Annotated in this window: 223 protein-coding genes, 3 tRNA genes, 3 pseudogenes, 1 riboswitch and 2 other annotated features (2 of these 232 only partly in view); of the genes and pseudogenes, 170 read left to right on the plus strand and 59 right to left on the minus strand. The window is 45.3% G+C overall.

What is annotated here, in order from left to right; translation table 11 throughout:
• The 5 genes from GC098_RS33660 to ileS form a co-directional block, all read left to right on the plus strand.
• Window positions 1–344: the 3' portion of a cell division protein SepF gene (locus GC098_RS33660; protein ID WP_171648417.1), read on the plus strand. The gene continues 79 nt to the left of window position 1, outside the view; 344 of the gene's 423 nt are visible here — the last part of the coding sequence; its start codon lies off the left edge, out of view; the stop codon is at window positions 342–344.
• A 32-nt stretch (window positions 345–376) separates the two neighbouring features.
• A complete protein-coding gene (locus tag GC098_RS33665; protein ID WP_312880499.1) occupies window positions 377–649 on the plus strand; it encodes a YggT family protein in 273 nt (90 codons plus the stop codon).
• A gap of 2 nt (window positions 650–651) precedes the next feature.
• Window positions 652–1434, plus strand: a complete 783-nt coding sequence (locus tag GC098_RS33670; protein WP_171648419.1) for a YlmH family RNA-binding protein — start codon at window positions 652–654, stop codon at window positions 1432–1434.
• A 156-nt stretch (window positions 1435–1590) separates the two neighbouring features.
• The gene (locus GC098_RS33675) at window positions 1591–2067 is read left to right on the plus strand and encodes a DivIVA domain-containing protein (protein ID WP_171648421.1); all 477 of its coding nucleotides are present in this window, start codon (window positions 1591–1593) and stop codon (window positions 2065–2067) included.
• A gap of 72 nt (window positions 2068–2139) precedes the next feature.
• Window positions 2140–2388 (plus strand) — a binding site (T-box leader).
• Window positions 2389–2455: 67 nt separating this feature from the next.
• Window positions 2456–5224, plus strand: a complete 2769-nt coding sequence (gene ileS / locus GC098_RS33680) for an isoleucine--tRNA ligase (RefSeq protein ID WP_171648423.1) — start codon at window positions 2456–2458, stop codon at window positions 5222–5224.
• A 51-nt stretch (window positions 5225–5275) separates the two neighbouring features.
• Here ileS and GC098_RS33685 read toward each other — a convergent pair whose 3' ends face one another.
• Window positions 5276–6019 carry a TraR/DksA C4-type zinc finger protein gene (locus GC098_RS33685; protein ID WP_171648425.1) on the minus strand — a complete coding sequence of 248 codons (744 nt, stop codon included), beginning with the start codon at window positions 6017–6019 and terminating at the stop codon, window positions 5276–5278.
• Between the two features lie 144 nt (window positions 6020–6163).
• Here GC098_RS33685 and lspA point away from each other — a divergent pair, with 144 nt between their 5' ends.
• Genes lspA through GC098_RS33700 form a run of 3 tightly spaced genes read left to right on the plus strand, consistent with a single transcriptional unit; the run spans window position 6164 to window position 8796 of the window.
• Window positions 6164–6682, plus strand: a complete 519-nt coding sequence (gene lspA, locus GC098_RS33690) for a signal peptidase II (protein WP_171648427.1) — start codon at window positions 6164–6166, stop codon at window positions 6680–6682.
• Window positions 6657–7607 carry an RluA family pseudouridine synthase gene (locus tag GC098_RS33695; RefSeq protein WP_171648429.1) on the plus strand — a complete coding sequence of 317 codons (951 nt, stop codon included), beginning with the start codon at window positions 6657–6659 and terminating at the stop codon, window positions 7605–7607. Before lspA ends, GC098_RS33695 begins: the two co-directional genes overlap by 26 nt.
• Before the next feature lie 31 nt (window positions 7608–7638).
• Window positions 7639–8796 carry an aminotransferase A gene (locus GC098_RS33700; RefSeq protein WP_171648431.1) on the plus strand — a complete coding sequence of 386 codons (1158 nt, stop codon included), beginning with the start codon at window positions 7639–7641 and terminating at the stop codon, window positions 8794–8796.
• A 107-nt stretch (window positions 8797–8903) separates the two neighbouring features.
• On the opposite strand, the gene GC098_RS33705 is transcribed toward GC098_RS33700, so the two are convergent.
• The 4 genes from GC098_RS33705 to GC098_RS33720 form a co-directional block, all read right to left on the minus strand.
• Window positions 8904–10025, minus strand: coding sequence for an N-acetyldiaminopimelate deacetylase (locus GC098_RS33705; RefSeq protein WP_171648433.1), 1122 nt, complete (start codon window positions 10023–10025; stop codon window positions 8904–8906).
• A 21-nt stretch (window positions 10026–10046) separates the two neighbouring features.
• Window positions 10047–10757: a 2,3,4,5-tetrahydropyridine-2,6-dicarboxylate N-acetyltransferase gene (gene dapD / locus GC098_RS33710; RefSeq protein ID WP_171648435.1), complete on the minus strand. Its 711-nt coding sequence runs from the start codon at window positions 10755–10757 to the stop codon at window positions 10047–10049.
• 72 nt (window positions 10758–10829) lie between these two features.
• Entirely contained in the window at window positions 10830–12710 is a 1881-nt protein-coding gene (locus GC098_RS33715; protein ID WP_171648437.1) for an ABC transporter ATP-binding protein, read from the minus strand.
• Window positions 12707–14431 carry an ABC transporter ATP-binding protein gene (locus GC098_RS33720; protein WP_171648439.1) on the minus strand — a complete coding sequence of 575 codons (1725 nt, stop codon included), beginning with the start codon at window positions 14429–14431 and terminating at the stop codon, window positions 12707–12709. Before GC098_RS33720 ends, GC098_RS33715 begins: the two co-directional genes overlap by 4 nt.
• 350 nt (window positions 14432–14781) lie before the next feature.
• On the opposite strand from GC098_RS33720, the gene GC098_RS33725 reads away from it, so the two are divergent.
• The 9 genes from GC098_RS33725 to GC098_RS41030 all read left to right on the plus strand — a co-directional run bounded on the left by GC098_RS33725 (window position 14782) and on the right by GC098_RS41030 (window position 24244).
• Complete coding sequence (locus GC098_RS33725) at window positions 14782–14922, plus strand: hypothetical protein (protein ID WP_171648441.1); 141 nt, start codon at window positions 14782–14784, stop codon at window positions 14920–14922.
• A complete protein-coding gene (gene pyrR, locus GC098_RS33730; protein ID WP_171648445.1) occupies window positions 14915–15469 on the plus strand; it encodes a bifunctional pyr operon transcriptional regulator/uracil phosphoribosyltransferase PyrR in 555 nt (184 codons plus the stop codon). The genes GC098_RS33725 and pyrR overlap by 8 nt, the downstream gene beginning before the upstream one ends.
• Window positions 15466–16371, plus strand: coding sequence for an aspartate carbamoyltransferase catalytic subunit (locus GC098_RS33735; protein WP_047672396.1), 906 nt, complete (start codon window positions 15466–15468; stop codon window positions 16369–16371). Before pyrR ends, GC098_RS33735 begins: the two co-directional genes overlap by 4 nt.
• A 176-nt stretch (window positions 16372–16547) precedes the next feature.
• Window positions 16548–17831 (plus strand): dihydroorotase, encoded by a 1284-nt coding sequence (gene pyrC / locus GC098_RS33740; RefSeq protein WP_171648449.1) that lies wholly within the window; start codon window positions 16548–16550, stop codon window positions 17829–17831.
• A 188-nt stretch (window positions 17832–18019) separates the two neighbouring features.
• A complete protein-coding gene (carA, locus tag GC098_RS33745; RefSeq protein ID WP_171648460.1) occupies window positions 18020–19192 on the plus strand; it encodes a glutamine-hydrolyzing carbamoyl-phosphate synthase small subunit in 1173 nt (390 codons plus the stop codon).
• Window positions 19179–22388 carry a carbamoyl-phosphate synthase large subunit gene (gene carB, locus GC098_RS33750; RefSeq protein WP_171648469.1) on the plus strand — a complete coding sequence of 1070 codons (3210 nt, stop codon included), beginning with the start codon at window positions 19179–19181 and terminating at the stop codon, window positions 22386–22388. The genes carA and carB overlap by 14 nt, the downstream gene beginning before the upstream one ends.
• 95 nt (window positions 22389–22483) lie before the next feature.
• A complete protein-coding gene (gene pyrF, locus GC098_RS33755) occupies window positions 22484–23173 on the plus strand; it encodes an orotidine-5'-phosphate decarboxylase (protein ID WP_171649065.1) in 690 nt (229 codons plus the stop codon).
• Window positions 23174–23213: 40 nt separating this feature from the next.
• Window positions 23214–23855, plus strand: coding sequence for an orotate phosphoribosyltransferase (gene pyrE / locus GC098_RS33760; RefSeq protein WP_171648470.1), 642 nt, complete (start codon window positions 23214–23216; stop codon window positions 23853–23855).
• 82 nt (window positions 23856–23937) lie between these two features.
• Window positions 23938–24023, plus strand: a riboswitch (cyclic di-GMP riboswitch).
• 20 nt (window positions 24024–24043) lie between these two features.
• Window positions 24044–24244: a putative motility protein gene (locus GC098_RS41030; RefSeq protein ID WP_171648472.1), complete on the plus strand. Its 201-nt coding sequence runs from the start codon at window positions 24044–24046 to the stop codon at window positions 24242–24244.
• Between the two features lie 62 nt (window positions 24245–24306).
• Here GC098_RS41030 and GC098_RS33770 read toward each other — a convergent pair whose 3' ends face one another.
• Window positions 24307–25179, minus strand: coding sequence for a LysR family transcriptional regulator (locus GC098_RS33770; protein ID WP_171648474.1), 873 nt, complete (start codon window positions 25177–25179; stop codon window positions 24307–24309).
• A gap of 123 nt (window positions 25180–25302) precedes the next feature.
• Here GC098_RS33770 and dapA point away from each other — a divergent pair, with 123 nt between their 5' ends.
• A complete protein-coding gene (gene dapA, locus GC098_RS33775) occupies window positions 25303–26184 on the plus strand; it encodes a 4-hydroxy-tetrahydrodipicolinate synthase (protein ID WP_171648476.1) in 882 nt (293 codons plus the stop codon).
• 13 nt (window positions 26185–26197) lie between these two features.
• Entirely contained in the window at window positions 26198–26593 is a 396-nt protein-coding gene (locus GC098_RS33780; RefSeq protein WP_171648478.1) for a RidA family protein, read from the plus strand.
• 97 nt (window positions 26594–26690) lie between these two features.
• Here GC098_RS33780 and GC098_RS33785 read toward each other — a convergent pair whose 3' ends face one another.
• Both GC098_RS33785 and GC098_RS33790 read right to left on the minus strand, forming a co-directional pair.
• Complete coding sequence (locus tag GC098_RS33785; protein ID WP_171648480.1) at window positions 26691–27197, minus strand: GNAT family N-acetyltransferase; 507 nt, start codon at window positions 27195–27197, stop codon at window positions 26691–26693.
• A gap of 24 nt (window positions 27198–27221) precedes the next feature.
• On the minus strand, window positions 27222–28598 hold the full coding sequence (locus tag GC098_RS33790; protein ID WP_171648482.1) for a dipeptidase: 1377 nt from the start codon (window positions 28596–28598) through the stop codon (window positions 27222–27224).
• Window positions 28599–28804: 206 nt separating this feature from the next.
• Between GC098_RS33790 and GC098_RS33795 the strand changes: the two genes are divergently transcribed.
• The 23 genes from GC098_RS33795 (at window position 28805) to GC098_RS33905 (ending at window position 54752) form a co-directional block, all read left to right on the plus strand.
• A complete protein-coding gene (locus GC098_RS33795; protein ID WP_246359118.1) occupies window positions 28805–29323 on the plus strand; it encodes a GNAT family N-acetyltransferase in 519 nt (172 codons plus the stop codon).
• Window positions 29324–29457: 134 nt separating this feature from the next.
• Window positions 29458–30078, plus strand: a complete 621-nt coding sequence (locus GC098_RS33800; RefSeq protein WP_171648486.1) for a nitroreductase family protein — start codon at window positions 29458–29460, stop codon at window positions 30076–30078.
• A gap of 157 nt (window positions 30079–30235) precedes the next feature.
• The gene (locus GC098_RS33805; protein ID WP_171648488.1) at window positions 30236–31093 is read left to right on the plus strand and encodes a M15 family metallopeptidase; all 858 of its coding nucleotides are present in this window, start codon (window positions 30236–30238) and stop codon (window positions 31091–31093) included.
• 39 nt (window positions 31094–31132) lie between these two features.
• A complete protein-coding gene (locus tag GC098_RS33810) occupies window positions 31133–31654 on the plus strand; it encodes a VanZ family protein (protein ID WP_246359119.1) in 522 nt (173 codons plus the stop codon).
• Window positions 31655–31695: 41 nt separating this feature from the next.
• Window positions 31696–32391 carry a response regulator transcription factor gene (locus GC098_RS33815; protein WP_171648490.1) on the plus strand — a complete coding sequence of 232 codons (696 nt, stop codon included), beginning with the start codon at window positions 31696–31698 and terminating at the stop codon, window positions 32389–32391.
• Entirely contained in the window at window positions 32384–33493 is a 1110-nt protein-coding gene (locus GC098_RS33820; RefSeq protein WP_171648492.1) for a sensor histidine kinase, read from the plus strand. The genes GC098_RS33815 and GC098_RS33820 overlap by 8 nt, the downstream gene beginning before the upstream one ends.
• A gap of 342 nt (window positions 33494–33835) precedes the next feature.
• Window positions 33836–34606, plus strand: coding sequence for an ABC transporter ATP-binding protein (locus GC098_RS33825; RefSeq protein ID WP_171648494.1), 771 nt, complete (start codon window positions 33836–33838; stop codon window positions 34604–34606).
• Window positions 34569–35669, plus strand: a complete 1101-nt coding sequence (locus GC098_RS33830; protein WP_171648496.1) for a permuted SH3 domain-containing protein — start codon at window positions 34569–34571, stop codon at window positions 35667–35669. Before GC098_RS33825 ends, GC098_RS33830 begins: the two co-directional genes overlap by 38 nt.
• Before the next feature lie 5 nt (window positions 35670–35674).
• A complete protein-coding gene (locus GC098_RS33835; RefSeq protein WP_171649067.1) occupies window positions 35675–38602 on the plus strand; it encodes an ABC transporter permease in 2928 nt (975 codons plus the stop codon).
• Window position 38603: 1 nt separating this feature from the next.
• Window positions 38604–39536: an ABC transporter ATP-binding protein gene (locus GC098_RS33840; RefSeq protein WP_171648498.1), complete on the plus strand. Its 933-nt coding sequence runs from the start codon at window positions 38604–38606 to the stop codon at window positions 39534–39536.
• Entirely contained in the window at window positions 39533–41011 is a 1479-nt protein-coding gene (locus GC098_RS33845) for an ABC transporter substrate-binding protein (RefSeq protein WP_171648500.1), read from the plus strand. The genes GC098_RS33840 and GC098_RS33845 overlap by 4 nt, the downstream gene beginning before the upstream one ends.
• Window positions 41012–41064: 53 nt before the next feature.
• On the plus strand, window positions 41065–43218 hold the full coding sequence (locus GC098_RS33850) for a hypothetical protein (RefSeq protein ID WP_171648502.1): 2154 nt from the start codon (window positions 41065–41067) through the stop codon (window positions 43216–43218).
• A 274-nt stretch (window positions 43219–43492) separates the two neighbouring features.
• Entirely contained in the window at window positions 43493–46603 is a 3111-nt protein-coding gene (locus GC098_RS33855; protein WP_171648504.1) for an efflux RND transporter permease subunit, read from the plus strand.
• A gap of 29 nt (window positions 46604–46632) precedes the next feature.
• A complete protein-coding gene (locus GC098_RS33860; protein WP_246320723.1) occupies window positions 46633–47889 on the plus strand; it encodes an efflux RND transporter periplasmic adaptor subunit in 1257 nt (418 codons plus the stop codon).
• Window positions 47890–47913: 24 nt separating this feature from the next.
• Window positions 47914–49665 (plus strand): hypothetical protein, encoded by a 1752-nt coding sequence (locus GC098_RS33865; RefSeq protein ID WP_171648508.1) that lies wholly within the window; start codon window positions 47914–47916, stop codon window positions 49663–49665.
• 161 nt (window positions 49666–49826) lie between these two features.
• Window positions 49827–49991, plus strand: a complete 165-nt coding sequence (locus GC098_RS33870) for a hypothetical protein (RefSeq protein WP_164484139.1) — start codon at window positions 49827–49829, stop codon at window positions 49989–49991.
• A gap of 92 nt (window positions 49992–50083) precedes the next feature.
• Window positions 50084–50160: transfer RNA gene (locus GC098_RS33875), tRNA-Met, on the plus strand.
• Between the two features lie 11 nt (window positions 50161–50171).
• Window positions 50172–50245: transfer RNA gene (locus tag GC098_RS33880), tRNA-Ile, on the plus strand.
• A 263-nt stretch (window positions 50246–50508) separates the two neighbouring features.
• Window positions 50509–52059 carry a xylulokinase gene (gene xylB, locus GC098_RS33885; RefSeq protein ID WP_171648510.1) on the plus strand — a complete coding sequence of 517 codons (1551 nt, stop codon included), beginning with the start codon at window positions 50509–50511 and terminating at the stop codon, window positions 52057–52059.
• 119 nt (window positions 52060–52178) lie between these two features.
• Window positions 52179–52535: a hypothetical protein gene (locus GC098_RS33890; protein WP_171648512.1), complete on the plus strand. Its 357-nt coding sequence runs from the start codon at window positions 52179–52181 to the stop codon at window positions 52533–52535.
• Window positions 52536–52720: 185 nt separating this feature from the next.
• Window positions 52721–52999: a DUF2277 domain-containing protein gene (locus GC098_RS33895; protein WP_171648515.1), complete on the plus strand. Its 279-nt coding sequence runs from the start codon at window positions 52721–52723 to the stop codon at window positions 52997–52999.
• Window positions 53000–53150: 151 nt separating this feature from the next.
• The gene (locus tag GC098_RS33900; protein WP_171648517.1) at window positions 53151–53897 is read left to right on the plus strand and encodes a DUF1906 domain-containing protein; all 747 of its coding nucleotides are present in this window, start codon (window positions 53151–53153) and stop codon (window positions 53895–53897) included.
• 81 nt (window positions 53898–53978) lie between these two features.
• Window positions 53979–54752: a stalk domain-containing protein gene (locus GC098_RS33905; protein WP_171648519.1), complete on the plus strand. Its 774-nt coding sequence runs from the start codon at window positions 53979–53981 to the stop codon at window positions 54750–54752.
• Window positions 54753–54801: 49 nt separating this feature from the next.
• On the opposite strand, the gene GC098_RS33910 is transcribed toward GC098_RS33905, so the two are convergent.
• A complete protein-coding gene (locus GC098_RS33910; RefSeq protein WP_171648521.1) occupies window positions 54802–55938 on the minus strand; it encodes a hypothetical protein in 1137 nt (378 codons plus the stop codon).
• A gap of 167 nt (window positions 55939–56105) precedes the next feature.
• Between GC098_RS33910 and GC098_RS33915 the strand changes: the two genes are divergently transcribed.
• Genes GC098_RS33915 through GC098_RS33925 form a run of 3 tightly spaced genes read left to right on the plus strand, consistent with a single transcriptional unit; the run spans window position 56106 to window position 58809 of the window.
• Window positions 56106–56939 carry an alpha/beta hydrolase family protein gene (locus tag GC098_RS33915; protein WP_171648523.1) on the plus strand — a complete coding sequence of 278 codons (834 nt, stop codon included), beginning with the start codon at window positions 56106–56108 and terminating at the stop codon, window positions 56937–56939.
• Between the two features lie 3 nt (window positions 56940–56942).
• Window positions 56943–58304 carry a Na+/H+ antiporter NhaC family protein gene (locus GC098_RS33920; protein ID WP_171648525.1) on the plus strand — a complete coding sequence of 454 codons (1362 nt, stop codon included), beginning with the start codon at window positions 56943–56945 and terminating at the stop codon, window positions 58302–58304.
• Window positions 58297–58809 (plus strand): metallophosphoesterase, encoded by a 513-nt coding sequence (locus GC098_RS33925; RefSeq protein WP_171648527.1) that lies wholly within the window; start codon window positions 58297–58299, stop codon window positions 58807–58809. The genes GC098_RS33920 and GC098_RS33925 overlap by 8 nt, the downstream gene beginning before the upstream one ends.
• A gap of 64 nt (window positions 58810–58873) precedes the next feature.
• On the opposite strand, the gene GC098_RS33930 is transcribed toward GC098_RS33925, so the two are convergent.
• From GC098_RS33930 to GC098_RS33960, 7 genes are all read right to left on the minus strand, one after another.
• Complete coding sequence (locus GC098_RS33930; RefSeq protein ID WP_171648529.1) at window positions 58874–59254, minus strand: hypothetical protein; 381 nt, start codon at window positions 59252–59254, stop codon at window positions 58874–58876.
• 23 nt (window positions 59255–59277) lie between these two features.
• On the minus strand, window positions 59278–60105 hold the full coding sequence (locus tag GC098_RS33935; RefSeq protein WP_171648531.1) for a hypothetical protein: 828 nt from the start codon (window positions 60103–60105) through the stop codon (window positions 59278–59280).
• A gap of 6 nt (window positions 60106–60111) precedes the next feature.
• Entirely contained in the window at window positions 60112–60618 is a 507-nt protein-coding gene (locus GC098_RS33940; RefSeq protein ID WP_171648533.1) for an anti-sigma factor family protein, read from the minus strand.
• Window positions 60615–61139 carry an RNA polymerase sigma factor gene (locus tag GC098_RS33945; protein ID WP_171648535.1) on the minus strand — a complete coding sequence of 175 codons (525 nt, stop codon included), beginning with the start codon at window positions 61137–61139 and terminating at the stop codon, window positions 60615–60617. The genes GC098_RS33940 and GC098_RS33945 overlap by 4 nt, the downstream gene beginning before the upstream one ends.
• A gap of 37 nt (window positions 61140–61176) precedes the next feature.
• Window positions 61177–62472, minus strand: a complete 1296-nt coding sequence (locus GC098_RS33950; protein ID WP_171648537.1) for a bifunctional DedA family/phosphatase PAP2 family protein — start codon at window positions 62470–62472, stop codon at window positions 61177–61179.
• Window positions 62473–62560: 88 nt separating this feature from the next.
• Window positions 62561–65647: an efflux RND transporter permease subunit gene (locus tag GC098_RS33955; RefSeq protein ID WP_171648539.1), complete on the minus strand. Its 3087-nt coding sequence runs from the start codon at window positions 65645–65647 to the stop codon at window positions 62561–62563.
• Between the two features lie 197 nt (window positions 65648–65844).
• Complete coding sequence (locus GC098_RS33960) at window positions 65845–66039, minus strand: hypothetical protein (protein ID WP_029196081.1); 195 nt, start codon at window positions 66037–66039, stop codon at window positions 65845–65847.
• Window positions 66040–66400: 361 nt separating this feature from the next.
• Here GC098_RS33960 and GC098_RS33965 point away from each other — a divergent pair.
• Window positions 66401–66473: transfer RNA gene (locus GC098_RS33965), tRNA-Val, on the plus strand.
• Window positions 66474–66632: 159 nt separating this feature from the next.
• On the opposite strand, the gene GC098_RS33970 is transcribed toward GC098_RS33965, so the two are convergent.
• The 3 genes from GC098_RS33970 to GC098_RS33980 all read right to left on the minus strand — a co-directional run bounded on the left by GC098_RS33970 (window position 66633) and on the right by GC098_RS33980 (window position 67640).
• On the minus strand, window positions 66633–66923 hold the full coding sequence (locus GC098_RS33970) for a hypothetical protein (RefSeq protein ID WP_171648541.1): 291 nt from the start codon (window positions 66921–66923) through the stop codon (window positions 66633–66635).
• A gap of 196 nt (window positions 66924–67119) precedes the next feature.
• Window positions 67120–67329 (minus strand): alpha/beta-type small acid-soluble spore protein, encoded by a 210-nt coding sequence (locus GC098_RS33975; protein WP_029196083.1) that lies wholly within the window; start codon window positions 67327–67329, stop codon window positions 67120–67122.
• A gap of 155 nt (window positions 67330–67484) precedes the next feature.
• Window positions 67485–67640: a hypothetical protein gene (locus tag GC098_RS33980; RefSeq protein ID WP_171648543.1), complete on the minus strand. Its 156-nt coding sequence runs from the start codon at window positions 67638–67640 to the stop codon at window positions 67485–67487.
• Between the two features lie 312 nt (window positions 67641–67952).
• Here GC098_RS33980 and GC098_RS33985 point away from each other — a divergent pair, with 312 nt between their 5' ends.
• The 4 genes from GC098_RS33985 (at window position 67953) to GC098_RS34000 (ending at window position 69869) form a co-directional block, all read left to right on the plus strand.
• Window positions 67953–68279 carry a hypothetical protein gene (locus GC098_RS33985; protein WP_047672455.1) on the plus strand — a complete coding sequence of 109 codons (327 nt, stop codon included), beginning with the start codon at window positions 67953–67955 and terminating at the stop codon, window positions 68277–68279.
• Window positions 68280–68447: 168 nt separating this feature from the next.
• Window positions 68448–68999: a superoxide dismutase family protein gene (locus tag GC098_RS33990; protein WP_171648545.1), complete on the plus strand. Its 552-nt coding sequence runs from the start codon at window positions 68448–68450 to the stop codon at window positions 68997–68999.
• A 21-nt stretch (window positions 69000–69020) separates the two neighbouring features.
• Entirely contained in the window at window positions 69021–69512 is a 492-nt protein-coding gene (locus GC098_RS33995; protein WP_171648547.1) for a hypothetical protein, read from the plus strand.
• 216 nt (window positions 69513–69728) lie between these two features.
• Window positions 69729–69869: a hypothetical protein gene (locus GC098_RS34000; RefSeq protein ID WP_171648549.1), complete on the plus strand. Its 141-nt coding sequence runs from the start codon at window positions 69729–69731 to the stop codon at window positions 69867–69869.
• Here GC098_RS34000 and GC098_RS34005 read toward each other — a convergent pair whose 3' ends face one another.
• On the minus strand, window positions 69870–70211 hold the full coding sequence (locus GC098_RS34005; RefSeq protein WP_171648551.1) for a Ger(x)C family spore germination C-terminal domain-containing protein: 342 nt from the start codon (window positions 70209–70211) through the stop codon (window positions 69870–69872).
• A gap of 168 nt (window positions 70212–70379) precedes the next feature.
• Between GC098_RS34005 and GC098_RS34010 the strand changes: the two genes are divergently transcribed.
• Genes GC098_RS34010 through GC098_RS34025 form a run of 4 tightly spaced genes read left to right on the plus strand, consistent with a single transcriptional unit; the run spans window position 70380 to window position 73056 of the window.
• A complete protein-coding gene (locus GC098_RS34010; RefSeq protein WP_246359120.1) occupies window positions 70380–71111 on the plus strand; it encodes a glycosyltransferase family 2 protein in 732 nt (243 codons plus the stop codon).
• Between the two features lie 6 nt (window positions 71112–71117).
• On the plus strand, window positions 71118–71462 hold the full coding sequence (locus tag GC098_RS34015) for a DUF2304 domain-containing protein (protein WP_171648553.1): 345 nt from the start codon (window positions 71118–71120) through the stop codon (window positions 71460–71462).
• Window positions 71459–71815: an EamA family transporter gene (locus GC098_RS34020; RefSeq protein WP_171648555.1), complete on the plus strand. Its 357-nt coding sequence runs from the start codon at window positions 71459–71461 to the stop codon at window positions 71813–71815. Before GC098_RS34015 ends, GC098_RS34020 begins: the two co-directional genes overlap by 4 nt.
• 29 nt (window positions 71816–71844) lie before the next feature.
• Window positions 71845–73056, plus strand: a complete 1212-nt coding sequence (locus GC098_RS34025) for an ArnT family glycosyltransferase (protein WP_171648557.1) — start codon at window positions 71845–71847, stop codon at window positions 73054–73056.
• Here the strand turns inward: GC098_RS34025 and GC098_RS34030 are convergent.
• On the minus strand, window positions 73025–73456 hold the full coding sequence (locus GC098_RS34030) for a CBS domain-containing protein (RefSeq protein WP_171648559.1): 432 nt from the start codon (window positions 73454–73456) through the stop codon (window positions 73025–73027). The genes GC098_RS34025 and GC098_RS34030 overlap by 32 nt on opposite strands.
• Before the next feature lie 154 nt (window positions 73457–73610).
• Between GC098_RS34030 and GC098_RS34035 the strand changes: the two genes are divergently transcribed.
• Complete coding sequence (locus GC098_RS34035) at window positions 73611–74072, plus strand: divergent PAP2 family protein (protein WP_171648561.1); 462 nt, start codon at window positions 73611–73613, stop codon at window positions 74070–74072.
• A 76-nt stretch (window positions 74073–74148) separates the two neighbouring features.
• A complete protein-coding gene (locus GC098_RS34040; protein WP_171648563.1) occupies window positions 74149–74586 on the plus strand; it encodes a GNAT family N-acetyltransferase in 438 nt (145 codons plus the stop codon).
• Here GC098_RS34040 and GC098_RS34045 read toward each other — a convergent pair.
• Window positions 74583–75851, minus strand: coding sequence for an ATP-binding protein (locus tag GC098_RS34045; protein WP_171648571.1), 1269 nt, complete (start codon window positions 75849–75851; stop codon window positions 74583–74585). The genes GC098_RS34040 and GC098_RS34045 overlap by 4 nt on opposite strands.
• Window positions 75852–76403: 552 nt before the next feature.
• Complete coding sequence (locus GC098_RS34050) at window positions 76404–77156, minus strand: MBL fold metallo-hydrolase (protein WP_171648573.1); 753 nt, start codon at window positions 77154–77156, stop codon at window positions 76404–76406.
• 179 nt (window positions 77157–77335) lie between these two features.
• Between GC098_RS34050 and GC098_RS34055 the strand changes: the two genes are divergently transcribed.
• The 3 genes from GC098_RS34055 to GC098_RS34065 all read left to right on the plus strand — a co-directional run bounded on the left by GC098_RS34055 (window position 77336) and on the right by GC098_RS34065 (window position 79330).
• Window positions 77336–78229, plus strand: a complete 894-nt coding sequence (locus tag GC098_RS34055; protein WP_171648575.1) for an alpha/beta hydrolase — start codon at window positions 77336–77338, stop codon at window positions 78227–78229.
• A gap of 80 nt (window positions 78230–78309) precedes the next feature.
• Window positions 78310–78927, plus strand: coding sequence for a stalk domain-containing protein (locus GC098_RS34060; RefSeq protein WP_171648577.1), 618 nt, complete (start codon window positions 78310–78312; stop codon window positions 78925–78927).
• Between the two features lie 91 nt (window positions 78928–79018).
• Window positions 79019–79330 carry a DUF1292 domain-containing protein gene (locus GC098_RS34065; RefSeq protein ID WP_047672482.1) on the plus strand — a complete coding sequence of 104 codons (312 nt, stop codon included), beginning with the start codon at window positions 79019–79021 and terminating at the stop codon, window positions 79328–79330.
• Window positions 79331–79391: 61 nt separating this feature from the next.
• On the opposite strand, the gene GC098_RS34070 is transcribed toward GC098_RS34065, so the two are convergent.
• Window positions 79392–79811 (minus strand): DUF1885 family protein, encoded by a 420-nt coding sequence (locus tag GC098_RS34070; protein WP_171648579.1) that lies wholly within the window; start codon window positions 79809–79811, stop codon window positions 79392–79394.
• 87 nt (window positions 79812–79898) lie between these two features.
• Window positions 79899–81368 carry an aminotransferase class I/II-fold pyridoxal phosphate-dependent enzyme gene (locus tag GC098_RS34075; protein ID WP_171648581.1) on the minus strand — a complete coding sequence of 490 codons (1470 nt, stop codon included), beginning with the start codon at window positions 81366–81368 and terminating at the stop codon, window positions 79899–79901.
• Between the two features lie 171 nt (window positions 81369–81539).
• On the opposite strand from GC098_RS34075, the gene GC098_RS34080 reads away from it, so the two are divergent.
• Window positions 81540–82802, plus strand: a complete 1263-nt coding sequence (locus GC098_RS34080; protein ID WP_171648583.1) for an MFS transporter — start codon at window positions 81540–81542, stop codon at window positions 82800–82802.
• A 28-nt stretch (window positions 82803–82830) separates the two neighbouring features.
• Window positions 82831–84009: pseudogene (locus GC098_RS34085) on the plus strand (MFS transporter); the annotation flags it as partial.
• A gap of 76 nt (window positions 84010–84085) precedes the next feature.
• On the opposite strand, the gene GC098_RS34090 reads toward GC098_RS34085, so the two are convergent.
• The 5 genes from GC098_RS34090 to GC098_RS34110 form a co-directional block, all read right to left on the minus strand.
• Window positions 84086–84688: a TetR/AcrR family transcriptional regulator gene (locus tag GC098_RS34090; protein WP_246359139.1), complete on the minus strand. Its 603-nt coding sequence runs from the start codon at window positions 84686–84688 to the stop codon at window positions 84086–84088.
• A 115-nt stretch (window positions 84689–84803) separates the two neighbouring features.
• Window positions 84804–85850, minus strand: coding sequence for an ABC transporter permease (locus tag GC098_RS34095; RefSeq protein ID WP_171648588.1), 1047 nt, complete (start codon window positions 85848–85850; stop codon window positions 84804–84806).
• A complete protein-coding gene (locus GC098_RS34100) occupies window positions 85847–86575 on the minus strand; it encodes an ABC transporter ATP-binding protein (RefSeq protein ID WP_171648590.1) in 729 nt (242 codons plus the stop codon). The genes GC098_RS34095 and GC098_RS34100 overlap by 4 nt, the downstream gene beginning before the upstream one ends.
• Window positions 86576–87176: 601 nt before the next feature.
• On the minus strand, window positions 87177–87854 hold the full coding sequence (locus GC098_RS34105; protein ID WP_171648592.1) for a hypothetical protein: 678 nt from the start codon (window positions 87852–87854) through the stop codon (window positions 87177–87179).
• 134 nt (window positions 87855–87988) lie between these two features.
• Window positions 87989–88621 carry a YktB family protein gene (locus GC098_RS34110; protein WP_171648594.1) on the minus strand — a complete coding sequence of 211 codons (633 nt, stop codon included), beginning with the start codon at window positions 88619–88621 and terminating at the stop codon, window positions 87989–87991.
• 192 nt (window positions 88622–88813) lie between these two features.
• Here GC098_RS34110 and GC098_RS34115 point away from each other — a divergent pair, with 192 nt between their 5' ends.
• On the plus strand, window positions 88814–89659 hold the full coding sequence (locus GC098_RS34115) for a stalk domain-containing protein (protein WP_171648595.1): 846 nt from the start codon (window positions 88814–88816) through the stop codon (window positions 89657–89659).
• Here GC098_RS34115 and GC098_RS34120 read toward each other — a convergent pair whose 3' ends face one another.
• Window positions 89660–90322, minus strand: a complete 663-nt coding sequence (locus GC098_RS34120) for a response regulator transcription factor (protein WP_171648597.1) — start codon at window positions 90320–90322, stop codon at window positions 89660–89662.
• Window positions 90323–90340: 18 nt separating this feature from the next.
• The gene (locus tag GC098_RS34125; RefSeq protein WP_171648599.1) at window positions 90341–91477 is read right to left on the minus strand and encodes a sensor histidine kinase; all 1137 of its coding nucleotides are present in this window, start codon (window positions 91475–91477) and stop codon (window positions 90341–90343) included.
• 201 nt (window positions 91478–91678) lie between these two features.
• On the opposite strand from GC098_RS34125, the gene GC098_RS34130 reads away from it, so the two are divergent.
• From GC098_RS34130 to GC098_RS34140, 3 genes are read left to right on the plus strand one after another with little or no spacing between them, the layout of a single operon-like run.
• On the plus strand, window positions 91679–92614 hold the full coding sequence (locus GC098_RS34130; RefSeq protein ID WP_171648601.1) for an ABC transporter ATP-binding protein: 936 nt from the start codon (window positions 91679–91681) through the stop codon (window positions 92612–92614).
• Window positions 92615–92626: 12 nt separating this feature from the next.
• A complete protein-coding gene (locus tag GC098_RS34135; protein WP_171648603.1) occupies window positions 92627–93814 on the plus strand; it encodes an ABC transporter permease in 1188 nt (395 codons plus the stop codon).
• Window positions 93807–94961, plus strand: coding sequence for an ABC transporter permease (locus GC098_RS34140; RefSeq protein WP_171648605.1), 1155 nt, complete (start codon window positions 93807–93809; stop codon window positions 94959–94961). The genes GC098_RS34135 and GC098_RS34140 overlap by 8 nt, the downstream gene beginning before the upstream one ends.
• Before the next feature lie 55 nt (window positions 94962–95016).
• On the opposite strand, the pseudogene GC098_RS34145 reads toward GC098_RS34140, so the two are convergent.
• A pseudogene (locus GC098_RS34145) lies at window positions 95017–95085 on the minus strand (YjcZ family sporulation protein); the annotation flags it as partial.
• 125 nt (window positions 95086–95210) lie between these two features.
• Between GC098_RS34145 and GC098_RS34150 the strand changes: the two are divergent.
• The 13 genes from GC098_RS34150 to gnd all read left to right on the plus strand — a co-directional run bounded on the left by GC098_RS34150 (window position 95211) and on the right by gnd (window position 109394).
• Window positions 95211–95447, plus strand: coding sequence for a DUF6953 family protein (locus GC098_RS34150; protein ID WP_056833181.1), 237 nt, complete (start codon window positions 95211–95213; stop codon window positions 95445–95447).
• A gap of 217 nt (window positions 95448–95664) precedes the next feature.
• A complete protein-coding gene (locus GC098_RS34155; RefSeq protein WP_171648607.1) occupies window positions 95665–96261 on the plus strand; it encodes a YkzI domain-containing protein in 597 nt (198 codons plus the stop codon).
• 268 nt (window positions 96262–96529) lie between these two features.
• Window positions 96530–97441 (plus strand): carbohydrate ABC transporter permease, encoded by a 912-nt coding sequence (locus GC098_RS34160; protein ID WP_312880511.1) that lies wholly within the window; start codon window positions 96530–96532, stop codon window positions 97439–97441.
• On the plus strand, window positions 97441–98289 hold the full coding sequence (locus GC098_RS34165; protein ID WP_171648609.1) for a carbohydrate ABC transporter permease: 849 nt from the start codon (window positions 97441–97443) through the stop codon (window positions 98287–98289). The genes GC098_RS34160 and GC098_RS34165 overlap by 1 nt, the downstream gene beginning before the upstream one ends.
• 41 nt (window positions 98290–98330) lie before the next feature.
• On the plus strand, window positions 98331–99683 hold the full coding sequence (locus GC098_RS34170; protein WP_171648611.1) for an ABC transporter substrate-binding protein: 1353 nt from the start codon (window positions 98331–98333) through the stop codon (window positions 99681–99683).
• A gap of 146 nt (window positions 99684–99829) precedes the next feature.
• Window positions 99830–100825 carry a LacI family DNA-binding transcriptional regulator gene (locus GC098_RS34175; protein ID WP_171648613.1) on the plus strand — a complete coding sequence of 332 codons (996 nt, stop codon included), beginning with the start codon at window positions 99830–99832 and terminating at the stop codon, window positions 100823–100825.
• Between the two features lie 28 nt (window positions 100826–100853).
• The gene (locus tag GC098_RS34180; RefSeq protein WP_171648615.1) at window positions 100854–101852 is read left to right on the plus strand and encodes an N-acetylglucosamine kinase; all 999 of its coding nucleotides are present in this window, start codon (window positions 100854–100856) and stop codon (window positions 101850–101852) included.
• Between the two features lie 5 nt (window positions 101853–101857).
• On the plus strand, window positions 101858–103159 hold the full coding sequence (locus GC098_RS34185) for a 6-phospho-beta-glucosidase (protein ID WP_171648617.1): 1302 nt from the start codon (window positions 101858–101860) through the stop codon (window positions 103157–103159).
• 101 nt (window positions 103160–103260) lie between these two features.
• Window positions 103261–104265, plus strand: a complete 1005-nt coding sequence (locus GC098_RS34190) for a LacI family DNA-binding transcriptional regulator (RefSeq protein WP_171648619.1) — start codon at window positions 103261–103263, stop codon at window positions 104263–104265.
• Between the two features lie 18 nt (window positions 104266–104283).
• Entirely contained in the window at window positions 104284–105555 is a 1272-nt protein-coding gene (locus GC098_RS34195) for a nickel pincer cofactor-dependent isomerase, group 22 (protein WP_171648621.1), read from the plus strand.
• Complete coding sequence (gntK, locus tag GC098_RS34200; protein ID WP_171648623.1) at window positions 105552–107120, plus strand: gluconokinase; 1569 nt, start codon at window positions 105552–105554, stop codon at window positions 107118–107120. The genes GC098_RS34195 and gntK overlap by 4 nt, the downstream gene beginning before the upstream one ends.
• Before the next feature lie 61 nt (window positions 107121–107181).
• The gene (locus GC098_RS34205; RefSeq protein ID WP_171649071.1) at window positions 107182–107949 is read left to right on the plus strand and encodes an SDR family oxidoreductase; all 768 of its coding nucleotides are present in this window, start codon (window positions 107182–107184) and stop codon (window positions 107947–107949) included.
• A gap of 32 nt (window positions 107950–107981) precedes the next feature.
• Window positions 107982–109394, plus strand: coding sequence for an NADP-dependent phosphogluconate dehydrogenase (gene gnd / locus GC098_RS34210; protein WP_171648625.1), 1413 nt, complete (start codon window positions 107982–107984; stop codon window positions 109392–109394).
• Window positions 109395–109407: 13 nt separating this feature from the next.
• Here the strand turns inward: gnd and GC098_RS34215 are convergent, their stop codons facing one another.
• The gene (locus GC098_RS34215; RefSeq protein ID WP_057302951.1) at window positions 109408–109731 is read right to left on the minus strand and encodes a hypothetical protein; all 324 of its coding nucleotides are present in this window, start codon (window positions 109729–109731) and stop codon (window positions 109408–109410) included.
• A gap of 78 nt (window positions 109732–109809) precedes the next feature.
• On the opposite strand from GC098_RS34215, the gene GC098_RS34220 reads away from it, so the two are divergent.
• Entirely contained in the window at window positions 109810–110385 is a 576-nt protein-coding gene (locus GC098_RS34220; RefSeq protein WP_246359121.1) for a shikimate kinase, read from the plus strand.
• 23 nt (window positions 110386–110408) lie between these two features.
• Here the strand turns inward: GC098_RS34220 and GC098_RS34225 are convergent, their stop codons facing one another.
• Window positions 110409–110699: a rhodanese-like domain-containing protein gene (locus GC098_RS34225; protein ID WP_171648627.1), complete on the minus strand. Its 291-nt coding sequence runs from the start codon at window positions 110697–110699 to the stop codon at window positions 110409–110411.
• Between the two features lie 108 nt (window positions 110700–110807).
• On the opposite strand from GC098_RS34225, the gene crcB (GC098_RS34230) reads away from it, so the two are divergent.
• From crcB (GC098_RS34230) to GC098_RS34250, 5 genes are read left to right on the plus strand one after another with little or no spacing between them, the layout of a single operon-like run.
• Window positions 110808–111188 carry a fluoride efflux transporter CrcB gene (gene crcB / locus GC098_RS34230; RefSeq protein WP_171648629.1) on the plus strand — a complete coding sequence of 127 codons (381 nt, stop codon included), beginning with the start codon at window positions 110808–110810 and terminating at the stop codon, window positions 111186–111188.
• Window positions 111185–111544: a fluoride efflux transporter CrcB gene (gene crcB, locus GC098_RS34235; protein ID WP_171648631.1), complete on the plus strand. Its 360-nt coding sequence runs from the start codon at window positions 111185–111187 to the stop codon at window positions 111542–111544. Before crcB (GC098_RS34230) ends, crcB (GC098_RS34235) begins: the two co-directional genes overlap by 4 nt.
• Before the next feature lie 26 nt (window positions 111545–111570).
• On the plus strand, window positions 111571–112869 hold the full coding sequence (gene aroA / locus GC098_RS34240) for a 3-phosphoshikimate 1-carboxyvinyltransferase (protein WP_171648633.1): 1299 nt from the start codon (window positions 111571–111573) through the stop codon (window positions 112867–112869).
• Between the two features lie 30 nt (window positions 112870–112899).
• Window positions 112900–113718, plus strand: coding sequence for a C39 family peptidase (locus GC098_RS34245; protein ID WP_171648635.1), 819 nt, complete (start codon window positions 112900–112902; stop codon window positions 113716–113718).
• Between the two features lie 11 nt (window positions 113719–113729).
• Complete coding sequence (locus GC098_RS34250) at window positions 113730–114155, plus strand: CoA-binding protein (protein ID WP_171648637.1); 426 nt, start codon at window positions 113730–113732, stop codon at window positions 114153–114155.
• An 84-nt stretch (window positions 114156–114239) separates the two neighbouring features.
• Here the strand turns inward: GC098_RS34250 and GC098_RS34255 are convergent, their stop codons facing one another.
• Window positions 114240–114806, minus strand: a complete 567-nt coding sequence (locus tag GC098_RS34255) for an NAD(P)/FAD-dependent oxidoreductase (RefSeq protein ID WP_171648639.1) — start codon at window positions 114804–114806, stop codon at window positions 114240–114242.
• 184 nt (window positions 114807–114990) lie between these two features.
• Here GC098_RS34255 and GC098_RS34260 point away from each other — a divergent pair, with 184 nt between their 5' ends.
• From GC098_RS34260 to GC098_RS34290, 7 genes are all read left to right on the plus strand, one after another.
• Complete coding sequence (locus tag GC098_RS34260; RefSeq protein ID WP_216625516.1) at window positions 114991–115668, plus strand: hypothetical protein; 678 nt, start codon at window positions 114991–114993, stop codon at window positions 115666–115668.
• A 238-nt stretch (window positions 115669–115906) separates the two neighbouring features.
• Window positions 115907–117796 (plus strand): glucose PTS transporter subunit IIA, encoded by a 1890-nt coding sequence (locus tag GC098_RS34265; RefSeq protein WP_171648641.1) that lies wholly within the window; start codon window positions 115907–115909, stop codon window positions 117794–117796.
• Window positions 117793–119532, plus strand: coding sequence for a phosphoenolpyruvate--protein phosphotransferase (gene ptsP / locus GC098_RS34270; protein WP_171648643.1), 1740 nt, complete (start codon window positions 117793–117795; stop codon window positions 119530–119532). Before GC098_RS34265 ends, ptsP begins: the two co-directional genes overlap by 4 nt.
• Window position 119533: 1 nt before the next feature.
• Complete coding sequence (locus GC098_RS34275) at window positions 119534–120076, plus strand: type 1 glutamine amidotransferase domain-containing protein (protein ID WP_171648644.1); 543 nt, start codon at window positions 119534–119536, stop codon at window positions 120074–120076.
• A gap of 124 nt (window positions 120077–120200) precedes the next feature.
• Entirely contained in the window at window positions 120201–120608 is a 408-nt protein-coding gene (locus tag GC098_RS34280; protein ID WP_171648646.1) for a hypothetical protein, read from the plus strand.
• Between the two features lie 274 nt (window positions 120609–120882).
• Window positions 120883–121887 (plus strand): catabolite control protein A, encoded by a 1005-nt coding sequence (gene ccpA / locus GC098_RS34285; RefSeq protein WP_312880513.1) that lies wholly within the window; start codon window positions 120883–120885, stop codon window positions 121885–121887.
• A gap of 88 nt (window positions 121888–121975) precedes the next feature.
• A complete protein-coding gene (locus GC098_RS34290; RefSeq protein ID WP_171648648.1) occupies window positions 121976–122677 on the plus strand; it encodes a 5'-methylthioadenosine/adenosylhomocysteine nucleosidase in 702 nt (233 codons plus the stop codon).
• 68 nt (window positions 122678–122745) lie between these two features.
• Here GC098_RS34290 and GC098_RS34295 read toward each other — a convergent pair whose 3' ends face one another.
• Window positions 122746–123930 (minus strand): acetoin utilization protein AcuC, encoded by a 1185-nt coding sequence (locus tag GC098_RS34295; RefSeq protein ID WP_171648650.1) that lies wholly within the window; start codon window positions 123928–123930, stop codon window positions 122746–122748.
• Window positions 123931–123999: 69 nt separating this feature from the next.
• Complete coding sequence (locus GC098_RS34300; RefSeq protein ID WP_171648652.1) at window positions 124000–124638, minus strand: GNAT family N-acetyltransferase; 639 nt, start codon at window positions 124636–124638, stop codon at window positions 124000–124002.
• Window positions 124639–124861: 223 nt separating this feature from the next.
• Between GC098_RS34300 and acsA the strand changes: the two genes are divergently transcribed.
• On the plus strand, window positions 124862–126586 hold the full coding sequence (gene acsA, locus GC098_RS34305) for an acetate--CoA ligase (protein ID WP_171648654.1): 1725 nt from the start codon (window positions 124862–124864) through the stop codon (window positions 126584–126586).
• Window positions 126587–126702: 116 nt separating this feature from the next.
• Here the strand turns inward: acsA and GC098_RS34310 are convergent, their stop codons facing one another.
• A complete protein-coding gene (locus tag GC098_RS34310) occupies window positions 126703–129837 on the minus strand; it encodes a transglycosylase domain-containing protein (protein ID WP_171648656.1) in 3135 nt (1044 codons plus the stop codon).
• Window positions 129838–129965: 128 nt separating this feature from the next.
• Window positions 129966–130243: a binding site (T-box leader), on the plus strand.
• 51 nt (window positions 130244–130294) lie between these two features.
• On the opposite strand from GC098_RS34310, the gene tyrS reads away from it, so the two are divergent.
• Window positions 130295–131554, plus strand: coding sequence for a tyrosine--tRNA ligase (gene tyrS / locus GC098_RS34315; RefSeq protein WP_171648658.1), 1260 nt, complete (start codon window positions 130295–130297; stop codon window positions 131552–131554).
• Between the two features lie 46 nt (window positions 131555–131600).
• Here tyrS and rpsD read toward each other — a convergent pair whose 3' ends face one another.
• On the minus strand, window positions 131601–132200 hold the full coding sequence (gene rpsD / locus GC098_RS34320) for a 30S ribosomal protein S4 (RefSeq protein ID WP_057302933.1): 600 nt from the start codon (window positions 132198–132200) through the stop codon (window positions 131601–131603).
• Between the two features lie 352 nt (window positions 132201–132552).
• Between rpsD and GC098_RS34325 the strand changes: the two genes are divergently transcribed.
• The 4 genes from GC098_RS34325 (at window position 132553) to GC098_RS34340 (ending at window position 136267) form a co-directional block, all read left to right on the plus strand.
• Window positions 132553–134541 (plus strand): sensor domain-containing diguanylate cyclase, encoded by a 1989-nt coding sequence (locus GC098_RS34325; RefSeq protein ID WP_246359122.1) that lies wholly within the window; start codon window positions 132553–132555, stop codon window positions 134539–134541.
• 441 nt (window positions 134542–134982) lie between these two features.
• Window positions 134983–135492, plus strand: coding sequence for a TVP38/TMEM64 family protein (locus GC098_RS34330; protein ID WP_171648661.1), 510 nt, complete (start codon window positions 134983–134985; stop codon window positions 135490–135492).
• A gap of 114 nt (window positions 135493–135606) precedes the next feature.
• Complete coding sequence (locus GC098_RS34335; RefSeq protein ID WP_171648663.1) at window positions 135607–135855, plus strand: HPr family phosphocarrier protein; 249 nt, start codon at window positions 135607–135609, stop codon at window positions 135853–135855.
• Window positions 135856–135979: 124 nt separating this feature from the next.
• Window positions 135980–136267: an Fpa/YlaN family protein gene (locus GC098_RS34340; RefSeq protein WP_029195596.1), complete on the plus strand. Its 288-nt coding sequence runs from the start codon at window positions 135980–135982 to the stop codon at window positions 136265–136267.
• A 40-nt stretch (window positions 136268–136307) separates the two neighbouring features.
• On the opposite strand, the gene cax is transcribed toward GC098_RS34340, so the two are convergent.
• The gene (cax, locus tag GC098_RS34345) at window positions 136308–137354 is read right to left on the minus strand and encodes a calcium/proton exchanger (protein ID WP_171648665.1); all 1047 of its coding nucleotides are present in this window, start codon (window positions 137352–137354) and stop codon (window positions 136308–136310) included.
• A gap of 198 nt (window positions 137355–137552) precedes the next feature.
• Here cax and GC098_RS34350 point away from each other — a divergent pair, with 198 nt between their 5' ends.
• The gene (locus GC098_RS34350; RefSeq protein ID WP_029195598.1) at window positions 137553–137933 is read left to right on the plus strand and encodes an Asp23/Gls24 family envelope stress response protein; all 381 of its coding nucleotides are present in this window, start codon (window positions 137553–137555) and stop codon (window positions 137931–137933) included.
• Window positions 137934–137952: 19 nt separating this feature from the next.
• Here the strand turns inward: GC098_RS34350 and ftsW are convergent, their stop codons facing one another.
• Both ftsW and GC098_RS34360 read right to left on the minus strand, forming a co-directional pair.
• On the minus strand, window positions 137953–139122 hold the full coding sequence (gene ftsW / locus GC098_RS34355) for a putative lipid II flippase FtsW (RefSeq protein WP_171648667.1): 1170 nt from the start codon (window positions 139120–139122) through the stop codon (window positions 137953–137955).
• Window positions 139123–139135: 13 nt separating this feature from the next.
• Entirely contained in the window at window positions 139136–139483 is a 348-nt protein-coding gene (locus tag GC098_RS34360; RefSeq protein WP_171648669.1) for a YugN family protein, read from the minus strand.
• Window positions 139484–139687: 204 nt separating this feature from the next.
• On the opposite strand from GC098_RS34360, the gene GC098_RS34365 reads away from it, so the two are divergent.
• The 5 genes from GC098_RS34365 (at window position 139688) to GC098_RS34385 (ending at window position 146074) form a co-directional block, all read left to right on the plus strand.
• Window positions 139688–140857 (plus strand): M20 family metallopeptidase, encoded by a 1170-nt coding sequence (locus GC098_RS34365; protein WP_171648671.1) that lies wholly within the window; start codon window positions 139688–139690, stop codon window positions 140855–140857.
• Window positions 140858–140919: 62 nt separating this feature from the next.
• Complete coding sequence (locus GC098_RS34370) at window positions 140920–141360, plus strand: CBS domain-containing protein (protein WP_171648673.1); 441 nt, start codon at window positions 140920–140922, stop codon at window positions 141358–141360.
• Between the two features lie 154 nt (window positions 141361–141514).
• Window positions 141515–143620 (plus strand): PAS domain-containing sensor histidine kinase, encoded by a 2106-nt coding sequence (locus tag GC098_RS34375; RefSeq protein ID WP_171648675.1) that lies wholly within the window; start codon window positions 141515–141517, stop codon window positions 143618–143620.
• Between the two features lie 173 nt (window positions 143621–143793).
• Window positions 143794–144942, plus strand: coding sequence for a Gfo/Idh/MocA family protein (locus GC098_RS34380; protein ID WP_171648677.1), 1149 nt, complete (start codon window positions 143794–143796; stop codon window positions 144940–144942).
• A 58-nt stretch (window positions 144943–145000) separates the two neighbouring features.
• The gene (locus GC098_RS34385; RefSeq protein WP_171648679.1) at window positions 145001–146074 is read left to right on the plus strand and encodes a Gfo/Idh/MocA family protein; all 1074 of its coding nucleotides are present in this window, start codon (window positions 145001–145003) and stop codon (window positions 146072–146074) included.
• On the opposite strand, the gene GC098_RS41885 is transcribed toward GC098_RS34385, so the two are convergent.
• The 3 genes from GC098_RS41885 to GC098_RS34400 form a co-directional block, all read right to left on the minus strand.
• Window positions 146019–146255, minus strand: a complete 237-nt coding sequence (locus GC098_RS41885; RefSeq protein ID WP_376774056.1) for a LysR family transcriptional regulator substrate-binding protein — start codon at window positions 146253–146255, stop codon at window positions 146019–146021. The genes GC098_RS34385 and GC098_RS41885 overlap by 56 nt on opposite strands.
• Before the next feature lie 6 nt (window positions 146256–146261).
• Window positions 146262–146567, minus strand: coding sequence for a LysR family transcriptional regulator (locus GC098_RS34395; protein ID WP_171648683.1), 306 nt, complete (start codon window positions 146565–146567; stop codon window positions 146262–146264).
• Window positions 146568–146845: 278 nt separating this feature from the next.
• Window positions 146846–147358 (minus strand): thermonuclease family protein, encoded by a 513-nt coding sequence (locus GC098_RS34400; protein ID WP_246359123.1) that lies wholly within the window; start codon window positions 147356–147358, stop codon window positions 146846–146848.
• Between the two features lie 155 nt (window positions 147359–147513).
• Here GC098_RS34400 and GC098_RS34405 point away from each other — a divergent pair, with 155 nt between their 5' ends.
• The 3 genes from GC098_RS34405 to GC098_RS34415 all read left to right on the plus strand — a co-directional run bounded on the left by GC098_RS34405 (window position 147514) and on the right by GC098_RS34415 (window position 151824).
• Window positions 147514–149196: a DNA repair helicase XPB gene (locus GC098_RS34405; RefSeq protein WP_246359124.1), complete on the plus strand. Its 1683-nt coding sequence runs from the start codon at window positions 147514–147516 to the stop codon at window positions 149194–149196.
• A gap of 16 nt (window positions 149197–149212) precedes the next feature.
• Window positions 149213–151246, plus strand: coding sequence for a helicase-associated domain-containing protein (locus tag GC098_RS34410; protein ID WP_171648687.1), 2034 nt, complete (start codon window positions 149213–149215; stop codon window positions 151244–151246).
• A gap of 140 nt (window positions 151247–151386) precedes the next feature.
• A complete protein-coding gene (locus GC098_RS34415) occupies window positions 151387–151824 on the plus strand; it encodes a YlbF/YmcA family competence regulator (RefSeq protein ID WP_036633126.1) in 438 nt (145 codons plus the stop codon).
• A gap of 3 nt (window positions 151825–151827) precedes the next feature.
• Here GC098_RS34415 and GC098_RS34420 read toward each other — a convergent pair whose 3' ends face one another.
• Window positions 151828–152832: an asparaginase gene (locus GC098_RS34420; protein ID WP_171648689.1), complete on the minus strand. Its 1005-nt coding sequence runs from the start codon at window positions 152830–152832 to the stop codon at window positions 151828–151830.
• A gap of 47 nt (window positions 152833–152879) precedes the next feature.
• Between GC098_RS34420 and GC098_RS34425 the strand changes: the two genes are divergently transcribed.
• From GC098_RS34425 to GC098_RS34450, 6 genes are all read left to right on the plus strand, one after another.
• The gene (locus GC098_RS34425; RefSeq protein WP_029195610.1) at window positions 152880–153143 is read left to right on the plus strand and encodes a YlbG family protein; all 264 of its coding nucleotides are present in this window, start codon (window positions 152880–152882) and stop codon (window positions 153141–153143) included.
• Between the two features lie 213 nt (window positions 153144–153356).
• Entirely contained in the window at window positions 153357–153794 is a 438-nt protein-coding gene (locus GC098_RS34430; RefSeq protein WP_029195611.1) for a hypothetical protein, read from the plus strand.
• Between the two features lie 112 nt (window positions 153795–153906).
• Window positions 153907–154818 (plus strand): selenium metabolism-associated LysR family transcriptional regulator, encoded by a 912-nt coding sequence (locus GC098_RS34435; protein ID WP_171648691.1) that lies wholly within the window; start codon window positions 153907–153909, stop codon window positions 154816–154818.
• Window positions 154819–154893: 75 nt separating this feature from the next.
• On the plus strand, window positions 154894–155751 hold the full coding sequence (locus GC098_RS34440; protein ID WP_171648693.1) for a PHP domain-containing protein: 858 nt from the start codon (window positions 154894–154896) through the stop codon (window positions 155749–155751).
• On the plus strand, window positions 155748–156629 hold the full coding sequence (gene galU, locus GC098_RS34445; protein WP_171648697.1) for a UTP--glucose-1-phosphate uridylyltransferase GalU: 882 nt from the start codon (window positions 155748–155750) through the stop codon (window positions 156627–156629). Before GC098_RS34440 ends, galU begins: the two co-directional genes overlap by 4 nt.
• A gap of 42 nt (window positions 156630–156671) precedes the next feature.
• Entirely contained in the window at window positions 156672–157994 is a 1323-nt protein-coding gene (locus GC098_RS34450) for a UDP-glucose dehydrogenase family protein (protein ID WP_171649076.1), read from the plus strand.
• Window positions 157995–158056: 62 nt separating this feature from the next.
• On the opposite strand, the gene GC098_RS34455 is transcribed toward GC098_RS34450, so the two are convergent.
• Window positions 158057–159817: an Rqc2 family fibronectin-binding protein gene (locus tag GC098_RS34455; protein ID WP_171648700.1), complete on the minus strand. Its 1761-nt coding sequence runs from the start codon at window positions 159815–159817 to the stop codon at window positions 158057–158059.
• Window positions 159818–160042: 225 nt separating this feature from the next.
• Here GC098_RS34455 and GC098_RS34460 point away from each other — a divergent pair, with 225 nt between their 5' ends.
• From GC098_RS34460 to spoVM, 19 genes are all read left to right on the plus strand, one after another.
• Window positions 160043–162838: a calcium-translocating P-type ATPase, SERCA-type gene (locus tag GC098_RS34460; protein ID WP_171648703.1), complete on the plus strand. Its 2796-nt coding sequence runs from the start codon at window positions 160043–160045 to the stop codon at window positions 162836–162838.
• Between the two features lie 352 nt (window positions 162839–163190).
• Complete coding sequence (gene dapF / locus GC098_RS34465; RefSeq protein WP_171648706.1) at window positions 163191–164021, plus strand: diaminopimelate epimerase; 831 nt, start codon at window positions 163191–163193, stop codon at window positions 164019–164021.
• Window positions 164022–164055: 34 nt separating this feature from the next.
• On the plus strand, window positions 164056–165930 hold the full coding sequence (locus GC098_RS34470) for a bifunctional homocysteine S-methyltransferase/methylenetetrahydrofolate reductase (protein WP_171648708.1): 1875 nt from the start codon (window positions 164056–164058) through the stop codon (window positions 165928–165930).
• A gap of 41 nt (window positions 165931–165971) precedes the next feature.
• Entirely contained in the window at window positions 165972–166844 is an 873-nt protein-coding gene (locus GC098_RS34475; protein ID WP_312880517.1) for a YicC/YloC family endoribonuclease, read from the plus strand.
• 33 nt (window positions 166845–166877) lie between these two features.
• A complete protein-coding gene (gene remA / locus GC098_RS34480) occupies window positions 166878–167138 on the plus strand; it encodes an extracellular matrix/biofilm regulator RemA (RefSeq protein WP_009672664.1) in 261 nt (86 codons plus the stop codon).
• A complete protein-coding gene (gene gmk, locus GC098_RS34485) occupies window positions 167128–167766 on the plus strand; it encodes a guanylate kinase (RefSeq protein ID WP_171648713.1) in 639 nt (212 codons plus the stop codon). Before remA ends, gmk begins: the two co-directional genes overlap by 11 nt.
• The gene (rpoZ, locus tag GC098_RS34490) at window positions 167767–167994 is read left to right on the plus strand and encodes a DNA-directed RNA polymerase subunit omega (RefSeq protein WP_171648715.1); all 228 of its coding nucleotides are present in this window, start codon (window positions 167767–167769) and stop codon (window positions 167992–167994) included.
• Window positions 167995–168062: 68 nt separating this feature from the next.
• Window positions 168063–169283 (plus strand): bifunctional phosphopantothenoylcysteine decarboxylase/phosphopantothenate--cysteine ligase CoaBC, encoded by a 1221-nt coding sequence (coaBC, locus tag GC098_RS34495; protein ID WP_171648717.1) that lies wholly within the window; start codon window positions 168063–168065, stop codon window positions 169281–169283.
• A complete protein-coding gene (gene priA, locus GC098_RS34500; protein ID WP_171648719.1) occupies window positions 169283–171796 on the plus strand; it encodes a primosomal protein N' in 2514 nt (837 codons plus the stop codon). Before coaBC ends, priA begins: the two co-directional genes overlap by 1 nt.
• Before the next feature lie 41 nt (window positions 171797–171837).
• Window positions 171838–172320 (plus strand): peptide deformylase, encoded by a 483-nt coding sequence (gene def, locus GC098_RS34505; RefSeq protein ID WP_171648721.1) that lies wholly within the window; start codon window positions 171838–171840, stop codon window positions 172318–172320.
• Window positions 172317–173294 (plus strand): methionyl-tRNA formyltransferase, encoded by a 978-nt coding sequence (fmt, locus tag GC098_RS34510; protein WP_312880518.1) that lies wholly within the window; start codon window positions 172317–172319, stop codon window positions 173292–173294. Before def ends, fmt begins: the two co-directional genes overlap by 4 nt.
• A gap of 118 nt (window positions 173295–173412) precedes the next feature.
• Complete coding sequence (gene rsmB / locus GC098_RS34515) at window positions 173413–174870, plus strand: 16S rRNA (cytosine(967)-C(5))-methyltransferase RsmB (RefSeq protein ID WP_171648723.1); 1458 nt, start codon at window positions 173413–173415, stop codon at window positions 174868–174870.
• A gap of 287 nt (window positions 174871–175157) precedes the next feature.
• A complete protein-coding gene (gene rlmN / locus GC098_RS34520) occupies window positions 175158–176225 on the plus strand; it encodes a dual-specificity RNA methyltransferase RlmN (RefSeq protein WP_029197747.1) in 1068 nt (355 codons plus the stop codon).
• Between the two features lie 15 nt (window positions 176226–176240).
• Window positions 176241–177005 carry a Stp1/IreP family PP2C-type Ser/Thr phosphatase gene (locus GC098_RS34525; RefSeq protein ID WP_171648725.1) on the plus strand — a complete coding sequence of 255 codons (765 nt, stop codon included), beginning with the start codon at window positions 176241–176243 and terminating at the stop codon, window positions 177003–177005.
• The gene (pknB, locus tag GC098_RS34530; RefSeq protein WP_171648727.1) at window positions 177002–179104 is read left to right on the plus strand and encodes a Stk1 family PASTA domain-containing Ser/Thr kinase; all 2103 of its coding nucleotides are present in this window, start codon (window positions 177002–177004) and stop codon (window positions 179102–179104) included. Before GC098_RS34525 ends, pknB begins: the two co-directional genes overlap by 4 nt.
• Window positions 179104–180033: a ribosome small subunit-dependent GTPase A gene (gene rsgA / locus GC098_RS34535; RefSeq protein WP_171648729.1), complete on the plus strand. Its 930-nt coding sequence runs from the start codon at window positions 179104–179106 to the stop codon at window positions 180031–180033. The genes pknB and rsgA overlap by 1 nt, the downstream gene beginning before the upstream one ends.
• Before the next feature lie 5 nt (window positions 180034–180038).
• Window positions 180039–180689 (plus strand): ribulose-phosphate 3-epimerase, encoded by a 651-nt coding sequence (gene rpe, locus GC098_RS34540; protein ID WP_171648731.1) that lies wholly within the window; start codon window positions 180039–180041, stop codon window positions 180687–180689.
• Window positions 180690–180706: 17 nt separating this feature from the next.
• A complete protein-coding gene (locus GC098_RS34545) occupies window positions 180707–180952 on the plus strand; it encodes a hypothetical protein (RefSeq protein WP_171648733.1) in 246 nt (81 codons plus the stop codon).
• A 346-nt stretch (window positions 180953–181298) separates the two neighbouring features.
• Window positions 181299–181379 carry a stage V sporulation protein SpoVM gene (spoVM, locus tag GC098_RS34550; RefSeq protein ID WP_036634233.1) on the plus strand — a complete coding sequence of 27 codons (81 nt, stop codon included), beginning with the start codon at window positions 181299–181301 and terminating at the stop codon, window positions 181377–181379.
• A gap of 101 nt (window positions 181380–181480) precedes the next feature.
• Here the strand turns inward: spoVM and rpmB are convergent, their stop codons facing one another.
• Window positions 181481–181669 (minus strand): 50S ribosomal protein L28, encoded by a 189-nt coding sequence (rpmB, locus tag GC098_RS34555; RefSeq protein WP_029197753.1) that lies wholly within the window; start codon window positions 181667–181669, stop codon window positions 181481–181483.
• A 346-nt stretch (window positions 181670–182015) separates the two neighbouring features.
• On the opposite strand from rpmB, the gene GC098_RS34560 reads away from it, so the two are divergent.
• The 4 genes from GC098_RS34560 to recG are packed head-to-tail and all read left to right on the plus strand — an operon-like array spanning window position 182016 to window position 187080.
• The gene (locus tag GC098_RS34560) at window positions 182016–182375 is read left to right on the plus strand and encodes an Asp23/Gls24 family envelope stress response protein (protein ID WP_057303556.1); all 360 of its coding nucleotides are present in this window, start codon (window positions 182016–182018) and stop codon (window positions 182373–182375) included.
• A gap of 29 nt (window positions 182376–182404) precedes the next feature.
• Window positions 182405–184138: a fatty acid kinase ATP-binding subunit FakA gene (locus tag GC098_RS34565; RefSeq protein ID WP_171648735.1), complete on the plus strand. Its 1734-nt coding sequence runs from the start codon at window positions 182405–182407 to the stop codon at window positions 184136–184138.
• A 35-nt stretch (window positions 184139–184173) separates the two neighbouring features.
• Entirely contained in the window at window positions 184174–185031 is an 858-nt protein-coding gene (locus GC098_RS34570) for a fatty acid kinase binding subunit FakB (protein WP_171648737.1), read from the plus strand.
• 3 nt (window positions 185032–185034) lie between these two features.
• Window positions 185035–187080, plus strand: a complete 2046-nt coding sequence (gene recG, locus GC098_RS34575; RefSeq protein ID WP_171648739.1) for an ATP-dependent DNA helicase RecG — start codon at window positions 185035–185037, stop codon at window positions 187078–187080.
• Between the two features lie 81 nt (window positions 187081–187161).
• Here the strand turns inward: recG and GC098_RS34580 are convergent, their stop codons facing one another.
• Window positions 187162–187995 carry a helix-turn-helix domain-containing protein gene (locus tag GC098_RS34580; RefSeq protein WP_246359125.1) on the minus strand — a complete coding sequence of 278 codons (834 nt, stop codon included), beginning with the start codon at window positions 187993–187995 and terminating at the stop codon, window positions 187162–187164.
• Between the two features lie 192 nt (window positions 187996–188187).
• On the opposite strand from GC098_RS34580, the gene GC098_RS34585 reads away from it, so the two are divergent.
• From GC098_RS34585 to GC098_RS34630, 10 genes are all read left to right on the plus strand, one after another.
• A complete protein-coding gene (locus GC098_RS34585; RefSeq protein WP_171648741.1) occupies window positions 188188–189507 on the plus strand; it encodes an alpha-L-fucosidase in 1320 nt (439 codons plus the stop codon).
• A gap of 70 nt (window positions 189508–189577) precedes the next feature.
• Window positions 189578–189868 carry a DUF1294 domain-containing protein gene (locus tag GC098_RS34590; RefSeq protein ID WP_246320718.1) on the plus strand — a complete coding sequence of 97 codons (291 nt, stop codon included), beginning with the start codon at window positions 189578–189580 and terminating at the stop codon, window positions 189866–189868.
• 129 nt (window positions 189869–189997) lie between these two features.
• A complete protein-coding gene (locus GC098_RS34595) occupies window positions 189998–190285 on the plus strand; it encodes a stage VI sporulation protein F (RefSeq protein ID WP_171648743.1) in 288 nt (95 codons plus the stop codon).
• A 145-nt stretch (window positions 190286–190430) separates the two neighbouring features.
• Entirely contained in the window at window positions 190431–190808 is a 378-nt protein-coding gene (locus GC098_RS34600; RefSeq protein WP_171648745.1) for a YhjD family protein, read from the plus strand.
• Complete coding sequence (locus GC098_RS34605; protein ID WP_171648747.1) at window positions 190805–192082, plus strand: DNA polymerase IV; 1278 nt, start codon at window positions 190805–190807, stop codon at window positions 192080–192082. Before GC098_RS34600 ends, GC098_RS34605 begins: the two co-directional genes overlap by 4 nt.
• Complete coding sequence (locus GC098_RS34610) at window positions 192079–192582, plus strand: YhjD family protein (protein WP_171648749.1); 504 nt, start codon at window positions 192079–192081, stop codon at window positions 192580–192582. Before GC098_RS34605 ends, GC098_RS34610 begins: the two co-directional genes overlap by 4 nt.
• 180 nt (window positions 192583–192762) lie before the next feature.
• A complete protein-coding gene (locus GC098_RS34615; RefSeq protein WP_171648751.1) occupies window positions 192763–193443 on the plus strand; it encodes an SOS response-associated peptidase in 681 nt (226 codons plus the stop codon).
• Window positions 193444–193482: 39 nt separating this feature from the next.
• Window positions 193483–194646: a metallophosphoesterase gene (locus GC098_RS34620; protein WP_171648753.1), complete on the plus strand. Its 1164-nt coding sequence runs from the start codon at window positions 193483–193485 to the stop codon at window positions 194644–194646.
• Between the two features lie 5 nt (window positions 194647–194651).
• Entirely contained in the window at window positions 194652–195221 is a 570-nt protein-coding gene (locus tag GC098_RS34625) for a hypothetical protein (RefSeq protein ID WP_171648755.1), read from the plus strand.
• Window positions 195222–195359: 138 nt separating this feature from the next.
• Window positions 195360–196364 carry a CobW family GTP-binding protein gene (locus GC098_RS34630; RefSeq protein ID WP_312880520.1) on the plus strand — a complete coding sequence of 335 codons (1005 nt, stop codon included), beginning with the start codon at window positions 195360–195362 and terminating at the stop codon, window positions 196362–196364.
• 738 nt (window positions 196365–197102) lie between these two features.
• Here GC098_RS34630 and GC098_RS34635 read toward each other — a convergent pair.
• The 4 genes and pseudogenes from GC098_RS34635 to GC098_RS34645 form a co-directional block, all read right to left on the minus strand.
• Entirely contained in the window at window positions 197103–197777 is a 675-nt protein-coding gene (locus tag GC098_RS34635; protein WP_246359126.1) for a DDE transposase, read from the minus strand.
• A gap of 84 nt (window positions 197778–197861) precedes the next feature.
• Window positions 197862–197999 (minus strand): annotated as a pseudogene (locus GC098_RS41890) (transposase family protein); the annotation flags it as partial.
• Window positions 198000–198738: 739 nt separating this feature from the next.
• Entirely contained in the window at window positions 198739–199767 is a 1029-nt protein-coding gene (locus GC098_RS34640; RefSeq protein ID WP_171648759.1) for a TIGR03943 family putative permease subunit, read from the minus strand.
• A 26-nt stretch (window positions 199768–199793) separates the two neighbouring features.
• A complete protein-coding gene (locus tag GC098_RS34645; RefSeq protein ID WP_171648761.1) occupies window positions 199794–200813 on the minus strand; it encodes a permease in 1020 nt (339 codons plus the stop codon).
• Window positions 200814–200969: 156 nt separating this feature from the next.
• Here GC098_RS34645 and GC098_RS34650 point away from each other — a divergent pair, with 156 nt between their 5' ends.
• Window positions 200970–201428 (plus strand): Fur family transcriptional regulator, encoded by a 459-nt coding sequence (locus tag GC098_RS34650; protein WP_171649081.1) that lies wholly within the window; start codon window positions 200970–200972, stop codon window positions 201426–201428.
• Between the two features lie 71 nt (window positions 201429–201499).
• On the opposite strand, the gene GC098_RS34655 is transcribed toward GC098_RS34650, so the two are convergent.
• A complete protein-coding gene (locus GC098_RS34655; protein ID WP_171648763.1) occupies window positions 201500–202516 on the minus strand; it encodes a CobW family GTP-binding protein in 1017 nt (338 codons plus the stop codon).
• Window positions 202517–202904: 388 nt separating this feature from the next.
• On the opposite strand from GC098_RS34655, the gene abc-f reads away from it, so the two are divergent.
• Window positions 202905–204752 (plus strand): ribosomal protection-like ABC-F family protein, encoded by a 1848-nt coding sequence (gene abc-f, locus GC098_RS34660; RefSeq protein WP_171648765.1) that lies wholly within the window; start codon window positions 202905–202907, stop codon window positions 204750–204752.
• A 51-nt stretch (window positions 204753–204803) separates the two neighbouring features.
• Here abc-f and GC098_RS34665 read toward each other — a convergent pair whose 3' ends face one another.
• Window positions 204804–205838 (minus strand): polysaccharide deacetylase family protein, encoded by a 1035-nt coding sequence (locus GC098_RS34665; RefSeq protein WP_171648767.1) that lies wholly within the window; start codon window positions 205836–205838, stop codon window positions 204804–204806.
• A gap of 214 nt (window positions 205839–206052) precedes the next feature.
• On the opposite strand from GC098_RS34665, the gene GC098_RS34670 reads away from it, so the two are divergent.
• The gene (locus GC098_RS34670; RefSeq protein WP_171648769.1) at window positions 206053–207087 is read left to right on the plus strand and encodes a WD40/YVTN/BNR-like repeat-containing protein; all 1035 of its coding nucleotides are present in this window, start codon (window positions 206053–206055) and stop codon (window positions 207085–207087) included.
• Between the two features lie 5 nt (window positions 207088–207092).
• Here the strand turns inward: GC098_RS34670 and GC098_RS34675 are convergent, their stop codons facing one another.
• On the minus strand, window positions 207093–207587 hold the full coding sequence (locus GC098_RS34675; protein WP_171648771.1) for a GNAT family N-acetyltransferase: 495 nt from the start codon (window positions 207585–207587) through the stop codon (window positions 207093–207095).
• Window positions 207588–207771: 184 nt separating this feature from the next.
• Between GC098_RS34675 and GC098_RS34680 the strand changes: the two genes are divergently transcribed.
• Window positions 207772–208056, plus strand: a complete 285-nt coding sequence (locus GC098_RS34680; RefSeq protein WP_171648773.1) for a hypothetical protein — start codon at window positions 207772–207774, stop codon at window positions 208054–208056.
• An 88-nt stretch (window positions 208057–208144) separates the two neighbouring features.
• Here the strand turns inward: GC098_RS34680 and GC098_RS34685 are convergent, their stop codons facing one another.
• Window positions 208145–208315: a hypothetical protein gene (locus GC098_RS34685; protein WP_171648775.1), complete on the minus strand. Its 171-nt coding sequence runs from the start codon at window positions 208313–208315 to the stop codon at window positions 208145–208147.
• 174 nt (window positions 208316–208489) lie between these two features.
• Here GC098_RS34685 and GC098_RS34690 point away from each other — a divergent pair, with 174 nt between their 5' ends.
• The 7 genes from GC098_RS34690 to coaD all read left to right on the plus strand — a co-directional run bounded on the left by GC098_RS34690 (window position 208490) and on the right by coaD (window position 215247).
• The gene (locus GC098_RS34690) at window positions 208490–209467 is read left to right on the plus strand and encodes a thermonuclease family protein (RefSeq protein WP_246359127.1); all 978 of its coding nucleotides are present in this window, start codon (window positions 208490–208492) and stop codon (window positions 209465–209467) included.
• A gap of 240 nt (window positions 209468–209707) precedes the next feature.
• On the plus strand, window positions 209708–209998 hold the full coding sequence (locus GC098_RS34695; RefSeq protein ID WP_171648777.1) for a hypothetical protein: 291 nt from the start codon (window positions 209708–209710) through the stop codon (window positions 209996–209998).
• 77 nt (window positions 209999–210075) lie between these two features.
• Complete coding sequence (locus GC098_RS34700) at window positions 210076–211719, plus strand: AAA family ATPase (RefSeq protein WP_171648779.1); 1644 nt, start codon at window positions 210076–210078, stop codon at window positions 211717–211719.
• 768 nt (window positions 211720–212487) lie between these two features.
• Window positions 212488–213252 (plus strand): ParA family protein, encoded by a 765-nt coding sequence (locus GC098_RS34705; protein ID WP_171648781.1) that lies wholly within the window; start codon window positions 212488–212490, stop codon window positions 213250–213252.
• The gene (locus tag GC098_RS34710) at window positions 213239–213484 is read left to right on the plus strand and encodes an RH3 domain-containing protein (protein WP_171648248.1); all 246 of its coding nucleotides are present in this window, start codon (window positions 213239–213241) and stop codon (window positions 213482–213484) included. The genes GC098_RS34705 and GC098_RS34710 overlap by 14 nt, the downstream gene beginning before the upstream one ends.
• A gap of 671 nt (window positions 213485–214155) precedes the next feature.
• Window positions 214156–214713, plus strand: coding sequence for a 16S rRNA (guanine(966)-N(2))-methyltransferase RsmD (gene rsmD / locus GC098_RS34715; protein ID WP_171648783.1), 558 nt, complete (start codon window positions 214156–214158; stop codon window positions 214711–214713).
• Window positions 214714–214743: 30 nt separating this feature from the next.
• Window positions 214744–215247, plus strand: coding sequence for a pantetheine-phosphate adenylyltransferase (coaD, locus tag GC098_RS34720; RefSeq protein ID WP_029195317.1), 504 nt, complete (start codon window positions 214744–214746; stop codon window positions 215245–215247).
• A 5-nt stretch (window positions 215248–215252) separates the two neighbouring features.
• Here the strand turns inward: coaD and GC098_RS34725 are convergent, their stop codons facing one another.
• Complete coding sequence (locus GC098_RS34725; RefSeq protein ID WP_171648785.1) at window positions 215253–216551, minus strand: nucleoside recognition domain-containing protein; 1299 nt, start codon at window positions 216549–216551, stop codon at window positions 215253–215255.
• Between the two features lie 125 nt (window positions 216552–216676).
• Between GC098_RS34725 and GC098_RS34730 the strand changes: the two genes are divergently transcribed.
• From GC098_RS34730 to GC098_RS34795, 14 genes are all read left to right on the plus strand, one after another.
• Entirely contained in the window at window positions 216677–217801 is a 1125-nt protein-coding gene (locus tag GC098_RS34730; protein WP_171648787.1) for a SepM family pheromone-processing serine protease, read from the plus strand.
• A 90-nt stretch (window positions 217802–217891) separates the two neighbouring features.
• Window positions 217892–218398 carry a YceD family protein gene (locus GC098_RS34735; RefSeq protein WP_171648789.1) on the plus strand — a complete coding sequence of 169 codons (507 nt, stop codon included), beginning with the start codon at window positions 217892–217894 and terminating at the stop codon, window positions 218396–218398.
• Window positions 218399–218435: 37 nt separating this feature from the next.
• A complete protein-coding gene (rpmF, locus tag GC098_RS34740) occupies window positions 218436–218609 on the plus strand; it encodes a 50S ribosomal protein L32 (RefSeq protein ID WP_029195321.1) in 174 nt (57 codons plus the stop codon).
• 119 nt (window positions 218610–218728) lie between these two features.
• Complete coding sequence (fapR, locus tag GC098_RS34745) at window positions 218729–219343, plus strand: transcription factor FapR (protein WP_047672754.1); 615 nt, start codon at window positions 218729–218731, stop codon at window positions 219341–219343.
• Entirely contained in the window at window positions 219327–220331 is a 1005-nt protein-coding gene (gene plsX / locus GC098_RS34750; RefSeq protein WP_171648791.1) for a phosphate acyltransferase PlsX, read from the plus strand. The genes fapR and plsX overlap by 17 nt, the downstream gene beginning before the upstream one ends.
• Window positions 220328–221314 (plus strand): beta-ketoacyl-ACP synthase III, encoded by a 987-nt coding sequence (locus tag GC098_RS34755; protein WP_216625518.1) that lies wholly within the window; start codon window positions 220328–220330, stop codon window positions 221312–221314. Before plsX ends, GC098_RS34755 begins: the two co-directional genes overlap by 4 nt.
• 202 nt (window positions 221315–221516) lie before the next feature.
• Window positions 221517–222467, plus strand: a complete 951-nt coding sequence (gene fabD / locus GC098_RS34760; RefSeq protein ID WP_171648793.1) for an ACP S-malonyltransferase — start codon at window positions 221517–221519, stop codon at window positions 222465–222467.
• Window positions 222454–223194, plus strand: a complete 741-nt coding sequence (gene fabG / locus GC098_RS34765) for a 3-oxoacyl-[acyl-carrier-protein] reductase (RefSeq protein WP_029195326.1) — start codon at window positions 222454–222456, stop codon at window positions 223192–223194. Before fabD ends, fabG begins: the two co-directional genes overlap by 14 nt.
• A gap of 84 nt (window positions 223195–223278) precedes the next feature.
• A complete protein-coding gene (gene acpP, locus GC098_RS34770; protein WP_028558238.1) occupies window positions 223279–223512 on the plus strand; it encodes an acyl carrier protein in 234 nt (77 codons plus the stop codon).
• A gap of 94 nt (window positions 223513–223606) precedes the next feature.
• Window positions 223607–224842 (plus strand): beta-ketoacyl-ACP synthase II, encoded by a 1236-nt coding sequence (gene fabF / locus GC098_RS34775; protein WP_171648795.1) that lies wholly within the window; start codon window positions 223607–223609, stop codon window positions 224840–224842.
• A gap of 61 nt (window positions 224843–224903) precedes the next feature.
• On the plus strand, window positions 224904–225605 hold the full coding sequence (gene rnc, locus GC098_RS34780) for a ribonuclease III (RefSeq protein WP_171648797.1): 702 nt from the start codon (window positions 224904–224906) through the stop codon (window positions 225603–225605).
• Between the two features lie 94 nt (window positions 225606–225699).
• Window positions 225700–229275, plus strand: coding sequence for a chromosome segregation protein SMC (gene smc / locus GC098_RS34785; protein ID WP_171648799.1), 3576 nt, complete (start codon window positions 225700–225702; stop codon window positions 229273–229275).
• Between the two features lie 31 nt (window positions 229276–229306).
• A complete protein-coding gene (gene ftsY, locus GC098_RS34790) occupies window positions 229307–230299 on the plus strand; it encodes a signal recognition particle-docking protein FtsY (protein ID WP_171648801.1) in 993 nt (330 codons plus the stop codon).
• A 169-nt stretch (window positions 230300–230468) separates the two neighbouring features.
• On the plus strand, window positions 230469–230686 hold the 5' portion of the coding sequence (locus tag GC098_RS34795) for a putative DNA-binding protein (protein ID WP_047672779.1). The gene runs 133 nt beyond the window's last position; the window shows 218 of its 351 coding nt (coding positions 1–218); it begins with the start codon at window positions 230469–230471; its stop codon lies off the right edge, out of view.

A 230686-nucleotide genomic window follows, 5' to 3' on the forward strand; every position in this document is an offset into this window, starting at 1 on the left:
AAGCCACAGAAGAACCTGAAACCAATCCTTATGAATTACGTAATAAAAATAAGGCGAATGTCGTCAGCATTCATTCACAGAAAAATGCACGTGTCGTGCTAAGTGAACCTCGAACCTATGAAGAGACGCAGGATATTGCAGATCATCTTCGCTCCAGAAGAGCTGTGATCGTCAATTTGCAGCGAGTTCGTGGTGATCAAGCCATACGTATCGTAGATTTCTTAAGCGGGACGGTATATGCTTTGAATGGGTCTATATCCAAACTAGGACCAAATATCTTCCTCTGTACACCAGATTCAGTTGATATTCATGGTCACATCTCCGAGATGATGGGTGAAGAATAGGCGCATATCCTAACACAGAGGTGGATGCATACGTGAATTACGTTCACTATTATCTTAGTATTTTGATGGAAATTTATTATTTCATGATTATCGGTTATTTGATCCTCTCTTGGTTTCCTAATGCACGTGAAAGCTTCGTTGGAGGACTCCTTGGGAAATTGGTTGAACCATATTTAAGCCCTTTCCGGAAAATTATTCCTAGCATTGGGTTCATTGATCTTTCGCCAATTGTGGCCTTAATCGCTCTGCGATTTGTGGTTATGGGGATTATAGCTGTACTCGATTTCATTGTGGGGTTGTTCTAACATTGCCAAAAGAACTCTACGGTCATTTTCATTCGGATGAACATCATTTTGTCGACAAAGCCTGGGATTGGGTGGAACGTGCAGCTGAGCAGCATGCCGTGAAGCTAACGGATTTTCTAGATCCCAGACAAGCTTTTATACTGACGTCACTCGTTAATCGACACCCAGATGTACACTGCCGTTTAGATGGCGGATACTCGACCGCCGAACGAAGAAGGGCTCTTATTGCCCCTGATTACCGATCTTTGGATGGGGAAGATATGGCCATGGCGGTCTTGTCCGTTTCTTCCGGAGACGGCAAATTTCTAACATTAGAACATGGAGATTACATGGGCGCCATTCTTGGACTCGGCATGAAGCGAGACAAGGTTGGCGATATTCATGTTATAGAGGGCGGCTGCCATTGTTTGGTTACCCAGGATGCTGCGGATTACCTACATTTGAATTTGTCCCAGGTACATAGGGTTCATGTGCAAACAGAGTTGCTTTCGTTAGATAAACTGGAACTCGCTCATGTACAATTGGACGAGCTGAACCTGTCTGTTGCATCAATGCGTATGGACGGGATTGTGAGCGATGTATTCAGGCTTAGCCGAGCTAAAATATTGGTTCCCATTCAAGCTGGCCGCTGCCGCGTCAATTGGAAGCTTGAGGAAGATCCTAGTAAGCCTCTTAAAGAGGGGGATATGGTGTCTTTGCAAGGATTTGGTAGATTCAAGGTGCTTGAAGTGGAAGGCGTAACGAAAAAAGGACGTATTCGTGTGAAGATCGGCAAATTTGCATGAACGTGGATAATTTATCCACGAACTTTGCAGGAATTGCTTATTTTCTGTCGAACTGATTCAGTATAGATGTGGGTTCAATCTAGCTTTCATGGAAGAAAGCTTAGCTTATGCTTACGAAGTCAGTTTTGCTGCGCAAAACGCTAAGGAGGGGCACTGATGCCATTAACACCGCTAGACATACATAATAAGGAGTTTTCCCGCTCGTTCCGCGGTTATGATGAAGATCAAGTGAATGAATTCCTGGATCAAGTCATTAAGGATTACGAGGCATTGATTCGTGAGAATAAAGACTTGCACAATCAAACGGTGGCACTGCAGGAACGTTTGGACCATTTCACGAATATTGAGGAATCACTTAGCAAAACGATCATCGTTGCTCAAGAAGCTGCGGATGAAGTGAGAAGCAACGCCAAGAAAGAAGCGCAGCTGATCTTGAAGGAAGCTGAGAAGAATGCAGATCGGATTATTAATGAATCCTTGACGCGTTCACGCAAGGTTGCTTTGGAGATTGAAGAATTGAAGAAACAAGCCTCCATTTATCGCACACGCTTCCGGACGCTGCTTGAAGCACAATTAGAGCTGCTCAACACGGAAGGCTGGCAAAGTATGCAGTTTGAAAATAAAGAAGAGTAGGAATCGATGAATAGGTGGTTGTCATATTGACTATGCCTAACGAATTGGTTATACTCCTGTTAAATGTATCTCAGTAAAGCTATGATTGGAACGAGTAGGTCGAATTAGCAGTGTCAGCGAATTAGGGTATTGGTGTGAGCCTAATCTCTGCAGCGTACCGAATATCCCCCAGGAGCGTCTCTTGAAGCGAGTAGAGAGAAACGGGTCATGCCGTTACACATGATCGAGTGATTAAGCTTATGTTCGATACGCCCGAAGGTGTATGTTCATTTTGCTTTTTAACGAGGGTGGTACCGCGAGTTAAAGTTTCTCGTCCCTTTTTGGGGATGAGAGGCTTTTTTTGTTTTTCTGATAACATAAAGTTTGAGGCAGGAATGGAGTGGTTGGCATGGATTATGGCAAAACATTAAATTTACTACAAACAGAGTTTCCGATGAGAGGCAATTTGCCGCAGGCGGAACCGAAAATTCAAGAACACTGGGAAGCTGAAGACATTTATGCCAAAGTGCAGGAGAGTCGCAAAGGCAGAACAAAATTCATTCTGCATGATGGACCTCCGTACGCGAACGGTGATATTCATATCGGACATGCTTTAAACAAGGTATTAAAAGATATCATCGTACGATTCAAAACATTACAAGGCTTCGATGCGCCTTATGTTCCAGGCTGGGATACACACGGATTGCCGATTGAGCAAGTCATTACGAATAGCGGTAAAGTTGATCGTAAAAAAATGACCGTCCCTGAGTTCCGTGAATATTGCAAAGAATACGCCCTTCAGTCCGTTGAGAAACAGAAGAGCCAATTCCAGCGTCTGGGTATCCGTGGTGATTGGAAGAATCCATATATCACACTGCAGCCAAATTATGAAGCTCAGCAAATTCGAGTGTTCGGTAAAATGGTACAAAAAGGCTTTGTGTACAAAGGGTTGAAGCCTGTTTATTGGTCCCCATCTTCCGAAAGTGCACTTGCGGAAGCTGAGATTGAGTACAAAGAAAAAACCTCCACATCCATTTACGTGGCGTTCCCTGTTAAAGACGGCAAAGGTAAGCTGCCGCAGGATGCCGCTATTGTGATCTGGACGACAACAGCATGGACGCTGCCTGCAAACCTGGGCATTTCACTTCATCCTGAGTTCGACTATGCTGTTGTTGGGGCCGGTGGGAAGAAATATGTACTTGCACAGGGCTTGCTTGCTGCTGCAGCTAAGGAAATTGGCTGGACCGATTACGAAGTGTTGTCGACGGTAAAAGGCAGCGAACTCGAGTTCGTTACGTGCCAGCATCCGTTCTATGACCGTGAATCGCTTGTTATGGTTGGCGAACATGTGACACTAGAAGCGGGTACAGGCTGCGTACACACAGCTCCTGGACACGGGGAAGACGATTTCGCAATTGGACAACGTTATAACATCGGAGTGCTATGTCCTGTTGATGATCAAGGGCATTTCACTGCTGAAGCACCGGGCTTTGAAGGCATGTTCTACGAAAAAGGCGGCAAGCTGATTATCGAAAAGCTGCAAGAATCAGGTCTATTGCTTAAAGCTGGAGAAATTCAGCATCAATACGCCCATGATTGGCGCACGAAGAAGCCTGTTATTTATCGAGCAACAGAGCAGTGGTTCGCGTCTATTGATAAATTCAGACAAGAGATGCTGGATGAAATCAAGCAAGTGAAGTGGACACCAGAGTGGGGCGAAATCCGCCTGCATAACATGATTGCAGATCGCGGAGACTGGTGCATTTCGAGGCAGCGTGCATGGGGTGTTCCTATTCCGATCTTCTACTGCCGCAGCTGTAATGAACCGCTTGTCAATGAACAAACCATTGAGCATGTGGCTCAGTTATTTGAGCAAGAAGGCTCAAATGCTTGGTTTATCAAGGATGAGAAGGATCTCCTTCCTCAGGAAACTAGCTGCTCCAAATGTGGTCATGGTGAGTTCCGTAAGGAAACGGATATCATGGACGTATGGTTTGATTCTGGTTCTAGCCATGTGGCTGTGTTAGAATCCCGTCCTGAGCTGCAGTGGCCTGCGGATCTGTACTTAGAAGGTTCTGACCAGTACCGTGGTTGGTTCAACTCCTCTCTCATTACAGGTGTTGCCACAAGAGAGAAATCGCCTTATAAAGGCGTTCTCAGCCATGGCTTTACGCTGGATGGAGAAGGACGGAAAATGTCCAAGTCGATCGGAAACACGATTGATCCGAATGTGGTGTGTGGTAAGCTAGGCGCCGATATCCTGCGTTTGTGGGTATCCTCAGTCGATTATCAATCGGATCACCGGATTTCGGATAATATCTTGAACCAAACGACGGAAGTTTACCGTAAAATTCGCAACACGATGCGTTTCTTGCTGGGTAACATGAGTCATTTCAACCCAGAAACAGATCAGGTAGCCGCAGAGAATTTGTCTGAGCTCGACCGTTATGCGTTGATTCGCTTGAATCGCATGATTGAGAAGGTAGTGAAGGCTTATGAAGCGTATGAATTCCATGTCGTTTACCAAACGATTCATCATTTCTGCGCGGTTGAAATGAGCTCATTCTACTTGGATATTATCAAGGACCGTTTGTATGCAAACGCGCCTCATGATCCTGCTCGGAAAGCTTCGCAAACCGTATTATATGCTTCCTTAACTGCGATTACGAAGCTGATTTCACCTATTCTTCCACATACAGCGGATGAAGTATGGAAGTACATTCCTGGAGTTGAGCTCAGCAGTGTGCAGTTAGCAGAATTACCGGAAGTCGATTCAAGTTTATACAAGGAAGAAGTGGAAACTAAATGGAATAGTTTCCTGGATGTTAGAGATGAAGTTCTGAAAGCTCTCGAAGAGGCACGTAAAGAGAAGGTCATCGGTAACTCATTAGGAGCTGCTGTACATCTATATCCGAATGAAGCTACTTACGACTTACTTATGCAATTGGAGCAGTTGGATCAATTGTTCATCGTGTCTGCTGTGAGCGTGCATAAACCTGGGACGGAGGCTCCTGCTGGGGTGTATCAATCGAAGGACGCTGTCATTGCTATCGCAGTAGCTGAAGGTGAGAAGTGCGAGCGCTGTTGGATAGTGACTCCTGAGGTGGGGCAAAGTAAAGAACATCCGACACTTTGTACCAGATGTAATGACGTTGTTTCGGCTCATTACCACGAGTAAAGGAAGCAAACGAGCTTTCGCTTTATGCGAAGCTCGTTTGTCCTGTTTTTTCTAGAGCTGCTCATCCTCTGAGTTGGAAAGGTTTTCTGGTTCGAGTAGAGGATCGCCCTCGCCGTTATGCATATAATCACGGTAGGACTTGCCTCGAACAATGGTGACATGTTCACCATACAGGTCTGTCGCAACAAAGCTTTCAAAAGATTCAACATAACCTTCGTGTTCATCGGCCTCAATATACATTTCGTTGTAGCTTTCCACATTCGGGTCTTCGGCAAAAGCTGGCGAATTGGAGGTGCCCCAACTTTCAACGATTTGCCAGGCATCTTCACCATCAAATTCGGTCTCATCGTCACGTTCATCAAAGCTGGTTCGACCAAAAGGTGGATACAGCACTTGTTCTTCAACAGGTCTTCTGAAGGATTGGTCAGGATCAGGAACGTGTTCTAAGCTGTAAATGGTGGTAGGGATAGCTTGCAAGCGCTCAAAGGGAATCGGTTGTTTGCTGAACACACATATGCCATATTCTCCACTCTCCATGCGTGCTAAAGCTTCATTGACTTGATTTAAATGAAATTCAGCATGTTCATTGAGTGAAATATCTTTTTCTCGTTCGTAAATTTCTGTGGCGATGTCTCCTGGATGATTGTCGTACATGGAGAGCTCACCAGTACTATCTTTAAAAGAATTGGACAGGCCATAATTATCATTCGTGGCAAAATGTTTCTCGAGATAAAGCTTTTCCTCCAATAATTGCAGATATAATTCTCTTAATTGCTCCTCGGATAAATGGCTCATAGGTCGAAAGTACAGCTCCTTTCTAACAGCTGATGCATACCGTTATAATGCCGAGTGACAGCTTTTTTTAGTGAGGTAATTCCTTGAAACTAAGGAAATAAGGAACTTGTTTAAGCTTACGAAAACTCTTAGGAGGAAAAGATCATGAAATATTATTTTTATGCGCTCATCGTATTTATTTTGGATCAAGTATCCAAATGGTTTATTGTGAAACGGATCCCGCTTGGCGAGGAGCGTCCAGTGCTGGGTGATTTCTTCATCCTGACGTCGCATCGTAATAGGGGCGCGGCATTTGGTATTTTGCAAAACCAAAGATGGTTTTTCATTGTGGTTACACTTATTGTTGTGATTGGTATTCTCTGGTACATACGTCGGACGATTCGTGAAAGAAAAGTTTTGTTATCTTTTGCGCTTAGTCTTCTGCTAGGAGGAGCAATCGGTAATTTCATTGATCGAGCACTATTCGGTGAAGTTGTAGATTTCCTGCAGTTTACCTTTGATTTTAGCTTGTTTGGCAAAGCCATATATTATATTTATCCGATTTTCAATTTAGCTGATTCGGCCATCGTGATCGGGGTAATCCTGATTTTCTTAGAATCGTTACTTACTTGGAGAAAAGAGAAAAAAGGAGCAACGAATGAACACAAATCAGACCTCATCTGAGGCCGCTACAAATGATGTCATCGAATGGACGGTTGAAGGGCAGTATGCCGGTGAACGTATTGATAAATTCATTACGGAAGCATTGGAAGAAGATGTGTCAAGAACACTCGTTCAGCAATGGGTCAAAGACGGGCATGTTAAAGTGAATGGGAAAGCCATAAAACCAAACTATAAACTGTCTGAACAAGATGTTATTTCTTTGCGCATTCCTGAACCCCAGGGTGTTGAGCTTGCCGCGGAAAACATTCCTCTTAATGTGGTATACGAGGACGCCGATGTCATTGTAATCAATAAGCAGCGGGGACTTGTCGTTCATCCAGCACCTGGCCATTACTCAGGTACATTGGTTAACGCATTAATGTACCATTGCAAGGATCTATCTGGCATCAACGGAGAACTGCGTCCTGGAATCGTACATCGGATTGATAAGGACACATCCGGCCTAATCATGTCAGCAAAGAACGACAAAGCACACGCTAGCTTAGCTGAACAGTTAAAGGCTCATACGGTCAATCGCAAATATATCGCCTTGGTACATGGAAACCTACAGCATGATCAAGGTACGATTGACGCTCCAATTGGTCGGGATTCAAATGATCGCAAGATGTATACGGTAACGGAGAAAAACAGCAAGCAAGCAGTGACTCATTTCGTAGTTATCGAACGCTTTGGCGATTTTACCTTGGTGGAGCTGAAGTTGGAAACGGGAAGAACCCACCAAATTCGTGTGCATATGAAATTCATTGGTCACCCTCTTGTAGGGGATCCGATGTACGGCAAGAGTAAAGGGATGCTGATGGATGGCCAGGCGCTGCACGCTGCCATTCTGGGCTTTAAGCATCCGCGTACAGGGGAATGGATGCAATTTGAAGCACCGATTCCAGCTGATATGGAAAACCTTCTGCAAACAATTCGAACATCCTAGGGTTCTTCAGAGTGGGAGAGGAGTGAATCACATGGAGCATCTGATTAATCCACAAGTGAAAGACATTCAAATTTCAGGCATTCGCAAAATATCGAATCTCGTCAGCACCATTCCAGGCGCATTGACGTTAACGATTGGACAGCCTGATTTCCCGACGCCGCGGCATATTATTGAAGCTGGACAGCGGGCTTTGGATCAAAATAAAACAGTTTATACGCAAAATCCCGGACTATTGGAACTGCGAGAAGCTGTATCCAGCTTCGTTCACAAAAAGTACGGCCAACAATATCGCGCGGCTGACGAAATTATCGTGACAGCTGGAGCGAGTCAAGCGGTAGACATTACGTTACGTACCATTCTTACACCTGGTGCAGAAGTTATTATTCCCGCACCAATTTACCCTGGGTACGAGCCATTAATCAGATTGGCAGGGGGAGTCCCTGTCTACGTCGATACCAGACCGAATGGCTTGAAATTAACGGCAGAGTTACTTGAGCCTTATCTAACAGATAACACGCGCTGTGTTATTTTATGTTACCCGTCTAATCCTACAGGCCAAGTACTCACGGAGCAGGAATTGGCCGATTTGGCTCAATTATTAGAAGATCGGGAATTGTTTATTTTATCCGATGAAATTTACAGTGAGCTTGTTTACGGTGTTCGTCATCAGTCTATTGCAACGATTGGCAAACTCCGCGAGAAAACGATTGTCATTAATGGCCTCTCCAAATCTCACGCTATGACAGGTTGGCGAGTTGGATTCACATTAGCGCCGGCTTACATTACGGAGCATATGGTCAAGGTGCATCAGTATAATGTGACTTGTGCAAGCTCTGTAAGCCAGTATGCGGCATTAGAGGCTTTAACAGTTGGTGTGGATGATGCGCTGCCTATGCGCAATGCCTATGAAGTTCGTAGGGATTATGTCTATGATCGTCTGCTTGCTATGGGCTTCGAGTTGGAGAAGCCGAATGGGGCGTTTTATTTGTTCCCATCCATTGTTAAATTCGGATTGAGCTCTCAGGACTTTACCATGAGGCTGCTTCATGAGGAACATGTTGCTGTTGTTCCTGGAGATGCTTTCACTTCTTACGGAGAAGGCTATATCCGTATTTCTTATGCTTATTCGCAAGAAGTATTGGAAGAGTCACTTGATCGTCTTGAGCGCTTTGTAAATAAACTAGCGTGAGCTAGCTAATTGCAAGGCATTTAATAAGTCGACGTTTATGACAATACGAAAAAACCTCCAATTCCACAATGAAAGTGGGTTGGAGGTTTTGAGGTTTTTCTTTGCTTTTAATTAGATTTAAATCGTAAATAGGCTGTAATGGTATCTACGGCTACATCAATAGCGTTCTCGTTAGGATCAAGCTTGGCGTTATGCAACCCATGAGGGGTGTCTACCCCTAACCAGAACATGAAGCCAGGTATTTGCTCCAAAAAGTAGCCGAAGTCTTCGCCTGTCATCGCTTCTGTGCACTCCACAAGCTGCACGTTATCATTACCGCGCAGCCAGTCCATGAATTCCACTGTCAAAGCAGGATCATTGAACACTTGGCGGTAATTCGAGCCATAATCAATAGAGACTTGACACTCGAAGGAACTTTCGATTCCTGCCGCTACAGCTTCGATACGTTTCTTGATCTTGTTCATAGAATCAGCGGAAAGGGTGCGAATCGTGCCTTCCAAGCGGGCTTTTTCGGCGATAATGTTTTGCTTTGTTCCAGCTTCCATTTTACCAATGGTAATGACGGCCGAATCAAGCGGATTCACATTACGGGAAATAATGGTTTGCAGTTGACCAACCATTTGTGTCGCCGCTATGATCATATCATTTGCTTGGTGCGGGTAAGCGGCATGTCCGCCTTTGCCTAGCAGGTCAATGAACAACTCAGATGTGTTGGCAAACAAGATCTCCGGCCTAGTGGCAATCGTGCCTACTGGATACTCAGGAGCAATATGGAGTGCAACCATCTGGTCGGGCTTCCAATCCTGCAATTCTTCAGCAGCAAGCATGGGTAATGCGCCGCCTGGACCTTCTTCAGCTGGCTGAAACAACACAATCAGGTCATCCTTCATCGGCTGCTGAACGAAATGGGTGACAACGCCCATCCCAATCGACATGTGAAAATCATGTCCGCATGCATGCATGTAACCTGGATGCTGGGAAGGAAACGGAAGAGAGGTCTCTTCCGTGATGGGCAGCCCGTCCATATCCGCTCGATATCCGAAGCGTTTGGTAGGGTTCGTACCTTTGATATAAACCAAAATGCCAGTGCGCCAAGTGCGAATCGTCATTCTATCCTGAGGAAGCTTAGCAAGATGGTCAAGGAGAAGCTGTTGCGTCTTGAACTCTTGAAAGCCCGGCTCCGGGATTTGGTGAAGCTGACGGCGCAGCTCTATAAAGGGGCTAAGCATGGTGAATTCCTCCAGAACACCTTACAGGGTGCGCAGATCTTGTAAAATTTCTGTTTTGGACTTCGTTTTATCGTCCACTTTCTTGATCACTCGTGCAGGTGCTCCTGCTACAACCGTATATTCTTCAACATCTTGTGTAACGATAGCGCCGGCAGCAACAACAGATCCTTTTCCGATGCGAACACCTTCTAAGATAACTGCATTCGCTCCAACAAGTACATCATCTTCAATCACACAAGGTTGTGCGGAAGGGGGTTCAATAACGCCTGCAACGACTGCACCAGCGCCGATGTGACACATTTTCCCTACTTGTGCTCTACCGCCAAGAACAGCATTCATGTCGATCATTGTACCATCGCCAACAGAAGCACCAATATTAATGAGAGCGCCCATCATGATGACTGCGTTGTCTCCGATATGTACTTTATCACGAATGATCGCACCTGGTTCAATGCGCGCATTGATTGGCTTGAGATCAAGCATAGGAATCGCAGAATTGCGACGATCCGCTTCAACGACGAAATCCGCGATTTGTGCTTTGTTTGCTTCAAGAACAGGCTGAATTTCGCTCCATTCGCCAAAAACAACGCCGCTTCCGCCGGATATAAAGGTTTGGCTGCCTTCGCCAAAGTTAATACCTTCAAGGTTTCCTTTTACGTATACTTTAACAGGCGTTTTTTTCTTGCTTTCTTTAATAAATTGAATAATTTCTAACGTATTCATCTCGGTCATGGTGACATCTCCTTAAAATTTAGATTGACTCTCCTATATTATCAGAAAGGGGGCATTTCGGCCAATGTGTATTCAAAGAGCTTTTTGAGCGAACTGACTATTGTACAGATCTGCATAAAAGCCGTGCTGTTCCAATAGCTGTTCATGTGTTCCTTGTTCAATAACAGAACCATGATTCATAACAAGAATGAGATCGGCATCACGTATAGTGGAAAGTCGATGTGCAATGACGAAGCTTGTGCGCCCTTCCATTAGGTTACTCATCGCCTTTTGGATGGACACTTCCGTGCGTGTATCTACGCTGCTCGTCGCTTCATCAAGAATCAAAATGGTTGGATCGGCAAGTATGGCGCGTGCGATGGTGAGAAGCTGCTTTTGTCCATGTGAAAGGTTGGATGCTTCTTCATTCAGCTTGGTATAGTAACCTTCCGGCAGGGTTCGAATGAAATGATCAGCATAGGCCGCGCGTGCAGCACTAACGATTTCGTCTTCAGTGGCACCGTCACGTCCGTAAGCGATATTCTCGCGAATTGTTCCGTTGAACAGCCATGTGTCTTGCAGCACCATACCGAACAGTCCGCGTAGATGACTGCGAGACATTTCACGTGTGTCAACAGCATCGATGGAGATTATACCACCCTTTAATTCGTAAAAACGCATCAGTAGATTGACAATCGTTGTTTTACCCGCACCTGTGGGGCCAACAATGGCTACCGTTTGTCCTGGCTCTACTTGGATATTCATATCTTGAATTAACGGGGTATCCTCTTTGTAAGCAAAGGTTACCTGTTTAAATTGAACATGACCTTGGACATTTTGGGTCGTTTTTACATGGGTGATTTCCTGTACTTCCTCAGGCACATCTAACAACTCAAAGATACGTTCCGCGGCGGCGATTGTGGATTGAATCACGTTGGCTATATTAGCCACCTGTGCGATGGGCATCCCAAATTGCCCTGAATATTGAATAAACGCAAGAATATCTCCGATTTTAATAGCCCCATTTGTTACCATGATGCCACCTATCACACTGACCAATACGTAGCCGATATTCCCGATAAAGGACATAAGGGGGAATATCATCCCAGAGATAAACTGTGCACGCCAGCCTGAATGATACAAACGTTCATTAATTTCATTGAATTGCTCAACCGATTTCTGCTCACGGCCGAAAGCTTTGACAATGGTATGCCCTGTGTACATTTCTTCCACATGACCATTAAGTTCACCGAGTGTTTTTTGTTGTCCTTTAAAATACTTCTGAGACCGTGATGCAATCATCTTCGTTCCCAAAATGCTGAGCGGCAAGGTTATGATGGTGGCCAAGGTTAACAAAGGACTAATGGTTAGCATCATAATAATGATCCCGACCAAGGTCACGATTGAAGTTATCAACTGCGTCAAGCTTTGCTGCATGGTAGAACTGATTGTGTCTACGTCGTTAGTAGCTCGGCTCATAGTGTCCCCATGACTGCGTGAGTCGAACAAGGAGAGAGGTACTCGGGTGAGCTTCTCACTAATATCTCTACGAAGATTAAATACGATTTTCTGTGTGACACCGACCATAATCCACTGCTGGATGAAGGTGAGTATGGCGCTTAGTATGTAGAGTGCTGCAAGAATAATAACAATTTGGAAAATGGCATCGAAGTCAATTTTGGCGCCGGCAACACCCTTGAACTTTGCGATAGAGCCTTCATACAATATGGTTGTTGCGTTACCCATGAGTTTGGGACTAATAATACTGAAGAGTGTACTAAGCACAGCCGAGATAAAAACAAGTAGGATAGATACACGGAAAGGACTCATATAGCTCGACAACCGTCGTATAGTTCCCTTGAAATCTTTAGCCTTTTGGACCGGCATTCCCATGCCACCCATGCCGCCTCGGCCAAAGTGACCGGGATTTACCCCCGCTTGAGAAGGAGCTTTCTCTTTTGGTTTGTCACTCATGCAATTTCCTCCTCTGACAGCTGAGAAGCAACAATTTCTTGATACACTGCACATGTTTTCATCAGATCTGAATGGGTGCCTATCCCTGCAATTTGTCCTTCTTCCAGTACGATAATTCGGTTAGCGTCCATAATTGTACTGACACGTTGGGCGACAATAATCATCGTTGCTTGCTCGGTTTCGGTTTTGAGAGCGGAACGAAGTTTAGCATCTGTTTTGAAATCAAGGGCAGAGAAGCTATCATCAAATACATAGATGTTCGGTTTACGAACAAGTGCACGAGCAATGGCAAGTCGCTGCTTCTGGCCACCGGATAAGTTCGTTCCACCTTGGGCGAGTACAGCTTGATAGCCTTCTTTCATGTCGGCGATGAACTCTGATGCTTGCGCTGTGGTTGCAGCATGCTTAATTTCCTCATCAGTTGCCATCTCACGTCCAAAACGAATGTTATCAGCAACTGTTCCTGAGAAAAGCGCTGCTTTTTGTGGAACATAACCGATCTGCTGTCTTAGACTTTCTAACTTCAAAGTAGGCAGCGGATGACCATCTAAGATGATACTGCCGGACTCTACATCATAAAAGCGCAAAAGTAAATGAATGAGGGTCGTCTTACCCGATCCGGTTCCTCCAATAATTGCTGTTACCTCTCCAGGCTCTGCACGGAAGGATAAATCACGGATAGCTGGTTGTTCAGCCCCAGGATAACTAAAGGATACATGCTTGAATTCAACAGCAGCTTGATTGGAATCAAGAGATTTTGCCATTTCGGCGCTTTGTATGTTAGATTGAAGGGCTAAAACTTCATTAATACGGACAGCAGAAGCTGATGCGCGAGGAATCATCATGAAAATCATTGTCATCATGAACATAGAAAACATAATCTGCATGGCATATTGGATGAAGGCCATCAAGTCACCAATCTGCATTTGATTAGCATCAATGCGAACTCCGCCATACCAAAGAATGACGACAACCCCAAGATTGAATACAAGCATCATGATAGGCATCATCGTAGCCATGATCACATTTACTTTTACGGCTGTTTTCGTGTAATCCAGGTTTGCTTTTTCGAATTTACGCTTTTCATGTTCGGAACGGTTAAAGGCGCGAATGACGCGGATGCCAGTTAAATTTTCACGCAGCACGAGATTGATGCCATCGATTTTGACCTGTAATGCTTTGAATAAGGGAAGTCCTTTACGCATGATCCCCACAATAGCAAGTGCAAGAATCGGGATGATGGAGATTAATACAATGGCGAGATGAGCGTCCTTATAAGTGGCCATGATGACTCCGCCGACTAGCATCGTAGGTGCGCCGATGAACATTCGCATCATGACAATCACTTGCTGAACTTGAGCGATGTCATTCGTGGTTCTGGTAATGAGGGAAGAAGTACCGAGTTTATCAAATTCGTGCAAGGAGAAGCTTTCAACATGGGTAAAAAGCGTTCGTCGTAAATCCCTGCCGAATCCTGTCGCCGTTCGAGCCAACAAGTAGCTAGCGATGATGACACAAACCATTGCGCCCATGGCTACTAAAAGCATATAAGCGCCAAACCGGAGAATATATGGAATATCTCCTTTCACAACCCCGACATCGACAATGTCAGCGAGCAGTGTGGGCAGGTACAACTGCGCCAGTGATTGCAAAAGCATCAAGGTAATAATTGCAACCACAGAAGCTTTGTACGGTTTCAGAAGCCGAAACAATTTGAACATGGGTTCCTCCTTAGCGTTTTGCCCTAGCAAAACTGGCATCATAAGCGTTACTGAGTTTTCGCAAGAAAACGGGTAAAGCTCGTGTCTCATATGTAAATTATAACACATGGCTGAGCGCAAGCTCAAAGCAAGTTCATGAAATAGATATTGACTTATCGTGTCGAAAGTGGGATAATTCTTTTAATTAAATATGTACCTTTAAAAACAGTCCAGAGAGGCTGGCAAGGTAGTCGATGAGAAAAGACGGGATATACTGAGTCGCGGATTCAGTGTATGACTAAGCTTGGGGATGTGCGCATTCCTTATGCCCCGCTCTGTATCTTTATGCACTCGTAACTCCTTGCCAATAAATGGGCAAGGAGTTTTTTGGTTTTGCTAACAGAAAACCTGCGAATGCATACGATGCCAGTTTTCCTACGGAAAACTCAGCTAATGCTTACGATGTCAGTTTTGCTAAAGCAAAACTCTCAGGAGGCGAAAAAGATGAATGAAACGGCCGAACACACGATTATTGATGAAATGGGAATTCGCAGGGCGCTAACACGGATTGCGCATGAGATACTGGAAAAGAATAAAGGTGTAGAGAATTGTACCTTGATTGGGATTCGGACCCGCGGTATTTACTTGGCCAGTCGAGTAGCAGAGCGAATTCTTGAAATTGAAGGTGTGCCGATTCCTGTGGGTGAGATCGATATCACTTCTTATCGTGATGATCGCGTTAAGGTGAAATCAGTGGAAAATGTTCAGGAAGGCGGCAAGATCCAAATTCAAGACCGCAAAATCATCCTGTTCGATGATGTGCTTTACACCGGAAGAACGGTGAGGGCAGCCATGGATGCATTGATCGATCTGGGCAGACCGCAAATGATCCAGCTAGCCGTACTAGTTGACAGGGGGCATCGTGAATTGCCCATTCGCCCTGATTATGTAGGAAAGAACGTACCTACCTCCAAAAGTGAAAGTATTGAAGTGCTGCTTACAGAAATCGATGATAAAGATGGCGTCATTATACTTCAACAGAGGGGGAAACAGGAGTGAGCATAGTGAGTACACAAACCAAGCATTTTCTAGGATTAAAAGGCGTAAGCGCAGGGGAGATAACGAGCATACTTGATCGTGCTGCCTACTGGGAACAATATCCTTCGAAGGTGACGAATCAATTTCAAGGCAAATTCGTTTCCAACTTGTTTTTTGAAAATAGTACAAGAACTCGGTTCTCCTTTGAACTGGCGCAAAAGCGGCTCGGAGCCGATGTACTCAATTTCTCCGCTGCGGAGTCCAGTGTACAAAAAGGGGAGTCCATTTACGATACAGTCCGTACACTCGAGTCCATGGGCATCGATGCTGGTGTCATCCGTTTGAAGCCGAACGGTGTCCTGCAAGAGCTGGCAGAGAAAATCAAAATCCCGCTCATCAACGCGGGAGATGGCAATAACGAACACCCTACGCAGGCGCTGCTCGACTTCTATACAATGCGCAAACAGTTCGGCGCCATCAAAGGCTTGACGGTCTCCATTATCGGAGACATCTTGCACAGCCGCGTCGCTCGCTCCAACCTATGGGGACTCATCGCCCTGGGAGCAAAAGTGCAGTTCTGCGCGCCGGAAAGCATGCAAGCTCCGGAACTGGCTGAGTTTGCTCCATATGTGTCCTTCGAGGAAGCGCTGAAAGCTGACGTGGTCATGATGCTGCGTGTGCAGCTTGAACGGCACGACAAAGGAATCATTCGCTCAGCAGAGGAATATCGCGAGCAATACGGGCTTACGGCAGAGCGTGCAAGCCGCATGGCACCTCACGCAATCATCATGCATCCGGCTCCAGTCAATCGAAATGTAGAGCTTGATGATGAGCTGGTTGAACACGAGAAATCCAAAATTTTCACACAAATTGCTCATGGTGTTCCGATTCGTATGGCGGTCATCGAACGAGCTTTATCATAAATTACCCCACAAAGTGAAGCCAAGCTCTGAAGCTGATTCCGCCCGCATTGAGCTTTAGCTCGATCGGCGTCTAAACTTACCATTCAAAGCGGTCATACTACGTCGAATTGCTTCGATAAGAGTTTAGACATTACTTTGCGGTGGCCCCAAACGAATACTAGGAGGACAATATAACAATGGGAATTTGGATATTAAACGGACTTACCGTTGATGCAAATAATGTACAAGCGAAGAAACACATTTTGGTAGAGAACGATAAAATTGCAAAGGTTATAGATGCAGCAGAAGGTTCGGCTCCACAAACCGAAGGCCATGAAGTCATTGATGCAGCAGGTAAGCTAGTGACTCCAGGATTCATCGATATGCATGTCCATCTGAGAGAGCCTGGTTTTGAACATAAAGAAAATATCGCGACCGGAACACGTTCCGCAGCAAGAGGTGGCTTCACAACCATCGCTTGCATGCCGAACACAAGACCTGTGATCGATACCGTTGAAACGGTGAACTACATATTGGATAAAGCTGCAACGGAAGGTGTCGTCCGTGTTCTACCATACGGCACGATTACGAAAAACGAGCTCGGCCGCGAGTTGACCGATTTCGCTGCGCTGAAAGAAGCGGGCGTAATCGGCTACACGGATGATGGTGTCGGCGTGCAAAGCGCGCAAATGATGAAAGATGCAATGGCGTTGGCAGCATCGATCGGTATGCCAATCATCGCGCATTGCGAGGATGACACGCTTGTGGTCGGCGCGCCGGTAAGCGAAGGCGCGTTCGCGAAGAAGCACGGACTGAAGGGAATCCCGAACGAGTCCGAGGCGATTCATGTGGGTCGCGACGTGCTGCTAGCCGAAGCGACGGGTGTTCACTATCACGTGTGCCATGTGAGCACCGAGCAGTCGGTTCGTCTGATCCGACATGCGAAGCAGTTCGGCATTAAAGTGACTGCCGAGGTATGTCCGCATCACCTCGTGCTCTCGGATGAAGACATTCCAGGGCTTGACGCCAACTGGAAGATGAACCCGCCGCTGCGCACGCCGCGCGATGTGCAGGCTGTCATTGAAGGTTTGGAAGACGGTACGATCGACATTATCGTGACGGATCACGCGCCGCACACCGAAGAAGAGAAAGAGAAGGGCATGATGCTGGCTCCATTCGGCATACTCGGCTTCGAAACCGCGTTCTCTCTGCTGTACACGAAATTTGTGCTTACAGGTAAATGGTCATTAGGCTTCCTCGTAGATCGTATGACGAAAAAACCTGCCGACGTATTCGGTCTTCCATACGGAACACTGGAAGTAGGCAGCGCAGCTGATATCACCATCGTGGATTTGGATACAGAGCGCGAAGTTCTTAAAGAAGAGATCGTTTCACGCAGCAAAAACACGCCTTTCATCGGCTGGAAGCTGCAAGGCTGGCCGGTTGTTACAATCGCTTCCGGTAAAGTGATTTGGTCATAAATCGTTCTTAAATGACGCTGGAATCAATCGTAAATCCGCATTAAGATCTATACGCAGATCGAAAAATCGTGTATATTTATACAGAATGATTGCTTTTTATGCAAACCTTATGCAATAAAATGGAAATCGTAGGCATGACATCTACGGTTCGTGAGAATCGTTGACAATAGCGAAGGAGTTGAAAGAACATGCAGGCAAGATTGTTGCTGGAAGACGGCACTCTTTTTACAGGAAAATCGTTCGGTAGTGAAGGTGAATCCGTCGGCGAGGTAGTATTCAATACAGGAATTACGGGTTATCAGGAGGTGCTTTCTGATCCTTCCTACTGCGGTCAAATCGTGACAATGACGTATCCATTGGTGGGGAACTACGGTGTGATTCGGGATGATTTTGAATCCGTACGTCCTTTCATTCATGGCTTTGTCGTTCGTGAGCATGAAGAGATTCCTAGTAACTGGAGAGCGCAATATACGCTGGGTAGCCTGCTGAAAGAATACGGCATCGTTGGGATCAGCGGCATCGATACGCGCATGTTAACTCGTAAAATCCGTCATCACGGCGTTATGAAAAGCCTTTTGACAACATCCAATAAATCCATTACTGAGCTGACTGAGATCCTAAGAGGAACGACACTTATGACGGATCAAGTCGCACGTGTATCCACAAAAAGTGTATACGGCGCACCTGGTCACAAAGAACGCATCGTTCTCGTAGACTTCGGAGCTAAAAGCGGAATCATCCGCGATCTAAGCAAACGTGACTGTGACGTTGTTGTTGTACCTCAAGATGCTACAGCTGAACAAATTCGTCGCCTTGCGCCTGACGGCGTGCTGCTGTCAAACGGCCCTGGGGATCCGAAAGACGTACCTCACGCTGTCGAAATGATTAAAGGCTTGCTCGGCGATATCCCGCTCTTCGGCATTTGCTTGGGTCACCAGCTGTTCGCACTGGCTTGCGGCGCAGACACGGATAAATTGAAGTTCGGTCACCGCGGCGGTAACCATCCAGTTAAAGACCTTGTATCTGGACGCTGCTACATTACATCGCAAAACCATGGCTACACGGTTAAGGAAGAATCCGTCCAAGGAACTGACCTTGAAGTGACGCACATCAACAATAATGACCGCACCATCGAAGGCTTGAAACATAAGAAATACCCTGCCTTCTCGGTTCAGTATCACCCAGAGGCAGCACCGGGGCCATTTGACTCCAGCTACTTGTTCGATGATTTCATCTCGCTGATTCGTCAGCACAAAATCGATAACCCACAGCAGCCGCGCCAAGCGCAAATGCTTGCACAGTGGAAAGCTTCCACGGCATCGACATCTGTGAAGGAGGAACTGCAATATGCCAAAAAATAATACACTCAAAAAGATTCTCGTTATCGGTTCCGGTCCTATCGTCATCGGTCAGGCAGCGGAATTTGACTACGCAGGTACGCAAGCTTGTCAAGCGCTTAAAGAAGAAGGCATGGAAGTTATCCTGATCAACAGCAACCCTGCTACGATCATGACGGATACGAACATGGCGGATAAAGTATATATCGAACCGATTACGCTTGAGTTTGTTACGCAAATCATTCGTCAAGAACGTCCAGATGGTTTGCTTCCAACACTCGGTGGTCAAACAGGTCTGAACATGGCTGTTGAACTAGCTCGTGCAGGTGTTTTGGAAAGCGAGAATGTGAAGCTTCTGGGAACACAGCTTACGGCGATTGAGAAAGCAGAGGATCGCGACCTTTTCAGAGACTTGATGAGAGAATTAGAGCAACCGGTACCGGATAGCGTAATTGTAACGACAGTCGCACAAGCCGTAGATTTTGCTAACGAAATCGGCTTTCCAATCATCATTCGTCCTGCCTACACGTTAGGTGGAACGGGCGGTGGTATCTGTAACACGATGGAAGAGTTGACGGAAATCGTTGCTTCCGGAATTCGTTACAGCCCAATCGGTCAATGTCTGGTTGAGCGCAGTATTGCAGGCATGAAAGAAGTCGAGTACGAAGTAATGCGTGACGCGAACGATAACTGTATCGTTGTATGTAACATGGAGAATTTTGATCCAGTAGGTGTACATACCGGAGATAGTATCGTTGTAGCACCAAGCCAAACTTTGTCGGACCGTGAGTATCAAATGCTGCGTTCGGCTTCGCTTAAAATCATTCGCGCCTTGAACATCGAGGGTGGCTGTAACGTACAGTACGCGCTTGATCCGCACAGCTTCCAATACTACGTAATCGAAGTTAACCCGCGTGTAAGCCGTTCCTCAGCGCTTGCATCCAAAGCAACGGGCTATCCGATTGCGAAGATGGCTGCTAAAATTGCGATTGGCTACACGCTCGATGAGCTAGTCAATCCAGTAACAGGCCAAACCTATGCATGCTTCGAGCCAGCTCTGGATTACATCGTTTCCAAAATTCCACGTTGGCCGTTCGATAAATTTACAGCGGCAAACCGTAAGCTGGGTACGCAAATGAAAGCGACTGGGGAAGTTATGGCGATTGGCCGTACTTTCGAAGAGTCCATTCATAAAGCGGTTCGTTCCTTAGAAATCGGTGTACACCGTTTGTTCCTAAAAGAGACGGATCTTATCGATCAAGAAACACTCGAGTTCCGCCTGCAAAAGCCCGACGATGAGCGCCTGTTCTTAATCGCTGAAGCGTATCGCAGAGGTTACACCGTGGAACAATTGCAGAATTTGACGAAGATTGACTGGTGGTTCTTGAACAAACTAGATGGTCTGATTAAATACGAGAAAGAGATTGCAGCTAGCGAACTTACAAATGAGCTGCTATTCGAAACGAAGCGCAAAGGTTTCACAGATCGTGCCATTGCCGAAATTCGCGCACTTGCGGGCTGCTCGACATTTACCAAAGAAGCTGACATCAGAACACACCGTTTACAACAAAATATCAAGCCAGTCTACAAAATGGTTGATACTTGCGCAGCGGAATTCGAAGCTTCAACGCCATACTACTATTCGACCTATGAGCAAGAAGATGAAGTAACAGAAACAACGAAAGAGAAAGTAGTTGTACTGGGTTCCGGTCCGATTCGTATCGGGCAAGGAATTGAATTCGATTACTCCACGGTTCATGCGGTTTGGGCGATCCAAGCAGCAGGCTACGAAGCGGTTATTATCAACAATAACCCAGAGACCGTATCTACAGATTTCAATACGTCCGATCGCTTGTACTTCGAGCCTTTGTTCTTTGAAGATGTGATGAATGTGATCGAACGCGAAAACCCAATCGGGGTTATCGTTCAATTCGGTGGTCAAACAGCGATTAACTTGGCTGCACCATTACACAAAGCTGGCGTACGCATTCTCGGTTCCGATCTGGAAAGTATCGATACAGCGGAAGATCGCAAGAAATTCGAAGCTTTACTTAGCAAACTCTCGATCGCTCAACCACCAGGCGGCACCGTTACATCGGTTGACCAAGCTGTGGGGACAGCTGCGAAATTCGGGTATCCGGTTATTGTTCGCCCATCCTACGTCTTAGGTGGACGCGCAATGGAAATCGTCTACTCCGATGAAGAATTGCTGAGCTACATGGAATATGCCGTGAAAATCAACCCTGAGCATCCGGTCCTGATCGACCGCTACATGCTTGGTAAAGAGGTAGAGGTAGATGCCATCTGCGATAGAGAAACGGTGCTAATCCCAGGGATTATGGAACACGTTGAACGCGCAGGGGTTCACTCCGGTGACTCCATCGCGGTTTATCCACCGCAATCCATCTCGGATGAGATTAAACAACAAATTATCGACATTACGACGAAAATCGGTCTTGAGTTGAACGTAGTTGGTCTGGTCAACATCCAGTTCGTTATTCATAACGATCAAGTGTATGTGATCGAGGTAAACCCGCGTTCTTCCAGAACTGTGCCTTTCTTGAGCAAAGTAACGAACATCCCGATGGCTAACGTGGCTACACGCGTCATTATGGGACAAAAGCTAGCGGATATGGGCTACCAAGGCGGTTTATGGCCGGAAGACAAGTACGTATCGGTTAAAGTGCCAGTGTTCTCCTTCGCTAAGCTGCGCCGTGTAGATACGACACTCGGACCTGAAATGAAATCGACGGGCGAGGTTATGGGGCGCGATATCAATTTTGCCAAAGCACTCTACAAAGGCTTAATTGGAGCGGGAATGAAAATTCCTGCAGCAGGATCTGTCGTAGTAACAGTAGCTGACAAAGATAAAGAAGAAGCGATTGAAATCTTAAAGGGCTTCTATCGTCTTGGATATAAAATCATTGCAACAGGCGGAACGGCAGCAGCGATCGAACAAGCTGGTCTTCCGGTGACGACTGTAAACAAGCTGAGCGAAGGTTCGCCGAACATTCTGGATCTCATCCGCAGCGGTGATGCACAGTTCGTTGTGAACACACTGACTAAGGGTAAAGAGCCAGAGCGTGACGGCTTCCGCATTCGTCGTGAAGCGGTTGAGAACGGTGTGGTTTGTATGACATCACTTGATACAGTAAGAGCGCTTGTTAATATGCTTGAAGCAATCAACTTCTCCTCACGTGCAATGCCAATTCATGTCTAAGACTATGCTTACGAAGTCAGTTTTGCTAAAGCAAAACTCTAAGGAGAGTGACGAACTTGAGTACGCTAACTCGCACAGATGTTACTGGACGCATTATGGTCGCTTTGGATTATGCGAACGCAGAAGGTGCTGAAGGGCTGCTTAAGCAGCTCGAAGGCATCCCTTGCTACGTGAAGGTGGGCATGCAGCTGTTCTATGCTGCGGGTCCCGGCTTCGTCGCGAGTCTGAAGGATCGCGGCTACAAGGTGTTCCTCGATGTGAAGATGCATGACATTCCGAACACGGTCAAAGGCGGCGCGGAAAGCGTGACGCGCCTTGGGGTTGACGTGTTCAATGTCCATGCTGCCGGAGGCAAGCAGATGATGGAAGCCGCCTTGGAGGGTGTCGACAAGGGGCTAGCTGTAGGTGCTTCGCGTCCGATTGTCATCGGCGTGACGCAATTAACCAGCACCAGTGTACAGGTGCTGAATGACGAGATTGGCCTGACCGGTACGGTTGAGCAGGCCGTCATTCGCTATGCCCGCTTGGCGCATGCTGCGGGGCTGCAGGGTGTCGTCGCGTCACCGCTTGAGGTGACCGCGATTAAGGCGGCGTGCGGTGACGGGTTCGTCACCGTGACGCCAGGCATTCGCCCTGCTGGAGCCGACGTGGGCGATCAGTCGCGCATCATGACGCCGGCTGAGGCGTTCGCGCAGGGGACGGATTACGTCGTGATTGGTCGACCGATCACAGGCGCAGCGGATCCAAGAGCAGCGATTGAAGCGATTATCGATTCAATCGTGTAATAAGCTTTTGTCTAACTACGGAAGGAACGGTGGTAGGAACATGAGTCAACTCGAAGCAATCGCGCAGCATATTGCAGCGTCGTTATTAGATATAGAAGCGGTAGCACTTCGACCGCAGCAGCCTTTTACATGGACATCTGGCCTCAAGTCGCCAATCTATTGTGACAATCGTCTGACGATGTCACACCCAGCTATTCGCGAAGCGATCGCTGACGGATTCGCAGCTTTGATCCAAGAGAAATTCCCGGATGCTGAGGTTGTTGCTGGTACGGCAACAGCGGGCATTCCTCATGCCGCTTGGGTAGCTCAGAAGCTAGGTCTCCCGATGATCTATATTCGCGATAAAGCCAAAGGACATGGCAAAGAGAACTTGATTGAAGGCACTGTGAAACCAGGACAAAAGGTGATCGTGATTGAGGATCTTATCTCTACGGGTGGCAGTTCTTTGAAAGCAGCTATTGCGGTCAAAGAAGCTGGTGCTGTAGCGCTGGGCGTGCTGGCGATTTTCTCCTATCAGCTAGATAAAGCTACAGAAGCGTTCCAAGCTGCTGATATGCCACTGTATACACTTTCTAACTACTCTACACTGCTTGAAGTGGCTCTAGAGAAGGGGAAAATCAAACAAGAGGACATGGAGCTCCTTCGTTCTTGGAGATCGAATCCTGCTGCGTTTGGTGTGTAAAGCGGTATCTATTTAAAATGCGAAGATTGACGAATTGTGTAAGAATATCCTATACTGGATAAGTGCTAGGTACTGCCTAACATCTGCGAAAGGGCAAATGACGCGAAAGCGACAGACGCAAAGCTATAGGGGCTACTCGGTTATACCGTATGCTTGCCAGCTACCGAACGATGAGAGGAGGAGTACTCGTGAATATCAATAGTGTTCTAACTGCGATTAGTGGTGGAGACGCTTTGAAGCAAGCCGTTGGCATTCAGCTTTTAAGCAAAGTAAGTGATATGCAAGCAGCTTCATCTAGTACATTAGTACAGGATTTTGCTAAATCTCAACAGCTGGTTTCCGCTTCAGCGACACCGCATTTGGGTGGCAATCTAGATATCCGCATATAAGTTCATAACAGAAGAAGCTCTACCTTTACGAAAAGGAGAGCTTCTTTTTTTATTCGATGAGGCTACCCTTGGGTCAGTTGTTGAATGAATGTTTGCAAGGGCTGAGACATCCACTTTTTGGGATGGAGCAGCAGTTGAAGATCTAATTTTAAGTCCGAATGAGAAAAAGGAAGATGGGCAAGTTTCCCTTGTTCCAGTTCGTTCTGTACGGCAATTTGAGGCAGCAGGGCGATACCAAGCCCATTCATGACGCAGTGTTTAATGGTTTCTAAATTACCGAGCTCAAATCCAATTTGAAGCGAGACTGAGTGATCTTTTAGCAACTTTTCAAACATACCTCGATAGATGCAGCCCTCTTCTGTTACGATAAATTCGGCTTGCTGAAAATCGGTTAGCTGTATATGTGTTTGTTTGGTTAGCGGATGCTCAAGCGGTGCCACCAAAACTAAGGGTTCTTCCCTGACTTTCGTGCATGCAAGTGCGGTGTCTGCCGGATAACGGTCTAGTATTAGCCCTATATCATAGTCCCCATCTCTTACTTTGGAAATGAGGGAAGCTTCACTGTCAGGGAAGAGCTGGATATTCAGTCCAGGAAATTGCTGTTTCAGCACATGTAAATAGGGTGGTAAATAGTAAGCCGCGAGTGAGTTAATCGTACCCATCGTCAGTGTTCCGCTGACTTCGCTTGTTATCATTTCTTTGGATTGATCATAGAGGTCAAGCATTTGCAAGACTAGCTTTAACAAGCTTTCACCAGGTGCTGTTAACCGAAGCTGACGTCCGTATCTCTCGAAAAGGGGTACGCCATATTCTCGTTCCAGCTTCTGAATTTGCATCGTAATACTCGATTGCGCATAACCCAATTCTTCGGCAGCTCGTGTAAAGCTCTTTCTCCGGGCAACCTCCCGAAAGGTTCGGAAATAGGTTAAATCCATAGGAACCCCTCGCTTTACTATCAAAATTTTTGATGAGTCTTATCATTTATTATAGCTAACTGTGATCCAATGATCCATGCTAAAGTGAATGTACAAACGAATTAGGACTGGGAGATGATTGAGATGTTAAGAGAGAAAGACTTACATGGGATCTATGTTCCCATTATTACGCCATTTGATGAAGAGTATGAGGTGGATGCAGCCTCTTTTTATAATCTAGCTTACAATTTATTTCAAGATGAGATAGACGGATTGGTCGTCAATGGAACGACAGGAGAATCACCGACGATTACAAATGAGGAAATGGCGATCTTGTTCGCTACGGCACAAGCAGCTCGAGAGGCCGCGCAAGTAGATGCTCCGCTCATTCTAGGTACAGGAACGAATGATACGTTGTCTACAGTGAAAAAGACGGAGGCTGCAGGGAAATTAGGTGCTGATGCTGTGTTAATAGTAGTGCCTTACTATAATAGGCCGAGTCAGCAAGGGATCATTGAACATTTTCGCCGGGCAGCCAGCGTTGGTGTGCCTGTCATTTTATATGAAATACCGCATCGCACAGGCGTGACGTTGGAACTTGATACTGTGCGTACGATCCTTGAACTCGATGGTGTTATAGGTATGAAAGACAGTACGCCGAACACTCGATTGGTGTCTGAGCTTACTCGTCTAGGCTCGAAACCCGTCCTTTGTGGGGAGGATTCTCTGCTTTTTGAGGCTCTTAACTCCGGTGCTAAAGGGGTTATGAGCGCGTCAGCGAACGTAATGACTGAGCGGTTTGTATCGTTTTATCAGCATTTTGAAGCTGGTCAACACGAGATGAGTAAACAGCTATTCGATGAGTTGCAACCACTCATTCGATTGCTTTTCGAAGAGCCAAATCCAGCACCTCTCAAATGGCTGCTTGAGCAGCAAGGTGTTATTGAATCCGGAACACTTCGATTGCCGCTGCTTTCCGTGACAAAAGGCTTACAGGAGAAGTTAGCCTATTATTTGCAAAAATGAGAGGGAGAGAATTATGAATCGGACTAGAGTATTTACTGGATCACCTTGGGAACCTGTTGTAGGCTATTGTCGGGCGATTCGGGTGGGGAACCGCATCGAGGTTGCGGGTACAACAGCAATGAGGGATGGAGAGGTCGTTGGCGTAGGTAATCCGTATGAGCAAGCGCGATTCGTCCTCCAGACAATCGAGCAGGCGCTGCAAGAACTCGGGGCGCAAATGTCAGATGTGATTCGAACGCGGATGTTTGTTACTGATATTTCCTTATGGGAGGAATTTGGCAAGGTACATGGGGAGTTTTTCCGTGACGTGCAGCCCGTGGCAACGATGGTTGAAGTGAAGGCTTTGATAGATCCTTTGTTGTTGATAGAGATTGAGGTTGAAGCTCTGTTGATTGAGGAAACCGAGTAAGGCTAGAGGTAAGGCATTTAAGATAAAAAAGCGCTTATCCTCTTAGAAGGCGATTTGAAATCGCTGGCATAAGGGGAAAGCACTCTTTGTTTACATATTATCCTACACGTTTACCAAGAATGATGAGGTCGCGTTCGATTCCGTCAAGTTCAGCAACGCCAGGCAGATGAGCCCAGTTGACAAAGCCGAATTTGTGGAAAAGGTGTAGGCTGGGATCGTTATGACCGAAAATGAAGCCGAGTAACGTCTTCAGTCCCAGCTTTGGACTAGCGTCTATTGCGTGCTCCATGAGGTAACGACCAATGCCTTGGCCGCGAAAAGCTTCATCGACATAAATGCTGACTTCCGCTGTAGCGTTATAGGCGGGTCGGCCATAGAAGGACTGAAAGCTGAGCCATCCACAGATACCGCTGTCGTTTTCCAATACCCATAAAGGGCGGAAATCCGCAGAGTGCTCATAGAACCAGCCTTCGCGACTGGCTGTGGTTACGGGTTCTGTATCTGCTGTAACCATGCGTCCTTCAATGGTGGAATTATAAATTCGTACAATGTCAGCTAAGTCTTCCAAGCTGGCATCACGGATTGTTTGATGATTCGTACTCATGTTTATGCTCATTCCTTTCAGTGGTTATTTATTCATCTCGGCAAGTTTCAGCCAGAAACGGCTGATAGTCTCTGTTCCTTTGTCCCAATTGACCAAATGGAAATGCTCATTCGGCGCGTGCAGATTTTCTCCTGGTAGACCAAAGCCAAGCAGCACTACGGGTGCGTCTAATACGCGTCCCAACACTTCAACAATGGGGATTGAACCTCCGCTTCGAGTATATACAGGCCATACGCCATAGGTATCCTCATAAGCTTCCGCAGCTGCTACCATAACAGGCTCGTCAATTGGCGTGATGAATGGGTTTCCGCGCAGCTGGCGGTCTAGGGTCACTTTTACGCCAGGCATGGAGAGCGCACGGATATGATTTTCAACCGCATCCATGATTTCCTCGGGTACTTGTGCGGCAACGAGACGGCAAGCTATTTTAGCGCTGGCACGATTAGGAATGATTGGTTTAATGCCTTCACCCTGAAAGCCGCCGCTTACGGATGTGATTTCCAGGGTCGGTCTGGAAGTCGTTTGTTCATAGAACGAGAACCCACTTTCCCCATATAACGTTTCAACATGTAAGTCCGATCGAACCTTGTTCTCGTCGGGTTCTACTTGTTTAAAGGCTTCGCGCTCTTTGTCCGAGAGCTCAATGACTCGATCATAGAAGCCTTCCACCGCTACACGACCATTTGCATCATGGAAGGAACTCAGCAGCTTCGTTAAAGCGTGAATCGGGTTTTGAACCGCGCCGCCGAAGAGGCCAGAATGAAGGTCACTATTTGCGCCATCAATCGTAATTTCGAACCCGGCTAGCCCGCGAAGACCATACATAAGTGCAGGTTTTCCTGGCCCTTGCATTTGAGTATCGGAAAGAACAATCGTATCGGCTTGTAATTTATCTTTATACTTTTCCACGAATGCTGGCAGGTGCTTACTCGCAATCTCTTCTTCGCCTTCAATACAAAACTTTACATTAACAGGTAGGCTGCCTTGCGTTCGTAAAAAAGCCTCAATCACTTTGGCGTAAAGCAGCAGTTGACCTTTATCATCAGTGCTTCCGCGGCCAAATAGTTTGCCATCTTGAATCACAGGCTCAAATGGTGGAGTTTTCCACAGCTCTAACGGCTCGGCCGGTTGAACATCGTAGTGTCCATATACAAGTACAGTTGGCTTACCCGGAGCATGCAACCAATCTGCATAGACAACGGGATGTCCCCCAGTAGCCATAATTTCAATGTTCTCAAGACCGGCTTGTTTCAAAGACTGAGCCGTCCATTCTGCACAGCGAATCATGTCTGGTTGATGTTCGGCGACAGCACTTATACTTGGAATCCGCAAAAACTGCATTAATTCCTCTATGTGTTGGTTTCTTTGCTCATTCAAATAGGTTTTGATCGTTTCTATCATGTTTGATTTCTCCTTCTTTTTAAGCCATTTATATCTGTGCTTCTTTTAAGTTCCCCAAATGCAAGTAAATTCCTGCAAATTTGTGATGCAGATACACATTTTATAAGACAGTTGCAGGATGTAAATAGAAATGGGTATTATTGTATAGGTAAATTCCGCTATTTGAAGGGGCGAAGTTAATGGAACTCTTGGTTAAGACCGAACGAATGTCTTTAGTTTTATTGGATCGTTCTTCTGTAGATCTGGTTCTTGATTATGTGATTCGTAATCGAACTTTTCTCGAACCGTGGGAATTAGAACGTAATGAAACGTATTTCACGAAGGATTATCAGGCTGAGCAGTTGGAACAAGAAGCAATGAAGATCAAGGAAGGCCAGATGCTTAAGGTATGGATGCTATTTGAAGAACGAATTGTGGGGTCAATTGCGCTTAGTAATATCATTAGAGGTGCTTTTCAATCTTGCCATTTGGGTTACCGCATGGACGGGGAGCTCCTTAATCGGGGACTAATGACAGAGGGATTGAAAGCAATTATTGCCTACGCTTTTGATGTAATGAATCTACATCGGATTGAAGCCAATATTATGCCTAGAAACGCGGCGTCTCTGAAGGTCGTAGAGAAGTTGGGCTTTTATGAGGAGGGCTTGGCTCTCAAATATCTACAAATTCATGGTGTGTGGGAGGACCATATTCATATGGTCCTGCGCAATACAGCTATGGAATAATATTCAGGGAAATCATAGAAAAATGTCGAATAATGTAATTTAGATTAGTCATATCATATTGCTATCCAGTCATTACTCTAATAGAATTAAGTATTGAGCATGTACTCATACATAATTTCTAGGGGGACTTTACGTTGAATGATTTTGAATCGGTTGTAAAATCTAGACGATCTGCAAGCAAATTCAAGCAAGGGATCGATATTTCACAAAAAGAATTAGAACAAATTTTTTCCCTTGTTAAGTTTGCTCCATCCGCTTATAACTTACAGCATGCTAATTATGTTGTTGTGACAGACCCTTTGATGAAACAGAAGGTGTATGATGCGTCTTATAAGCAATACAAAATTCAGAGCTCGTCCGCAGTTATTGTGGTCCTTGGCGATAAAGAAGCATATAAGGATTCTGCTAAAATAAATGAAGGACTTTTCCATTTGGGATTCTTTAGTAAACAAGAATTAGATTCCGAAGTACAGCAAGTGACACATTTCTATGAAGAACGAGGAGAGCCGTTCAAGCGAGATGAAGCGATTCGGAATGCAAGTCTATCAGCTATGCTATTTATGCTTACAGCGAAAGAGCAAGGATGGGATACTTGTCCGATGATCGGTTTTGAGGCATACAAGCTCATTGAGGCTCTTGAATTAGAGGAACGTTTTGTTCCAGTTATGTTAATTACGATTGGTAAAGAAGACACGTCCAGCCAGCGGCCGCGCGGTTATCGTAAACCGATTGGTGAGTTTGTGAAATATGTTTAATGAATAAAGACCGTTATTCGCTATCAAGGTGGCGATGAGCGGTCTTTTCCTATTTGAGGGATGTACAAGTTTAAGAAAAATTTTATTTTTAACCCCATTTCTTATTAATTAGTTTTCTTTATCCTAGGAGTGTATGAATGGTTAGGAGGAACTAAGGATGAAGAAGTGGGTTTTGTGGCTTGTAATACTTTTACTGCTCGGCTATGGATTTAGTCAACACAAATTGAAAGTTGTGAACGAGAAACCACCGGAAGAAGAGAATCAAACTCAAGAGGAGACTCCTCAAATGAACGAGCTTAAAGTAACCAAAGATCAGATTTATAAAGGTAATTTGTTGTTGGTCAACAAGGATCATCCGGTACCTTCAGGGGCTGAAGAGTCCGAAGCGGTGAATCTGTTTAAGCATAAGGAATTGGTGAATGGATTTATTGTGATGGATAATACGATTCGGTTGTCGCCGAGTTTGGTGCAAAAATTCTCAAAAATGATTGATGCCGCAGCAAATGATGGGGTTAACCGATTTTTAATCAGCAGCGGTTATCGGGACAATAAAGAACAAAACCAGCTTTATAAACAAATGGGTGCTGATTATGCGTTGCCAGCAGGCAATAGCGAACATAATTTAGGTTTATCGCTTGATATTGGATCTACGCAAACGGAGATGAGTAAAGCGCCTGAAGGAAAGTGGCTGAAAAAAAATGCATGGAGATACGGGTTTATCTTGCGTTATCCGGCTGACAAAACGGCAATCACAGGTATTCAATCTGAGCCCTGGCATTTTCGCTATGTTGGTTTGCCGCACAGCGCAATTATGCAGGAAAAGAATTTTGTCCTGGAACAATATTTGAATTTCTTGAAAGAAAAGAAGACCATTAAGACTACTGTAGATCATCAAACCTATGAGATCTCTTACTATCCTGTCTCCAAAAACACAACGATCCTTGTGCCAGCGAATGGACGCTATCAGATATCAGGCAACAATATGGACGGTATCATTGTGACCATGTATCCATGATCAGGGCTTATGAGAATCTCAAGAAGGTGAGAATGACGTATGAAACATAAAATAATGTTGAAAGATATTACAATTCAAGTACTGTTTACCCTTTATGTGTACACGTTATTCAAAATTATTCTATTTAAGTTCAGCTCAATCGACCTGACATTTCTCTGGCATCAGCTTAAGATAAGTCTGAGGAACACGGATCATATGAGCAGGCAACTTCAAAAAGGTAATCTGATTCCCTTTAAAGAAATATCCAGAACCATTCATGATATCTCGAGTCATGGTCTAATTAACTTGGTTGGGAATATTGCGATATTCATGCCGTACGGAATTCTTCTTGGTTTAATGTTAAGAAACAAAAAAGTATCATTTATAGATGCGTTTATTCTTTCATTAGGTTTAAGTCTAATCTTGGAATTAGCGCAGGCCTTTTTCTCTATTGGACGTTATGATGTAGATGATCTGATACTCAATTCAAGCGGGGGCTTGATTGGTTTCATTATTTTCAAATTATTCGCTTTGTTAGTTACTACATCAAGTGCTAACCAAGCAAGAGGTAGCTCTATCTGATACAATAAAAGCAATACAATGGTTATACAGGGGTGGTACGAATGAAGTCGATCACAATTCTGATAGCGGATGATGAGCCGGAAATTGCCGATCTGATTGAGTTACATTTAGAAAAAGAGGGTTACCGCTGCGTGAAAGTAGCTAATGGGCAGGAAGCTATTTCTGCTATTCAAACGCATTCCATTGATTTGGCGATTTTAGATATTATGATGCCTATACTGAATGGCTATGAAGCAACAAGGCAAATTCGAGCTGAGTATCATCTGCCTATCATTTTTTTAAGCGCCAAAACGACGGACCTCGATAAGATTACAGGACTGGTAAGCGGAGCGGATGATTATGTAACCAAACCGTTCAACCCGATGGAACTTGTTGCTCGCGTGAATGCTCAGTTGAGGCGTTCCACGCAGTTTAATCAACCAAAGCAAGCGGGCAAGCTTACTTTGGAGGCAGGTGGAGTGGTCATCTATCCCGAAGCACGAACCGTATTCGTTTACGGCAAGCCTATTGAATTAACGCCAAAAGAGTTTGATATTTTGTATCTGTTAGCCAGTTATCCAAAGAAAGTTTATAGCGCGGAAAATATCTTTCAACAGGTCTGGGGCGATGCTTATTATGAAGGCAGCAATACGGTCATGGTACATATTCGTACCTTACGGAAAAAGCTTGGAGAAGACGATCATAAAAATAAACTGATCAAAACAGTTTGGGGGGTGGGATATACATTTAATGGCTGAAATTATCCGAAGCTTTCGATTTAAAATGATTCAACTCTTTGGTTTAAGTATGCTTTTTTCCGCCACCATTACCTATTTGCTCTATAAAGCTCTCCAACTCTATTATTATACGACCAAAATGGAAAATCCATTGACAAAAATTCGTAATCTCATAAGAGAGATTGGGGATATTAACTTCTTTTTGCTTATTTTCATTCCTCTCTCGATTTTGTTTTTCTTTCTCCTCACCAAAAGATATGCGGCTTATTTTCATGAAATATCCAGCGGAATTAATCAGCTTGCGAATGGCAACTTCAACAGTCGGATACGTATTCCATCCAATGATGAATTCGGGGATATTGCGAGAGATATTAATCTGGCAAGTGAAAAATTGCAGCAAGCATTGGAGAGAGGAGATTTTGCAGAAAACAGCAAGGAACAATTGGTCTTGAATTTGGCTCATGATTTGCGTACACCGCTGACTTCCATATTAGGTTATTTGGATTTCATTCTTCAGAACGAACAACTGACTGCAGAACAAATCAAGCACTATACGAGCATTGCTTTTACCAAATCTCAACGTTTAGAAAAGCTCATTGACGAACTATTCGAAATCACTCGAGTGAACTATGGAAAGCTTACCATTGAAAAAAAACCAATCGATATAAGCGAGCTTCTCATTCAATTAAACGAGGAATTATACCCTGTTTTTGAGAAAAATAACCTAACAACTCGATTGAATGTGACTCCGCATTTGACTGTTTGGGGTGACGGTGAGCTGTTGGCACGTGTATTTGAAAATCTGCTGACGAATGCCATTCGCTATGGAAAAGATGGTCAGCTTATCGACATTAACTGCAATCTTGATGCAGAAGATGTGGCGATTCAAGTGGTCAATTATGGGGATTGCATTCCCCCGGATGAGCTGCCGCATATCTTCGATATGTTTTTTACAGGCGATAAAGCGCGAACTCATCGCGAGGGGAGCACTGGCCTTGGTTTGTCCATTGCGAAGAATATTGTAGAGCAGCATCAAGGCACAATTACAGCCCAAAGCAGTGTAATTCGTACGCTTTTTGAAGTCCGTTTCCCGCAAAAAACGGCATCCGAAGGACTCGGTTAACTATTGTGCCGATCATTTAATGAAAAATTTATATTTACCCTACTTATTCTTTTAACAGTCTCCCCTATTCTAAATGTATGAATGGGAGGAGGAAACTGAGAATGAAGAAGTGGGGTTTTTGAGTTATCCGGAAATAATGTAGATAGGGTGCTTGTTATATAAAATAGGCAATTCGTTGTATGGATGAATTTTCCATTTCATAGTATATTTTAATAGATTCATACAAACGGGTTTATCTCCAAAAAGCATTCAGGAAATTTTCAGTTTCATGAAACTTTTTGGAAAGATGTGCCGTCTATTTTATCATACATACAGTTTGGAAATGAAAGGAAGACATACCAAATGGCAAGCTGGTTTCGTAAAAGAAGCGCAATTGACGCTTTAGCTATCGATGAGGAGCCGCATTCTGATGAACAATCTTCTCGTCACAGCCAACTTCATTCACCGTTATTAACGGTCAGCGGTGTACACCGCTCCTTTCAAGTTGGAGGCCAGAAGTTAGAAGTACTGAAAGGGATTGAGATGGAGCTCAAACCGCTGCAGCTTGTCATGCTGAAAGGCCGATCCGGCTCTGGGAAAACAACGCTGCTTAATTTAATTGGGGGGCTCGATCAGCCGAATGAGGGAGAAATTTTGTTTCAAGAGCATGCCTTTCATCTCAGCAGTGACGATGAACGGACGTTGATACGTCGTAAGGAAATTGGTTTTATCTTTCAATCCTATGCGTTAATGCCCTTGTTGTCTGCATGGGAAAATGTGGAGCTGGCGCTTCGAATGGCGGGGATTCCGCGTTCCCAGTGGAAAGAGCGAGTGAAGCATTGCCTGGAGCTCGTTGGGCTTGGCAAGCGGATGCACCATCGTCCTTATGAGCTTTCCGGTGGTGAGCAGCAGCGTGTCGCGATTGCGAAAGCGATTGCGCATCGGCCTGCCCTTATTTTGGCGGATGAGCCTACAGCTGAGCTTGATTCTCAGATGGGTGCGCAGATTATGTCCGTTTTCCGCAGCATCATGAAAGCGGAGCAAGTCACGATATGTATGACAACACATGACCCTACAATTTTGGAGGTTGCCGATCATGTTTACGAAATGGTGGACGGAAGATTCGTCACGTAATTGGACGATGAAGCCTTTAGCTGCACTGCTTGTATGTTCGACATTACTACTTGCTTCTGGGTGTTCACTTTTGCCTAAGGAGCAGGAAGAAGAATCGCTTCCCACGATTAATCCACCTAAGCTTTCCAAAAAGCCTGAATACACGGTGAAAACGGAAACCCTTGAAACGAAAGTGAGAGGGAGTGGGCGTTTAATGGCTTTGCAAGAGGAGAAGCTGTTTTTCTCCGAAGATATGTCCGCCAAACGGATCAGTGCCATACTTGTTAAGAATGGGGATTCTGTTGAAAAGGGGCAGCCGATCGCGGAGCTCGACGTATCGGATTTGGCGAGTGATTTGAAGCGGAAGAAGCTTCAAACACGTAAGGATGAGCTTACGATGATTGAAACGCTGCGGAAAGCAGATGAAATGTCGCCGGAGCAAATCGAGCAGGCAAAGATTGATTTTGAGTTGAAGCGTGAAGAACTGACCAAGCTTGAAACACAAGTTGGTAAAGCGCAGCTGCTCGCTCCGTTCAGCGGAACCATCGTCACTGTAACAGCCAAGAAAGGCGATACCGTGAAATCCGGAGAATCCGTTGCGACTCTAGCCGATTTGAATGAACTAACCGTGGCCGCAAGTATTAGTGCAGATGATGCGAAGAAAGTAGCCATTGGCATGGACGTGCAGGTGGATATTAATTCTGCCGGCCAGCACAAAGGAAAAGTGAAGCAGCTGCCGAATCCGCAAGCTGGTAACAACAATAATAACGGCGGGTTTCCTGGTCAAGGTGGGCAAGGCGAGCAAGATACGATCGATAATTATTTGGTTGTGCAGCTTAGTGAGTTCCCGAAAGGGCTGAACCGAGGAACACCGCTAAGCGTCACGATTATTACACAAAGAAAAGAAAACGCCACGACGATTCCATTGGCTGCACTTCGCTCGTATTCGGGCCGGAATTATGTCCAAGTCATTGATGCTCAAGGAAATAAGAAGGAAGTGGACGTGGAAATCGGTCAGCAGACGTCTACGGATGCGGAGATTGTAAAAGGTCTCACTGCTGGACAGAAAGTAGTGGGTCGCTAATGTCCATGCCGATGCTGCGGTTTTTATTTCGGAAAATGTGGAATACCCGCTGGCTAACGCTCAGCACCTTGCTTGGACTAGTGATGGCTGTTGCTTTCACCACGAGCATTCCGATGTATGCTGATGGGTCGCTGAAGCGAGTCGTCGCCAAATCGTTAGAAGAGAAGAGCGAGGGACTTCCAGCAGGCTCACTGCTCATGCGCTATCAAGCTGTTGGGGCAGAACGTGCAGGGCTTACAGAGCTCAATGACGTCAATGTGTATATACAAGATGAAATTCCGAAAGATGTTGGCTTTCCATTACAGACCTATGCAAGAAGCTATACCATCAAAGGAGCGCAGCTAGCTCCCGCAGATGGGACAAAAGCAGACCCAAGTAAACGTCGACAAATGACATTAACGACGTTAAGCGGATTAACCGATCAGGTTGAATGGTCAATCGGCCAGATGGCTTCTGGGCAAGTGCAAAATGGGATATTGGAAGCTGTGGTCTTGGAAGAAGCTTTGTTTCGAAACGATCTGCATGTAGGGGATGTATTCAGTTATTCGGTCGCAGGTGCAGGCGGCAGTCAATTGTTAAAAGTGAAGATTGTTGGTTCCTTCAAACCCAAAAATGAAACAAGTGCTTATTGGTTTCAAGGCTTAGAAGGGTTAGTAAACGCACTTATTATTCATGATGATGTTTTCATGAAGACGTTGTTGACGGAGAAGAAGATTCCGCTTCAGCTTGCCAATTGGTATTATGCATTCGATCTGCGCAATATCCAAACCAGTCAATTATCGCCACTTGAGAACCGTTTGGAGCGTCTGGATATCAATTTGTTCCAAAAACTCAAGAATACTAAGGTAGATGTATCGTTTAAGCCGATTCTTACTGAATTTAAAGCCCAAAGCTTGCAGATGCAGATTTTATTATTCACATTAGCAGCCCCGATGATCGCGATGGTTTTCTATTACATTGTGATGAATGCCAGACAATCGCTTGATCGACAGCGTGGTGTAATTGCCATCCTGCGAAGCCGTGGAGGCAGCACGAAGCAAATTGTAGGAATATACTTTCTGGAAGGTTTATTACTTGGGGCGATTGCACTGCTGATTGGACCCTTTATGGGCTGGTTCATGGCGAAAAGTATCGGCTCTTCCAGTGGATTTCTAACGTTCGTTGATCGTAAATCGATTCCTGTTAGTTTTACAAATGAGGCGATGCTCTACGGCGGGCTCGCTGTGCTGATTGCAATTCTTGCCAGTGTGATTCCAGCTGTGCTTTTCGCAAGATCTTCGATCGTCAACTATAAGCAGCAGCTCGCTAGATCAGATCGCTCGCCACTATGGCAGCGGTGGTTCATCGACATCGTACTGCTAGGACTTGTTGGCTACGGCTTCTACTTATTTGATCAACGCCAAGTGTTGTCCGTACAAACAGGGCTAACGACCGATCAATTACAGGTGCATCCGCTGCTGTTTTTCGTCCCAGCACTATCGATCTTCGCGTTAGGACTATTCTTTCTGCGTATCTTTCCGTGGTTGCTGCGCTTGTTCGGCTGGCTTGGACGAAAATTCCTACCCGTGCCGCTATACTTGACGCTAGTTCAGCTTTCCCGTTCAGCCAAATCCTATTACCCGCTTATGCTGCTGCTCATTCTTACGCTCGGCCTCGGCGTATACAATTCTTCGGCTGCACGTACGATTGATCTGAACTCAACGGAGCGGATCTTGTATCAATATGGTACCGATGTTGTGATGCAAACCGTATGGGAAGGCTTCTCAGACGACCTGCCGAAGGATCCGAACGCAGGAAAAAGCGGCGGCGGAGCCCAGGGAGGCGGGACATCTGGTGCAGGAGGTAACAACGGTGGAAATGGCAGCGGTGGTTCCGGTGCGGGTGGAAGCCAAGGTCAAGGCGGCCCGAAACCTGGCGAGGAGACACCCTCTAAGATTCGTTATGTCGAGCCGCCTTTTCAAATGTTCCGTGATCTAGAGGGCGTCCAGGCTGCGGCCAGAGTTTTGCAGTCAAAAGGAAACGTCGTTGTATCTGGTAAATCAACCGGTCAGGGAATGATCATGGGAATCGATAATGCCGATTTTGCTAAAGTGGCTTGGTTCCGGCCCGATTTATTCCCGGCACATCCGAATCAATACCTGAATTTGCTAGGGAGCTATGAGCAAGCTGTCATCATACCTTCGAATTATGCAAGCAAATATTCGCTTAAAGCGGGTGATCTGCTTTCGATTACCATCGGTCAGCAGCCCGTGGAATTCGTGATTGTTGGTATCCTGCCGTATTGGCCGAGTCAATATCCGGATCAGACACCATTTTTCATCGCAAATCTGGATTACATATACGATCAAGCACCTATTACTCCCTATGAAGTATGGCTCAAAATGAAACCGGACGCGAAAGTTGCACCGATTGTTACAGCCCTGCAGGCTAAGGGGATTGAGCTAGCTTCTGTGAAGGATGTTCGTAACGAGCTCATTATTCAGAAGAAGCTTCCAGCAAGAGGCGGGGTCTTTGGTATTCTTAGCCTGGGCTTTCTCGTATCTGTGATCGTGTCCTTAATCGGTTATATGCTGTATTGGTTCTTTAATTTATCTAGCAGAGTTGTACAGTTTGGGGTGCTTCGCGCCATGGGGCTTTCCCGCAAACAATTGACTGGAATGCTGCTCCTCGAGCAAGGCTTTACGGCTGGATTGTCCATCGCGCTAGGCATCGGAATTGGTAAATTAACGAGTTATTTCTTCCTGCCTTTCCTTCAAACTTCCCAGAATGTGAAGACGCAGGTGCCGCCGTTCCGAGTTGTTTTCGATTCCAAAGACACCTATCAGCTATATTTCGTGGTTGCTTTCATGATGATAACTGGGGCACTGCTGCTGTTCTTACACATTAGAAGGTTGCGTGTTCATCAGGCTGTGAAGCTGGGAGAGGAGAAATAGCGTGATTACTTGCGAGGGCTTAGTCAAAATTTATAAGACAGACGAGATTGAAGTTGTCGCTTTGCAAGGGCTAAATATTCAGATCGACGCAGGCGAGCTTATGGCCATTATCGGGAATAGCGGAAGCGGCAAGTCCACACTGCTGAACATATTAGGAGGGCTTGATCGCCCTTCTGCGGGTCAAGTGAAAGTGGGCGATTGGGATTTATTGAAGATTACCGATAAGCAGCTAGTTGATTATAAACGACATACAGTCGGCTTCATCTGGCAAAATAATGCGCGTAATCTCGTCTCGTACCTCACTGCGCTTGAGAATGTGGAAATGCCAATGATGCTCAGCGGGAACTATGACCCTGCCTATGCGAAACAGCTGCTTGAATGGGTGGGTCTCAGCCACCGTTTGAATAACAAGCTGCAAGAACTGTCAGGTGGGGAACAGCAGCGCGTCGCTATTGCGATTTCGCTTGCAAACCGTCCGCGTTTGCTGCTTGCGGATGAACCGACGGGGTCGGTGGATACGAAGACGGCGGATATGATTCTTTCTATTTTCCAACGGCTAAATAAGGAATTGGGAGTGACAATAGTCATTGTTACCCACGATATGTCCATGGCAGGCAAAGTAGGGCGAGTCGTTGCCATTCGAGATGGCATGACAAGTTCGGAGTTTATTGCTCGCAATCCTTCGATTTCGGCGCTTGATGGAACGTCGACAGGGCTCACAGGTGAAGACCATGAGGAGTATGTGGTGCTGGACCGCGCGGGACGACTTCAGGTTCCGAAAGCTTACTTGAGCGCTCTGCAAATCGACGGAAAAGCTACGATGGAGTTTGACGGCGAGAAAATTATGATTAAAGCACCGAAAGATTTATCTGCGAATGAAAGTATAGAACGAATTGAATCTAATTCACAAACCGTTGGAGGAAAATCAAAATGAAAATGATATCACGTAAAATGCTTGCTACAACCTTAACGCTGGCTATGGTGGCTCCACTAGCTGTTGCTTGTACCAAAGGGGAAAAGGCCGATGATAAACAGGAGCGCGTGCTTAAGATCGCGACTTCTATGATGTACGGTGGTGATGACGAATATTTCCGACAACAATTCACCGAAATATTTGAATTCGCTAATCCGAATATCAAGATTGAAATGATTCCAACGATGGATGAGAAGTACCGTTATGGCAACATTCAACCTGGTGAGAAAATGCCCGATCCCATGGAGAAGCTGAAGGAAGTCATGCAGGGCGATAATCCTCCGGATGTGGTTATGCTTGGTTATGAACAGCTGCCGGATATGGTGGAAAGCAACATGCTTACACAGCTTGATCCACGAATTACGAAAGATAAATTCGACACCGCAGGGATCGTTCCAGCGGTTATGGATGGCATGAAAAATGCAGGAGGCGGGAAGCTTTACGCACTTGCTCCGACATTCAGCTCCTCGGCACTCATTTATAATAAGAAAATGTTCACAGATGCGGGTGTCGATTATCCGAAGGATGGGATGACATGGGATGAGACATTCGATCTTTCCAAACGCCTTGTTAAAGGGGAAGGAGAGAGCCGCATCAATGGTTTTGCATTTAATACGCAATCACAAGGCGGAGATTTGTTCTATGGTATGCAAATGTACACAGCTCCTCTGCAATTGAAAATGTTCGATGATGCTGGTGAGAAAATGACGGTGGATACGGACCAATGGGAAAAAGTTTGGGCAAAAATGGCTCAAATGCAAAAAGAGAAGGTGTTCCCAGAGATGATGGATCCGCAGAAGCAAATGAACCGTCAGTATGATCAAAATAATCCTTTTGCGTATGATGATTTCATGTCTGGCCGGTTGGCCATGGCGATTATTAATTATGGTCAAATTCAACAGCTTACGAATGCGAACAAAAATGCAGCCAATTTTAAAGGCTATACACCCATCGAATGGGACGTCGTAACGATTCCTTCCCACCCAGAAGCAAAAGGTGTTGGCGGATCCATCTATATGAATGGTATTATGGGTATAAATGCCAAAGCGCAAAACCCTGATGATGCTTGGAAATTCATTAAGTTCATCAATGGCGAAGACTGGGCTAAACTGAAATCGCATAGCTCTTATAACTTGGTTGCCCGCTCCAAATATTTAAAGCCCAAAGATGGGTTGGATTTCCATATGGAAGCTTTCTATAATGTGACACCAGCTCCAATGGATAATAATATGAAAATTTATCGAACTAATCCTAACATTTATCAGGTACAAGAAATTGGTCGTACGCAGTTTATGAGTGTCCTTCAAGGGAAAACGACAGCTCGCGAAGCGCTCAAGCAATGGCAAACCCAAGGGGATGCGATGCTCAAGCAAATGAAGGAAAATCCGAATGCGCCTATGAACCCGATGATACAGCAGGCTGTGCCTGCTGGCTAAGGCAGGCTGGAATTTCAAATAGGATCATATTATGAAGGAGGAAGCTCATTATCATGTACATCAAGAAACGCTATCGCTTGGCAACCATTGCCTTGTCTGCCGCATTGGCGCTCGGAGCTGTAACGCCCGTTTTGGCGGATAGCAGTCCATCCGCTATAACTACTACCATCGGTAAGGTTTCCATCACAGGCAGCAGTTACTTTGAATTGAAACAGATCCATGTTTTGCCTGATCAAAGCGGCAAGCTCGCGACATTTACCATTACGATCCACAACGAAGGGAGCAGTGAGCTGCAATTTATTGATTATTGGGTTCGTTTGAAAAGCAAATCCGGCAATCAATTTTCAGCACGCTTGCTGCCTGCAGATAAGGATAAGAACCGGGTTGCTCCCGGTTCAACGACGGATTTAACGTTCTATGCGACCGTTAACACTAGCACGAACTTGCAAGATCTCGTTGTCCAATTTATCAAATGGGATTTTAGCCAGTCCAATTTTGAGCGTGTTCTGGGTGAAGTCTCAGTACCAGATGCCTATACAGACGTAACGCCTTCAGATGGTGCTACAGCAATTTCTGTAAATGGAACCAACGTGAAAGCTTCAATTAAAAAGTTTGTTAGCAATAAGAATGAAAAATATCACGTTCCCACCGTATATGTGACTTTAGAGAATGCTGGCAATCATACCGTTACGATCCCTTCTTACCTTTTCTCGATTCGCACGAAAGAGGGTCTGCTTTATCCACTGGAAGCCAAAGGATTGAAAGATTTGAAGATCAATCCGAAGGAAAGTAAAGAAATTCAACTATCGGGTTCCATTCCGGTAGCAGTTAGCGCGGACGCTTGGCAGTTGGCGGTAGCAGAAACAATTCCTGACTTGAAATTGAATGTTTCCGTTGCGAATTTTGGGCTGCCTGCTGTCACGCAGCAAGAAGGTGGCTCAGTAGGTAAGGAGTATTCCTTCACAAGTAAATCAGGTGTGTATACAACTCAGCTTAATGGATTGCACCGATTGCCTTGGGAAGATCAAGACTTATTAACGGCCGATTTGACACTAAGTAATAAAGGTGAAGAGTCACTTCCTATCCCGAAATTATCAGGGTATTTCCTGCTTGATGGCGCTGTGAAAATTGATGCCAAGCTCATTCAGACGGCTAAAGTAATCGGTTTGGGAGCAGGAGCGAGCGTCAATTTGCAAATTGCTGGTAAAGTGCCGTATACGTATGAATTTTCTCAAATTAAACTAGTTCTTCAAGAGAATGAGGGAGAGACGCCGCCGTCGGGTACTGGTACTGGTACGGGCACTGCTGCAGCAACGGATGTGCTTGAGTTTTCCACACAGGCGGAGCTTCAAGCTATTCCTTTCATTGGTATGGGGCAGTCCTATACATCCAATGATATTGGGCGTAAAGCGAAGTATGTAGTTCGAAGTGTATCCACATATGAGGATAAAACGAATATCATGTACTCCGCTATGGTGGAAGCAACCAATTTGGAGAAGCGCTTCACGAATGTATCCAAGTTCGTCGCCAATTTCCGAACATCGGATGGAACTGTTTTCCCGGCAACTGTTGCTGAAGTAAAGAACAAGATTAGTCCAACAGGAAAAGCGCTATTAAATGTATGGGCTTCTGTGCCAAAAGGTTACACGACAGCGAATATGAACTTACTTCTTGGGGAAGCAGTGACCGAAGGGAAGCTGTCAGAAGGTGAGAAAGCCGTTGCAGATTCCTATGTGAACCCAGTTTCCTATTGGCTGCCTGATGAGAAGACGAATGTAGCGACAACGCTTAAAAATGTCGAATTATTCCCCTATACAATTACGATTGATAAGATTGGGACAACGATTGAGGATAAAGTATTTACTATAAAATTCAACTACGAGTTAACCAAAGAAAAACTGACAGAAATTAATACCGAAGGCCATAACTTGCTGCTTGTTTTTGAAGATGGCGGTGGGATTAAACGATTTGAGAAAAAGTTTGATTTCAAAGACTTTGACGTTATCAACGGTGACTCAACAGCAGATGAAGATTCGAAGATCCGTCTTGGCAAGCGGGAGAATTTCAAGATTACAAATCCTGATCCTGGCCTCATTTATAACACCAAATTCTTACAGAAATATACACTAAGTATTTATGACGAGTTTCAAGGTCAGAGAAAGCTGCTGGCCACACAGAAAGCTGATTGGTTTATCACAACGGACTAATTCATTATTTGAAGCGAGGGCATTCAGCCTTCGCTTTTTTCATTTTAGTCACAAGAAGTCATAAGCGTTTAGCTGCTCATATGACCAATATATGACTGGAATATGACTTCACTCACCTGTTTTTATCAAAATGAAGAGCTATAATAAATCCTGACCGAGAAAAAACATAAAATTTTCAATTCTAGTTTATGTTTTGTTAAGAAATTCCAAGTATGATGATTGAGTGAGCATGAAGGATGTAGGTATTAAAGCTGGTGATAGGGGAGAAGTGAGAATGTCCAAGTTAACCGAGTTTTCAATGAAAAATGTGGCAGCAATTTTCATCGTTATGCTGCTATTGGTCGTAGGAGGAACGTATTCTACAACCACACTAAAGGTAGAAAGTATGCCAGATATTACATTTCCGGTCGTTATTATTAGCACTACATACGTAGCACCTCCGAAGGATGTGCTGGATGAAATTACAAAGCCGCTAGAGAAGGCTGTCGCAGGGCTAGATGGACTCAAAACCCTTAGCTCTAGCTCTCAGGACAATTATTCACAGATTATCCTGGAGTTAGAACAAGACAAGAAGCCTGAAGATGTTAAGAAAGATGTGGAGAGCTTGATCTCCAATGTTAAGATGCCTCAAGGCTCAGAGAAGCCTAAAGTATTAACGGCAGGCTTTTCTTCCGAACCGGTCTATTATTTAGCGGTTTACGGTGAGGCAGGAATGAACCAAACCGAGCTGGATAAAGCCTACAAAGATACGATTCTTCCTGGCTTTAATGGGCTCAAAGGGATCGACCATGTCGACTCTGTAGGCAATCAGGATGCCGTACTTACCATTAAGCTGGATGCGCCTGCGATAAATAATTATGGTCTAACCCCGGCAGATGTTTCCGGTTTGATCAAAGCCTCATTGGTATCTAGCCCTGCGGGTACGGTAGATTTCAATGGAAACACGCAGATGGTTCGAGTCAAAGGTGAAATGGATACGATTTACAATTTGGACAATTTGAAAATCACAACGAAAACAGGCGATACGCTTCTTCTCAAACAAATTGCCAAAGTTGAAGCTATCAGCGAGTCCAAGTTTATTGCAAGATTAGATGATCAACCAGCTATCGGCGTACTACTTTACAAAACGAAAGCAGCGAATGCTGTAGAGTTTGCAGATAGTGCAGATAAGCTAATGACAGAATGGGGACAAACGCTGCCTGGCGTGAAATTCCACAAAATTTACAATTCAGCAAACGATATTAAAGATTCCATCCATGGCATGGTGCAAGAAGGCGGATTAGGCGCAGTGCTTGCCTCATTAATGATCTTGCTCTTCCTGCGTAATATACGTATGACGATCATCGTACTCGTGTCGATTCCTCTTTCGATTCTTGTTACGTTATTAGTTATGGGACCTTTAGGCATTTCCCTTAACATCATGACGTTAGGAGGAATGGCCATTGCAGTCGGGCGGGTCGTGGACGACAGTATCGTCGTTATTGAGAATATCTATAGTCAGCTGCAAAAAGCTCAAGAGCGTAACGAATCTGTTATTAAATTAGCAACGAAACAGGTTTCAAGCGCGATTACTTCCTCTACAATTACAACAGTAGGTGTATTTGGTCCCATTGGATTCGTGAGTGGGGTAGTTGGTGAAGTATTCCGTCCTTTTGCTATTACACTTGTCGTAGCTTTAATGTCATCATTGATTGTTGCATTAACGGTGATTCCGATGCTGGCGAAGCTGATGGTGCTTAGAATCAAGAAGCTTACAAATCACGATGATAATCACGTGGGACCTATGGGTGTGAAATACAGAAAAGCGATCATATGGTCTTTGAATAACCGCATCAAAACTTTATTGTTGGCTGGCGTTGCCCTTATCATCTCGATCGTCATTACAGTACCTAATTTAGCGGTGGCTTTCATGCCGAATAGTGAAGCCGTTAAACAAGGGGTTATTGAGATTAAAATGCCGCGAGAAACATCCATCGAAATGATGAATGAGAAGTCCAAAGAACTTGAAAAAGATTTGAAATCACATATGGACAAAGTTGGCAAACCTGCATTCAAGTACATTGAATCCCTTGTAGGTTACAACCAGAGCAGTGATCGGTATGCTTATAGAGCACTGATGTTTTTCGAGCTAACAGCAGAAACCGATGCGACAGAAGGTGTCAAAAAGTATAAGGAAGATATGTTGAAACTGATGCCTCCAGGATCTGATGTGAATATACAATTGTTTACAGGCGGGCCTCCTACCTCAACTGGATCTGATTTCTCGTATTCCCTTAAAGGGGATGACCAACTTTATCTTAAGCAAGCATCGCAGCTGGTTAAAGATAAAATGAAGGAGTTCCCTGAGCTGAACGACATTAAAGACAGCTTGAGTGATTCCAAAACCGAAGTCGAGATTATTGTAGATCAGAACAAAGCACGTTTGTATGGACTTTCTAGTGCTCAAATTTTACAATCCGTCAACGCCTGGATAGCAGAAGATAAGCTGGGCGATCTGAAATTTAATAACATCACCTATGCAACCAAGGTTATGTTGAATCCCGCTTACAAAAACTCTGTGGATAAACTGGGTACTTTCTTAATCAAGACTCCTACTGGTCAAACGATTCAATTAAATGAAGTAGCTCGAGTCAAACAGATTGAAGCGCCAAATAGCATTAGTCGTGAAGATCAAGAACAAATCGTCAGCGTAAAAGCGAAAATTGATGCCACGGATAAAGGCGGCGTCAGCAAGAAAATTACGGAAGAACTGGCGAAGTTAGAACTGCCTTCAGGCGTCACTCGTGAAGTGAAGGGTGTATCCGATGATATTCAAAAAAGCTTCATGCAAATGTTTATGGCCATCATTGCTTCCATCTTCATTGTTTACATGGTTATGGTTATTGCCTTTGGTAACGCTAGAGCGCCGCTTGCCATTCTGTTTTCACTGCCGCTTGCAGCTATTGGGGGCCTCTTAGGACTTCTAATAACGGGCGAATCGATCAATGTAACTTCGCTCATCGGCTTCCTAATGCTGATCGGTATCGTTGTAACAAACGCGATTGTACTCGTAGACCGCGTACAGCAGCTAAGAGAGCAAGATTATTCGATTCGTGACGCACTTATTGAAGCCGGAATAACGCGGTTAAGACCTATTATCATGACGGCAGGTGCTACTATCCTTGCACTGATGCCTTTAGGACTTGGATTATCCAAAGGAACGATCATTTCCAAAGGTTTAGCTGTTGTAGTTATTGGCGGTCTTACGACTTCAACTCTGCTAACACTAGTAATTGTGCCTATCATTTACGAGATCTTATTTAAGAAAAGAGAAGGCCGCCTCTTCAAGAGAAAAGGAAAATCGAATTCCATCCAATCCGAGCAAGCAGGATCTGCCCACCAATAAGCTAAACAGGGGAAAAGGAGAAAATGAATATGAAACGTCAGTTGTTTATGATTAAACAGAGTACCAAATTATTCGGTGTCGTCGCGCTCAGCGCGGCGATAGCCGTAGGATGTTCCGCATCACCAGCAGCAAGCCCGGCAGCAACAACTGCTGCAGCCGAACAAGGGGTCAAGGTAGTGAAAACGGCCAAAATTGCCAAGCAAAAGATTGGTGAGCCTGTTGAACAAGTCGGAGACGTCGTATCATCCGTTCAATTAGATATCGTCGCGAAGTCTGGTGGCGAAGTCATTGAAATCGTAAAGAAACGCGGAGATATCGTAGAGAAGGGCGAAGTCCTTTTCCGTCTGGATCCAACGGATGTTCTTATACAGAAGGACTTGAATTCTGTTAATATTAAAGGGGCTCAAGCAGGACTTACAGAGGCTAAACAGAAGACTTCCAACGGGATTGAAGATGCCAAGGATGGCGTTTCTAAGTTGGAGACTGCTGTTAGTGATCTAGAGAAAGCCTACAACACGGTGCGCAATGAATATGATCTAGGGACAGCAACGAAATCTCAATTAGAGCAGGCGGAAACGGCGCTTATTAATAGAAAGAAAGATTTAGCAAGCGCACGTAGATCACTGAAAACATTGCAAGAGACGAATTCGCTCGCACAAGTAGAGACTAGTTTAGAATCGGCGCAAGTAAGTGCACGGAATATTGAGAGGACGCTTAGCAATCTTGAAGTAAAAGCACCAGCTTCCGGCGTGTTGACCGATCTCAATGTGACTGTCGGTCAAACGTTAGCGCCAGGCGGCCGTGTAGGGGAAGTTCAACAGACGAATCCGGTCAAAATCAAATCCCAGCTTACCGAAGCATCGGCTAACCTTGTTAGAGGGAAGAGCGAATTGACTTTCTACATACCAGGGGTAACGACGAAGGCCGGAGCCAAAGTGATTTACTTATCGGATGTGATTAACGGACAATCCAAAGCTTATGATCTGGAATTAGAGGTTCCGAATCCGGATGGCAAGCTGAAACCAGGATCCAAGGCACAAGTAGAACTTACCAAAGATGATGAACAAAATGTACCTGTCGTTCCAAGTCTTAGCATCGTTCGCGAAGGCAGTAATAATTTTGTCTTTGTTGTGAATGGTGAAACGGTTCAGAAGCGTAAAGTTGAACTTGGTCGATTGAATGAGACCAATCAGGAAGTTATTTCTGGCGTAAAAGAAGACGAAATTCTTGTTATATCCGGTCAACATCAACTAAAAGATCAAGATAAAATAAAAGTCGGTAACTAACAAAAGCTTGAGGAGGAGAAATAAGTGAATAAGACGATGAAGAGATCACTAGCTACCATTGTTCTATCAGCAGCACTTTTAACTACAGCATCTTTCCCTGCATGGGCTGCAGATGGTCTGAACTTGGCAGCAGCAGCTGCAGCAAATACAAGTATAAGCTATACACTGAAGGATAAAATTGAGGTCGAAATTAAAAGCATGCTCAATGAGCACGAGTCGGATTCAACGAAATTGGGTGCCGTCATTCGAATTAGAAATACGAGTGGTAAAATCTCTCGTGTACCTGACTTTGAACTGCGGGTTCGGATGGCTGATGGTACCGAATATACGCTGCAGCCAAGTGCTAAAAACCCTAAATCCATACAACCCAAAAGCCAGCAGGAGCTCAGCTACTTGACAACGGTTGAACGGAGTGACGATGTTGCTCTTACCGACCTCAGCTTCGTAGATGTGGATCTTGAAGTGTATCCAAAAGAAGAAACAACACTGCTTACTGTAGCAGTTGACTCTGGCATCGTATGGAATGGCAGTGACAGCACGATAACGAAACCAACCGCTATTCTTAAATGGGGAGAAGCTTTTACGTTACCTTCCTTGCGCTCATCCCTTGGATTCATACCTGTGGACATTCATAAGGAAATTACAGCCAAAGGTGTTTCCACGGTTGTGCAAATTCAAGTTGTAAATCCGACCAAAGAACGTCAAACCGTACCTAACTTTGGGATTGATGGGAAAACAGAAAATAACGTTTATTCCGGCAGTCGCGCCGAAACTTCCGTCATGCTAGATCCAGGTGAGAAAAAATATATCCATATTGTCATTCCAACTGATCTGGATACGGAATTTACTAGCTTGAATGTAGTGACACCAGAGAGTTTTGCCACTGCGACGGGGGATGGTAAGTTCCACGAAGACACTTACCGGGTAGGACGTGTCAATATACTTCTTCCTACAGGAGCAGCGACGCAGGGAGTCATCCCTGCCCCAGAATATACCTTAGGTACACCAGTTAAACTGGATTCTACGAATAAATTCGTTCCTTCCAATGTTGATGTTTCGTTGGTTGAATTACATGTAACAAGTAATGAAGATGATGGCTTTAATACGGCTGTCGCGAAGTTTAAACTGACGAACAACAGTGACCGTCCAATACCAATTCCGGCGATCCAAACGGAGCTTGTTAGTAAAGATGGTTATGCGTATGGAGGAAGAAGACAGGAAGCTACAGCACTAAGTGTTGTTCCTAATGCCTCGTATGTGGTTAGTTATTCGTATGCACTCCCAGCATCTGAAAAGGGTGAAGGCCTGAAAATGAACCTTTACAGCCAACAAGTTAGTGGCGATACGACTTATAAATCACTGCTTGCGACGGCGAAAGTACCTGTTCAGAAGAATGATCCAACGAGCAAAACGCTGGACGTGTACCCATATGGTATTACGATTAAAGATTGGACAATTTCAGCTATTTTCCAAGGTAATATGACTTATGATTATAAGCTGAAGCTGGATCTGGACATTAAGCCGGATAAGCAAGTAACCGTAGATAAGTTTAACAGTAAGCTCTCATTCGAATTATTCGATAATGTCGGAAATCCTGTTGGGAAATCAGTTGAAGCCTTGTCAGGCGAAGGACGTTTATACAATGGAACAAACACAATTAATCTAAATGCGAGATCCAACCAACTGGACTTCCCAATTCAAGTCAAAGTATTTGAGACATTCACGAACGAATATGGTGAATCCGTTAAACGGTTGTTGACTAATTTCAAACAATAGCTAAATCAATGAACTACTTGGATCTATGCTCTAGAGCATCTCCAAGTAGTTTTTTGCTTTATTTTGAGGAGTAACACATTGCTTAGTGGAGGAGTGCTCATAAGGGGGTCTTTTTTTGGATAAGATAGGATTAACGAAATGAACATAACGGAGTGAATACAATGAACTGGATATATTGGGCCAAATTATACGATTCCAAGTTTCAAGCGGGCTGCCTGGCGAAAAGAATGGAAGAAGACTGGTGGATTTACGGCTATGAATGCCCACAAGAAGTGGAAGTTTTTAAGTCCAAAAAAGGGCGATTTGGCGTTCGTTATAACACGTAATTCAGAATGAAATGCCCTAGAAATTAACGCTTGACTTAGACCGCGCATTTAGTGTATATTTATTTTTGTCGCTGTTGAGCGGCAGCTAATGACGCGGGGTGGAGCAGCCCGGTAGCTCGTCGGGCTCATAACCCGAAGGCCGCAGGTTCAAATCCTGCCCCCGCAACCAAATTTTACTTTGGGCCTATAGCTCAGTTGGTTAGAGCGGTCGGCTCATAACCGATTGGTCGGGGGTTCGAGTCCCTCTGGGCCCATAGCACGGAAACCCTTGGTATATAAGGGTTTTTATTTTTTTACCCTCAAATAAGCTTCTCGATTTCATCTCTTCACGATGAAATCGAGGGGCTTTTTTACATTTTAGTACGTACTATTACAGGCCAGTCTAATTTTCCTAAAGGGACAGTGACCTCAAGTGTCGAAGAATTGTTCATGCACGATACTGGCACGGATAGAATATGAGCAAGCATGCTGGACAGCAAAAACATGCTGAACTCTTAAGAAATGGATGGGATATAGAATGACAATACTACTCGGAATAGATCTAGGGACTTCCAGTGTGAAGACGGCTGCTATGGACCCCGCGGGACGGATGGTAGGCTTATCTCAGCAAAGCTATGACATTCATTCGCCTTTAGTCGGTTATGCGGAGCAAGAGCCTCAACATTGGTGGGAGGCGGTACGACAAACCTTGTCTGAATCTGTCAGGCAAGCAGGAGCGGGTAGCAGCGACCGTTACGCTATTGGCTTATCTGGGCAGATGCATGGGCTTGTTGCAATCGGAATGTACGGACAGGTGCTTCGGCCGGCGATTATTTGGTGCGATCAGCGTACAATTGAACAGAAGGAACAGCTTGAGGCGATGTATTCTATCGAGCAGCTTGGCAAGCTAGTACAGAACCGGGCTGCGACCGGCTTTCTGCTTTTATCGCTGTTGTGGTTAAAGCAGAATGAACCGGATACCTATGCGAAGATTTGGAAAGTCATGCTGCCTAAGGATTATATTAGGTACAGGCTAACCGGCGAAGTAGGAACCGAGTCAACGGATGCATCAGGCACATTAGCTTATGATGTAGCCAATAAGTGTTGGTCCGTTGAACTGTTGGGACAGCTCGGAATTGATCCAGAACTGCTGCCAACCGTTCGTGAGCCTTGGGATGTTGCAGGAAAGCTGACTACTGAGGCAGCAAACGATTGTGCCATTCCAGCAGGGACTGTTGTTGTCTTTGGCGGCGCAGACCAGCCCATGCAGGCTATTGGCAATGGGGTTTTACACCAGGGGCAAGCTTCGTGCACGCTGGGCACAGGAGGTCAATGGTTTGTCCCTGTGGATACGCCTACCTATGATTCCTTGCTGCGAACACATACTTTCACCCATGCAGCACCGGGCAAATGGTATATGATGGCGGCGATGCTGAATGCTGGCCTATCACATAGATGGCTAACAGAGAACATTCTCCAAAATAAAGACAGCAGGTCACTCGATGAAAGTGCTGCTAAGGTTCCCCCAGGCTCAGAAGGGCTTATTTTTCTGCCCTACTTGACTGGGGAGCGAACTCCGCATATGGACCCTTTTGCCAGAGGGGCGATGTTCGGTTTAACACTGAAGCACAATGAAGCCCATTTGGTTCGGGCTGTCATGGAGGGAGTGGCTTTTGGGCTGCGCGATGGGTTGGAGGTATTGGTGGCATTGGGTGTGAGAGTCGACAGAATCGTGATGGCTGGTGGTGGAGCTAAAAGTGCCGTATGGCTGCAGATACTTGCAGATGTGCTGAGTTGTGAGTTATACCCATCCGCTATGAAAGAGCAGGCCTGCGTTGGTGCGGCCATGATGGCAGGAGTAGGGGCAGGCGTATATGCATCAATAGAGGAAGCGTGTGAGATCGTGGTGAAGCAAGCCGAGAGGCCAATTACGCCTATTTTGAAGAACAGATCTGTTTACGAAGAGCAGTACGCTTTCTTTAGAGAGTTATATCAATGCAATAAGGAATTGTTCAAAAGAATGAGTGGTTTAACCAATACTACTTTAAATGGCACGAAACAACCAATACAGTTATCGATGGAAACCTGAGAAATCAGGTTTTTTTTAGTGGGGATAAAAGTCACTCTGGAGAGAGATCTTATACAAGGTTGCCAACAGTAAGACAAGTAAGTACGTGAAGCTTAACTCAAAAATGAGGAGGATTTACAATGTATCAAGACCAAAATATCAATAACCAATTTCAACAAACACAAGGGATCATTGCTCAACTTATAAACCAAACGCAACAATCCTCGCAGATGTACCAACAGTTGCTTCAACAAGAGCAGCAAAATGCAATGAGACTTGAAGAGTTAGCACAACGGGAACAAAAAGCCGTCCAAATCATTCAATCTGCGTTGCAAGGCCACCAAATGGCTATTCAACAATTACAACACGTTTCCCAGCTATGCAGACAGCTTGAACAAACGGCTCAAAGCAGCTTTCAGTCTTTAAATATGCAGCAACCTCAACAACAAACGAATTATGGCAATTCGTATGGTTCATCGTACCGAGGTTATCAATAATACCAAGCATGAATAGTTGAAAAAGATAGAGGCTGACGATATTCGTCGGCCTTTATTCGTTTATTCCTATAATCGAGTAAAATGCGCCAGGTGCGACGGTTATTTGCAGTGATGAATGGATAGTGTGCTTATTTTCGGATGTTATTGTAAAATTAATTTTATAACGATATTAAAAGGAGAAAGCTATGTGCCGAAATATTAAGACACTATTCAATTTCGATCCTTTGGCTACCGATGATGAAATCCAGGCGGCCTCGCTGCAATTTGTAAGAAAGATCTCGGGCTTTACTGAGCCTTCGAAGGCGAATGAGGCGGCGTTCAATCAGGCTGTCAAGGATGTTAGTTTAGTTGCCCGGAATTTGTTTAACTCGTTGGTAACCAATGCTGAGCCTCGTAATCGTGAGGTTGAAATCGAACGTGCGCGTGCTAGGAATGCAAAAAGATTTGGAACAAGAGAAGATTAATGACATCTTAGATGAAATAATTGCGGGTTCTTTCTTAAGAGGAAAGAGCCTTTTTTGTATTTACATGGATAGGCGTTCAACTTGTCCTTGTAGCGTTCAAGCCTCTTTACGCATATCTTGTATGAAACTAGTAGAAAATAGGTGATAGAAAGTGACCAAAGGTTTTGATTGTTCAACGCCTTTAACGGCACAAACCGCCGCTGCTTTCGTCAATGATGGCTACTTGTTTGTGGCCAGATATCTCGTTCCGAGTGGTTACAAGGCGTTAACCAAAAGTGAAGCGGAAACGATCAGCGAGGCAGGTCTGCAAATCGTATCCGTTTTCGAAACAACGGCGAACCGAGCTCTCGGTGGACGAAGCGCTGGTTTGGATGATGGGGCAACGGCTTTACAGGTTGCTCATAATCTAGGCCAACCACCTGGCAGTTGTATTTACTTTGCTGTAGATTTTGATGCCTCAAGCGCCCAAATGCCAACCATTATTGCCTATATCCGTGCAGCAAGTGAGGCGACACCCGAGTATACGACAGGTGTATATGGTTCTTACAGCGTGATGGAAGCCGTCCGGAACGCTCGAGCTTGCTCTCATTTTTGGCAAACGTATGCTTGGAGTGGTGGTAAGAAGGCTAATTTCATAAACATTTATCAATACTTAAACGATGTAGTTGAGCATGGGATTGGCGTGGATTACGATGACTCGTATGGAAATGAAGGTTGGTGGAATACGATAGCACCACCTGAGCCCCCCGTGTCGTATCCTTTGTCTCCTAAAGATGCCAATGTGATTATACCTTTCCTTTCGGCCGGATATGAGGCGACGTCGTCCACTGCTGCTAGGGAAGAATTTCATCGACTTGCCAATGAGCTGCGCAGAGTTTCGGGTCAACCGGAACAATAATCGCCCGAAAGTAAACCGAATCCTCCATCGATACGTTTACTCTATAGAGTAGATGTACAAATTCAGAGGAGGATTTTTAATATGAAAAAAAGCTTATTCGCGGTTGTACTAAGTTTCGGTTTGCTGACTACAAGCATCTTATCGGTTTCAGCTCAGGAACATGAGCCTGGGCACGATGGGATGGCTGCTGACATGAATATGAAAGCATCCGTACAACAGCAGGTAAAATCCGATATGAAGCTCACTTTGAATGGCAAGCCCTTGCAGCTCGATGAGTCCTACCTCATTGATAACTCCTTGTTTGTACCATACCGTGCCTTTGCAGAAGGGATTGGATCAGAAGTAGGCTATGATGCTGCAACACAAATGGTCACTGTAAAGAAGGACGCAAAGACGGTTAAGCTCATGATCGGATCCACAGAAGCCAATGTGGACGGCGCCAAAGTATCCATGGTCGGTCCTGCTCAGTTAATTAACAGCTCAACCTTTGTTCACTCCCGTTTTTTAGCTGAAGTGTTCGGGATTAAGGTCTTGTATGATGAAAACACGCGGACGGTTAATCTCGTTAGCGGAGGGACTTCGGGATCCGGACAAGAGGTAGCTAAAACGTATTACGTGAACATTGAGGGCTTTGCTTTCAAAGAAGGGGATATCACTGTTGAAGCAGGCTCCACTGTTATCTTTACGAATAAGGATAAAGTGAAACACAATGCTGTCGCTGATGATGGAAGTTTCCAAACAGCACTTTTGGCGATGGGTGAATCGGAAAGTGTTACGTTTGCTAAGCCAGGTGAGTATACGTACTTCTGTGAGCCTCATAAGAATTTCATGAAGGGTAAAATTACTGTGAAATAAAGATCATAAGCCCGGCATCTCTCGACTAGCTCTGAGATGCCGGGCTTTTTTATTGAATCACAGCGCTGCGGATGTACCAGCGCTCATTAAGCGAAGCTCTTTCGAGGTGAAAGAGCACACGCCTGTTCACAACCGCGGAAGCACGTACCGGCGTAGCCGAAACGTTAACCGCGGTGTCGAGCTGCAGGAGCTGGGACACGTCCCGCTCCGGGAGCTTGGACAGGCGGCGCATGCTTCGCACATGCAGCGCCTGCTCTTGCCCTGTGGTGACCTGCAGCAGCTGCAGGTCACCTTGGTTCGCCGCGCTGATCCACACGTCGATCAGCGCCCAGGGCGAGAGCTTGCTGATGTATTCCGTCAGCAAGCCTGCCGCTCGGTGCACCATGACCTGGTGCGCCGGGTCGACGGAGCGGGAGCCGTGCGTCACGCTCCCGAGGAAGTGAATACAGAAATGACCGTTGAAGTCATTTCCGGGTATACCATCCCCTCCATGCGGCATGCCGTGCATGGATCCGGCTAGCGTGCGGCCGTTCAGCTTCACGAGGACCGCTTTGCGGTCCCAGCTCCAGGCGCCGCCGTAGATGGTTTTGAGCGTAGCGGAGTCGGATTTGGTCAGCGGCTGTACATCCGCATGATGGGAGCCCGCGCGGCGCTGTCCCTCAAAGCTGAGACCACTCTCCACGTCTACGATGGTGAATTTACTGTATTTGGGGAGGACTTCACTTGCCTCCTCCCAGGGAAGTATTTCGCCATAATGTCTGGCTCTAACTACTTGAACTTGCGAACGCAGCGTTTCTTGAGCGGTGCTTGATATGTTTAGCGTAAGTCCCGCTGAGAGATCGACCACTTCACCATTCGGAGTAACACCATAGCGTTGTTGCACACCTTTTTTGTCAAATGAAAGCGTGGTATCCGGGGGAAGGGGAGCGACGAATGGCGTACCTATCCCTCCATCTTCTAGCTCTCGTTGTAATTTTTTATCTACAAATGTAGCTTCAGTTTGATAAGCAGCATGAGGTGAAACTTTAACGACCAGCTGGAATTTCCCAGAACTCGAGGTTTCTTCAAGCTGTGGCATACTGCCGTGAGCCTGTGTGTTGATACTTGTTGCAGCTGTTAATAGGGTTGTAAACAACAGCGTGCAAAACAGCTTCCGGAGCAAGCTGTTTGCTCGGAATGGATGCATAGGTTAGCTTCCTCCTCATTCAGTTTTATAAGCACATTATCAAGTTTTTACAAAATGTCTTAAATTTATGAACAGTAGTCCTGCTTATGCTGTCCTATTTAGATTTGTGATAAAATAACAGAAGTATGCAGCTTTTAGAACACGATTTGGAAAGGAAGGTAATACGAATGAAACCAAGCGCGGGTAAACCGTTTGAACTTTGTATAGAGACAGAACGTGTTGTGAGAGGGGACTTTTATGAAGCGGCATCACAGCCGACCAGAGGGACATTAATTATTTGTCACGGGTACAAAGGCTTCAAGGATTGGGGGATGTTCCCGCATGTGGCTCAGGCGTTAGCCGAAGAGGTTGATGTGATTTCGATCAATTTTTCTCACAACGGCGTGGGCGCTGACTTACTTGAGTTCACGGAGCTTGAGAAGTTTGCTCGAGACACCTATACCAAAGATTTAGAAGATTTGCATGCAGTTGTGAATGATATTCGTACCCGTGAAGGTTCAGCCAGCCAGAAACCCATCCTTCTTTTAGGCCATAGCAGGGGGGCGGCTGTGTGCTTAATCTATGCGCTTGATCATCCTGAGCACATTGCCGGTGTGATTAGCTGGAACGGGATTGCGAATGTTGATTTATTTACGGAGGAAAATAAAGCGGAGATGCGGGCAACAGGGAGAACGTACACGTTGAACGGTCGCACGAAGCAAAACATGCCGCTGGATCTCGAAATCTTAGAAGATATGGAGCATAATCGTGAGCGCTTCGATATTGTGGGTAGGATTCGCGGTGCTAAATTTCCAATCGCTCTTATTCAGGGGATGGAGGATGGAGAGAGAGGAATTCGAGGTTCCAAGAGGCTTGTTGAGCAAAATGACGCCATTGCATGGATTAGAATACCTGAGGGCAACCATACCTTTGGTTCTGTTCATCCATATCAAGGGGAGACGAAGCCTTTGAAGGAAGCAATTCATGAAACCAAACAAACGATTCAAGGGATGTTAGCCTAAACGATGTTAACGATTAGACAACTTAGTGCAGTTATCACGATAACGATTATAGGGCTTGCTGTCGCTTATTTTCTACATATTCCTTTAGTGATTGGATTTTCATTGGGGCTTTTGACTTTGGGGGCCCTCATTTGGAGAGCGGGAACAACATTTCGGGGCATCTTGAAAAGTATGTGGGAAGGTGTCAAACACACCAAAGAAGTCATTTGGATTCTTGCCTTAGTGGGCATGGTTATCCCTACATGGACAATGAGCGGTACGATCCCATTTATGATAGATTTGGGCCTTAGTGTAGTTGATCCTAGTTTTTTTCTAACATTTTCATTTGTACTTTCCGTTTGCATTTCTATGGTGCTGGGCACCTCTACAGGAACGCTAAGTTCTGTGGGTATCCCATTAATTGGTCTGGGGCTGCTGCTGCAAATCCCGCTTCCAATGGTTGCTGGTGCACTTGTGTCGGGTGCGTTCGTTGGCGATCGGACTTCACCCTTTTCCAGTGCAAACAGACTTGTAGCTTCTTCAACAGGCGTATCCATGCAGGTCCTTTTTAAAGCCTTACTACCCACAACAATAGGTGCGTTAGGTGTCGCGATTGGGTTTTTCTTAGTTTGTGATTTTAATGGAGAATGGCATCGTAGTGTCATCACCTTACACAATCAGCAGTTTGCATCGGGATTTAGGTACAGCTTGTGGCTCTTGCTGCCCGTACTTGTACTATTGATTTCAATCCTTTTAAGGTTCAAAACAAGAAATGGCTTCCTCTTGTCGATTGCTTGTGCGATCGTAATTGGCATGAGCTTGCAACAAATGACTTGGAATGAATGGTTGCACGATATGTGGTTCGGCTATCAATCTAGCATTTTTGAATCGCTGCAAACCAAAGGTCTTTCTAACATGATCGAACTGATTGCTCTTATCGCACTCGCAGGTGCTTACAGTGGCATTTTAGAAAAGTATCGTATCCTAGAGACTTATATGCAAAAGCTACTAGGGGAGACATCCGCTTCACTCCTTTCTGCGACTGTACGAACCTCCTTGTTTGGATTAGGGCTTGGCCTTGTTTCGTGTACGCAAACATTGCCTATTATGATGACGGGGCGGAGTTTACTGCCTTTTTGGGAAGAGAGGTTTCCTCGCAGTCAGCTTGCACGAGTTGTGGCCGATTCAAGCCTTATTCTAGCTGCGATGATTCCGTGGAACATGCTTGCCATCGTCTGTGGAACAATAGTAGGTGTACCCGTGTTAGCGTATGTCGGCTATGCGCCGTTTCTTAGGGCTTTACCTGTATGTACCTTGCTGTGGTCTTTATGGTGGAGGAAAAGTGGAAGTTTAAGTAGTAGAAGAGGAGTGGGATTCGATGGCTAATACCTATTTTATTTCGGACCATCACTTTGGTCATTCATCCATTATTGATTTCGAAGCTAGGCCTTTCGCCGATGCAGACGAAATGACTGCGACCATGATTGCCAAATGGAACGCTGTCGTCAACAAAGAAGACAAAGTATTTCATCTTGGGGATTTTTCCTTCTTGAATAAAGAGCGAACCAAAGCCATTGTTTCGGAGTTAAATGGTTACAAAATCCTTGTTCTAGGTAACCACGATCGAGGGAGGTCGAGAACTTGGTGGCTTGAAGTCGGCTTTGATGAAGTGAGCGAGTACCCGATCATTTATAAGAATTTCTTTTTCCTATCCCATGAGCCGATGTATATGAACAAACAAATGCCTTACGTTAATGTACACGGCCATATTCACAGCCAGAAATACGAGGGACGCCATTACTTTAATGTGAGTGTGGAGCATTGGGATTATACGCCAGTTTCTTTTGAACAGATTCGAGATTCAGTTGTCGTGAGTGAGGAGCAGTCGTGATGGCACGTTTAAGTCACTCCATCGTGGAGTGGCTTTTTTTATTCAGAAAAGAAAAAAGCGGGAACTATTGTCCCGCTAATTTGTTTATGGTCTCTATTTTCTTATCATGACTTAGCTTAACAAACACAGTAGATATTTCACTTTTTGGATTATCTACACGAATATCTCGATTGTTGAAATGCACATGATCAATTCCTAAGCTGTGGAACATAAATTTATGTTCCTCCGTATCCAAACCTTCGAATGAGAAGTCTCCCATGAGTCTGAAAATGTCTTCATGATCTTTCATAAGAACATCGATATGGTTAGTTGTTACGTGAATATTCAGCAGCAAGGTATTGGAAAATTCGATTAGAAAGGTTCCTTTACGTATTCCTTTTTCTAATCTATGCCACTTTCCGGTAATAGCCTCAACTAGCGTACTACCATCAGAGAAATCGCTCATTTTGTCACCTCTCTAATTGCGTATTAAACTCGTTTTTTCTTTCTTACTTTTTCAACAAACCAAATCGTTGCAACCCCAAAGGAAAACAGGAAGATAACCACAAGGATGAGTAACCCCAGAATAGGAATATTTACAGATGAGGTTAGAATAAATGCTCCTAATGTGGCTTTAATCCAGTCCGATTTCCCTGATGTTCCCTGGACTCGTTCTGCAATGAGATAGCTAATGGTGGTCATTCCAAATGCAAATGCTACAAAAATAAGGAGACCTATCAGAAGAATGAAAGGTATACCTACTACTGTAAGCAGCAAAAGCAAACTTACTGCGATAAGAATCATCCCGCTAAAAAAACCTGTATAGATCAGCTTGCCCATGGATTCAAACCTATGTTTTTCAATAAAAGAAGCGGTTCGATGCTTACCCAATAAGATCATAAGCAGGGGGATAAGAATCATAATTAAACTTCCAGCTAATTGAATGACCCATATTCCAAGTACAAGTCCTCCACCAATAAGAAGACTATTTTGAGTAGCATGGTCCAAAGATATACTTATGACGTCGCCATTAATTACCGACCCAGCGTCTTGTTGGACTTTTCCCCCAATGACGAATACAAAACCTTTAACCTGTGATGTAGACCCAAGGTGGACGTCGCCATTTACAATAACAACAGAGTTAGCGACTGATCCTAAAACGAGAGCATCTCCACCGATTACAATAAAATCATCAACCGTTTGATTGGCAGGGATCGTAGTCGTTTGATGTTCAAAAATACTTTTCGCCATAACGGAAGAAGGAAGCAACACGAATGCAAACAAAAACAAAAGGGCTATATAGATTGTTTTTTTCAAATGAATTCATCCCCTTCCGTTCATGTTTGTCCGGAGTAAGCGACGTAGATAAAAACTTGAGAAAATAAGCATGAAGATAGAAAAGAGGATAGATGCTCCAAATAAAGAAGGAACTGACGTCAAGACACTAGGGATGACAAAGATGAGAACAGCTATAAATTTAAATAAAATAGAAATTAATTTAACAAACACAGGCCCGGATAAAATAAAAACTGTAAGTACTGCAAGAATTCCTGCTACCGGTAAAGCAATCCACGCTTTAGTTATAGATTTAGATTTTAAATTAGCGGCCGAATTTAAATTAATTTCATTTATGATTCTTTGTTCTAGGTTCTCTGGGGCTTCAAAATCCTGAAAAGCGGAAGAAACTTGGAACTTTATTTGAAGAAGATCTTCATACAGCGTCTGGCATTGTTCACAGTAGGCTAGATGTTCTTCAATGAGGCGATTTTCATCGGCATTCAGTTCGTTATCGATATAGGCTGATAATAAATCATCCGGATGGTTTTTCATAGCTCATCCCCCTTTTTCATTTCAATTCGCAGAGCCATTCGAGCGGCATGCATGCGAGATTTCACAGTACCTACAGGTACATCTACTATAACTGCAATTTCCTCATACCTGTATCCATGAATGTCATGCAGTATTATAACCTCTCGGTGTTCTGGAGTCAGATGTTTCAATGCCTCTTCGATCGTCAGTCTCAGGTGTGTTGGTTCATAACTTTTAATTAATTCTTCATTTTCTGTTGAAAGTGGCTGTTCTCTAGCGCGTTTCTTTAGTTTATCCTTACAAAGATTCGAAACAATGCGAATCAGCCAGGCAGAAAATGCATACTCCGTTTCAAGTTGATTCATCGAATAGTAGGCTTTTATGAAAGCTTCCTGCGCTGCATCTTCTGCTTCCATCTGATCCCCTAACATACCTAAAGCATACCGATAAACATGACCTTTATACCTCTTTATTAACACTGTGAAAGCTTCTTTTTCTCCTCGTTTGGCTTGGTAAATTAATCGGTACAGTTCTTCATCCACACAGTATCAACCCCCTTACATCCAAACGATGCATCATCTACTTTGCTATAACTCCATTCTTACGGAGCATGCGAAGGATCTCTAATAAGATCACATTTAAGCTAATCCAAGCACCTCCAAAAACATAACCAGCGATGACATCACTTGGGTATTGAACGTCAAAGAAAATGCGACTGACCCCAACTAGCAAACATAGAATGATCACTAGAAATGTTGCTGTGATACGAACCTTCAACTTTACTTGATGCCGAACCAGTAAATAGGCAGCAAAGCCACATACGGTTAACGAAATTAAAGTCTTCTCACTGGGAAACGTAGAGGGAAATGGATAGTTAGTAGAAGACGGACCAATGCGATGAAACAATGCGCGCAATCCCTCATCCAGAGCCTCTCCTCCCACAATAACAATTGTAAAAGACTGCAATTCAAGCATACGATCTTTGCTTTTTATTAAAATCCAAAGAGAGGTAACTACGATTAGAGGGACAAATACGTAATAAGAGCCCAATATGGCAAAACGGTTCATCCAAACGGTCCAATCTGGATCAAATACCTCATGAATGATATAGCTCGTGACTTCATCAAATAAAGCAAATTCATTAGCTAAGAAATCTTGGATCAGTCCGATCATTAAGGTTATGAATGCAGCGAAAATCGCAAAGGCAGCAAGCACAATAAACTTAACCTTACCCATAGAATGAAAGTTATGGCTTCCTTTTTCCAGACTGTTAGTAAGCATTTCCTTAAATCGAAGCTTATTTTTTCTATATAAATATACCATGATGAAAATGAAAGCCGCGATAATCCCGGCGTAAATCAGATATCGATTCATCGTATGATGATATTGCTCCCATTTCGGACCTAATACTTTCCCAAGGGAAATAAAAACGCTAACCCAAATGAAAGCTCCTGTATAAGCATACCATGCATATTTATGAAAACTAATACGTGTCACGCCCGAGAAGTACCCGGTAAAATGACGAATCCCAGGAATAAAATAGGCGATAACCAGCACTTTATTACCATATTTCTGAAACCAATATGAAATTTTATCAAGTTTATCAGGACCTAAATGAACACGAGTACCATATTTTTCAAAGAACGGTGTACCTAGTCGAAAGCCAATCCAGTAAGAAAGGGTCACACCGGTTGATACACCAGCACCTGCTGTTAATATACAAAGGAACCAATTTAGCTTTCCTTGATAAATCAGTAGTCCTGCATAGCTCATCAAAACTTCCCCGGGAAGTGGTAACGCAAGCATCTCAAGTAAAAGGGCAAAGAAGAGAACCCAGTAGCCATAATGTTCTAACCAACTAGTTAAAAACCCCAATTTAATACTCCTCCTTTCTTAGTATTTTGATCGCCCAAAGGGAAAAATAACCCTTTATCCAGCTCAAGGGTTATTTTTAATTATTCTTTTAGTTCGTTTTTGTCTTTTTCTTACCTTGCATCCATTCATAAATAATAGGAATAACCATGAAACTATTTAGTGTTGAAGTGATCATCCCGCCAATTACCACAATTCCAAGCGTTTGGGATATAACTGTATCGGCACTCTGAGATAGCGCCAATGGCACAAGTGTAAGAACAGTTGTACCTGCTGTCATGAAAATGGGGCGGACCCTAGATAAACTGCCTTGGAGTACAGCATCTCTCAATTCAATGCCATATCTACGATTCCGTTCAATTTTATCAATCATGACGATTCCATTTGTTACGACGATTCCTATTAGCATCAATAGACCGATTAGTGCAGCGAGGTTCCACTCACCATGAATGAGATAAAGAGAAATGACGACGCCGCTTAAGGCAAGAGGAATGCTTAGTAGAACCGCAAACGGTGCCTTCCAGCCTTTGAAAACAAAACTGGTGATAAGCAGAACAAGTAAAATGGATACAGCAACTGCAATAGAAATTTCAAAAATCATTTGCTTTACTTGCTCAGAAATACCGCCAAGCGAGTATGTGACTCCATTTGGCAATTGAATGCTTTTCAGCGTGTTATCCACATCATTTGAAACTCTGTTGATATCATTCGAGATGATCTGCGTAACCACAACGGCAAGAGGTTCTCCGTCTCGTTCTTGAATAGAAGATGAAGAATTACTTTCATGAATACTTGCTAGTTGATCCAGTCTTATTTGTTGACCATCTTTTGTTGTAAAAGACTCTGCTGCAAGGGAAGCTAAGACGTCCTTAGACTCGTTCATTTTTGAAGTATTTGCATCCTTCGTTTTAATTGGATCGATGTAGACATCGACACCGGTACTTCCATTAGCAGTAGGAATGTCAAAATCTTTAGCCTTCGTCATGTAGAGGGCCAAAATCTTATTTATATCTTCGAGCTTGACGCCGGATTGTTCGATCTTATCCCGAATTAATGTTACTGCATATTTAGGAATACCGCTGGTTAGATCTGTTTTCCCGTCCACGCTCAAACCAGATATATTTGCAAGCTTAGTACGAACCAACTGCGCAGCGTTTTCGAGTGTTTGTTGATCGGCTCCGCTAAGCAAAATTTTCATTTGAGAATCGTCACCGGCGATGTTTTGGTTTGTGACCGTAAAGACTGCTTTGCTGGTTATAGCGTCTAATTCTTTCTGTTCGTCTTGGATAAAGGCATCCAATTGATTCTTATCTTTCAGTATCACAGATAAGTTCCCTACATTCGGTAGCTGTATAAAACCACCACCTGCATCAAAAACGTCATCCGCTTGCGGAGTAAAATTCGAACCGAATGTGGCAGAAAAGGATGCCACGTTTGAATGATTTCGAAGTACATCCTCGACTTTTTTCACTTCTGAATCTACCTCCGAAAGCGAACTACCCTTAGGGAGTTCCACTTTAACTGCTACTTGGCCTGATTTAGCGCTGGGTAACAAATTAATCGGAAGCTGCGTGGCAAAAAATGCCGCGGCTACAAACAAAACAAGTGAAAGGATGATGACTGTTTTCTTTCGGTTCAACGCCAAAAGCAAAACGGGCTTCATTAGGGGCTCAAGGGTTACGGCTTTCGTGTTTAACCCTTTCCAGCCAAGAAAAGCAAGCGATGGTATCACGAACATGGCCACAAGGAAGGATACAATAAGGGCAATGACAACGGACCATGCGAATCCAGAATAAGAAGCACCAATAATACCTCCTACCAGTGCTATCGGAACATAGACGGCAATCGTAGTAGCTGTAGAAGCAAAAATAGCAGGCAGCATCTCGTTTACTGCCGCAACAAGCGTTCCTATAAGAGGTTTATCTTTATTTTCTTGAACTTTACGATACATGTTGTCTAAAATAACAATGGCATCATCGACAATTCTCCCCATAGCTACGATAAGCCCTGATATCGTTAAAATATTAAGCGTTACTCCCATAGATTTGAGAATTGCTGTAGTTGCTAATAGAGAGATAGGTAAGGATATAGCAATTAACAAGGTAGAACGTATATTTCTGAAAAAGAATAATACGCACAGCATAGAGAATAAACAACCCCAAAGCCCTTCATGGACTAATCCTTTCAAAGAGGAATTGAGGTCATGTTCTCTGTCCAATAACAGATTTAGCGCGACATCCCCGTTTTTAACAGATGCAATATGCGATGAGCGATCTTTTACTTTTTGTGCTACATCGGTGATGTTGGCAGACGGCGTTTTTAAAACATCGATTAACACGCTCGCCTTTCCTTCAGTTCGAGAAATGGTTTTCACATCGGTTAGAGAATGGGAAACATCCGCTACTGTGGATAAGGCAACTGATTTCCCTTGTTTATTTTTGATCTGAATATTTCCTAATTCTTGATCACTGAGATTCCAACTTTCAATAATGACTGGGATAGATGCCCTAGCATTGGCAATGTTGCCCTTAGACCAGTTCGGCAGCGAAGTCGTAACGGATTGGTTGAAGTCATCCATGCTCATTCCACTATTCACTAAGTCTTTCATTCGGACTGTGATGACATATCCATTATTAGCTCCGCCGACAGTTCTTACATCAGCTACACCAGGAACGGATTTTAATTGGTTTACAATGTCCGTTTGAATTTTTGAACGAAGCATTAGATCATCCACTTGTGCGCTTTTGGAGATCACACTATAGCTTAATATTGGAAACGAACTTGTCGTAACACGAGTAACTGCAGGCTTGGCCACGCCGCTAGGTAGATCCACATTGTTTAATGTTTGCTTAATTTCATTTTCTGCTTTAGTCATATCAAAACTCATGGGGAAATAGAGGTTCATGAGTAAACCGCCATCATAGGAGGTGGTCTCTACATTCGTTAATCCATCTGATGCACGAATCGCATCTTCAAGCTTTGAGGTAATATCCTTCTTCATTTGTTCAGCTTGATATGCTGGTGCGCGCAGAGAAACCATGAGAGTTGTATTGTTAATTCCCGGTAAGTAATCACGCTGCATTTGAAAAGCGGAGGCGGCCCCCCAAGCTATAATAAGCACGATACAAATAATGATGATCGTGGCACGCTGCATGGCAGCTTCAATCAGTTTCTTCATTTTGAAACTCCTTTCAAATTTGCCTTATAACTTGAAGGACTTTGCTTTTGCCCAGATTGTTCAGCTTGTCTTTTGGTTTTTTTATCCTGTTGGTTTTTGGGATGTATGTATAGTGGAAAATCAAAGAATCCCGTCCTATGGAGGACGGGATTCAGTAATCATATTAATTTTAGAAAAAGAGCCTTCAATCTCAACCCTTATTTCTTTTTCACTTCTTCTACAAACACGTCACTTGCATCACGGTTACTTCCAAGCTCGAGGATCGTATATTTCTTCTCACCAATCATGATGACATCTTCAACTTCTGGAAGCGGATCCCCTAAATATACAGTTCCCAAATACACATTACTGCTCTTCAAACGTAAATTCCATCGATGCTGTTGTTTCGTCATTTCCTTGTTCCTCCCAAGATCTACTGTCATCAAGTTACCATAAATCAAGCCAAGATGAAAGCCCCACTATCAAACAAGCTCATAAGTATGGTACAGTAGAGTCAAGATTGACCGGGAAGGTTGACCATTACATGACTGCACAAGGTGTCTCAAAGGAAGAACTTTCCATCCTGCTCCCCAAGAATGACGAGTTATTTCACGGTTCACTGGCGAACATATCTTACATTCCCAGGTCCAAAAAGAAACGAGGAACGCTTCCATTTTTCCAAAAGCTGTTCCGTTATTGGCGTAATTAAGAATGATAACCATCTGTTGACAATCACCTAAATCCTTGGTATATTACTAATTGTCTTCAAAAAACGACTTGTTAGCTCAGCTGGGAGAGCACTATCTTGACAGGGTAGGGGTCAGTGGTTCGAGCCCACTACAGGTCATACCGAGAAAGTCCTTACATGGTAAGGGCTTTTTTGTTTGTTTCTCATATTTTTTGTGCTTTGAAACGCTATTCTAGTTGGATGATTCCGATAGATGGCGTTTTTTTATGTTCTTTATGCAATAAAAAGAGGCTGCTCTTTACAGCCTCCGTATATGTATTATGTGATGTTGTATAAAGAAGCAAGGCAATCAACGAACATTTTGTTATATTCTTCTCGGGTATAGTCTTTATTGCAAGCAATGTCTCTTCCTAGGAATTGAAACCAGGTGATTTCGGTGGGAATTTTTTTGTATACAAACTTTTCGTTCTGGATGAGAAATGTATCATTCTCGAAATAAGGTACATTGTCAAATTGGAGAGCTTTTTCGCCTTTTTGTTCACTAACTAATGTGGCCAAAAGTATTAGCATACGATAGGGATCACGGAATATTTCATATTGTTCAGTCAAGGTAAACACTCCTTTATCGGATAATGGACAACGTAATCATACTAGAACTAATTTCAGAATAGAATGCTTCCGTGGAAACTGGTGAGGAAATTGAAGGAATAGATGATCATTTCAAAGGAAAAAAAGAAAAGACTGATTTTCACTCTAAGGAGGATCGAGTGAATCAGTCTTTTTTGCTTGCTCCTACATCAAAGGATTAGCGTTTGAAGCTGGAAAGTTGTTGCTCAGCTATTTGCACTAATCGCTTCGTGATGTTGCCACCAATTGCACCAGCATCACGTGTTGCCAAATTACCGTTGTAACCAGTAGGGGAGAGAGGGACACCAATTTCCTGAGCGACTTCGTACTTCAGTTGATCCAATGCTGCCTTTGCTTGTTGTACGACTAAAGTGTTGTTTCTAGCCATTCATAATCATCTCCTTTTTTTTGGTACACCAGTATTATTTGAATGTTCAGATTATTTATTCATGAAATTTAAAAAAATTACAAGTTTTTTTACTGCCTCCCAAACATCAATAAACCCCCAACCAGTAGGTTGGGGGGGATATATAATTAGGATGATTATTCCTCTTCGGATTCCGTGCTTTCTTCCGCAGCAGCAGCTTCTTGGTTAGCTTCTGCAACTTCTTCAGACACCTCTTCGTTCACCACTTCTTCGGTGGACTCTGGGGCGGTTTCTTCTTCATTTTGGGATACAACTTCTTCCTCTTGACTCATATATTGTCACCTCCTCTGATACGTATAGTATCATCATAGCTGCTTCTAGTAAGCTAAACAAGTAGGGGGGAGGGGGAAATGATAGATTTAATGCAACCTTAATCAGTTTGTCATTCCTTGTGGAATTGGTATAGCAACATAAGTCGTATCCTGCTAGAAAATGCTTTGTTTTCGCCTGATATCACGATTAAGCATGTTTTATTTTTTCTATGAATATACATGAGGCGAAGCAGCAAAAGTCCATGATTTGCTAAGACTGAGCTTATGCTTACGAAGTTAGTTTTCTTACGAAAACTCTTAGGAGGAATCCGAATGAATCGGTCGGATGTTATTTTGGAGTTACAACTTGTACCGGAATTGCTTAAACAAGCAGAAGCCATCTATGTGGATGCGGTATCGGAATTGGCCTGGGCTAAGCATCAGCTTCTAGCCAAAGAATGTGAAGTAATTGGGGACGGAATGGTTACGGGGAAAAACGAGCTTCACCGGCAAGCGGAGATGTGGCCATACACCAAAGATTTACAGCAGCAAGTTTTGCGGATGGAAGACGCCGTCGAGCATACGAAAGTTGAGTTCCATTTCTACAAGAGGAAGCTAGAGAATCTACAAATAATTGCGAAACTCATGACGATCTTATAATGAGATAATGAAATGAAGTTTAAGTCTGCAATCGAGAGATTGCGGGCTTTTTGCTGTAGAACGCTAATTATGAAAAAATTGTTCTTTTACTGCGGTTACAGTGTAATGCAGTTGTGCATCCTAAGGGTAGATTATGTAAAAGCCAAGTTTCCGGGAGGATATTGTTGTATGAAATCAATTAAGATTATCATGACTCTCAGTCTGGGGTTGCTAGTACTTACGGCTTGTCAAAGTGTGAAGAGCACTGTAACGACAGAAGCCGCATCACCACCATCAGAGCTGCAAGTTTCACTTATCGGTTCGAGCGGCCAACCTATAGGGACTGCCCATTTAACATCTGTTCAGGATGGCGTTCAGATTGATCTCCAAGTTAGCGGGCTGACGCCAGGAAATCATGGCTTACACTTTCACGAAAAAGCAGTCTGTGAAGCCCCTAACTTTGATTCGGCAGGAGCCCACTTCAATCCATTTAAGAAGGAACATGGCTTTCACAATCCGAAAGGATTCCATGCAGGCGATCTCCCCAATTTGGTCGTGGATGCGCAGGGAAATGGGAAGTTCAATGCCATAACAAAGTCTGCAGTGCTGCTTCCGGACAAGCCGAATTCATTGTTAAAACAAGGGGGGACTAGTCTGGTCATCCATGAGAAAGAAGATGATCTGAAGACGGATCCATCCGGTAATTCGGGAAAACGAATTGCGTGTGGTGCTGTGAAATAATGGAAGGAGCTGTCTGACAACATGATTAAAACACAGGATCTCAAGCTGCAAATGGATGAACTAACGAAACAAAATGATATGGTGCTCATTGAGCTAGAGCAAGTAAAGAAGATGTTGATTAACAGCTCTCAAAGCTCACAAGGAAGCCAGGGGCAGCAACAGTTTAATAATAGCAGCAGTGATCAACAAAACTCTAACTCTAATCAACAGGCACAGGATCAAGACCAAGATCAGAATCAGAATCAGAATCAGAATCAGAATCAAAGTAAAAGGGCCGGTCAAGGTGACGCGAACGGTCAGCAAGTAACGGACTTAGCCAATGATTTATTGAAAATCAAGGATCTCGTTGAAAAATTAGAACAAAAAACGTCCCAATATGTTAGCAGTCAGTCCAACGGTACATTAAATGAGAAAGATGCGGTCAATCTTATACTGACTTTAATGAATGGTATGGTAGATTGGGCTAGCGAATTTGTTTCATCCAGAGCATCGTCGAATGGGCAAGTACAATAGTTGAAAACGTCTATGAAAAGACAAAAGAGCCGCAGAAAGCAGCTCTTTTGTCTTTTTTGTCGAATTTTAACTTAATTCATTAAGTGAACTTAATGAAAGGTTTGTTGATTTTTTAGGCGATTCGACAATATGTCCATATTTACAGATGGCAGAATGACCGATAAAGTAAAGTGTAGACAAAAAGAAAGAGACAAACCTGGATGGGGTGTTGGAATCATGAGAGAAATCGATATTAATCACGTCATGAGTCAGCTTGGAATTCAGCCCACACAATGGCATGAGCTTCGAGATCAACAAGAACAACAAGATGAAGTTGAGCGTACATGCGTTATCGACACATCGATTGAAACTTCCTAATTACTTAATGACTCCCACGCCGTCAAGTTTCACCTGGATATTCACGTTAAACTCTAACTCAGGATAGAGGGCTTGCCACGCTTTCCATTCTTCTTTTACTGTGCCAAAGTGATGCGCTCTATAATCCAATCCAAAGTCTAATGGGTCCATATTTGCTTTTTGGAACTTCTTCAGCAAGTTTATGATCATGGTTTCTAAAAATTTGGAATCGTTGATAGGTGTTTCAATTTCCTTTTTGTCGACGATGGGAAGGATGGGATCCAAACTCCATTCTTTTTTTTGCGGTAAAAATCGAATAAATATTCCGAAACGATAATCCCCGATTCTACCCCCGTTCACCATGGATTCTTTATATTCTCTTCCATAATCGATTGATTCATATCCTTCCTATTAAAGCAAAGTTTTCCTCTTAGTTTGTCTCGTTACGTCGGGCCCTATCCATTTGCCTTCTTGCCATTTGGTTTAATCAGATGGAGAAGCGGGTATGCTTGGGAATAGAAATGGTTCAGGATGGATGAGCTTAACGAGGGAAGGAATAACTTAATGAAGACACTTGCCATCATTCCGGCTTATAACGAAGAAAAAACGATAGCAGGCGTTGTGGCCTCCATAAAACGAGAGCAGCCTGAAATGGATATTGTCATCGTCAATGATGGTTCCACGGATCGTACCTCAGCGGTTGCACGTGAGTTACAGCATGCGGCTGTAATCGATTTACCTGTCAATCTAGGCATCGGAGGTGCTATGCAAACGGGATACATGTACGCAGCAAGGAATGGCTATGATATCGCAATACAGATCGACGCAGATGGCCAACATGATCCAGAAGCGTTGACTCAAATTATGGAGCCAATCTTGACTGGGCATGTTGATTGCTGCATCGGCTCTCGATTTCTGGTGAAGACCGCCTATCGTTCCGCTTGGAATCGAAGATTAGGGATTCTCTTTTTTACCTGGATGATAAGTTGGATGATTGGTAAGACCTTCACTGATCCAACATCAGGCTTTAGAGCGGTGAACCGTCCCATTATTGAGCTGTTTGCAAGATATTACCCGGAGGATTATCCGGAGGTAGAGGCTGTAGTTTTACTGGAACGACAGCAATTCAGAGTGAAAGAAGTATCTGTTTTAATGCATGCGAGGAAAGCGGGACAATCGTCCATTACCCCTGTGAAATCGCTTTACTATATGGTTAAAGTATCTCTAGCTGTATGTATGACAAGAATTCGTAATGTGAGTTGATGATTCGTGAATGTGTATGTTTGGGCAATCACTTTTTGTTTGGTGTTTATTTTCATTTCCATAGAGCTTATTCGTAGGCAAAAGCTGCAGGAGCAGTACGCCATTCTTTGGCTAGTACTAGGATTTATAATGGCATTGTTTAGTGTGTTTCCGAGCCTATTGGATTTGGTATCGCACAGAATGCATATCTACTACGCACCTTCGTTGCTTTTTTTGGTGGGATTGTTATTCTCACTCGTATTTATCATGCATTTGACGTTAGTTATCTCTAAGCTTCATCGCAAATTAACCCGATTGATTCAAGAAGTTGCGCTGCTGCAGGAACAAATACGAGGAAAGGGGTCTGAATGATATTGTCGATGGCTCCGATTCTCATTGTATTCCTGAATGTATGTTTATTGGTCTGTGGTCAAATTGTATGGAAAATAGCGCTCAATCGAACGCCATTAACAGGGATAGATAATTTAGCAACCGTATTAATGCAGCCTTATATTCTAGTAGGATGCTTACTTTATGGCATTGCTACGTTGATATGGTTCTATGCTCTTAGTCGATTCGATCTAAGTCGTGTTTATCCGCTCCAATCGATTGCGTATGTACTAGGTGCGTTGTTCGGTTGGTTGGTATTAAAGGAAACGTTTACTTCATCGCAATGGGTAGGGCTGCTCTTCTTAGTTGGAGGCGCCTTCCTGTTAGCTAAATAGGTTCGTTCTAATAAGGAGAGTAGGGTCTTATGAAACGCGGAGTTTGGATTAGCTTGCTGTTGCTTATGGCTGCAGCTCTGTATATACGCCTGCACTATGTGCTTGAAGCTGAATACCCACCACTTGAATGGGATCAATTAGAGTACACGAAGACAGCGATTCAATTGCTAGAAAAAGGCATATTCGCCTATCGCGATACGGTGCCTAACTCACTCGTGACACCCGGATTTCCGCTGCTCTTAGCGGCTGTATTTAGTCTTACAGGCCATGAACAGCTGGAGTCGGCATTAATGGTCGTTCGTGTCATGAACTGCTTTATTTCACTGGGAGCGATACTATTCCTATTTCTGATTGGAAAAAGGCTGTTTAACCCCTTAACAGGGCTAATCGCCGGCGCTTTTGCCGCGGTGTATCCTTCCTACGTCTGGTCAACTTCACTCATCTTGACGGAGGTTCCGTTTTTGACTGTTTTTACAGGTCTGCTCTACATGCAGGTGCGCATCATACAAGATAACAAATGGCGGGATCATCTCTGGATGGGGGCACTGCTGGGGCTTTGCGTCCTTATTCGTCCGAATATACTTCCCCTAGCTGTTGTTCCCTATATGTTTCTTTGGGTGAAAACGAAGAAAATAGACGCAGCCTATGGATTACTAGCAGCTGCGTCTTTTGCCTGTATGATGATGCCTTGGTGGATTCGGAATTGGATGACTTTTCATTCTTTTATTTTTATCGCCAAAGGGGAAGCGGGCAATCCGTTCCTTGGAGGAACGGACCCCTACTTCCGAGGAACAATCGATTGGGACCATATCGATAAAGATAATCAGTTCGCTGAAGGTATGAGACGAATAAAAGAAGGTTTGGTTGAGGAACCTTTGTTATGGATGAAATGGATGACAATTGGGAAATTACTCGTATTTTTTAAAACGATGTGGGTGGGACCTTATCCTTTTTCCGTACCGGCTTGGTATGCGAATGCACTTACTCAGTTGCATACTTTCTTAATTGCTGCAGGCAGCATAGCGATGATCATTTTCAGCTTTCGCAAGCCTTCGGTTCAATATGTAACAGTGGCATTTCTCTTGTTTTTAGGTGTCCATATGGTGTTTATTCCGGTGGATCGCTATGTGTACGGTATGCTTCCATTTCTGATGCTGGGCAGCGCCTATTTGATTACACAAGTCATCTACTTACTTCATAGCGTCTGGACTACCTCTCTCCTGCAGCGGAGGGGGATCTAAACACAACCTGCTTCGCGCAGTATTCGATAATCTCGCTCCTACGAACGATCCCGATAAATTTATCGGAATCATCTACAATCGGCACGAAGTTTTGCACTTTGGCCAAATCGATAAGATCGACCATTTCGGCATGAATATGAACTGGCTTATTTTGGACACGCAGAGGAACCTCGGCCAGCACATGACGGTGAGCATTTTCAAAGCCAATTCCGTCTGAATTTTTGAGAAACCACAATAAATCTCCTTCGGTAACCGTACCTACATAATGACCATCATCGGAAAGAATAGGCACAGCAGTATAACGGTGATATTCCATACGTTCTAATGTTTGACGAAGCGTTGCTTGCAATGTCGTTGTTATAACTTCGGATTTAGGCAAAAGGAAAAAAGCAATATTCATTCATTAACACTCCTTAGAGTTTTCCGTAGGAAAACTTTCTTCGTAAGCATAGGCCGAGTTTTCCGTAGGAAAACTTTCTTCAACATTTCTATTGTATCAAACTTTTCGAATAGAATCTAAACCTGTGATGGATGCTAGAAGTGAGGTGAAAGTTATGAATCGAGCATTGACAACAGCAGTGATTGGAATTGGTACTGCTCAAGTAATGAAATTGCCACTTTTCTATTTGAAAACTAGAAAGTGGGATTGGTCGCAGCTGACCCAAACAGGAGGGATGCCAAGCTCGCACTCCTCGGGGGTATCTGCGCTTGCAACCTATATAGCGATGAAAAGAGGCCTTTCTGCGATCGATTTTGCCGTGAGTTCGGTTTTCGGAGCGGTCGTCATGTATGATGCGATGGGGATCCGGCGGGCTGCTGGAGAGATTGCAGTTGAAGTGAACGACCTTGATGAGCAAGTCGAGAGATTGGCTAAACAGCACCCGGGTTTGTACCATGCACGAAGACGTAAAGCCTTAAAGGAACGATTAGGTCATTTGCCTAGAGAAGTCGTGGGGGGAGCGCTTCTGGGTATTGCCATAGGTGCTTTTAGTTATATGCTGGAAAACAAGAAATAGTATGAACGGTACATGTGGACAACTTTTCTTGAATGGGATAAGATCAAGAAATGTTCTTAGAAAGGAAGAAGTTCACATGGAAATCATTCAAGTCACAACGAAAGATCAGTTACAAGCTTGTTTTGGAGTACGATTCAAAGTGTTCGTTGAAGAACAGCAAGTACCTGCGCACGAGGAAATTGATGGAAAAGATGAATCACCTGAAGCGTGCCATCATTTTCTTATGTTAGATGGAGATCAGCCTGTTGCAGCAGCTCGTTGGTATGAATATCAACCTCAAACGGCTAAACTGCAGCGTGTAGCGGTTTTGAAAGAATACAGGGGCCGATCCCTAGGTAAACAATTGATTCTTGCAATGGAGCAGCAAGCTCGTGAAAAGCATTGTTCAGCTGCGATCCTCGACGCACAATGTCAAGCGGAGGGCTTTTATAGCCAACTTGGCTATAAAGTAATCTCGGATGAACCTTTTTATGATGCTGGCATCCTACATGTCAGAATGAAAAAACCGCTTTAAAGAAAAGCGGTTTTTTCATTCTGTGAATTTTCGTCAACTAATGGGAAGGTTATGATAAACCGAGTACCCTTTCCTAGTTCGCTCTCGACTTCCAAGGTCCCTTGGTGATCTTGAACGATTTTGTAGCAAATAGATAAACCAAGTCCGGTACCGGCTGCTTTTGTCGTGAAGAAGGGATGGAAGATCTTCTCTAACTGTTCACTTGGAATGCCTGGGCCGTTATCGGCAATAATTAACGTCGCGCTCTTCGGATCGCGGCTTAATTGCATGCGGATAATGCCGTTTTCTTCCATGGCTTCGCAAGCATTTTTAATAATGTTAAGCAATAACTGAATCATTTTATCTTGGTCCATCCATACGAGGATAGGATCCATCCATTCTTGATAATGAATTTCATGGCCGAAACGAGTAGCTTCTGATTCCATCAAGGCAACAACCTTAAGTACACACTCATGTAGAGAATCGACTTGGAAATCAATGCGATGGGGCTTTGAGAATTGGAGGAATTCTGCTGTTAAGTCACTCATCCGATCAATTTCATCCATGATCATTGCATACCAATTTTCAATATTGTAACCGTTTGCCTTGGAGATTTGCAGAAATCCCTTTACTGTTGTCAACGGATTTCGAATTTCATGAGCCATCCCGGATGCAAGCTCACCGACGACTCTCAGTTTTTCTGATCTGAGCATATGCTCTTCGCGCTTTAACCATGATTCACGTTTCTTCATGAATAAGTTATGCTCGGCTAATAAAATGAGATCATCCTTAGTCAAACCCTCTAGCGGATAATTAGCAATGCCATACGTGATCTGAATGCCAGTCAATTTAGGGAGTTCAGAATCTAGCTTTAGCTTGAAAGAAGTGGTTGAATCATGATCTGGATTAAGTGGCATGACGACAGCGAACTCATCACCACCGTACCTTGCTATAAAAAGGGAGTCTTTAAACAAGATTTGCAGGAGGTCTGCCATTTGCTTCAAAATGAAATTCCCCGCTTGAAACCCGCGAGTTGTATTCATTGTCTTCAGATCCGTACAATCAATAAGGATAAGAACTAGACTTTGCTTTTGCTGTATGTATTGTTCCAATCTGCGATGTGACTCTTCGTAATTATATAATCCTGTTAGCGAATCCTTTTGTGCAGATAAATATCGTTCATTTCTTAATGAATCTGCTTGTCTAATGGTAGAATAAGCTGCTCGTGTGAATAAGGCTACCGCGGTAAAAGCAAGTATACTATTAAGAGCATGAATCCATAGCATGTTTGTATTTGAAAAATCAATAATTAGATAAACATTGCAAAGATAAACGAGAGCATAGGATGCAGCTAACAACCAAGATTTTTTGCGGCTTTCTTCTTTATAAATATCGAAGGAAAGTGTTAGGATGTACAAAGGAAGACAAAGATTTGAATGTCCGATGTAATGTAAAAATCCAATGAAAAGTAGGCGAAGCCAAGGGATTGCTGCATACTGCATTTGAAGTCTAAGACTGATGATGTAAAGGACCAATCCTACTAAAAGTAAGGGTATGTTAAGTGCAGTATGCAAAATAGTTGTGTATAGACAAAAAACAAGTGCATAGACATAAAAAATCCAATTGATAACCACCATATCATCTCCTGAATGTAACTAAACGCGGTCGCTCACTTTGAATGGCCTCCATAGAGGTTTCTCACATCATTGTGACATGTTCTCTGTCTATGAACTAAATCCCTTCTAACAATAGTAAACAAAATTGAAAAGTATCACGCTTCTTCTCAAAAAAAAAACCTTGAGGACCATTCATCCCTAGGTTTTGATCGTAAAATATAATTATTCCGGAATTTCAATCACTTCATGTTGATGGATGAAAGTCATGCTGCCTGTTTTTCCAACAAAATTCATCATATCATCGTCATAATGCATCAGATAGATTCGTTCCTGTACATAGTCAGGCAAGGTAAGCAATTCTTCCAATGTAGCATGAATAAAACCGTTCCCGCTTAGTTGACAATCGTGTAAAATGGTATGACAGTTTCTCTTGTTAACAATTTCTTGAACGAGAAGTTCCTCATTAAATTGGGTATCAGCACTATAGAACGTTCGGCCATTGATAAAAAGTGAGTAGTTAAGCTTATGAGGTATATGAAGTGTGGATATAAATTCAATGGTTAGACCAGGTTGGATGCTAGTAGGTACATTTTCTTCGATAAGGATGACTTCGAAATAATCCTCAAGTCTGCTGAAACCGTCTGCGGGATTATACATGCCGCCTTTTAGCGTGTTTTCCCAAAGGACCCCTGCTAGCGATTCTGTTAGGAAAAGTTTGGTTTTCTTATTCTTATATTGGTATAACAATCGAAAGGCGATTTCTTCTATTCCGCCCACATGATCGGCATGAATGTGCGAAATGATGATACCATCAATTTGGTCAGGCTGTACACCGATCTCATGAAGCGATCTTGGCGTTGTTGCCCCGCAGTCGATTAGGATGTTCATTTCATTTGAACGGATTAATGCGCTTGTATTGTAAAATGTTTTGGCAAACGCACTGCCGGTTCCCAACATTTGAATTTTCAAACTCATTCAGCAGCCTCCATTGTTCGACAAAAACCATCTTTTTCTAATGTAGCATGGGAGGTTGCGGAATTTCAACCATTATGTGCAGACACTTTTGAATGAATAGAGTCAATACTATACACAAATGAATAAATTAAGGCGGGTAAACCCTATATTTTATCTAATTAAAAGGTGTTGATTACTTTATGATTTGGATGATTAGTAGTATTTTGTTTGTTCTTCTCTGTCTAGCTCTAATAGGTATATCGGTCTATGTAGGCTGGCAGCTCACACATCCTCAACGTAAGCCGGTTGATGCCTCACCAGACGACTATGGTTTGCACATGGAGAATATTAGTTTCCCAAGCCGATCTAGAGATGTTCGATTAGATGGATGGTTTTTGAAGTCTCCTTATGCACCAACTGATGCTAATCCAATGACCGTTATTATGTCTCATGGTTATGCAGGAACACGTCTGGAAAAAGGGCTTCCGGCGCTGGCCTTGGCTAAATCCATTGTCGAAGCAGGCTATCATGTGCTTATGTTTGATTTTCGGAACTCGGGGAAATCGGAGGGAAAAATAACTACGGTAGGTTTTTTGGAAAAGCAAGATGTACTCGGTGCTATCGACTGGGTTCAGGAGCGCGAACCAAGTAAAATCTGCTTGATCGGCTTTTCAATGGGCGGTAGTACATCCATCTTAGCAGCAGCCGAAGAGAGGGTTGTGTTAGGGGTCATAACAGATAGCGCCTTTAGTCAGCTCAGTCCTTACTTGAGGGACAATTTGCCTGTATGGTCTAATCTTCCGCGGTTTCCTTTTACACCTTTAATTCTACTTATTTTACCTAGATTAATTGGTATCAACCCACATCGCGTTGATGCGCTTGCCGCGGTAGATCACATTTATCCTAGGCCGATTCTTTTTATTCATAGTCGAGATGATGAGGCTATTCCTTGGTCTAACAGTGAAGGAATGTGGAGCCGCCATCCGGACGCATTTGAACTTTGGGTCACACAAAAAGCGGGGCATGTCGGCTCCTATCACATGCAGCCGGAGGACTATACACAACGTGTTCTAGCTTTTTTATCAAAATTATAAAATCATCGCAACTCTTCTTAATCATCGGAGTATAAAGATGCAGACACAAAGATTACTAACAAGAGCTGGAGGTTACGCGAATGAAAGTTCAACGGATATTAGCGTTGATGCTGATGTTTTTTGTTCTAAGTACGGCTGCAGTGGTGGCTTCATCGATATGGGGGGACTTTAAAGGTAATAATATTGCCCGATTAATCGTTAATGAAGAGACAGTGGAATTCGGGGATGCAGATGTTCCGCCTCTTATTGTTGAAGGTAAAACCGTTCTGCCGCTGCGCGCAGTAAGTGATGCGCTTCAAGCATTGGTGAAATGGGATAACTCGAACAAGACTGCCTACTTATACAAACCCAATGTGCACATGTTCTTTACGACTGAGGTGCGTAAAGACTCCGCCATCGTTCCTTTTGGTGTTGTAGAGCGCGGCAAAGAAGCAGACTTTATCGTTTTTGCTCAAGTCGATAATTTGAAGACAAGTATTAATTCTGTACGGGTTTCTGTTGTATCACCAAGCGGGAAGAGCGTGATTACACCAGTTGTGAAATCAATCTCAGAATCGAAAGAATCGTTTTGGCTGAAAGTACCTTTGTATGGCGTTTCCTTTAATGAGGCTGGTACATACGTCGTTAAATTTGCTATGAAGCAAGATGGTTCTAACGACTATTCAGTTGTATCAGAGAAGCAGATTCAATCCGAATAGGAAAAGCAAAATAGAAAGTGGTTTGACCTCTTATTATGAAAATGTTAGGATAATTACGTAACTAATTATTCGACGAAATGAGGTTCTGCCTGTGAGCGATGATAAGCATGATCATGTACACGGCCCGGACTGTGACCACGATCACGAGCAAGGGGAAGATGTTTTTATCGTAACGGACGAGAACGGTGAAGAGCATGAGATGGTGATGGTATACACCTTCCAATCTCAAGAGCAGGCTTATGCTGTTTTGCTCGATCGCAACGATCCTGAAGCTGACGGTGTTATTTTCCGTGTTGAAGAAGAGGACGACGATGCCTTCCTTGTCAACATTGAAGATGAAGAAGAGTGGGAACGTGTAGTGACTATTTACAATGAGATCGTAGCTCAAGAAGGCGAAGAATAAGAGCTATACATAAGAACCCCCTAGCAGAATAATCTGTTAGGGGGTTTCTGTTTGCATACATTCATTTTCTAGGATTGAAATACATGATTCTGCCGTTGAATAGATGAAGTTCAGCTTTCAGCAGTTTACTAAGGTATTTGCAGAATTCATTGCCCTTGCTTTTGTCGCCATGCGTGGCGTCGTCGGGCAACACGACTTGCACATAATGCTGCTCTTTCTCTTGGATCTGCTCATTCCCAACACCAATCACAATATATTTGTATAAAGGATTGATACCTTTCAGGTAGAACCATTTGCCTTCGCCTTCCGGCTTCGTCTCAATGGTATAAGGGAATCCGGCCTCGTCATACTCCCAGCCAAGCTGCTTGGCTGTCTGACTGAGCTGTTCACGGTAATGCAGCAGCCTTTCCTTTAGTTCATCTAAGGTGAGTGCGGCAACTGTGGATCCTGTTACGAATTTAATATAAGCGCTTTGAGCCATTCCTTGTTCACCTCATTCGCTAAACATCACCAACATCATAGCATCATGTAAACGGTTTTACAATATATACACCGCTCAAGGCGGATACTAGAAAATCGCTTGTGTTTCTACGATTACCTTCACATTTTGAACACTGCGGTCCTCAGGTCCTTTAACAGGCAACCCAACTTCTACATGCTCCACAATGTAATCAATAAGCTCTTGGGTAATCACTTCACCTGGAAGCAAAATGGGAATGCCAGGTGGGTACACGTAAATGAATTCGGCAATGATGCGGTCCGCAGCGTCTTTGAATGGAAGTATTTCGGTTTCGCCATAGAAGGCATCCCGTGGTGTCAAGGTTAATTGCGGAATTGCAGGAACTTTGATTACGACTTCCTTAACCTCAACAACGTCATCATTCATATGAGAGAGCTCGCGTAAGGCATCCAATAGGGTGTCAACGTTCTCTTGGGTATCACCCGGCGTTATTAGACACAGGATGTTGTACATGTCGCTCATTTCGACTTCAATATTGTAATGATCGCGCAGCCAGTTCTCGACTTCAAAGCCAGTGATGCCAAGCTTGCGCACGTGTACGCATATTTTCGTCGGATCATAGTTGTAAGTCGCCTCTTCACCCAAAATCTCTTCCCCGAAGCAGTAGAGGTTGCTGATTTCGTTGATCTGTTTTCTTGTATACTGAGCAAGTTCTATCGTGCGCTCGGCCATTGCATAGCCATTTAACGCCAAATGTCTGCGGGCAGTATCTAATGAGGCTAACAATATATAAGAAGTTGAAGTTGTTGTAAGCATCGAAATAATGGTCTGGATTCGCTTTGGATTAACACGATTCCCTTTCACGTTAAGAACTGAACTTTGTGTCATGGAACCACCTAGCTTATGCACGCTGGTCGCGGCCATATCGGCTCCGGCTTCCATCGCAGACATCGGCAATTTATCATGGAAATGAATGAGCACGCCATGTGCTTCATCCACAAGGACAGGCATGTTATAGCTGTGAACAAGGTCAACAATCTCTTTAAGATTAGTACATACGCCATAGTAGGTCGGATTGATAACTAGAACAGCTTTGGCATCCGGATGCTTTTCGAGTGCGCGGCGAACAGAACGTGTCGGAATTCCGTGATCAATACCTAAGTTCTTATCACGAGCAGGTTGGATGAACACGGGCTTAGCGCCTACGAAAATAATCGCGGCCAAGACGGATTTATGTACATTCCGCGGAACGATAATTTTATCGCCTTCCGAGCAGACGGTCATAATCATGGTCATAATGGCGCCGCTTGTCCCTTGAACGGAGAAGAACGTGTGATCCGCTCCATAGGCGTCTGCAGCAAGTTTCTGAGCTTCTTCAATCACGCCCATTGGTTGATGTAGGTCATCCAGCGGTGCTATATTGATGAGGTCGATAGACAGCGCGTTGTCCCCAATAAAGGAACGAAACTCCGGGTCCATGCCGACTCCTTTTTTATGGCCTGGAATATGGAATTGAATTGGATTTTTCTCAGCATGTGTGAGCAGTGCAGTGAACAGGGGGGTACGGGTATGATCCACCTGATTATCGCTTCCCTTCTATAGTGGATTGCTTGTCGAACATTGCAACAAACAAAATGAGTATATCAAAATAGAGATTTCATGCAAGCTAATTTTTTGAAAATAGTTTGTGCTAGTTCAGGTAAAACTAACAGCAACTTGTAAAAATACGCCAAAATAAGGAGAAATCTTATGGTTTGGATGCAAAAATGGCGGAATAATCGCTTGTTTTCTCCATTTGTGATCGAATTGTTAATTATTATGTTTGTCGTCGAATTTGTGAAGGGAGCCTTACTTTTAACGATTTTACCCGTATATATGAAAACGACATTAGGTGCTTCCGCATTTATTATCGGCTGGACGCTAGCTGCTCAATATATTGGTGATAATGTGCTTCGTACACCTGTTGGCTGGATTATTGACAAGTTGGGCTACCGAACAACCATGCTTACTGGTGTGCTCCTGACTTTTGTTTCAGTGATTCTAATTGCAACGACATCTCAATATATCTGGATGATCGTAGGATGTGCGGTTCTTGGCTTTGGTACGGCGCCATTATGGCCTTGTGTGATCACTGGAACGACGGAAGTGGCCGGCGATGAGGGTAAAGCCACGATCATGAGCGTTGTCTATATGGCTTGGCTCTCGGGCGTTGGACTGGGACCGGTAGCGATTAACTTTTTCGTTGGAGAAAATAACTACGGCACCGGATTTCGATTATTGATCGGCTGTATGACGGTTGTCGTTATTGTTGCGCTCATGCTTCCAAGAAAGAATGGCGTGGTAAAAACGGATGGAGAGAGCAGGGCGGAGAAAGCCCTGGTTTCTAACCTAGCTGCTGCACCACCACTCTTGGAGCGGATAAAAACATATCTAAGTGAAGTACGGCGCTCTATGTCTGTTAGCCCGCTGTTATTCCCCGCGATGTTCCTGCAAACGTTCGCTCTTGGTATTCTGACACCCATTCTCACACTCTATGCCAAAGAGGTATTGATGCTTACATCTTTTCAATACAGCATGTTTCTAATTGCGGGCGGAGCTGTTACTGTCATTTTCTTAGTTCCGATGGGGAAATTGGTTGATCGTCTAGGTATTCGTCCATTTTTGATTGCAGGTTTTATGCTAAGCGCTTCTGCACTTCTGCTGTTTACCTTCGCGAAGTCAATGATGCTGCTTTATGCATTGGTTGCCGTGCTTGGGGCGGGCTATGCCTTCATTATTCCTTCTTGGAATGCGCTCATTGCATCAGCCATTCCACCGGAAAAACGAGGCGCAGTTTGGGGCTTCTTCCTAACGATAGAAGGACTGGGGATGATCATTGGGCCGATCGTTTCTGGTAAGCTTTGGGATGTGTATGGCTATCATGCACCATTCTTGATGAGTGGCCTAGTCCTGGTACTGCTGCTTGTTCTTCAAATGTTCATTTCCATCCCCAAAAAAGGTATGGTACGATAGGGGAAAATGATTCGTTTGGAGGAATAGAAGCATCATGAATAAACAGATCGGAATCATCATGCTGTTATTGATGACTATATTCGTAGGTTTCGGGATCATCATTCCTGTAATGCCGGAAATTGTTAAAGGTGTAGGCGCTGAATATCATAACGCGCTGCTATTGTCGGTCTATTCCGCAGCCTCTTTTCTCATGTCCCCTATTTGGGGAGGACTATCGGATCGCATCGGACGCAGACCGATTATCTTAATTGGACTGCTTGGGTTTAGTGTTAGCTTTTTGATATTTGGATTCGCCGACGGTAATCTGTGGATCATGTACGTATCCCGCATTCTAGGCGGATTATTCTCAGGAGCAGCAACGGCGTGTGCTGTGGCGTATGTAGCTGATATTACAACCGCAGAGAATCGGACAAAAGGCATGGGTATGGTAGGGATGTCGATTGGATTAGGCTTTATCTTTGGTCCAGCAATCGGCGGGATTTTAAGCCGCTGGGGGACTTACCTTCCATTCTTTGTAGCTTCTGGACTCGCACTAGCTTCCTTTGTTTTTGCATTTTCTATACTGAAAGAATCGCTGTCCGTAGACAAACGCACCTCCGTGAAGGAGAAAGCACCATCTAGATGGACTGCTTTCGCTGGGGCATCGAAGTACCTCTATGTGTTATCATTCTTCGTATCTTTCACATTGGCAGGGTTGGAAGCGACGCTTCAGTATTACCAAATGGACAAGATTGGCGCTACGCCATTCGATATTGGCATGATGTTCTTAGCTAGCGGTATTGTTGGCGCCTTAATCCAAGGCGGCGTTGTTCGCCGCTTGGTGAAACAGGGAGCCGAGCAGCGTGTGATCGGCATCGGGCTATTGCTATCAGCTGCAGGGTTCTTCCTGCTGCTGTACTCGAGCAGCGTGGTTACCGCTGCGATTTACTTATCGGTCTTCGGCGCAGGTAACGCCCTCATACGCCCGTGTGTGACATCGCTGATTACACAGCGCACGAAAGTAGGTCAGGGCGTTGCGACGGGACTCAGCTCCTCTATGGACAGTCTGGGCCGCATTGCGGGTCCGCTCCTCGGCGGAGCGGTATTCGCAATCGCGCATTCGCTGCCGTTCATTATCGGCGGCGTGCTCTGCTTAGCAGCGATCCTGCTGCTGCAGCGCTTCGTACTTATAGATCGTCAGACGCAGGCGCAGCAGCAAACCGCCTGACAGATAAAAAAAGCTGTACACTAGCTTCCCGAATGGGGGGAGACTGGTGTGCAGCTTTTTTCTGTTTAGCGGCAAGCTATGGCTTGCGAGGCGATAAGCCGTGCATGATGAAGTTGATCGTGTACTCGATTTCTTGGGATTCATCCCATTCCGAATCCGGTGCAAACAAAAATCGAGTAATCAAGAAGCCAATAATTGTAGAGGCAATCAGACGCATGCTCGTAGCTTCGGGAAGTTCGATTATTTGACCCTCAGCCTGAAAATGACGTATGGCTTTATAAGCTTTTTCCAGCACTAATACGGCAACGGTTTCCTTAAACTGTTCACGCAGTTCCGTATGGAAAGGGATTTCATGCATGAAAATTTTGATAACCGGAAAATTTTTACGGGCGAATTCTAATCGGTTCACCGTGATGGCGCGTAAGAATTGTTCAACATCAGGATAATCAGCTTCCAACACTTTGGTAAAATCTTTCACTGCAAACGGTGCAATGAGCTTAGTCATAATGGGGGCAACGATCGAGAGCAGCAGTTCTTTTTTCGTTTTATAGTGACGGAAAATGGTACCTTCTGCAACGCCAGCTTTTTGGGCAATTTCACTGGTCGAGGAGCCTGCAAACCCTTTCTCAGAGAAAATCTCTACGGCCGCTTGAACAATCTTTATCTGTTTATCGGTCATCTTTTCTTCCTCGTCATTTAGACGCAGAAGCTCAGTTAACCATGGTTCGACTTGGGACAATGTGTTCACCTCTTCATTTAGCAAAACTGGTCTTGCAACATAAGACATCCTAACATTATATCTTACGGTGCTTTCTGAGTGCCACTATGTTTAAGATCATGAAGCATATCGTGAATGCTGCTAACACGAGAACGTCCAACCAAATGCGATCCCAACCTGCACCGCGGATCATAATATTCCGTAGGGCATCTGCTCCGTATTTAAGTGGCATGATGACACCAATCCAGCGAAGGTATACCGACATCGTATCGAGGCTGAATAAGCCTGAGAAAAACACCTGGGGTACGATAATAAGCGGAATGAACTGAATCATCTGGAATTCATTGTTTGCGAAAGCAGAAATCAGCGTTCCTAGTGATAGGGCAGCCAGCGCGAGCAGGACCGTGATCAGCAAAACATACCAGAAAGAGCCGACCAGCATTAGTCCCAGTACGCTAGTGGCGAACCATGCAATGAGCGTTGCTTGGAGTGTTGTAAATATACCGAAGCCTAGAATATAGCCGACAACAATTTCCCACCGACGAAGTGGTGTAGCCAACAGTCGCTCTAAGGTTCCGCCGGTTCGTTCTCTCAAGAAGGAAACGCCAGAGAGCAGGAAGACGAAGAAAAAGACGAAAAAGCCTATGAGAACAGGACCGAAATTGTCAAAAGCCGCCATATCGGTAGAGCCATGCAAATAGGTGATGTTTGGCGCTTGAAAATTAGAGCTGGAGTTAACGTTGGAGTTCGCTGGAACGACGCTTTGTAATGCTTTTTGCAGCAAGAACAGCACGGCTCTATTTTTACTGGGGTCACTTCCTTCCAAGGTCACTTGCGGTGCTGCCCCATTCATTGCAATGATGGCATCTAAATGCACAGCGTCTAACTCAGTTTGGGCTTCATCTGCCGTGTAGGCCACTACTTCAGCATTTAGATCCTGCAGTTTTTGAATGAGTGGAGCGGGGACATTAACAGTGCCTAGTTTAGGGACATAAGTGTTGCCGTTAAACACCAATGACATCATAAAAAGAATTAACATTGGAGCTACAAGCATCATCATTAATGTTCGTTTATCGTGAAAGAACTGGCGTAAAATACGGATCACAATCGCGCGAATTCTCATTGCTTGACCCCTCCATAATAAAGGAATGCTTCTTCAATCGTTGCGGAGGAAGTAGCTTGTTTCAACTCATCCGGTGTTCCTACTGCAGTGAGTATACCGTCACGGATCATCCCAAGCTGATGACATTTGTCAGCTTCATCCATCACGTGGGTGGTGACGAGAATCGTAGTACCCTGCTGGCTGAGATTCGTCAACTCTTGCCAAATTGATTTCCTTAAGACGGGGTCAATTCCCACCGTAGGCTCATCGAGAATTAGAATGTCAGGCTCATGGAGCAAAGAGATAGCTAGCGATAAGCGGCGCTTCATTCCTCCAGAATAATTGGAAATCTGCTTTTTCAAATGGGATCCTAGATCAACTAGCTCCATGACGTCATGGATGCGCTGCTTGCGCTTTGTACCCGTTAACCCATACAAAGAAGCGAAAAACTCCAAATTCTCCTGAGCGGTTAGTTCTGCATAAAGGGCATCCGATTGCGCCATGTAACCGATTTTCGATAGCATAGCTAACTGGGGCATCTGCTGCCCGAGCACATGAACGGTACCAGAAGTGGGAACATCAATGCCAGCAATCATACGTACAAGCGTTGTTTTCCCTGATCCGGAAGGGCCGAGCAATCCGAAAATATGGGCCTTCGGTACAGCCAGAGTAATGCCATTCAGAACAACCTTTTCGTCAAATTGCTTGCTGACACCATGCAATTGAATAGATATGTCCGTTGTCATAGTCTTGCACCTCTTTCAGAAGTGAGTAATCACTCATTATTGTTGATGCACTCATCATACGCTATCTTATGATCATTGTGAAGTGAGTAATCACTCATTTTATGAATTTATTATATGGATATAAAAAAGGGGATCACAAACCCAGACGTTGCACTACAACTCAAGAAACAATAAAATAAACGCCTTGCGCCGCCCTTAAATGAGAGTGTTTATAAAGGTTGATACAAAGCAAGCTATGCCCACGAGACTCCAAAATTTGAATTAGTGTCGTTCAGCAGCTTTGTGATGGGTTATGGGCTAAAATGGTTACCAATGTTGTAATTTCTACAACAATTCACACGCCTAAAAGCTATTTTGCAACTTGAAGTTGCAGTTCGTACAACATTTCAAGCCCATTTATTCCAAAATAGCCTGATTAGCTCCCAATTGTTGTACATTATGTAACAACGCAAGGTGAGAGGCGGGAAATTGGCAGAAATTGTTGTACTTTTTACAACATCATTCAATCGAGAATATGGATTCATTCCTAAGCTTCGTCGCCTTACCCCAAATAGTAAAAAGGCATCCCAGTGGAATGCCTTTTTACTATCACTTTCAACTATCAGTTTTTGGCTTTCGCGTCTTTCTTACGGTCAACCCATTTCTCAATAGATGGGGTTAACTGGTCCTTAATGGACGCTACAAGCTTGTCCTTCGAAATGCCCTTAGACTGGGCAATCTCAGCCAGTGATTTGCCAGAGCGGAGCTGGGCGTGAAGCTCGTCCGTGCTCAGACCGAGAGTCTTAGCGAGCTTCTCTGTATCCGGCTTCAGTCCAAACTTATGCCACTTCCCACGGCCATCATGACCATCTAACAAGTTTTTCTCGTTGAGGATGAACTTCAAATGCTCACTGAGCTTCATCTTCATGTGTTCGCCTTGATCTGCTGTCAGCTTGCCATCTTTGACGGCCGCTTCAATTTTGCCTGTTCGAAGCTGCTGCAGTTTGGCCGTCAAGTCGGCTTCACTGATGCCTTTGTCTGCGGCTGCTTCTACGATGCTTTTGCCGTTCTTCAGCGCTTTGACGAGCACTTCTTTGTCAACGCCGATAACAGTAGCAGACTCATCGACAATTGGCCATTTTCGGCGATGACCGCCTTGGTCCTTCTCATCTGTCTGTTGCAAACGAATCGTTTGCTCCTGATCCTCAGAAGGAGATTGAGCGGCAGCCGTTATAGAGGGAAGAGCACTGCAGCCAAGAGCGATTGTGAAAGCAATTGAGCTCACCATTAGTTTTTTCATATACGTAGGGTTCATACTTGTTGGATTCCCTCCTTTCCTGTTGGATTAGGACTACAGCGCTTAGTCTGTGCAGGAGGAGTTAATTTTAGTTTAAAGGAACCTTAGTCCCACATAAAAATTTCCATAATTCTGATTTACTTTGCGTTCACAGCCATCTGGTAAAGGGGGATTAGCTTCTCAAATGTTTGTTTAATAAGCAGCTCAAGTTCAGCCGGTTTCCCTAGCACTGGATCTTTGAAACTGAGGTTGCGGCCGATAAGCAGCTCTGCTTTTTTGACATCGCGGAAACGAATTAATGCGTCGTTCCAGCCGCTGCGGTCTAAATCCGAAAGGGAGGTAACGTCTTTTTTCATATGGTCGAAGGAAAGGACGAAATCGGATGGAATTTCCTTTTGCAAACGGTCGATTTCTTTCATGTAGGTAGTTGCAATGTTACTTTTATTCGGGAGTTCATAAATAAGTGCCAACCAGATAAAGACACGATCATCAAATAGACCGACTTGGAAGTGAGGTACCTGTTTATACCCTCGTTTGTTTGGACAAATCGCCAACCAAGTATCAACGGGAGGATTCACTTTGCGTCTTAAATGTTTAGCGATATGTAGGAACATTTCTGTACCGGAAAGGACGGACAAATCCTGGGCCAAAGAATCACCTAATGCTTTAAATTTAGGCTGAATGCGTTCTCGAATGGCTTCCATACGTCCATCAAGACCTTCTATAGCAAAGGTATCGAAATCATGCTGTGCAAATCCAGTGAAACTCATCTGTTTAATTCCTCTTTTCAATTACGTTTTCAATTATTCTAAAGCAATTCGTGTATTCCCGCAATAATTAGGAGTTTCGTAGAAAGGAAGTAGGCCATTGGACCGATTTTATGGCAGAAAAGCAGGAAAAAAGTGGAACCATGCCGAAATATGTGGTAACTATCTATTAGGAAGACAGGAGAATTTATACTTATGCGTATGTCAAAATGGTCCAAAATTGCGGTACTTGGCACTTTAATGGGAACTTGTTTCACAGCAGGTGTTTATGCACAGGATGTCCTGCAACGCGTTGATGCTTACCTAAGAAATGATTTTAAAGTCGTCGTGAACGGGAAAGAAGTGAAGCTGGCGAATCCGCCTTTAATTTATAATAATTCCAGTTATTTGCCTGTGAAGGAGCTAGGAACTTACCTAGGAGCGGTTGTCAATTGGAAGGATAGCACGAAAACAATCTATCTGAATTCCCGTGTTAATCCCCAGCAGCCTGCGGAAGGCAACGAAACGAATTATACAGAAATTGTGCTGCAATACCCTTATCCACAGTACTTGGATTATTTAGGGGGGACTTATCCGGTTCTTGTTAATATGACAGATCAGACGTATTACCGATTGAAAGATTTGGACCGAATGGGTGTCTCTACGGGCGGATTGCGGAAAGCGAAGGAAAAGTATTCCGAGGATATCTATGTGAGTGAAGAAGAATTGAAAAAGAGTTGGAAAGAAACGCCGCAAATTTCCTATCTCATAAATGAACCCATCGTCATTACAGGGGAGCAGGATCCAATCAAGCTCAAGACAATCAGAGAATACGTGGAAGGTTTCCGATACTATGAGATCAATAAAGTACCTTACATGACGAATCCGATTATCATTGATGCGCTGCCTGAAGAGAATACATACAGCTACTTACTTACGGAAAATGGGCATTTCTATCGTACAACTCTTAAACTAACGCAAATAAATGGCAATAATAATAAGCCTGATTATGTGGTTGGAAGCTCCTCCAAAGAGGATATCCAGGTGACGAGAGTTAAATAATTAACTACCGGTGCCTGATTGCTTTTTTAAATAGAAAATAGCAATTTGCGTGCGATCTCGGAGGTTCAGCTTGCTGAGAATTTCCGTAATATAATTCTTAACGGTACCTTCGCTCAGGAATAGCTCCTGGGCGATTTCTTTATTAGATAGACCTTCGGCAATTTTCGCTACGACTGCTTGTTCGCTGGCTGTTAATCCATATCCACTAAGTGGTTTGGGTGCAGGTACGTTTGGAGATGAACTAGCGCTGATAAAAGTCGTCAGTTTCTTGGCAATATCCGCATGAATAAGTAGATTGCCTTGTTCTACCGTCTTGATTCCCTGAATAATCCGATCCGGCGAAATATTTTTGAGCAGATAACCGCTGGCTCCGTTTCGTAAGGCCTGAACGATAAATTCATCATCGTCGAATGTGGTCAGAATAAGCACCGCAATATCCGGATAAGCTTGCTTAATCTTCAATGTACCCTGTACACCGTCACAGATTGGCATCCGAATATCCATAAGGACAACGTCAACCTGGACGCCGTTCTGGATAAAAGCAAGAGCTTCGTCTCCGTGCGTACACGTGCCAACGACCTCAATATTTTCGTCAAGTCCAATGATTAATTGTAAGCTTTCACGGATGAATGGATCATCGTCTGTAATAAGCACATGAATCATGCTGTGTTCAACCCTTTCTTAGGTAGATTCAATTTGGCGAAAAGTGGGCAAGACAGTCGTCACTGTAAATCGATCCTCGATCGACACAGTAAGCTGACCGCCAATGAGCTTGCTTCGTTCTTCCATGCCTGACATTCCTAGACCGTTCACACTGCGCTCATTAGGCAGTTTTCCGTTATTTGAAATACTCATTGTAATCTGTTTGGATTCATACGTTAACTGAATTAGAACTTGGTTTGCGGACCCGTGTCGAATGGCATTCGTGATGGCTTCTTGTGCATTACGGTATAGAATAAATTCTAGACTCGGATACAGCACGTAGGGCATACCCTGCATCTCAACCTCAATAGCTATTCCTTTATCTGCTGTCAGTCCTTCAATGAGCTTCCCCAGCGAGTAAGTTTGCAACGTTTCTTCATCTGGTTTCAGTCTACGTACGGTTGAGCGCAGCAGTTCCATGCTTTCTGTTAACTGGTCACGAACCGACATTAACATGTCTACGCCTTTCTTCTGTTGAGTTGGAAGGATCTGCAAGGATGCTTCCATCATCATTTTAAGCCGGATCAGCTTATGTCCCAATTCATCATGAATATCTCGGGAAATCCGATTGCGTTCGTCCGTTTGTGCGATGTTTTCGACTTTTCGGGCGTAATCCATTAACTGAACGCGAGCTTCGTCCAGCTCGTAATGCTGCCTCCGAAGCCTATCGTAGAGCAGCTCAACATCCTCTTTGTTTTGCTCAGTCTGGAGCATCTGCAGCAGGAGCATTGTCAGAGACAAGAAGATGAGATTGGCAATAAGGTAGTAGCTGCTTGGCTGACTATGTAAGGATATGTTCAATAGAATCAAGTGAATACTCAAGAAATAGTAACGAATATGACTATTTACGGTGGTTACATAGGATAAGAGTGTGGAGTAAAAGGTGATGAACAAAATGCCGTTATAGTGATAACACATCCATCCACTGAATCCGATTTCGAGTAAAAGCATCCATGCTGATCTCGAGAATATCGTTCTGCGTAGTTCTGCGATCCAAATGAATAAGAGAATGAGGAAAACATACATGCCATTAGATGAATAGCTTTCGAGATACATTGAGGCAATCGCTGGAATGAGAATGAGTAAATAACGGGTTAACGAGCGTAATTGTGTCAATCGATTTCCTTCCTTTGCAGGGCAAGTATTAGCAAAGTATACCATACAAACCAAGTGGGATAACACGTCTAATAGACAGATAATGACTTTTGTCACCTTTGAATAATGACTTATTCTACCTGTTAACGGGATTCCTTGGAGATACAATGATTGTAATAACACCTGTTGGAAAAAGGGGAAACGGAAAAGGGAGAGGATCTTGTGAGCTTTGTTCAAATAAAAAATGTTGTCAAAAAGTATAGCAATCAAATTTCTGTCGATCATTTGAATTTATCGATTCATGAAGGTGAAATTTTCGGATTGTTAGGACCGAATGGGGCCGGGAAAAGCACAACGATCAAAATGCTGAGCGGCCTGCTCAAAATTGATCAAGGCGAAATGTTTGTTGATGGGCTCTCGGTTGCGAAAGATACGATTGAAGTGAAACGGAGAATTGGTCTTGTTCCACAAGAGCTCGCAATCTTCGAAAACCTAACAGCAAGAGAAAATGTCACTTTTTTTGCAAAATTATATGGATTAAGAGGTAAGCTGCTGAAAGAAAGACTGGAGGAAGCGCTGGAATTTGTAGGATTATTGGATCGCGCTCGTGATAGACCAAGTTCCTTTTCCGGCGGGATGAAGCGAAGATTGAATATTGCGTGTGCAATTATGCATCGTCCAAAGCTGATTATTATGGATGAACCTACCGTTGGCATCGATCCTCAGTCCCGAAACCACATTCTGGAATCAGTTAGGACGCTGAACCGTATGGGCTCAACGATCATTTATACCTCACACTACATGGAGGAAGTGTCCGCTATATCCACACGGGTCGGCATCATGGATCATGGGCATCTCATTGCTTGTGGAACCCATGAAGAATTGCGCGGTAAAGTTGAGCAGGACAATAAAATTATCATTCAAGCAGCTAACCTGAAGGAAGAAGCTGTCAAAGAATTAAGGGATCATCCGCGGATTAAGCAAGTCACTATTCAAGAACAGACACTTGAGCTGCTGGTTGGTTCTTCGCAAGCCTATTTGCAGGATATCCTGTTCATCCTTTCCAAACACGAAGTGAAAATTCAATCGCTCACGCAGGTGGAGCCTGATCTTGAGGCATTATTTCTGTCTTTGACCGGAAGAACCTTACGGGATTAGGAGGAGGTCAACATGCCGATTTGGATCATTGCTAAGTATGAAATATTGCGTTTTATGCGCATGCGGTATGTACTCATTATTCAGTTTTTGATGCCGCTTTTACTTATCTTCATTTTGGGTTCGGCGCTATCAGGCGCTTTTAAAATGGAAGATCGTACACTGAAGCCCGTTAAGGTAGATGTGGTGCAGTCTGATTCAGGGGTCTTAAGCGCAGGGTTTAAAAGCTTTCTCAGTACACCGGAGATAATGAAGATCATACAGCCTATGAACATTCAATCACGTGATGAAGCAGTAAAACGGCTCAAGTCAGGGGATTCGGATTTTGCACTCATTATTCCAAGTGATTTTAGCAGCTGCGTGCTTGAAGGAAAAGAAGCAGAGTGGGAGATGATACTAGGTCAGGATTATGGGCAGAATTTGACCGCTAAGATGACGCTTCGCTCCTTTTTGGATCAAGTTAATTACATGCAATCGGCGATTGTTTCAGCAGGTCCCGGGGCTGCGGAGCTATTGCAGAAACAAGATAGTGACGGTTCATTTAAACCGATATCGGAGGCTTCTTCGCATGTACGGCTAGGCAAGCTTACTTCTTCTAATTCCAACTATACGGCCATGCAGTATTACACAGCGTCTATGCTAGTCATGTTTTTGTTATACTCGGGCATGGGGGCGGCATTGGGTTTGCAAGGAGAGAAAGAAAGGCACACGTTATCCCGATTAAATGCGATGCCCATTCATGAATATCAAATTTTATTGGGTAAAATCATAGGAAGTATCTTCAGTTCGATCGTCCAGGCAGGGCTCGTTATTGGTGCAACCATTCTGTTTTATGGTGTCGATTGGGGAAATGACTTCTTCCACCTCTTCCTGGTTTGCTTATTGATTATCGTCGCTTCGATGAGTCTAGCGATATTGATTATGCTGGCAGCGAAATCGTCTAAAGCAATCAGCACGACGTTTCAAATGATCATACTTGTCATGACTTTCCTAAGTGGAGGCTTCACACCTCTTCCAGAAGGTCTTCTGCAGCGGATGGGTGAGTTTACGCTCAATCACTGGGCCATGCAGAGTATGTTTCGCATTATGCTCGGAAGTGATGCTTCAATTATAGGGCATCATATATCAATCTTAGCGTGTATTAGCGGGGGATTGTTGCTTCTTACCCTGATTGTCTATCGGAAGGCGGGATATCATGAATAGCTTATTTATAGCGCTCAATATGCTGCGTCGTACACTTTTTCAGAAAAAAGGCTTTCTGATGTATTTAGTCATTCCAGCAGCAGCGGTTTCGCTAATTATTGGTGTACTTGGTCAACAGAGTGAGCACGGTGTTGATATTGCTTATATCAATTTGGATCGGGGAGCGATGGGTTCCCATCTCTTGCAAGAGCTTTCGATGCTGCCAGATTATCGGCTCAAAGAAGAAGTTTCTGAAACAGCGCTAAAAGAAGTCATCACGAAGCAAAAAGTGAGCAGTGCCTTTCTCATTCCTGAAGGATTCAGCGAGACATTGATGAAAGGCGCATCTGCGCCAATAGATATGTATCAACTAAACATCAATGAGGCTTCGATTACGCTTAAAATCAATCTGGATAGTATTCTATCTAGATATCAAGGAACGATTGAACTGCATAGCCAACAAGGGCTCCAAGATGCAGCGCTTCGTGAAGCAGTGGAGAAGACAATTTCTCAGATGGAGAAGCATCAGGTGAAGGCACAAGTCACTGATCTTAATTTGTATGTTAATCCGAATATGCACACAGTAATTGGTTTCATGCTGATGTTTATGATGGGGTTAATCAATAATACCGTTTCCGTGATTATGGATGATCGAAGACAACGCACCATGGCTAGAACGTATTCGGCACCCATTCATTCTTTCGAAATTGTACTTGGGAACTTCATAGGCAGTTTCTTGGTTGGGACGCTGCAGGTGCTAGTCATTCTTTTATTTACGCGTTATGTAACGAATTATGATTATGGACTTCCGTTTGTATCGCAGTTTATTTTGTTGGAGTTTTTCTTATTAGCCAGCATGGGAATTGCCAGCGCGGTAGCTAGTATGGTTAAAAATGCGTCGAATATGGGCATGATTAATTCTCTCGTTGTTACCCCAACTTGTATGCTGGGCGGATGCTTCTGGCCGATCAGCCTGATGCCGGATTGGATGCAGAAGATTGCGAATTTCGTACCGCAAAAGTGGGTGATTGAGGCCATTCAGCGAATGGCTTCTGGTCAGACTCTATCCCAGATGTGGATGCACATGGGCGTACTCACCTTGTTTGGACTGATTCTTTTGGGTGTCGGTTCAGTCATTCTTAGACCGGGAGATGCTGAGGTTAGTTAACTGAAGTAAAAGGGCTACCTGCTTCTGCAGATTAGCCCTTTCGTTTTTAAATGTATTAGATAAAGAAAGCGCTAGAAATAATTACCAACAAAATGAAAAGAACCAAAACGGCTGCGGAAGATCTATAACCATTGTGCTCCTGTACCTATTCGGACGATGATTTCGAAAAGATTGTGTTACAATGGTACAATAGCGTCACTCGCCTGTGCACAGGCCACAGAAACATACGAATAAAGGGAGAGAATGCAAATGGCCGTTACGGCGAATGAAGTTGCGGAATGGATGATGGAGCAGTTGAAATCCGCGGGTATTTTACATCAGAAAGAAGCGGTGGACTATATAATTCAACATTTTGGGGAATCCTTCATATATGTGAACGAAAATGGGAATCAAGCGATTTCCAAAGATGTGAAGAAAATCTTTAAAAAACTTCATGGTGGTAAAGCCGCTTGGGAGCGCGATGGATTTTTCTGGGGATGGCATTAAACGCATAGGTACTGCATAGGCAGAGGCTGTTTTCTTCCAGTTTAGGGCTGAAGCCGTTAGGATACAAGGCATCAGCTTTTTTTGTACGTTTTTCCTTAAAAAAATGTCAATAATCCAAGTTGCTAAAACATAGAATTCATAATAAGATAAGAGTAAGCAGATAAGTTGTCTGAATATTTAAATAAAATCATTAGCGCCAATTATGGAGGGGATTGCCGTGAGTAAGAGTCATGAAGTGGAGTATTGCAACCTAGAGTTACGATTTGATCGCCGGCTAATCCGGAACTTCATTAAAGCACTCATTCAAGAAGGTTATTCTCTGTATTGGAACGAAAGTGAGCTGCAGTTCATCATTTCTATTCGCACAGGACGCAAGCTAATTAAGCTGAAATTCGAACGAATCGGTGAAAAGTATAAAATCGTAGGCAATTATTCCTTCAAAGATGAGAAGCTAGCCGAAATGATGGAGAAGCTGATTGGTGATACACGTGGTCATGCTGTAGTAAAAAGATTCAAGGATCGGCAAATTCTCATTGAGAATATTATGTTCGGTGAAATTATTCGAATGGTTGAGATTAGCGGTATCGAACATAAAGTGCTGTATCAGAAGGAGCCTGCCGTGACCGTAGAGGAAGTCATGCAAGCGCTACGATCCAAACGAACCGACGATCGAATTCCTATTTTGCGTATGGAGCTGGATTATGAACTAGCTACCCTGCATGATGCGATGGCTTCAGGTGATGTCAAAGCGGTCATGGAGAGTAAAACCAAGCTGATCGAAATGAGACAAGAAATGCTCTTATTGGAGATGTGAAAATGAATATTGGAATCAAATAGAGGGAGAGTCTGTATCTAACTATAGATATGGTCTCTCTTTAAATTTATTGTAAAATTACGCTTGTTAACCCGAACGTCATCGTATATAATCAATTTATTAAAGTTAAAGCACTTTAACTTTTGAAGGGGATCACTTTATTGAACTAGCCTTAAATCTATTTATTTTCTGAAATAAAGGGGGAAGTAAACTCTAAAAGTTAAAGCGGTTAAACTTTAAGTGCTGAGAATTCACTACAAAGAAAACAGTGGAAGGAGCGGTTTCGCTGGGCACAAGCAGAGGAAGTCGTCGAGAAAGCAAGCATTTCTACCTGTTCGTTTCACCCTGGATCATCGGCTTCATTGTATTTGCTTTATTTCCGATTGGGGCATCACTCTATTACAGCTTCACCGACTACGATATCATTCATGATCCGGTGTTCGTGGGCTTGAAGAATTATTCAGAACTTTTCAAAGACGAGCAGTTCTGGAATTCGGTTAAAGTCACGCTGCAATATACGTTTTTTAGTGTCCCGCTGACGTTATTGCTCTCCTTAGTATTCGCTCTGCTCATTAATCAAAAAGTACCCTTCCGTGGCTTTTTTCGGACGGCGATGTATTTTCCAAGCATGATTTCGGGTGTTTCCATGTCGTTGTTGTTTTTCTGGGTGTTTAACCCGCAGGCCGGATTATTCAATTATGGGTTATCCTTTTTCGGGATAGAGCCGATTCACTGGCTTCTCGATCAAAAGTATGCGATGTGGGCGTTAATTATCATGTCTTTTTGGGGGATGGGAGCGGGAATGCTCATTTTCCTAGCCGGTTTGCAAGGTGTTCCGACCAGCTTGTTAGAAGCGGCAAGGCTAGATGGGGCTGGACGGTGGAGATCATTTTGGAATGTAACGTTTCCCATTATTTCTCCCGTATTCTTATTTCAACTGATTATTGGCATGATCGATTCCTTCCAAGTATTCACGCAAGCCTACACGATGACGCAAGGCGGCCCTAATTATTCCACATGGTTTTATGTGTATAACATTTATGTGAATGCCTTCAAAAACTTCCGCTATGGATATGCCTCCGCGATGTCGTGGCTGCTGCTCATTGCTGTTATGTTTGTCACCTTCCTCATTATGAAAAGTTCGAAACGTTTCGTGCACTATGAAGGAGGGACGAATTAATGAATACAACGAAAGTCATGTTTGATCCCATGCGAATTATTGGATTTTTGATTTTGATTGCCGTGACGTTTATTATGCTCTCTCCTTTATGGTTCATGGTTTCGACATCGCTCAAGACAACCAAAGAGATGTTGACCTTTCCTCCAACTTGGATCCCGAAAACATTTGCATTTGGCAATTTCAAGACGCTTTTTACGAATCAGGATTTGAAATTTGGTCAGCAGTATATGAATAGCTTCATAGTTGCAGGCTTGTCGGTAATTGGGACTGCGATATCATCCAGTCTTGTTGCATTTGGTTTTTCGAGGTATAACACTCGGTTGAAATCATTATTCTTCATGCTCTTACTGAGCACAATGATGCTGCCATATCCGGCCATTATGATTCCGCAATTTCTGTTATTTCGTCAATTGGGCCTGCATGATTCCTTGCTGCCGCTCATATTACCTGCATTTTTTGGCTCTGCGTATATGATATTTCTGCTTAGGCAGTTCTTTTATTCGTTGCCGAACGAATTGTTCGACGCAGGAAGAATTGACGGGTGCAGCGAGTTTCGTTTGTTCTGGAACTTGACGTTACCACTCTCTGGTCCTGTATTAGCAACTGTATCTATTTTCACCTTCATTTGGTCATGGAATGATCTGTTAGCTCCTGTCCTATACTTGGATTCGCAAGAGCATTTCACGCTTCCTATCGGCATGGCTGCTATGCTTTCTTCCAAGTTCCGTATTGCGCCGTGGAATTTGCTGATGGCAGCTTCCATTTTGTCCATGTTACCGATTATCACACTATTTACGTTTGCTCAGAAACGATTTGTAGAAGGTATTGTGCTTACTGGTATTAAGTAATACTTCAGTATGATAAATGGTTAACATGGGGAGGAAAAAGGATGAAACTGGGAAAAAGAAAAACTATCTACGCATTAAGTCTTACGTTAGCAAGTGTATCGGTGCTGGCCGCTTGTTCAGATGCAAACAGTAATGTGAAGAGCAATGAGCAAGTCACCATCACGCATTACACAATCGACTCGCCGGATCGTACTTTTGTGGAGAAATTGATTCCAGACTTTGAGAAGAAGCATCCGAACATTAAGGTCAAAGTGACGAAGACGCCTTACGAGCAATTTGATTCCAAGCTTCAATCCTCCATCGCTGCGAATAATTCACCTGACGTCACGTCTCACTGGGGCTATGGCGGATTTATGGAGTATTACAACAAAGGAATGCTCGCTGACCTCAGCTCGATTATGCAGGCAGATGGATTCAAAGCTTCCGAATATAACATTCCAGATGACGTGATGAACATTTACAAAGTTGACGGTAAATCATATGGCATTCCACTTAATAGCTATGTCACCGTCATGCTCTATAACAAAGACTTATTTGACAAAGCCGGGCTGGCCTATCCGCCAACGGATTACAACGATAAGAGCTGGACGTATGACAAAATGGTGGAGTATGCAGCCAAATTGACAGTGGATTCGAAGGATATGAACAAGGCCCAATATGGTTTGGATTTCGGTTGGGGCGAGCGTGATCAGAAACCGCAATATTTTGGAGCCAACGTCTACTCCGACGATACTTGGAAGAACGGTGGAAAGCCTTCCGCCATCAATTTAAACAAACCTGAAGTCATTGAGGCTTACAAGAAGATTTATGGGTTGATTTGGGATAAAAAGGTGTCTCCGACGCCGGCGTTTTCTAAGTCGGTATCCGGGCAATTCGGTGATCCGTTCCTTTCAGGTAAAATCGGTATGTCTGTAGTCGGCTCTTGGAGCTTAGCGGCATCTAGTGAATTTAGTTTCAAGGTCGGTGTTGCTGCAGTGCCGCAAGGTCCTAACGAGAAGGTGCGTAGTGTTCTGTATGTCGATCCTCTGTTCATTCTGAAGGATTCCAAGCACCCGAAAGAAGCATACGAATGGATCAAATACTTAATTACGACTGATGTGCAGGAAAAATCCATTGAACTCAGCGGCGGCAATCCGCCTGTCAACCAAAAGGCTGCTGAGAAGTACTATGCGAACTTCGAAGGCATCGACCCCAAACAAATTAAGCAAGTGGTTGAGGGTGCGTACAAAAATGGCTTCGAATCTTACAACCATATGATTTCGAACTACTCGCAGATTAATGAGCTATTCATAAACGAGCTGGCTAGCGTTGAAAATGGCGACAAGAAAGTTGAAGAAGCTTTACCTGGCATTCAAGATAAATTAACCAAGTTGTTGGAACGTGTGAATAAATAGCTGGTGATCCCAAGCTGGGGGAATGCTGCGAGCCGTATTGCATTTGCATTCCTCCTGTATATTTGAAACGCTAATTGTGGTACTTTGGAAACATGCTGTAAATCGACTTGATTACTGCAATTATAGAGCTACAGGAGTTGTTTTATATGAAAGTAAGCATCTTTGACGTCGCTAAGAGAAGCGGTTTGTCGGTTGTCACCGTTTCGCGAGTCATTAATCAAGCAGGCACTGTACGTGAAAAAAATCGCCAAAAAGTACTGCAAGCGATGAAAGAGTTAGATTACCATCCGAATGCAGCTGCACGAAGCTTGGCTCGTGGGAAGACGGGTATCATTGGACTCGGCATTACCACTTTAAATGATTCTTTCTTGGATGCAGTAGTCAAAGAGATTAACGATCGGCTTGCTGAAAAAGGTTACTTCTTAGCGCTTTCGATATCAACAGACGTGTTCGCATCTTTCGATAATTCCATGTTCCAAGAGGACCGTGTGGACGGTGTTATTATGCTCTCGCCGGTTCATGAGGATGATTATGTCATGGAATTGAAAAAGAAGAAGATTCCTTTCGTTATGCTGGATAATCAGCATATTCACCCATCCATATCCTCAGTAATCATTGATAATTATAAAGGTGGCTACGAAGCCACGAAACATTTAATTGACCTAGGCCACACGGAGATTGCCCATATTTCCGGGCTTGAACCTTACTTAAGCAGCAGCGAGCGGCGGCGCGGTTTCGTCAGTGCGATGCAGGAGGCAGGTTTGGATCCTTCTTGGATTGAAAAAGGTAACTTCAGTATCACCTCCGGCTATCAAGCGGCAAGTCGCTGGATTCAGTCGGGAAAACTTCCGAGTGCGGTATTTGCGGCAGATGATCTGACGGCTTTTGGTGTGATGGATGCGCTCAAAAATGAGGGCTACAAAATACCGCGTGATATGTCAATTGTTGGCTTTGACGATCAGATTTTCTCGGCGGAATTCCGCCCGATGCTTACTACCGTTCGTCAACCAGCTGACAAAATGGGGCAACAAGGCGTCGATATTTTGCTCAAATGGATTGATGGTACAGCCAAGCGTAACGTAACGGTGCAATTGGACCCGGAATTAATCATTCGAGAATCCACTATAAGAAAAATTAACTAGACATGATGGATATACAGGAGTTGAAAGCATGAAATATTATTTGGGTGTAGATGCTGGCGGGAGTAAAACCTACACGCTCGTAACAGATGAACATGGACATCTCATCGGTAAGGGGCACAGCGGTAATGGCAATCATCAACTTGGTGTAGAACAAGCACTCAGAAATATCACAAGCTCGGTAGCAATGGCGCTACAGCAGGCGGGGCTTACACACAGCGACATTGAATACGCATTTTTCGGCCTTGCTGGCGCAGATCGACCGATTGATTATACGATACTTCGCCCGCTAATTGGCGGACTGGGATTCACGAATTATGGGATTGATTGTGATACCATGATTGCTTTGCGTGCTGGTACGTCACAGCCTTTTGGCGTTGTTCTAATCTGCGGAAGTGGAACGAACAGTGCCGGCAAGAACAGGCAGGGTGAGTTTTTTCAATGCGGAGGCTTCACCTATCAGTTTGGTGATTTTGGCGGAGGAGGTACTCTTGCTGTCGAGGCTTTTCGTTCTGTTATTCGGTCATGGGATGGAAGGGAACTACCCACTATGCTGACTGAGCTGCTAATCAAGTTTCTTGGCTATAATTCGGTGCAGGATATGTTTGATGATTTTCTGGATAACAACAAATCCGTGCCGCTCCATACGACCAAGCTATTGTTCGAAGCCGCAGAGCAGGGTGATGAGGTCGCTTGCCGCATTCTCAGGGTGCAAGGGGAAGAGCTTGGCAAGTCAGCTGCAGCTGTAATTAAACGTTTAAAGATGGAGCAAGAGACTTTTCAAGTTGTGCTTGCGGGCAGTGTCATAGCAAGAGGTGACGGGCCATTTATTCATTCTTATATTGAAAAGGCAGTCAGGGAAGTCGCCTCCAATGCCACAATTGTGAAATTGAACGTTGAACCTGTGGTTGGCGCTGTTTGGATGGCGATGGAAGCCGCAGGTAACCCCGTTACCATAGATGTGTACGAGAAGCTCCGGACCGTTTCCGATTATCAAACCATACAATTATTAGATAAGACTAGGATGTGAGTACAATGAGAGATGCTTTGAAAATTGCCATCATTGGCGGAGGTTCATCTTATACGCCGGAAATCGTTGAAGGTTTTATTCTAAGATATGCCCAGCTGCCTGTAAAAGAGCTTTGGTTTGTGGATGTGGAAGAAGGTAAGCACAAGCTGGAAATCGTCGGTAATTTGGCAAAAAGAATGATCGAGAAGTCCGGTTTACCGATCGAAGTTCACTTAACCTTGGACCGCAGAAAAGCGATCGAAAATGCTGATTTCGTAAGTACACAAATGCGCGTAGGACTTTTGGAAGCCCGTAAATGGGATGAGCATATTCCTAACAAATACGGTGTTATTGGTCAGGAAACGACCGGCCCGGGCGGGATGATGAAAGCACTTCGCACGATTCCTGTACTGCTTGATATTTGTAAGGATATTGAAGAACTGAGCCCTAATGCGTGGCTGTTGAACTTTACTAATCCTGCAGGTATGGTGACTGAGGCGATTCATAAGTACTCCAAAGTGAAAAGTATTGGCCTTTGCAATGCTCCTATCGGCTTGCACAAATGGTTAATGAACAAGTATGATGCTGCTCCTGAACAGATCTACACCGAGTTCGTTGGGTTAAACCATCTCCACTGGGTAACACGTGCTGAAATCAGAGGCGAGGATAAATTAGCTGAATTGCTGGATCGCAAAGAGGAATATAGCGGCAAAAACGTACCGGCAAGCGAATGGGATGCGGATTTCTTACGTTCCCTGCAATCTCTGCCTTCCTATTATTTGAAATATTTTTACATGACGGATATCATGCTTGAAGAACAGTTGGCGTCGCTCAAAGAAAACGGTACTCGGGCGGAAGTTGTGAAACGCGTAGAGGATGAATTGTTCGAGCTGTATCAAGATCCTGACTTGCAGGAGAAGCCTAAACAGCTGGAGAAACGCGGAGGCGCTTATTATTCCGAGGCAGCTGTCAATCTGATGGATTCCATTTACAATGACAAGCGGGATATCCAAACGCTGAACGTAATGAACGATAACATCATCGACTTTTTGCCGAAGGATGCTTGTATTGAAGTGAATTGCGTTATTACAGCGGGAGGCCCTATTCCAATGGGCTTGACCAAAGTTCCTGAACATGTCAAAGGCCTTATTCATGCAGTCAAAACATATGAGCGCCTCACCATTGAAGCTGCCGTTACAGGCAGTAGAGATCTTGTTCTACAAGCACTGGTTCATCATCCATTGGTGCCGTCAGTGGCAGTAGCCAAGACGCTTATGGAAGAAATGCTGGAGAAGAATAAAGCGTATCTACCGGCTTTTTTCAAATAATACAAGAAGTGGAAGCTCCCTGAGAAGGGAGTTTTTTTGCTGCAAAAATGACTATTGTTAACGTGTGCATAGATGTGATATGCTTTGAATGAGGTGAGGGTATGAGCGTTACCATTAAAGATATTGCCAAGCTTGCAGGTGTGTCTCATACAACGGTTTCCAGAGCACTGAACAACAGTCCGCTCATTCAGGAGGAGACGAAGGAGCGCATCCGAATCATCGCTGAACAGATGGATTACACGCCTAATTACAGCGCGAAGAGTTTGGTGCTGGATCGTTCGTATAACTTAGGACTATTCTTTACCACACTAAGTAAAGGAACTTCCGCCGGCTTCTTCTATGAAGCTATCCGTGGTGTCAACAGTGTCATACAGGATCGTTACCAATTGATCGTTAAAGGGATTGACGATTACACCAGTTTTCACTCGATTACGCGGAAAAGCTTCGACGGTATTGTTGTCGTCAGTCAGAGTGATGATGACCAAGCCATCATTGACCATATTGCCAGTAAAGGTATCCCGCAAGTTGTGCTGAATCGCCCTGTTGAAACTTCGGGCGTGCTGAATGTTCTTTCAGATGAGGAGCAAGGCGCATTTCTGGCAGCCTCATATTTGATAGAGCAGGGACATAAGCGTATCGCTCTCATTGAGGGGCGCAAAGGATTTAAATCCGCGCAGAATCGGAAAGACGGCTTCGAACGAGCCATGAAGCATTACCAGATTACCGTTCCACCTGCATATCGCATGCCGGGATTGTACGATCTGGAGAGCGGACATAAGGCCATGCAGCAATTTCTGACGCTGGATGAAAGACCGACGGCCGTATTTTGCTGTAATGATGAAATGGCGCTTGGGGCGATGAAAGCGGTGTCGGAAGCCGGGATGAACGTGCCTAACGATATCTCAGTGGTAGGCTTTGACGACACAGTATTCGCAGCCTACGTAACTCCAGCACTGACAACCGTTCGCAGACCGATTGAGCAAATTAGCAGAGAAGGCGCTTTGCGACTTCTTGGAAATATAGAAAATAAGCAGCACGAAACGGAGCAGTTGTTATTGAAAACAGAGTTGATCGTGCGGGAATCCGTACGATTATTGACACCATAAGGAGAGAGGGATTAGTCGATGAGCATTCTGAGGGAGTTATTAAATGATATTCCGATTCCACAAATGGTTAAGATTCGGCAGAAGTTTGATCGTACCATTTTGGAAAATCCAGAATTGGAATTAGTGAATAAGCTTGCCAGCAGTGGGGTAATGGAAAGCATACATCCCGGTCAGCAGGTTGCTGTTGCTGTGGGAAGCAGGGGGATCGCTAATATAGCAGGCTTCACCAAAACGACCATTGACGCCATTAAAGATAGAGGTGCGTTCCCGTTCATCGTTCCTTGTATGGGAAGTCACGGTGGTGCTACAGCTGAAGGACAGACGGAAGTATTGCTGCATTTTGGCATTACGGAAGCCTCGATGGGAGCACCGATTCGTTCTTCGATGGAAGTAGTGAAGATCGACCAACTGCCTAACGGTTTGCCGGTTTATGTTGATCGCATTGCTTCGGAAGCTGATGCCATCGTTGTTATTAACCGTGTGAAGCCGCATACGGCGTTTCGTGGACGTATTGAGAGCGGGATCATGAAGATGATCGCTATCGGGCTGGGTAAACAAAAAGGCGCTGAAGCCTGTCACCAGCTTGGTTTCAAGTATATGGCGGAGAATGTGCCGGCAATGGCCAATTTGATGATCGAGAAGCTGCCGATCGTGTTCGGCGTCGCGCTAGTAGAAAATGCCTATGATGAGACATGCCAAGTGGAAGTGCTGCCTGCAGCTGAAATTGAAGCGCGGGAGGAACAACTGCTGATTGAAGCGAAATCGCGTCTGCCGAAGATTTTATTCGACGAAATCGATGTCCTTGTCATTGATTATATTGGTAAAAATATTAGCGGCGATGGCATGGATCCGAATGTTACCGGCCGCTACCCAACACCGTACGCGCATGGCGGCCCAGATGTTGCCAAAATGGTTGTACTGGACTTAACGCCAGAAACGAAGGGTAACGCGAACGGTGTAGGAACGGCTGATTTCACCACACAAAGACTAGTGGATAAAACGAATTTGGAGTTCACTTACGCGAACGGCCTAACTTCAACCGTATGTGCACCTACCAAGATCGCAACAACGCTGGAGAACGATTTCTACGCAATCAAAGCAGCTGTTAAAACTTGTAACATTCTAGATTACACGACCTGCAAGCTAGTTCGGATTCAAGATACACTTCATCTGGGCGAAATTGAGATTTCCGTGAATTTGCTAGAAGAAGCTCGTCAGCATCCGGATATTGAAATTTTGTCAGAACCCTATGAACTTTCATTTGATGCAGAGGGGAATATTAGCAAATGACAGTTGACGCAGTCAGAGATAAGCCTTACATTGTCGCCGCAGATATTGGAACAACGAGCACGAAGACGCTCGTGATCGATCGGGATGGTCGAGTACTAGCTTCGCACTCGATCGAATATCCGCTCTTCACACCGGCCGCTGATCGGGCCGAACAAGACCCGGAACAAATCTTCAACGCCGTTGTGCAAGGAATTGGCGCTGTTGTTCGCAAGATTAGTATCACAGCTGACCAAGTACTCTGTGTCTCCTTCAGCTCAGCCATGCACAGCCTCATTGCAGTTGACGAGCAGACGAAGCCACTGACCGCTTGCATCACCTGGGCGGATAATCGCAGTGCGCATTATGCGGAAGAGCTTAAGCGCAGCGGCCTAGGTCAGCAGATTTACTCGCGGACAGGAACACCGATTCACCCGATGTCACCACTTCTCAAATTGATGTGGTTCCGTGATAACGAGCCAGGGCTCGTCAAGGAAACTTACAAGTTCATCGGCATCAAGGAGTACGTATTCGCGAAGCTGTTTGGTCGTTATCTCATTGACCATTCACTAGCCAGTGCAACTGGGCTATTTAATCTGGAGAAGCTCGATTGGGATGCAGAAGCACTTGGTCAAGCCGGTGTGACGCCGGAGCAGCTTTCTGAGCTGGTACCTACAACGCACCGCGTAGAAGGGCTCAGCGCCGAGTTCGCCACTGCGATGGGCTTGGCCGAGACCACGCCGTTCATTATCGGCGCATCCGATGGCGTCCTCGCGAATCTCGGCGTAGGCGCTTTCGAGCCAGGTGTCGTTGCCGTCACCATCGGCACCAGCGGTGCCGTGCGCAGCGTCGTCACCAAGCCGCAAACTGACCCCGAAGGCAAGCTGTTTTGCTATGCGCTAACAGAAAACTTCTGGGTCGTCGGCGGACCGATCAACAACGGTGGCATCGTTTTCCGTTGGGTGAGAGACCAGATCGCTACGGCGGAAGCAGAAGCAGCCCGCCGCCAGGGAATCGATCCCTATGATTATTTGACGGAGATAGCGTCACAAGTTGCTGCGGGCTCTGATGGCCTGCTGTTCCTGCCGCTGCTTTCCGGCGAACGTGCGCCTTATTGGAACGCGAATGCGCGCGGTGTTTACTTCGGGCTTTCACTCAGCCATCAGAAGAAGCATATGATTCGCGCAGCGCTCGAAGGCGTCATGTTCTCGATCCAAGCAGTTAGCGCTTCCTTGGAACGGATTATGGGACCTGCCACTGTGATTCGCGCGTCCGGTGGATTTGCCCGATCTGAGTTTTGGCGCCAAATGATGACAGATATGCTCGGCACATCCGTTACTGTGCCGGATTCGATTGAAAGCTCAGGGATTGGCGCTGCTTTACTGGGTTTGCTAGCAATGGGGGAAATCGAAGATCTATCTCATGCTCATCAATGGATTCAGGTAGGAAAGGCTCACGAGGTGAATGAAAACGATTATCGCATCTATCAACAATTGACATCTATTTATACAAGCGTATATCATCAGTTAAAAGATCAATTCGATGCGATTACCGCCTTTCAACAACAGCACCTACGGAGCCCTCAATAATAAATTAGCTTAGACTTATTATGAAGGCTTGCCATGCAAAATGCCGGAGGGGATGAAGACAATGAATTTATTCAATCTTACAGGGAAAACAGCAGTTATTATTGGCGGTAACAGCACACTTGGAGGCTCTATGGCTCTTGCCTTGGCTGGACACGGAGCGAAAGTAGCCATTGTCGGTCGTAATCAAGAGAAAAGTGATCAGGTTCGTCAGAGCATTGAAGCCATTGGCGGGGAAGCACATACCTTTCAAGCTGATGCTACGAGGCGGGAAGATTTGGAGCTTCTTCTCAAAGAAGTTATCGCTTGGTCTGGCAGTGCGGATATTCTAATGAACTGTCCTGGCAAAAATAGTGCCACGCCTTTCTTTGACATTTCCATGGAAGAATGGGATTCTATTATGGAGGTTAATTTGAAAAGTGTCGTGTTAGCCTGCCAAGTGTTTGGGAAATACATGGTTGATCGAGGAGAGGGAGGAAGTATTATTAATATTTCATCCGTTTCGTCAGATCCGCCGCTTTCCCGTGTATTCACTTACTCCGCTTCAAAAGCAGCTGTCAATAACATCACGCAGAATCTAGCCCGCGAATTCGCTCCGAGCCGTGTGCGTGTCAACGCGATTATTCCTGGATTCTTCCCAGCTGAGCAGAATCGTAAGATTCTGTCACCGGAACGTGTCGAGTCCATCATGCGTCATACGCCAATGAATCGATTCGGTGAAGCGTCTGAGCTTCAGGGTGCTGCTGTGTTCCTTGCTTCTGAACAAGCTTCAAGCTTTGTAACAGGTTCTGTTTTAAGAGTGGATGGCGGTTTTGGCGCGATGACGATTTAAATATTTATATATCGGAAGGGTGTATGAGAGAGATGTCTAAACAACAAATTGGTGTAGTCGGTCTAGCGGTTATGGGTAAAAACTTGGCTTTAAACATCGAGAGCAGAGGATTCACTGTTTCCGTCTTTAACCGTTCTGCTGAAAAAACAAAAGAGCTTCTGCAAGAAGCCCCAGGCAAACAATTAGTAGGTACATACAGCATTGAAGAATTCGTGCAATCACTCGAAGTTCCACGCAAAATTTTAATTATGGTTAAAGCAGGCGGTCCTACTGACGATACCATTAACCAACTTGTTCCTTATTTGGACAAAGGCGATATCCTGATCGATGGAGGCAATGCATTCTTCCCAGATACGCAGCGTCGTAATAAAGAGCTTGCTGAGCAAGGTATTCGCTTCGTTGGAACGGGTGTTTCCGGCGGTGAAGAAGGCGCGCTTAAAGGTCCAGCTATCATGCCGGGCGGACAAGAAGACGCTTATAAACTCGTTGAGCCTATTCTTACTGCGATTTCTGCCAAAGTGGGCGACGATGCTTGCTGTACTTATATCGGACCTGATGGCGCTGGTCACTACGTGAAAATGGTGCATAACGGCATTGAGTATGGCGATATGCAGCTTATTTGCGAAGCCTACCAATTGTTGAAAGATGTTCTGAATGTAAGCGTAGAAGAGCTTCACGAGATCTTCACAGAATGGAACAATGGCGAGCTTGACAGCTACTTGATCGAAATTACACGTGATATTTTCACCAAATATGATGCTGAAACCGGCAAGCCTATGGTTGACGTTATTCTGGATTCCGCTGGTCAAAAAGGAACAGGAAAATGGACCAGTCAAAGTGCTTTGGATCTAGGCGTACCGCTTTCCATTATTACAGAATCCGTATTCTCCCGTTTCATCTCCGCGATGAAGGAAGAACGCGTAGCGGCTAGCAAAGTGCTCAAAGGACCTGATGCTTCAGCCTTTACAGGCGATCGCAAAGCGTTTATCGAGGCTGTTCGCCAAGCGCTTTACGCAAGTAAAATATGTTCATATGCACAAGGCTTTGCTCAAATGAGAGCAGCTTCCGAGGAATATAACTGGGATCTGAAATATGGCAGCATCGCAAAGATCTTCCGTGGCGGCTGTATCATTCGTGCTAGATTCCTGCAAAATATTATGGAAGCCTATGACCGCGATCCTGGACTCAAAAACCTGCTGCTTGATACATACTTCAACGGTGTAGTTGATAACTATCAACAATCATGGAGACAAGTCATTGCAGAAGCGGTTACTCGCGGTATTGCTGTTCCGTCTTTCGCATCGGCACTAGCTTACTACGATAGCTACCGTACGGAAAGATTGCCGGCTAACTTGCTGCAAGCGCAGCGCGATTATTTTGGTGCACACACGTTCCAACGTGTAGACAAAGAGGGTTCCTTCCACTTCAATTGGATGGAAAACTAAGAGGATAAGGCCTTTAAGCCTCTTCCTGCAAACCGTATGCCGCTTCACGCAGCCACATTTTCAAACGATCGGCCTCTTGATCAAAGCCGTTCCGTCTGTGAATGAGCATCAGGGAGACTTCGGCAAAATAGCGAAAATTTCTTAATAATCGTGGTTGAGTAAGACCTTGCATAAGCGGGTCTTCTTCAGCCACTTTTTTCTTAATAAACTCCAGTATCCACACAACATCCTCTTTGCAAAGCGTATAGCTTGGGTGCAAAATTTGCTCCAGTTTGCCTTTTGTGCGGTTTTGGTAGGCAACAGTTGGGTTCAAAGCTCCATCTCTCCTTGTCGGCATATGGTCTCTCTTAAAATCTTAACTGTTTGTGCTGGAATTTATTCACACTACTATATGATTTTTTGGTGGATTGTATTCATGTCGATTTGGCTATGTTATGATGTTGGGAAAGTTTGTATGATCAGCATATGGGAAAAGGGGATTAACGTGACAGCAAGCAATATTGTACTTGTAGGATTTATGGGGACAGGCAAATCAACCGTTGGAAAGCAGCTGGCAGAGCAGCTGGGATGGATCTTTCAAGATTCGGATGCGGCTCTGGAACAAGAGCATCAGACAAGCATTTCTGACTTGTTTCGTGTTCATGGTGAATCGCATTTTCGCGCTTTGGAAAGTAAGGCGCTGGAACATATATTAGCTCGTAAAGGACAAGTTGTGGCTACAGGCGGTGGCGCAGTGCTGGCCGAGAGTAACCGAGCTTGTATGCTGCAGAATGGCTTTGTAGTAGCGCTGAAAGCATCACCAGAGATCATCATTCAAAGAGTGAGCAGCGATACCAGTCGTCCTTTGCTGCAGGGGAATTTAGAGGAGCGTGTTCACCTACTGCTTGAACAACGCAAATCTGCCTATGATTTCGCTCATGCGGTTATTGATACTACGCAATTAACAACGGACGAAATTACAGCACTTATTATCCAGCAAGCTGAAATCTAGGAGGAGGGGACAAGCTTGAAAGCTTAGTCCTCCCACTCCAGCATGCCGCCTGTCATGTTTTTAAGACCTTTATAGCCTTGAGCCTCCAAGAAGCTAATGGCGCGCCCACTGCGGTTTCCGCTGCGGCAAACGAGAATGAGCTCTTCGACTTGGGGGATTTCGCTGAGGCGATCTGGCAATTGAGCTAGCGGAATATGTTTAGCTCCTGGGATGATACCGGCAGCTACTTCTTCATCTTCGCGGACATCGACAATCGCTAGGTTTTCGCCGCGGTCCAGTCTTTCTTTAATTTCGGATGGTAAAATCGTATCCATTTCGGACCTCCATACTTGATATGTTGGGAAGAAGCCCCATTACAAGTAATGATAGAAACAAAAAGTCGAGATGTCAAACCTACGGTTAATAACAGGAGTTGTGTAACCATGCTGTACATTGGTTTAGCCGGGATTTTAGGCGCCATTGCCCGATTTGGGCTCTCCGCCTTATGGAATCCAACGACGGCTTCCGTTTTTCCTTGGGGAACTTTTTTTTGTAATTTAACTGGCTGTCTGATACTTGGTTTTATAATGTTCGCCGAAAAACTTCCCATACCTACTAGACTTCGACTACCTATAACAACTGGTTTTATTGGATCTTTTACTACGTTCTCTACTTTCAGCTATGAAACCATGAGCATGCTAAACCATGGGCAAATGATCCTTGCCGCTCTTTATGTTTTGGGAAGTTTATGGGGAGGACTCGGTGCTACATGGATGGGTGTTCGTATAGGCGAGTCTGTTCGAAGAGGAGTTCGTCGTTCATGATGACATGGTTATGGTCCATCTGCCTGGTAGGTTTTGGAGGATTCTTTGGCGCGATTTGCCGATTTCAACTAGGGACTTACATGGCAAACAGGTTCCCAAGTTCTATTCCGTATGGTACACTGACAATAAATCTTTTGGGTTGTTTTTTGCTTGGCCTGTTGATGAGATATCATTCATTTGACGATTGGAAACTGTTGATAGGCACGGGTTTTATGGGTGCTTTCACCACATTTTCCACATTGAATCTCGAGAGCATTAAACAGCTCCGCGCTGGACTGTGGCAATCATGGATCCTCTATACACTGCTCAGTTATACCGGTGGAATTCTTCTGACTTTCCTCGGATATTACATATAAACACTTATGAAGGAGATATCAACGACATGAAAGCCATCGTGAAACCAACCGCCCATCTACAAGGGGAAATAAACGCACTCTCCTCCAAAAACTACACTACCCGCTATTTGCTAATTGGAGCACTTGCGGACGGGACGAGCACCATCTATTATCCGGCACATAGTGAAGATAGTGATGCCATGAGACGTTGTGTCCGTGATTTGGGCGCTATTATTGAAGAAGATGATGAGAAAATCGTTATTACGGGTTTTGGTAAGAATCCCAAGCATGTTTCTGAGCTTAATGTAGGGAATGCCGGCGCAGTACTTCGCTTTTTGATGTCTACAGCCGCTTTTTGTCCCGATGTGACATTCGTAAACACGTATCCTGAATCTCTGGGCAAGCGCCCGCATGATGATCTCATTGATACTTTGCAACAAATGGGTGTGGAAGTACAACATTCTAACGGACGTCTGCCGATAACTATTAAAGGAGGACAACCGCGCGGTGGCAAGCTCACTGTTTCCGGTAATGTCAGCTCACAGTTCCTAAGCTCACTTTTATTTATGACACCTCTGCTAGAAGAGGATAGCGAGATTGAAGTGCTGCACGATTTGAAATCCAAAATCATTGTAGGTCAAACACTGGAAGTGTTAGAACAAGCTGGTATTATTGTGCACGCCAGCGAAGACCTTATGCACTACCGCATTCCAGGTAGACAATCCTATCAAGCCAAAGAATATGTCATTCAAGGCGATTACCCGGGCTCTGCTGCGATTCTAGCAGCTGCAGCTGTAACGAATTCAGATGTACGCGTTCTTCGTCTTGAAGAGAATAGCAAGCAGGGTGAGAAGGCTTGTGTGGATGTCCTGCGAGCAATGGGTGTCAATTTAACTCATGACAATGGTGTTGTGCATGTGAAAGGCAACCAAAAGATAATTGCTGGTGAGTTCGATGGTGATCACTTTACAGATGCTGTGCTTGCTATGGTTGCAGCAGCTGTATTTGCAGAAGGTACTTCTCGTTTCTACAATGTTGAAAATTTACGTTATAAAGAGTGCGACCGTATCACCGATTATTTGAACGAGCTTCGTAAAGCCGGTGCTGATGTAGAAGAACGCCAAAGTGAAATTATCGTACATGGTAAACCACAAGGTGTCACAGGCGGGGTTGAAATTAATGCTCATTTCGATCACAGAGTCATTATGGCTTTAACTGTTGTTGGTCTTCGTTCAGAGAAGGGTTTGATTATTCATGATGCCCATCATGTCGCCAAATCCTACCCGCAGTATTTTGACCATTTACGTTCCATTGGTGCTCAAGTTGAACTTGTGAGTGAGACATAGATTCCCAAAACAACGAATGGGTGAGTCAGCATGACGATTATTTGGCAGGGTTTAAAAGTGACGTTCGGTTTCTTCCTCGTTGCTGGGCTTGTGTTTGCAAGCAGTGTATTTGCTGTATTGCTTTATGCCAAAGCGACTGGTAAAGAACCAGCGTTTTTTGCGTCCAGTCCTGCGATACTTGCAGCCAAGCCTACAGCATCCGTGAAAGTAAATGAGGTTGCTTCTCCGCCGCCAGCTATCGAGTTAAAAAAATCAGCAATGATTGATGCGCCTGTTTTTGCACAACTACCAGAATTGCCAGCAGGTTGTGAAATAACAAGTTTAACGATGCTGCTGCAGTATCATGGGATTACAAAAAGCAAAATGGAACTTGCTGCAGAAATGCCTAAGGATGACACACCAGCCACCTTAAATGCGGACGGTTCAATTGCATATTGGGGAAATCCTAACTCAGGATTCGTAGGCGATGTCACTCGGAAGAAGAGAGGTTTTGGCATCTATCATGCCGGTCTATTTCCACTGCTGAAATCATATATACCTCAAGCCATTGACATTACGGGCGAGTCCTTTGAGATGTATGAGCAGCAGATTGCGAATGATATTCCGGTTATTATTTGGACAACGATTGATTTCAACATACCTTACAAATGGGTAACTTGGGATACACCTATGGGACCTATCAAGACGACATATGCTGAACATGCTGTATTATTGGTAGGATATGATGAGAATAATGTATACTTGAATGATCCATTAAGCGGGAAAAAGCAAGTGCAGGTAAACAAAAATCAGTTTATCGACAGTTGGACCGCAATGGGGAAACAAGGTCTCACGTACCTGAAAAAATAGGAGGGAAGCACATGACTTTCGAAAATCCGTCAAGAGAGCACATCAAGGAAATCCTAGCGAGTGCTGGTAATATTGCCGTAGTTGGTTTGTCTGATAAACCAGATCGTACATCGTATATGGTTTCCGCGGCTATGCAAAGCAGAGGATATCGGATCATTCCTGTCAATCCGAACGCTACTGAAATACTGGGTGAGAAATGCTACGCTTCTTTATCTGATATTCCTGAACCCGTGGATATCGTCAATGTGTTTCGCCGTGCTGACCAAGTGGTTCCTGTCGCAGAAGAAGCCGTTAAAATTAAAGCGAAGGTTTTCTGGCTACAGCTCGATATTGTGAATGAAGAAGCTGCACGTATTGCTAGCGAAGCCGGGTTAGAAGTCATTATGGACCGCTGTATTAAAGTGGAAGATGCGATTCTAAATCCTCGAAATAACTAAAATTACCGCACTTTGGACAAAACTAAAAACCGCTTTTCTCTTACCCAATAGGTAAGGGAGAAGCGGTTTTCTGTATGTTAGGAACTAAGCTTTTAATATATCATGGTCGACGTACCGCTCACCATTTAATTCACTAATGACATTAATTGCGACTTTAGCACCATCACCGGCAGTAACAATTGTATGCATACTAACTCCAGCTGTAGTACCTGCTGCCCAGACACCCTTAAGGCTGGTGCTACCTTGCACATCAGCATCAACGACAGTTTTGATACGTGGTTCTGTACCGGGCCTCGTCTGAATGCCTGATGCTTCTGCAAGCTCAACGGATAGCCCTGTTGCAAGAATAACATGTTTTCCTTCATAAGCTCCATTGTCTGTCGTTACTTGGAAACCTTCTTCGGTTTTTGCTAATTGTTCTGCCTTGCCTTGTACGAATTCAGTCCCGAATTTAGCTGCTTGTTTCTTCCCGATTTCGACTAAATCAGGACCCGCTATCGCTTCTACGCCATAATGATTCTCGACCCACGCTCGTTTGGTGACACTTTGATTGTTGTCAATGACAAGCGTCTTTTTACCAGCTTTTGCGGTGAATAAGGCTGCACTAGATCCTGCTGGGCCTGCTCCAATAATAATAACGTCGTATGTCATTACGGTAACTCCTCCTACAAAGAGAATGGGATACAAATGGATTATGGCACAGCCGGTAATTCATAGTCAATTTTCTAAGGAACATCCCAATGGCTTCCATAAATAAAAAATCGACAAGCGGAGAGAATAAAAAAGGCCCTAAAAAAGGTGCCCAAAAATATGAGAGTCCGAGGAGGATTTACAAATGTACAACAATAACAACAGCTTTGGGAATGCTTCCCAAGGTTATCAATCTTCACAAGGTTTTCAGGGGAACAATGCGCAATATCAAGGTTACCAAAAACAGTACCAACCGATTGGAACTGTACAATCTTTCTATAATCAATCTAACGCTGGGCAAGCTAACCAAGGTTTCAACCAAGGGAATTTACAAGCTTCACAAGCTTTACAAGCTCCTCAGGCAACTTCACAAGAGTCTTTTCACACTGCGAATTATCGTGGGAATCAACCACAACAACAGCAACAATCTAACTTCCAAAGCGGATATTCTTCTTATACCCCAATGAGCAACCAATTTGCTTCTAACCAATCCCAACAATTTGGTTATGCATCTGCTCAACCTGCTCAACAACCATTTGTTTCTAGTCAGTTCGGCAGTTCTACACAATCGAATCAACAACCATATGGACAAGCTTACGTTTCACCAAACGCGTTCCATACGGCGAACTATCGTGGGAATCAACCAGGGCATGATGCGTTGCGTAGTGATTTCTCGACTCCTTCTCAGCAATCCTTCCAAAGTGGCTATGGATCGCAACAAAGCATGCAGCAAAACATGCCACAACAATCGCTTCAATCTTTTAATTCCGGATTTAATAATTCAAGCATGGGGCAACAATCCGGATACAATTCCTCGTTTTAATAGGGGAACCGTTTCGAATGAGTTTACGAGCAGGTCGAACGCAGACCTGCTTATTTTGTTTTGACAAACAGGCTAACAAGCTTTACGATTTGATAAGAGAGGGCTTATGCTTACGATGCAAGTTTTCTTCGAAAACGCTGAGCTTATGCTTACGATGTCAGTTTTGCTAAAGCAAAACTCTTAGGAATATGCTTACGAAGCAAGTTTTCTTCGAAAACTCTAAGGAGGTAGCATACGTTTGAACTGGATGGGGAACTTACAACAGCTTGGCCGCTCATTAATGCTGCCTACCATTGCGCTTCCTATCGCTGCTGTGTTGCTTCGTCTAGGGGATCTACCTTGGGATGTCATTCACGCATCTAGCTTAGGGGATATGCTGCTGTTGGCTGGGAATACGGTCTTCGATTATATACCAATCATATTCGCTGTTGGTGTAGCGCTAGGCCTTACAGAAAGTGCTGGGATTGCTGGTTTATCAGCCATGCTGGGCTATTTTATGTTCACAAGACTAATTGAACATGAACTGGGGACTCAATTTCAACTGGGTGTACCAGGTGGGATATTAATTGGATTACTGGCTGCTATTATTTATCATCGCTGTAAAGAGATTAAGCTTCCAGAATACATACAATTTTTCGGTGGCCCCCGCATAGTTCCGCTTATTATGGGGCTGTCCACGCTTGTAGTGTCTTATATTATGATCACTATTGGCCCCTACTTAGAAATGGGGATGGGTAAGCTCTCCAATTGGCTGCTTGGTTTAGGCGGTTTAGGTGCCTTTGTTTATGGTATCGCGCATCGTCTTCTCGTTCCGTCGGGTTTGCATCATATTTTGAATAACTTTTTCTGGTTTCAAGTAGGTGCTTATCAGACGCCAACGGGACATATGGCTTATGGGGACTTGCCTAGGTATTTTGCCGGAGATCCGACAGCAGGTATGTATATGGCCGGATTATATCCCATTATGATGTTTGCCCTCCCGGCAATCGCTTTTGCGATTATTGGGGAAGCACGGGAAGATTTGAAGCCGAAGATTAAGGCGACATTCTTGACAGCAGCGCTTGCTTCTTTTTTAACAGGCGTCACTGAGCCTATTGAATTTGCCTTTCTCTTCGTTGCTCCGTATTTATTTGTTATTCATGCGATTTTGTCTGGAGCAGCCATGTGGTTGGCTTATGAATTAAATATTCATCACGGTTTTTCTTATTCGGCCGGGGCCATCGACTACGTCATTAATTTGCACTTATCGCATAATGGTTTATTGCTCATACCGATTGGTATCGTTTATGGGCTTCTCTACTATTTCATGTTCCGCTGGGCTATACGGCGGTTCCAGATTCCTACACCAGGTAGAGAAGAAGGCTCCTCACTTGAAGAGTGGGCAGGCGATATTCCATATCGCTCTCCACTTATTTTGCAAGCACTCGGTGGGAAAGACAATATTAAGAAGATTGAAGCCTGCATTACCAGATTGCGTCTTACACTTGTCAATGATCGTTTGATGGACATCACGGCATTACGACACTTAGGAGCAGCAGGCGTCATCCGTCTTGGAGGAGGCAATGTTCAGGTCGTGTTCGGAACATTCTCAGAGCTAATTCGTGAAGAGATTATGAAAGTATTGCGTAAGGATATTCATGTGGTGTTATTTACTTCGCCAATGCAAGGACGCATGATCCCCATTGAAGAAGTGCCTGATCGTATCTTTGCTTCGCGTTTGGTAGGTAACGGCGTTGCTTTTATTCCCGAGAAAGGAGAACTGGTTTCTCCTGTTGCCGGGACCATTATGCACATTTATCCGACTATGCATGCCCTGGGCATCTTGACCGAGGAAGGTTTGGAGGTCCTGCTGCATATTGGCATCGATACGTCTAGTTTACCGGGCAAATGTTTTAATGCGGTAGTAAAAGAAGGCGATCACGTGGAACCGGGGCAACTACTAATTAAGTTTAACTACAATAAAGTCAAAAAATTCGCTTCATCGATGGCGACACCGATGATTATTACGAATCCCGATCTTGTTAAATCTTGGAGTTTTGCTCCATTTAAAGCTGTCAAAAAAGGCCAAGGTTCTGTGATGTCGGTTGTCCTAAAGCCTACTAAACAAACAGGGGGGACGAATGGATGATCAGAGGAATAGGAGCGTCTTCAGGGATCGCGATGGGTCAGGCTTTTGTCATACCTACTTGGGAGTGGGATTTTCCTGAGAAAATGATTGATGTCACCGATTTGTCTTATGAATTTGAACGTTTGTATGATGGTATTCGATCTTCCAAAGATGAGCTAGAGATCATTAAGCAAGAGATTAAGGATGTTGTTGGACAAGATCAAGCCTATATTTTTGATGCACATTTGGCGATTTTGGAAGATCCCATTTTTATGAACGAGATTCAAGGGATTATTGAACTGCAGTACAAGGCGGCAGAAGTCGCTGTAAAAGAAGTTATCGATAAATTTGTCGATATGTTCAATCTCATTGACGACGAATATATGAAGGAACGAGCGCTTGATATTAAAGATGTCGGAAACCGGCTTCTGAAGCACTTGCTCGGCGATACTAGCTCAACGGTACCGCCAATCGATCATCCTTACATATTGGTCGCCAAAGAGCTAACACCGTCTCAATTGGCTCATTTGGACCCGGCTAATGTGCTTGGTCTGCTAACGATTCTCGGTGGCACGCATTCGCACGTATCCATCATGGCAAGAGCAATGTCCGTTCCATATGTGCTGGGTTTGGAAGGTAAGCTTCTGCGGCCCATTCAAAATGGCGATTTCCTGATTATTGATGGACAAGAGGGTACCTTATACATCAATCCTGATAAAATAACGATTGAGCGGTATCAAGCACGCAAAAAGAATTGGCTCGAGTTCAAAGAAAGCTTGCAAGAGATAGCCGACGTTGCACCAGTAACGTTGGACAAGAGCTATGTGAATTTACATGCCAATATCAATTCTGTGCTGGAGATCGATCAGGTTTTACGTAACGGGGCTTCTGGGGTAGGTTTGTTCCGGACGGAATATCTTTACATGGACCGCGATTCGTTACCTAGCGAAGACGAGCAGTATGAAGTTTATCGTCACGCAGCGAGGCAGCTGAAAGGTCGCCCCATTGTAATCCGAACACTCGATATTGGCGGAGATAAAAAGCTTGATTATTTGCCGCTTGCAAAAGAAGATAATCCATTTCTGGGGTATCGGGCGATTCGTATCTCGCTGGACCGTAAAGACCTATTTATGACACAGCTTAGAGCGATTCTAAGGGCCAGCCATTACGGTAACGTGAAAATAATGTATCCTATGGTCACTTCCCTGGATGAGGTGCGTCAGGCTAAAGCTCTGCTCGAGAAGGCCAAGGCGGAATTGCATGCACAAGGCTTACCCTATAATGCAAATATTGAAGTTGGATTAACGATTGAAGTGCCAGCTGCAGCTCTCATCGCAGATGTCCTTGCAAGTGAAGTGAATTTTATGAGCATTGGTACGAATGATCTTGTTCAATATGTATTAGCTGTGGACAGGATGAATGAAAACATCGCGCATTTATATAATCCCTATCATCCGGCAGTTATTAGGCTTCTCAAACATGTGATCGACTCGGCCAAAAGTGTAGGAATTCCCGTAGGCGTTTGTGGTGAAATGGCGGGTGACATTCGAGCGCTTCCGATATGGCTGGGATTGGGAATAGAAGAACTAAGTATTTCCGTGCAGACACTATTACAAGTGAAACACCGTTTACTAAGCAGTGACGCTAAGAAGTGCAAACAGCTAGTCAATGAAATTCTAGTTTGTAAAACAAGTGATGAAATCATAGAACTGCTTGCTCAAACCGAACAAACAGAATCCATCGTAGGAGGAAATTAGCATGGAATTGACAGGAACGAAAGTACTAGCTTTTGTTGATGAAGAATTTGAAGACTTGGAAATGTGGTATCCTGTATTACGTTTACGTGAATCTGGGGTCGTAGTGGATATTGTAGGTTCTAAGGCTGGAACCGTGTATCACGGTAAATATGGTGTACCCATTACGACTGACTACGCCTTTGATGAAGTAAAGTCTTCCGATTACATCGGCCTTTATGTCCCGGGCGGATGGGCGCCTGATAAGCTACGTCGTTATCCGGACGTGATTCGTCTAACGCAGGAGTTTCACGCGGCAGTAAAACCGATTGCTCAAATTTGTCATGCAGGTTGGGTGCTGATTTCGGCGAAAATCGTAAAGGGGTACACGATGACTTCTACGCCTGGCATTCGAGATGATCTCGAAAATGCGGGAGCAACTTGGTTGGACGAAGAAGTAGTTGTCGATCGCAACATCATTTCTGGGCGTCGCCCGCCAGATCTTCCTGCATTTTCCAAGAGATTTGTGGATGAGCTTATTCAATTTAATAAACTACAGGAAAAGTAACATTCTACTACCATAGGTGGCAAAAACTACTACTCTTCATTCGGCAGGAAATCGATTAAAATCGTAGAATATCATAGTACAAGCAACTCATGTACATGCCGCCCGCCAGTGAAGGAGTGTTAGAATGCAAAAGTATTGTAAGTGCGGACGCACGATGAACCTTCGTCTGCGTACGGTTATTTATCAAAACAAAGTCGACATTGAGAATGTACCTATTTACTCTTGTGAAGCATGTGGTCGCAGTGAAGTTGTTCCTCATGTTAAACCCGAACTTTCCGGTTTAATCGGTAGGCTGGGGAGTAAACCTGAGAAGCAGCAGCTCTTTTTTCATGAGCTTTCGGAAGTTGCTTTTCTGCTGCTGAAGGTGACGGAAAAAGAGCATATGAATGATTCCATGGAAAAGATCGTTGAAGAACGAATCAATGAACTTTTGGACATCTTATTGCTAGCACAATCGCTGGGTGATGAACCATGGACCGAAGAAATTCGCAAGCGGTTATCACAAATCACACAGAGTGCAATATCGACATAAGCAGTATATGGCCAATCCCATTGGGGGTTGGCTTTTTATAGTTGATATGAAAGAATAAGATTATACTTTAGCTTCGCATCAACCTTGACGAACTCACTCGTCTCTAAAGGACGATGGAGTCATTTATCCATGCATAATGTGTACATCTTTTGAAAAAACAATGAAATTATTTTCAAAGCATTTTCAATATACATTGCAAGATGGATTAATTTGTCGTATCATAACGATAATATACTAGGATCGCAGAATACTTTTGAAAATGGAGAGAGTAACCGTGACCGTAACCATTTATGATGTAGCAAGAGAAGCAGGAGTTTCGATGGCAACCGTTTCTAGGGTTGTAAACAACAATCCTAACGTTAAGCCACAAACACGCAAGAAGGTTTTTGAAGCCATTGAGCGGCTCGGATACCGTCCTAATGCGGTAGCAAGGGGTTTAGCTAGTAAGAAGACAACGACTGTTGGTGTTGTCATCCCTGATATTTCCAATTCCATTTTTGCTGAAGTGGCACGTGGGATTGAGGATATTGCAAATATGTACCATTACAATATTATTTTGTGTAATGCGGACAAGAAGAAAGAAAAAGAAATTCGTGTTATTAACACTTTACTTGAGAAGCAAGTTGATGGATTGCTCTTCATGGGTGGCGTAGTAACTGAGGAACATACACAGGCATTCCGCACGTCTTCCGTACCTGTCGTTTTATGCGGCACGAAGGATGAGAACCAAGCCATGGCATCCGTGGATATCGATCATGAGAAAGCTGCTTTCGATGCTGTGAATGTGCTTATTGAAGCCGGTCATCGTGACATTGCGATGATATCCGGAACGCTGCATGATCCAGCGAATGGATTTGCGCGTTATCAAGGTTACAAAAAAGCATTGGATGAAGCAGGCATTCCACTGCGTGATGAATATGTTCGCATTGGGAACTATCGTTATGAGTCAAGTGTAGACGCTGTGAATTATTTCTTGGAGCTTTCACCAAGACCAACAGCGATCTTCTCCGCAACAGACGAGATGGCGATTGGCGCCATTCATACGATTCAAGACAATGGACTCAGAGTGCCGCAAGATATCGCAGTCATTAGCGTGGACAATATTCGCATGGCTTCCATGGTTAGACCGACTTTAACGACAGTAGCCCAACCGATGTATGATATCGGCGCCGTGTCGATGCGTCTTCTAACGAAGCTGATGAATAAAGAGTCAACAGATAACATGCAGGTTATCCTACCGCACGAAGTTATTTACCGCAACTCCGTTACACAATCTTAATCAAATCAAACCTCTAAGCGAGGTCATTCCTTTGGGGGTGATCTCGGTAGAGGTTTTCTCATGTTGATAAGGGAAAGAGGATAATAAAATGACATGGAATAAAATTGCTCTAATCGGAGCGATGAACGAAGAAATAGAGCTGCTAGTTTCACATATGACCGATGTACGTGAAACGATCAAAGCTGGTATTACGTTTCGTGAAGGTACGTATTTTGACAAGCAAGTTGTTGTGTGCCGGACAGGTGTAGGGAAAGTGAATGCGGCTGTGACAACCCAAATTTTAATTGATAACTTCGGCGTCGAAGCTGTTATTTTTACAGGAGTAGCGGGAGCCTTAGATCCAGAGCTGAATATCGGGGATCTCGTGATATCGAGTGAATGCATGCAGCATGATATGGATGTTACTGCACTTGGGTTTCCTCGTGGTGTCATCCCTTATGAAGCGAAATCCACCTTCGAAGCGGATAGCAAACTTGTTGAGTTGGCTGTTGCATCAGGTGAAAAACTGTTTGCAGGCAAGGTTAAAAAGGGGAGAGTACTCTCTGGGGACCAGTTTATTGCAAGCAGGGAAGTTGTTGCTAGCCTGTATGAAGAGCTTGGCGGCGTTTGTGTTGAAATGGAAGGGGCTTCTGTTGCTCAAGTTTGCTCGATGAATGCCACTCCTTATGTCGTGCTGCGATCGATGTCCGATAAAGCAGATGGTTCAGCTCACGTTAACTTTGCCGAGTTTACGGTTCAGGCATCTGAGAATTCGTACAAAATGGTTGAGGATATCGTGAAACATTTATAAGTATGGATAAAAACGATAGTATAAAAAGCTCAGAATTTCGCCGAAATGGCGGTTCTGAGCTTTTATTTCTACTTCAAATACATCATGGCGAGTTCCTTCGTTTGCCGGTTCTTCTCGGCAATCGCTTGGCGCCTTGGAATCGGCGCCCAAGCATCTACGGGGTCCAGCCACGTATCTACCAGCTGGACAGGGCTCTTGCTCTGCCAGGCGTCCAGCCACGCCTGTGGCAGCTGCAGCTGGGGCTGCGCCTCCAGCTGATCTAAGATCGCCTGCTCGCTCATGACGAGCCAGAGCAGGCTCCAAGCACGTGGTACGACACGCCAGATGTCGTACCCGCCGCCCCCGAGCGCTATCCACCGCCCTTCGCACCACTGGTGCGCAAGGGAGTGAATCAGCTCGGGCATAGCCTTGTACACGCGCATGGAGCAATGTACATGCGCGAGCGGGTCGAAAGCATGGGCATCGCACCCATGCTGCGAGATAATGACGTCTGGCTGGAAGCTGCGAATCGTCTCGGTAAGCACCTCACTGAAACACTCCAGCCACGACTCATCCTCGGTGTAGGGCTCCACCGGCATGTTTATGTTCGTGCCGAACGCGTCGCCTTCGCCGCGTTCGTTCACGGCACCCGTGCCGGGGAATAAATATTTCCCCGTCTCGTGGATAGAAAGTGTGCATACCTGAGGATCGGCATAGAAGCCCCACTGCACGCCATCTCCATGATGCACATCTGTGTCGATGTACAGCACCTTTGCGCCGTACATCTCTTTTGCGTGCGCAATCGCCGCTGACGCGTCGTTGTAGACGCAGAAGCCTGCGCCCTTGCTTTGCAGGGCGTGGTGCAAGCCGCCGCCCAGGTGAAGGGCGTGCGGAGCCTTACCGGACATCACCAGCTCGACAGCGGTGATGGAGCCGCCCACGACCTTCGCCGTGGTTTCATGCATCCCGGCGAAGTAAGGCGTGTCGTCGGTGTCAAGTCCGAAGCGCGTTGCTTCTCGGACCCAATGCTCCTCCGGCACGGAACAGCTAAGCGCTTTCACCACTTCGATGTAAGCGGGTGAATGAACCCGCAGCAGTTCGCTATCTGTCGCGGAACGAGGAGCCCGCAGCGCGCTGTCAGGGAGCGCGCCGGCTTTTCGCAGCAGATCCACCGTCATCGTAAGGCGATCTTGATTGAACGGGTGGTTTTCATTAAATTTATATTGAATTTCTTGATCATCATAGATAAAGACAGGATTTGCCTTCTTGTTCATATCCCTTATTCCCCCGAATGGACTAACAATTTCGCTTGAAGCCCTAGAAATCCCGCGATTACTTAGAAATTAATACATGAAACGCTGCTGAAAACGAATGCGATCAAACTGCTCAACGGAAGAGATCGGCACCCTTTTGCCGATTCTTACCATAAGACAGTTGGCTGGATGTGAGCATATTTCTGGATCGTCCGTAGCGAACCAGATCATGTCGATGCTTTTCATGAGCTTCTCCATCATTTGACGGTATTCCCAGACCGTTAATTTGCTTGTTTCCAAGTCCCAATGCCAATAATACTCTGTGGTGAAACAGATGATATTTTCCATCTGCTCATCTTCGAAAGCGAGTCGAATCATCTTTTTCCCTAATCCAATGGATCTGTAGTCGTCTGCAACTTCTATGGCGCCCAGTTCAATTAAATCCTGCATATGTCCCTGTGACCAACGCTCAATCTCGTCTGGATAGTGGAAGGTGACATAACCGACAATGGTGGAGCCGTCTCTTGCTATGATGATACGTCCTTCAGGTAATTGTGCAATTTCGACTAGTGCCTCTAACTGCTCCTTAGGTCTGCGGAACGCATCTAATTTGGTATGCATAACAAGCTCCTGCAAGGTTTCTGCTGAAACAGGACCTTCTATGATAATTTCAGGTTGATCGGGAGCTGCGCGCAAGCTGTGTGAGTGGTATATTTTGATATGCTGCATAACCTTAGCTCTCCTTTTGAAAAAAAGCATGATGAACGTTTCCTTTTCCGTTAGGTCATAGTATTCTTATACCAAACTTTGGTTTGAATTAAAAGACGAATTTTTAACGTAGGCGAATATTTCCTATTATGATATAATAGAATATGTCAAAAATCGATCACATTTTGCTTGAATTAATCAGTAAAGTGAAAGCGGTTTACCACGTGAGGAGGGTTTTACGTACATGGATCAAATGAAAGTTGAACTCATTGAAGCTGTATCCACTAATCCTAACATGATCAATTATGAACAAACGCATGCGACATTTGACTGGAAAGACATCGAGAAGAGCTTTTCCTGGTATGAAACAGGTAAAGTTAACATGGCATATGAAGCGATTGATCGTCATGCTGACTCATCCAAAAAGGATAAAATCGCACTTTATTACAGCGATAGTCAGCGAGAAGAAGCAATCACTTATGGACAAATGAAAGCGAAATCTAATCAGTTTGGTAATGTACTTCGAGGTCTTGGCGTTGGTAAAGGCGAGCGCGTCTTTATTTTCATGCCACGTACACCGGAACTTTACTATTCGTTACTTGGAACTCTCAAAGTAGGTGCTGTTGTTGGGCCATTATTTGAGGCTTTCATGGAAACAGCAGTTAGAGACCGTTTGGAAGATAGTGAAGCTGTAGCGATTATTACGACACCAAGTTTACTATCGCGTGTTCCTTATAATGAACTTCCTCATTTGAAACACGTTATTCTCGTTGGTGAAAATGTGGAGTTAGGTGAGGGACAAGTTGATTTCTACAAAGAGATGGAAAGCGCTTCTACCGAACTTGATATCGAGTGGCTGGATCGTGAAGATGGATTAATTATCCATTATACGTCTGGCTCAACGGGTAAACCGAAGGGTGTCTATCACGTTCAAAACGCCATGCTTCAACATTATTATACGGGTAAGATTGTATTAGATCTTCAAGAAGATGATATTTACTGGTGTACAGCGGATCCAGGTTGGGTAACGGGAACTTCCTATGGGATCTTTGCTCCATGGTTAAATGGTGCAACGAATGTTATTCGCGGTGGACGCTTCAGTCCCCAAGATTGGTACAATACGCTTCAGAAATATAAAGTTACCGTTTGGTACAGTGCGCCAACTGCTTTCCGTATGTTGATGGGTGCCGGTGATGATGTTGCTACTGGGTTTGATCTGTCTTCGCTTCGTCACGTACTTAGCGTAGGCGAACCGTTAAATCCCGAAGTTGTACGTTGGGGGCTGAAAGTTTATAACCAACGTATACATGACACTTGGTGGATGACAGAAACAGGTGGACAACTTATCTGTAACTATCCTTCCATGACGATTAAGCCTGGTTCAATGGGGCGTCCAATTCCGGGTGTCGAAGCGGCTATTATTGATGATGCAGGGAACATTTTGCCTCCTAATCGGATGGGGAACCTAGCTATCAAAACGCCGTGGCCTTCGATGATGCGCAAAATTTGGAATAACCCTTCTAAGTACGAAGAATATTTCCGTTTGACAGGTTGGTACGTTTCCGGTGATTCGGCTTATCAGGATGAAGAGGGGTACTTCTGGTTCCAAGGTCGTGTGGATGATGTAATTAACACTGCAGGCGAGCGGGTAGGTCCATTCGAGGTGGAGAGTAAGCTTGTTGAGCATCCTGCGGTTGCAGAAGCTGGGGTTATTGGTAAGCCTGACCCAATGCGTGGAGAGATTATTAAAGCGTTTATCGCCCTGCGTGAAGGCTACACACCATCTGATGAGCTCAAAGCGGATATTTCCAAATTTGTTAAAGAAGGGCTTTCTGCCCACGCAGCTCCTCGCGAAATTGAATTTAAAGACAAGCTGCCTAAGACACGCAGTGGTAAAATTATGCGCCGTGTTCTTAAAGCTTGGGAGCTCAATTTGCCAACAGGCGACTTATCGACGATCGAAGACTAAGGCAATCAAGCCTTCTTTGCACCAGATCTATGGTGTAAGGAAGGCTTTTTATTGCGTATATAGCAGCTTTTGAAATAAAAAAAGACCCGGGTACCCGGGTCTTTCTACTTAATGATTTAGTTGTTGTAGGCGATAGAAGCGGAGGGCTTTGACTCGCCCGCATCGTTGACAGCAGTTACTTTGTAATAACCGTTGTAAGCTGCTGCGTAGTAATGAAATTCGGTCGCATCCTCAACAGAACCAAGCTTCTTAAACGTTCCCTTTTCTTTGTCACTAAAATAAACATTATACTTCTTTACTTTATCCTTGGACGTATTGGCTTTCCAAGTTAACATCACACCTGCGCCATCCGCTTTGGCTTTAATACCGGTTGGTGCGGCAGGTAGGTCCTTTGTGCTTCCATTGTTACCGTTGTCGGTTCCGATGGGTTCACCGATAATTCCACCATTGGAGCCTGATGGAGGGTTAGTAGCTCCTGGAATTTGATTGCCATCGACAGAAGGTACGAACAATGAATCAAGCGAGCTTCCATCTGTAAAAGAGGAGTGGCTAGGTGCCGATTCTTTCCCCGCTACATCGACTGCTGTCACATAATAACCGATTAAGCTAGATCCGGGGATTTGATCAATAAATTTCGTCTCAGCGCCTGCCAAGACAACTTTGCCGCCCATGAGCTGGAACTTGCCGCGGTTATCAGAACGATATATGCGATAGCCGACGATATCAGGATTCGGACTTGCCTGGAAGGCAATAGTTGCCGTGTCACCGGACTTGGTTGTTACAACGTTCGCTGGTGCTGCGGGCTCTTTGCCGTCATCAACCCGAGGGTCAACTTCGGATGGTGCGTCATCGTCATAATCTGTTGGCTTATAATTATCGATCGACTTACGGCTTTTTTCAGGAAGTTTACTCATGGCAACTTCGATTTCTTTGAGCAATTGACTGATCGATTTTTGTCTCTTAATGACCGTTTTCTCTTGCACGAAATCTGCTGGCGTATTGTCTTGCGCCATGTAATTGAGTCCGCCAAATGAACTGATTTTCATCCGTACCATCACATTGTCGACTTCAGTAGGTACATATTTCTTGTTGAAAATATCAGTAACTAGAAATTCGGACTTCGACGTTAATTCGCTTGGCAGCTTGCCGGATAAACTGGATACGGTTGCCGAGACAATACCATCCGGTTTGGCGAATGTTTTGGTAGGAAAGAGATCTGGTTTCTGCTCGATTGTTCGGTTCATAATTAGCGCCCATATATCCTTGGCGTGATTCGTCTGCAATGTTTTGGAAGACAATTTATTAATCGGTTGGTCATAACCAATCCACACACCAACGGTAATATCAGGGGTAAAGCCCATAAACCAAGCATCGGCATCATCTTGCGTTGAACCAGTTTTGCCAGATATCTCAATTTTGCCATATGATTTATACTTTTTCATCAAATCAGTTGCTGTCCCTTGGCTAACCACCGTTTTCATCATATCTGTAATCAGATACGCACTTTGTGGGGAATAGACAGGGGTTGCCTTTATATCATGAGTATAAATCGTTTTGCCATTTGAATCTTTGATTTCGCGAATCATAAACGTCTCATTGAATGAGCCTTTATTCGGAATAGATGCATAAGCGCCGGTCAGTTCCCTCACCGAAGTTCCTCGGCTTAGTCCGCCGATTACGCCGGTCTGGGCATAATAATCTTCTTTTTGAATCGACGTGATACCGAGTTTTTTTGCAAAATCCCAAGAATCATTAATACCAACTTTATTCAAAAATATATCAATGGCTGGGATATTGTAAGACTGGTTTAAAGCTCTTCTTGCTGTCATTAACCCGTGAAACTTGTGATCCCAGTTTTCTGGAAGATGAAAGCCTTTGACACCGTCTTTTAGAATAATAGGGATATCATCCACGATACTAGCCGGTTGAATGGCCCCTTTCTCTAAGGCTGGTATATAGGCGGCAATGGGCTTCATAGTTGATCCAGGCTGTCTGAATGCTTGTGTGGCATGATTGAGCTGCTCTTCGAAGAAATTGCGCCCCTCAATCATCCCTTTGATAGCTCCGGATTTAGAATCGATCATGATGGCCCCAACTTGTTCCATGCCTTTTTTATCATCCGTAGGGGCGAAGTTTTTATCGTTACTCGATATTTCATGCATGGAATCATAAATGGTCTTATCTATAGTTGTATAGATTTGATAACCACCACGTAAGAGTTGAGTATGTATGCCTTTTAACGCTTCATTATAAGCGGCCTGGTTTTTCTTAGGATCAAGCTCAGGCTTCTGGATCTTCAGCAAAATTTCAGCAGCTTCTTTTTCCGTTTCAATCATTAGGTAAGGATAAGTCGTGTAAGCCTTCTGAGCCGCAGGGGGCATGGAAGCTTTGAGATCAAACTTAAGTGCTTCTTGGTACTGTTCATTCGTAATTTTCTTTTCTTCCAGCATACGTTTGAGTACTAATTGTTCACGCGTAACCGCCTTTTTGAAACCATCTTCATCAAAGTCAGGCTTACTCGTGAATGCAGAGTACTGCGATGGGGATTGCGGCAGACCGGCTAAGTAAGCGGCTTGAGCAACGTTTAACTTATCCAGATCGTCGATGTTGAAGAGACCTTTGGCAGCTGCTTTAATCCCATATAGATTATACCCTGTCGCGCCATTGCCATAAGGAATTTTGTTCAAATAAGCGAGCAAAATTTCATCCTTGGACATTAGGCGTTCCATCCGGAGCGCTAACAGCAGCTCTCTTGCTTTACGGCCATCATCACGGTCTAGTGTAAGAAATACCCGTCTGGCAAGCTGTTGCGTAATCGTGCTTCCACCTGTTTGAACTTCCTCGTTCAACAGTTTCTGAGTTACTGCCCGATAAAGCCCGCGGATATCGATACCGCGATGGTTGTAGAAGTCTTTGTCTTCAATGGCGAGGACAGCGTCTAACAGAAGCTGCGGAATGTCATCAAGCTGAGCGAGACGACGGTCTTCCTCAGTTCGCAATTGACCAATGACGGCATCATCATTGAAGTAAGCGAAGCCTGTGACTGCATTTTCTTGCATCTGCTGACGTATGGCCTCTTCGGTGCGTACAGGATCTTTTTTGACTAGGGCACTGACATACCCGAATGCGGCAGATCCACCGACAATTCCCGCCAAAAAGGCACTAATGATGGTCCATTTTAAGGTAATCCAAGTTACTTTGAATGTAGTTCTCACCCAAGGGCGATTCCATTTCGCGAAAAAATTGCGCATAAGTTCCAATATCCTCCTTACATGAACCCTAATAGTATACCATAACTGCACCTTATGCGGTAATGATGAAGCGAAGAAACGATGCCGACATGGTTTGACAACACCCAGAAACATGTGATAAATTTTTATCAAATGCGTTGAAAGATCAGCAGTAGGTAGCTTGTGGATGCTTTCAGAGAGCCGGTGGATGGTGTGAACCGGTACCTGCAGGTTAGTGAATTACGGTCTTGAGCAGTGAATGGGAACCTGCAGCAACATGAGCTGCACAAGTAGTATTTGCCGATTAAACCCCGTTAAAGGTTCTTGAGTGAAAATAGCTAGCCGTGCACATAACAACTGTTATAGATGTACGTAACTGCTGTTTTAATTAGGGTGGTACCGCGAGTCAAGTCTTCTCGTCCCTTTGTGGATAAGAAGGCTTTTTTTGTATGCTTAAAGAAAAAGGAGATGGATGAACATGGATATTTTGAAGGATTTGGAGTTTCGCGGACTGCTTCATCAAATTACGGATCGGGAGGGCTTGGACAAAAAGCTTAGCGAGGAGCGTGTTACGCTTTATTGCGGCTTTGACCCGACCGCGGACAGCTTACACATCGGTAGCTTGCTGCCTATTCTTACTCTGAGACGCTTTCAGCTCGCTGGTCACGTTCCTTTGGCGCTCGTTGGCGGGGGAACAGGGCTGATTGGTGATCCTAGCGGAAAAGCCAATGAGCGAACACTCAATGGGCCTGAAGTTGTCGAGGCTTGGTCACAAAGCATCAAAAATCAGTTATCTCGCTTTCTCGACTTCTCAAATGAAATTGAAAATAGTGCAGAGCTTGTCAACAATTACGATTGGTTAGGATCGCTGAATGTCATCGAATTCCTTCGTGATGTAGGCAAAAACTTTACCGTTAATTACATGTTGGCAAAAGATTCTGTTGATTCACGGATCTCCAAAGGGATTTCCTTCACAGAGTTCAGCTATATGATTCTGCAATCATACGATTTCCTGAAGCTCAATGAAACGAAAAATTGCTCTGTGCAAATTGGCGGAAGTGACCAATGGGGTAATATTACGGCTGGTCTTGAGCTTATCGGTAAGTCCACAGATAAACGTGCCTACGGGGTAACCTTGCCGCTTGTGACAAAAAGTGATGGTCAAAAGTTCGGGAAGACAGAAGGCGGAGCTATTTGGTTGGATGCAAGCAAAACATCTCCTTATCAGTTTTACCAATTCTGGTTGGGCACAGCCGATAATGACGTCATCCGTTTTCTGAAATATTTTACTTTCGTTTCGCATGAGGAAATCGAACGTCTCGAGGAAGAAGTGCAAGCTCAGCCTGAGAAGAGAGAGGCTCAGAAATTGCTTGCCCGAGAAGTTACGAAGCTAGTACACGGTGGAGAAGCGTTAGAAAGTGCACTTAACATTACAACTGCTTTATTCAGTGGTAATATTCAGGATCTTTCACGTACGGAGATTGAAGAAGCGTTCAAGGATGTTCCATCTGCAACCATAGATCAAGATGATATTGCGTTGGTTGATTTACTGATTTCCGTAGGAGCGGCACCGTCCAAACGCCAAGCACGTCAAGATATTGAGAGTGGTGCTGTCACGGTCAATGGCGTTAAAGTGACGCAATTCGAAGCAGTTACTAGAGATTTGGGTAGACTCGGAGAGTCTTACATCATTATTCGCCGCGGTAAAAAGAATTACTACCTTGTACAGTTTGCTTAACGAAAAAAAAAGCCCCTTAGGGAAATCCCTGAGGGGCTTGCTTTTATTAACGGCTGTAGAACTCGACGATTTGTTTCTCGTCAATTTCTTGTGGAAGCTCAGAACGTTCTGGCAAACGAATGTACTTGCCTTCTACGCTTGCGTCGTTGAACTCAAGGTAAGTTGGCAGGTAGTTACGGTTAGCAAGAGCTTCTTTCACTGCGGAAAGACCTTTGCTTCTTTCACGAAGAGCGATAACGTCACCTGTAGATACGATGTAAGAAGCGATATCTACTTTTTTGCCGTTCACAGTTACGTGACCGTGAGCAACTAGTTGACGCGCGCCTGCGCGGGAGTTGGAAAGACCAAGACGGTAAACCAGGTTGTCCAAACGGCTTTCAAGCAAGATCATGAAGTTCTCACCGGAAATACCTTTTAGTTTGGAAGCTTTATCGAACAAATTGCGGAATTGCTTCTCGTTCAAACCGTACATGTGACGAAGTTTTTGTTTTTCATTTAATTGAACGCCATAGCCGCTCATTTTTTTACGTTGTCCTGGGCCATGTTGACCTGGAGGGAATGGGCGTTTCAAGTCTTTACCGTTACCACTCAAAGAAATACCAACACGACGGCTTAATTTAAATTTAGGTCCTGTATAACGTGACATTTAGGAAAAACTCCTTCTTTTCAACAATTAGTTTAGTAGATAGCATCTAGATGTCAGGGTGAAGACAAGTGCCTGGTTTTGCTTACGAATCATATTGTGATTCCCTGACAAGAGTAGTTCAGCCGCTGTCTTGGCAGGAGCAAAAGCAGTGAGGGTGATCACAAATGGCATTCACCGAAATCATGTTGTTACTCGACTTCTAATTTTATTAAAAACAGGGGCATGTGTCAAGTCTCAATCCTTTAAAGTGATTCTAAAATATCGTGCAATAAGCACAGAAAAATAGTATGATAAATGAGGTAAGATTTAGCCTGGATCAATAGGACTATAGTTTGTTGGTGAAGGAGAGCCTATGAGTGAACCACTTCGTAGTATGAAACAACATAGTCGTGCAGAACACTTCGAAGAGTTTCTTCGGCAAGGACTTGTTCTTTCTAGCAACTTTTCCTATTGGGAATCCAATTGTCATCATGTAGTGCTAGATGCTTTTGATGAGTGGATTCACCAATTCGGGCAAGCGATGCTACCGCCTCAAACCGCACTGCTATGCGTGGATACGGATCTGAAAGTGGTTAAGGCTTGCTCCCATGATACACTTCTTACTGATGCATTGCTGCAGGTAGGAGCATCATGGAGCTATGCAGAACGCAATGACAATCCGTTGGCACGATGTGCTGAAAATCCAAAAATGCATATAATGACTAGCGAAGAAATGAGCGCAAAAGAACGGAAGACCGTTTTGGCTGCTTCGATTCCAGTCCTAGATCCACAAGGGGATCCAATTTTATATTTGGGACTATTTTCCCATACACTTGAAGAAGCAGACGAACTTGCACAATTGTTCTATATACTTTCCCTTTCTTTCCAAGGTAGTGTGCAGAGCGTAGAGGATCGTCGTAAGTACGACCAATTGTTTATGCAGCATCTAAATAGGGAACTTGAGTTTAAGAAGCATGATATTTTATTTGAGGCTTCTAAGAAGCTACACGCCAAAATCGATGTCGATTCGGTATTGACCGAAGTCATTGAGTGCATGCATAGTGTTTATCCCAATATACAAGTAGATTTATTGCTTTCTCAAGATAATGACTCTACGAATCTATCTGTGAAGCCTTTGAATTTTCAAAGTACGGAGGATGACATTCGAACACGTGCTTTTATGGAAGGGCATGTGATATTTGAACCTTCATCCGAGGATAGTGGCCCAAATACAGGTCATATCGCTGCTCCATTATCAGGCAAACAGGGTGTATATGGCGTGTTATATATGACGTCTAACAGTGATTTGATTCACGCTTCGGATTTGCAATTCATATCATTGCTTGCCGATACGGCTGGGTCTGCTTTTGAAAACGCTAAATTATATGAACAGTCCAATTTAATGATTAACGAGCTTCGACTTATTAATGAAATCACCAAGCAATTAAATCAGAGCTTGCGTTTAAACGAAATTTTTAACTCAGCATCGAGCGAGATTTTAAGTATTTTCGGCGCGGATTATAGTTGTATTCTGCAAGCGGATAAAAATAGTGAGAATTTAATCGTACAAGCGACTAATTTGCCTGCGATGTTTCATGAGACCTTTACCGTAGATCAAGGCTTTTCTGGTGTCGTCTATACCTCCAAAGAACCGATTATTATTTCGGACTATTGGAGCAATAAAAAGGTTGAGTCAAAGCTGATGCAATTAACCAACTCCAGATCGCTTATTGGTTCACCAATTCTCGTGAATGGACAAGTTGAGGGCGTTATTCTAGTTGTGCACAGCAAGCCAAACTTCTTTTCCTATGATAACTACAAATTGCTGCAGGTTCTTTCGGGGCATATTGGTCTTGCCATGACGAATGCTTCCCTGCATGCTGAAGTGAAACGAATGGTTATTACAGATAATTTGACAGGACTTTATGTACGTCATTATTTGGACGAACAGGCTAATTCGATGCAAAAGAAGGACTTCTGCGGTTCACTTATTGTCGTTGATATAGACAATTTCAAACGGGTTAATGATACCTACGGTCATCAGGTGGGCGATAAAATCTTGATCCAAGTAAGTCAAATTATTAAAACTAGTATTAGGGATAGTGATATTGCAGCAAGATGGGGCGGGGAAGAGCTTGCGGTCTATTTACCCCAAGTTGCTAAGTCTCAAACGATTCGAATCGCAGAACGTATTCGTGTTCGTGTTCTTGAGGAGACTAATCCGCAAGTAACCGTTTCCTGTGGCGTTTCGGATTGGAATTGGGAAGAAGATAAGATTAGTGTAGAATCGCTGTTCTATCGTGCAGATATGGCTCTCTATCAAGCCAAAAATAACGGTCGTAACCAAATTCGAATCGGTTAGTAAAAAGCACTTGTCTAAGGACGGGTGCTTTTCTTCGCTTTAACACTTTCATATCAAAAACTTGGTTGCTCAATTTGCAAATAATGTCGAAAAAAGGTTATCTAATCTAATAAATTTGAATAGGTAGGGTAAACTATATGCAGGATAGAAATAGGATAGGGTACTTCACCGTTGTATAACCAGATAACTCCTCACTTTTCTCTTCCTGAACCTTCTGTAACATGTTACAATGGTTTGGTCTAAGGGAAGGATGGTCGAAATTTGTCGGTGTTAAATAGAAACAGAAAACACATTTTGCTAGTTTTTTTTATTTGTATTTTGCTCGTTGCCCTGATTGCTTTTTTATTTTATAACCCTACAGGCATTAAACTTACTCACAGCAATATGCGACAGCTATCTGAACATTTAAGGGACATTGGTTGGCCCGGTAAAATCATCGGAATGGCTTTAATTTTTTTTCAAACGTTCTTTCCGTTTATTCCCTTTGTTGTTGTAGCAGGTACGAATGTTGCTATTTTCGGTATTAAAATAGGGTTTCTTGTTAATTACATAATGTCTTGTTTAGGAGCAGTTTCCTCTTTTTATTTTGCTCGCTATTATGGACATGCATGGGTAGAGAAAAAGCTCGAGCGATTTCCATTAGTGACGCAGTTTAGTAAGCGGATGGAGAAACGCGGATTCCTATATGTCCTTCTAGGCAGATTGATTCCGATTTTACCTTCCTCGGCGATTAATTTTGGTGCAGGGCTAACTCGAATGCGGTTTACTCATTTTCTATGGGGGACCTTGCTGGGGAAACTGCCGATCGTATTTCTGGAATCGATGATTGCACATGATTTATTTCATTTCCAGAAATATAAGGGAAGACTACTTTTGTTGCTAGGTATTTTCGTTGTTTTGATTCTAGTAGGGAACAGCGTGAAGAAAGCAATTGCAGCAAAGACGAAGTAAAGCGCTTTACTTGGAGAATGAAGGAAATTTTTAGTTGCGTTAAGTAACCTTTCCAAGTTATCATATAGGGAGCAAGGCGACCAATTCAGATGCGAATAAATGGAGGAATGAAATATGCCAAGTGCTAATAATGCCGCAATTGTTGAAATTTCACAAACAGCTAATAAATTCAGATCTTCAATCGTTCTCCAATATGATAATAAGTATATCGATGTAAAAAGTATCTTAGGTTTGTTTACTACATTGCTTAGCTCCAGCAACTATGATCTTCATGTTCATGGGCCGGATGCAGAAGAAGCGAAAATCGCTATGGCTGAAGTATTCGCTAAGCACAATTTGGGCGTAAACGTTGTTCAAGAATAGAGTTCATGCTTAAAGAAGGTACTCTCAGAATCTCTGAGGGTACCTTCTCTTGTATATTGATCCAATTTCGCTTAATATAGATCATATAAGGACGGATGACTATGCGTATAGGGGGAAGTTGGGAATGTCTTCATCTGATCTATTGCTGGACATGAATCAAAAAGCGCTTAATCTTCTCCAAGAAGATGCAGATAAAATCGAAAAACTAATCGAAGTACAAATGGAGAATTTGACTACGCGTCAATGTCCACTGTATGAAGAAGTTTTAGATACGCAAATGTACGGACTTTCTAGAGAAATTGATTTTGCCATTCGAGCGGGACTTATTTCCGAAATACCTGGTAAACAAATTCTCAGCAAGCTTGAACGTAACCTTGCGCAGCTATATGAAGCGTTGAATAACAAAAAGTAACCCTTCTCAATGGGTTACTTTTTTTGTCTTTGTTGTGTATTTAGACGAGGAAGAATACGACGCCTAGAATGATGTAGACCACGAGCAGCAGGAGACCTTCATACCAGTTGGTCGAGCCATCTTGGGTTATCGACTTCGTAATAAAGACGGCGACTCCGATTGCAGCAATTTCATATGTGGAAAAGACAATGTTCATTGGTGTACCACTTACGAAGAAACTGACAAGTATAAGCACAGGAGCTACGAATAGGGCGATCTGCAACGAGCTGCCGATTGCTATTTCAACGGCTGCGCCCATTTTATTTTTCATGGCCATCATCACGGCGGCGCTATGTTCCGCAGCATTTCCAATAATAGCAATGAGGAATGCACCTACAAACAGCTCAGATAATCCAAATCTATGGGTAACATCTTCTAATGTACCAACTAACCACTCACTGGTGAAAGCTACCATGACGGTGGCTAGGATTAGAAAAAGAATGGAAGTTCCTTTGGACCAAGCTGCCTCACCATGTTCAATGGCTTCATCAGAAAGTACACTTTTGTGTGTAACCATGGAGAATAGAAGCCAGAGCAAGTAGGCGACGATCAGTAATATGGCGACGATCATGCTCATTGTTGACGTTTCTTTGGTTGTCAATCCGCCTGCGAAGATGGCTGGAATGAATAGTGCAACAACCCCAAGAATCATGAGGGAAGAATTGTGAGAAGCCAGTTTAACGTTAAATGACTGCTCTTTGAACTTCAACCCACCGGCAAATATACTTAGGCCCAGCACAAGCAGTAGGTTACCTATGATGGCTCCGGTGAGACTGGCCTTGACGACACCGAACAATCCGTCTCTAACTAAGAAGAATGCAATAATTAACTCAGCTGCGTTACCGAACGTTGCATTGAGGAATCCTCCCACGCGCTCGCCTGCATAGTGGGCAACACTTTCTGTCGCTTTACCTAGAAATCCAGCTACAAAAATGATAGCTATACAAGCAATTACGAATTGAAGTGTTGAATTCAGATGCATGTAATGAGCGATACCCGCTGTAACGAAAGAAATGATTAAACCGATGTAGAACAATTTTCCCTTCAAAGTAAACCCTCCGACTCATTCTTTTATTGGTACTTTTTGACTTCTTTTAATATACCCACTTTGGAACCCAATGTAAATTCGATTTGTCCGTTGGCGCTGTTCTTGCTTTCATCTAGTGAACTTATTACAATAGATTTATACCAGAGTGAAGAGACTTTGAGCTCCACTCAATGATCCCAATATGAGGAGTTGATCTGTATGTCCGAAGACAATCAAACCGGCTTAATTCGTATTTCTGATGATGTAGTATCGACAATTGCAGGACTTGCAGCTCTGGAGACAGCAGGCATAGCAGGCATGTCAGGCGGTATCTCGGAAGGCTTAGCTAAGCGACTCAGTGGTAAGAATGTGCAGCGTGGGGTTTCTGTAGAGGTCGGGCAAGTGGAAGCAGCGATCGATCTACGTGTTATCGTCAATTACGGTTCCCGTATTCAGGATGTATGCAGGGATCTCCAAGAAAACGTGAGAGAAGCTGTTGAAAATATGACCGGGCTAACCGTGGTGGAAGTCAATGTCAAGGTGGAGGGCGTCGCGTTCAAGGAAGAAGAGACAGCAGACGATCCACATCGTGTAAAATAGAAAAAAGACTCAATCGATATCACTGAAATCGATTGGGTCTTTTTTTGGGTTTTGCATCTTCTTTGTGTGATTGTTCCCGAGAAATACTGAGCAGAATCCCCATACTGATGAGAGAGACCATCATGGAGGAACCTCCTGCTGAAATAAAGGGCAAGGTTACACCGGTAAGTGGAATGGATCCTGTAACGCCACCGATATTAATGACGGCTTGGAAGGCAAAAATGCTCATAATGCCAACTCCTGCAACCATACCGAACAAATCGGGACTGCGAACAGCGACAAGGATGCCACGCCATATAAAGAGCAGGAAGATAAGGATGAATATGGAACTCCCAATAAAACCAAACTCTTCCCCAATGATTGCAAAAATGAAGTCGTTATGAGCTTCAGGTAAATAATGCAGCTTCTGAATGCCTTGACCGAATCCTGCACCAGTCAGTCCGCCGTGTCCGAATGCGAATAAGGATTGTACGACCTGATACCCAGTATCCGAAGTATCTGCCCATGGATCGAGAAACGAGGTTAGACGGTTCAAACGATAACTGCTTGACGTATCTGCTGTGTTATTTTTTAGTAAGTAAAGGGTAACAACCATGGTCCCAATCGCAGCAAGGCCTGTCCCCAAAAGGAAGATATGCTTTAAGTTGGAGCCACCCACAATGATGACAATGGCAGAGCAAACCAGCAGGATCATACAGGAGCCCAAATCAGGCTGGAGCATGATAAGCATGCTGACAAATCCGACGATCACCAAGGCAGGGAGCAGCCCTTTTTTGAAATTACGGAACTTCTCTTCTTTATTACTAATGAGAGAAGCCAAGTAAAGAATAACAATTAGTTTGGCGAATTCCGTTGGTTGAATCCCAAATTTACCTACATTAAACCAGCTGGCTGCACCGTTTGATTTTGAAGTGAAAATAACGAGAATGAGCAGCATAACGATAACAAAGAAAGCGGGAATAACCAACTTTTTCAGCTTGGTGTAATGGAGGTTCATGCAGAAAAGCATGCCAACACTTCCTAAGCCAACAGCTATCAATTGCTTCTTCGTAAAATACCATGGGTCGTCCCATCGATAAGCACTCGTCATTGAGCTTGCACTGAAAACCATGGCAAGACCGAAGCAAACAAGTACAAAGGTTAAAAATAGCAGCAGAAAATCCGGCGTTCCTCTTCGAGGGGGATTCATGCTGTTTCCTCGCCTAGTCTGCTAATAATTGCTGCAGTTGAGCTAATTTTTGGTTGGAAATTTTGAGAACCGACTCAGGGATAGGAGAATTGTAATCCAAGCCATGCGGGAACGTTTCTTTACCTATGTAAGCTTCTTCTAGGAATAAGATTGCATAAGGAGATTCTAGTTTACCGGATTCTACACGAGCATTTACACGTAAGAAATACACGGATTTACTTGCTTTATCTTCCATTTTAAAATCATAAGTAGCACGCGTGTATTCCCACTGCCAACGCACGAAACCAAGTTTAGTCGTTACTTCATCCAGGTGAGCCAAATCGCTTTTTAAGCCTTTTAGGCCAGTTGCTTCAATAATCAATTTTAACGCCTCCATATTGTACGTATGCATTCTTTATTCATGATAGTATGTTTCCAAAGGTTCTGCAAGTCGATAACAACGTCAATTTTCTAATATTTGATGGCACTTTACAGATGAAACATGCTCATTTATTTGGTAGAATAGGTTCAATGACACGGCAAGCGTGAAAAGTTAAGAAACAAGGATGGGCGGAGGATTTTCCTTATGAACGATTTTCAAGCAAGCTTACAAGCGAATTATGAAGAAATGGTTGCCTGGAGGCGCTACTTACATCAAAATCCCGAACTATCTTTCCATGAATATCGCACCACTGAATTTGTGGCGAATCATCTACAAAGTTGGGATATTGAAGTTCGCAAAAATGTAGGAGGCAATGGTATTGTCGGACTGCTCCGCGGCAGCAGCGAAGGTCCTACGGTTGCGCTTCGAGCAGACATGGATGCACTGCCTATTCAAGATGAGAAGAACTGTGCGTACTCTTCGCTCACGAAAGGCGTTATGCACGCTTGTGGACACGACGCACACACCTCAACACTGCTTGGTATTGCCAAGGTGGCGAGTCAGCATCGCGATCAACTAAAAGGGAATCTGGTTTTCCTGTTCCAACATGCTGAAGAAATTACGCCTGGTGGCGCTGATTCCATGATCCAAGACGGAGCTCTTGAAGGTGTTGATGCCGTGTTCGGCGTTCATCTATGGACACCATTTCCTGTAGGCCATTTTTATTCCAAAGCGGGTCCCTTAATGGCGGCACCCGATGAATTCACCATTCATATTCAAGGAAAAGGTGGACATGGGGGGTTGCCTCATCAAACCATTGACAGCATTTATGTAGCTTCTCAATTAGTTGTTAATCTTCAAGCGATCGTAAGTCGACAAATTGATCCGATAGAACCATGCGTGGTTAGCGTTGGATCCTTCCACGGGGGTTCTAGCTTCAATGTCATAGCCGAAACAAGTGTGCTGAATGGCACTGTACGCACTTTCAATGCGGAACTTAGACAAGATGTGAAGCAGCGCCTCGAACGGATCGTACATACCACTTGTGAGATGAATCAAGCTTCCTATAAGATAAACTATAAATTAGGTTACCCTACAGTTGTTAATGATGGGAAAGAAGCAGAACGCTTCTTCAAAGTCGGTACCGAATTGTTTGGGGCAGAAGCCGTGCACGAGTCCCCACTTATTATGGCCGGAGAGGACTTTTCCTATTATTTGAACCACCGACCAGGCTGCTTTATGTTCGTTGGTGCAGGTAATGTTGAGGCTGGCATCGTACATCCGCACCATCATCCGAAGTTCGATATTGACGAGAAATCCATGCTAAATGCGGCAAATTTGTTGTTAGGAATGGCTTTGGATTATATGGCATGAATGCCGTTCATCCTTTGGAGAATGCTATAGAGGTAAGTTAACTCCGAGGAGGGATTATGGACATGGCAAGTAAAACAGTGAGGGACATCATGAGTAAAGATTGCGTGACCGTTACTCTGCAGGATAATGTCTACGAGATCGCTTTGAAAATGAAGCAGCACGATATTGGATTCGTTGCCGTTGTAGAGGGTAAGAAGCTCATTGGTGTTGTAACAGACCGTGACCTTGTTGTTCGCGGATATGCAGAAAAGCATTCTGGATCTACAGCTGTAGATAAAGTAATCACGAAGGATATTGCGACAATAAGCCCCGATACATCTGTTGAAGAAGCCGCCAAAATGATGGCGAAAGATCAAATTCGACGGTTACCAGTAGTGGAGAACGGCGAGCTTGTAGGAATAGTAGCCATCGGCGACCTAGCGGTTCGCGGCAGCTTTGAGGATGAAGCAGGGGAAGCGCTTAGCAAAATTTCATCAGACAAAACACTAGTCGGCAGTAGATAATCATGATCCACGCGTAATAATTATAATAAGCAGCCTGTTCTCCATTCTCTGGAGAAGGGTTGCTTTTTTTGTCAAGAAAAATTGTTATCTTTACTACCGATAAGTGATGAGAGATAATGATAGCGAAAAGGGTAGGGGAGGTTAACATCTTAGAATGAATAGGGTCGAAGACAGCGCATTTATTGGTGTAATTATTCTAGACGCAGGTTGGCATTATACATATATCAACGAATATGCAGCAAAAATTTTAAATCGTAGGCCTAATGAATTATTGGGTAAAGTCGCTTGGGCAGAATTTCCTGCTGCGATACGGTACGCTTGTTACGATCATTTCCATAAAGCCCGTAATAATAAGGAAGAAGTTCATTTTGAAGAGTACATAAAATCGTCCAATCAGTGGGTTAAGGTAAGTGCATATCCATTTGGCGGGAGCTTGCATATTGCACTCCGTAAACCGGATTTTGCTGAAATTAGTCCATTGCTAGAAAGTGAGTATTATCTAAAATATACAGAAAATTTTCAAGATTTAATCACACTGACTTCAGTAGATGGTAAATTTCGATATCTATCCCCTGCTATTCATCCGCTGCTCGGTTATGAGGTTGGTGAAATGGTCGGTACTCGTATCATGACGTATTGTCATCCAGAAGACATTGAGATGCTAAGAAACATTTTTACAGATGAAAACGATTCGGCTGTTGCTGACCAAGGAATGATCACCTGTCGTTTCTTGCATAAAAAGGGTTGGTATGTGTGGTTTGAGAAGAATTTCAAATGGATGTTAGATGAGGATGGCAAGAGATTTCAGAAATTAGGCATTTGGCGCGATATTACAGAACGTAAGCTGGTCGAGGAGCATTTTGTTCAAGCACAAAAGCTGGGGCAATTTGGCAGCTTTGAGCGAAATCTGACTGATGAGTATTGCATTTGGTCTGAGGAGATGTACCGAATCCATGGTCTTGATCCCTTAGATTCCATGGAATTAAGCGAAGTTACTAAACAAATTGTGCCGGATGATCGCGAGAAAGTAACACTTGCTTTTGAGACAGCTATACAGATTGGAATATCAGAAGTCGAGTATAGGATTGTTCGCAGTGATGGAGAAGTGCGCCATTTGAAATCTCAAATTGAGCGAGTCATCCGCGATAACGGATGTACAGCTGTACGCGGACTCATTCACGATATTACAACACATAAACAAATTGAAGCTGAGCTTAAAAAAAGCAAAGCCAATTTGGAAATAGCGCAAGAAATCGCGGGATTGGGTCACTATGACTGGGATGTGATCAGGAATGATTTGTATTGGTCTGACGAGTTGTTTGTGCTTTTTCATATGCGCCGTGAAAGTTTTGGGAATACAATAGAAGCCTTTTTTAATGTGGTTCATTCGGAAGATACAGTAAAAGTGAAAGAGGCAATTCGTGAAGCTCTGCATGGCGGTCTACTAGATTTGGTATATCGAATTATTGTGAATGAGACTGAGGTTCGAATGATTCATACCATGGCCAAAACGACCTATGACGAATGGGGGAGACCACTGCGTCTATTTGGAACGGTGCAGGATATCACCATACAAAAACAGACGGAAGAGTTGCTGCGAAAAACGGAAAAATTGAATGTAGCTGGACAATTGGCAGCTGGTATCGCGCATGAGATCCGTAATCCGCTTACGGCACTCAAAGGATTTGCTAAGCTGATGTGTCATGCCAACGAAGAAAGCAAGCTGCGGTATTTTCAGATCATGCAAGAAGAATTTAATCGTATCGAACTGATCTTAGGAGAGCTTCTGATTCTTGCTAAGCCACAGGCTGTAGCCTTTCATCCTCATGATACCACAGCTATTCTTAGCGAAGTCATTGAACTGCTGAATACAGAGGCAATTATGAGCAATGTAATCATCGAACTAGATTATGAACCAAATCTTCCTCTGGTTAAATGTGAGCGAAATCAATTGAAGCAGGTTTTCGTGAATATGATTAAAAATGCAATTGAGGCGATGCCAACAGGAGGCTGCCTGAATGTATCTGTGAGAAAGGTTGCGAGCGGTGTAGCTCTCTATTTCGCAGATCAGGGACTGGGTATATCGGAGGAGCGGCTGCCGCGCATAGGGGAACCCTTTTATACGACGAAAGAGAAGGGAACTGGGCTTGGTGTAATGGTTAGCTTCGCGATTATCGATGAACATCAAGGACATATCGAATATCAAAGTAAGCTTGGTGTTGGCACCACTGTCCTTATCCAACTGCCTGCTTTTTCGTGAAAAAGTGAGGGAATAGACCGGGAAACTGGTCTTTTTTTCATTTGTACATATCTTGTAACTGTCAAAGTTCGCAATAAGGTGGTCAATCTGCGACAAGATGCTGTCTTCTAAATATGCTACATTGATAACGTGTTCAATAATTGTGAAACTAACAAGAAAAAGGTGATAACCATATGGAGAAAGTAAGGATTGGTATTATTGGTCTGGGCAATATGGGAACCGGACATGCCAAATATTTGGTGAACAATGAAGTGAAAGGTGCTCAGCTAACCGCTATTTGTGAGTTCAGAGCGGACCGCTTGGAATGGGCGAAAGAAAACCTAGGTGAAGGTGTCCAATTATTCGACAATCTCGATACATTCCTTACTTCGGGGACAATTGACGGTGTATTGATTGCGACTCCACACTATGATCACCCAGAAGTAGCTGCCCGTGCATTTGAAGCCGGACTCCATGTGTTGTGTGAGAAACCAGCAGGTGTTTACACCAAACAAGTTCGTCAAATGAACGAAGCTGCGCAAGCTTCAGGTAAAGTATTCAGTATGATGTACAATCAACGTACAAATCCATTATATAAAAAGCTGAAGGATCTGGTTTCTTCCGGAGAGCTTGGTGAAATTCGCAGGACGAACTGGATTATTACGAATTGGTACAGATCCCAAAGCTACTACGATTCAGGCGGCTGGCGTGCTACATGGGCAGGCGAAGGCGGGGGCGTACTCATTAACCAGGATCCGCATCAGCTTGACTTGTGGCAATGGACGATCGATATGATGCCTAAACGAGTTCGTGCGTTCTGTTATTTCGGAAAGCATCGCAATATCGAAGTAGAGGACGATGTAACCGCATTCGTAGAGTATGAGAACGGAGCTACGGGCTTATTCGTTACAACGACGGGCGAAGCACCAGGTACGAACCGCTTCGAGTTGTCCGGTGACCGCGGTAAAATTGTGATCGAAGATGGCAAGCTAACTTTCTGGCGTTTGCGTGTATCCGAGCGAGAATTTAATGAAACCTTCACGGGTGGATTTGGCCAACCGGAGTGCTGGAAGTGCGAGATACCAATTGAAGGGCAAGAAACTGGCCACAAAGGCATCACGCAAAACTGGGTGGATGCCATTCTACATGGCACGCCATTAGTTGCTCCTGGAGAAGAAGGAATCAAAGGTCTGATGCTTTCCAACGCCATGCTGTTGTCGACGTGGACAGACAATTGGGTAGACCTGCCGATTGATGAAGAACTGTTCGAGCAGCATTTGCAAGATAAAATAAAAAATTCCACTGTCAATAAAGAGGCTGGCTTTAAAACACTTGTGGTCTAAAAAACATGAACACCCCGCGCTATTGCGTACATGGGTAGGATAGTGGAGGAATTCGGACATGCAGAAAAGCGATGGAATGAATTACGCACCAAAAGGGAAGCCGAACATTGTCGTTCAAAAAGGGGAGTTCGTTTTCGCAGCGATTGCCTTGGATCACGGTCACATCTATGGTATGTGCAATGGCTTGCAGGAAGCAGGAGCAGAGCTCAAATGGGTTTATGACCAGGACGCTGCTAAGGTAAAGGCTTTCGTTGAGAAGTATCCCCATGTGAAGGTGGCTGCGTCTGAGCAAGAAATATTTGACGATCCCGAAGTCAAGCTAATCGCGTCAGCTGCTGTACCTTCTGAACGCGGAGCGTTAGGTGTTCGAGCGATGGAGAATGGCAAAGATTATTTTACAGATAAAGCTCCTTTCACAACGTTAGATCAACTGGCTGCCGCCAAGGCTACTGTTGAAGCAACGGGGCGTAAATTTGCTGTATATTACAGTGAACGTCTCCATGTGGAAAGTGCCGTATTTGCTGGACAGCTTATTGAAGAGGGTGCCATTGGCCGTGTCGTGCAGGTCATTGGTTTAGGGCCGCACCGACTGGGTGCATCGAATCGTCCGGATTGGTTTTTCAAGAAAGAAAATTATGGCGGCATTCTCTGTGATATCGGCAGTCATCAAATCGAACAGTTTCTGCATTATGCGGGGTGCAAGGATGCTACCGTTGTTAGCAGCAAAGTGGCGAATTACCATGCGAAGGATTATCCGGAGCTGGAGGATTTCGGTGACGCTACACTGATCGGGGACAACGGGGCGACAAACTATTTCCGTGTGGATTGGCTTACTCCGAGTGGTCTGGGAACTTGGGGAGATGGTCGGACGGTTATTCTAGGAACAGAAGGATATATTGAACTGCGTAAATATATTGACATCGCTCGCGATCCGCAGGGAGATCAGTTATACCTGGTTAACCAGCAAGGTGAAAAGCACTACAGCCTCCATGGACAAGTAGGCTTTCCTTTCTTCGGCCAGTTGATCTTGGACTGTCTGAATCGTACAGAGCATGCTATGACACAAGCGCATACGTTCAAAGCAGCAGAGCTGTGCTTGCTTGCTCAGGCGAATGCAGTCCGTGTGGAGTAGGTCTACACATTAACTGGACAAAAGCCTTCATGGGCATTGATAATTGCCTTTTGGTATGATAACACAGCTGTACGTTTAGCTTAAAATTCGGGTAGTCTAGTGGTAATATCGCTAGCTGCCCGTTTTGCGTTTCGGCGGTAACGGTCGTTTTGGGAAGCAAGGAAAGACCCAGTCCATGCATCACGCATTAGGAGCACATGGTTGTCTCATGTGTGCCAATGATGAAGCTCCCCGTCGTTTGACCCGCAACAGTAATCTTCGATTCCTCAACTAATTTGACAAGCTTGGAGGCATATCGGAGTAAAATGTCGCCGGCTGGCGTCTGACTCATCTTTTTACCGACCCGTTCAAATATTTCGATACCATATTCCATTTCCAACTTGTGAATTTGGGATGTTACACTAGACTGAGCATAGCCGAGACTTTCACCGGCCTTCGTATAGTTTTGCCATTTGGCGACTTTAAGCAGCGTTTTATACAAGGTAAGATCCATTCTAGCCCGCCCTCCAATCATCACTATTTCCGATGGTTACTATCATTTATTATAGATAACTCTGGTAGTTCCTGCCATGGTAAAATCGTTCTCAACCAAAGGATAGGGGGAGTTACCATGAGGAATCTATACGAAATAGAGAAAAGATTGAGCAGCATATAAGAGAAATAGAAAAGCGCTCAAGAAGGGCCCATTGGTACGAAAAAAAGGAAAGAAGGGGGTTTTCGTTTCCTCCCGATTGCTGGCTTGCTATAGGCACTTGCCTTGGTAGTTATCGGTTATTTTTTAGTATCAAATGCTTTATCGTAATCCTTCCATAAGCCTTTCTTTTTATTACGGGCTGTTTCTTGATCTTTCTTAAAGGCATCCACGTACTTGACGTTCGGAGGATATGTAGCGATCCGCGAATACCCCTCTTGAACCAGGGTACGGTTAAACAGTTCTTCACCGATCCATACGTAAACAAGCAAGCGATCATACTGATCCTTTTTATCTACATCAAATTCAAGCTCGACGGTTTCCTTCTCCAATCGCTTCTTCGTATAAGCACTTGCTTCCTTCCCATAAAACATAACCGGTGTATTAGGTTTCTTCGTCTCCGGTGTGTCCACACCAATTAATCGAACTTTCTCTTTCTTCCCCTTCATTGTGACCTCAAGCGTGTCACCGTCCACGATACGTTCCACTTTTACACGCTCTCTGCCAGCTACAGCTGCGGGTTTACTCCCACAAGCAGTCAGCAAGATGACTAGACTAAGCAGCACAGCAAGAGAGATCATCCATTTGCGCATGAAGCACCTCCTAAGAGTTTTCATAAGAAAACTTGCATCGTAAGCATATACTGAGTTTTCGTAAGCATTTCCTTAAGTATGTTTTAGACGTTAGCATGGTGGGGATGTTTAAATCAAGTGCTTTCCTTTCATACTAGGAAAAAAGGAGGCAGCACATGATTGTCATGGACCCTACCCGTTCTCTGATTGTTCAGAGCGATTTATCGATATTAGTGGAAACGAATCACCCGGAATTTGAAGCTGTAAGGGGGACAATATCCCGTTTCGCGGATCTGATCAAAAGCCCCGAGCATCTCCATACGTATCGGATTACGCCATTATCGCTATGGAATTCATCAGCTGCTGGCATGCAATTTGAAGAAATGTCGGAATTTTTACAACGAAATGCGAAATTTGGTGTCCCTCCCACGGTACTGAGCAGCATACGTAAATATGTGAAGCGATATGGCATACTGCGTATGGAGGATGTAGGAAATGAGCTCTACTTAGTTAGCGATGATACAGTCGTGTTAAAAGAAATTAGCGCTTACGATTCGTTGAAGAGGTATTTAGAGGATACCCGCGGAGAGCGGGCTATTGCTATTTCTCCGATTTCACGTGGTGTCTTGAAGCAAGAACTTATCAAGTTGGGGTATCCTGTAGAAGATTTGGCCGCTTATCGCAGCGGTGAGTTTCTTCCGATTCAGCTTCGGAATGAAGAGACGATGGAAGCGCCTTTCCAACTGCGGGATTACCAAAAGCATGCTGTAGATGCTTTTAACCGTGTCGGAGAAGGCGGCAGCGGTGTGTTGGTACTTCCCTGTGGAGCAGGGAAGACAGTGGTCGGCATAGCCGCGATGGCCAGATGCAACTGCGCTACATTGATTCTGACAACCAATGTTACTTCGGTGAAGCAGTGGAAGCGTGAGATATTGAGCAAAACGGGTTTAGCGGAAGATCAGGTAGGAGAATATAACGGCACTACGAAGGAAGTAAGGCCTATCACGATTGCGACTTATCAGATTTTGACGCATCGAGGGAAGAAAGAAGACGAATTCTCGCATATGCGGCTGTTTAGTCAGAGAGACTGGGGGTTGATTATATATGATGAAGTTCATCTTCTGCCAGCCCCTGTTTTTCGGGCAACAGCTGAGATTCAAGCGACCCGCAGACTCGGGTTAACGGCTACATTAATTAGGGAAGACGGCCATGAAGAAGACGTTTTCTCACTTGTGGGACCGAAGAAATATGATATGGCTTGGAAAGAACTAGAGTCAAAGGGCTGGATAGCCAAGGTCGCCTGCAAGGAAGTGCGAGTGTCTCTATCGACTTTCGATCGGGATCGTTATGGAGCCTCGGGTGCTAGACAGCAGTTCAGGATTGCTGGAGAAAATGCTGCTAAGTTAGACGTTATAGACCACTTACTGCGGCTTCATGCTAATGAGCAGACGTTAATTATTGGCCAATATATTAGTCAGTTAGAACTTATCGCTGCCCATACCGGTGCGCCCATGATCAGCGGTGGAGTAGCACATGAACTCCGAGAGGACCTATACGAACAATTCAAGAAGGGTCAGGTGCCCCTCCTTATTGTATCCAAGGTTGCCAATTTTGCTGTGGACCTGCCCGATGCCGTCGTAGCCATTCAGGTGTCGGGCAGCTATGGTTCGCGGCAAGAAGAGGCACAGCGGCTTGGGCGCATCCTTCGCCCTAAGAGCAGCGGTACGAACGCAGCTGTCTTCTATTCTCTGATTAGCGAGGATACGAAGGAGCAGGATTTTGCGATGAAAAGGCAGCTGTTTCTAGTTGAACAGGGCTATCAATATAGCATAACGAGTTGGAATCAAGCGGCGAAATGACGAGAAGGAGCATAGGATGAGATTTGAACATATGGATAGGAAAATGCCCCGAGAACTGAGAGAGCTCATTATTGAACAAAAATGGTGTTCTTCTTTCCTAGAACAAGGAGTGGCATTACCTGATTTAATGACGGATCGGAAGTACCTTGCTGAGTTGAACCGTCATTTGTCATTGGATGAAAAGCATACTCTGCATCTCATATTATCCGCATTCGGTTGTGAACCATTTACAAGAGAAGCATTGGAAAAGCAGGCAGCTCTTCGTATGGCGGGTGCGCAAGTCGCCCTAGGCCTTGTAGGACTTAGACGAGCAGGTGTTGTTGCGGCTTTTCGCAAAGCTTGGGGGGAGCAGCTTTTTATTCTGCCTGAGGATGCTTTTGCAGCGTGGCAGATGTTATTATTTCCTTCAGATCAGCTTCAAACAGGTAAAGAGGATTTGGCTCTTGAGCTGTGGGAAGCCGGGAGCTCTGGGCAATTAAACACATCAGATGCAGCACCGATACATCCTAGAGGCTTGGCACAGCAGCTGTTTCATTTTCTGGTGGCTTGTAACCAACAATTATCTCTACCTCTCACGAACAAAGGGACTTTACATAAAAAGCAGCTACAAAAGCTAAAGGAACATCTAGCCTTGCCTAATGATATTTTACGCTCTGCTGGGCTTACTTACGCATTTAGAGACGTTTATGATGAACCTGCCGCGCTAATGATTGAAATGGCTATTCGCATGGGGTTCCTTTCTATTCATAGTCGAGGTGACCGTTACCTTTTCAACCAGCAGGCCTGTCTAAGATGGCTTCAAGATTCCTACGATAGGCAGCAGGGGCAGTTATATCAGATTTGGCGTCAGTTGTTAGTTCCTGCACCTGTCTGGCTTGAACATGGCATATCATTGATGGAGAGAGGGGAGTTCGGGCTGTGGTATGAAATAGACGTTATTATAAAAGGAATCCGTTCTTGTTGTTCCTTCGGGGGGCAGGTGATGGATGAATCCTCGCTTCGCAAGTCTATCATGACCACATGGATGGCTCCTTTGTCTGTTTTCCGTTTCATAGAGTTGGGTACCGACGAGGATGATCATCTATGGTTTCGATGGTTAATCACACCGATACAAGAGTCCTTACACGATTTGGATAGTAACCTCAGATCGTCAGAAACGCATATTGAGGCGCGTCCCTCGCTTTATGTGCAGCCGGATTTCGAGATGTTGCTCACCCCTGACGTACCTCTTCGCACAGAATGGGATATCGCGGTTTTCGCTGACCTTCAAGCGACAGATCATGTTCGTACCTATCGCATAACCAAAGAAAGCTTCTACCGTGCTTGGGAAAAAGGGATGAGCAGCGAAGAGATGATTCGGATGCTGCACGAGAATGCTCTTTACGAAGTACCCGCACATATTACGATTACTTTACAGCAATGGGGGGAGCAGGCCGGCAAGTTGTATATCGAAGAAGTAACGCTGCTTCGCTGCCGTTCCGAGGATATTGCGGAGGCCTTGCTTAGAAACGAGAAATGCCTACCCCTTCTTGGGGACCGCATTGGCAGCGCAGACTTTATTATTTTGCGTGAACATCTTACAGTGCTTACGAAGTGTCTAGAGAATATGGGTTTCAATCCAAGAAGCAGCCGAAGAGACGAGAATACAGCGATTTCCAATCCCCAGATTTCGTCCGAAAATCAGACAGGTGGCCTTTGTTATTCACGGGATACCATCCAGCTCTATGAAATGGATACCCATTTGCCGGAGCGGGCAGAATTGTATCCGGATATGCAGGGTATTCCTGTAAGCTGGATTAAGGAATTTCGTGAGTATCACGGCTCTACTCGCAAAGAGATGATTCGCAAAGCAATTGAATGGAAAAGCGTTCTGCAGCTTCGTAAAGAAGGACGAATTCGCTTCATTATCCCCCGAATTCTTCGCGAAGAACGGTCGGGCTGGATATTGGAAGGACTGGAGGAATATCAGGAGATTTCTTTGGCGAGTGAGGATTGGGAGGAAATGAAGCTTATTTTGCCTGGTATCAATGATGAAGGTGTTTATACATAGGTTAGAATGAGTGAATGATCAACTGGACGAGGATTTCACTGTAAAGAGAAAAGGAAGAAACTCTTGAGGAACTGTGGTATAGTAGAGATGTTATCTATTCTTTGAGAGGAAGGATGTTGATCCTAGTTATGTTACAGACAATGGAAGCAGAAACAATAGATATGTCGGCCGTTCTTATGCAGGCTTATGACATGGGTGATATGATTAATTCCTCTGCTGAAGTGGCAGATTATTTATATTGGAAGATCGCTGTGGAGAACAGCGCGGAAGTTCGGGATCTTAAAGCGGTTTTCGCCAGAAAGAAAGATGCTTTCGAGGAATGTGAACGCTTCGGGCATTACCACCCAAGCTATCACGAAGCATTAGCCGCGGTGAATGAGATTCAGGAGAAGCTGCATGCTGTTGAAGCGGTGCGTAGGTTTAAAGAAGCTGAAGACCGTTTGGACGATTTGCTGTTTACAGTTTCCACGACGATCGCGCATGCGGTCTCCGATACAATTAAAGTCCCGAGCAATAATCCACTTCCAACTGGCAAAGGCTGCAGTTCCGGTGGAAGCTGCAGCGGGAATTGCGGGTAAGAACTAAAGCTGGAAATCGGGGCGGATGATTCCGACCTCGGTTCTCTGCCAGTTATGAATGGTAGGGGTATGATAGGATGCAAGTTCGCCTACTTCGGATTCCGAAAGCAAGCTTAGCTGCTTCAAAGCTTCGACGACAGCGGGATACAAGGCCCGAACATTACCGTCTTCGATCTTTAAGACGAAGCCTAGTCCCTGCTCAGGAATCGTGATGGCGAAGATGCCTTCGGCTCCCATCTTGCCAATGATACGGCCTTTGGTTACCTCGATTAATCGCGTATCGAAGCGGTCGCTTCCCGCGAGGAATTGAGGATATTTTCGCACCGCGTCGACAATTCTTTGGCAAGCGTTTGCACGTACTTGCGGTAATTCGTCAGGGCGACCTAATCGGGCGAAGGCAAGTGCCAGTTGATCAATTCTCATGCCGAATACGGGCACTCCACAACCGTCAATCCCGAGCTGCATTTGCGGCTTCGGCACGCCGGTCATGGCGCACACTGCATCGAGCATAAGCTGCTGGACAGGATGCTGGATGCTCATGTAGGTATCCGGCGATGCCCCAAGGTGTGCGCTAAGCGCTAGCATACCCGAATGTTTGCCCGAGCAATTGTTGTGCAAGGTGCTCGGGGATTCTCCTCGCTCGCGCATCGCCTGTGCGGTCGGCGCGTGGTAAGGTTCATGTGCACCGCACTGCAGGTGCTCATGATGGTAACCGAGCTTGCCCAGAATACCCTGGGCCGTGTTCACGTGCTCAGCTTCCCCGTTGTGGGAAGCGCAGCATAAGGCGATTTCGGCATCAGTGAGGCCGAAATGATCAGCCGCGCCGGATTCTATCACCGGCAATGTTTGAATGAGCTTCGCCGTCGAACGGGCGAAGGTGAGCAGCTGCGGGTCGCCTGCTTGATGCAGCAGCGTCCCCCCAGCGTTAACGACCGCGAGGTGGACGCGGTGAATACTTTCTGTTATGCTTCCACGGAATATGCGGACAATGGTGTCAGAAGGCTTCATGTAGTGGGTTCACTCCATACTAGGATTATTGAAAAGAGGTTGCAATCATGATGATCGAGCGTAGCGGATTAATCATTTGGGTAAACGATATCAAAGCCGCGAGAAACCTGGAACGGTTCGGTTCCCTTCATTACATATCCAAGAAAATGAATTATGCTGTTCTTTATATACATGCCAGCAAAGTAGATGAGACAACACGGAACCTTTTGAAGCTCCCGTACGTCAAAAAGGTAGAGAAGTCTTACCGTAACGAAATTAAAACCGAATACAGTAGTGATGTGCCGGACAAAACTAGATTTTACACCCTTTGAGGCTGCAGTGCAAAACGAAAGCTTCGTAAGAAGCTTTTTTTTTATTTTTTGAATTTTTAGAAAATAAGCATTTTTTCATGATCTCACAAATATTTATTAATAATTTTATATATTCTTTCATGGGAAAAAAAGTTATAATCAAGTAAAATATAACTTACAGGCAGATAGGGAATAGGTACACGGTCTCATTTTAGTAGGAAAGGGGTTGTGATCATGAAAGACAAGGTGATGGGGAGATGGAGTACTTATGAACCATTCTTCGTACAGCTGGGTGACAAGAAAGTAGCGGACGTCGTGATCACGAATCATGCGAAGCTGAGATGGAGTGATCGTGTTTCTAGCGAAAACAATTCACTCGAGGAAATTTGCGCTTTTCTGTGGGAAAAGCTTAAAAATGATAGCATCGTCCCTTATTATCGCAATGAAGAAGACGTTTATCTCATTGATGATGACCTTGTCGTTGTTGCTGAGTTCTCCCATTTGGAACATGAGACTGATCTCGTGGGCAATCCGCTTCACAAAATGATTATTGTTACTTTCCTTGGGAAAATGTCAGAAACGATGGAGCTTCGTGATTTGAAGTCCTATTATTCTTGGCTTAGACACTCACGTCGCATGACACTGATCAAGAACAGTCGTAAGCGTCGATAACCGAATAGGTTGCTTAGCTGGAGTGTGTCGATGGCGGCATGCTCCTTTTTGCGTCTTAATGGACTGTGTGCTTGCGATTTCATATAATGGAAACAAAGAGAGGCGGGTTTACATGGCACTTAATTTTCATCAACTACATATTTTCTTTACCGTAGCGGAGAAAGGCAGCTTCTCTCATGCGGCGGGAGCCTTACATATGACACAGCCTGCGGTGACTATGCAGGTACAATCACTGGAAGATTATTTCGGCGTCAAGCTATTTCACCGCAGTACCAAAAAGATCGAGCTGTCCGAAGCGGGACGAGCTCTGCTGCCTTTTGCTAAAAACAGCATTGAGCTTATACGTGAGACGGACGTTGCCATGTCCAAATTTACGAAAATGATTGAAGGACGGCTGCAGTTGGGCGCCAGCTTAACGATGGGGGAATACATTTTACCTCGTCTTCTTGGACCCTTCAGCAAAGACTATCCTAACATCTCCGTATCGATGAAAGTGATGAATACGGCCCAGATTTTGGACGAGGTCCTGAGCCATCAGCTCAATTTCGGACTTGTAGAAGCGCCCATTCATCATCCGGATGTCCATACCGAAGCGATTCTTAGTGATGAGCTTAAGCTCATCGTGCCTGCGGACCATCCGCTAGCCGATATGGAGGTTGTAACACTAGAGGAGCTGTTGAAATATCCGTTTGTACTTCGTGAGCAAGGATCCGGGACGAGAAGAGTGATGGAAGAGGAGTTTGCGCGCTGCAACATGGATTGCTCTTCCATGAAGATTGTCATGGAGCTTGGCAGCACTGGTGCTATCAAATCTGCTGTTGAAGCGGGTTTGGGTATATCTATTCTTTCCCAGTCGTCCGTCAAGCATGAAGTGACGCTAGGCCTCTTTAAAGTGAAGCAGATCGAGAACATCGCCTTCGAACGCAGCTTCTATGCTATTTACTTGAACTCTACGCTGCTGCCTATATCGGCAGTAAGCTTCATGACTTTCTTGCGACAAGAGGATTTGAGCCGTTTTCTTTAATGTTTTACATAAATCTACAGTTCGCTTAACGATGAGTTCATAAATGTCATTTACGATGAAGGAAGGTAATTGAAAATGTCTGCAAGAATCGAAGCGGATTTACATACACATACGACAGCATCAGATGGGACTCAAAGCCCCGCGGCTAACGTTCAAATGGCGTTTGACGCCGGACTAAGCGCTATCGCGATCACTGACCACGATACGGTCTCCGGTGTCGCAGAGGCGCTCTTAGCGGGGCGTGAGCTCGGTATTGAGGTCGTACCAGGCGTTGAAATCTCCACGGTTGCTAATGGTCAGGATATCCACGTACTAGGTTATTATATGGACATTCATAATGAGCAATTTCTTCAGAGACTGGCGTCTTTGCGTGAAACGAGAGATACCCGCAATAACATGATCATTGAGCGTTTGCAGCAGCTCGGACTAGACATCACAATGGCGGAAGTGCTGCGGGAAATAGAGAATATTAAGAGTAAGGGTGACACAGTTGGAAGGCCTCACATCGCTGCGGTACTGCTAAACAAAGGCTATGTGAGCACAATTAGCGAGGCTTTTGACCGATATTTAGGAACAGGTGCTGCCGCTTATGCCAACCCGCCAAGGATAGAACCAGCTACAGCAATTGGCTGGATCCAAGAAGCGGGAGGAAAGGCCGTCCTCGCACACCCAGGTATTTACCATGATGATGCCCTTATAGAGGCAATTGCCCATCAAGGCTTGGATGGTATTGAAGTCTATCACTCTGACCATACGCCGGAAGATGAGGCGAAATATCTTAGTCTTGCACAGCGCTCCGGACTTCTTATAACGGCTGGTTCCGATTTCCATGGTGAACGAGGCGGTGTCGTATTCCACGCACCTATCGGTTCGAGGCGAATAGGAATCGATGTTTTACAAAGCCTCAAACCAGAGAAGGAGCAGCGTACATGAAGAAAATTCGCAAAGCTATTATCCCTGCAGCAGGTCTGGGAACTCGATTCCTGCCAGCTACAAAGGCGCAGCCCAAAGAGATGCTGCCTATCGTTGATAAACCGGCCATTCAATATATCGTGGAAGAAGCGATTGAATCTGGCATTGAAGATATTATTATTGTCACTGGACGCAATAAGCGTGCAATTGAAGATCATTTTGACAAATCGGTCGAACTTGAGATGATGTTGGAGGAAAAGGGTAGTACGCAGCTTCTCGAAATCGTGCAATCCGTTTCGAATCTGGCCGATGTTCACTATATTCGACAAAAGCAGCCTCTCGGACTTGGTCACGCGATTCTGTGCGCCCGCAAATTTATTGGCGATGAGCCATTCGCAGTTCTGCTTGGCGATGATATTCTCCAATCCTCGCCGCCAGGACTTAAGCAAATGATGGATATCTACGAACAATCCGAAACGTCCGTCATTGCTGTGCAAGAAGTGCCATGGGAAGATGTCAGTAAGTATGGTATCGTCTCTCCCTCAAGTAGCTTAGGTAACTACCAGTTGATCGAAGATCTAGTTGAGAAGCCGGACCGTGATCAGGCACCTTCGAATTTAGCCGTTATCGGGCGGTACATCATCATGCCGGAAATTTTCGGTATTTTGGAGAGACAAGAGCCTGGCCGCGGCGGCGAAATTCAATTGACCGACGCTTTGCGTGTACTCAACAGGCAGCAGCAAATGGCTGCCTATCTGATGCAAGCTAAGCGCTACGACGTTGGTGATAAGATGGGATACATTGAAGCGACCATCGAACTTGCCTTGCAGCGTCCGGATTTACAGGACCAAGTAAAAGCCTATCTATTATCTCTGATTCGTCAGTTGGAATTGAAATAGAGAAACGCGATTGAACTTGGGAGGTTGGATGGAATGGTACAGGTGCAGCGAATTGCGGTTATTGGAACGGGATATGTCGGACTGGTATCGGGTACTTGCTTCGCGGAGATGGGGCATCAGGTTATTTGCGCTGATCGTGACGAAGGAAAAATAGCTCGCTTGCAGCAAGGGGATATTCCAATCTATGAACCTGGTCTGAAGGAGCTAGTCATGTCTAATCTGCTAGCTAACCGCCTATCATTTACTTCGCAAATCAGTGATGCCATTGTTTTATCGGATATCATCTTCATTGCTGTAGGAACACCAACAGAGGACAATGGCGATGTGGATATGACCCAAGTTAATAGTGTTATTGCAAGTATTGCTGCCTATTCCACGACTTCCAAGATCATCGTGATGAAAAGTACCGTACCGGTAGGAACCGGCCGCTGGGTAGAAGAGCAGTTGAAGTCGTTAGCTGCTGCTCATTTAGACATGCATGTCGTTTCTAACCCTGAATTTCTTCGAGAAGGCTCTGCGATAGAGGATACCTTTCATCCGGATCGTGTCGTTATTGGTGCGGATCACCTTGAAGCAGGAGCCCGAATTGCTGCCCTGCACGCTCCTTTACGAACCGAGCTGCTTCTGACAGACCGCGAAAGCGCTGAGCTTATCAAATACGCCTCCAACGCATTTCTTGCTGCCAAAATTTCATTTATTAACGAAATGGCTCATGTGTGTGAGAAAGTGGGTGCTAATGTTGGCCTTGTGGCTAAAGGCATGGGGCTGGATCGCCGCATTGGTCCTCATTTTCTGAACGCGGGTATTGGATACGGGGGCTCCTGCTTCCCCAAGGATACGAAAGCGCAGCTTAAGCTTGCTCAGAACGTCGATTATGATTTCAAAATATTACGTTCCGTGATTGAAGTGAATCACCTGCAGCGAGAACGTTTTGTACATAAAATTGAACGTGCAGTCGGCAATTTGACCGGGAAGCGAATAGCTGTCATGGGTTTGGCTTTTAAGCCGAATACAGACGATTTGCGTGATGCTCCAGCGCTCGATATTATTGCCGCACTTAAAGAGCGGGGCGCCATAGTTAATGCTTATGACCCTGTATCTACAGGGCATGCTGCTCGGCTCCTTCCCGAAGTGAACCTGTTCACCGATCCTTATCTTACCCTCCATGAGGCTGACGCCGTGGTTATCACCACGGAGTGGGATGATATTCGCCGCATGAACTGGCGTCTGGTTAGAAGCCTTGTGAAGGAACCCCTCATCGTGGATGGACGGAATATGTTTGAGCCGGAAGAGATGAGTAGACTCGGGTTTACCTATGTGTCGATAGGCAGAAAAACAGCCATGTTGGACATGGTTATTTCATAAAAATAGGACGCAAAAGAACCTAGCGGTTAAGTCGCTAGGTTTTTTATTTTCCAAATGAAATTTTATTTTATTGTCATGTTCATCTGCTTAATCATGTTCTCATCGGGTGTTACAAATAGCGTCTTCTGATTCACATAGATGACAAATCCGGGTTTGGAACCATTTGGTTTATGGACATGTTTAATGGCCGTATAGTCAACAGGGACCTGGCTTGAATGTTTGGCTTGACTAAAATAAGCGGCCAATTGAGCTGCCTCCAGCAGGGTAGTCTCTGAAAAGCTATCGCTGCGAATAACGACATGGGAGCCAGGAATATCCTTCGTATGCAGCCATGTATCCATCGAAGAGGCTAGTCGATTCGTTAAATATTCGTTCTGTGTATTATTTTTACCAACATAGATCGGGACACCTTCACTGGAAAGGTAGCAGGCCAAAGCCGGCTTATCTTTCTTTTTCTTTTTACGCTGTTTTTTATTGCGGTCACGTACATAACCTTGCTCCATAAGCTCATCGCGGATCTCTTCGATATCGGTTAAAGAAGCGACACTAAGCTGCTGCAGTAAAGAGTTTAAGTACGTAATCTCTTGATGGGTTTGTGCAATTTGTTCCTCGACAATCGCCGTGCTGTTTTTCATTTTTGTGTACTTTTTAAAATACCGCTGTGCATTTTCAGAGGGGTTCAATAGCGGATCCAGCTTTATTTTTATCAAAGCTTGGTCCTGATCATAGTAGTTGATGATCTCGACCTCGCGATCCCCTCTTTTGATCAGGTGAAGGGAGGCCGTCAAGAGCTCACCGAGAATCCGATATTTGTCGGCATCTTTGGAGTCATCAACGGTTTCTTGAAGTTTTTCCAACTTTTTAACATTTTTATTCGCTTCATTATGCAAAAAACGGAGCAAATCAGCCACACGTTGTTTGACCGTATCTCTTTCCGCTTTGTCGCCATAAAAGTGCTCTAAACAATCGCTCGGTGTCGCATATGACGTGGAAATGCCGGTAATGTGTGTTAAAGGTGTCATGGCAAAGAATAATTTACCGGTACCTTCTTGCTCTACAATGACGGGTTCGTAGCTATGCTGACGTACAGCCGTCATGACACCATCGAAAGCTGTCCACAAGGCCGCTTGGTCATCTTCTTGTTCGTTGTTCCCGCCTTGACGGCTGCGGAATACGATTTCTTTGGCGATCAAAGGACTTAGCCCACTGAATGCAGCGACTAATTTTTGTTCAGGTTTTTCCTTGGACTCTTCTTCACCGGAATCTTGATGAATAGCCTGCAAGAACGATGAGGCATCGGCCTCAAGCGGATTTTGTTTATCCTGCTCAGGGGGCGTGACATACTTGCTACCCGGCATAACAATCCGATAAGAACTAATGGCAGGCGTTACGTGATGGATGCCGTCTAGAATCGATTCTGTTGCCGGGTCCAGAAGAATAATATTGCTGTGTCGGCCCATGATTTCCACAATAATCTGTTTGGTGCTCATATCTCCTAGTTCATCGCGATGACGAATTTGCAAGCGGATGACACGCTCCATGCCTATTTGTTCCACGGCTTCAATAACACCGCTCTCACAATGCTTGCGAAGCAGCATACAGAACATAGGAGCATCCATTGGATTTAAAGAGGACTGCTCGGTGATTTGGACCCTCGGATAGGTAGGATTTGCGGAAAGAAGAAGTTTTACATTTTTTCCTTGTGCTCGGATATGCATAATAACGTCATTCTCGGTGGGCTGGTGAATTTTATTGATTCGGCCTCCTACACACGCTTGCAGTTCGTGAACAATTGCATGAAGGACTAGTCCGTCTAAAGCCATGATACATACAACTCCATTCTAGGGAGCTAATTGCAATGTGTGTTGAAATCGCAATTAGCTCCTCGGTTAAAAACTTTGCTAACCTCTATGATGCCATACTTTTCACAAAAACTTAAGTGTTAGTCTGCAAGAAAGATGATTTCAGGGATATTTTCCTGCTTGTCTGAATACATTTACTTATGAGTTAATGGCGAGATTATGTGGAAGTGGGAGGGAGAAGGGCGGATGAGTCAGAATAAGTGGTACCAGTTGACATCGGAAGAAGTCCTGCAGTCACAGCAGGTGAGCATGCAGCAAGGATTGCCCTGGGAGGAAGCTTGGAAGCGACAGGCAGAAGTTGGTCGAAACGAGCTTTCCGAAGGGAAGCGTGTTTCTCCGATTACACTGCTTTTGAATCAATTCAAAGATTTCATGGTGCTGGTCTTATTGGGGGCAACCTTGATTTCCGGCTTGTTGGGTGAATATTTAGATGCCATTACCATTATCGTTATTATTGTGATGAATGGCATTCTTGGCTTTACACAGGAATTTCGGGCGGAACGTTCATTGCGCGCACTTAAAGAATTGTCAGCCCCTAACGCAAATGTGTGGAGAGAAGGCGCAGTTCATCAAATACCAGCTCGTGATTTGGTCCCAGGCGATATTATTTTGCTCGAAAGTGGCGACCGGGTGCCGGCAGATGTGCGGTTTCTGGAAACGAATGGCTTATATATCGAGGAGTCAGCCTTAACAGGGGAGTCGGTAGCCGTCGGTAAAATAACATCGGCTATATCTAACGATGAAGTACCTCTTGGGGATCAGCGTAATCTGGGTTTCATGGGTACGATGGTATCGCGTGGAACAGCCAAAGCCATTGTTGTTCGTGTCGGGATGAGCACGGAGATGGGGAAAATCGCTGATCTGATTCAAAATACAGAATCTATGGAGACGCCGCTTCAGCATCGTTTGGAACAGCTTGGGAAGATTCTGATCATTGTCGCGATCGCATTGACTGTTCTCGTTGTTATCGCAGGTATTATGCATGGACAACCACCTTATGCGATGTTCCTGGCCGGTGTCAGCTTAGCCGTCGCCGCTATTCCGGAAGGACTTCCGGCTATAGTAACCATTGCGCTTGCACTCGGTGTACAACGAATGATTAAGCGTAAAGCCATTGTAAGAAAATTGCCTTCCGTAGAAACCTTAGGTTGTGCCTCGGTCATCTGTTCCGATAAAACAGGAACGCTGACTCAGAATAAAATGACGGTTACCCACTTATGGGTGGGCGGTGACGTGTTGGAAGTGACGGGTGACGGTTATACGCCGGTTGGGGATATCCAATTAAGTGGACAAAATACCGATGCGCTTAAGAACCCTTCACTTAGTAGGCTGCTTCATGTGTCCGTGCTTTGTAATAATGCAACTTTGTACGAGGAAAAGCAGGAGTTGAAACGGAAGAAGGGCAAGGATGGCAATGACGGCGTTGTCTCTGTTTGGAACATTAAAGGGGATCCAACTGAAGGTGCATTAGTTGTCCTGAGTGCGAAGAGTGGCATTACCCAGGAATCGCTAAGTGAGAAATATAAGCGTATCGCTGAATTTCCTTTTGACTCTGAACGTAAGCGTATGTCTGTGCTTGTCACTTCTGAGCATGGTCGGATGGCTTGCACGAAGGGAGCTCCTGATGTTCTAATCCAGCATTGCAGCTACATTCTTTGGGATGGAAAGGTGATTCCGTTCACATCTACCCTTAAACAGAAAGTGATTTCTGCGAATGAAGGCATGGCCAAATCCGCTCTGCGGGTATTGGGGATTGCTTACAAAGAACTTAAGAGCAATGACCGATACGAGGATTATGAAGATGTGGAAAACAGTTTGATCTTTGTTGGATTAACCGGCATGATCGATCCACCGCGCAAAGAAGTGCGTGAAGCTATCTCGAAATGCCGTAAAGCAGGCATCAAAACGGTTATGATTACAGGTGACCATCAGACGACAGCTGAGGCGATTGCTAAGCAGCTCGGCATGATTCCAGCGAATGGGGTCAGCATGAGTGGTCAGCAGATTGCAGGGCTCTCGGACGATGAACTGGATGCTAAAGTGAATGATACCTACGTGTATGCGAGGGTATCCCCTGAGCATAAACTGCGTATCGTCAAAGCTTTGCAGCGCAAAGGACATGTTGTCGCTATGACGGGGGATGGCGTGAACGATGCGCCAGCGATCAAAGCTGCGGATATCGGCATTGCAATGGGGATTACAGGGACGGATGTATCCAAGGAAGCTTCCTCTTTAATTCTAAGCGATGATAACTTCTCCACGATCGTAGCGGCGATTGAAGAAGGACGCGGTATTTATGAAAATATTCGTAAATTCATTCGATATCTGCTTGCTTCTAATGTCGGCGAAATTATGACGATGTTCATTGCGATGATGGCCGGTCTGCCTTTGCCGCTTGTACCGATTCAAATTCTATGGGTGAATCTTGTCACCGACGGCCTTCCTGCTATGGCGCTCGGTGTGGATCAAGCGGAGAAGGACTTGATGCAGCACAAGCCGCGCTCGGCGAAAGAAAATATTTTCGCAAGACGATTAGGTTGGAAAATTATTTCAAGAGGTATTCTTATCGGCGTTTGCACTTTAGGTGCTTTCTGGCTCGTATTACGAGTCAACCCTTCTGATGCTGATACCTTACTGAAAGCGCAAAGCGTAGCATTTGCCACTTTGGTCATGGCTCAACTCATTCACGTATTTGATTGCCGCAGTTCACGCTCTATTTTCCACCGTAATCCTTTTCAAAATCGTTACCTTGTTCTCGCAGTACTTTCCTCACTTATATTGATGTTGGCCGTTATGTATGTGGAAGCTCTTCAACCTATTTTCAAAACGGTTCCACTTGGTTGGAAGGATTGGATTCTGGTTCTGATCGCCGCTGGCATTCCGACCTTCTTAATGGGGCTGGGCAGTGTGCTGTCGCCTAAACGCAACAACAAGAATTCACGTTCTGTTTCTTATAATTCTTCCAAACCGAGCTTCAGATAGTGCTTAAAGCTGCCGTGAGGCGGCTTTTCTGTTTGAAACGAGCCTTACATTTACAAGTCTATTAATGGTTAACGCCGCATTGTTTGTCGTTGCAACGTATATGGCGAGGCCGATTGAAAATGATCTTTTCCAGTGTTTATCGAATTGAATAACTTCATTGTTTAAATCGGATATCGAGTAGTGAGCAAGATTTATTCAACTCTTTTACTAGTGATCTATTAACACTATCCCATTAGCTCATGTCATGTCGAATCAGAGAAATATTCGGTTGGAATGGGGAGGAAGGACTATGCATCTAGACATTTTTACGCTATGATAATGGCTAAACCGCATACTGGGAGTGCTATAAACAATGAATTTTACAAAAATGCATGGTCTAGGCAACGATTTTATCGTAGTAGCTGGTGAGAAAGAACTTCCTGCTGATGCAGATCAGCGTGCGATCCAGCTGTGCAATCGTTTCTTTAGTATTGGAGCTGACGGCATCGTCTATATTCTTCCTTCTGACAATGCTGATTTCAAAATGCGCATTATTAACTCCGACGGATCTGAGCCTGAACAATGCGGCAATGCCATCCGCTGCGTTTCTAAATATGTATACGATCATAAGCTAATTGATAAAACGGAGATTACCGTTGAAACACTTGGCGCAGGCGTACAAAAGGTACAATTAAACGTACAAGATGGCAAAGTTCGGACTGTTCGCGTGGATATGGGTCAACCGATCCTGAACGGCCTTCAAGTCCCGACTACGGTAGATGAAGCTAAAGTTATCAATTACCCGATTGAAGTTGACGGGAAAGAGTTTCGTTTTACAGCTGTTTCAATGGGGAACCCGCACTGTGTTATTTATGTCGAGGATGCTGTGAATTTCGATCTTGCCACATGGGGGCCGAAGCTTGAAGTGCACCCGATGTTCCCGCGTAAAATCAATGTCGAATTCGCAACGGTGAAAAATCGTGCTTACACGGATATGCGCGTTTGGGAAAGAGGGGCAGGTCCTACACTTGCTTGCGGAACTGGCGCTTGTGCAACGCTTGTATCCTCTGTGTTAAACGGTTTAACGGACCGTGAAGCGACTGTTTCGCTCAAAGGCGGAGAGTTGTTTATCGAATGGAATGAAGCGGACAACCATGTTTATATGACCGGACCTGCGGAAGAAGTGTTTACGGGCACGGTTTAAGTTAATTACATTTTTAGTAGGTGGGGAATTTATCATGAAATTGGATCTTCGTACGGCGCTGCAGCGGGATATTTTGGTCGGTGACGGCGCTATGGGGACTTATTTATATCAGATGGGATTTCCTGTCGGCATTTCTTATGAAGAATTGAATTTGCTTAGGCCGGAAACGGTTGCTGACGTGCACCGCCGTTATTTTGAGGCAGGTGCGCGTCTTATTGAAACGAATACATTCTCGGCTAATCGCGAAAAATTATCCAAGTACGGACTAGAAGGCGATGTTGAAGCGATTAACCGCGCAGGTGTTGAGCTAGCCAGAAAAGCGGTTGGTGACGAAGCATATGTTGTTGGGGCTATTGGATCTATTCGTGCGGGCAAGCGCAAAAACGTTCGTACGACGGATGTTGAGGAATCACTCCGCGAGCAGATTGGCATCTTACTGGATTCGCCAGTGGACGGGCTATTGCTTGAGACCTTCTATGATTTGGAAGAGTTACAGCTCGCGCTGCGTATCATTCGAAGCATGAGTGAGCTGCCTGTCATTTGTCAGTTCGCTAACGAAGGCACCGGCAGCACACAGGACGGCGTTCCGCTGCAGGAAGCGTTCCAACGGTTACGCGACGGCGGGGCTGACGTCATCGGCTTCAACTGCCGTGTCGGCCCGAATGGGATTCTCCGTTCGATGGAGAAGCTAACTCCAATCGCCGGCATTCCATTCTCCGCGTTCCCGAACGCGGGGCTGCCTGACTACGTCGACGGTCACTACACCTATGCGGCGACGCCTCAGTACTTTGCCGAGAGCGCGCTGCGCTTCGCTGACCTCGGCGCTCGCATCATCGGCGGCTGCTGCGGCACCACGCCGGAGCATATCGCCGCCGTCGCCCAGGCGCTGCAAGGCTACGTCCCGGCAGCGCCTGGTACGTTGGCCTCCGCGCGAGCTGTGCGCGTGAGCGAGCCCGCCCCGGCGAAGCCTGCGCCGCCGGCAGGCAAACCTTCGCTGCTCGAAATCGTGAAGCAGCGCAAAACCGTCATTGTCGAGCTGGATCCCCCAAGGGATCTCGACATCGAGAAATTTATGCAGGGGTCGAAGGCCCTGCAGGATGCGCATGTCGACGCCATTACGATGGCCGACAATTCACTGGCCGTGACGCGCATGAGCAATCTGGCCCTCGGTTACCTCGTGCAGGAACGCTTAAGCGCGCGTCCGCTGATCCACATCGCGTGCCGCGACCGCAACATGATTGGGACGCAGTCCCATCTGATGGGTCTTCACGCGCTGGGCATCGACCACGTGCTGGCCGTGACCGGCGATCCCGCCAAATTCGGCGATCTCCCTGGGTCCAGCTCCGTTTACGATCTGACCTCCTTCGAGATTATTCGGATGATTAAGCAGCTTAACGAGGGCATTGCTTTCTCGGGTAAGCCGCTTAAGCAGAAGGCCAACTTCGTTGTAGGGGCTGCTTTTAATCCGAATGTGAAGCATCTGGATAAAGCGGTTCAGCGCTTGGAACGCAAAATTGAAGCAGGCGCCGATTACATCATGACGCAGCCCGTCTACGACGCCAAGCTGATTGAACAAATTTATGAAGCGACGAAGCATTTAAATATACCGATCTTCATAGGTATTGCTCCGCTAGCTAGCGGAGGGAATGCTGAATATCTGCACAATGAAGTTCCAGGTATTCGGTTATCCGATGAAGTGAGAGAACGCATGAATGGACTCAAGGGTCCAGAAGGGCGGGCTATGGGCGTTGAGATTGCCAAAGAGCTGCTGGATGCAGCAATGCCTTTCTTTAATGGCATCTATCTGATGACCCCTTTTCTGGCCTACGAGATGTGCGTAGACCTGACGAAGTATGTATGGGAAAAGTCGAATCGACATGATTTCCACTTGTACCCACTTTCAAAATGAATTAAAATAGGTTAATGGATGTGATAAGGATGATTTGCAGTATGACCGGATTCGGACAAGCGAATCGTTCTTTTGCGGGATACAACGTGTTTATCGATGTGAAATCGGTCAATCATAGGTATAGTGAAGTGTCGATCCGATTGCCGAAGGAATGGGCGGCTTTTGAAGACGCTTTGAAGAAAACGGTGCTGCAAGCGGTGAAGAGAGGACGGGTAGACGTCTTCGTCACGGCGGAACGTGAAACGGCTTCCCCGAAGAGTGTAACGGTTAACTTCGCTTTGGCAGATGCCTATTTGCAGGCTGCGGAGCAGTTGAAGGAGCGCTATGGGTATGCCGAGCAGGTCGAGCTCAAAGATTTATTGAAGCTTCCGGATCTCATTCAGATGAAGGAGTCGCGTAAGGAACCTGATGAAGAGATTGAACAGGAACTATGCGCCTGCTTGCAGGAGGCCGTTGCCAGATTATCCGACATGCGGCTGCGGGAAGGAGCGTTTCTGGAGCAAGATATTCGTGAGCGCTTGGCGGAACTGAAGCGAATCCATGTCGAATTGGTAGCTTTAGCACCTCAGGTGGTTCAAGACTATGCGGCTAAGATGACGAACAGAATTCAGTCACTTCTTCAGGAGCAAACGCCTGTGGATGAGCAGCGCCTAGCGACAGAAATTGCGATATTCGCAGATCGTTCGAATGTGGATGAGGAATTAACTCGACTGAAAAGTCATTTTGAGCAATGTGATCAATTGCTTACAGAGAAAGAGCCTGTTGGACGAAAGTTGGATTTCTTGATTCAAGAAATGAATCGAGAAGTGAACACGATCGGATCCAAGTCCAATCACTCGGAGCCTACGGCTAGAGTGATTACGATGAAAGCAGAGCTTGAGAAGATGCGCGAACAAATACAGAATATCGAGTGAAGCGGCATGGAGCTTCGCGAGGAGGAAGTCGTAATGGCTATCAAATTAATTAATATCGGGTTCGGCAACATCGTATCGGCGAACCGCATTATCTCGATCGTAAGTCCGGAATCGGCTCCGATCAAGAGGATCATTCAAGAAGCGCGTGATCGTCACATGCTGATTGACGCTACATATGGTAGAAGAACCCGTGCCGTTATTATCACTGACAGCGACCATGTGATTTTGTCGGCAGTACAACCAGAGACGGTAGCGCATAGACTATCCAACAAGGACGATGATCATGACGAGTAATACGAATACCCTTGAGCGTGAGAGAGGCATTCTGATTGTTTTATCCGGTCCTTCCGGTGTCGGTAAGGGTACCGTTTGCGCCGCGCTGCGCAAGTGTTCACCGGATATCGTCTACTCGGTATCGGCCACAACCCGTTCTCCTCGACAAGGGGAAGTAGATGGTGTAAACTATTTTTTCAAAACGCGGGAGCAATTTCAACAGATGATCGAAACGGATGAAGTGTTGGAATGGGCCGAATATGTAGATAACTTCTACGGCACTCCGAGACGTTTTGTTGAGGAAACGCTGCGCTCCGGTCAAGATGTCATCTTGGAAATCGAAGTGCAGGGTGCTCTGCAAGTTAAACAAAAGTTTTCCGAAGGTGTTTTCATTTTCTTGCTGCCGCCTTCTCTAGATGAGCTTGAGAATCGCATTGTAACGCGTGGTACGGAAACGGATGAAGTCATTCGCAGCCGCATGTCGGTAGCTATGGACGAAATTCGCTTGATGGAGCACTATGACTATGCGATTGTGAATGACCATGTAGAAACGGCTTGTTCCAAAATACAAGCGATTCTCTTAGCAGAACATTGCAAAAAAGATCGGATGTATCCAAAAATCGTACAATGGATGGATGAGGTGAATTGAATGCTATACCCTTCAATTGATAAACTGCTTGATATCGTGGATAGCAAGTATTCACTAGTTGTAGCTGCTTCCAAAAGAGCAAGATCTTTGCGTGATGGCGCTAAATCAAATTTGAAAGGCCAAAAGGCCCACAAACATGTTGGTGTTGCGTTAGAAGAACTATACGGCAACTACATCGGTTATGAGAAAATTGAGACGACAGAGACCGAGAAATATCAGAAGAAATAAATTGGTTTACCCAACAACCCTAGTGGTTGTTATTTTTTTCTCAAATTGTGCGTGGAAAGGGGATACTCATGAGTGTACTGCATGGCAAAACGATTGTGCTCGGCGTATGCGGAGGCATTGCCGCTTATAAAGCTGCTGCGTTAACGAGTAAATTGACACAAGCTGGTGCAATTGTGCGTGTTATTATGACCAAATCAGCTGTTGAATTCGTAGCGCCGTTAACGTTTCAAACGCTGTCTCGTCATCATGTTTTCGTGGATACCTTTGATGAGAAAGACCCTTCGGTTGTATCCCATATCAACTTGGCGGATAGCGCTGACCTCGTGCTTGTTGCGCCTGCAACGGCGAATATGATTGGCAAGCTAGCGCTTGGTCTTGGCGATGATATGCTAAGTACGACGCTTCTTGCAACCATGGCACCGATATGGGTAGCGCCTGCAATGAACGTGCATATGTATGCGAATCCAGCTGTACAGCATAATATGCAGACCTTGCTAAGCCGCGGAGTGCGGTTTATTGAACCGGGAGAAGGGCAATTGGCTTGCGGTTACGTGGGAAAAGGACGGCTTGCTGAACCTGAGGAGATTCTTGCTGCGATAGAGCAGCATTTTAAGGGGGAGCCTAGGCGTTTAAATGGACAACGTGTCCTTGTGACTGCCGGAGGCACCGTTGAACGTATTGATCCGGTACGGTACATTACGAATGACTCCTCCGGCAAAATGGGCTACGCTATCGCCGAAGAAGCGGTGCGTATGGGAGCCAAGGTAACGTTGATATCAGGGCCATCCGCTTTATCCGCGCCTGAGGGCGTTCAGCTAATCAATGTTCAATCTGCTTTGGATATGAGAGAGGCCGTGCTAGCTCGTCTAGACGAAAGTAACCTCATTGTTAAGGCTGCTGCGGTTGCCGATTACCGCCCATCGGTTGTTTCAGAGCAAAAGATCAAAAAGAAGTCAGATTCGCTAACTTTAGAGCTGGTTAAAAATCCGGATATTTTACAGGAAATCGGTTCTCTCAAAAAGCATCAGTTCATCATCGGGTTTGCTGCGGAGACGGAACGTTTGGACGAGCATGCGATGGACAAGCTGAACCGTAAAAACTGTGATCTCATCGTTGGTAATGATGTGTCACAGGAGGGTGCGGGCTTTAGCGGAGATACGAATGTGGTCCGGTTCTATGATCGTAATGGGCTCGTAGAGGCCCTACCTATACAGAGTAAGAAAGATGTGGCACGTAGACTGCTCGAGCTTGCGGCGGATCGTATGCATACCGCAGCGGGGGAATCCTGATGTACGCCAAAGTCATTGTCGATGTCCCAGCGAAACAAACGAACCGGGCATTCGACTATGAAGTACCCGCATCCCTGAGCAAATGGGTTGAAGTGGGCAGTCGCGTTGGCGTGCCTTTCGGCCCTCGGGTGCTGCAAGGCTTTGTCGTCGAACTGCAAGAGGAAACGCAGGTGGATGTAACTCGCATTAAGCCGATTCAGAACGTCCTCGACTTGGTTCCTCCACTTACGGAGGAACTTGTGAGTCTAGGGAGGTGGGTCAGCCGCGTGTACTTGTGCCATGAAGTTACGGCACTCCAGGCGATGCTGCCCGCTGCGCTTAAAGCGAAATATGAACGTGCGATTGGGGTCGGGGAGGAGTCTGGCGAGCAATCGTTGCTGGACATGTCGGATCTCCAAGAGATTGTTAGTTTCGTAAAGTCCAAAGGCTCAGTCTCGATGGATGCTTTGATGGAGCGTTTTGCAAGTGACGGCGCCCTCATTAAACAACTGCTGAGCGCAGGTATCCTAACGGAAGTACAAGTGGTCAAAGACCGAATGAACACCAAGAAGGCGTTGACTGTTTTCCCTCCAGCTGGAGGCAGCGGATTGGAAGAGGCCTTGGCTGAGCTTCCTGCCAGAGCTAACAAACAGCAGGATGTGCTGCGTTATTTGATGGAGCATCCACACGCGATTCGGCTTACGGAGCTGATGGAAACGGTGGAGGTCGGCGCTAGCACGGTCAAAAGCTTGGCGGATCGCGGGTGGATTGAGCTGCGTGAGGTCGAAGTGATGCGCGACCCCTATGCGGGTCGCGCTTTCACGCGGACGAAGCCGCTTCCCTTAACGGAAGAACAGAGCAGTGTCTTCGCGGAAATTCGGGATGCTGTAGCGGAGGAACGCAATGAGGTATTTCTGCTGCATGGGGTTACGGGTAGCGGTAAAACCGAAGTGTATTTACAATCCATTCAGCAGTGCTTGGATATGGATAAAGAAGCGATTGTTCTCGTTCCTGAAATTTCACTGACGCCGCAGATGGTAGAACGATTTAAAGGGCGGTTTGGCGATTTGGTCGCCGTCCTACACAGTCGGTTATCGAATGGCGAACGGTACGACGAATGGCGTAAAATCATGCGCAAGCAAGTGAAGGTTGTAATCGGCGCTCGTTCGGCGATTTTTGCTCCTTTTACGAGAATTGGCCTTATTATCATTGATGAAGAACACGAATCTTCCTATAAACAAGAGGAGAGTCCCAAATATCACACCCGTGATGTCGCGGTTCAAAGAGCGAAGCAGCAAAACGCCGTCGTTGTGCTCGGTTCCGCAACTCCCTCTCTTGAAAGTATCGAGAAGACAAGGCGACGCCGTGACAGGGATAAACCTCCCTTTCGGTTGTTGACAATGCGGGAACGCGTAGCCAGCCGTCCGATGCCCCCAGTAGCTATTGTCGATATGCGTGAGGAGCTGAAAAATGGAAATCGTTCTATGTTCAGCCGCTCCTTGTATAAAGCGATCGAAGATCGGTTACAAAAGAAAGAACAGATTGTTTTACTGCTGAATCGGCGCGGGTATGCGACGTTCGTTATGTGCCGTACTTGCGGTTTCGTCTCGCAATGTCCGCATTGTGATATTTCACTTACCTATCATCAAAGCTCGCGCATGCTGCGCTGTCATTATTGCGGCTATGCGGAGCGAGAGGTTACGCAGTGTCCTAGCTGCCAGTCGGAGCATATTCGTCATTTTGGTACAGGAACACAGCGTGTTGAAGAGGAGCTTAGTAAGATTTTCCCCGGGATTCGGGTCATCCGCATGGATGTCGATACCACGACGGAGAAAGGTTCGCATGAAAAATGGCTGACGATGTTTCGCGAGAAGCAGGCGGATGTGCTGCTTGGCACGCAGATGGTAGCCAAAGGGCTGGATTTTCCCGACGTGACCTTAGTGGGGGTTATTGCAGCGGATACGGTACTTAATCTGCCGGATTTTCGTTCAGCGGAGCGGACTTTTCAGTTGCTAACACAGGTTGCAGGCCGGGCGGGTCGTCATGAAAAGCAAGGGGAAGTGTTCGTCCAGACATACACGCCCGAACATTATAGTGTGCAGTATGCAAGCAGGCACGATTATATCGCTTTTGCGAACCATGAGCTTGATATACGTGCAAATTTAGGCTATCCGCCTTATCAGCGTTTGATTCTTGTCACTTTTTCACATGAGCAGGTTCCGCTCCTAGTACGTTCTGCGGAGGCTTTTGTAACGAGATTGAAAGAGATCGCTTTTACGTATCGGGCCCAGCAGGTTGATCTGTTTACGAATACGTTGTCCACGGATCAATCGTTTCAAATGGACGTGTTAGGACCTGTTGCATCGCCGATTTCACGAATCAAAGATAGATATCGATTCCAATGCGTGGTAAAATATCGGGGGGAAGATCAGGCTGCAGAGATCGTTGCTAAAGCAGTAGCTTGGTTTGAAGAGCGCTCGGCGAAAGAAAAGCTGCTGATTAGCGTGGATGTTGACCCGCAATATTTGATGTAATGAACCCCAAATAGAGAAGACTTCAAAGGTAGGTGCACATTATGGCTATTCGTATTATTGTTAAAGATCCAGATCCAGTGCTGCGTGAGAAAGCCGTCACGGTTACGAAATTTAATTCCAATCTGCATAAACTGCTAAATGATATGGCAGACACGATGTATGAAGCGGAGGGCGTGGGCCTTGCTGCCCCGCAAATCGGTATTCTTAAACGCGTTATCGTTATGGATTGCGGAGAAGAACACGGCGGATTGATTGAAATGGTAAATCCTGAGGTTGTCACTTCCAGCGGTGAACAAATGGGGCCGGAAGGCTGCTTAAGTATTCCCGGACTTCGCGGCGATGTGCTTCGGCCGCTCCATGTTACGGCCAAAGGTCAAGATCGTGATGGAAATCCGATTGAAGTGACGGGTACGGATTTGCTGGCTCGCTGCATTTTCCATGAAATTGATCACTTGAACGGTGTTCTGTTTACCGATCTTGCAACCAAAACGTATACGGCTGAAGAAGAGGAAGATTCCGAGTGAACATTATTTTCATGGGCACGCCGGATTTCGCAGTACCCTCCTTGCGTCTGCTCTTGGAGGAAGGCTATAACGTGACGACGGTTGTCACACAGCCGGATCGGCCGAAAGGACGCAAGCGCGTCCTAACGCCGCCTCCGGTTAAGGTGGAAGCAGAAAAGCATGGGATTCCGGTCCTTCAGCCGGAGAAATTGCGTCAAGCGGATTCGGTTGAGCTTTTGAGACAATTAAAACCGGATTTGATTGTAACAGCCGCTTACGGACAGATTTTGCCCAAAGCGGTTTTGGACCTGCCGCAGTACGGGTGTATTAACATCCATGCTTCGCTGCTGCCCAAATATCGAGGTGGAGCGCCGATTCATCACGCTGTGATTCGGGGTGAGGACGTAACTGGTGTTACGATTATGTACATGGCCGTAGGTCTTGATACTGGCGATATGATTTCAAAGGTGGAGCTTCCGATCGAAGATACGGATACGACGGGCTCATTATTTGATAAGTTAAGCATAGCCGGTGCTGATCTACTTAAGCGTACATTGCCTGATTTACTGGCAGGACGTATTCAGGCTGTTGCACAAATTGAGGCAGATGCCATTTATTCTCCGAATATCCGCAGGGAGGACGAATTGATCGATTGGTCGCGTTCTGCCGCCCAGCTTTGGAATCAAGTACGCGGCTTAAACCCTTTCCCCGGCGCTTACACGCTCTGGAATGGGGAAGTTATGAAAGTATGGGCTAGCGCGAATCCGAAAAGTTCTTCGGAGCCAAGAAGCCGAAGCTTCTCCGAAATCAGCGGTGAAGCACCTGTTCCTGGAACTGTACTTGGCAGTAGTGAGCAGGGCATTGAAGTGATGACGGGTGAAGGTACGCTGTGGCTGACTGAGATCCAACCTTCAGGCAAAAAGGCGATGCCCGTGTCAGAGTTCGTACGAGGTGTGCAAATCCCAACTGGTACGGTATTCGGACACAGTAACTAAAGCAACCAAGGATAAACGACTCGTCGTCCCTTTAGGGCGAACGCGTTTGTCAAGGTTGATGCGAAGCTAAAGTATACACCGTATACTTTCTATTCAACTTAAAAATGAGGTATTCGATTTGTCAACGCAAAAACCAAATCGTCCGCAAAACGGACTAATAAAATCGCAGGGGGCCGGCAAGCCCTCTGCTCCAAAATCATCCTCAGGCGCTGCGAAGAGCAGCGCTGTTAAGCATTCTGCCCGTGATGCGGCGCTGGATGTGTTAATTCGGGTTGAAGAAAATCAATCGTACAGCAATTTACTCCTGAACCAGGTATTGCAAAAGCATGCACTTGAGCGGGCGGATGCGGGACTGGCGACGGAGCTTGTTTATGGGACCATCGGACGGAAAAATACGATCGATTTCTTTTTGGAGCGTTTCGTCAGCAAGGGGCTCGCGAAGCTCGAGCCCTGGGTGAGATGTTTGCTGCGGCTGAGCTTCTATCAGCTGCATTATTTGGACCGCATCCCGGACCATGCGGTCGTGAGCGAAGCGGTCAATATCGCGAAGCGCCGAGGGCATCAAGGCATCTCGGGCATGGTCAACGGCGTGCTGCGCGCGGTTATCCGCAGCAAAGCCGAGCTCACGCTGCCGGCTGCACTCGGCGACGTGAAGCGCATCGCGCTGAGCCATTCCCATCCGGAATGGCTCGTGCGCCGGTGGATCCGTCAGCTGGGAGCCGAGCTGACCGAACAGATCTGTGCGGCGAACAATGAGCCGCCGCACGTAAGCATTCGCGCGAACGCGAGGCGCCACAGTCGCTTGGAGCTGCTGGAGCAGCTCCAAGGCAGCGGCCTCAGCGCGGAAGCGTCAGAGCTGGCCCCGGCCGGCATCCTTGTGCAGGGGGCCGGGAACATGGCGTTAGTCCCCGGCTTCCAGCATGGGGACTTCTCGATTCAAGACGAGAGCTCGATGCTCGTCGCCGAAGCTCTGGATCCGCGTCCAGGCATGACGGTGCTGGACTGCTGCGCCGCCCCTGGCGGCAAGACCGCGCACATCGCCGAGAAGATGGACGATGTGGGCAAGATCTGGGCTTGTGATCTGCATGAGCACAAGCAGAAGCTGATCGCAGATCAAGCGGAGCGTCTGGGACTGTCGTCGATTCAGACGCTGGTGATGGATGCTGCGAAGCTGGACGAACATTTTGCGGCGGAGTCATTTGACCGCATCCTGCTCGATGCGCCTTGCTCAGGTCTAGGGGTCATTCGCCGCAAGCCCGACCTTAAGTGGGCGAAGCAGGAGGCGGAGATTGACGCGATTAGTGAGCTGCAGCATGCTATTCTGAGCAAAGTGCATAGGCTGCTCAAGCCGGGCGGCGTGCTGGTCTACAGCACGTGCACGATTGAGCATGCGGAGAACGCAGGCATGGTTGAGCGCTTCCTCGCCGAGCATAGCGAGTTTGAGCTGGCGCCGCTGCCGGCGGATGTTTTCACAATCATTGACCCCGCGGCTGCTGCAACCGGTATGGTGCAAATCCTGCCGCAGCAGTTTCATTCGGACGGTTTCTTTATAGCAAGGCTGCGCAAACGTGTATAGCTTGTCGGCCGTATGCTGACCTAATCGAGGAAATTAAGCTGATTTCATCTAAATCAACTGCACTTTTTACAGTTAATTGCCTCAAAAAGGGCTAAGTGTTCGATTTAGCTGCACTTTTTGCAGGTAATGCTCGGGTGGTCTGGGTTGGTGTTACGGTTACTCAGCCACGTAAATGCCCTATCGTCCGCAGCTACTAACCACGGGGACGTGTGTTCGTTCCCGCTTTGTGATAAAATAACATACGATTAGCAAAAAATCAGGACAAATAACAACAGGTTGTGATAAATGTGGGAAATAAGCCTTATGAGAAAGATAAACCGTTTGTATATGATTTGAATTGGGACGAATGGCAAAGTTGGGTGAAAGAGAACGGCGAGTCCTCTTTTCGTGCCGGGCAAATTTTTGATTGGCTTTATATTAAGCGGGTATTCAGCTTCGATGAAATGTCGAACTTGCCGAAGTCGCTGCGTGACAAATTAAAGGATCAGTTTGAGTTCGTTACGCTTTCCGAAATTGCCAAGTATCAGTCGCAGGACGGTACAGTCAAGTTTTTATTTGAACTGGAAGATAAGAATGCCATTGAAACGGTTGTCATGAAGCACAACTACGGCAATAGTATTTGCGTAACAACGCAGGTAGGGTGCAGGGTAGGGTGTACGTTTTGTGCATCTACGTTGGGCGGTTTGAAGCGGGATTTGAGACCGGGTGAGATTGTGGCCCAAGTAGTTAAAGCCCAGAAGTTACTGGATGAGACAGAGGAACGAATCTCTTCCATCGTCATTATGGGTATTGGCGAGCCGTTTGAAAACTATGAAGCGACCATGAATTTCCTGCGCGTGATGATTCATCCGAAAGGATTGAACATCGGACAACGCCATATCACGGTTTCGACGAGTGGTATTGTGCCGAACATTTATAAGTTCGCCGATGAGAATTTGCAAGTCAATCTGGCGATTTCTATTCATGCGCCGAATGATACGCTCAGATCCAAGCTGATGCCTGTCAATCGTAGATTCCCATTCGTAGATTTAATTGAAGCTTGTAAATATTACATTGCCAAAACCGGCAGACGAATTACGTTTGAATATGCCCTTATGGGGGAAGTGAATGACCAGCCTGAACATGCAGAGGAACTAGCGCAAGTGCTGAAGGATATGCCGCTTAGCCACGTGAACCTGATTCCTGTGAATTTCGTGGCCGAACGGGATTTCAAACGTACGCCTAGGGATGATATTTTTACCTTCCAACGTATTCTTGAGAAGGGCAAAATTAATGCCACTATACGTCGTGAACAAGGTAGTGACATTGCTGCTGCCTGCGGACAACTGCGCGCGAAGCATATGGAGAACAAGTAATGAGGTGAAATCCGGATGAAGATGGTAAGCCGTACCGATATTGGCAAAGTCCGTTTAGTGAATGAGGACCGAGCCGCCATCCATCATGATCTCAATGGCCTATCTTTGGCTATTGTGGCTGATGGCATGGGGGGACATCAAGCTGGTGATATCGCCAGCCAAATGGCCATCGAAATGATTGCAGATCAGCTGCAATCGATCCATTGGGGAATGTCTGTGGAAGCGTGTAAGCAAGTGCTGAAGGAAGCCATTGAAAAGGCGAATGAGAAAATTTATGAATTCGCCTCAGGGCAAGAAAGTTATCATGGTATGGGCACGACAGTTGTTGCCATTATTGCTTCGCAAGAGCTTATTATTATTGGACATATCGGTGACAGTCGCGCTTACAAGATCACCGGTGAATCGATCACACAACTAACGGAAGACCATTCTTTGGTGTATGAGCTTGTGAAGAACGGGCAGATTACCATCGAAGAGGCCGATCATCACCCTAGACGTAACTGGATCACTCGTGCACTTGGCACAGAGCCAGGCGTAGAGGTGGATCTCTATGAGTACGCGTGGCGTCCGGGTGATATCGTTCTGATCTGTACGGATGGTTTAAGCGGATTGGTGGATTCTGGCGACATTTTACGAATTGTCAAATCACATGAACGTATGGAAGATGCAGCGGAACAGTTGATTCAAAGCGCGCTTGATGAAGGTGGAGACGATAATGTAACGGTCGTTTTACTTGCGCACGATCATGATTCGGACGAAAAAAGGGGTGATGGGAATTGATCGGTAGAAAGCTTGGAGGCCGCTATGAAATCTTAGATCGCATTGGCGGAGGCGGCATGGCTTTAGTCTACAAAGGGCATGATCTATTATTAAATCGTAAAGTGGCTGTGAAAGTACTGCGCCAGCAGTATGTGCACGATGAAGAATTCATTCGTCGTTTCCGTAGAGAAGCTCAAGCAGCCGCTTCACTTTCTCACCCTAATGTCGTCAGTATTTATGACGTCGGACAAGAAGAAGACGTGCATTATATTGTGATGGAATACATAGAAGGCACGACTTTGAACGATGTTATCAAAGAGAGAGCACCGCTGCAGGTGGAAGATGCGGTTCACTACGCGAGTCAAATTGCAGATGCCCTCGATCACGCCCACCACAATGAAATCATTCATCGGGATATCAAACCGCACAATATTTTGATCGGCAAAAACGGCCGTGTTAAAGTGACGGATTTCGGTATCGCACGGGCTGCCACGTCTTCCACCATAACGCAAACCGGATCGGTTGTCGGTTCTGTGCACTATTTCTCACCGGAACATGCCAAAGGGACGAATACAGGGGAGAAATCCGATTTGTATTCTCTTGGTATCGTGATGTATCAAATGCTGACAGCACGGCTGCCTTTTCTCGGTGAGAGCCCGATTTCTGTGGCTTTGAAGCATTTGCAGGAAGATGTGGAAGAACCGCGTAAGGTGAACCCTCTCATTCCGCAAAGCGTGGAAAACATTATTTTGAGAGCCATGCGCAAAAAGCCTGAAGAACGTTACCAGTCAGCGAAGCTAATGATGGCAGATCTCGATACCTGTTTGAATCCGGATCGCCGGAATGAAGCGAAGGTGGTTTTCTGGGATGCGGATGGGATGGACGAAGAGCGTACCCTAGTGATGCCTGCGATTCGTGCCGACCAACTCGGGCAATTCGAGGATGATGACGAGCCCGAGAAACCTGCCTGGCGGGAAGAGCCAGCTCCTTCCAAAGGGAAAGGGTGGATTAAGCCGCTCATTTGGATTGTCGTTTTGTTAATGGTGCTCGGCGCTATGTGGTATATGGTCGGGTACGTGAAAGGGATGTTCGCGATTGAAACCGTCGAGGTTCCCAATGTGGCAGGCAAACCATTGATTCAAGCTCAAGCTGAATTGACGGCGGTTAAACTGGGCTCCACGGTTGAATATGATTTGGACAGCAAACTGGCTAAAGACATCGTCATTCGTCAAGATCCTACGGGGATGAGAATGAATGTAGGCACCAAAGTGACGCTGTATGTTAGTAAGGGTACGCCCAAAATCAAGATGGACAATTATGCGGGGCAGCAACTTAAGGATGTTAAGCTGAAGCTGCAAGCCCTTGGCATCAAGGATGAGCAGATTACGCTTACACAAGAGACGTCTGATGGTGCGCCAGACATGATTCTAAAGCAATCCCCTCTGGCTGGCGAAGAGTTTGAGCTAGACAAAGCGGTAATTGCATTTACCGTCAGCAAAGCCAAAGAAACGTTCAAAATGCCGGATCTCGTCGGGATGTCGGAAGCAGAAGCTAAGGCCCAACTTACAAAGCTGAATCTTAAGCTCCCTGTGAATGGCATCACCCGTGAGAAAAGCTACAAAGTGGCCAAAGGGAAGGTTGTCAAGCAGTTTCCTTTTGAAAAAAACCAGGATGTATCCGTTGGCTCTGAGATTTCTTTGATTATTAGTGACGGATTGCCGGAGGATGCCGGACAATTGACGGTAAGCATTGCTGTTAAGCCGACGACGGAGGGCAAAGATTCCGAGTTTAAAATTGTCGTAAGTGATGCCCAGTATGAGAACTTTGAATACAAAACAGAAAAAGTATCAAAGCCTCAGAACATGGATGTCAAAGTCATTGTTTCTCCAGATAAGAAAGCTGTCATCTTGATTAAAGAAGGAGATAACTTGGTCAACTCCATTACTCGCACGTATCAAGACTACTTGGATCAAAAAAATGGAAAGACAGTTTCGCCTAGTCCTTCTGCGTCACCATCGCCTTCGCCTAAACAGCAAAGCAATGGTCCGGCTATTCCGGTTGGCGGCAATGGGCAAGGTCAAACTGGCGGTTCTAAACCACCTGCTGGAGGCACACCTTAATGCCGCAAGGATATATCGTAAAAGCGCTGAGCGGCTATTATTATGTGTTGCCTGAGGAGGCGGATCTCCGTGAAACCAAGACGGTTACTTGCCGCGGAAGAGGCGTTTTCAAAAACAGAAACATAACTCCTCTTGTAGGAGATCGTGTTATGTATGCGGAAACGGAGAATGGGGAGGGGACCGTTACTGAAATCCTTCCCCGCACTTCGGAGCTCATACGGCCTCCAATTGCCAATGTAAACGTGGTTGTGCTCGTTTTTTCGGTGACAGAGCCTGTTCTCAATTTGCAGCTGTTAGATAAATTTCTGGTTCATATTGAAAATACGGGCATTGATGTTTTGTTATGTTTCACCAAGAGTGATTTATTGACCGAAGATGATGATTCTTCCGTTCCCAAAGAAATGACGGTTGCCGAGCTAGAGCGGATTACGAAGCTCTATGAGGGAATCGGTTATACGGTAGTGAAGACGAGTTCTAGGCTGCAAGAAGGCGTGGAAGCGATTCTGCATCATTTGGACGGAGCCGTCAGTGTTTTTGCTGGACAATCCGGTGTGGGTAAGTCTTCTCTACTTAACGCAATGATTAGTGGTCTTAATCTGGAGACGAATGCCATTTCTCAGCGATTAGGCAGAGGAAAGCATACAACACGTCATGTTGAGCTGCTGCCACTCACGAATGGTGGCCTTGTAGCCGATACGCCGGGATTCAGCCAGTTAGACTTCATGGAAGTCGAAGCAGAGGGTCTTAGCGGCTGCTTTAAGGAGTTTGCCGCGATAGCGGAGGGCTGCAGGTTCAGAGGCTGTTTGCACCTGCATGAGCCGGATTGCAAGGTTCGTGATGCGGTAGCGGAGGGAGTTATTGCAGCTTCTCGTTTTGATCATTACTTGTTGTTTTTAACTGAAATCAAGGATCGGAAGAGGAGGTATTAGGACGGATGGTATACGTAGCACCTTCTATTTTATCAGCCGACTTCGCTAAACTTGGGGAAGAGATTAAGGAAGCGGAGCTTGGCGGAGCCGACTGGATCCATGTGGATGTCATGGACGGCCATTTTGTGCCGAATATCACAATTGGTCCACTTGTTGTTGAAGCGATACGCCCAATGACTAAGCTGCCGCTTGATGTTCATTTGATGATTGAGCAGCCAGATCGCTATATACCTGATTTTGTCAAAGCGGGTGCCGATTTGATATCCGTCCATGTGGAGGCTTGTACGCATCTGCACCGGACACTTCATCTTATTAAGCAAAGCGGGGTTAAAGCGGGGGTTGTGCTGAATCCTGCAACCCCGATTTCGCTAATTGAGCATGTACTCGATGAACAGCTGGATCTTGTGCTTATTATGACGGTCAATCCTGGATTCGGCGGACAGGCTTTCATCCCTGGCATGCTGAGCAAAATTCGCGCACTGCGTGAGCAAGCGAATGCTAAGGGACTGAAAGGGCTACATATTGAAGTGGACGGCGGTATTAACGAGGTGACGGCTCGCCAGGTGGCGGAAGCTGGAGCCGATGTGTTGGTTGCCGGCAATGCTGTGTTCGGGCAGTCCGATCGTGCCGAGGCTATCAGGCGAATACGCGGGTAGAGGGGGAACGAAGGGCGATGAGATTTCTCTGGTTATTGATGTATAGTCTGCTTTGCGCAATCCTATTGGCGTGTTTTTCAAATATTCACGATATCTCGAAGTATATATTCTCGCTTGGCGCCCTTTATGTAGGGATGCGATTCTTCCGCCGGTTTGAGCAAATTGGGTTTCGCATTTGGTTCATCGTTATTTCTGTTCTCTTCTATTTTATTTTCAGTTTAATTTATGCGCTTTACACGCAGCTGGGCATAACTGCACCATAGCCGCATACATATAGTTACAAGAGTGAAGCGCTCTTGTAGCTTTTTTTGTTTTCTGGAAGCGAGCGAATTGTGGGAGAAAGTAAAAATAGAAGGCACTTTTTTACGGTCCGGGCATATACTGTTGTAACGATGCTAAGGAGCAGTCATGCAACTTGTGAAGCATATGCTTACGACGTAAGTTTCTTCTGAAAACTTGAAGTCTGTGCTCATGAAGTCAGTTTTCTGCCTTCCTCTAAGCGCGGTCGCTCATCTTCGTAAGACCTCGGTAGAGGTTTATCTCACGAAAACTCTAAGCGAATGCTCATGAAGTCAGTTTTCTGACGAAAACTCTAAGGAGGGGTAGAGAATGAAGTTCTACACAATCAAGCTACCAAGATTTTTGGGTGGATTCGTGAAAGCCGTACTTAATACGTTTAGTAAAAACTAGGCCAACACATACTTACTCCAATTCCCCAGAAATGCAAAAAAAGCACCGATAAGGTGCTTTTTGTCTTTCACATAGAAAGTGTAAGTATGCGCAGCTACTAATTAAACGCGAGCCACTTTTCCGGATTTCAACGCACGAGTACTTACGTAAACCCGTTTTGGTTTGCCATCAACGAGGATGCGAACCTTTTGAACGTTAACTCCCCAAGTACGCTTGTTTTTATTGTTAGCGTGGGACACGTGATTTCCTGAAGAAGGACTTTTACCTGTAATGAAACATTTGCGGGACATGTTTGACACCTCCTTGGGCAGTATACAAAGCAGCCTGGGTGGCAAGCCTAAGCTTGACATGACAGCTTTCCATAATTTTAGACATTGTTTGGTTTGTTGCGATTCATAATATAACCAGCAAAAACACACTTAAATATAATAGCATAGCAAAAGGAGCCTAGTCAACGAATTACCTGCACTTTTGCCGTTTATTTATTCAGTATGTTATAGTACAATGAAGATTAGCCCACATTCCAAGTACATAGTAATTGACTTAGCAAAGTCGAATTGGCTAAAGCCAAAGCAGGAAAGGGAATGCTTACAAAGGTAGTCTTGCTAAAGCGAAACTTGAAGGAGTTGTTAGATAATGCCAATTGAACTCACAACCGAGTACGGAAAAGTGTATATTACCAATGAAGTGATTTCAACACTGGCGGGATCCGCTGCGTTAGATTGTTATGGACTTGTTGGCATGGCGACGAGAAAGCAACTGAAAGACGGAATAGCGGAATTGCTAGGCCGGGACAATTTAAGCCGCGGCGTCGAAGTTCGCCATGAAAACGGGCGACTCGAAATTGATCTTTATATTATTGTCAGCTATGGAACGAAAATATCCGTAGTCGCAGGTAATGTCCAAACGAAAGTCAAATATATTTTGAATGACGTTGTAGGGCTTCATGTGGACGATGTGAACATTTTTGTTCAAGGCGTTCGTGTAGCCAAGTAGAAGCCCGATAACCAGGAAGGGGAATCACTTTGAGTAAGCGCTTTATTTCAATAAATGGAAATGACTTCACTGCCATGGTCTTGGCGGGTGCGGATAACCTTCGCAGAAATGTAGATAAGGTTAATGGATTGAACGTTTTTCCTGTACCCGACGGAGATACCGGCACCAACATGAATTTGACACTCACTGCGGGTTGTGAGGAACTTAAAAAGAAGCCATCCTCCCATATTGGGAAAGCAGCTGATGCATTGTCCAAAGGGTTACTGATGGGCGCAAGAGGCAACTCAGGGGTTATTTTGTCACAGCTGTTTCGCGGATTCGCGAAGCATGTGCATGATCTTGAGCATGTAAATGTACAGCAATTCGCGGGTGCTCTGCAGCAAGGCGTAGAGACAGCTTACAAAGCTGTTGTGAAGCCGGTGGAAGGAACGATTTTGACGGTATCGAAAGAAGCGGCTAAGCATGCCACACAGTATCGACGTGGAAGCGACCTGCTTGATCTCATGCAGGAGGTTCTGGGCAAAGCGAAGGAAGCACTCGCTAGAACGCCTGAGCAGCTTGCTGTGCTCAAACAGGTCGGTGTGGTAGATGCAGGCGGACAAGGGCTTGTATGTGTCTATGAAGGCTTTGTAGCGGCGTTAAGCGGCGGTCTGGTTCAAGTGAACGATGACTATGCAACGATGGATACAACACTTGGTGGGGTTTCGCTCGTTCCCGGCATGAATCTAGCTAAGGAAGTGCACGCACATCTTCCCGCACAGGCACATTTGGCCACGGAAGACATCGAATTCGGATACTGCACGGAATTTATGCTGACAATTGCTCCAGGCAAGGTCAAAGGATTTGTTTTCGATGAAGGCACGTTCCGTGATCAACTGAGCAAGTTGGGGGATTCGCTGCTGGTTGTAGCCGATGACGAGTTAGTGAAGGTTCATATTCACGCCGAATACCCGGGGGAAGTAATGAACCAAGCCATGAATTACGGTGCTCTGAGCCGTATCAAAATTGAAAATATGCGCGATCAGCATTCACATATATTGGAAGATATGACCGAAGGGTACGAAGCTCCTGTTTCTACCACGGCCACAGCTGTAACGCCAAGCAAACCGTATGGTTTCGTTGCAGTTGCTCTAGGTGATGGCATTACCGATATTTTGTCTAGTGTAGGCGTTGATGTCGTTCTGTCTGGTGGACAGACGATGAACCCAAGCACTGAGGATATTGTGAATGCGGTTAACAGTATTGATGCAGACACCATTTATGTGCTGCCCAACAATTCCAACATTATTTTGGCTGCGCAGCAAGCTATTGAGCTTGTAGACAACAAAACGCTGATTGTGATCCCATCTAAATCGATTCCGCAGGGTCTTGCAGCCATTCTGGCGTTCCAAGAGAAGGCGGATGCCAAAACAAATACGGAAGCCATGAGTGAATCACTTCGACGTGTAAAATCGGGCCAAGTTACTTACGCTGTGCGCGATACGAACATGGACGGTATTGACATCAAACAAGGCCATTTTATTGGCATTCAAGATGGGCGCATTGTATCTTCACAGCCGAGTCTCCTGGATGCTTGTAAGAAGCTGCTGGAGGAAATGATTGAAGAAAGCAGCGAAATTGTCACTATCCTCACCGGAGAAGATGCGGTCGATGCAGAGACGGAGGAGTTAGAGGCGTTCATTCAAGCGGCTTATCCTGAAATAGAAATTGAGCTCCATCCTGGCGGACAGCCTTTGTATGCGTACCTGTTTTCCGTTGAGTAGCCGTGGAGTAAATTCGTGAAATGGAGTGAGCCCTGTTGACAAACATTCGTATCGTAACGGACAGCACGGCCGACATACCTTTGGCACTCAGACAAGAACTTAACATCGAGATGGTGCCTCTCAAGATTCATTTTGGAGATGAAGAATATTTAGATACGGTGACGCTGCAGTCTGAGGAGTTTTATCCGAAGCTGACCTCGTCACCTCATTTTCCCCGAACGTCACAGCCGTCTCCTGCAGAGTTCCTGGACTTGTATCAGCGACTGCTTGAAGGGCCCGATACGCAGGTTATCTCGATTCATTTGGCATCTGTGCTGAGCGGAACGTATCAATCAGCGCTACTGGCCTCCACGATGCTGGAGGACTCGTCAGGCAAGGTTCATGTGTTCGATTCTTGCTCGGCTTCCTATGGGATTGGCGCTCTTGCTGTAGCTGCTGCCCGAGCAGCTAAGGCGGGGCAAAGTGTCGATGAGATTTTAGAGCTTGTACGAACGATGAGAGAGAACTTTTACATATACTTCCTCGTAGATACGCTAGAATTTTTGCAAAAAGGTGGAAGAATCGGCAAAGCATCTGCTCTTTTTGGTTCTTTGCTAAACATTAAGCCCATTCTTTCTCTGGATCGAGCGGGCGAAGTAGCAGCGATTGATAAGGTTCGCGGTCACAAAAAAGCGGTTGCGCGAATCCTAGAGCTGTTGGCGACGGATGTATCGGGTAAGACAATCCGTAGTTTACACATTGCTCATGCAAACAATTTGGAAGGTGCGGAGCAGCTGCGTGCGGCCATCATGCAGCAATTCGTTGTGGAGCATGTTGACTACATTACACTGGGGCCTGTTATTGGCGCACACGCTGGACCAGGCACCATCGCAGCGTTCGTGAGTACGGTATAAGATATGGATTTGAATCAATTTGAAGTACGCGAAGTCCATGGAGTGGGCGCTCAGAAGGCACTTGAGCTCAACTCCATGGGCATTTTTACGGTTATGGATTTGCTGGAATATGTGCCATTCCGGTATGAGGATTACACGGTGCGTGATTTAGCCAGTGTGAAGGACGGCGACCGCGTCACTGTGAAGGGTTATATCATCGGAGAGCCGGTGCTGCAGCGCTACAGCGGCAAGTCCCGACTATCCTGCAAGGTGATGGTCGATGAGTTCTTGCTGACGGCGGTGTGGTTTAACCGCCACTTCTTGAAGGACCGCTTGCGGCCGCAGCAGGAGATTATACTCACCGGCAAATGGGACGGCAAGCGCAGGCAAATGAGCGTGTCCGATTCGGAGTTTCCCGGACAAGGCGATTCCAATACCGGCACCATACAGCCGGTGTACTCGGTTGTAGGCTCTGTTACGCAGAAGTGGATGCGTAAGGTTATTCAGCAGGCGCTGACGCAGTACAGCGCCATGATCAGTGAAGTGCTGCCGGCTGGTATTACCGGCAGGTATGGGTTTATGCCGCGCAGCAAGGCGCTAGCTGTTATCCACACGCCGAGCGGTGTGGAGGAAGGCAAGCAGGCGCGCAGGCGCATGGTGTATGAGGAGCTGTTCCTATTCCAGCTCAAGCTGCAGGCCTACCGCGCCGTGACGCGCAGCCGCGCGGACGGGCTCCAGCAGCAGGTGGACTTGCCTGCTGTCCGCGCCTTCGTGCGCGCGCTCCCCTTCCAGCTGACGGAGTCGCAGAAGAAGGTTGTAGGCGAGCTCCTGCACGATATGAAGGAGCCGTACGCCATGAACCGACTGCTGCAAGGCGATGTCGGTGCGGGGAAGACGATCGTCGCGGCCATAGGCCTCTACGCGACGGTGAAGGCCGGCTACCAAGGCGCGCTGATGGTGCCGACGGAGATTCTGGCTGAGCAGCACAAGCGCTCGTTGGACAGCTTGTTCGAGCCCTACGGGCTGCAGGTTGCGCTGCTGACAGGCAGCTCAACCGATCGGCAGCGGCGGGATTTGCTAGCTTCCTTGCAGATGGGCATGATCGATGTGCTGGTCGGCACGCATGCCCTCATCCAGGAGGACGTCTACTTCCGCCAGCTGGGGCTTGTCGTGACGGACGAGCAGCACCGCTTCGGGGTGAACCAGCGCAGCATCCTGCGGCGCAAGGGCATGAACCCCGACGTGCTGACGATGACGGCGACGCCAATTCCGCGTACGCTGGCGATTACGGCCTTCGGCGACATGGACGTTTCGACGCTGCGTGAGCTGCCGAAGGGGCGTAAGCCGATCAAGACGTACGCGGTTCAGCACGCGATGCTGGAGCGTGTGCTCGGCTTCATCCAGCGCGAGGTCGCCGCAGGGCGGCAGGCCTATATCATTTGTCCGCTCATCGAAGAGTCGGACAAGCTGGACGTGCAGAATGCCATCGACGTCCACATTCAACTGCAGCAGCATTTTCCGCATATGCGGATCGGTCTGCTGCATGGGCGAATGAGCGCGCAGGAGAAGGAAGCGACCATGCGCGCATTCAAGGAAGGCACCGTGGAGGCGCTCGTGTCGACCACGGTGATCGAAGTCGGCGTGGACGTGCCGAACGCCACGCTGATGGTGATCTACGACGCCGATCGCTTCGGCCTGTCGCAGCTGCATCAGCTGCGCGGGCGGGTGGGCCGCGGCGAGCACCAGTCCTTCTGCGTGCTCATCGCCGACCCGAAGACCGAGGTCGGCAAGGAGCGCATGAAGGCGATGACCGAAACGACCGACGGCTTCGAGATTGCCCGGCGCGATTTAGAGCTGCGCGGGCCGGGGGACTTCTTCGGCACGAAGCAGAGCGGGCTGCCGGAGTTCCGGATCGCCGACATGATGGCGGACTTTGAAGTCATGGAGCAGGCACGCGATGATGCGGCTGAGCTTGTCGGTGACTCGTCCTTCTGGACGGGAGCTTCGTTCATACCGCTCAGAGCCTACTTGCAGCGTGCGCAGATTTTTGACAGCGAAGTGTTGGACTAATCAGCCTTATTAACTTTAAAAAACAAAACGCTAGGATGGACTGATGACACTGTCAGTCGCTGATCCTAGCGTTTTTTTACTTTATCCTTTACCCCGCACATTCATCCGATATTCCGTAGGCGGAAAACCGGTATCTTTGCGGAAGCTTTTCGCGAAATGGTTCGTATCCTCATAACCAGTCTGCTCGGCAATTTCTTTCATACTGAGCGACGTGGTCGTGAGCAGAAATTTGGCCTTGTCGATGCGCTTGCGCTGCATATACTTGGCCGGGGGCATGCCAAAGTGCTTTTTAAAATATTTGATCAAGTAATTGGGGTGCAGGTGAACGGACTTGGCCATTTGTTCCACAGTGATGCTCTTATGAAGATTCTGCTCAATGAATTGCCGTAATTGGCTGAGTCGGTCCATTTCATCGGTACGTTTTTGCAGTACCTGTACAGGAACCGCTTCCAAGTAGCTGGATATGATTTGCAGTAGGATCGCTTTTTCCCGTAAGCGCGAAGTTAGTGACGGTTCATGATGCAAGGTGGCAAGCTCCTGAAACCATGCCGTCATCTGCTCGACGTTGCGAATTTGGATAAACAAAGGAATATCCAGCCATTGAAATAGATCAAAAGAACCGATATGCGCTGTGAAGTGGCACCAATATTTTAAATAAGGACGATCGCTGATCGTGGAGTAAGAATGGAGCGCGTGGGCAGGAAGCAGACATAGCTGACCGGGCATAGGATTAAGCTCTTGATGGTCAACCTTAACCCAGCCTTCGCCTTCCAGAATCCAATACAGCTTATTATGCTCTGGTGTAAAATTAAGCTCCTTCCACGAAGTGGTACACTGCGTAAGATGAGCTTCTAAAATGTGGATCTGTAGGTTCTGCAGAAGGTCCGATAGGAATGTAATTTGCTGCGTATTCATCGTCATGTTCACCTGAGAATGTTAATTATATCCTGATTGAGGTTAGTTTCGTACCTGTCTATTATAGCACAGGCTTGGTAGACTAAAGTTGTGAAGTTTTAAGAGGTTGTTTAAAAGGACTTCGTCGGGGCCTTCTCGGTTCTGAAAGCGGACTTTTTAAACACGCATTTAATTACGAAAGGTGTGTACCTGATGACAAGCAATCATCCGATTATTCAAGAACGAACAGAGCGTACGCAGTGGTTTCTGCAGGATCGATTCGGTATGTTTATTCATTGGGGACTGTATGCCATTCCAGCTAGAGGAGAATGGGTGCGCAGCGTCGAGCGTATTTCGGTAGAGGACTATCAAACGTATTATGATGAATTCGATCCTGTCCGTTATGATCCTAAGGCGTGGGCGCGTGCGGCGAAGCAAGCGGGTATGAAATATGCGGTATTGACGGCCAAGCATCATGACGGGTTTTGTTTATTTGATAGCGCTCTCACTGAGTATAAGTCAACGAATACGCGGGCCGGGCGAGATTTGGTTCGCGAATTTATTGAAGCGTTTCGGGCGGAAGGCTTAAAGGTGGGGCTCTATTACTCGTTAATCGATTGGCATCATGAGGATTATCCGGCTTATGGGGATCGCATTCATCCGATGCGAGATAATGAGAACTACACAAGAAATCCGGAGACGTTCGATCGGTACCTTCAGTACATGCATGGGCAAGTAAGAGAGCTGCTGACGAACTATGGTAAGTTGGATGTTATGTGGTTCGACTTCTCTTATGATCGCATGAAGGGTGAGACATGGAAAGCAACCGAGCTGATGGCGATGATTCGATCTCTGCAACCACATATCATCGTAGACAACCGATTGGACGCAAGCGGTGAAGAAGGCGGAACTATTTTCACTAAAAATCCGCTCAGCTATTCGGGCGACTTTGCTTCACCGGAACAGATCATTCCGCCGCAAGGCGTGACGGATGACGAGGGCAACTCGCTTCCATGGGAGGCTTGTATCACGCTGAATAATAACTGGGGATACGCAGCCCAAGATTTCCAATATAAATCCTCAACTACCCTTATCCGGAAGCTGATAGAGTGCGTCAGCAAAAATGGGAATCTTCTCTTGAATGTGGGTCCGAATGCGCTCGGAGAGATTCCGAAGGAGTCGCTGGACATTTTGGCAGAGATCGGCAATTGGGTTCAGAAAAATGGGGACAGCATTTACGGCTGCGGGCAAGCCTACTTACCGAAACCGGAGTGGGGCAGGTATACGCAAAAGGGCAATCTGCTGTATGCCCACTTGTTTGAGGAAAGTGTAGGTCCCATTAACTTGAACGGGTTGGCTGGTAAGGTGAAGAAAGCAAGGCTGCTATCTGACGGTTCCGAGCTCTTCCTAAGCCGTCCTTGGAATGCCGCTCAGTATCCGGATGATGCGTTCATTAGTTTCGCTAGACCTGAGCACTCCAGCTATCCGCTGCCGGATAAAAGAGCTACCGTTGTGGAATTGGAGTTACTCTAGAAGGAAATAAATTAACATTTGACCGTGCCCGCATTCGCTTTTAAGATGATAGTAGAGGCTTACTATTTTTTTGGAAACGAAGGTGTATGGAACTTTGACTTATTTCCTCTGTTATTTACTGCTGATGAATATTATTACGTTCATAGAAATGGGACATGATAAGGGACAAGCCAAAAAAGGCGGGCGGAGAGTGCCTGAAAAACGTCTTTTTATACTGGCTGCTCTCGGTGGCGGGATTGGCGGCTGGCTCGGTATGCGGGTTTGGCGCCATAAAACGAAACATACCTCATTCGTCATTGGCATGCCGCTGCTTGTTGCGCTAAATAGCCTATGTGTCATCATGGTCGCGATTTATATGTAGCAATAGCAAAAAATAGGAGACAGTTGCCGGCAACGGCAACTGTTTTCTTGTTTTATACAGGAGTCCTAGTCAAGTTTGCATGGGTTTACTCATAAGATAGGAGCATGACAGGTTATCGGAGGTGCGAACATGAGTTATTACCATTATGGCATCGATCCTGCGCTCGTAGAGCGCGTAAAGTTCAAGATGAAAAATCCAGAGATCAAGGAACGCATTAAAATGCTGCTGCAGGGTGTTACGAAAGCTGATTTACAAAATCATACCAAGGTTACGCGCTTAATAGGACTTGCCGCCGACATTCTCGGTGAGAAGCTAAGCGGAAGCCAAACGACCCAAATATTGGAGTTTATAATTGCACAAAAGATTGATCCATCTAACGCCTTTCACTTGATCAAACTCTGGTCCATGTTTCGATAGACTAAACAAAATGCGCCACTTGCAGGGTTAAAGATGCCCTGTTAGGTGGCTTTTTTTGCTTCCAGAAAAATTCACTTGCATAACGAATACGTGTTCGGTATATAATAAGTAACACGAATATATGTTCGCATATGGTGGTGGAAATATGAAAGTTAGTTCAAGTTCAAGAATTGAGACAGAAGAGGATGTTCAAATTGTTAAGGAATACACGCTGCTGCCCATTTTGCTCGATATGCTAGCAAGGGACATGGAGGAGCTCAAGGTTTATAAGGATAAAATCGTGTACAATCATATTCTTTTTTATCTCAGAGAGGTTGAAATGGCTATTTATCCGGAATTACAAAGTATTAAGAGCCAGATGAAGAAACGAGATATTAAAGTTATCCATACCGAAACGAATGCTTTAGGCATTAACGTAGAGTACAAAGTTCGAGGCTACATTCATCATTTCACGATGCTTCGCAGCTTGGTCAAGGCTGAGCTTATGACCACGCTCATGAATATGCGGGGGGGATTGCGGTGAGCAAAGATCGCCACGGCGGGGAACGAACGATCTTCCTAGCAGATTGTCAGAGCTTCTATGCCAGTGTGGAGAAAGCGGATCATCCGGGCTTGGAGGAGAAACCGGTTGCTGTTGCAGGAGACCCTGCTCTGAGATCGGGTATCATTCTAGCCGCCTGCCCCGTTGCCAAGGAATACGGCGTATCCACAGCTGAACGGTTGGGCGAAGCGCTTAAGAAGTGCCCTGAGCTGATCGTGATGCGTCCACGCATGCAGCACTACATTAATGTATCGCTGCAGATTACCAAAATTTACGAAGAGTTTACCGATCTGGTTGAAATTTTCAGTATTGATGAGCAGTTTCTTGATATTACAGCGAGTTTACCTATATTCGGAGACCCTATCACGATGGCTACAACCATTCAGCAAAAGGTGTTTAAACAAACGAGGGTAAAGGTTCGAATAGGCATTAGTTCTAATAAAATACTAGCGAAGATCGCGACCGATATTTGGGCTAAAAAGAATGAAAGTGGCATATTCACGCTGCACCCATCAAACGTCGAGAAATACTTGTGGGAGCAGCCTGTAAGTAAAATGTTTGGTGTCGGTTCTCGAATGACCGCGCATTTTGCCAAGCTGGGTATGTATGTGATTGGCGATGTGGCGAGAACGCCGCTGCCGCAGCTCAAGAATAAATTCCGCGCACGCTTCGGCAAACAGTCGGACATTCACGCCGAAGTCATGTGGCGAACAGCGAACGGACTGGATGATAGTCCGGTCACGCCGGGTACGTTTGATACGCCTCCGAAGTCCGTAGGCCATATGATGACTTTGCCAAGGGACTACGCGGACTCCTCTGAAGTAGATACCATCCTGCTCGAGCTTACGGAAGAGGTGTGCCGCGACTGTAGGCGCAAAGGCTATATGGCTTCAATTGTTACCGTAAGCTGTATGTGCAGTCCTTTCGACGCCCCGACAGGCTTTTCGCGTCAAATGAAGATGCCTGATCCTACGAATCATACAAGTACGGTGTTTCAAGCAGTGAAACAGCTTTTCTACAAGTTCTGGGACACCATGCCGGTGCGTCGCGCTGGTGTCATGCTGAGCCAGTTAGTGGATGATGATACCTACCAGCTTACCCTCTTCGAGGATCAGATCAAGGCGCGAGCGCTTGAAAAAGTGACGGACAGCATCAAGGACCGATACGGCAACGCGGCGATTGTTCGTGCTTCCTCGCTCACAACAGCCGGCCAAGCGCAGAACAGGGCGCTCAAAATCGGAGGGCATTATAAATGAGCAAAAAATTGGAAAAAAACGGCCTATGGGAATCCAGCAGGATGATGCTGCCTCAGCATCGAGAGGCTTTTCAAAACCAACGCAGTGATAGACCTGCTCCGGCCAACCGTCCCACAGCGGAAGACATTGGGGTTATGCGAGATTATGTCTTGCTGCCGCTCATGCATGGGATGATCAAGAAAAAAGCCGGTGAAATCGAGAGATCCTCCGAAACGCTCCGAATGCTTTATGCCCGAGTCGCTCATGCGCTTGCTGCGCATATACAAGCCGACTTAAGCGAAATTAAAACCAAGATGATGCAGCGAAGCATTCAATTATTTGAAGAGGAAAAGGATGACCGCGCCATTCACTACCGCTATGTATGTCGTGGGCATGAAGATGCGCTTATCATAGCTAAAGATTACATGCGTGCTGAAATTAGCGTGCGAACAGCACGGTACATTGATCATCTGGTAGCAAGTGTGTATAACGCTCCGAAAGTTGATGAACAGAAAGCGTAGAACGAGAGAAGCTCGAGACAATAGCAAGACGAAGACAGAAGCCCGATGGAGAAATCTTCCTCGGGCTTACACGAATTGACGTGAGTAATTCTTTTTCTCATAATGGAGGAAGAGTGTTTCAGCAACTAATAGAGTTAGTTCTCATGTGGGAAAACCATGCGAAGGAGAAGATGGGCACAGATGTGCGGACGCTATACGATCACCGTGACGTTAGAGGAGCTTATGCTTCATTATGATATTTATTATAAATATCCTGGGAGATACAGCCCCAAATATAATGTAGCACCGGGACAGCAAGTCATGGCTATCGTCCATGACGGGGAGAAGAATAAGCTTGGCGAGCTGCGTTGGGGGCTCGTTCCAGAGTGGGCGAAGGACGAGAAGCTAGGCTACCAGATGCTCAATGCACGAGCTGAGACGCTCGCGGACAAGCCTGCCTTCCGCAAGCCGTTTGAGCGTAAGCGCTGCCTGATTCCGGCAGATTCCTTCTACGACTGGAAAGGGACGGGGAAGCATAAGCAGCCGATGCGTATTATGCTGCGCAGCAAAGGCATCTTTAGTATGGCAGGGCTGTACGACACGTGGACATCTGCGGATGGCACGCGCATTTCTACCTGCACCGTCGTTACAACGGAAGCGAACGAACTGATGGCGGATATTCATGAGCGTATGCCGGTCATTTTGCCGAGGGAGATGGAGGCGGTTTGGTTGGATCGCAGTATCACAAACACAGACGCGCTGCGACCATTATTGCAACCGTATCCGGCGGATCAAATGTTTGCTTACCCCGTATCGAGCCGAGTGGGCAATGTACGTAACGACGATGAGCTGTGTATAGAGCCGTTAAGCCTCCTCCTTTAGAAGGAGAAATTGTAAGAGCAGAATGGGAGAGTTAACGACATGAAAACACGCATGGCAATAAGCATCACGCTCATATTCGTTATTGTGTTTGGTGTGAATAGCTACATTGGTTGGCACGGCAGAGTCTTTTTATCGGACCAACTAGGTTCTTGGTTTCATTCTGGGCTATATTGGATTGTCTTCTGGATTGTCGCCTTATCATATTTATTAGCATGGGTAAGCTCGCGGGTGCTGCCTGCCGGCGTGTCCCGATTATTGAAAATTATCGGCTCCTACTGGTTTGCCATCATGCAATTTGGAATTCTGCTACTGCCGTTGACAGATTTGGCGATAGGTGTGTTCCATCTTGCATCCGTTCCTTCAAATACATATGTTCCGATTCTCGGTTGGATAAATGTAGGGATTATACTCATCGCTATGATTCGTGGTTCTTATAATGCACAGAGCCCTGTTATACGCAGATATGACATTACGGTTCCCAAAAAAGCGGGAGACTGGGAGCAGCTTCGCATCGCAGTAGCCTCCGACATACATCTGGGCTCAATTGTTGGGAACCGCCATCTACGTAAGCTTGTAGAGCAAGTCAATGGCTTAAAACCGGACTTGATTCTTTTGCCGGGGGATGTCATTGATGATGATATTAAGCCATTTATCCGCTACAATATGGGTAGAACAATGCGAGAACTGCAGGCTCCACTAGGGGTTTATGCTGTGCTCGGTAATCATGAATACATTGGCGGACATATTCCTGCCTTCGTGGAACAAATGAATCAGATCGGCATTCGTGTGCTCATGGACGAAACCGTCCATATCAAAGAACGGCTGTACATCGTTGGGCGAAAAGACAAAGCGTCCGAGCGAACGCCTGATGGACGTAAGGCGCTGGCTACATTGCTGGAGGGCACAGATCTTAGACAGCCTATAATTGTGATGGATCATCAGCCCTACCACCTAGACAAAGCAGCCGATGCTGGTGCAGATGTGATGCTATCAGGTCATACGCATAGAGGCCAAATGGCGCCTAATCACCTTATAACAAGAAGGCTCTTTGAGCTTGATTGGGGCTACTTGCGCAAAGGTAACCTTCATGCTATCGTTTCCTCAGGTTTTGGTACGTGGGGACCGCCCATTCGTCTAGGCAGCCGCTCAGAAATTATTGAACTCACCATTCATTTTAAAAGTAACGAGAGAGAAGAGGGTTAAGCAGCATGCAAGAGGCAGAAAGAAAACAAATTACACCCATAGAACTAGCTGCAGCAATGATGCAGTTTACAATGAAAAGCATAGAAAATAGCTGGGATACAATTAAACCGGTCGTTGCGGCCTACCTAAAAGAGCCCATATTATCCGAGTCTAAAGAAGATGAGTTATTAAGGGAGATATACATAGCAGCTTTAGCGTTGGAAATTTACTGCATTCCTCATGCTTTCGATGCAGACGTTGCACGTCTCGTCAGCTTAGGGATGGGGGAAGTGATGGGTTCAAACAACTTGTCTGAGCATCACTTATCGGAATCCATCAGTCAGCACTATCTTCCGCGTTTGGAAGCAGTCAACGCAGCTGCTCCCACAGACCTAGCGCTAGCACTTGTCGAAGAAGCTGCGGCAATCCTCTACGATCGACTAGAGCTTCCGCTCAAGCCAACCGATCGGGTAAACAGCCTGTTGTGGGTCAAGCTATTTCCCTTTCTTGTCCAGCTTGTTGGGAAATGGCCGATCCTTTTTACTAAATTCGAAGTTAAGCAAAAGACCTCTGAGATAGAAATAACAGAAACATAATCATGGAATCAACATACCCAAGTCTGCGGAAATGTTGTCTCCTCTTGACTTAAAGGTAATAATTACGAATAATAGAAGAAGAATCAATTATGAGCAGGTTAGAAGCTTTTGCTATCATACTGCTTGGCGGAGGTAGAAATGAGTATGACAGCACACAAAAGAGTTACCGTGTATGTGTTATCCGGTTTCCTCGGAAGCGGCAAAACCACCTTATTAACGAAGGCAATTGATCATTTTACCGAAGCGGGGCGTAAACCCGCGGTTATCATGAACGAGATTGGTGAAGTTAACCTGGATGGGCAGTTAATTGCCAATGAAGTACCGATGTCCGAGCTGCTGGGCGGCTGCATTTGTTGTTCGAGCCGAGGTGATCTTGCGACAGCGCTCAAAGAACTTGTAACTGAGGAGCAGCCCGACCTGATTTTCATAGAATCGACTGGTATCGCTAATCCAATGGAAATCATTGATGAAGTAACAGATGCTTCGCTTATACTCCCGGTTGAGCTCAAAGCCGTCATCACCGTAGTGGATGCACCGCAATTGCTGGAGCTAAGTCGGACAAGTCGAGGCAAGACCTACCGACTCATGCAGGAACAAATCCGTTGTGCGAACTTACTTTTACTGAACAAGGCTGACCTGTTACAGGAAGCGGCGCTTCAGGAAGTAGATGCACTTGTACGCGAATGGAATCCATATGCATCAGTACACTACACCGTGTTTAGCCAAATCGACATGAGACTCATGGAAGCACTAGAAGAAGAGCAAGGGCAGAAACAGCACCCTAACGCAAAACATAATGACACTAATAATAACGTGCAGCACGATGCCAACCATCATCATTCTCACAATCATGTGATGGCGTATACGCACTTTTTTGAGCGGGCAGTTGATAGCAACGCATTCGAAGAATTTGTTAGTAAGCTACCGCAAGAGGTTTACCGTGCTAAAGGAATTCTCAGCTTTTCCGATACCTCAAGCCGGTTCTTATTCCAGTACGCCTACAGAGAGATGGATTTCGTCAAAATCACTCCCAAAGGCGATGTGCCGGACGTTGCCGTGTTTATCGGAGAGAACTTCTCCAAAGACGCAGTCCGAACAGAATTGCTCAAACTAGAATCCCTTTCCGAACTAGCTGCCAAATAAGCAATTCAATGCCAAAAGAGTCCCAGCGGCCAAGCTGAGGATTCTTTTTTCTATAGTCTTAGTAACATACGGGTTGGATATGGCCTAAGGGGGTACTGTTGTCACTATCCCTTTGGCTCAAATTAGGGGAGCGAAGGTGATTAGAATTACTTGGTCATGGGTCGTGCCTATCCTCTAACGGGGACTATGATCACTATCCCCTTGACTCAGGTGTTGGAGGTAGAGAGGGAAAATGAAAGCAAAAAGAGTAAACAAGAATAAATAAGAGTAGATGGAGGTAAATGAAAGTAAAATAAAGAGTGAATAAGATTAAATGATAGTAATGAGAGATGGTGAGGAGAAAAGAGAAAAGAAGAGGAGAAGAGAAGAGAAGAGAAGAGAAGAGAAGAGAAGAGAAGAGAAGAGAAGAGTAGAGAGTGATTAGAACCGTTAGTTAGGTAATTTTTCATTAATCGTCTAAGTAAACACTATGGAGTAATATCTAAGTAAAAACTATGAGTACTATCTTAGTAGCTATCACCTACTATTTATGCCCGCTATCGCCACTATCCCTTTGACTCAGGTTGCAGTAAAGTAGCAGGGGTGAAGTAATAACTAAAAACTCCCATCTGTATTCTGCTTTCGTATATCCCCAAAAAAAGCCTAGTGAACATTACTTCAAACAGCTTTTGGGTTACTAAAAAAACAATTCCCCCTACAAGATAGAATGCTTAAGGCTACATTGTTATACCCCTGCTATTAGGCACACATACGTGTGTTTTGGGGATTGAAAAAGTTTAATTTGGCATGAGGTGCTGTACATAAGTGTGTCAAATGCTGAAAGATGGGCGCTTCGTGTAAAGTGAGATTTACCTTATAGCAAAACTCATCTAGGTAATGTTGTAGATACTTTTGGCCAATGCCATGGAAAGTATTGTTAATATATTTACCGGCCTTTGCAGCGAATGCAAGGAGAGCGCGGAATTTCTTTGAACTAAAGCGTCCAGTAATAAATTCGATGCTGCTTGTTTGTGATTCGATATGTTTTTGGGTGAAATCCAATGTTGCGGCTCGTTGAAAAAACTTTTCTTTTATATGTATTTTAGGGACAAGTTTGAGTTTGATATAGGAAGGTTCGCCCTGAATGTTAAGGGAGGAGCCAGCTAGAAGATAGTGTTCCTGTGGATGGTTGCGAAAGTATGGATTATATGGCTTTCCATAGACGGCTGAGTTTACTTGGACGATACCCGAGAGTCGTGTGCATTGGTCGGCTGTACTTATGGCGTGACGAATTTTGTGGAGGATGAGCCAGGCTGTTTTGTAGGTGACACTAATAATCTTGGAGAGTGCAACAGCATTCGTTCCCTGATCCGTGCGTGATACAAGAAAAATAGCTGTAAGCCATTTATGTAAAGACGTGCGACTGCCTGCCATTATAGTTCCAGCTGTAAGGGATGTTTGGTGATGGCATTGAAGACATTCATAAAGAGGGAGTCGGCGTGTACTGGTTATATAGGCACGCGAATGCCCACAGTGAGGACAAGAAAAACCAGAAGGCCATTTCGTCTGAAAAAAGTAATCTATACAGGCCTCTTCAGTGGGAAATTGCTGCTGAAACTGCTCCAGGGTACTTGATAAATGATAGTGCGTCTCCATTATGACACCTCAATCAGGTTGGATATGGAACGTTTGTTCTTATTTTTATTATATCGAATATTTGTTCTTATATCAACTCTATTTCAAACTTTTCTTTTGATTTTGCAAGTATGAGGGTGGACTTAGTAGTTAGGATATAGCAAAATAGTACAGTTTTTCAATTAGACATAGAACTAGGCAAAAACTACGGAAAATAGGGTACAGGGGATGGTTTGGGTATTTGATCGATATGAGGGTTATGGTTCGTGGTAAGATTTGTCTTGAAAGAATAAAAGAGGCGGCGGGGATTAAAATAATATTTCAACTAAGGTATGAGTGTCATAAATTCGATCGGAACTGAGCAGCAATTTAGGACAAAGAATGGAGATGGGTATAAAAACATAATGAGTGATGGGGATAGTGACTATATAAGAGTTTGAAGTTGATGTATAGTTGCAATTATTCCCTTTTTATGGAAATTAAAGTAGTGGGGTATTAGGCAAGATTTAAAGGTAAGAAGAGAGAAGTAAGGAGTAAGGAGTAAGGAGTAAGGAGTAAGGAGTAAGGAGTAAGGAGTAAGGAGTAAGGAGTAAGGAGTAAGGAGTAAGAAGTGAGAAGTGAGAAGTGAGAAGTAGAGGTAAGAGGTATGGAACATTGAATATTAATAGGACAACCGCCCGCGAGGTGAAGAAAAAACCGTCAAGGATCATGAAGAGTGGTCCTGACGGTTTTTTGGTTTGGTTGTCGTTAGTTGTGCTGACTAGTTAAGCTCTTTGAGCGGTTCGAAGTTTGGGTATATATACGGTGAGTCGGGGGTTGCGGTTTTTTCGATTTGGGTTGCTTTGATGGTGAAGATGTCGTTTCCGTTGTAGCTGCCGTTTTGGATGGTTCCTGTGACTTTGACCCACATGTCTTTGGGGTAGCTTTGAGCGGTCGGGAAGTCAATCATGACTCCGTAAGGGGTAGCATCAGCGGAACAGCAGCTTACAGCAAAGCGTCCGACGACGAATTGGCTTTTTGACATGTTCTCTTCGCGGTAGACGAAGCCGGTGAGTTCGATTTTTTTGCCTATGAAGTTGTTTTTGAAAAGGTCAATGGACGAAAGGATTTCCATGTAGATTTCTGGCTTTACGACGATGGTGTCTTTTTTGTAGAGGATCATGCCGATTTTGGAAAAATCTTCATCCCACTCGTTATCAGCGTGGAACATCTTTTGGAGTTCGGCATCAGATTTAGCAATTGTGGGAGTCTCGGCACTAGAAGCAGGAATAGGGCTGATAGCTGTGCTATTGTTCACAGGTGGAACTGTTGTGGGACTTGGAGCAGCCGCAGTTGACTGGTTGGACGTATTCACTCCTGTTGAGGCGCCATTGTCGGTGATCAGGTCTGTATTTTGTTTGGCTATACTAGATTTAGCAGCAGAGAGATTCATCCCTTTGGCAGCTACCATAGCACTACTTAATGCTGTATTAGGCAGCAGAAAGCCGATTAACAACGGCAGAATCAGCAGTCCGTAAGCAACTGTATTGCGCAAGGTTGAGCGAGAAACTGGTTGTTCACATTCGCAGGAAACTGGTTTGCCCCAGTAAGCACGCAGTGCCATATAGCCTTGAAAGCAGGCGATGATGTAAAGGATAACGGAGGCGATTTTGACATAAATCATCATACGCGGAGCTATGTAGTATTGAAGGGCATCTGTCTTGGTGAGGATTACGATATAGCTGGAAAAACCAAGCAAAATTATCGTACGAAAGAAATAATGAAAGCTAATTAATCGGACTTCGCTCAAGTCAATTCCTCCTAGATTGTATGACTTTAAAAGTTAGAAAAGCGTTCCAAAAGCAGTGAACAACCCAACACGGTGATAAGAATTAATACCGAAAGCAGGAGTACGAATTTGGATTTGAAAACGGAAAGCATCATAAGTGTGCTTTTGAAATCAAGCATAGGGCCGAAGACCAGGAATGTAAGCAGTGAACCGGATGTAAAAGACGTTTGAAAAGATGAGGCGACAAAAGCGTCTGATGTGGAACATAGAGAAAGAATATAGGCGAAGCCCATCATAAAAAAGTGGGAACTGATAGGGCCCTGACCAATGGCAAGCAGGCTTTCGCGCTGCATAAAAACTTGAATCAGTGCGGTGAGCAGGGAGCCGAAGACGAGATATTTACCCATTTCGAAAAACTCATCAGAAGCGTGAACGAAAAATGTGTTTAACTTACTGGATAGGCCACCGCCTTGATGCTGATGACCCTCCAACGATTCTTGGCTGGAAAAGTTGGCGCGGCTTATACGCAGCGGATTGCTTTTGATAAAACGGTAGAGGATCAGTCCGATTATTATGGCGACAGCAAAAGCCAGCCCCATGCGGGAATAGGCGATAGCAGGGTGATTTCGGAAAGCCATGAATGTAGCTGCGAATACAATAGGGTTAATAATGGGTCCGGTTACGATGAAAACGACTGCGATATAGACGGGCATTCCTTTGAGAATTAGTCTGCGAACGACAGGAATCATGCCGCATTCGCACATTGGGAATAGGATGCCTAAAACGCAGGCGAACAGGATACCAAGAATAGGGTTCTTAGGAATGAAACGGCGTATGGTTTGCTCGGATACGAACGTTTGGAGCAAGGATGAAAGCAATACACCTAGTAAAATGAAGGGAATAGCTTCTAGGAGGATGCTGATGAACATGGTTTTGAAAGCTTGAATGCGTTCTGTTGTTAGCAGGGAGAGTGTAAGCATGTCGTTGTTTAAAAGGATAAGCACAATTAAAAGGAAACAGATAGCGAATATAACATGCATGCTCGCTCGAAACACAGTAGTGGGCATTGATGAAGGCTCCTTAATCATAATTATTACTATTGTAACCTATGATGAATGAAAGGGGAATAGGACAACTTTGTTAAGGACGAGATGTGCGACTACTTGACGCAAGAGGTCCATTTGCTGCACTATGTTAATAGAACAATTTATGACAGAGGGGTAATGCAGGTGGGCACTCATACGCATACGATTGACGAGATGCTAAGGGCGATGGCTCAGCAAGGATGGAGAATTACAGAGCAGCGCAGGAGTTTGGCAACGTTATTCGCTGAATCCGGAAGTTATTTGTCGCCAAAAGACGTTTATGAATACATGAAAGTTAAATATCCTGGTGTGAGTTTTGATACTGTCTACCGTAATCTTCGATTGTTGAGTGAGATGGGTGTACTGGAGCAGTTTCACTTGGCGGATGGCTTGAAATTCAAGGCGAGTTGTTTGTCTCATCATCATCACCATATGATTTGTATCAGTTGTGAAAAGACGGTCACCTTCGAGTTCTGTCCGATGAAGCTTGTGAAGGATCTACCGGAGAGTTTTGAAATTCAAAGCCATCGTTTTGAGATATTTGGATATTGCTCAGATTGTAAGTCGGGCATATCTCAACCTTCTGAGCTGCACTAAAAAAGTCGTGGAAAAGTAAAAGCAGTCTGCTTGAGGTGAACTCAGCGGAACTGCTTTTTGGTATGCATTCTTTATAGTTGAGATTCCGTTAATCGCTTTTGCCAGTCATCTTCGAGAGTTGTCGCATCCAGATCCATACCGATGAGAACGAGATAAGGCGTTCCTTGGAAAGTGGTCGGCTGCCAGTTCGCGCGTTTGCCCGCGAATTGCATAACAAAGGATTCGTGTTTAGCGCCAATAATCAAATAACCTTTCGCGCGAAGTAGTAGGGAGCCCCATTTTGCTAAATAACGTTCCACAAAGCGCTGTGACAAAGCAAGGTCATCATCCATAGGGATTGTTATTGTCTGAATACGTGAAAAAGATGGAGTATGTTTGGATGTCTCGCTTGACGGCTGTGCCGTTTTAATAGCTTGAAATTGAAACTTTTTATTGAAATTCGGCGAGAAGGTGGATTGCGATCCTTGTGGACTGAGAGTGCCGAAAATAAGTTCTAAATCAAATTGACTATGTGCGGTTGGCAGTATTAAGGAACGTTCATTGAATTTGCGAATTGTTTTTTCGATGGACCTCTGTTGTTTATCAGAGATTAAGTCGATTTTGTTCAGAATAAGAAGATCCGCAACTTCCATCTGTCTGCGAAGTGTATGGACAAGCTCTCGGTCCGAGGCGAAAATACTGTTATATTCAAGCACGTTTTCAGCATCAAGTATGGTAATGACTTTATGTAGTTTCACATGAGGAAGTAGTGCAGGCTCAGTCAATGCATCGACGATTTCCTCTGGGTTGGCAACACCTGTTAATTCAATGAGAATGACGTCAGGCTTGCGCATTAACAGTTGTTTAATGGAATCACTAATATCATTTTTCTTACTGCAGCAGATGCAGCCATCGAGCAGTTTGGCCATGTTAACATCAGGTGAGGCTTCTTGGAGGAGATGGCCGTCTACATCTTGTTTTCCAAGTTCATTCATAAGAACAGCCGGGCCCAGGTTAAAGGAGGCAGCTTCTTGAAGCATGCGGATGAGCAGTGTTGTTTTGCCGCTGCCTAGAAATCCACTCAGTACGATAACGGGAACTTTGCTCAAAACAAGGACTCCTTCGTCATGGGATTAAAAAGTAATTATTACGAATTGAATTGTAGTATAAAAAAGGGCAGGCTGCAAGATGGTTTATAATAATTTTCTCCCTTGAGTGCTTAGGAGGTTATGTTATAATAAAGCCATCTTGAAGAACTCGGAGGTACCCTTTGACGATGAAGTATGTAGCCTAACTTTTTCTGCTAAAACGAAAATGTTCGTTGATTGGCAGACTCTACGATTGTGCAGGTAGAGCGAGTGGGATACGTATGTCTAAAGGGGCTGACTCCTTCTGGAGTTGCTGTTCTTTGCATACCAAAATCATGACTTGTTCTTCCTGGCCGTAGGCGATTGCTTGCGGTTTTTTGTATTTGAATTTAAAGGAGGAAATGAGTCTATGACTTTACTAATAAAAGCAATGAATGTGATGAAGGAATATGCGGGGAAACCACTTTTTGAACAAGTGGAATTGGAAGTGAATGCAGGGGAGCGGATCGCGATCTATGGCCGCAATGGCATAGGAAAGACGACGCTGCTTCGCCTGTTGGCAGGCACGCTGGAGCTGGATAAAGGCAGCGTGGAACGCAGGCTGCCGCTCGATCAGTGGGGCTGGATGGGGCAGCAGACAGAGGCTGATGAGGCGGTGTTTACACACGCCTATGTTGAGGAAGGCTGCCCAGAGCACTACGCTGCGAAGCGTCGCTTGAAGGAGCTGGAGGCGCAGATGCAGGATGCGGCTGCTCCTTGCATGGAGAGCCTGTTAGCCGACTATCAGGAGGCGGCAGAGCGATACATGGGGCTGGACGGCTACCACTGGGAAACCCAAGTGGAGCGCAAGTTGCTGCAGCTCGGTCTCGGCCGCGAGCTGTGGGATCAGCCGCTCGGCCAGCTGAGCGGCGGGCAGAAGACGCGCGCCCAGTTGGCGCGTCTGATGGTGCGCGAGCCGCAGCTGCTGCTGCTCGACGAGCCCACCAACCACCTCGACGCGGCGTCGCTGGAATGGCTCGAAGTGTGGCTTCGAGCCTATCCGGGCACCGTCGTGTTCGTTTCCCACGATCGCCATTTCATGGATCGAGTGGCGACTTGCCTGGTCGAGCTGACGCCGACAGGCTGTCGAAAATACCGAGGCGGGTATACAGAGTATACACGCCAAAAAGAACTCGAGCTGCGTACGCAGGAGCAGCTCTATCGCAAGCAGCAGCTTCTACGAGAGCAGCTGGAGGAGAGTATTCGCACGTATCGGCAGTGGTTCCATCAGGGCGAGAAAAACGCCCAGATGGCAGAGGTGCCGATACAGCGCGGGTACTTTCAGGGGCGAGCCGGCGCGCATGTCTCGCGGATGAACGCGAAGATGAAGGAGCTGGAGCGCCTAGAGGGAAACCGCGTGGAGAAGCCGCGGGAAGCGGCGCACCTGAAGGTGAAGCTGAGCGCGAGCGACTTTGCTTCACGCTCGCTTGTGCGCTTGGAGCGGGCCGCGTTCCGCTACGGCGAACGCGAGTTGTTCGCTGAGCTGAGCCTCAGCGTAGACCGCGGCGACCGTTTGGCCGTGCTAGGCCCCAACGGCTCAGGTAAAACGACGCTGCTCAAGCTGCTCGTCGGTGAACTGCAGCCCGCTGCCGGCAAGGTGCGGCAGCACCCGCAGACGTCGATCGGCTACTTCTCGCAGGAGCTCGAACATCTCGACGACGGCGTGACACTGCTAGACAGCCTGCTGACGCTGCCTGCCATGACGCAGACCCAAGCCCGCACGATTCTGGGCTGCTTCCTCTTCTCAGGCGAAGAGGTGCGCAAGCGCATCGGTGATTTAAGCATGGGCGAGCGCTGCAGGCTCGCCTTCCTCAAGCTTTACTTCAGCGGCGCGAACTTGCTGGTGCTGGATGAGCCGACGAATTATTTGGATATTGATTCGCGGGAAAGGATTGAACAGGCGCTGCTCCGCTATCCCGGCGCCATGGTCATCGTCTCGCATGACCGCTTCTTCATTCGTAAGCTGGCGACGAAGCTATTGTGGCTGAGCGCGGAGCGCAGCCCAATCGCTTTCTCCGGCACTTACGATGAGTATGCGGAGGCGAGCTTGGCGAGTGAGAGCTCGCCGGAGCAGCTGGCGCGAGCCAACGAACGACGCCAGCTGGAGTTAACGCTGGCGCAGCTCATGAGCGAGGGGGCGTGGAGCCCCGAGAACGCCCCTGCGCAGCTTCAGATCATCCGAGACATCAAGAAGAGGCTCTCGGAGCTGCAAGGATAAACTAACAAAAAGAATAAGCCGGGTGCGCACCATCAGGATGCGCTTTCCGGCTTATTTGCTTTTTGCGACGTGAAGCAGCTCAGGTACGGTTACAAACGTGTAACCAGCTGCTTTAAGCTTACTAATTAGCGGTCCAATGGCCTGTACCGTCCCCGACAAATCCTGGCTATCAGCACCTCCGGAGTGCTGAAGGATGATAGAACCAGGCTTCGTTTGCTGCATGATATTGTTCAGCACCTGATCGGAGTTCAGCGATTTCCAGTCGAGGGAATCGACATTCCAATTCACGATCAAATAATGGTGGTCAGCGATCCATCTGACCTGCTCTTCATTTATCGCGCCGTACGGCGGGCGGATTAGCTTAGGCGCATAGCCGATTAAGCCTTGCAGCACGCTTTCCGTGCTCATTATTTGACTCTGAAATTTGTCCACCGTCAACTTCGGCAGGTTCGCATGACTGTAGGAATGATTCCCAATGACATGGCCTTCTTTGACAATCCGTCTAATCATATCAGGGTGGGAATTAGCTTGAGAACCAAGTACGAAAAAGGTTGCTTTAACTTGGCTGGCCTTAAGCGCATCAAGTACTTTTGGCGTAAATCGGGTGTCAGGCCCGTCGTCGAAGGTTAGCGCTACTTTCTTTTCCTGAGCAGAGCCGCGTACCTTAAAGGTGTCTGGATATTTCACGACCAGTTGAGAGAGTGTAAGTTTTTTCTGAGATATTCTAGCTTGGCCTTGATTTTTTTGAACAGGAACGGAAGGTTTCTTAGAAGATTCTGGATGTACTGCTCCTTTTTTTTGGCTAGGTTTGGGCGAAGGTTTGGGTGTTAAAGCAGCAGGCGTTGCTTCAGGTTGAGCTGAAGTGGTGGGTGTTCCAGCAGAGAGTGGACTATTCATTCTCCTCGGACTCACAAGAGGCTCAGTGTTAATTTCGTCGTTGCTGACACTAGAATCCGTTGTTAAATCTTGTTCTTCTACATGAGAATTTTGTGTAGAGCGTTGATCGTAATAAGGCTTGTTTTTTGACACACCGCAGCCTGTCGCTAACAAGCCTACGATGACGATGGACCAAAGCCATTTGGTCATGGCAATCCCCTCCGAGCGTTATGAATATGCTCTAGCATTTGTCAAGAAGGGACATCCTATCCAGTAAAAATAACGGAATCAACAGACCCTACAGTCTGTAAGAAATATCCCGTACGCTGTGGCTCCAGTAAATGGACATGAACTATTTTGGATTATGGACCGTCTTTACATATACCCAAGCAGAGTTAGCAGTAAGAAAGGAGAGGAATGAGTCATGAAAGCCTTGATAAGCTACAACAAATTAGTTGTACTGCTGGTTTTTCTGCTGTGCACAGGTTGCTTTCATGAGGAAGCCTCAACTCCGTCTCCCAATCTAATGACTTCACTAACTCAAAAACGTGACAATGGTTTTTCGGTCGTAGCAGGTGAAAAAATTGGTATTCAAGATCAAGTTCAACCTGTACATGTAACACCAACCAAAGCGATCTCATTCGTGGATGAGCTTCATGGCTATGGTGTTGCTTCTGGCGCCCGTGATCTTCAATTCTTGAAATCCAGCGACGGTGGGATGACCTGGCGGGCTCTGAATAGATTGCCTCAAACAATCATACCGATCGCGATTTCATTTTTTGATTCTCAAACGGGTTGGCTGCTTACCAGTGAATCTTCTGATAAAAAATCAGAACTTCGATTAACCTTAGATGGTGGTCAAACGTGGGAGGTAATCGCGCAGGACTTACTTGGATTTGAAACTAGGGGAGAAGAGCCGTTTTTTCGGTTTTTTGACCGACATCAAGGGTTGATTGCGTTCCAGAGTGGTAAAGACATGATGCTCCTACGCACACAAGATGGGGGTTTGACTTGGTCGGCGTCAAGCCGCATCTCAATGCCAATAGAAGAGAAGGGCGTGTTTACGTTCCGTTCAGCCATAGAGGGTTGGTTTATTGGGCCCAGTAAGAAGGATAAAGAAGTGTCGATACTGTATCACATGACAGACGGAGAGACATGGCAAGAAACAGGCAGGCTGCCGAGTTTCCTTACGCCACAGGCCATTTCTTTTACTGATTCACAGAATGGGTTCATTCTCTTGCATGCGAGTCCACAAAGTAGTGCGAAAACATGGCAATTCCTTCGGACAAATAATGGAGGCGAAACGTGGAGTCAACACGAATTTCCTAGCACGTTCCAGCCGCTAACTGCGAGTTTACACCTAAGTTTTCCTACAGCGACAAGTGGCTGGCTTTTGGATGCTAGGGATTTGTGGCGGACGACCGACGGGGGTTTGAACTGGAGTTTATTAACGCCATAAACCTCTTATATTATTTTCTGATAGGTAACGATATCGAGAAATTGGCCCCATTTAAAGCCAACCTCACGGTAATGTGCGCACTGTGTATAGCCATTTTTCGTAAACATATGAATACTAGGTTTATTATCCGCGCAAATGGTGGAGATCAGAGCGTGGAAGCCGCGCTCTTTGGCGACCGTTTCAATGTACTGAATGGCTGCTGAGCCCAATCCTTTGCCCACGCATTCCGGATGCAAATAGATTGTCACTTCCCCTGTGGTATCATAGGCTTGCTTTTTCTTATGCGGCATGACTTGTACATATCCTTGAAGGATCCCATCCAATGTTATCACATAAGTTTGGTAACGCGGGTTTGGATGCCTAACACTCTCAGTAAATTCTGATATCTCTACGGGCTCCGTATGAAAAGAAACAGTCGTATGTACGACAAAATGATTGTAAATATCCATCAGAAGGGGAATATCTGACTCTTCTAACTCTTTAAATGATAGGGTAGACATGGTGTAAGCTCCTCGCTGTTAGATTTAGACAACACATTCAAATATGTTCCACGGAAGAAGCTGAAATCCTTTTTTAAAAAGGCAATTCTAAATAGACATCTAGCCCTATTCCATGTATCTTAGATATAATGTTCTTACTATTAATAGAAGATAAAGTTGAACCATCGGAAATAGGGGGAGTCACATGTCAGGCAATTCAAGTTACATTCTCGTGATCGTCATTGGCGTAATCGTACTCGCTGGCCTTACATTCATGAATCTTCGCAAAATAAGCAGATCTACTGCGGATCTAACCCAGCTCAAAAGAAGAACGCTTCTCTGGAGTGAAATATCCCTTGCGCTTTTCGTACTGCAATTTTTCTTCCGTGATCGTGAAGGAGGGTTCCTGTTGTTCTTTGGAATTCTCACCCTATTTACAGGATCGCATTATCTCGGTGTATTGTATTATTCACGAAAAAGAAGCAAATAAAGGCGAAGAAGCTCTCCTCCGTAGTTCTACTACGAAAGGAAAGCTTCTATTTATGTTCCTGATTTTCTGCAAAATAAATTCATGCCTGTTATTCGTTCCAACTCGATGGCTGGGTTTTTGTCGGCGTCTTCCATTTTTGATACCATTTCTTCTTTTTCTTCTGCTGCATTAACGTTCTTAATTGCAGCATGACCAGCTTGGCCCTGTCTTCATCCGCATATTTGTTACGCAAACGCTCAAAAATTGTGTGATCTTGCATAGGATACCTTCTTTTCTGACTGTAAGATGAATGCGAAATAAAGAGAATGTATGTTCTAGTTTCAATCATATCACATGAAGCATGTAGGAGGGAATACAAGGTTTTAATTTCAGGTCGAATTTTGTGTGAAAGAATAAATAACTAATTAAAAATAGTATAGGTAGGTGTGCATCCATGTCTCGGCAAAAGTGGTATCAGACAACTTGGTTTTTAGTTCTTCTTTGTTTAGTAGCTCCATACATCGGCATTTTTTTTCTAATGAAAAGAACCAAAAACAAACTTATTCTTGGCGGTGTTGCAGTTTGGGTCGTAATTATTTTAATAGGCGCTTTTTCTGATAAAAAAGAAAACAAGATGTTGACTGCAACCAGCACCGTTCAGGATTCCTCGGATTCAAAGAAAAAGGATGAGCTAATCGCCAAGCAAGCTGCAGAAATAGAAGAGCTAAAAAAGAGTAAAGAGAGTCCAGCGGCGGCGCAAGCAATAACAACTACACAGCCGGCAGCTGCTCCTGTAGCAGAAGCTAGCAAGTACTTAATGGCAAAAGTAACCAAAGTAGTCGATGGAGACACAGTTGATGTGTTGATTGGAGACAAAAAGGAAACGGTTCGTTTCGTCCTGGTTGACACACCTGAAACCAAGCATCCTTCTAGGCCTGTAGAACCTTACGGCCCGGAGGCTTCGAAATTTACAACCGATATGCTTGAAGGTAAAGAAGTAAAACTTGAAAAAGACGTCTCAGAACGTGATAAATACGGCCGGCTGCTTATGTATGTTTGGCTCGATGATAAAATGGTAAACGAGCTGCTTCTTGAAAAGGGATTAGCCCGAGTAGCCATCTACCAACCCGATGTGAAATATGTTGATAAATTCAGAGAAATTCAAAAGAAAGCACAGCAGGCCGGGACTGGCATCTGGAGCATAGAGAACTACGCCAAAGATGATGGATATCACCCAGAGGTAATGAAGAAAACAGAGGAACCTGCGAAAGAAACACAGCCTTCAAAAGCACCTGCATCTACATCAAATAGTAACGTTAGCTATCCAAACTGTACAGCTGTTAAAGCAGCCGGCAAAGCTCCTCTTCATCGAGGTGATCCTGGATACAGCAGTAAGTTAGACCGGGATAATGACGGTGTGGCATGTGAATAGGAGAGAGACTGGAAAAGAAGATAAGGATTTATATGCTGGACTTCTAAATAATTGGTAAAATTAGGTGAATAAGTGAAGGACTAAAATAAACGACACCACTAGGGTGTCGTTTATTTTTTCTTAATTCAAAAACTTCCAGCAAGCCTCTATTACAGACACATAAAGTGAATGGACAGATTGATGAAAAACTGTATCATGTCAGTATTCCTAGCATAGTGTGTAGGAAGGTGGTGATGATAAATGACATTTACACTTGCAGACTGGATGATGTACACCATTTGGGCCATATTTGGATTAATGATCATTGATTTTCTAATCGCCTTTTTCCAATCCTTTTGGAAAGGCTCTTTTGATCCAACTTTTGTATTAGGTTATTTGAAGGATGTCCTATATTATGTCCTGCCATTAGAGATTGTTTTATCCTTGATTCCAACTGATCCTACGGGATGGACTCTTGTGATTTTTTATTTCGTTGGTGGTATCGCAGTAATTCTCAAGTATTTTTTGGACATTAAAAGAAAATTCCAATAACAAGACTGTGGCCTTCCAACATGGGGGGCCTATGGTTTTCATAGAATAATACAAACCGTCTTAAAGGAAGTGAGTCCATGAAGAGATATCAGTGGATCAAGTGGCGAACGTTCATCCTGTGGTTCGCAGCACTCATCTTAACCGGCGTGCTGATATGGGCAGGGGGGCCGACATCTTGGAATATCGCATTGACTATTATCGGTATTGTGATGCAGCTGCTCTTTGCCATAATGTTCATGATCGTCCAATTCGTAGCCCTTTTTTGGTTCCTGGCCCGGGGACGCACGTACTGGATTCTGCCTGGCGAGACCGGGGCTACTTGGGATGATTACCGAGGTAACCCCGAAATCGTTGAGAATGCCAAACGGATCGTCACCCTGCTCAAAGGTGTAAAGGAGTTCAAGGAAATGGGTGGCGAGGCGATCAGGGGATTGCTGCTCTGCGGGCCTCCCGGCACCGGTAAGTCCTACCTGGCTCAGGTGATCGCTAACGAAGCACAGGTGCCTTTTGCTTATGCTTCGGCACCCAGCTTTCAAAACATGTTCTTCGGAGTCGGCAACCTGAAGGTAATGCGCCTCTACAAGAAGACTCGAAAGTTGGCGCCTGTGTACGGCGCCTGCATCATCTTCATCGACGAAATTGACGCCATCGGGATGAGTCGACAGGCGGGAGCGGGAGCAGGAGGAGGAATGTTTGGCATGGGCGGCGGCTCTGGCTTGCTCAACGAGCTGCTCTTGCAGATGGACCCGCCGAACATCGACAACTCCAAGATTTCCAAGATGCTTCGCTCGTTGGGGCTGCGGCGCAAGAAAGCAGAGCGGCCAGCAGTACTTACGGTCGCAGCGACCAACCTGCCCGATGTACTCGACCCCGCCCTGCTCCGGCCTGGCCGTTTCGACAGGCAGCTCGGGGTAGATACCCCCGACTATGATGGTCGGGTGGACGTCTTCCAATACTATCTCCGGAAAGTGAAACGGGACTCTACGCTAACTCCGGAAGCGGCAGCGCTCGATACGGTCGGCTACAGCCCTGCGCAGATCAAACACATCGTCAATGAATCGCTTGTTATCGCCCACCAAAGGGGAGCCCAGGAAGCCAGTTATGAGGACTTTAGGGCTGCTATGGAGACCTATGAGTGGGGACTCAAACAGCCGCTCCGCTCGATGAGAGACGACGAGAAGCGGAATGTTGCCTATCATGAGGCCGGCCATGCGGTGGCTCAGTACCTACTGAAGCCCCACGACCGGGTCTGGAAAGTGACGATCATCCGTCGGGGCGGCGCACTCGGTCTTGCTGCTACCAAGCCGACGCATGAACGGTATAACCGAAGCGATAGTGAGATATTAGCGGAGATCCAAGTTTGTCTGGCAGCACGGGCGGTGGAAGAGGTGTACTTAGGGAAGAAATTAAACGGTGTCACCTCAGACCTGCAGCAGGCTACGGAGTTGGCCGGCGCCTACCTCGGTATGGTCGGTATGGGCGATGAGCTGTTCAGTTGGCTTGCGACGGGCTCTCGGGCCGATGCACTCAAGGCTCTCCGGCCAAAGATTAACGAGCTTCTGATGGATCAGATGCTCCAAGTAAAGAATTTAGTAAGGGAACACGTCGACTTCGTCCACGCCATTGCATCGGAACTGCTAAAGCAAGGCGATCTAACCGGCGAGGAGATTGAGCAGATCTATGTACGGCTGTATAACCGTAGCCGTCCAGAGCCAATTTAGGTAAAGCCTCAGTCGGTCATCGATTCATTAGCCAAAGTTGCTCAAGAACAGCTGCCGGAGGACGCCAACGGTACGAAGGATTCCGAATAAACTATCGAATTATCTTTTTGGAACAGCTGTATTTTATGATATATCGTGCTTGGTATACTCAAATAAGGGCAGTTCAAAGTAGATAAATCTACTTGCGACAGCCCCTTAGGGCCAATTAACCTTCTGGGAAATTCGAATCGGTATTCAGAACGAAATTCATTACTTCCATTGGATTATTCCAATGAAATCGACTTTCAGGCTTCGAAATTCGTTCTTCTATTGGAATAAATCCAATGGAATTGGCTTTTAGGTTGCAAAATCTCTACTTCCACTGGATTATTCCAATGGAAGTAGCAGACAGACTGCAAAATTCTTAAAGTAAGTTTTCATTTTTCCAAATTTCAAATGGTATGTGTGTGATTTTCCATAATTAATTAGAAAACGGAGCCCGCAATCCCCGCGTGGCTCCGTTTTTGTTGTTCCAAAATTGATTGGAATTTAAAGTACCCCGCGGCGAAAATAGGGTTTGTTGCAGAATTCGTTAGAAAAAATATTTGGCGAAAAGTGACCTTATGGATAAATATACAATATACAGAAAATTGATATGAAAGAGAAATTCCTGGCGCTATGGTTGCGGAATTCACTCACGACTTGACCGTGCATGACCCCCTTTTAAATAGATCTATTGTAGAACTATATACAGGAATAAAGGTTTACAGAAATAAGGAGGAATGGGTTATGGGAGCCATTATTTCAATCGGTAATCAAAAAGGCGGCGTTGGCAAAACGACAACCACGGCCATCACGGGGTATCTTCTCTCTAAGAAGTACAAGGTTCTCTGTGTCGACTTCGATAGCCAAGGCAATTTGACACAGTTTCTTACTCAACGAGATATACACGATTACTCCAAAATGACTATTTTTGAGGCATGTAAAAACATGAATCCCACCCCCTACATCCGCAAGTTAACCTACAACCTTCACTTCATTCCGGCTGATGAAATGCTTGCAACTCTGCCCATGCTTATCCATCAAAATCCTTCAATGAGTTCGACCATTTTGAGAGATACACTACATAAAGTAAAGGCCAGATACGACTACATACTTATTGATTTACCTCCAAATCTCGGAGAGCACACTATTAATGGTTTAGTGGCTTCAGACTATGCAATCGTAATGCTACAATGCGAACCAATGTGTTATGACGCGCTGGACAGATACATCGCAACAATGATTCACATCAAAGAGGTTAAAAAGCTGGACCTTGTTTTATGCGGCATATTGCCAACAATGATCGATTCTAGAACAATCATTGATAAAACAATCATTGATAGGGTAAGGAGAGAATACGAGGGAGTTGTGTTTCGATCGGAAATAAAGCGAAGAAATAGAATCAAGGAGTTTTCTATTACAGGAATACAGGAATACAGTAATATGGATACATCGGCACTAAGCAATTATAGAAATTTTGTCGAGGAGCTGGAGCAGCGTGTCCAAGCGTGATGCGATTGAACAGTTATTAGGAAAACGGCGGAGTCAAGAAATACAGGAAACTGTAAATACAGGTATACAGAAACCTGTAAATAAGAAAAAAGCAACATTTGATTTCGATGAGCAATTCCATACTGAGTTAAAGATATTCGCCGCGAAACAGAATAAGAAGATGGTTGATGTTGTGGTAGAGGCCGTGAAAGAGTATATGCGAAGACAGAAAAATACCCCACCGGTCGAGTAGGCCAGTGGGGATTCGTTCATTTTACAGTCTGCTCGACACCCGCGACACCGCTGCAATCGATATCGGACTACTGAATCATTGCCCTCTTGCGGGAAGCCGTTCGGCTTAAATACGGAATGAAGGATGGATCCCCGCTTCATAAGCGGCAGCTCTCGCATGACAGCGTCATAACTTATGCCTCCTACTCTTTTTAATACATACAGAATAATAATTCTAGGTCCTGTTTAAATCAGGGCCTTTTTATTACAGCTAAATAACCTCATTTAATAAGAAGCGTTTGGAAGGAAAATGTTATTCTTTATTTAATTTTGAAAATTTTCGTCCCCAAACCGTCCCCAAGAAGAAAAATAAATAACTGTACTATAAGTAAAAAAAGCTCTGTTACACACAAATAAACCCTTATTATATAAGGGTTTTAGAAAACTGTTACATAAAATAATAACGGCGACCGCTTGCGCGATCGCCTCATGGGAGAGGAGAAACCGGACGAAGAGCTTATGGGGAAACGTAAGTCTTCTCCGCGGTTGTCTACGACATTCTCTGATGTCGATAGTTCAAGGATGACCGTTTTACGGGAAATTTATACATCACAGGGATAAAATTTTTGTGTCCGATTAGAGCTTGTGGTACGATAGCAAAAGAATGAGCCAGCTAGAAGGGAAATACGTAAGATGAGAGTGATTTCAGGCACCGCCAAAGGCAGGTCGTTAAAAGCTGTACCCGGTACCAGCACGCGGCCAACAACGGATAAAGTGAAAGAAGCGATCTTCAGTATGATTGGTCCTTATTTTGAAGGAGGACAAGTACTTGATCTATTCGCTGGTACAGGCGGACTCGGGATTGAAGCTCTAAGCCGCGGGATGGATAAGGCTGTCTTCATTGATATCGAGAAGAAAAGCATCGACACGATTGGACATAATTTAGTAACCGCAGGTCTCAAGGACCAAGCTGAGATCTACCGAACGGATGCTGCTCGGGCGTTGAAAGCATTAGCGAAGCGGGAACAGCAATTTGAACTCGTTTTCCTCGATCCTCCGTACAAAATGAAATTTATCGCGGAGTTGATAAGCAAGATGGAAGAACAGTCGATTGTTCAGTTGAATGCTACGATCGTTGTGGAACACGATGCTAAGGATGTCCTCGAAGATACCATCGGAGGATTTAAGCAGCAGCGAAGATCCGATTACGGAGATACCGCTGTCACGATTTACAAAGGATCAGCAGAATAAATATGAGCATTTTTTAAGGAGATGAACAGCATGATGAGGCAAGAACACGGAATTACAGTTGCCGTTTATCCAGGCAGTTTTGATCCTGTTACACACGGCCATCTTGACATTATACATAGAGCGGCAAAGGTGTTTGATAAGTTGATTGTAGCTGTACTGAATAACACTTCCAAGAATCCACTGTTCACATTGGAAGAAAGGATGGAACTCATTAGGAAGGTAACCAAGGATCTGCCGAATGTAGAGGTAGATGGTTTTAGAGATTTGATGGTCAATTATATGAAAGCTCGCAATGTGCGTCTAATTGTTCGTGGGCTTCGAGCAGTTTCTGACTTTGAGTATGAATTGCAAATGGCTTCTACGAATCACAAGCTGAATCCTGATGTAGAAACTTTCTTTATGACTTCGAAGCCTCAGTTCTCGTACTTGAGCTCAAGTATTGTGAAAGAGATTGCTAAGTTTCACGGACCAGTGGAAGATCTAGTTCCTGCTGAGGTGGAAGAAGCACTGAAAAAGAAATTCCCTCGAATCTAATGGAATTACGAATCAATAGCTTTCTTTTTGAAAGTTCTCAGGACCGTTGAAATAATTATCATCAAAGTGAATAATAGAAGGAACTGCGTCAGCATAGGTCCCCACAGGCCCCATGCCGATTCGCCGTTCAGTGGAAAGGCAGCCGTAGGATACTCGCTTTTGACTTTGTCTAACCAAAGAAAACTAGGCTCAGAATCCATCAAAAGCAGCTGAAGCGGTTTCCAAAGCAGAACGGTTAATGCCAAAGCAAGTACAGCATGCAGAGCACGTGACTGGAAGAAGAATAAATAACGAGCATCTGTTTTTTGATGAAAGCCAGCTACTTGCGCGTGAGCAGACAAGCCTCCCCAGCCAAGAAAAGCGCTTAGGAGCGCCATTTGCGGAAGTAAGGAAAGGCCTTGTGCTTGGCTAAAAGCATAGGCACCCAGATGAATTTCCAGAATCCCCTTAAGCCATTGAGGTGTGGTATCGGTGTGTACATTCATAAAACTCAGTAAATAGTGTGTGATGGGTCGAAATAAGTCCGTAAGATGAGTTATGTTAACTACATTAATTAGTACAGAAAAGATCATCATATAACCACCAATTAGCATTAAGGTTTGCACGGAAGAGGCTACCGCATCCCCGAGCAGCTTACCGAAGGGACGTCCATCGTGTAGGTAAGCTTGGCGCATCGTTGATACGGAGAGTTTCCAAACGGAACCGGATGCTTGATTAGTAGGCCGCAAAGTGGCTATTTGGAGTTCATGGGAGTCAGCTAAAGGCTGCTTTGTTTTTTTGGGATTTCGCATCAAAAATCCAGTGAAAATAGCCGAGGCATAATGGACTACTGCAAGTATGAAGCCCAGCTTAGCGCTGTGCAGAAAGCCGACGCCTACGACCATAATTAGGAATAAGGGGCTGCACAAATGGGACAGTGCCGTTAATCGTTCTGTTTCTGTTTGGGAGATGAGGTTTTTTTCCCTCAGGGTAGCTGTAATTTTGGCTCCAGTAGGAAATCCTACTATAAGTCCTGATGCTAGCGCCCACCCACTTACGCCGGGAAGACGGAATACAATCCTCATCAGCGGCTCTAAAAGAATGCCTATCCCTTGAATAATACCAAAGCCGATTAACAGCTCGGTCATAATGAGAAAAGGCATCAATGCTGGAAATACAAGTTTCCACCAAATTGTAAGTCCTTCGAGCGAAGACTGAAATGCCTTGTCCGGGAATAAAATGATAGAAACGACTACAAGGGCAGCCAAAGACCCTAGTACCAGCGTTGTGATTTTGGAGTTGGAACTTGCATTCTTAGGCTGCATAATATCACCTCGTCCTTTAAACATGCTTCAATTGTACGCTAGAGAATGCGGGTTTAGACCAAGCTTTCGCTTGGAGGCAAAGCAAGAGACACCACTTGTATAAGGCATCAGGAAGGGGAACCTGCATGGAGAACGAAGAAGAGAGTACGATTCGTACATGGTCGAATGATTCGTATCGACATCCGAAAAGATCGTCGACTAGGCGCTATTTAATATCCGCGATTGTCGGAGTTGTCATTGTTTATTTATTGTTTTTTGTAAGACTTCCTTTTTTTATATTTATGCCAGGGACAGCGGAAGAAATTAAACCTATGGTGACGATCCCCAGAGGCTCTGATGCCGAAAAGGGGACGCTAATGCTAACCACGGTACGAGTTGCCGATGCCAACATGGTCAATTATTTAATCGGTCTCGTAAATCCTTATGAAGAGATTCAGCCGAAAACGAGCGTTTTGCGTAAAGGTGAGTCGGAACAGGAGTATTCACAGCGCCAAGAGTATGTTATGTTGACATCCCAAGCGAGTGCTATCCAAGCGGCTTACAAGCAAGCGAAAATTCCCTTTCATATCAATCATGAAGGGGTTATGGTACTCCAGACGCTGCCTGGCCTATCGGGAGAAAAGGTTCTCAAACCTGGAGATGTGCTTTTAAAAGCTGGTGATAAAGAAGTGAAGGTCGCCCAAGATTTACTGGACTCACTTAAAGGTAAAAAAGCTGGAGAAACAATTGTTATTACGTATTCGAGGAAAAAAGTCGAACAGCAAGCTACGCTGACGCTTGGTGCGCTTCCTAAGCAAGAAGGGGAGCAGGGCGAGCCGCGGGCAGGAATCGGTGTTGTACCGGCGGATATGCAGGCTGTAAAAGCAGACCAAGAGGATCAACAAGTATCCATTAAGGCTGGTGAGATTGGCGGTCCCTCAGCGGGATTGATGTTCTCCTTAGAGATTTACAATCAACTCGTGGCAGATGATATTACCAAAGGTTATCGCATTGCTGGGACAGGGACAATTGAAAGCGACGGCACTGTAGGTCCAATTGGCGGTATACAGCATAAGATCATTGCCGCGGATCGGGAAAAGGCCGATTATTTCTTTGCACCCAAAGATGTGATTTACAAAGATGGTACCAAAATAGAGAATTACACAGCAGCCGTCGAGAGAGCCAATCAGATTAAGACTAAGATGAAAATTGTCGAAATCGGCACCATGGAAGATGCGCTCAAATTTCTAGCAGCATTGCCTCCGAAATAAGCTGGATCTAGTAAAAATAATATAATTTAAATTGACAAAAGGCATACAAACTGGATATAATAATCTTTGTTTGTTTGGGGTGATAAAAACATGCAAATTCGTTTTAGAGAGCTATCTCTTAATGGGCAGGTTCATATGACCGAAGAATTGACCTTGACTGATCCTTTTGAAGGACGTCAAGATATCCTTGGTCATGGTCCCGTACACGTCGATCTTCAAGCTGTTTATGAAGATGGAGTAGCAAAAGTTAACGGTACGTTAACGCTAGACTTGGAGTTAAGCTGTTCACGATGCTTATCGCACACTAACCAAACAATCGAACTTCCTTTTGAGGAAGTCTTCATGCAAAAACCAGAAGAAGAAGATCCGGATCTAGACGAGGATATTCATTTAGTGGTTGGAGATAAAGTCGATTTGGAGCCTTACGTTGTAGAAAATGTAGTGGTCGGTTTACCGTACATACCACTTTGTGACGAAGCGTGCAAAGGTCTCTGTCCCGTGTGCGGAGAGAATCGCAATCAACGTGATTGCGGCTGTAAGCAGGAGAAAATTGATCCTAGGCTTGCAGGTCTCGCGGACTTTTTTAACAAAGAATAAGGCATCGTTGAAATTCGTATAAGGAGGTGTTTTGAATATGGCAGTACCTCAAAGAAGAACGTCCAAAACTCGTCGCGACAAGCGCCGTACTCACTTTAAATTGGAAGTTCCAGGCATGGTGAAATGTGAACAATGTGGAGAACTGAAGCTAGCACACCGTGTGTGCAAGTCTTGCGGAACTTACAAAGGTAGAGAGATCGTAAAAGCATAAGATTGGACATAGTACTTCATCCTAGTGTGAGGTGCTATTTTTTTTGCTTTCTTTTTGGCTATAAATTTAATATACTACAGTTTAGTATCTGGTAATAAGATGAGATCTCACGAGATAAGGTGGTGCTCGCCATCGAACGCCTTCCTAAACGACAAAGGCAGCAGCAATTGCTTCAAGCCATTGAAGCTAATCCTTTTATGACAGACGAGGAACTGATGCGAACGTTTCAGGTCAGTATCCAAACCGTCCGCTTGGATCGGTTGGAACTCGGCATTCCTGAGCTGCGGGAACGAATGAAGCATATGGCGGTCAAAACGTACGATCATGTGCGCTCACTGCCAATTGATGAAATTATTGGAGAAGTGATTGATTTACAGCTGGATCAAAGCGGTATCTCGATTTTTGAAATTAAAGAAGATCATGTTTTCTCAAGAACCAAAATTGCAAGAGGACATCATATTTTCTCGCAAGCGAACTCCCTGGCGGTTGCCGTCATCGACGATCCCATAGCTTTAACAGCTTCTGCAGACATTCGTTTTATTCGTTCTGTAAAGCTCGGAGAGAAATGTATCGCCAAAGCCTATGTGCGTTCCGTTTCCAAAGGGAAAGCAAGAGTCGAGGTGTTTTCATATGTTGGCGATGAAACGGTTTTTCGAGGCAACTTTGTGATCTTTCATTCGAAGAAAGAGCAACATCTAGATAGGGAGGACAAGCTGCATGCGAATCGCGATTGATGCAATGGGTGGCGACAATGCCCCTAAAATCGTAGTGGAAGGTGCACTCGCAGCGGCCAAAGAATGGAAGGATGTTCATATCATTCTGGTCGGTAACAGCGCCGCGATTGAAGCGCACCTCACAGAAAGGCCAGCGAACTTAACTATCCATCATACGGAAGAAGTCATTGAAGCAGAGGATGAGCCCGTTAAGGCCGTTCGCCGCAAAAAAGACGCTTCCATGGTGGTAGCAGGAAGGTTGGTGCGTGAGAAGAAAGCGGAAGCCATGATTTCCGCAGGAAATACAGGTGCTTTGATGACGACTGGATTGCTAGTCGTAGGAAGAATTCCAGGGATTGAACGTCCTGCACTGGCGCCTATGATTCCAACTATGGATGGAAACGGTGTTCTTGCACTCGATCTGGGAGCTAATATGGATGCAACAGCCGAACAACTGATCCAATACGCCATTATGGGCAGTATTTACCGCTCCAAAGTACATGGTATCGCCAAGCCTCGTGTAGGCCTGCTGAATGTGGGTACAGAAGCGACCAAAGGGAATGAATTAACGAAAGCGGCATATCCTTTAATGGAACAAGCCCCTATTCATTTTGTGGGTAATGTCGAATCCTCACAAGTGCTTCGTGCCAAATGCGATGTCATCGTGTGCGATGGATTCGCGGGAAATATCATGCTGAAATCATTAGAAGGCGCTGCGTCTACCATTTTCTCAGCAATTAAACAAGAGTTCACCAAAACCTTTTTCACTAAACTTGCAGCGGCTGTCTTGAAACCAGGACTTACACAATTCCGCAAAAAGTTGGATTATAACGAACATGGGGCAGCCCCGTTTTTGGGGATTGATGGATTAGTCCTAAAAAGCCATGGCTCCTCCGATGCAAATGCCATCAAGAATGCAGTGCGTCAAGCGAGAGTTGCCTTACAAAATGATTTGGTTGGCACGATATCTGCCGAAATTAGCCACGGGAAGAGAGATATAACAACATGAACTTAATACCAGTTGGGGTACTCGGAACGGGTAAATATGTACCAGAACGAATTTTAACAAATCAAGAATTGGAAACCATGGTCGAAACGAATGATGAGTGGATCGTGACTAGAACGGGGATTCGTGAGAGAAGAATAGCTGCCGAAGGACAAGCTACTTCTGATCTTTGTTATGAAGCTGCACTGATTGCTCTAACTAATGCAGGGATTACGGCGGACCAACTTGATTTAATTATAGTAGCAACGATTACACCTGATATGGCATTCCCTTCAACGGCATGTATTCTCCAAGAGAAGCTGGGAGCCAAAAAAGCAGCAGCTTTTGACTTGTCGGCAGCTTGTTCAGGCTTTGTATATGGACTAGCTAATGCCTCTAACTTCATTGCGACAGGTACATATAAACATGCACTTATCATTGGCGCTGATTGTTTATCCAAAATTACTGACTATACAGACCGAAACACATGCATTCTTTTTGGCGATGGCGCTGGAGCCGTTGTTATTGGGGAAGTGCCTGAACATAGAGGTTTCAAATCGTTTGAGTTGGGCGCTGATGGCACAGGAGGTCCGCTCCTGAAAATTGAAGGTGGCGGGTCACGCAATCCTTCCTCTCAAGCATCCATTGACCAACGTTTGCACTACATCTACATGGCCGGAGCTGAAGTTTTCAAATTTGCCGTCCGGATCATGGGCAATGCCGCTGATGAAGCGCTGCGCAAAGCAGGCTGGGAAAAAACAGATATCGATCTGCTCGTACCGCACCAAGCGAATATGAGAATCATTCAAGCTTCTCTAAATCGTCTAGAACTGACTGACGACAAATGCATGATCAACCTAGACAAGTACGGCAACATGTCCGCGGCCTCTATCCCGGTAGCTCTCGCTGAAGCGGTTGAGCAGGGCAGATTGAATGAAGGCGACCGTCTCGTGCTAGTCGGCTTCGGCGGCGGCCTAACATGGGGCGCAGCTGCCTTGGTTTGGTAGTCTTTTACTATCTTTATTATCCCTAAGGCTCAGTAAACAAATTGAGTGGGCGCTGTTGAAGTAAAGAACTGAAGTACTGAGCCAAGGGGATAGTGTCAATAAGGGCGGTAGAAAAATAGTCGCCTGACAAACAAATGGAATTTTAAGTAAAAACATATAATTAATTACTGAAAATTATCGCGGAAGGGGATCCTTTTCTCGTATGGGTAAAATAGCATTTGTATTTCCTGGTCAAGGCTCGCAGTCCGTGGGTATGGGTCAAGATTTATACACGGATCATCCTGCTGCTAGAGCATATTTTGAGCGCGCTGACGAAGCGCTAGGCTTTTCGTTATCTGATCTAATCTTCCAGGGTCCAGAGGACCAATTGAAGATCACGTATCACACGCAGCCTGCGCTGCTGACAACAAGCATCGCTTGTCTGGAAGCGTTCAAGGCTGCTGGCATTAAGCCAGACTATGTCGCTGGACATAGTCTCGGTGAATACAGCGCGCTGGTCGCAGCGGGCGTGCTCGCGTTCGAAGACGCAGTCCGCACCGTGCGGGCCCGCGGCGAGTTCATGGAACAGGCCGTCCCTGGCGGCCTGGGTGCCATGGCAGCCGTGCTGGGAGCCGAGCGCGAAGCGCTTGCGGAGCTATGCGCGGCTATCTCAAGCGGCGGCTCCGTCGTGGAGCTCGCCAATGTGAACTGCCCGGGACAGATCGTCGTCTCGGGCAGTAAAGAGGGCGTTGCAGCGGTTGTTGAACGCTGCAAAGAAGCCGGAGCGAAGCGTGCAATACCGCTCGAGGTGAGCGGGCCTTTTCACTCTTCACTCATGAAACCAGCCTCGCAGCGCCTCGCAGAGGTGCTTGCGTCGATCGAGATGAGTGATGCAGCCGTGCCCGTTGTGGCCAACGTAACGGCTCGTCCTGTCACGCAGCCTGGCGATATTCGCGGGCTGCTCGTAGAGCAAGTGTACTCTCCTGTATTATGGGAGGACACCATTGTTTATCTGATCGGCCAAGGCGTCGATACGTTTATTGAGCTTGGCTCGGGAACGGTTCTCGCAGGTCTGATCAAAAAGGTAGACAAAACGGTGAAAACCGTGTCAATCGGTAGTCTAGAAGCTTTGGAGAAGTACATGCAGGAGGTACACAATCATGTTAACGGGTAAGGTGGCACTGGTAACTGGGGCATCCCGAGGTATTGGCCGAGCGATTGCTTTGCATTTGGCCGAACATGGCGCTGATGTTGTTGTGAACTATGCAGGAAGTGAAGCCGCTGCTGGAGAAGTTGTAGCACAGATTGAAGCGATGGGACGTAAAGCTATTAAGCTGCGTGCTGACGTAAGCAGTTTTCAAGAAGCTGATGATTTAGTGAAGCAAACACTAGAAAGTTTTGGTAAAATTGATATTCTTGTGAATAATGCTGGCATAACAAGAGACAATTTAATCATGCGGATGAAGGAAGAAGAGTTCGATCAAGTCATCGCTACGAATCTCAAGGGTGTGTTCAACTGTGTAAAAGCCGTTACTCGCCCGATGATGAAACAGCGTTTCGGTCGAATTATTAATATATCTTCTGTAGTGGGTGTGCTCGGTAACCCGGGTCAGGCCAACTATGTAGCAGCAAAAGCAGGCGTTATTGGCTTAACCAAAGCGACTGCGAGAGAACTATCTTCTCGAGGCATTACAGTGAATGCTGTAGCGCCAGGTTTCATTGAAACCGATATGACGGACAAGTTGTCATCCGAGATGCGAGAGCAAATGCTGAAGCAAATTCCACTGGAGCGCCTTGGCCAACCTGAGGAAATTGCAAAGGTTGTTCGCTTCCTAGCATCAGACGATGCGTCCTACATGACAGGCCAAACACTCCATGTGGATGGCGGCATGTACATGTAAGTTTTACCAGAAAGAGAATCTCAAAATTGACTACTGGCAATCTGTCAGAGATTCTCGTATAATACCAAAGAGGAGGTGAACCGGATGTCCGACGTATTGGATCGTGTTAAACGAATTGTTGTCGATCGTCTAGGGGTTGATGAAGCTGAAGTCACCCTCGAAGCATCTTTCAAAGAAGATCTAGGTGCTGATTCTCTCGATGTAGTTGAATTAGTAATGGAATTAGAAGATGAGTTCGATTTAGAAATTTCAGATGAAGATGCTGAGAAGATTACGACTGTAGGAGAAGTTACGAATTACATAAAATCTCATACGTAATAGTCTACCGAGTCCCGTTTCTAATCAAGACGGGACTTTCTCTCCATTTTCAAACAATAAAAAATGATGCTTTACTACATAGAAGGTGGTACAAATGAACAGAGTTGTAATTACAGGTATGGGCGTAGTTACTGCCCTTGGTCAAGATTTAGAAACGTTTTGGGGCAATCTGACTTCCGGTCAATCCGGAATCAGTTTGATCGAGAATTTTGATGTAAGCGAGTATCCGACTCGTATTGCTGCTGAGGTTAAAGATTTTAATATTGAGAATTATGTAGATCGTAAGGATTCACGTCGGATGGACCGTTTCGTTCAATTCGCTGTAGCTGGTGCGATTAATGCGTTAAAAGACGCGAACTTGAATGTGAAGGAAGATACGGATCCTGAACGCGTGGGTGTATCGGTTGGATCAGGAATTGGCGGTTTGAACACATGGGAAGAACAGCATAGAATTCTTTTGGAGAAGGGTCCAAAACGTGTATCTCCCTTCTTTATTCCGATGATGATTGCGAATATGGCGTCTGGTCAAGTTTCAATGATTACAGGGGCAAAAGGACCGAACTCCACGGCTGTTACGGCCTGTGCGACAGGTACACACTCCATTGGTGATTCGTTCAAAATGATTCAACGTGGTGATGCTGACGTAATGATCTGCGGTGGTGCTGAAGCAACGATTACACCAATTGGTGTAGCTGGCTTCTGTGCATTGCGTGCCATGTCAACTCGTAATGAAGAGCCTCACTTGGCTAGCCGCCCGTTTGATACAGACCGCGATGGTTTTGTCATGGGCGAAGGAGCAGGCGTGATGATTTTGGAATCGCTTGAACATGCGCAGAAGCGTGGGGCACGCATCTATGCCGAAGTGATTGGCTATGGGATGAGCGGTGATGCTTATCACATGACAGATCCAGATCCGGACGGGGCAGCACGTTGTATGGTCAAAGCAATTAAAGATGCGGGCATTAGCCCAGAGTCGATTTCTTACATTAATGCTCATGGAACTTCTACGTCAGTAGGAGATAGATCGGAAACTACGGCTATTAAGAAAGCTTTAGGCGAACATGCCTACAAAGTAGCTGTTAGCTCGACGAAATCAATGACGGGCCATTTACTTGGCGCTGCAGGCGGTGTAGAAGCTGTTATCTGTGGTTTAACCATTTCTAATAGTTTGATTGCACCAACAATCAATTTGGTCAACCAGGACCCTGGGTGTGATTTGGATTATGTGCCAAACACAGCTCGTGAAGCAAAGGTAGACATTGCGATGTCGAACTCGTTTGGCTTTGGTGGACATAATGCAACGATTATCTTGAAAAGGTTTGAAGCATAATTTGCCTTCCTACGAAGAAAGATAACGGAATATCATTCTCTCTGGGTGGTGAATAAAGGCAATGAACCGTGATATTAAAGAACTGCAGCAGCGAATAGGGATTACATTTCGGAAAAAAGAGCTGCTTCAGCAAGCTTTTACCCATTCTTCTTATGTCAATGAACATCGTATTGCTGGGCATAAAGATAACGAGCGTCTGGAGTTTCTAGGGGATGCTGTCCTTGAACTAACGGTTTCGGAATTTTTATATGATTCTTATCCAGGGCGTTCAGAAGGTGAATTGACGAAGCTCAGAGCGTCTATCGTTTGTGAGCCGTCACTCGTTACGTTCGCTGAAGATTTGGATTTCGGTGCTTTTGTATTACTCGGTAAAGGGGAAGAGTTAACTGGAGGGCGGTCACGCCCGGCGCTCCTTGCCGACGTTTTCGAGTCCTTTGTTGGAGCTTTATATCTTGATCAAGGCTTGGATATCGTAAAAGGTTTTCTCAAAAAGCACGTTTTCGCAAAAATCTCTAGTGAAGGTAAGCTGCTAATTATTGATTACAAGACTCTACTGCAGGAGCATACCCAACATCACAATATGGGTTCATTGGAATACCGCATTGTGAATGAACGTGGGCCAGCTCATGAACGTGAGTTTGTAGCTGAAGTGCACATGGATGCCGACATTCTGGGAACCGGAGCAGGACGTTCCAAGAAAGAAGCGGAACAGCAGGCTGCTGCTGGGGCTTTGTCGAAATTGAATGTGACCGTTCAGCGGTAATGCATATGGCTTAAAGGGGCGGCTGCGGCCGCCTTTTTGTTTTTTTCTCTTATTTTTATAAGGGATATGTTACAATAATTTTTGAGGTGAGACCATGTTTTTGAAACGGATTGAATTATCCGGGTTTAAGTCTTTCGCAGACCGTACGGAACTGGAATTTGTACGCGGTATTACCGCGGTTGTAGGCCCTAACGGCAGTGGAAAAAGCAATATTTCAGACGGTATCCGCTGGGTATTAGGTGAGCAAAGTGCAAAGTCCTTACGTGGCGGTAAAATGGAAGATGTTATTTTTGCAGGCAGTGATGCGCGCCGAGCTGTCAATTATGGGGAAGTCTCTTTGACGCTTGATAATACGTCGCAATCGCTTCCACTTGATTTCAATGAAGTGACGGTTACTCGCAGAGTGCATCGCAGTGGGGAAAGTGAGTATTTAATTAATAAGCAGCCCTGCCGCTTGAAAGATATAACGGAATTGTTCATGGATACGGGGATAGGGAAAGAAGCTTATTCGATTATTGGACAAGGTCGTATTGAAGAAATTTTAAGTACGAAATCCGAAGATCGTCGAGGGATCTTTGAAGAGGCTTCGGGGATTGTTAAATATAAATCGCGTAAACGTGAAGCTGAGAAGAAATTGAGTGATACCGAGCAAAATTTGCTGCGGATTCACGACTTGGTTTCTGAGCTTGAGGATCAAATTGAACCGCTTCGCGAGCAGTCAGAGAAGGCGATTCGTTATAAAGAGCTTCGGGAGACGCTCAAAAGCAGTGAGATTGCGATGTATGTACATCAGATTGATCAGATTTATATTTCATGGAACGATTCGAAGCAGCTGCTAGAGAAGCTAGTCAAGGAACAAACAGAGCTTTCGACGATTGTGAATCAGCATGATGCTCATTTGGAGAAGCATCGATGGGAAACTCGCAGGCTAGAGGAGGAGCTGGAAAAGCTTCAAGAAAGTTTACTCCAGCTGAGCGAAGATTTCGAGAAGTGCGAAGGGCATGGCGAAGTGCTCAAAGAGCGTAATAAGAATTACGTGGCTAATCATCAGCAACTAAGCACTACAATCGCTATGCAAGAGCAGCGTAAAATAGATAAAGAAGATGAGCTCAGCCAGCAGCGGGAGAAAATCATCCAAATTGGCGCCCAGCTATTTGAGTTTCAAGCGAAGCTGACCGCGGAAGAACAGCGGTTACTTGGGGTTAATGGTGGTATTAGCTCTTCGCCTGAAGATCAATTGAAGGGCGAATTGCTGGAAACGCTGAACCGAATGGCTCAGGCAAGGAACGAGATTCGTTACGCTGAGCAGCAAACGGAAAGTATCGGTCGTCGTTTGGAAAGGCTTGATGAAGAACGTCAGAAATGGGCGGAACAGCGCGAGAAGATTTCGATCCGTAAGCAAGAGTTGACGGCTAAATTAGAACAAACGGTTAGTGAAATTGAGAATGAAAGACAAAGGTATGTACAGTTAACCCAAAGCTTGAAAAGCAAGCAAGGGTTGCTCGATGAAGCACAAGGCATGGTCCGCAAATGGGAGCAGAAGCTGGATGCGTTGACCTCCCGCCGCGACACGATGAAAGAGATGGCCAACGATTACGATGGCTTCATGCAAGGTGTTAAAGAAGTTCTTAAAGCGAAGAGTCGTAAGGATTTGCGTGGTATTCGCGGGGCCGTAGCCGAGCTTGTTAAGGTGCCTGCAGACGTTGAGATTGCGATTGAGACGGCGCTCGGCGGCGCCTTGCAAAATATCGTTGTCGAGACCGAAGCGGATGGCCGTGAAGCCATTGCCTTCTTGAAGCGACGTCAAATGGGACGAGCTACGTTCCTGCCTATGAATGTTATTCGCGGACGCTCGATTTCCGATAGTGAGCTTAGTTCTTTGAAATCTTCCAAAGGTTTTGTCGGCCTTGCGGTTGATCTTGTTTCATTTGAGTCCACTTACCAGAACATCTTCTCAAGCCTGCTTGGGAATGTTGTAGTGGCGCAGAGTCTAGAAGATGCGAATCATATTGCTGCTAAAGCACAGTATCGCTATCGGGTTGTGACGCTGGAAGGTGACGTTGTGAACCCTGGTGGTTCGATGACAGGCGGAAGCTTGCAGAAGAAATCGACGAATCTGCTTGGACGTCAACGTCAAATTGAGGAGCTAGATCAGGAGATTAAAACTTCTGAGCAGCAGCTCAGCGGTTTGCGCAGCCAATCCAGCGTGATGAAGCGCGAGATCACGGATGATATGATGACGATCGAACAGCTGCGTCAGCAGGGTGAGCAGAAACGTATCACCGAGCAGCAAATTAGGGCAGAATTGAATCCACTTGAGTCCGAAAGCCGTACGGTTGAAGAACAGCTAACGCTGGATAGTCAAGATCGAGGTTCGCTGCTTGAAGAGAAGGCCGATCTTGGACGGAAAAAAGTCGAGTCCGAAGCAGCGCTGGCTGAACTACAGGAAGAAGAAGCTTCTTTACAGAAAGCGATTCGCGATGCCGAGCACTCCCGTAAAGCGAGTGAGTCGGAGAAGGAAGAACTACAAAGCCAGTTGACGGATTTGAAAGTCAAGGTGGCTTCCATTTCACAAGAGAAACAGTCACTCCAAGATCAACAGCGTCGACTTCAGCAGGATCTCGGCGAAGCTGAGCGGGAAATGGAAATGAACCGCGGTCTGCTTGAGCAGTTGGTGCAAGATATGGCAGCGCTTGATCAAGAGACTGTACTTCAAGTTGAATTACTTAATGATCTCAAAATCAAGAAGCAGCAATGCTCAGAAAACATTGATTTCAAACGTGCTGAGCGAACGGATTGGTTACATAAGCTCGAGCAAGAAGAGAATGAAACCCGGACGCAACGAATTCAGTTGAAACAGGTTGAAGAGAGTCTGCATCAAACTGAGGTTCGTGTGACTCGATTGGATGTTGAGCTAGAAAACCTGCTGAAGAAGCTAGGGGAAGAATATGAGCTTAGCTATGAGTTAGCAAAAGAGCGCTATCCAGTTCCTGAGGATATCCAAGGTACACAGGGCAAAGTGCGTGAACTTAAACGCGAAATCGCTTCGCTTGGTGATGTGAACCTCGGTGCTATTGAAGAATATGCGCGGGTCTCTGAGCGCTATGAATTCTTAGACTCCCAGAAAAATGACTTGATCGAAGCAAAAACAACGCTTTATCAGGTCATCCGTGAAATGGATCAAGAAATGTCCAAACGATTTAAGACCACCTTTGATGCGATTCGCTCGCACTTTGGCGTCGTATTTGCTAAATTGTTTGGCGGTGGCCGTGCGGATTTGATTCTATCTGAGCCGGAGAATATGCTGGATACAGGTATTGAGATCGTTGCACAACCGCCTGGCAAAAAGCTGCAAAATCTTCAGCTTCTTTCCGGTGGAGAGCGCGCTCTCACAGCGATTGCGCTGCTATTCTCGATTATCCGCGTAAAACCGGTTCCATTCTGCGTACTAGATGAGGTAGAAGCTGCTTTGGACGAAGCGAACGTATCTCGTTTTGCCGAATACTTGCGTGAGTTCTCTGAAATGACGCAATTTATCGTAGTTACGCACCGTAAGGGGACGATGGAGGAAGCGGATGTGCTGTATGGGGTAACGATGCAAGAGGGCGGTGTTTCCAAGCTCGTTTCCGTTCGTTTAGAGGATGAAGAAGCCGCCATGTCTGCATCATAATTAGTTGAATGTTATTTTATTAGGAGGAACCATGAGCTTTTTTAAACGATTGAAGGAAAGTATTTCCAGTAAGGCCGAAGCGGTCACGAATAAGTTCAAAGAAGGACTAACGAAAACAAGAGACGCCTTCGTCGATCGTGTGGATGATTTATTTAGCCGCCGCAAGAAGATAGATGAAGACTTTTATGAAGAACTTGAAGAAATTCTAATTGGCGCTGATGTAGGTGTAAATACAGTGCTTAAGCTAATCGATCAGCTTCGCGCCGAGGTGAAGAAACGCAAAATTGAAGATCCCGCGGAGCTTCAGCCGATCCTTTCCGAAAAGTTGATTGAGCTCTTAAAGGGTGACGCTGATGCAGGACTGAAGTTAAATCCAAATGGATTATCCGTCATTTTATTTGTTGGTGTGAATGGCGTAGGGAAGACAACGACAATCGGTAAAATGGCACACATGTTTAAATCTCAAGGAAAAAAAGTGTTAATGGCTGCAGGCGATACATTTCGTGCCGGTGCAATTGAGCAGTTGGAAACTTGGGGCGAGCGTGTTGGTGTTGATGTGATTAAACAGCAATCAGGCTCCGACCCTGCCGCTGTCATGTTTGATGCGGTGCAGGCAGCGAAAACGCGTGGTGTAGACATTTTGTTATGCGATACAGCGGGTCGTTTGCAAAACAAAGTGAATTTGATGGAGGAACTGAATAAGATCTATCGCGTTATCCAGCGTGAAGTTCCAGATGCTCCCCATGAGGTCATTCTCGTTTTAGATGCTACTACGGGACAAAATGCACTCAGCCAAGCAAAGCTTTTCGGTGACAAAACAGGTCTGACGGGATTGGTGCTTTCCAAGCTCGATGGTACGGCCAAAGGCGGAATCGTTGTAGCGATCCGTCAAGAGTTATCACTTCCTGTGAAATTCGTTGGCCTCGGTGAGAAAATGGATGATCTTCAGCCTTTTGATTCCGAGCAATTCGTTCATGCCCTCTTTGGCAAATGGATTGGCGAGCATAAAGAAGAGAATGCTTAATCTTTTTGTTCTCTGATACGTGAAAAATTCTCCTCAGCCGTTTGTTGGTTAGAGGGGAATTTTTTTGTTCATTACTGACAAGGTCAAATGCTTGACATTCATCTTGGAATTCAGTATGATAGGTTCTGTTGTGCTGCTGTCAAGCGTGCAACCTTTACGGAGGTGGATCATGTCTATCGATCAGATGCTTGAGAAAACGAATCGCGTTAACTTGCTATTTGATTTCTATGAACCGCTGTTGACCGATAAACAGAGAACGTTCCTTCAATTGTATTTTCATGATGATTACTCACTCGGAGAAATCGCTGAGAATTTTGAAATTAGCCGCCAGGCGGTTTATGAGCATATTAAACGTGCAGAGTCAACTCTTCAGGATTATGAGAGTAA

Source organism: Paenibacillus phytorum, from assembly GCF_013141715.1.
Lineage (GTDB): Bacteria > Bacillota > Bacilli > Paenibacillales > NBRC-103111 > Paenibacillus_E > Paenibacillus_E phytorum.

Coding starts and splice junctions, on each gene's coding strand:
- GC098_RS33675 (WP_171648421.1), top strand. CDS start 1,591: ATGCCATTAACACCGCTAGACATACATAATAAGGAGTTTTCCCGCTCG.
- ileS (WP_171648423.1), top strand. CDS start 2,456: ATGGATTATGGCAAAACATTAAATTTACTACAAACAGAGTTTCCGATG.
- GC098_RS33685 (WP_171648425.1), bottom strand. CDS start 6,019: ATGAGCCATTTATCCGAGGAGCAATTAAGAGAATTATATCTGCAATTA.
- lspA (WP_171648427.1), top strand. CDS start 6,164: ATGAAATATTATTTTTATGCGCTCATCGTATTTATTTTGGATCAAGTA.
- GC098_RS33695 (WP_171648429.1), top strand. CDS start 6,657: ATGAACACAAATCAGACCTCATCTGAGGCCGCTACAAATGATGTCATC.
- GC098_RS33700 (WP_171648431.1), top strand. CDS start 7,639: ATGGAGCATCTGATTAATCCACAAGTGAAAGACATTCAAATTTCAGGC.
- GC098_RS33705 (WP_171648433.1), bottom strand. CDS start 10,025: ATGCTTAGCCCCTTTATAGAGCTGCGCCGTCAGCTTCACCAAATCCCG.
- dapD (WP_171648435.1), bottom strand. CDS start 10,757: ATGACCGAGATGAATACGTTAGAAATTATTCAATTTATTAAAGAAAGC.
- GC098_RS33715 (WP_171648437.1), bottom strand. CDS start 12,710: ATGAGTGACAAACCAAAAGAGAAAGCTCCTTCTCAAGCGGGGGTAAAT.
- GC098_RS33720 (WP_171648439.1), bottom strand. CDS start 14,431: ATGTTCAAATTGTTTCGGCTTCTGAAACCGTACAAAGCTTCTGTGGTT.
- GC098_RS33725 (WP_171648441.1), top strand. CDS start 14,782: ATGGGCAAGGAGTTTTTTGGTTTTGCTAACAGAAAACCTGCGAATGCA.
- pyrR (WP_171648445.1), top strand. CDS start 14,915: ATGAATGAAACGGCCGAACACACGATTATTGATGAAATGGGAATTCGC.
- pyrC (WP_171648449.1), top strand. CDS start 16,548: ATGGGAATTTGGATATTAAACGGACTTACCGTTGATGCAAATAATGTA.
- carA (WP_171648460.1), top strand. CDS start 18,020: ATGCAGGCAAGATTGTTGCTGGAAGACGGCACTCTTTTTACAGGAAAA.
- carB (WP_171648469.1), top strand. CDS start 19,179: ATGCCAAAAAATAATACACTCAAAAAGATTCTCGTTATCGGTTCCGGT.
- pyrF (WP_171649065.1), top strand. CDS start 22,484: ATGGTCGCTTTGGATTATGCGAACGCAGAAGGTGCTGAAGGGCTGCTT.
- pyrE (WP_171648470.1), top strand. CDS start 23,214: ATGAGTCAACTCGAAGCAATCGCGCAGCATATTGCAGCGTCGTTATTA.
- GC098_RS33770 (WP_171648474.1), bottom strand. CDS start 25,179: ATGGATTTAACCTATTTCCGAACCTTTCGGGAGGTTGCCCGGAGAAAG.
- dapA (WP_171648476.1), top strand. CDS start 25,303: ATGTTAAGAGAGAAAGACTTACATGGGATCTATGTTCCCATTATTACG.
- GC098_RS33780 (WP_171648478.1), top strand. CDS start 26,198: ATGAATCGGACTAGAGTATTTACTGGATCACCTTGGGAACCTGTTGTA.
- GC098_RS33785 (WP_171648480.1), bottom strand. CDS start 27,197: ATGAGTACGAATCATCAAACAATCCGTGATGCCAGCTTGGAAGACTTA.
- GC098_RS33790 (WP_171648482.1), bottom strand. CDS start 28,598: ATGATAGAAACGATCAAAACCTATTTGAATGAGCAAAGAAACCAACAC.
- GC098_RS33795 (WP_246359118.1), top strand. CDS start 28,805: ATGTCTTTAGTTTTATTGGATCGTTCTTCTGTAGATCTGGTTCTTGAT.
- GC098_RS33805 (WP_171648488.1), top strand. CDS start 30,236: ATGAAGAAGTGGGTTTTGTGGCTTGTAATACTTTTACTGCTCGGCTAT.
- GC098_RS33810 (WP_246359119.1), top strand. CDS start 31,133: ATGAAACATAAAATAATGTTGAAAGATATTACAATTCAAGTACTGTTT.
- GC098_RS33815 (WP_171648490.1), top strand. CDS start 31,696: ATGAAGTCGATCACAATTCTGATAGCGGATGATGAGCCGGAAATTGCC.
- GC098_RS33820 (WP_171648492.1), top strand. CDS start 32,384: ATGGCTGAAATTATCCGAAGCTTTCGATTTAAAATGATTCAACTCTTT.
- GC098_RS33825 (WP_171648494.1), top strand. CDS start 33,836: ATGGCAAGCTGGTTTCGTAAAAGAAGCGCAATTGACGCTTTAGCTATC.
- GC098_RS33830 (WP_171648496.1), top strand. CDS start 34,569: ATGTTTACGAAATGGTGGACGGAAGATTCGTCACGTAATTGGACGATG.
- GC098_RS33835 (WP_171649067.1), top strand. CDS start 35,675: ATGCCGATGCTGCGGTTTTTATTTCGGAAAATGTGGAATACCCGCTGG.
- GC098_RS33845 (WP_171648500.1), top strand. CDS start 39,533: ATGAAAATGATATCACGTAAAATGCTTGCTACAACCTTAACGCTGGCT.
- GC098_RS33850 (WP_171648502.1), top strand. CDS start 41,065: ATGTACATCAAGAAACGCTATCGCTTGGCAACCATTGCCTTGTCTGCC.
- GC098_RS33855 (WP_171648504.1), top strand. CDS start 43,493: ATGTCCAAGTTAACCGAGTTTTCAATGAAAAATGTGGCAGCAATTTTC.
- GC098_RS33860 (WP_246320723.1), top strand. CDS start 46,633: ATGAAACGTCAGTTGTTTATGATTAAACAGAGTACCAAATTATTCGGT.
- GC098_RS33870 (WP_164484139.1), top strand. CDS start 49,827: ATGAACTGGATATATTGGGCCAAATTATACGATTCCAAGTTTCAAGCG.
- xylB (WP_171648510.1), top strand. CDS start 50,509: ATGACAATACTACTCGGAATAGATCTAGGGACTTCCAGTGTGAAGACG.
- GC098_RS33890 (WP_171648512.1), top strand. CDS start 52,179: ATGTATCAAGACCAAAATATCAATAACCAATTTCAACAAACACAAGGG.
- GC098_RS33895 (WP_171648515.1), top strand. CDS start 52,721: ATGTGCCGAAATATTAAGACACTATTCAATTTCGATCCTTTGGCTACC.
- GC098_RS33905 (WP_171648519.1), top strand. CDS start 53,979: ATGAAAAAAAGCTTATTCGCGGTTGTACTAAGTTTCGGTTTGCTGACT.
- GC098_RS33910 (WP_171648521.1), bottom strand. CDS start 55,938: ATGCATCCATTCCGAGCAAACAGCTTGCTCCGGAAGCTGTTTTGCACG.
- GC098_RS33915 (WP_171648523.1), top strand. CDS start 56,106: ATGAAACCAAGCGCGGGTAAACCGTTTGAACTTTGTATAGAGACAGAA.
- GC098_RS33920 (WP_171648525.1), top strand. CDS start 56,943: ATGTTAACGATTAGACAACTTAGTGCAGTTATCACGATAACGATTATA.
- GC098_RS33925 (WP_171648527.1), top strand. CDS start 58,297: ATGGCTAATACCTATTTTATTTCGGACCATCACTTTGGTCATTCATCC.
- GC098_RS33930 (WP_171648529.1), bottom strand. CDS start 59,254: ATGAGCGATTTCTCTGATGGTAGTACGCTAGTTGAGGCTATTACCGGA.
- GC098_RS33940 (WP_171648533.1), bottom strand. CDS start 60,618: ATGAAAAACCATCCGGATGATTTATTATCAGCCTATATCGATAACGAA.
- GC098_RS33955 (WP_171648539.1), bottom strand. CDS start 65,647: ATGAAGAAACTGATTGAAGCTGCCATGCAGCGTGCCACGATCATCATT.
- GC098_RS33960 (WP_029196081.1), bottom strand. CDS start 66,039: ATGACGAAACAACAGCATCGATGGAATTTACGTTTGAAGAGCAGTAAT.
- GC098_RS33975 (WP_029196083.1), bottom strand. CDS start 67,329: ATGGCTAGAAACAACACTTTAGTCGTACAACAAGCAAAGGCAGCATTG.
- GC098_RS33980 (WP_171648543.1), bottom strand. CDS start 67,640: ATGAGTCAAGAGGAAGAAGTTGTATCCCAAAATGAAGAAGAAACCGCC.
- GC098_RS33985 (WP_047672455.1), top strand. CDS start 67,953: ATGAATCGGTCGGATGTTATTTTGGAGTTACAACTTGTACCGGAATTG.
- GC098_RS33990 (WP_171648545.1), top strand. CDS start 68,448: ATGAAATCAATTAAGATTATCATGACTCTCAGTCTGGGGTTGCTAGTA.
- GC098_RS33995 (WP_171648547.1), top strand. CDS start 69,021: ATGATTAAAACACAGGATCTCAAGCTGCAAATGGATGAACTAACGAAA.
- GC098_RS34000 (WP_171648549.1), top strand. CDS start 69,729: ATGAGAGAAATCGATATTAATCACGTCATGAGTCAGCTTGGAATTCAG.
- GC098_RS34005 (WP_171648551.1), bottom strand. CDS start 70,211: ATGGTGAACGGGGGTAGAATCGGGGATTATCGTTTCGGAATATTTATT.
- GC098_RS34010 (WP_246359120.1), top strand. CDS start 70,380: ATGGATGAGCTTAACGAGGGAAGGAATAACTTAATGAAGACACTTGCC.
- GC098_RS34020 (WP_171648555.1), top strand. CDS start 71,459: ATGATATTGTCGATGGCTCCGATTCTCATTGTATTCCTGAATGTATGT.
- GC098_RS34025 (WP_171648557.1), top strand. CDS start 71,845: ATGAAACGCGGAGTTTGGATTAGCTTGCTGTTGCTTATGGCTGCAGCT.
- GC098_RS34030 (WP_171648559.1), bottom strand. CDS start 73,456: ATGAATATTGCTTTTTTCCTTTTGCCTAAATCCGAAGTTATAACAACG.
- GC098_RS34035 (WP_171648561.1), top strand. CDS start 73,611: ATGAATCGAGCATTGACAACAGCAGTGATTGGAATTGGTACTGCTCAA.
- GC098_RS34040 (WP_171648563.1), top strand. CDS start 74,149: ATGGAAATCATTCAAGTCACAACGAAAGATCAGTTACAAGCTTGTTTT.
- GC098_RS34045 (WP_171648571.1), bottom strand. CDS start 75,851: ATGCTATGGATTCATGCTCTTAATAGTATACTTGCTTTTACCGCGGTA.
- GC098_RS34050 (WP_171648573.1), bottom strand. CDS start 77,156: ATGAGTTTGAAAATTCAAATGTTGGGAACCGGCAGTGCGTTTGCCAAA.
- GC098_RS34055 (WP_171648575.1), top strand. CDS start 77,336: ATGATTTGGATGATTAGTAGTATTTTGTTTGTTCTTCTCTGTCTAGCT.
- GC098_RS34060 (WP_171648577.1), top strand. CDS start 78,310: ATGAAAGTTCAACGGATATTAGCGTTGATGCTGATGTTTTTTGTTCTA.
- GC098_RS34070 (WP_171648579.1), bottom strand. CDS start 79,811: ATGGCTCAAAGCGCTTATATTAAATTCGTAACAGGATCCACAGTTGCC.
- GC098_RS34080 (WP_171648583.1), top strand. CDS start 81,540: ATGGTTTGGATGCAAAAATGGCGGAATAATCGCTTGTTTTCTCCATTT.
- GC098_RS34090 (WP_246359139.1), bottom strand. CDS start 84,688: ATGACCGATAAACAGATAAAGATTGTTCAAGCGGCCGTAGAGATTTTC.
- GC098_RS34095 (WP_171648588.1), bottom strand. CDS start 85,850: ATGAGAATTCGCGCGATTGTGATCCGTATTTTACGCCAGTTCTTTCAC.
- GC098_RS34100 (WP_171648590.1), bottom strand. CDS start 86,575: ATGACAACGGACATATCTATTCAATTGCATGGTGTCAGCAAGCAATTT.
- GC098_RS34105 (WP_171648592.1), bottom strand. CDS start 87,854: ATGAAAAAACTAATGGTGAGCTCAATTGCTTTCACAATCGCTCTTGGC.
- GC098_RS34110 (WP_171648594.1), bottom strand. CDS start 88,621: ATGAGTTTCACTGGATTTGCACAGCATGATTTCGATACCTTTGCTATA.
- GC098_RS34115 (WP_171648595.1), top strand. CDS start 88,814: ATGCGTATGTCAAAATGGTCCAAAATTGCGGTACTTGGCACTTTAATG.
- GC098_RS34120 (WP_171648597.1), bottom strand. CDS start 90,322: ATGATTCATGTGCTTATTACAGACGATGATCCATTCATCCGTGAAAGC.
- GC098_RS34135 (WP_171648603.1), top strand. CDS start 92,627: ATGCCGATTTGGATCATTGCTAAGTATGAAATATTGCGTTTTATGCGC.
- GC098_RS34140 (WP_171648605.1), top strand. CDS start 93,807: ATGAATAGCTTATTTATAGCGCTCAATATGCTGCGTCGTACACTTTTT.
- GC098_RS34150 (WP_056833181.1), top strand. CDS start 95,211: ATGGCCGTTACGGCGAATGAAGTTGCGGAATGGATGATGGAGCAGTTG.
- GC098_RS34165 (WP_171648609.1), top strand. CDS start 97,441: ATGAATACAACGAAAGTCATGTTTGATCCCATGCGAATTATTGGATTT.
- GC098_RS34170 (WP_171648611.1), top strand. CDS start 98,331: ATGAAACTGGGAAAAAGAAAAACTATCTACGCATTAAGTCTTACGTTA.
- GC098_RS34175 (WP_171648613.1), top strand. CDS start 99,830: ATGAAAGTAAGCATCTTTGACGTCGCTAAGAGAAGCGGTTTGTCGGTT.
- GC098_RS34180 (WP_171648615.1), top strand. CDS start 100,854: ATGAAATATTATTTGGGTGTAGATGCTGGCGGGAGTAAAACCTACACG.
- GC098_RS34185 (WP_171648617.1), top strand. CDS start 101,858: ATGAGAGATGCTTTGAAAATTGCCATCATTGGCGGAGGTTCATCTTAT.
- GC098_RS34190 (WP_171648619.1), top strand. CDS start 103,261: ATGAGCGTTACCATTAAAGATATTGCCAAGCTTGCAGGTGTGTCTCAT.
- GC098_RS34195 (WP_171648621.1), top strand. CDS start 104,284: ATGAGCATTCTGAGGGAGTTATTAAATGATATTCCGATTCCACAAATG.
- gntK (WP_171648623.1), top strand. CDS start 105,552: ATGACAGTTGACGCAGTCAGAGATAAGCCTTACATTGTCGCCGCAGAT.
- GC098_RS34205 (WP_171649071.1), top strand. CDS start 107,182: ATGAATTTATTCAATCTTACAGGGAAAACAGCAGTTATTATTGGCGGT.
- gnd (WP_171648625.1), top strand. CDS start 107,982: ATGTCTAAACAACAAATTGGTGTAGTCGGTCTAGCGGTTATGGGTAAA.
- GC098_RS34215 (WP_057302951.1), bottom strand. CDS start 109,731: ATGCCGACAAGGAGAGATGGAGCTTTGAACCCAACTGTTGCCTACCAA.
- GC098_RS34220 (WP_246359121.1), top strand. CDS start 109,810: ATGTCGATTTGGCTATGTTATGATGTTGGGAAAGTTTGTATGATCAGC.
- GC098_RS34225 (WP_171648627.1), bottom strand. CDS start 110,699: ATGGATACGATTTTACCATCCGAAATTAAAGAAAGACTGGACCGCGGC.
- crcB (WP_171648629.1), top strand. CDS start 110,808: ATGCTGTACATTGGTTTAGCCGGGATTTTAGGCGCCATTGCCCGATTT.
- crcB (WP_171648631.1), top strand. CDS start 111,185: ATGATGACATGGTTATGGTCCATCTGCCTGGTAGGTTTTGGAGGATTC.
- aroA (WP_171648633.1), top strand. CDS start 111,571: ATGAAAGCCATCGTGAAACCAACCGCCCATCTACAAGGGGAAATAAAC.
- GC098_RS34245 (WP_171648635.1), top strand. CDS start 112,900: ATGACGATTATTTGGCAGGGTTTAAAAGTGACGTTCGGTTTCTTCCTC.
- GC098_RS34250 (WP_171648637.1), top strand. CDS start 113,730: ATGACTTTCGAAAATCCGTCAAGAGAGCACATCAAGGAAATCCTAGCG.
- GC098_RS34255 (WP_171648639.1), bottom strand. CDS start 114,806: ATGACATACGACGTTATTATTATTGGAGCAGGCCCAGCAGGATCTAGT.
- GC098_RS34260 (WP_216625516.1), top strand. CDS start 114,991: ATGTACAACAATAACAACAGCTTTGGGAATGCTTCCCAAGGTTATCAA.
- ptsP (WP_171648643.1), top strand. CDS start 117,793: ATGATCAGAGGAATAGGAGCGTCTTCAGGGATCGCGATGGGTCAGGCT.
- GC098_RS34275 (WP_171648644.1), top strand. CDS start 119,534: ATGGAATTGACAGGAACGAAAGTACTAGCTTTTGTTGATGAAGAATTT.
- GC098_RS34280 (WP_171648646.1), top strand. CDS start 120,201: ATGCAAAAGTATTGTAAGTGCGGACGCACGATGAACCTTCGTCTGCGT.
- GC098_RS34290 (WP_171648648.1), top strand. CDS start 121,976: ATGACATGGAATAAAATTGCTCTAATCGGAGCGATGAACGAAGAAATA.
- GC098_RS34295 (WP_171648650.1), bottom strand. CDS start 123,930: ATGAACAAGAAGGCAAATCCTGTCTTTATCTATGATGATCAAGAAATT.
- GC098_RS34300 (WP_171648652.1), bottom strand. CDS start 124,638: ATGCAGCATATCAAAATATACCACTCACACAGCTTGCGCGCAGCTCCC.
- acsA (WP_171648654.1), top strand. CDS start 124,862: ATGGATCAAATGAAAGTTGAACTCATTGAAGCTGTATCCACTAATCCT.
- GC098_RS34310 (WP_171648656.1), bottom strand. CDS start 129,837: ATGCGCAATTTTTTCGCGAAATGGAATCGCCCTTGGGTGAGAACTACA.
- tyrS (WP_171648658.1), top strand. CDS start 130,295: ATGGATATTTTGAAGGATTTGGAGTTTCGCGGACTGCTTCATCAAATT.
- rpsD (WP_057302933.1), bottom strand. CDS start 132,200: ATGTCACGTTATACAGGACCTAAATTTAAATTAAGCCGTCGTGTTGGT.
- GC098_RS34325 (WP_246359122.1), top strand. CDS start 132,553: ATGAGTGAACCACTTCGTAGTATGAAACAACATAGTCGTGCAGAACAC.
- GC098_RS34330 (WP_171648661.1), top strand. CDS start 134,983: ATGGCTTTAATTTTTTTTCAAACGTTCTTTCCGTTTATTCCCTTTGTT.
- GC098_RS34335 (WP_171648663.1), top strand. CDS start 135,607: ATGCCAAGTGCTAATAATGCCGCAATTGTTGAAATTTCACAAACAGCT.
- GC098_RS34340 (WP_029195596.1), top strand. CDS start 135,980: ATGTCTTCATCTGATCTATTGCTGGACATGAATCAAAAAGCGCTTAAT.
- GC098_RS34350 (WP_029195598.1), top strand. CDS start 137,553: ATGTCCGAAGACAATCAAACCGGCTTAATTCGTATTTCTGATGATGTA.
- ftsW (WP_171648667.1), bottom strand. CDS start 139,122: ATGAATCCCCCTCGAAGAGGAACGCCGGATTTTCTGCTGCTATTTTTA.
- GC098_RS34365 (WP_171648671.1), top strand. CDS start 139,688: ATGAACGATTTTCAAGCAAGCTTACAAGCGAATTATGAAGAAATGGTT.
- GC098_RS34370 (WP_171648673.1), top strand. CDS start 140,920: ATGGCAAGTAAAACAGTGAGGGACATCATGAGTAAAGATTGCGTGACC.
- GC098_RS34375 (WP_171648675.1), top strand. CDS start 141,515: ATGAATAGGGTCGAAGACAGCGCATTTATTGGTGTAATTATTCTAGAC.
- GC098_RS34380 (WP_171648677.1), top strand. CDS start 143,794: ATGGAGAAAGTAAGGATTGGTATTATTGGTCTGGGCAATATGGGAACC.
- GC098_RS34385 (WP_171648679.1), top strand. CDS start 145,001: ATGCAGAAAAGCGATGGAATGAATTACGCACCAAAAGGGAAGCCGAAC.
- GC098_RS41885 (WP_376774056.1), bottom strand. CDS start 146,255: ATGCATGGACTGGGTCTTTCCTTGCTTCCCAAAACGACCGTTACCGCC.
- GC098_RS34395 (WP_171648683.1), bottom strand. CDS start 146,567: ATGGATCTTACCTTGTATAAAACGCTGCTTAAAGTCGCCAAATGGCAA.
- GC098_RS34400 (WP_246359123.1), bottom strand. CDS start 147,358: ATGCGCAAATGGATGATCTCTCTTGCTGTGCTGCTTAGTCTAGTCATC.
- GC098_RS34405 (WP_246359124.1), top strand. CDS start 147,514: ATGATTGTCATGGACCCTACCCGTTCTCTGATTGTTCAGAGCGATTTA.
- GC098_RS34410 (WP_171648687.1), top strand. CDS start 149,213: ATGAGATTTGAACATATGGATAGGAAAATGCCCCGAGAACTGAGAGAG.
- GC098_RS34415 (WP_036633126.1), top strand. CDS start 151,387: ATGGAAGCAGAAACAATAGATATGTCGGCCGTTCTTATGCAGGCTTAT.
- GC098_RS34420 (WP_171648689.1), bottom strand. CDS start 152,832: ATGAAGCCTTCTGACACCATTGTCCGCATATTCCGTGGAAGCATAACA.
- GC098_RS34425 (WP_029195610.1), top strand. CDS start 152,880: ATGATGATCGAGCGTAGCGGATTAATCATTTGGGTAAACGATATCAAA.
- GC098_RS34430 (WP_029195611.1), top strand. CDS start 153,357: ATGAAAGACAAGGTGATGGGGAGATGGAGTACTTATGAACCATTCTTC.
- GC098_RS34435 (WP_171648691.1), top strand. CDS start 153,907: ATGGCACTTAATTTTCATCAACTACATATTTTCTTTACCGTAGCGGAG.
- GC098_RS34440 (WP_171648693.1), top strand. CDS start 154,894: ATGTCTGCAAGAATCGAAGCGGATTTACATACACATACGACAGCATCA.
- galU (WP_171648697.1), top strand. CDS start 155,748: ATGAAGAAAATTCGCAAAGCTATTATCCCTGCAGCAGGTCTGGGAACT.
- GC098_RS34455 (WP_171648700.1), bottom strand. CDS start 159,817: ATGGCTTTAGACGGACTAGTCCTTCATGCAATTGTTCACGAACTGCAA.
- GC098_RS34460 (WP_171648703.1), top strand. CDS start 160,043: ATGAGTCAGAATAAGTGGTACCAGTTGACATCGGAAGAAGTCCTGCAG.
- dapF (WP_171648706.1), top strand. CDS start 163,191: ATGAATTTTACAAAAATGCATGGTCTAGGCAACGATTTTATCGTAGTA.
- GC098_RS34470 (WP_171648708.1), top strand. CDS start 164,056: ATGAAATTGGATCTTCGTACGGCGCTGCAGCGGGATATTTTGGTCGGT.
- GC098_RS34475 (WP_312880517.1), top strand. CDS start 165,972: ATGACCGGATTCGGACAAGCGAATCGTTCTTTTGCGGGATACAACGTG.
- remA (WP_009672664.1), top strand. CDS start 166,878: ATGGCTATCAAATTAATTAATATCGGGTTCGGCAACATCGTATCGGCG.
- gmk (WP_171648713.1), top strand. CDS start 167,128: ATGACGAGTAATACGAATACCCTTGAGCGTGAGAGAGGCATTCTGATT.
- rpoZ (WP_171648715.1), top strand. CDS start 167,767: ATGCTATACCCTTCAATTGATAAACTGCTTGATATCGTGGATAGCAAG.
- coaBC (WP_171648717.1), top strand. CDS start 168,063: ATGAGTGTACTGCATGGCAAAACGATTGTGCTCGGCGTATGCGGAGGC.
- priA (WP_171648719.1), top strand. CDS start 169,283: ATGTACGCCAAAGTCATTGTCGATGTCCCAGCGAAACAAACGAACCGG.
- def (WP_171648721.1), top strand. CDS start 171,838: ATGGCTATTCGTATTATTGTTAAAGATCCAGATCCAGTGCTGCGTGAG.
- GC098_RS34525 (WP_171648725.1), top strand. CDS start 176,241: ATGAAGATGGTAAGCCGTACCGATATTGGCAAAGTCCGTTTAGTGAAT.
- rsgA (WP_171648729.1), top strand. CDS start 179,104: ATGCCGCAAGGATATATCGTAAAAGCGCTGAGCGGCTATTATTATGTG.
- rpe (WP_171648731.1), top strand. CDS start 180,039: ATGGTATACGTAGCACCTTCTATTTTATCAGCCGACTTCGCTAAACTT.
- GC098_RS34545 (WP_171648733.1), top strand. CDS start 180,707: ATGAGATTTCTCTGGTTATTGATGTATAGTCTGCTTTGCGCAATCCTA.
- spoVM (WP_036634233.1), top strand. CDS start 181,299: ATGAAGTTCTACACAATCAAGCTACCAAGATTTTTGGGTGGATTCGTG.
- rpmB (WP_029197753.1), bottom strand. CDS start 181,669: ATGTCCCGCAAATGTTTCATTACAGGTAAAAGTCCTTCTTCAGGAAAT.
- GC098_RS34560 (WP_057303556.1), top strand. CDS start 182,016: ATGCCAATTGAACTCACAACCGAGTACGGAAAAGTGTATATTACCAAT.
- recG (WP_171648739.1), top strand. CDS start 185,035: ATGGATTTGAATCAATTTGAAGTACGCGAAGTCCATGGAGTGGGCGCT.
- GC098_RS34580 (WP_246359125.1), bottom strand. CDS start 187,995: ATGAATACGCAGCAAATTACATTCCTATCGGACCTTCTGCAGAACCTA.
- GC098_RS34585 (WP_171648741.1), top strand. CDS start 188,188: ATGACAAGCAATCATCCGATTATTCAAGAACGAACAGAGCGTACGCAG.
- GC098_RS34595 (WP_171648743.1), top strand. CDS start 189,998: ATGAGTTATTACCATTATGGCATCGATCCTGCGCTCGTAGAGCGCGTA.
- GC098_RS34600 (WP_171648745.1), top strand. CDS start 190,431: ATGAAAGTTAGTTCAAGTTCAAGAATTGAGACAGAAGAGGATGTTCAA.
- GC098_RS34610 (WP_171648749.1), top strand. CDS start 192,079: ATGAGCAAAAAATTGGAAAAAAACGGCCTATGGGAATCCAGCAGGATG.
- GC098_RS34615 (WP_171648751.1), top strand. CDS start 192,763: ATGTGCGGACGCTATACGATCACCGTGACGTTAGAGGAGCTTATGCTT.
- GC098_RS34620 (WP_171648753.1), top strand. CDS start 193,483: ATGAAAACACGCATGGCAATAAGCATCACGCTCATATTCGTTATTGTG.
- GC098_RS34625 (WP_171648755.1), top strand. CDS start 194,652: ATGCAAGAGGCAGAAAGAAAACAAATTACACCCATAGAACTAGCTGCA.
- GC098_RS34630 (WP_312880520.1), top strand. CDS start 195,360: ATGAGTATGACAGCACACAAAAGAGTTACCGTGTATGTGTTATCCGGT.
- GC098_RS34635 (WP_246359126.1), bottom strand. CDS start 197,777: ATGGCAGGCAGTCGCACGTCTTTACATAAATGGCTTACAGCTATTTTT.
- GC098_RS34645 (WP_171648761.1), bottom strand. CDS start 200,813: ATGCCCACTACTGTGTTTCGAGCGAGCATGCATGTTATATTCGCTATC.
- GC098_RS34650 (WP_171649081.1), top strand. CDS start 200,970: ATGCAGGTGGGCACTCATACGCATACGATTGACGAGATGCTAAGGGCG.
- abc-f (WP_171648765.1), top strand. CDS start 202,905: ATGACTTTACTAATAAAAGCAATGAATGTGATGAAGGAATATGCGGGG.
- GC098_RS34665 (WP_171648767.1), bottom strand. CDS start 205,838: ATGACCAAATGGCTTTGGTCCATCGTCATCGTAGGCTTGTTAGCGACA.
- GC098_RS34670 (WP_171648769.1), top strand. CDS start 206,053: ATGAAAGCCTTGATAAGCTACAACAAATTAGTTGTACTGCTGGTTTTT.
- GC098_RS34675 (WP_171648771.1), bottom strand. CDS start 207,587: ATGTCTACCCTATCATTTAAAGAGTTAGAAGAGTCAGATATTCCCCTT.
- GC098_RS34680 (WP_171648773.1), top strand. CDS start 207,772: ATGTCAGGCAATTCAAGTTACATTCTCGTGATCGTCATTGGCGTAATC.
- GC098_RS34685 (WP_171648775.1), bottom strand. CDS start 208,315: ATGCAAGATCACACAATTTTTGAGCGTTTGCGTAACAAATATGCGGAT.
- GC098_RS34690 (WP_246359127.1), top strand. CDS start 208,490: ATGTCTCGGCAAAAGTGGTATCAGACAACTTGGTTTTTAGTTCTTCTT.
- GC098_RS34695 (WP_171648777.1), top strand. CDS start 209,708: ATGACATTTACACTTGCAGACTGGATGATGTACACCATTTGGGCCATA.
- GC098_RS34700 (WP_171648779.1), top strand. CDS start 210,076: ATGAAGAGATATCAGTGGATCAAGTGGCGAACGTTCATCCTGTGGTTC.
- GC098_RS34705 (WP_171648781.1), top strand. CDS start 212,488: ATGGGAGCCATTATTTCAATCGGTAATCAAAAAGGCGGCGTTGGCAAA.
- rsmD (WP_171648783.1), top strand. CDS start 214,156: ATGAGAGTGATTTCAGGCACCGCCAAAGGCAGGTCGTTAAAAGCTGTA.
- coaD (WP_029195317.1), top strand. CDS start 214,744: ATGATGAGGCAAGAACACGGAATTACAGTTGCCGTTTATCCAGGCAGT.
- GC098_RS34725 (WP_171648785.1), bottom strand. CDS start 216,551: ATGCAGCCTAAGAATGCAAGTTCCAACTCCAAAATCACAACGCTGGTA.
- GC098_RS34730 (WP_171648787.1), top strand. CDS start 216,677: ATGGAGAACGAAGAAGAGAGTACGATTCGTACATGGTCGAATGATTCG.
- GC098_RS34735 (WP_171648789.1), top strand. CDS start 217,892: ATGCAAATTCGTTTTAGAGAGCTATCTCTTAATGGGCAGGTTCATATG.
- rpmF (WP_029195321.1), top strand. CDS start 218,436: ATGGCAGTACCTCAAAGAAGAACGTCCAAAACTCGTCGCGACAAGCGC.
- plsX (WP_171648791.1), top strand. CDS start 219,327: ATGCGAATCGCGATTGATGCAATGGGTGGCGACAATGCCCCTAAAATC.
- GC098_RS34755 (WP_216625518.1), top strand. CDS start 220,328: ATGAACTTAATACCAGTTGGGGTACTCGGAACGGGTAAATATGTACCA.
- fabD (WP_171648793.1), top strand. CDS start 221,517: ATGGGTAAAATAGCATTTGTATTTCCTGGTCAAGGCTCGCAGTCCGTG.
- fabG (WP_029195326.1), top strand. CDS start 222,454: ATGTTAACGGGTAAGGTGGCACTGGTAACTGGGGCATCCCGAGGTATT.
- acpP (WP_028558238.1), top strand. CDS start 223,279: ATGTCCGACGTATTGGATCGTGTTAAACGAATTGTTGTCGATCGTCTA.
- fabF (WP_171648795.1), top strand. CDS start 223,607: ATGAACAGAGTTGTAATTACAGGTATGGGCGTAGTTACTGCCCTTGGT.
- rnc (WP_171648797.1), top strand. CDS start 224,904: ATGAACCGTGATATTAAAGAACTGCAGCAGCGAATAGGGATTACATTT.
- smc (WP_171648799.1), top strand. CDS start 225,700: ATGTTTTTGAAACGGATTGAATTATCCGGGTTTAAGTCTTTCGCAGAC.
- ftsY (WP_171648801.1), top strand. CDS start 229,307: ATGAGCTTTTTTAAACGATTGAAGGAAAGTATTTCCAGTAAGGCCGAA.